This window comes from Rhizobacter sp. OV335 (assembly GCF_900142965.1).
GTDB lineage: Bacteria > Pseudomonadota > Gammaproteobacteria > Burkholderiales > Burkholderiaceae_C > Rhizobacter.
This window is the reverse complement of record NZ_FRCQ01000002.1, coordinates 55,670-281,606: the sequence shown is the minus strand read 5'-3', so window position 1 is coordinate 281,606 and position 225,937 is coordinate 55,670. Positions and strand designations below refer to the sequence as shown.

General features: G+C 69.1%; 209 protein-coding genes, 1 tRNA gene and 2 pseudogenes (2 of these 212 cut by a window edge). 105 read left to right on the top strand and 107 right to left on the bottom strand.

The genetic code is table 11. From position 1 onward, the window contains the following. Positions 1-327: the 3' portion of a TRAP transporter large permease gene (locus BUE42_RS03130; protein ID WP_073462631.1), read on the top strand. The gene continues 966 nt to the left of window position 1, outside the view; 327 of the gene's 1,293 nt are visible here — the last part of the coding sequence; its start codon lies beyond the left edge, outside the window; it ends in the stop codon at positions 325-327. 28 nt (positions 328-355) lie between these two features. On the opposite strand, the gene BUE42_RS03125 is transcribed toward BUE42_RS03130, so the two are convergent. The 4 genes from BUE42_RS03125 to BUE42_RS03110 are packed head-to-tail and all read right to left on the bottom strand — an operon-like array spanning position 356 to position 4,593. Further along, on the bottom strand, positions 356-1,399 hold the full coding sequence (locus BUE42_RS03125) for an ABC transporter ATP-binding protein (RefSeq protein WP_073462630.1): 1,044 nt from the start codon (positions 1,397-1,399) through the stop codon (positions 356-358). Continuing rightward, on the bottom strand, positions 1,396-2,214 hold the full coding sequence (locus tag BUE42_RS03120; protein WP_073462629.1) for an ABC transporter permease: 819 nt from the start codon (positions 2,212-2,214) through the stop codon (positions 1,396-1,398). Before BUE42_RS03120 ends, BUE42_RS03125 begins: the two co-directional genes overlap by 4 nt. After that, positions 2,211-3,161, bottom strand: coding sequence for an ABC transporter permease (locus tag BUE42_RS03115; RefSeq protein ID WP_073462628.1), 951 nt, complete (start codon positions 3,159-3,161; stop codon positions 2,211-2,213). The genes BUE42_RS03120 and BUE42_RS03115 overlap by 4 nt, the downstream gene beginning before the upstream one ends. A 10-nt stretch (positions 3,162-3,171) precedes the next feature. Next, entirely contained in the window at positions 3,172-4,593 is a 1,422-nt protein-coding gene (locus BUE42_RS03110) for an FAD-binding oxidoreductase (protein WP_073462627.1), read from the bottom strand. A gap of 70 nt (positions 4,594-4,663) precedes the next feature. Between BUE42_RS03110 and BUE42_RS03105 the strand changes: the two genes are divergently transcribed. The 9 genes from BUE42_RS03105 to BUE42_RS03065 all read left to right on the top strand — a co-directional run bounded on the left by BUE42_RS03105 (position 4,664) and on the right by BUE42_RS03065 (position 12,879). After that, positions 4,664-5,371 carry an RDD family protein gene (locus BUE42_RS03105; protein ID WP_073462626.1) on the top strand — a complete coding sequence of 236 codons (708 nt, stop codon included), beginning with the start codon at positions 4,664-4,666 and terminating at the stop codon, positions 5,369-5,371. Beyond that, positions 5,368-6,420 carry a stage II sporulation protein M gene (locus BUE42_RS03100; protein WP_073462625.1) on the top strand — a complete coding sequence of 351 codons (1,053 nt, stop codon included), beginning with the start codon at positions 5,368-5,370 and terminating at the stop codon, positions 6,418-6,420. The genes BUE42_RS03105 and BUE42_RS03100 overlap by 4 nt, the downstream gene beginning before the upstream one ends. Further along, the gene (locus tag BUE42_RS03095; RefSeq protein WP_073462624.1) at positions 6,410-7,135 is read left to right on the top strand and encodes a hypothetical protein; all 726 of its coding nucleotides are present in this window, start codon (positions 6,410-6,412) and stop codon (positions 7,133-7,135) included. Before BUE42_RS03100 ends, BUE42_RS03095 begins: the two co-directional genes overlap by 11 nt. Next, a complete protein-coding gene (locus BUE42_RS03090; protein WP_235002050.1) occupies positions 7,125-7,940 on the top strand; it encodes a DUF4129 domain-containing protein in 816 nt (271 codons plus the stop codon). Before BUE42_RS03095 ends, BUE42_RS03090 begins: the two co-directional genes overlap by 11 nt. Beyond that, on the top strand, positions 7,937-9,256 hold the full coding sequence (locus BUE42_RS03085; RefSeq protein WP_073462623.1) for a DUF4350 domain-containing protein: 1,320 nt from the start codon (positions 7,937-7,939) through the stop codon (positions 9,254-9,256). The genes BUE42_RS03090 and BUE42_RS03085 overlap by 4 nt, the downstream gene beginning before the upstream one ends. A 9-nt stretch (positions 9,257-9,265) precedes the next feature. Then, the gene (locus tag BUE42_RS03080) at positions 9,266-10,258 is read left to right on the top strand and encodes an AAA family ATPase (protein WP_073462622.1); all 993 of its coding nucleotides are present in this window, start codon (positions 9,266-9,268) and stop codon (positions 10,256-10,258) included. Positions 10,259-10,268: 10 nt separating this feature from the next. Further along, entirely contained in the window at positions 10,269-11,627 is a 1,359-nt protein-coding gene (locus tag BUE42_RS03075) for a DUF58 domain-containing protein (protein ID WP_073462786.1), read from the top strand. 107 nt (positions 11,628-11,734) lie between these two features. Beyond that, complete coding sequence (locus BUE42_RS03070) at positions 11,735-12,301, top strand: DUF805 domain-containing protein (RefSeq protein WP_073462621.1); 567 nt, start codon at positions 11,735-11,737, stop codon at positions 12,299-12,301. Positions 12,302-12,303: 2 nt separating this feature from the next. Next, positions 12,304-12,879, top strand: coding sequence for a cob(I)yrinic acid a,c-diamide adenosyltransferase (locus BUE42_RS03065; protein WP_073462620.1), 576 nt, complete (start codon positions 12,304-12,306; stop codon positions 12,877-12,879). A 9-nt stretch (positions 12,880-12,888) separates the two neighbouring features. Here BUE42_RS03065 and BUE42_RS03060 read toward each other — a convergent pair whose 3' ends face one another. After that, positions 12,889-13,173 (bottom strand): EF-hand domain-containing protein, encoded by a 285-nt coding sequence (locus tag BUE42_RS03060; protein WP_073462619.1) that lies wholly within the window; start codon positions 13,171-13,173, stop codon positions 12,889-12,891. Positions 13,174-13,314: 141 nt separating this feature from the next. Further along, positions 13,315-14,433 (bottom strand): 3-deoxy-7-phosphoheptulonate synthase, encoded by a 1,119-nt coding sequence (locus BUE42_RS03055; RefSeq protein WP_073462618.1) that lies wholly within the window; start codon positions 14,431-14,433, stop codon positions 13,315-13,317. 321 nt (positions 14,434-14,754) lie between these two features. Between BUE42_RS03055 and BUE42_RS03050 the strand changes: the two genes are divergently transcribed. Next, entirely contained in the window at positions 14,755-15,540 is a 786-nt protein-coding gene (locus tag BUE42_RS03050) for a fumarylacetoacetate hydrolase family protein (protein ID WP_073462617.1), read from the top strand. Positions 15,541-15,751: 211 nt separating this feature from the next. Then, positions 15,752-17,326 (top strand): hypothetical protein, encoded by a 1,575-nt coding sequence (locus BUE42_RS03045; RefSeq protein WP_073462616.1) that lies wholly within the window; start codon positions 15,752-15,754, stop codon positions 17,324-17,326. Positions 17,327-17,378: 52 nt separating this feature from the next. Here BUE42_RS03045 and tldD read toward each other — a convergent pair whose 3' ends face one another. Then, the gene (tldD, locus tag BUE42_RS03040) at positions 17,379-18,854 is read right to left on the bottom strand and encodes a metalloprotease TldD (protein ID WP_073462615.1); all 1,476 of its coding nucleotides are present in this window, start codon (positions 18,852-18,854) and stop codon (positions 17,379-17,381) included. A 175-nt stretch (positions 18,855-19,029) separates the two neighbouring features. On the opposite strand from tldD, the gene BUE42_RS31910 reads away from it, so the two are divergent. Continuing rightward, positions 19,030-19,734 (top strand): hypothetical protein, encoded by a 705-nt coding sequence (locus BUE42_RS31910; protein WP_143171272.1) that lies wholly within the window; start codon positions 19,030-19,032, stop codon positions 19,732-19,734. Between the two features lie 2 nt (positions 19,735-19,736). On the opposite strand, the gene rsmI is transcribed toward BUE42_RS31910, so the two are convergent. After that, positions 19,737-20,642, bottom strand: coding sequence for a 16S rRNA (cytidine(1402)-2'-O)-methyltransferase (rsmI, locus tag BUE42_RS03030; protein ID WP_073462613.1), 906 nt, complete (start codon positions 20,640-20,642; stop codon positions 19,737-19,739). A 1-nt stretch (position 20,643) separates the two neighbouring features. Here rsmI and BUE42_RS03025 point away from each other — a divergent pair, with 1 nt between their 5' ends. From BUE42_RS03025 to BUE42_RS03015, 3 genes are all read left to right on the top strand, one after another. Beyond that, positions 20,644-21,015: a YraN family protein gene (locus BUE42_RS03025; RefSeq protein ID WP_073462612.1), complete on the top strand. Its 372-nt coding sequence runs from the start codon at positions 20,644-20,646 to the stop codon at positions 21,013-21,015. Positions 21,016-21,097: 82 nt separating this feature from the next. Continuing rightward, on the top strand, positions 21,098-21,694 hold the full coding sequence (locus BUE42_RS03020) for a phosphoheptose isomerase (protein WP_073462611.1): 597 nt from the start codon (positions 21,098-21,100) through the stop codon (positions 21,692-21,694). Beyond that, the gene (locus BUE42_RS03015; RefSeq protein WP_073462610.1) at positions 21,691-22,356 is read left to right on the top strand and encodes a BON domain-containing protein; all 666 of its coding nucleotides are present in this window, start codon (positions 21,691-21,693) and stop codon (positions 22,354-22,356) included. Before BUE42_RS03020 ends, BUE42_RS03015 begins: the two co-directional genes overlap by 4 nt. 6 nt (positions 22,357-22,362) lie before the next feature. On the opposite strand, the gene BUE42_RS03010 is transcribed toward BUE42_RS03015, so the two are convergent. From BUE42_RS03010 to BUE42_RS02995, 4 genes are read right to left on the bottom strand one after another with little or no spacing between them, the layout of a single operon-like run. Further along, entirely contained in the window at positions 22,363-23,256 is an 894-nt protein-coding gene (locus tag BUE42_RS03010) for an NAD(P)-dependent oxidoreductase (RefSeq protein ID WP_073462609.1), read from the bottom strand. 13 nt (positions 23,257-23,269) lie between these two features. Beyond that, positions 23,270-24,406 (bottom strand): PilT/PilU family type 4a pilus ATPase, encoded by a 1,137-nt coding sequence (locus tag BUE42_RS03005; protein ID WP_073462608.1) that lies wholly within the window; start codon positions 24,404-24,406, stop codon positions 23,270-23,272. A gap of 18 nt (positions 24,407-24,424) precedes the next feature. Next, complete coding sequence (locus BUE42_RS03000) at positions 24,425-25,078, bottom strand: cyclic nucleotide-binding domain-containing protein (protein ID WP_083613840.1); 654 nt, start codon at positions 25,076-25,078, stop codon at positions 24,425-24,427. 48 nt (positions 25,079-25,126) lie between these two features. Then, positions 25,127-26,170 (bottom strand): type IV pilus twitching motility protein PilT, encoded by a 1,044-nt coding sequence (locus tag BUE42_RS02995; protein WP_073462607.1) that lies wholly within the window; start codon positions 26,168-26,170, stop codon positions 25,127-25,129. Between the two features lie 102 nt (positions 26,171-26,272). Here BUE42_RS02995 and BUE42_RS02990 point away from each other — a divergent pair, with 102 nt between their 5' ends. Beyond that, positions 26,273-26,974: a YggS family pyridoxal phosphate-dependent enzyme gene (locus BUE42_RS02990; protein WP_073462606.1), complete on the top strand. Its 702-nt coding sequence runs from the start codon at positions 26,273-26,275 to the stop codon at positions 26,972-26,974. On the opposite strand, the gene BUE42_RS02985 is transcribed toward BUE42_RS02990, so the two are convergent. Next, positions 26,963-27,445 (bottom strand): Lrp/AsnC ligand binding domain-containing protein, encoded by a 483-nt coding sequence (locus BUE42_RS02985; RefSeq protein ID WP_056804268.1) that lies wholly within the window; start codon positions 27,443-27,445, stop codon positions 26,963-26,965. The two genes, BUE42_RS02990 and BUE42_RS02985, sit on opposite strands and share 12 nt — an antisense overlap. Before the next feature lie 95 nt (positions 27,446-27,540). Between BUE42_RS02985 and BUE42_RS02980 the strand changes: the two genes are divergently transcribed. Both BUE42_RS02980 and BUE42_RS02975 read left to right on the top strand, forming a co-directional pair. Then, complete coding sequence (locus BUE42_RS02980; RefSeq protein ID WP_073462605.1) at positions 27,541-30,522, top strand: L-glutamate gamma-semialdehyde dehydrogenase; 2,982 nt, start codon at positions 27,541-27,543, stop codon at positions 30,520-30,522. Positions 30,523-30,626: 104 nt separating this feature from the next. Further along, a complete protein-coding gene (locus tag BUE42_RS02975; RefSeq protein ID WP_073462604.1) occupies positions 30,627-32,174 on the top strand; it encodes a methyl-accepting chemotaxis protein in 1,548 nt (515 codons plus the stop codon). Positions 32,175-32,203: 29 nt separating this feature from the next. Here the strand turns inward: BUE42_RS02975 and BUE42_RS02970 are convergent, their stop codons facing one another. From BUE42_RS02970 to BUE42_RS02960, 3 genes are all read right to left on the bottom strand, one after another. Beyond that, the gene (locus tag BUE42_RS02970) at positions 32,204-32,776 is read right to left on the bottom strand and encodes a YceI family protein (RefSeq protein ID WP_073462782.1); all 573 of its coding nucleotides are present in this window, start codon (positions 32,774-32,776) and stop codon (positions 32,204-32,206) included. A 62-nt stretch (positions 32,777-32,838) separates the two neighbouring features. Beyond that, the gene (locus BUE42_RS02965) at positions 32,839-33,411 is read right to left on the bottom strand and encodes a YceI family protein (RefSeq protein ID WP_073462603.1); all 573 of its coding nucleotides are present in this window, start codon (positions 33,409-33,411) and stop codon (positions 32,839-32,841) included. 28 nt (positions 33,412-33,439) lie between these two features. After that, on the bottom strand, positions 33,440-33,982 hold the full coding sequence (locus tag BUE42_RS02960) for a cytochrome b (protein ID WP_073462602.1): 543 nt from the start codon (positions 33,980-33,982) through the stop codon (positions 33,440-33,442). Positions 33,983-34,288: 306 nt separating this feature from the next. Here BUE42_RS02960 and BUE42_RS02955 point away from each other — a divergent pair, with 306 nt between their 5' ends. Genes BUE42_RS02955 through BUE42_RS02930 form a run of 6 tightly spaced genes read left to right on the top strand, consistent with a single transcriptional unit; the run spans position 34,289 to position 39,721 of the window. Then, the gene (locus tag BUE42_RS02955) at positions 34,289-35,098 is read left to right on the top strand and encodes an IclR family transcriptional regulator (protein WP_073462601.1); all 810 of its coding nucleotides are present in this window, start codon (positions 34,289-34,291) and stop codon (positions 35,096-35,098) included. Between the two features lie 28 nt (positions 35,099-35,126). Continuing rightward, positions 35,127-35,912 (top strand): ABC transporter ATP-binding protein, encoded by a 786-nt coding sequence (locus tag BUE42_RS02950; protein ID WP_073462600.1) that lies wholly within the window; start codon positions 35,127-35,129, stop codon positions 35,910-35,912. 1 nt (position 35,913) lies between these two features. After that, positions 35,914-36,618 carry an ABC transporter ATP-binding protein gene (locus BUE42_RS02945; protein ID WP_073462599.1) on the top strand — a complete coding sequence of 235 codons (705 nt, stop codon included), beginning with the start codon at positions 35,914-35,916 and terminating at the stop codon, positions 36,616-36,618. Positions 36,619-36,650: 32 nt separating this feature from the next. After that, the gene (locus BUE42_RS02940) at positions 36,651-37,856 is read left to right on the top strand and encodes an ABC transporter substrate-binding protein (RefSeq protein WP_073462598.1); all 1,206 of its coding nucleotides are present in this window, start codon (positions 36,651-36,653) and stop codon (positions 37,854-37,856) included. A 12-nt stretch (positions 37,857-37,868) separates the two neighbouring features. Next, complete coding sequence (locus tag BUE42_RS02935) at positions 37,869-38,756, top strand: branched-chain amino acid ABC transporter permease (protein ID WP_073462597.1); 888 nt, start codon at positions 37,869-37,871, stop codon at positions 38,754-38,756. Between the two features lie 5 nt (positions 38,757-38,761). Further along, positions 38,762-39,721, top strand: a complete 960-nt coding sequence (locus BUE42_RS02930; protein ID WP_073462780.1) for a branched-chain amino acid ABC transporter permease — start codon at positions 38,762-38,764, stop codon at positions 39,719-39,721. 135 nt (positions 39,722-39,856) lie between these two features. On the opposite strand, the gene BUE42_RS02925 is transcribed toward BUE42_RS02930, so the two are convergent. Continuing rightward, a complete protein-coding gene (locus BUE42_RS02925) occupies positions 39,857-40,318 on the bottom strand; it encodes an Lrp/AsnC family transcriptional regulator (protein WP_073462596.1) in 462 nt (153 codons plus the stop codon). A gap of 100 nt (positions 40,319-40,418) precedes the next feature. Here BUE42_RS02925 and ilvB point away from each other — a divergent pair, with 100 nt between their 5' ends. Then, the gene (ilvB, locus tag BUE42_RS02920) at positions 40,419-42,164 is read left to right on the top strand and encodes a biosynthetic-type acetolactate synthase large subunit (protein ID WP_073462595.1); all 1,746 of its coding nucleotides are present in this window, start codon (positions 40,419-40,421) and stop codon (positions 42,162-42,164) included. Positions 42,165-42,169: 5 nt separating this feature from the next. Here the strand turns inward: ilvB and BUE42_RS02915 are convergent, their stop codons facing one another. Continuing rightward, complete coding sequence (locus BUE42_RS02915; protein WP_073462594.1) at positions 42,170-43,195, bottom strand: RNA methyltransferase; 1,026 nt, start codon at positions 43,193-43,195, stop codon at positions 42,170-42,172. A gap of 84 nt (positions 43,196-43,279) precedes the next feature. Here BUE42_RS02915 and BUE42_RS02910 point away from each other — a divergent pair, with 84 nt between their 5' ends. Together BUE42_RS02910 and BUE42_RS32900 are read left to right on the top strand one after the other, a co-directional pair. Further along, on the top strand, positions 43,280-45,001 hold the full coding sequence (locus tag BUE42_RS02910; protein WP_073462593.1) for a M14 family metallopeptidase: 1,722 nt from the start codon (positions 43,280-43,282) through the stop codon (positions 44,999-45,001). A gap of 105 nt (positions 45,002-45,106) precedes the next feature. After that, positions 45,107-45,244 (top strand): hypothetical protein, encoded by a 138-nt coding sequence (locus tag BUE42_RS32900; RefSeq protein ID WP_159445359.1) that lies wholly within the window; start codon positions 45,107-45,109, stop codon positions 45,242-45,244. Between the two features lie 251 nt (positions 45,245-45,495). On the opposite strand, the gene BUE42_RS02900 is transcribed toward BUE42_RS32900, so the two are convergent. The 5 genes from BUE42_RS02900 to BUE42_RS02885 form a co-directional block, all read right to left on the bottom strand. Next, positions 45,496-46,326: a hypothetical protein gene (locus BUE42_RS02900; protein WP_073462592.1), complete on the bottom strand. Its 831-nt coding sequence runs from the start codon at positions 46,324-46,326 to the stop codon at positions 45,496-45,498. Between the two features lie 150 nt (positions 46,327-46,476). Next, positions 46,477-47,193, bottom strand: a complete 717-nt coding sequence (gene ypfH / locus BUE42_RS02895) for an esterase (RefSeq protein WP_073462591.1) — start codon at positions 47,191-47,193, stop codon at positions 46,477-46,479. Positions 47,194-47,291: 98 nt separating this feature from the next. After that, complete coding sequence (locus BUE42_RS02890; RefSeq protein WP_073462590.1) at positions 47,292-47,738, bottom strand: pepsin/retropepsin-like aspartic protease family protein; 447 nt, start codon at positions 47,736-47,738, stop codon at positions 47,292-47,294. Beyond that, complete coding sequence (locus tag BUE42_RS31905; RefSeq protein WP_143171271.1) at positions 47,723-47,977, bottom strand: hypothetical protein; 255 nt, start codon at positions 47,975-47,977, stop codon at positions 47,723-47,725. The genes BUE42_RS02890 and BUE42_RS31905 overlap by 16 nt, the downstream gene beginning before the upstream one ends. Before the next feature lie 80 nt (positions 47,978-48,057). Beyond that, the gene (locus BUE42_RS02885; protein ID WP_073462589.1) at positions 48,058-49,098 is read right to left on the bottom strand and encodes a porin; all 1,041 of its coding nucleotides are present in this window, start codon (positions 49,096-49,098) and stop codon (positions 48,058-48,060) included. A 140-nt stretch (positions 49,099-49,238) separates the two neighbouring features. Here BUE42_RS02885 and BUE42_RS02880 point away from each other — a divergent pair, with 140 nt between their 5' ends. Continuing rightward, on the top strand, positions 49,239-49,742 hold the full coding sequence (locus BUE42_RS02880; RefSeq protein WP_073462588.1) for a (2Fe-2S)-binding protein: 504 nt from the start codon (positions 49,239-49,241) through the stop codon (positions 49,740-49,742). Beyond that, positions 49,739-52,018, top strand: a complete 2,280-nt coding sequence (locus BUE42_RS02875) for a xanthine dehydrogenase family protein molybdopterin-binding subunit (protein ID WP_073462587.1) — start codon at positions 49,739-49,741, stop codon at positions 52,016-52,018. The genes BUE42_RS02880 and BUE42_RS02875 overlap by 4 nt, the downstream gene beginning before the upstream one ends. On the opposite strand, the gene BUE42_RS02870 is transcribed toward BUE42_RS02875, so the two are convergent. From BUE42_RS02870 to BUE42_RS02850, 5 genes are all read right to left on the bottom strand, one after another. Beyond that, on the bottom strand, positions 52,011-55,235 hold the full coding sequence (locus BUE42_RS02870) for a PAS domain-containing hybrid sensor histidine kinase/response regulator (RefSeq protein WP_073462586.1): 3,225 nt from the start codon (positions 55,233-55,235) through the stop codon (positions 52,011-52,013). The two genes, BUE42_RS02875 and BUE42_RS02870, sit on opposite strands and share 8 nt — an antisense overlap. 157 nt (positions 55,236-55,392) lie before the next feature. Further along, positions 55,393-56,214 carry an orotidine-5'-phosphate decarboxylase gene (gene pyrF / locus BUE42_RS02865; RefSeq protein ID WP_073462585.1) on the bottom strand — a complete coding sequence of 274 codons (822 nt, stop codon included), beginning with the start codon at positions 56,212-56,214 and terminating at the stop codon, positions 55,393-55,395. 21 nt (positions 56,215-56,235) lie between these two features. Beyond that, positions 56,236-56,550, bottom strand: a complete 315-nt coding sequence (locus BUE42_RS02860; RefSeq protein WP_073462584.1) for a type II toxin-antitoxin system VapC family toxin — start codon at positions 56,548-56,550, stop codon at positions 56,236-56,238. A 4-nt stretch (positions 56,551-56,554) separates the two neighbouring features. Then, positions 56,555-57,289: a hypothetical protein gene (locus BUE42_RS02855; RefSeq protein ID WP_073462583.1), complete on the bottom strand. Its 735-nt coding sequence runs from the start codon at positions 57,287-57,289 to the stop codon at positions 56,555-56,557. Between the two features lie 20 nt (positions 57,290-57,309). Continuing rightward, a complete protein-coding gene (locus tag BUE42_RS02850; protein WP_073462582.1) occupies positions 57,310-58,212 on the bottom strand; it encodes a LysR family transcriptional regulator in 903 nt (300 codons plus the stop codon). A gap of 78 nt (positions 58,213-58,290) precedes the next feature. Here BUE42_RS02850 and BUE42_RS02845 point away from each other — a divergent pair, with 78 nt between their 5' ends. Continuing rightward, a complete protein-coding gene (locus BUE42_RS02845) occupies positions 58,291-58,905 on the top strand; it encodes a glutathione binding-like protein (RefSeq protein WP_073462581.1) in 615 nt (204 codons plus the stop codon). A gap of 6 nt (positions 58,906-58,911) precedes the next feature. Here BUE42_RS02845 and purB read toward each other — a convergent pair whose 3' ends face one another. The 3 genes from purB to BUE42_RS02830 all read right to left on the bottom strand — a co-directional run bounded on the left by purB (position 58,912) and on the right by BUE42_RS02830 (position 63,599). Then, positions 58,912-60,294: an adenylosuccinate lyase gene (gene purB / locus BUE42_RS02840; RefSeq protein ID WP_073462580.1), complete on the bottom strand. Its 1,383-nt coding sequence runs from the start codon at positions 60,292-60,294 to the stop codon at positions 58,912-58,914. A gap of 45 nt (positions 60,295-60,339) precedes the next feature. After that, entirely contained in the window at positions 60,340-61,881 is a 1,542-nt protein-coding gene (locus BUE42_RS02835) for a leucine-rich repeat domain-containing protein (protein ID WP_143171269.1), read from the bottom strand. 122 nt (positions 61,882-62,003) lie between these two features. Next, positions 62,004-63,599, bottom strand: a complete 1,596-nt coding sequence (locus tag BUE42_RS02830) for a leucine-rich repeat domain-containing protein (RefSeq protein ID WP_143171268.1) — start codon at positions 63,597-63,599, stop codon at positions 62,004-62,006. A gap of 72 nt (positions 63,600-63,671) precedes the next feature. Between BUE42_RS02830 and BUE42_RS33340 the strand changes: the two genes are divergently transcribed. Genes BUE42_RS33340 through BUE42_RS34240 form a run of 3 tightly spaced genes read left to right on the top strand, consistent with a single transcriptional unit; the run spans position 63,672 to position 66,437 of the window. Continuing rightward, on the top strand, positions 63,672-64,130 hold the full coding sequence (locus BUE42_RS33340; protein ID WP_200798893.1) for a hypothetical protein: 459 nt from the start codon (positions 63,672-63,674) through the stop codon (positions 64,128-64,130). A 33-nt stretch (positions 64,131-64,163) separates the two neighbouring features. Continuing rightward, the gene (locus BUE42_RS34245) at positions 64,164-65,261 is read left to right on the top strand and encodes a polysaccharide deacetylase family protein (protein WP_200798892.1); all 1,098 of its coding nucleotides are present in this window, start codon (positions 64,164-64,166) and stop codon (positions 65,259-65,261) included. A gap of 15 nt (positions 65,262-65,276) precedes the next feature. Beyond that, the gene (locus BUE42_RS34240) at positions 65,277-66,437 is read left to right on the top strand and encodes a tetratricopeptide repeat protein (protein WP_369822938.1); all 1,161 of its coding nucleotides are present in this window, start codon (positions 65,277-65,279) and stop codon (positions 66,435-66,437) included. A 16-nt stretch (positions 66,438-66,453) separates the two neighbouring features. On the opposite strand, the gene BUE42_RS02820 is transcribed toward BUE42_RS34240, so the two are convergent. Beyond that, complete coding sequence (locus BUE42_RS02820) at positions 66,454-67,980, bottom strand: leucine-rich repeat domain-containing protein (protein ID WP_073462577.1); 1,527 nt, start codon at positions 67,978-67,980, stop codon at positions 66,454-66,456. Between the two features lie 123 nt (positions 67,981-68,103). Between BUE42_RS02820 and BUE42_RS02815 the strand changes: the two genes are divergently transcribed. The 6 genes from BUE42_RS02815 to BUE42_RS02785 all read left to right on the top strand — a co-directional run bounded on the left by BUE42_RS02815 (position 68,104) and on the right by BUE42_RS02785 (position 78,290). Continuing rightward, positions 68,104-69,387 (top strand): GTP cyclohydrolase II, encoded by a 1,284-nt coding sequence (locus tag BUE42_RS02815; protein ID WP_073462576.1) that lies wholly within the window; start codon positions 68,104-68,106, stop codon positions 69,385-69,387. Continuing rightward, positions 69,344-70,600, top strand: a complete 1,257-nt coding sequence (locus tag BUE42_RS02810; protein ID WP_073462575.1) for a URC4/urg3 family protein — start codon at positions 69,344-69,346, stop codon at positions 70,598-70,600. Before BUE42_RS02815 ends, BUE42_RS02810 begins: the two co-directional genes overlap by 44 nt. Positions 70,601-70,959: 359 nt before the next feature. Beyond that, entirely contained in the window at positions 70,960-73,971 is a 3,012-nt protein-coding gene (locus BUE42_RS02805; RefSeq protein ID WP_083613838.1) for an RICIN domain-containing protein, read from the top strand. Between the two features lie 27 nt (positions 73,972-73,998). Continuing rightward, positions 73,999-75,918 (top strand): chitosanase, encoded by a 1,920-nt coding sequence (locus BUE42_RS34160; protein ID WP_083613837.1) that lies wholly within the window; start codon positions 73,999-74,001, stop codon positions 75,916-75,918. A gap of 14 nt (positions 75,919-75,932) precedes the next feature. Then, positions 75,933-77,165: an alginate lyase family protein gene (locus tag BUE42_RS02790; protein ID WP_073462573.1), complete on the top strand. Its 1,233-nt coding sequence runs from the start codon at positions 75,933-75,935 to the stop codon at positions 77,163-77,165. 111 nt (positions 77,166-77,276) lie between these two features. Continuing rightward, positions 77,277-78,290 (top strand): LacI family DNA-binding transcriptional regulator, encoded by a 1,014-nt coding sequence (locus tag BUE42_RS02785; protein WP_073462572.1) that lies wholly within the window; start codon positions 77,277-77,279, stop codon positions 78,288-78,290. Between the two features lie 29 nt (positions 78,291-78,319). Here the strand turns inward: BUE42_RS02785 and BUE42_RS02780 are convergent. Then, positions 78,320-78,523 (bottom strand): annotated as a pseudogene (locus BUE42_RS02780) (DNA-binding protein); the annotation flags it as partial. A 609-nt stretch (positions 78,524-79,132) separates the two neighbouring features. On the opposite strand from BUE42_RS02780, the gene infA reads away from it, so the two are divergent. Further along, the gene (gene infA, locus BUE42_RS02770; RefSeq protein WP_047501667.1) at positions 79,133-79,375 is read left to right on the top strand and encodes a translation initiation factor IF-1; all 243 of its coding nucleotides are present in this window, start codon (positions 79,133-79,135) and stop codon (positions 79,373-79,375) included. A 14-nt stretch (positions 79,376-79,389) separates the two neighbouring features. On the opposite strand, the gene BUE42_RS02765 is transcribed toward infA, so the two are convergent. The 6 genes from BUE42_RS02765 to BUE42_RS02740 all read right to left on the bottom strand — a co-directional run bounded on the left by BUE42_RS02765 (position 79,390) and on the right by BUE42_RS02740 (position 85,276). Next, positions 79,390-79,569, bottom strand: coding sequence for a hypothetical protein (locus BUE42_RS02765; RefSeq protein ID WP_073462569.1), 180 nt, complete (start codon positions 79,567-79,569; stop codon positions 79,390-79,392). 64 nt (positions 79,570-79,633) lie between these two features. Next, positions 79,634-80,239, bottom strand: a complete 606-nt coding sequence (locus BUE42_RS02760) for a hypothetical protein (protein WP_073462568.1) — start codon at positions 80,237-80,239, stop codon at positions 79,634-79,636. Between the two features lie 20 nt (positions 80,240-80,259). Then, positions 80,260-80,637 carry a type II toxin-antitoxin system VapC family toxin gene (locus tag BUE42_RS02755; RefSeq protein ID WP_073462567.1) on the bottom strand — a complete coding sequence of 126 codons (378 nt, stop codon included), beginning with the start codon at positions 80,635-80,637 and terminating at the stop codon, positions 80,260-80,262. Beyond that, on the bottom strand, positions 80,637-80,873 hold the full coding sequence (locus BUE42_RS02750) for a type II toxin-antitoxin system Phd/YefM family antitoxin (protein WP_073462777.1): 237 nt from the start codon (positions 80,871-80,873) through the stop codon (positions 80,637-80,639). The genes BUE42_RS02755 and BUE42_RS02750 overlap by 1 nt, the downstream gene beginning before the upstream one ends. A gap of 67 nt (positions 80,874-80,940) precedes the next feature. Then, positions 80,941-82,782 (bottom strand): DUF885 domain-containing protein, encoded by a 1,842-nt coding sequence (locus tag BUE42_RS02745; RefSeq protein ID WP_159445358.1) that lies wholly within the window; start codon positions 82,780-82,782, stop codon positions 80,941-80,943. Positions 82,783-82,816: 34 nt separating this feature from the next. Then, positions 82,817-85,276 (bottom strand): penicillin-binding protein 1A, encoded by a 2,460-nt coding sequence (locus tag BUE42_RS02740; protein WP_073462566.1) that lies wholly within the window; start codon positions 85,274-85,276, stop codon positions 82,817-82,819. A gap of 145 nt (positions 85,277-85,421) precedes the next feature. Between BUE42_RS02740 and mdeB the strand changes: the two genes are divergently transcribed. Continuing rightward, positions 85,422-88,115, top strand: coding sequence for an alpha-ketoglutarate dehydrogenase (gene mdeB / locus BUE42_RS02735; RefSeq protein WP_073462565.1), 2,694 nt, complete (start codon positions 85,422-85,424; stop codon positions 88,113-88,115). Between the two features lie 6 nt (positions 88,116-88,121). Here mdeB and BUE42_RS02730 read toward each other — a convergent pair whose 3' ends face one another. The 7 genes from BUE42_RS02730 to BUE42_RS02700 all read right to left on the bottom strand — a co-directional run bounded on the left by BUE42_RS02730 (position 88,122) and on the right by BUE42_RS02700 (position 96,654). Beyond that, positions 88,122-90,557: a DUF3772 domain-containing protein gene (locus BUE42_RS02730; protein WP_073462564.1), complete on the bottom strand. Its 2,436-nt coding sequence runs from the start codon at positions 90,555-90,557 to the stop codon at positions 88,122-88,124. A gap of 122 nt (positions 90,558-90,679) precedes the next feature. After that, positions 90,680-91,327 (bottom strand): hypothetical protein, encoded by a 648-nt coding sequence (locus BUE42_RS02725; RefSeq protein ID WP_143171266.1) that lies wholly within the window; start codon positions 91,325-91,327, stop codon positions 90,680-90,682. A 288-nt stretch (positions 91,328-91,615) separates the two neighbouring features. Further along, positions 91,616-92,437 carry a transporter gene (locus tag BUE42_RS02720; RefSeq protein ID WP_073462562.1) on the bottom strand — a complete coding sequence of 274 codons (822 nt, stop codon included), beginning with the start codon at positions 92,435-92,437 and terminating at the stop codon, positions 91,616-91,618. Further along, positions 92,434-93,597 carry a HupE/UreJ family protein gene (locus BUE42_RS02715; RefSeq protein ID WP_073462561.1) on the bottom strand — a complete coding sequence of 388 codons (1,164 nt, stop codon included), beginning with the start codon at positions 93,595-93,597 and terminating at the stop codon, positions 92,434-92,436. The genes BUE42_RS02720 and BUE42_RS02715 overlap by 4 nt, the downstream gene beginning before the upstream one ends. Then, a complete protein-coding gene (locus BUE42_RS02710; protein ID WP_073462560.1) occupies positions 93,594-94,793 on the bottom strand; it encodes a hypothetical protein in 1,200 nt (399 codons plus the stop codon). The genes BUE42_RS02715 and BUE42_RS02710 overlap by 4 nt, the downstream gene beginning before the upstream one ends. Positions 94,794-94,853: 60 nt before the next feature. After that, positions 94,854-95,117 (bottom strand): hypothetical protein, encoded by a 264-nt coding sequence (locus BUE42_RS02705; protein WP_073462559.1) that lies wholly within the window; start codon positions 95,115-95,117, stop codon positions 94,854-94,856. 10 nt (positions 95,118-95,127) lie between these two features. Continuing rightward, positions 95,128-96,654 (bottom strand): DUF4331 domain-containing protein, encoded by a 1,527-nt coding sequence (locus BUE42_RS02700; protein WP_073462558.1) that lies wholly within the window; start codon positions 96,652-96,654, stop codon positions 95,128-95,130. 264 nt (positions 96,655-96,918) lie between these two features. On the opposite strand from BUE42_RS02700, the gene BUE42_RS02695 reads away from it, so the two are divergent. Continuing rightward, positions 96,919-97,269 (top strand): hypothetical protein, encoded by a 351-nt coding sequence (locus BUE42_RS02695; protein ID WP_073462557.1) that lies wholly within the window; start codon positions 96,919-96,921, stop codon positions 97,267-97,269. A 58-nt stretch (positions 97,270-97,327) separates the two neighbouring features. Here the strand turns inward: BUE42_RS02695 and BUE42_RS02690 are convergent, their stop codons facing one another. The 6 genes from BUE42_RS02690 to BUE42_RS02665 all read right to left on the bottom strand — a co-directional run bounded on the left by BUE42_RS02690 (position 97,328) and on the right by BUE42_RS02665 (position 104,141). Continuing rightward, entirely contained in the window at positions 97,328-97,864 is a 537-nt protein-coding gene (locus BUE42_RS02690) for a porin family protein (RefSeq protein WP_073462556.1), read from the bottom strand. Between the two features lie 182 nt (positions 97,865-98,046). After that, positions 98,047-99,552: a class I adenylate-forming enzyme family protein gene (locus BUE42_RS02685; protein WP_073462555.1), complete on the bottom strand. Its 1,506-nt coding sequence runs from the start codon at positions 99,550-99,552 to the stop codon at positions 98,047-98,049. A gap of 2 nt (positions 99,553-99,554) precedes the next feature. Beyond that, positions 99,555-100,481, bottom strand: coding sequence for a 2-hydroxyacid dehydrogenase (locus BUE42_RS02680; protein ID WP_073462554.1), 927 nt, complete (start codon positions 100,479-100,481; stop codon positions 99,555-99,557). 1 nt (position 100,482) lies between these two features. Continuing rightward, complete coding sequence (locus BUE42_RS02675; RefSeq protein ID WP_073462553.1) at positions 100,483-101,469, bottom strand: tripartite tricarboxylate transporter substrate binding protein; 987 nt, start codon at positions 101,467-101,469, stop codon at positions 100,483-100,485. Continuing rightward, on the bottom strand, positions 101,466-103,175 hold the full coding sequence (locus BUE42_RS02670) for a long-chain fatty acid--CoA ligase (RefSeq protein WP_073462552.1): 1,710 nt from the start codon (positions 103,173-103,175) through the stop codon (positions 101,466-101,468). Before BUE42_RS02670 ends, BUE42_RS02675 begins: the two co-directional genes overlap by 4 nt. 126 nt (positions 103,176-103,301) lie before the next feature. After that, entirely contained in the window at positions 103,302-104,141 is an 840-nt protein-coding gene (locus tag BUE42_RS02665; protein ID WP_073462551.1) for an IclR family transcriptional regulator, read from the bottom strand. A gap of 86 nt (positions 104,142-104,227) precedes the next feature. Between BUE42_RS02665 and BUE42_RS02660 the strand changes: the two genes are divergently transcribed. From BUE42_RS02660 to BUE42_RS02650, 3 genes are all read left to right on the top strand, one after another. Then, positions 104,228-105,793 (top strand): 3-hydroxyacyl-CoA dehydrogenase, encoded by a 1,566-nt coding sequence (locus tag BUE42_RS02660; protein ID WP_073462550.1) that lies wholly within the window; start codon positions 104,228-104,230, stop codon positions 105,791-105,793. Between the two features lie 61 nt (positions 105,794-105,854). Then, complete coding sequence (locus tag BUE42_RS02655) at positions 105,855-107,042, top strand: acyl-CoA dehydrogenase (RefSeq protein ID WP_073462549.1); 1,188 nt, start codon at positions 105,855-105,857, stop codon at positions 107,040-107,042. 11 nt (positions 107,043-107,053) lie between these two features. Next, positions 107,054-107,539, top strand: coding sequence for a glutathione peroxidase (locus BUE42_RS02650; RefSeq protein ID WP_073462548.1), 486 nt, complete (start codon positions 107,054-107,056; stop codon positions 107,537-107,539). Here BUE42_RS02650 and BUE42_RS02645 read toward each other — a convergent pair. Then, positions 107,476-109,611: a sensor domain-containing diguanylate cyclase gene (locus BUE42_RS02645; protein ID WP_073462547.1), complete on the bottom strand. Its 2,136-nt coding sequence runs from the start codon at positions 109,609-109,611 to the stop codon at positions 107,476-107,478. The two genes, BUE42_RS02650 and BUE42_RS02645, sit on opposite strands and share 64 nt — an antisense overlap. A gap of 166 nt (positions 109,612-109,777) precedes the next feature. Between BUE42_RS02645 and BUE42_RS02640 the strand changes: the two genes are divergently transcribed. The 4 genes from BUE42_RS02640 to BUE42_RS02625 all read left to right on the top strand — a co-directional run bounded on the left by BUE42_RS02640 (position 109,778) and on the right by BUE42_RS02625 (position 113,006). Beyond that, positions 109,778-110,971 carry an amino acid aminotransferase gene (locus BUE42_RS02640; protein WP_073462546.1) on the top strand — a complete coding sequence of 398 codons (1,194 nt, stop codon included), beginning with the start codon at positions 109,778-109,780 and terminating at the stop codon, positions 110,969-110,971. Positions 110,972-111,094: 123 nt separating this feature from the next. Further along, complete coding sequence (locus tag BUE42_RS02635) at positions 111,095-111,352, top strand: BufA2 family periplasmic bufferin-type metallophore (RefSeq protein ID WP_073462774.1); 258 nt, start codon at positions 111,095-111,097, stop codon at positions 111,350-111,352. 26 nt (positions 111,353-111,378) lie between these two features. Next, positions 111,379-112,227 (top strand): MNIO family bufferin maturase, encoded by an 849-nt coding sequence (locus BUE42_RS02630; protein ID WP_073462545.1) that lies wholly within the window; start codon positions 111,379-111,381, stop codon positions 112,225-112,227. Beyond that, positions 112,224-113,006, top strand: coding sequence for an HvfC/BufC N-terminal domain-containing protein (locus tag BUE42_RS02625; RefSeq protein WP_073462544.1), 783 nt, complete (start codon positions 112,224-112,226; stop codon positions 113,004-113,006). The genes BUE42_RS02630 and BUE42_RS02625 overlap by 4 nt, the downstream gene beginning before the upstream one ends. Here BUE42_RS02625 and BUE42_RS02620 read toward each other — a convergent pair. Then, positions 113,003-113,596 carry a peroxidase-related enzyme gene (locus BUE42_RS02620; RefSeq protein ID WP_073462543.1) on the bottom strand — a complete coding sequence of 198 codons (594 nt, stop codon included), beginning with the start codon at positions 113,594-113,596 and terminating at the stop codon, positions 113,003-113,005. The two genes, BUE42_RS02625 and BUE42_RS02620, sit on opposite strands and share 4 nt — an antisense overlap. Before the next feature lie 201 nt (positions 113,597-113,797). On the opposite strand from BUE42_RS02620, the gene BUE42_RS31900 reads away from it, so the two are divergent. From BUE42_RS31900 to BUE42_RS02615, 3 genes are all read left to right on the top strand, one after another. Further along, the gene (locus BUE42_RS31900; RefSeq protein WP_143171265.1) at positions 113,798-114,730 is read left to right on the top strand and encodes a hypothetical protein; all 933 of its coding nucleotides are present in this window, start codon (positions 113,798-113,800) and stop codon (positions 114,728-114,730) included. 114 nt (positions 114,731-114,844) lie between these two features. After that, a complete protein-coding gene (locus BUE42_RS32895; protein ID WP_159445357.1) occupies positions 114,845-115,018 on the top strand; it encodes a hypothetical protein in 174 nt (57 codons plus the stop codon). Continuing rightward, positions 115,018-115,392, top strand: a complete 375-nt coding sequence (locus BUE42_RS02615; protein ID WP_073462542.1) for a translation initiation factor Sui1 — start codon at positions 115,018-115,020, stop codon at positions 115,390-115,392. Before BUE42_RS32895 ends, BUE42_RS02615 begins: the two co-directional genes overlap by 1 nt. Here the strand turns inward: BUE42_RS02615 and BUE42_RS02610 are convergent, their stop codons facing one another. Beyond that, complete coding sequence (locus tag BUE42_RS02610) at positions 115,393-115,824, bottom strand: hypothetical protein (protein ID WP_143171264.1); 432 nt, start codon at positions 115,822-115,824, stop codon at positions 115,393-115,395. A gap of 200 nt (positions 115,825-116,024) precedes the next feature. Here BUE42_RS02610 and BUE42_RS02605 point away from each other — a divergent pair, with 200 nt between their 5' ends. From BUE42_RS02605 to BUE42_RS02595, 3 genes are read left to right on the top strand one after another with little or no spacing between them, the layout of a single operon-like run. Next, complete coding sequence (locus BUE42_RS02605) at positions 116,025-119,285, top strand: efflux RND transporter permease subunit (protein ID WP_073462772.1); 3,261 nt, start codon at positions 116,025-116,027, stop codon at positions 119,283-119,285. 3 nt (positions 119,286-119,288) lie between these two features. Then, a complete protein-coding gene (locus BUE42_RS02600; protein ID WP_073462540.1) occupies positions 119,289-120,521 on the top strand; it encodes an efflux RND transporter periplasmic adaptor subunit in 1,233 nt (410 codons plus the stop codon). Beyond that, positions 120,518-121,960, top strand: a complete 1,443-nt coding sequence (locus BUE42_RS02595) for an efflux transporter outer membrane subunit (RefSeq protein ID WP_073462539.1) — start codon at positions 120,518-120,520, stop codon at positions 121,958-121,960. Before BUE42_RS02600 ends, BUE42_RS02595 begins: the two co-directional genes overlap by 4 nt. 1 nt (position 121,961) lies before the next feature. On the opposite strand, the gene BUE42_RS02590 is transcribed toward BUE42_RS02595, so the two are convergent. Then, entirely contained in the window at positions 121,962-122,492 is a 531-nt protein-coding gene (locus tag BUE42_RS02590; RefSeq protein ID WP_143171263.1) for a hypothetical protein, read from the bottom strand. Positions 122,493-122,624: 132 nt separating this feature from the next. Between BUE42_RS02590 and BUE42_RS02585 the strand changes: the two genes are divergently transcribed. Genes BUE42_RS02585 through BUE42_RS02575 form a run of 3 tightly spaced genes read left to right on the top strand, consistent with a single transcriptional unit; the run spans position 122,625 to position 124,703 of the window. Then, on the top strand, positions 122,625-123,269 hold the full coding sequence (locus tag BUE42_RS02585; RefSeq protein WP_073462537.1) for a hypothetical protein: 645 nt from the start codon (positions 122,625-122,627) through the stop codon (positions 123,267-123,269). A gap of 28 nt (positions 123,270-123,297) precedes the next feature. Continuing rightward, positions 123,298-123,915 carry a cytochrome b/b6 domain-containing protein gene (locus BUE42_RS02580; RefSeq protein WP_073462536.1) on the top strand — a complete coding sequence of 206 codons (618 nt, stop codon included), beginning with the start codon at positions 123,298-123,300 and terminating at the stop codon, positions 123,913-123,915. Beyond that, the gene (locus BUE42_RS02575; protein WP_073462535.1) at positions 123,912-124,703 is read left to right on the top strand and encodes a molybdopterin-dependent oxidoreductase; all 792 of its coding nucleotides are present in this window, start codon (positions 123,912-123,914) and stop codon (positions 124,701-124,703) included. Before BUE42_RS02580 ends, BUE42_RS02575 begins: the two co-directional genes overlap by 4 nt. Positions 124,704-124,729: 26 nt before the next feature. Here BUE42_RS02575 and BUE42_RS02570 read toward each other — a convergent pair whose 3' ends face one another. After that, positions 124,730-126,769 carry a laminin G domain-containing metallophosphoesterase family protein gene (locus BUE42_RS02570; protein ID WP_083613833.1) on the bottom strand — a complete coding sequence of 680 codons (2,040 nt, stop codon included), beginning with the start codon at positions 126,767-126,769 and terminating at the stop codon, positions 124,730-124,732. A 128-nt stretch (positions 126,770-126,897) separates the two neighbouring features. Here BUE42_RS02570 and BUE42_RS02565 point away from each other — a divergent pair, with 128 nt between their 5' ends. Continuing rightward, positions 126,898-128,517: an S-layer protein gene (locus BUE42_RS02565; protein WP_235002048.1), complete on the top strand. Its 1,620-nt coding sequence runs from the start codon at positions 126,898-126,900 to the stop codon at positions 128,515-128,517. 25 nt (positions 128,518-128,542) lie between these two features. Here the strand turns inward: BUE42_RS02565 and BUE42_RS02560 are convergent, their stop codons facing one another. Further along, positions 128,543-128,809, bottom strand: a complete 267-nt coding sequence (locus tag BUE42_RS02560; protein WP_073462533.1) for a hypothetical protein — start codon at positions 128,807-128,809, stop codon at positions 128,543-128,545. 93 nt (positions 128,810-128,902) lie between these two features. Here BUE42_RS02560 and BUE42_RS02555 point away from each other — a divergent pair, with 93 nt between their 5' ends. The 5 genes from BUE42_RS02555 (at position 128,903) to ubiA (ending at position 134,366) form a co-directional block, all read left to right on the top strand. Continuing rightward, positions 128,903-129,679, top strand: a complete 777-nt coding sequence (locus BUE42_RS02555) for an AraC family transcriptional regulator (RefSeq protein WP_073462532.1) — start codon at positions 128,903-128,905, stop codon at positions 129,677-129,679. A gap of 189 nt (positions 129,680-129,868) precedes the next feature. Continuing rightward, positions 129,869-131,497, top strand: a complete 1,629-nt coding sequence (locus BUE42_RS02550; protein ID WP_073462531.1) for a peptide chain release factor 3 — start codon at positions 129,869-129,871, stop codon at positions 131,495-131,497. Between the two features lie 25 nt (positions 131,498-131,522). Further along, positions 131,523-131,975 carry a DUF2214 family protein gene (locus BUE42_RS02545; protein WP_083613832.1) on the top strand — a complete coding sequence of 151 codons (453 nt, stop codon included), beginning with the start codon at positions 131,523-131,525 and terminating at the stop codon, positions 131,973-131,975. 214 nt (positions 131,976-132,189) lie between these two features. Further along, positions 132,190-133,482 (top strand): reverse transcriptase family protein, encoded by a 1,293-nt coding sequence (locus BUE42_RS02540; RefSeq protein ID WP_159445356.1) that lies wholly within the window; start codon positions 132,190-132,192, stop codon positions 133,480-133,482. Continuing rightward, positions 133,479-134,366, top strand: a complete 888-nt coding sequence (gene ubiA, locus BUE42_RS02535; protein WP_073462530.1) for a 4-hydroxybenzoate octaprenyltransferase — start codon at positions 133,479-133,481, stop codon at positions 134,364-134,366. Before BUE42_RS02540 ends, ubiA begins: the two co-directional genes overlap by 4 nt. Here ubiA and BUE42_RS02530 read toward each other — a convergent pair whose 3' ends face one another. From BUE42_RS02530 to BUE42_RS02520, 3 genes are all read right to left on the bottom strand, one after another. Beyond that, entirely contained in the window at positions 134,367-135,638 is a 1,272-nt protein-coding gene (locus BUE42_RS02530) for a Glu/Leu/Phe/Val family dehydrogenase (RefSeq protein WP_235002047.1), read from the bottom strand. A gap of 177 nt (positions 135,639-135,815) precedes the next feature. After that, positions 135,816-136,622: a pyrroline-5-carboxylate reductase gene (proC, locus tag BUE42_RS02525; RefSeq protein WP_073462529.1), complete on the bottom strand. Its 807-nt coding sequence runs from the start codon at positions 136,620-136,622 to the stop codon at positions 135,816-135,818. Positions 136,623-136,652: 30 nt separating this feature from the next. Further along, on the bottom strand, positions 136,653-137,495 hold the full coding sequence (locus BUE42_RS02520; protein ID WP_073462528.1) for a LysR family transcriptional regulator: 843 nt from the start codon (positions 137,493-137,495) through the stop codon (positions 136,653-136,655). A gap of 99 nt (positions 137,496-137,594) precedes the next feature. Here BUE42_RS02520 and BUE42_RS02515 point away from each other — a divergent pair, with 99 nt between their 5' ends. Further along, complete coding sequence (locus BUE42_RS02515; RefSeq protein WP_073462527.1) at positions 137,595-137,993, top strand: tautomerase family protein; 399 nt, start codon at positions 137,595-137,597, stop codon at positions 137,991-137,993. 75 nt (positions 137,994-138,068) lie between these two features. On the opposite strand, the gene BUE42_RS02510 is transcribed toward BUE42_RS02515, so the two are convergent. Continuing rightward, positions 138,069-138,545, bottom strand: a complete 477-nt coding sequence (locus tag BUE42_RS02510) for a hypothetical protein (protein ID WP_073462526.1) — start codon at positions 138,543-138,545, stop codon at positions 138,069-138,071. A 148-nt stretch (positions 138,546-138,693) separates the two neighbouring features. Between BUE42_RS02510 and BUE42_RS02505 the strand changes: the two genes are divergently transcribed. The 5 genes from BUE42_RS02505 to BUE42_RS02485 all read left to right on the top strand — a co-directional run bounded on the left by BUE42_RS02505 (position 138,694) and on the right by BUE42_RS02485 (position 144,674). Beyond that, positions 138,694-139,182: a GFA family protein gene (locus tag BUE42_RS02505; RefSeq protein ID WP_073462525.1), complete on the top strand. Its 489-nt coding sequence runs from the start codon at positions 138,694-138,696 to the stop codon at positions 139,180-139,182. 279 nt (positions 139,183-139,461) lie between these two features. Next, the gene (locus BUE42_RS02500) at positions 139,462-140,709 is read left to right on the top strand and encodes an ABC transporter substrate-binding protein (RefSeq protein ID WP_073462524.1); all 1,248 of its coding nucleotides are present in this window, start codon (positions 139,462-139,464) and stop codon (positions 140,707-140,709) included. Positions 140,710-140,781: 72 nt separating this feature from the next. Then, positions 140,782-141,657, top strand: a complete 876-nt coding sequence (locus tag BUE42_RS02495) for a branched-chain amino acid ABC transporter permease (protein ID WP_073462523.1) — start codon at positions 140,782-140,784, stop codon at positions 141,655-141,657. 361 nt (positions 141,658-142,018) lie between these two features. Continuing rightward, complete coding sequence (locus BUE42_RS02490) at positions 142,019-143,941, top strand: branched-chain amino acid ABC transporter ATP-binding protein/permease (protein ID WP_073462522.1); 1,923 nt, start codon at positions 142,019-142,021, stop codon at positions 143,939-143,941. A 10-nt stretch (positions 143,942-143,951) separates the two neighbouring features. Next, positions 143,952-144,674 carry an ABC transporter ATP-binding protein gene (locus tag BUE42_RS02485; RefSeq protein ID WP_073462521.1) on the top strand — a complete coding sequence of 241 codons (723 nt, stop codon included), beginning with the start codon at positions 143,952-143,954 and terminating at the stop codon, positions 144,672-144,674. A gap of 225 nt (positions 144,675-144,899) precedes the next feature. On the opposite strand, the gene BUE42_RS02480 is transcribed toward BUE42_RS02485, so the two are convergent. Continuing rightward, a complete protein-coding gene (locus tag BUE42_RS02480) occupies positions 144,900-146,696 on the bottom strand; it encodes an ATP-binding protein (RefSeq protein WP_073462520.1) in 1,797 nt (598 codons plus the stop codon). Positions 146,697-146,765: 69 nt separating this feature from the next. Here BUE42_RS02480 and BUE42_RS02475 point away from each other — a divergent pair, with 69 nt between their 5' ends. From BUE42_RS02475 to BUE42_RS02440, 7 genes are all read left to right on the top strand, one after another. Then, positions 146,766-147,416 carry a YceI family protein gene (locus BUE42_RS02475; protein ID WP_083613829.1) on the top strand — a complete coding sequence of 217 codons (651 nt, stop codon included), beginning with the start codon at positions 146,766-146,768 and terminating at the stop codon, positions 147,414-147,416. Then, the gene (locus tag BUE42_RS02470) at positions 147,413-148,330 is read left to right on the top strand and encodes an MBL fold metallo-hydrolase (RefSeq protein WP_073462519.1); all 918 of its coding nucleotides are present in this window, start codon (positions 147,413-147,415) and stop codon (positions 148,328-148,330) included. Before BUE42_RS02475 ends, BUE42_RS02470 begins: the two co-directional genes overlap by 4 nt. A gap of 142 nt (positions 148,331-148,472) precedes the next feature. After that, positions 148,473-150,404 carry a DUF1800 domain-containing protein gene (locus tag BUE42_RS02460; RefSeq protein ID WP_083613828.1) on the top strand — a complete coding sequence of 644 codons (1,932 nt, stop codon included), beginning with the start codon at positions 148,473-148,475 and terminating at the stop codon, positions 150,402-150,404. Between the two features lie 10 nt (positions 150,405-150,414). Beyond that, positions 150,415-151,860, top strand: coding sequence for a DUF1501 domain-containing protein (locus BUE42_RS02455; RefSeq protein WP_073462518.1), 1,446 nt, complete (start codon positions 150,415-150,417; stop codon positions 151,858-151,860). A 114-nt stretch (positions 151,861-151,974) separates the two neighbouring features. After that, positions 151,975-153,489 (top strand): sensor histidine kinase, encoded by a 1,515-nt coding sequence (locus BUE42_RS02450; RefSeq protein ID WP_235002045.1) that lies wholly within the window; start codon positions 151,975-151,977, stop codon positions 153,487-153,489. Beyond that, complete coding sequence (locus BUE42_RS02445) at positions 153,486-153,908, top strand: hypothetical protein (protein WP_073462516.1); 423 nt, start codon at positions 153,486-153,488, stop codon at positions 153,906-153,908. The genes BUE42_RS02450 and BUE42_RS02445 overlap by 4 nt, the downstream gene beginning before the upstream one ends. After that, on the top strand, positions 153,905-154,717 hold the full coding sequence (locus BUE42_RS02440; protein ID WP_073462515.1) for a LytR/AlgR family response regulator transcription factor: 813 nt from the start codon (positions 153,905-153,907) through the stop codon (positions 154,715-154,717). Before BUE42_RS02445 ends, BUE42_RS02440 begins: the two co-directional genes overlap by 4 nt. A gap of 6 nt (positions 154,718-154,723) precedes the next feature. On the opposite strand, the gene BUE42_RS02435 is transcribed toward BUE42_RS02440, so the two are convergent. From BUE42_RS02435 to BUE42_RS02425, 3 genes are read right to left on the bottom strand one after another with little or no spacing between them, the layout of a single operon-like run. Beyond that, positions 154,724-155,329 (bottom strand): DUF4337 domain-containing protein, encoded by a 606-nt coding sequence (locus tag BUE42_RS02435; RefSeq protein ID WP_083613827.1) that lies wholly within the window; start codon positions 155,327-155,329, stop codon positions 154,724-154,726. After that, complete coding sequence (locus BUE42_RS02430; RefSeq protein WP_073462514.1) at positions 155,329-156,009, bottom strand: lysoplasmalogenase; 681 nt, start codon at positions 156,007-156,009, stop codon at positions 155,329-155,331. The genes BUE42_RS02435 and BUE42_RS02430 overlap by 1 nt, the downstream gene beginning before the upstream one ends. Beyond that, a complete protein-coding gene (locus tag BUE42_RS02425; protein WP_255376817.1) occupies positions 156,006-158,081 on the bottom strand; it encodes an ATP-dependent helicase in 2,076 nt (691 codons plus the stop codon). The genes BUE42_RS02430 and BUE42_RS02425 overlap by 4 nt, the downstream gene beginning before the upstream one ends. Before the next feature lie 124 nt (positions 158,082-158,205). On the opposite strand from BUE42_RS02425, the gene BUE42_RS02420 reads away from it, so the two are divergent. Both BUE42_RS02420 and BUE42_RS02415 read left to right on the top strand, forming a co-directional pair. Further along, the gene (locus BUE42_RS02420; RefSeq protein WP_073462512.1) at positions 158,206-159,717 is read left to right on the top strand and encodes an alkaline phosphatase D family protein; all 1,512 of its coding nucleotides are present in this window, start codon (positions 158,206-158,208) and stop codon (positions 159,715-159,717) included. A 73-nt stretch (positions 159,718-159,790) separates the two neighbouring features. Next, entirely contained in the window at positions 159,791-160,222 is a 432-nt protein-coding gene (locus BUE42_RS02415; protein WP_073462511.1) for a PilZ domain-containing protein, read from the top strand. A 6-nt stretch (positions 160,223-160,228) separates the two neighbouring features. On the opposite strand, the gene BUE42_RS02410 is transcribed toward BUE42_RS02415, so the two are convergent. Then, the gene (locus tag BUE42_RS02410; RefSeq protein ID WP_073462510.1) at positions 160,229-160,933 is read right to left on the bottom strand and encodes a glutathione S-transferase N-terminal domain-containing protein; all 705 of its coding nucleotides are present in this window, start codon (positions 160,931-160,933) and stop codon (positions 160,229-160,231) included. 62 nt (positions 160,934-160,995) lie between these two features. On the opposite strand from BUE42_RS02410, the gene BUE42_RS02405 reads away from it, so the two are divergent. From BUE42_RS02405 to BUE42_RS02390, 4 genes are all read left to right on the top strand, one after another. Continuing rightward, the gene (locus tag BUE42_RS02405) at positions 160,996-161,589 is read left to right on the top strand and encodes an SRPBCC family protein (RefSeq protein WP_083613826.1); all 594 of its coding nucleotides are present in this window, start codon (positions 160,996-160,998) and stop codon (positions 161,587-161,589) included. Positions 161,590-161,617: 28 nt separating this feature from the next. Beyond that, positions 161,618-162,595 carry an AEC family transporter gene (locus BUE42_RS02400; RefSeq protein ID WP_073462509.1) on the top strand — a complete coding sequence of 326 codons (978 nt, stop codon included), beginning with the start codon at positions 161,618-161,620 and terminating at the stop codon, positions 162,593-162,595. 95 nt (positions 162,596-162,690) lie between these two features. After that, the gene (locus BUE42_RS02395) at positions 162,691-164,175 is read left to right on the top strand and encodes a catalase (protein WP_073462508.1); all 1,485 of its coding nucleotides are present in this window, start codon (positions 162,691-162,693) and stop codon (positions 164,173-164,175) included. 93 nt (positions 164,176-164,268) lie between these two features. Next, entirely contained in the window at positions 164,269-164,778 is a 510-nt protein-coding gene (locus tag BUE42_RS02390; protein WP_073462507.1) for a DinB family protein, read from the top strand. 6 nt (positions 164,779-164,784) lie between these two features. On the opposite strand, the gene BUE42_RS02385 is transcribed toward BUE42_RS02390, so the two are convergent. Further along, a complete protein-coding gene (locus tag BUE42_RS02385; RefSeq protein WP_073462506.1) occupies positions 164,785-165,606 on the bottom strand; it encodes a M90 family metallopeptidase in 822 nt (273 codons plus the stop codon). Between the two features lie 154 nt (positions 165,607-165,760). Here BUE42_RS02385 and BUE42_RS02380 point away from each other — a divergent pair, with 154 nt between their 5' ends. Next, positions 165,761-166,912, top strand: coding sequence for an NAD(P)/FAD-dependent oxidoreductase (locus tag BUE42_RS02380; RefSeq protein ID WP_073462505.1), 1,152 nt, complete (start codon positions 165,761-165,763; stop codon positions 166,910-166,912). 134 nt (positions 166,913-167,046) lie between these two features. Continuing rightward, on the top strand, positions 167,047-167,601 hold the full coding sequence (locus tag BUE42_RS31895; protein WP_143171260.1) for a hypothetical protein: 555 nt from the start codon (positions 167,047-167,049) through the stop codon (positions 167,599-167,601). A 24-nt stretch (positions 167,602-167,625) separates the two neighbouring features. Here the strand turns inward: BUE42_RS31895 and BUE42_RS02375 are convergent, their stop codons facing one another. Beyond that, complete coding sequence (locus BUE42_RS02375) at positions 167,626-169,677, bottom strand: primosomal protein N' (RefSeq protein WP_369822934.1); 2,052 nt, start codon at positions 169,675-169,677, stop codon at positions 167,626-167,628. A gap of 431 nt (positions 169,678-170,108) precedes the next feature. Then, positions 170,109-171,167: a uroporphyrinogen decarboxylase gene (gene hemE, locus BUE42_RS02370; protein WP_073462503.1), complete on the bottom strand. Its 1,059-nt coding sequence runs from the start codon at positions 171,165-171,167 to the stop codon at positions 170,109-170,111. Positions 171,168-171,215: 48 nt separating this feature from the next. Between hemE and cysK the strand changes: the two genes are divergently transcribed. The 7 genes from cysK to BUE42_RS02335 all read left to right on the top strand — a co-directional run bounded on the left by cysK (position 171,216) and on the right by BUE42_RS02335 (position 179,644). After that, positions 171,216-172,136 (top strand): cysteine synthase A, encoded by a 921-nt coding sequence (gene cysK / locus BUE42_RS02365; RefSeq protein ID WP_073462502.1) that lies wholly within the window; start codon positions 171,216-171,218, stop codon positions 172,134-172,136. Beyond that, a complete protein-coding gene (gene creB / locus BUE42_RS02360; RefSeq protein WP_073462501.1) occupies positions 172,133-172,867 on the top strand; it encodes a two-component system response regulator CreB in 735 nt (244 codons plus the stop codon). Before cysK ends, creB begins: the two co-directional genes overlap by 4 nt. A gap of 1 nt (position 172,868) precedes the next feature. Next, positions 172,869-174,299 (top strand): two-component system sensor histidine kinase CreC, encoded by a 1,431-nt coding sequence (gene creC, locus BUE42_RS02355; protein ID WP_073462500.1) that lies wholly within the window; start codon positions 172,869-172,871, stop codon positions 174,297-174,299. Positions 174,300-174,895: 596 nt separating this feature from the next. Then, a complete protein-coding gene (locus BUE42_RS02350; RefSeq protein WP_235002043.1) occupies positions 174,896-176,974 on the top strand; it encodes a VIT and vWA domain-containing protein in 2,079 nt (692 codons plus the stop codon). Between the two features lie 9 nt (positions 176,975-176,983). Beyond that, the gene (gene xrtQ, locus BUE42_RS02345) at positions 176,984-177,823 is read left to right on the top strand and encodes an exosortase Q (RefSeq protein WP_073462498.1); all 840 of its coding nucleotides are present in this window, start codon (positions 176,984-176,986) and stop codon (positions 177,821-177,823) included. Next, positions 177,807-178,349 carry a hypothetical protein gene (locus BUE42_RS02340; protein WP_235002041.1) on the top strand — a complete coding sequence of 181 codons (543 nt, stop codon included), beginning with the start codon at positions 177,807-177,809 and terminating at the stop codon, positions 178,347-178,349. The genes xrtQ and BUE42_RS02340 overlap by 17 nt, the downstream gene beginning before the upstream one ends. 38 nt (positions 178,350-178,387) lie before the next feature. Next, positions 178,388-179,644: a biosynthetic peptidoglycan transglycosylase gene (locus BUE42_RS02335; protein WP_073462496.1), complete on the top strand. Its 1,257-nt coding sequence runs from the start codon at positions 178,388-178,390 to the stop codon at positions 179,642-179,644. Here BUE42_RS02335 and BUE42_RS02330 read toward each other — a convergent pair. After that, positions 179,595-180,434, bottom strand: coding sequence for a Rossmann-fold NAD(P)-binding domain-containing protein (locus BUE42_RS02330; RefSeq protein WP_083613825.1), 840 nt, complete (start codon positions 180,432-180,434; stop codon positions 179,595-179,597). The two genes, BUE42_RS02335 and BUE42_RS02330, sit on opposite strands and share 50 nt — an antisense overlap. A gap of 29 nt (positions 180,435-180,463) precedes the next feature. On the opposite strand from BUE42_RS02330, the gene BUE42_RS02325 reads away from it, so the two are divergent. Further along, positions 180,464-181,003, top strand: coding sequence for a DUF3617 domain-containing protein (locus BUE42_RS02325; protein ID WP_073462495.1), 540 nt, complete (start codon positions 180,464-180,466; stop codon positions 181,001-181,003). Positions 181,004-181,078: 75 nt separating this feature from the next. On the opposite strand, the gene BUE42_RS02320 is transcribed toward BUE42_RS02325, so the two are convergent. The 15 genes from BUE42_RS02320 to BUE42_RS02250 all read right to left on the bottom strand — a co-directional run bounded on the left by BUE42_RS02320 (position 181,079) and on the right by BUE42_RS02250 (position 193,878). Next, positions 181,079-181,495: a F0F1 ATP synthase subunit epsilon gene (locus BUE42_RS02320; protein ID WP_073462494.1), complete on the bottom strand. Its 417-nt coding sequence runs from the start codon at positions 181,493-181,495 to the stop codon at positions 181,079-181,081. Positions 181,496-181,510: 15 nt separating this feature from the next. Further along, positions 181,511-182,923, bottom strand: a complete 1,413-nt coding sequence (gene atpD / locus BUE42_RS02315) for a F0F1 ATP synthase subunit beta (protein WP_073462493.1) — start codon at positions 182,921-182,923, stop codon at positions 181,511-181,513. A 29-nt stretch (positions 182,924-182,952) separates the two neighbouring features. After that, positions 182,953-183,822 carry a F0F1 ATP synthase subunit gamma gene (gene atpG / locus BUE42_RS02310; RefSeq protein ID WP_073462492.1) on the bottom strand — a complete coding sequence of 290 codons (870 nt, stop codon included), beginning with the start codon at positions 183,820-183,822 and terminating at the stop codon, positions 182,953-182,955. Between the two features lie 51 nt (positions 183,823-183,873). Further along, entirely contained in the window at positions 183,874-185,412 is a 1,539-nt protein-coding gene (atpA, locus tag BUE42_RS02305) for a F0F1 ATP synthase subunit alpha (RefSeq protein WP_073462491.1), read from the bottom strand. Between the two features lie 76 nt (positions 185,413-185,488). Beyond that, complete coding sequence (locus BUE42_RS02300; protein WP_073462490.1) at positions 185,489-186,022, bottom strand: F0F1 ATP synthase subunit delta; 534 nt, start codon at positions 186,020-186,022, stop codon at positions 185,489-185,491. Between the two features lie 2 nt (positions 186,023-186,024). After that, positions 186,025-186,495 (bottom strand): F0F1 ATP synthase subunit B, encoded by a 471-nt coding sequence (locus tag BUE42_RS02295; protein ID WP_073462489.1) that lies wholly within the window; start codon positions 186,493-186,495, stop codon positions 186,025-186,027. Positions 186,496-186,546: 51 nt separating this feature from the next. Beyond that, positions 186,547-186,810, bottom strand: a complete 264-nt coding sequence (atpE, locus tag BUE42_RS02290; protein WP_047487532.1) for a F0F1 ATP synthase subunit C — start codon at positions 186,808-186,810, stop codon at positions 186,547-186,549. Positions 186,811-186,878: 68 nt separating this feature from the next. Next, positions 186,879-187,724, bottom strand: coding sequence for a F0F1 ATP synthase subunit A (atpB, locus tag BUE42_RS02285; protein WP_073462488.1), 846 nt, complete (start codon positions 187,722-187,724; stop codon positions 186,879-186,881). A 19-nt stretch (positions 187,725-187,743) separates the two neighbouring features. Next, positions 187,744-188,217 (bottom strand): ATP synthase subunit I, encoded by a 474-nt coding sequence (locus tag BUE42_RS02280; protein WP_073462754.1) that lies wholly within the window; start codon positions 188,215-188,217, stop codon positions 187,744-187,746. 92 nt (positions 188,218-188,309) lie between these two features. Beyond that, on the bottom strand, positions 188,310-189,893 hold the full coding sequence (locus tag BUE42_RS02275; RefSeq protein WP_073462487.1) for a glycerol-3-phosphate dehydrogenase/oxidase: 1,584 nt from the start codon (positions 189,891-189,893) through the stop codon (positions 188,310-188,312). Positions 189,894-189,897: 4 nt separating this feature from the next. After that, positions 189,898-190,806 (bottom strand): SMP-30/gluconolactonase/LRE family protein, encoded by a 909-nt coding sequence (locus tag BUE42_RS02270; protein ID WP_073462486.1) that lies wholly within the window; start codon positions 190,804-190,806, stop codon positions 189,898-189,900. A 1-nt stretch (position 190,807) separates the two neighbouring features. Then, a complete protein-coding gene (locus tag BUE42_RS02265) occupies positions 190,808-191,668 on the bottom strand; it encodes an aldose 1-epimerase (protein WP_073462485.1) in 861 nt (286 codons plus the stop codon). A 137-nt stretch (positions 191,669-191,805) separates the two neighbouring features. Next, positions 191,806-192,621, bottom strand: a complete 816-nt coding sequence (locus tag BUE42_RS02260; protein ID WP_073462484.1) for an HpcH/HpaI aldolase family protein — start codon at positions 192,619-192,621, stop codon at positions 191,806-191,808. Positions 192,622-192,640: 19 nt separating this feature from the next. After that, a complete protein-coding gene (locus tag BUE42_RS02255) occupies positions 192,641-193,150 on the bottom strand; it encodes a GNAT family N-acetyltransferase (RefSeq protein WP_073462483.1) in 510 nt (169 codons plus the stop codon). A gap of 35 nt (positions 193,151-193,185) precedes the next feature. Further along, a complete protein-coding gene (locus tag BUE42_RS02250) occupies positions 193,186-193,878 on the bottom strand; it encodes a cytochrome b/b6 domain-containing protein (protein WP_073462482.1) in 693 nt (230 codons plus the stop codon). 161 nt (positions 193,879-194,039) lie between these two features. Between BUE42_RS02250 and BUE42_RS33590 the strand changes: the two are divergent. The 3 genes and pseudogenes from BUE42_RS33590 to BUE42_RS02235 all read left to right on the top strand — a co-directional run. Continuing rightward, positions 194,040-194,471: pseudogene (locus BUE42_RS33590) on the top strand (YciI family protein); the annotation flags it as partial. An 18-nt stretch (positions 194,472-194,489) separates the two neighbouring features. Then, positions 194,490-194,930, top strand: a complete 441-nt coding sequence (locus BUE42_RS33585) for a VOC family protein (protein WP_255376819.1) — start codon at positions 194,490-194,492, stop codon at positions 194,928-194,930. A 58-nt stretch (positions 194,931-194,988) separates the two neighbouring features. Further along, positions 194,989-195,624 carry a DsbA family oxidoreductase gene (locus tag BUE42_RS02235; RefSeq protein WP_073462481.1) on the top strand — a complete coding sequence of 212 codons (636 nt, stop codon included), beginning with the start codon at positions 194,989-194,991 and terminating at the stop codon, positions 195,622-195,624. Here the strand turns inward: BUE42_RS02235 and BUE42_RS02230 are convergent. Continuing rightward, positions 195,611-196,927, bottom strand: a complete 1,317-nt coding sequence (locus tag BUE42_RS02230) for a DUF805 domain-containing protein (RefSeq protein ID WP_143171259.1) — start codon at positions 196,925-196,927, stop codon at positions 195,611-195,613. The two genes, BUE42_RS02235 and BUE42_RS02230, sit on opposite strands and share 14 nt — an antisense overlap. A 233-nt stretch (positions 196,928-197,160) precedes the next feature. Between BUE42_RS02230 and BUE42_RS02225 the strand changes: the two genes are divergently transcribed. The 4 genes from BUE42_RS02225 to BUE42_RS02210 all read left to right on the top strand — a co-directional run bounded on the left by BUE42_RS02225 (position 197,161) and on the right by BUE42_RS02210 (position 200,586). Then, complete coding sequence (locus BUE42_RS02225) at positions 197,161-197,430, top strand: helix-turn-helix domain-containing protein (RefSeq protein WP_073462479.1); 270 nt, start codon at positions 197,161-197,163, stop codon at positions 197,428-197,430. 3 nt (positions 197,431-197,433) lie between these two features. Then, positions 197,434-198,801: a type II toxin-antitoxin system HipA family toxin gene (locus BUE42_RS02220; protein WP_073462478.1), complete on the top strand. Its 1,368-nt coding sequence runs from the start codon at positions 197,434-197,436 to the stop codon at positions 198,799-198,801. A 124-nt stretch (positions 198,802-198,925) separates the two neighbouring features. Then, positions 198,926-199,222, top strand: coding sequence for a helix-turn-helix domain-containing protein (locus BUE42_RS02215; RefSeq protein ID WP_073462477.1), 297 nt, complete (start codon positions 198,926-198,928; stop codon positions 199,220-199,222). Next, positions 199,219-200,586 carry a HipA domain-containing protein gene (locus BUE42_RS02210; RefSeq protein ID WP_200798889.1) on the top strand — a complete coding sequence of 456 codons (1,368 nt, stop codon included), beginning with the start codon at positions 199,219-199,221 and terminating at the stop codon, positions 200,584-200,586. The genes BUE42_RS02215 and BUE42_RS02210 overlap by 4 nt, the downstream gene beginning before the upstream one ends. A 71-nt stretch (positions 200,587-200,657) precedes the next feature. Here the strand turns inward: BUE42_RS02210 and BUE42_RS02205 are convergent. From BUE42_RS02205 to rsmB, 5 genes are all read right to left on the bottom strand, one after another. Next, positions 200,658-200,733 (bottom strand) — tRNA-Phe (locus tag BUE42_RS02205). Between the two features lie 39 nt (positions 200,734-200,772). Next, positions 200,773-201,474 (bottom strand): response regulator, encoded by a 702-nt coding sequence (locus BUE42_RS02200; protein WP_073462476.1) that lies wholly within the window; start codon positions 201,472-201,474, stop codon positions 200,773-200,775. 6 nt (positions 201,475-201,480) lie between these two features. Next, positions 201,481-203,748, bottom strand: a complete 2,268-nt coding sequence (locus BUE42_RS02195) for a sensor histidine kinase (protein WP_073462475.1) — start codon at positions 203,746-203,748, stop codon at positions 201,481-201,483. 51 nt (positions 203,749-203,799) lie between these two features. Continuing rightward, positions 203,800-204,327, bottom strand: a complete 528-nt coding sequence (locus BUE42_RS02190) for a DUF4390 domain-containing protein (protein ID WP_235002038.1) — start codon at positions 204,325-204,327, stop codon at positions 203,800-203,802. Between the two features lie 81 nt (positions 204,328-204,408). Next, positions 204,409-205,737, bottom strand: coding sequence for a 16S rRNA (cytosine(967)-C(5))-methyltransferase RsmB (rsmB, locus tag BUE42_RS02185; protein WP_073462751.1), 1,329 nt, complete (start codon positions 205,735-205,737; stop codon positions 204,409-204,411). A gap of 86 nt (positions 205,738-205,823) precedes the next feature. On the opposite strand from rsmB, the gene folE reads away from it, so the two are divergent. Together folE and BUE42_RS02175 are read left to right on the top strand one after the other, a co-directional pair. After that, entirely contained in the window at positions 205,824-206,552 is a 729-nt protein-coding gene (gene folE, locus BUE42_RS02180) for a GTP cyclohydrolase I (protein ID WP_073462473.1), read from the top strand. Positions 206,553-206,563: 11 nt separating this feature from the next. Further along, positions 206,564-206,989: a BLUF domain-containing protein gene (locus BUE42_RS02175; RefSeq protein WP_073462472.1), complete on the top strand. Its 426-nt coding sequence runs from the start codon at positions 206,564-206,566 to the stop codon at positions 206,987-206,989. On the opposite strand, the gene BUE42_RS02170 is transcribed toward BUE42_RS02175, so the two are convergent. The 4 genes from BUE42_RS02170 to BUE42_RS02155 all read right to left on the bottom strand — a co-directional run bounded on the left by BUE42_RS02170 (position 206,973) and on the right by BUE42_RS02155 (position 212,432). Then, complete coding sequence (locus tag BUE42_RS02170) at positions 206,973-208,907, bottom strand: M48 family metalloprotease (protein ID WP_073462471.1); 1,935 nt, start codon at positions 208,905-208,907, stop codon at positions 206,973-206,975. The two genes, BUE42_RS02175 and BUE42_RS02170, sit on opposite strands and share 17 nt — an antisense overlap. 13 nt (positions 208,908-208,920) lie before the next feature. Continuing rightward, positions 208,921-209,514, bottom strand: a complete 594-nt coding sequence (locus tag BUE42_RS02165; protein WP_073462470.1) for a LemA family protein — start codon at positions 209,512-209,514, stop codon at positions 208,921-208,923. Between the two features lie 72 nt (positions 209,515-209,586). After that, complete coding sequence (locus BUE42_RS02160; protein ID WP_073462469.1) at positions 209,587-210,387, bottom strand: SEL1-like repeat protein; 801 nt, start codon at positions 210,385-210,387, stop codon at positions 209,587-209,589. After that, positions 210,384-212,432 carry a bifunctional 2',3'-cyclic-nucleotide 2'-phosphodiesterase/3'-nucleotidase gene (locus BUE42_RS02155; RefSeq protein ID WP_073462468.1) on the bottom strand — a complete coding sequence of 683 codons (2,049 nt, stop codon included), beginning with the start codon at positions 212,430-212,432 and terminating at the stop codon, positions 210,384-210,386. Before BUE42_RS02155 ends, BUE42_RS02160 begins: the two co-directional genes overlap by 4 nt. Positions 212,433-212,582: 150 nt before the next feature. On the opposite strand from BUE42_RS02155, the gene BUE42_RS02150 reads away from it, so the two are divergent. Beyond that, the gene (locus tag BUE42_RS02150) at positions 212,583-213,338 is read left to right on the top strand and encodes a sulfite exporter TauE/SafE family protein (protein WP_073462467.1); all 756 of its coding nucleotides are present in this window, start codon (positions 212,583-212,585) and stop codon (positions 213,336-213,338) included. A 20-nt stretch (positions 213,339-213,358) separates the two neighbouring features. Next, a complete protein-coding gene (locus BUE42_RS02145; protein ID WP_073462466.1) occupies positions 213,359-214,081 on the top strand; it encodes an ArsR/SmtB family transcription factor in 723 nt (240 codons plus the stop codon). Here BUE42_RS02145 and queC read toward each other — a convergent pair. The 11 genes from queC to BUE42_RS02090 all read right to left on the bottom strand — a co-directional run. Then, positions 214,039-214,776, bottom strand: a complete 738-nt coding sequence (queC, locus tag BUE42_RS02140; RefSeq protein ID WP_073462465.1) for a 7-cyano-7-deazaguanine synthase QueC — start codon at positions 214,774-214,776, stop codon at positions 214,039-214,041. The genes BUE42_RS02145 and queC overlap by 43 nt on opposite strands. Then, positions 214,773-216,101, bottom strand: a complete 1,329-nt coding sequence (locus BUE42_RS02135) for a glutamate-5-semialdehyde dehydrogenase (protein WP_369822937.1) — start codon at positions 216,099-216,101, stop codon at positions 214,773-214,775. Before BUE42_RS02135 ends, queC begins: the two co-directional genes overlap by 4 nt. 7 nt (positions 216,102-216,108) lie before the next feature. Further along, positions 216,109-217,095 carry a dipeptide ABC transporter ATP-binding protein gene (locus BUE42_RS02130; protein WP_073462464.1) on the bottom strand — a complete coding sequence of 329 codons (987 nt, stop codon included), beginning with the start codon at positions 217,093-217,095 and terminating at the stop codon, positions 216,109-216,111. Continuing rightward, entirely contained in the window at positions 217,092-218,060 is a 969-nt protein-coding gene (locus BUE42_RS02125) for an ABC transporter ATP-binding protein (RefSeq protein ID WP_073462463.1), read from the bottom strand. The genes BUE42_RS02130 and BUE42_RS02125 overlap by 4 nt, the downstream gene beginning before the upstream one ends. Positions 218,061-218,065: 5 nt before the next feature. Then, positions 218,066-218,986, bottom strand: a complete 921-nt coding sequence (locus BUE42_RS02120; RefSeq protein WP_073462462.1) for an ABC transporter permease subunit — start codon at positions 218,984-218,986, stop codon at positions 218,066-218,068. After that, positions 218,986-219,993, bottom strand: coding sequence for an ABC transporter permease subunit (locus BUE42_RS02115; RefSeq protein ID WP_073462461.1), 1,008 nt, complete (start codon positions 219,991-219,993; stop codon positions 218,986-218,988). Before BUE42_RS02115 ends, BUE42_RS02120 begins: the two co-directional genes overlap by 1 nt. Before the next feature lie 74 nt (positions 219,994-220,067). Further along, positions 220,068-221,675 carry an ABC transporter substrate-binding protein gene (locus BUE42_RS02110; protein WP_073462460.1) on the bottom strand — a complete coding sequence of 536 codons (1,608 nt, stop codon included), beginning with the start codon at positions 221,673-221,675 and terminating at the stop codon, positions 220,068-220,070. Between the two features lie 85 nt (positions 221,676-221,760). Next, the gene (locus BUE42_RS02105; protein ID WP_073462459.1) at positions 221,761-222,738 is read right to left on the bottom strand and encodes an AEC family transporter; all 978 of its coding nucleotides are present in this window, start codon (positions 222,736-222,738) and stop codon (positions 221,761-221,763) included. A gap of 27 nt (positions 222,739-222,765) precedes the next feature. Further along, positions 222,766-222,978: a hypothetical protein gene (locus tag BUE42_RS02100; RefSeq protein ID WP_073462458.1), complete on the bottom strand. Its 213-nt coding sequence runs from the start codon at positions 222,976-222,978 to the stop codon at positions 222,766-222,768. 108 nt (positions 222,979-223,086) lie between these two features. Then, positions 223,087-223,902, bottom strand: coding sequence for a phosphate/phosphite/phosphonate ABC transporter substrate-binding protein (locus BUE42_RS02095; RefSeq protein WP_073462457.1), 816 nt, complete (start codon positions 223,900-223,902; stop codon positions 223,087-223,089). A gap of 251 nt (positions 223,903-224,153) precedes the next feature. Further along, positions 224,154-225,937: the 3' portion of a DNA topoisomerase III gene (locus tag BUE42_RS02090; RefSeq protein ID WP_073462456.1), read on the bottom strand. Its footprint extends 892 nt past the window's final position; only the last 1,784 of its 2,676 coding nucleotides appear in the window; its start codon lies off the right edge, out of view; its stop codon occupies positions 224,154-224,156.

The window sequence follows — 225,937 nt, the reverse complement described above, 5'->3', positions numbered from 1 at the left end:
AACCTGCTGTTCCTGGTGCTCGGCTGCTTCATGGACATCTCGGTGCTGCTGCTGGTGTTCGTGCCGATCCTGCTGCCGATGGTGAAGGCGCTCGGGATCGACCTGGTGCACTTCGGCGTCGTGATCGTGCTGAACATGATGATCGGGCTGATCCACCCGCCGTTCGGGATGCTGCTGTTCGTGACGAACGCGCTGACCGGGATTCCGATCAAGGACATGCTGCGCGAGGGCTGGCTGTTCATCGTGATGCTGCTGTTGCTGCTGCTGGCGATGACGCTGTTCCCGCAGATCGTGCTGTGGCTGCCGCAGTCGATGGGGTATCGCTGAGCGCGTCGGAGGCGACCCTTCGACAAGCTCAGGATGATCGGGGGAGAACCGTTCGCCCTGAGCCTGTCGAAGGGTCGGGCTGAGCCTGTCGAAGCCCCGGTGGCAGTGCCTCGACGCGGATACAGCGCGCGGAGTGAGCAGCGCCAACGCTGACATGCGCCGGCAAGCCTGCGCGGCACGCATCCGCCACCCACCCGCACCGGTCCGCGAACGGGCACCCCGCCGGCCACTCACCCAGCGCCGGCACGCGGCCCGGGATCGTCGCGAGCCGCATGCCGCGCGGCGCACCCAGCCGGGGCCGCGCGCCGACCAGCCCGCGCGTGTACGGATGCGCCGGCGCGGCCAGCACCTGCGCGCCCGGGCCCTCTTCGACCACCGTTCCGCCGTACATCACCATCACGCGCTCGACGCTGCGCGCCATCAGGTCGAGGTCGTGCGAGATCAGCAGCAGCGCCATGCCGCTGTCGGCGATCAGCGTGCCGATCAGCGCGAGGATCTCGCGCTGCAGCGTCGCGTCGAGCGCCGTCGTCGGCTCGTCGGCGATCAGCAGCTCGGGCCCGCAGGCCAGCGCCGTCGCGATCATCACCCGCTGGCGCTGCCCGCCCGACAGCTGGTGCGGCCGCGCATCGAGCCGCTGCGCCGCCTGCGGCAACTGCACGCGGTCGAGCAGCCGCAGCGCCTCGGCGCGTGCCGTGCGCGCATCCAGCCCGCGGTGCACGCGCAACGGCTCGGACACGGTGCGCCACAGCGGCTGCAGCGGGTCGAGCGCCGTCATCGGCTCCTGGAACACCATCGCGATGCGCCGGCCGCGCAGCCGGCACATCATCGCGTCGTCCAGGCCGATCAGCTCCTGCCCGTCGAAGCGGACGCTGCCGGCCACGCGCGCCGCATCCGGCAGCAGCCCCATCAGCGCCAGCGCCGTCATCGACTTGCCGCAACCGCTCTCGCCGATCAGCCCGAGCGTGCGGCCTCGCGCGAGATCCAGGTCGATCCCGCGCACCGCGTCGACCGGCCCGCGCGCCGACGGCAGGCTCACGCGCAGATCTCGGACCGAAAGCAACGCGCCGCTCATCGCCGCTCCCCCGCGAGCCGCGGGTCCAGCAGGTCGCGCAACCCGTCGCCCATCAGGTTCAGCCCCAGCACCGCGAGCGCGATCGCGACGCCCGGGTACAGCGCGAGCTGCGGCGCCTGGAACATCATCTCCTGCGCCTCGTTCAGCATCCGTCCCCAGCTCGGCTGCGGCGGCCGCACGCCCAGGCCGAGGTAGCTCAGCGCCGCCTCGGCCAGGATCGCGACCGCGAACTGGATCGTCACCTGCACGATCAGCGGCGCGGCGATGTTCGGGAGCACATGGTCGAGCGTGATCTGCCAGCGGCTGCGCCCGCAGGCGCGCGCGGCCAGCACGAAATCGCGCGACCACACCGCGCCGGCCGCCGAGCGGCTGATGCGCGCGAACACCGCCATGTTGAAGACCGCGATCGCCGCCACCGCGGTGCCGACCCCGGGCCCGGCCAGCGCGGCCAGCATCAGCGCGGTCAGCAGCGCCGGGAACGCGAAGCTGAAATCGGCGATGCGTATCAGCAGCGCATCGAGCCCACCGCGCCGCGCGGCGCCGAGCACGCCGATCGCGGTGCCGAACAAGGCACCCAGCCCGACCGCCGCGACGCCCACCAGCAGCGAGGTGCGCGCGCCGACGATCAGCAGCGACGCGATGTCGCGCCCGAGGCTGTCGGTGCCCAGCCAGTGCGCGGCCGACGGCAGCAGCAGCCGGTTCGGGATGTCGATCTCGGTGGGCGGGTACGGCGTCCACGCGAGCGACAGCAGCACCGCGGCGAGCCACAGCCCGACCAGCACGCAGCCGGCGACGAAGCTCGGGTGGCGCTTCATCGGTGCGCTGCCTTCAGTCGCGGGTCGATCGCGACCAGCAGCAGGTCGACCGCGAAGTTGATCGCGATCACCGCGGCGGCGAACAGCATCACCACGTTCTGCACCACCGCCAGGTCGCGGTTCGCGATCGCCTGGAACACCAGCAGCCCGAGCCCGGGCAGCGCGAACACCTTCTCGACGACGATCGCGCCGGTCAGCAGGTTCGCGAATTGCAGCCCCATCACCGTCAGCACCGGCACCAGCGCGTTGCGCAGCACATGGCGCCACAGCACCGCGCGCCGGCCCAGGCCCTGCGCGCGGGCGCTGCGCACGAAATCCTCGCGCATCACCTCGAGCACCGCGCTGCGCGTCACGCGCGCGAGGATCGCGACCTGCACCGCGGCCAGCGCGACGGCCGGCAGCAGCAGCGAACGCAGCGCTTCGGCCGGGCCTTCATCCCAGCCGGCAAAGCCGCCGGCCGGAAACCACTGCAGCTTCACCGCGAACACCCCGATCAGCAGGATCGCGAGCCAGAAGTTCGGCACCGCCATGCCGAGCTGGCTGGCGGCCATCACGCCGGCATCGCCGAGCCGGCGATGGCGCGAGGCGGCGAACACGCCGAGCGCGAGCGCGAACACGGTGGTGAGCCCCATCGCGATCAGCGCGAGCGGCAGCGTGACGAGCAGCCGCTCGGCCAGCAGCTCGGCGATCGGCGCGTCGTACGCGACGCTGTGGCCCAGCTCGCCGCTCGCCAGGCCGCGCAGCCAGCGGCCGTAGCGCACGAGCGCCGGCTGGTCGAGCCCGAGCTGCTGCGCGAGTGCCGCGGCGGCCTCTGGCGTGGTACCGGTCTCCAGCCGGACGTCGACCGCGCTGCCCGGCAGCAGCGCGAGCACCGCGAAGATCAGCGCCGAGGCCGCCAGCAGCGTGGCGACGAAGGCGGCGCAGCGTTGGATCAGGAAGACGCTGATGGGCGCGGCCTCACAGGGAAAAGATCTTGCCGGGGTTCATGATGTTCTTCGGGTCGAGCGCGCGCTTGACGCTGCGCATCATGTCGACCGCGCCGGCCCCCGCTTCGGTGACCAGGAAGCCCATCTTGTGCAGCCCGATGCCGTGCTCGCCGGTGCAGGTGCCGTCGAGCCGCAGCGCGCGCTGCACCAGCTGCAGGTTCAGCCGCTCGGCGGTCTCGCGTTCTTCCGGCTTGTCGGGGTCGATCAGGTAGGCGAGGTGGAAGTTGCCGTCGCCGACGTGGCCGACGATGTAGTACATCAGCCCCGAGGCCTCGACCTCGGCGACGCTGTCGTTGATGCACTCGGCCAGCCGCGAGATCGGCACGCAGGTGTCGGTGGTCACGGTGCGGCTGCCTGGCTTCATCTGCAGCCCGGCGAAGTACGCGCGGTGGCGGGCGGTCCACAGCCTGGTGCGCTCCTCCGGCGTGATCGCCCACTGGAAGCCTTCGCCGCCGAACTCGCTGGCGATCTCCTGCACGGTGGCGGCCTGCTCGGCCACGCTCGCCTCGCTGCCGTGGAACTCCATCAGCAGCAGCGGCGATTCGGGCAGCGTCAGCTTGTCGTGCCGGTTCACCGCGCGCACCGCGTTGGCGTCGAGCAGCTCGCAGCGGGCGATCGGCACGCCCATCTGGATCAGCTGGATGGTGGTGCGCACCGCGGCGTCGATGCTCGGGAAGCTGCAGGTGGCGGCCGAGATCGCCTCGGGCAGCGGGTACAGCTTCAGCGTGATCTCGGTCATCACGCCGAGCGTGCCTTCGCTGCCGACCATCAGCCGCGTCAGGTCGTAGCCGGCCGACGACTTGCGCGCCCGCGTGCCGGTATGGATCACCTCGCCCTGCGGCGTGACGACGGTGAGCGCGAGCACGTTGTCGCGCATCGTGCCGTAGCGCACGGCGTTGGTGCCACTCGCGCGCGTGGCGCTCATGCCGCCGAGCGTGGCGTCGGCGCCGGGGTCGATCGGGAAGAACAGCCCGGCATGGCGGATCTCGGTGTTCAGCTGCATGCGGGTGACGCCGGCCTGCACGGTGACGGTGAGGTCTTCGGGGCGCACCGACACGATGCGGTTCATGCGCGTCAGGTCGATGCTGACGCCGCCCTGCACCGCGAGCAGGTGGCCTTCGAGCGACGAGCCGGCGCCGTAGGGGATCACCGGCACGGCGTAGCGGTCGGCCAGCTTCACCACCTCGGCGACGTCGTCGGTGCTCTCGCAGTACACGACCACCTCGGGCGGCGGCACGTCGAACGGCGATTCGTCGCGGCCGTGCTGCTCGCGCACCGCGAGCGCGGTGGAGCAGCGCTCGCCGAAGCGGGCCCGCAGCGCATCGACCATCTCGGCGGGAACCGGCCGCGGATCGAGCTGCGGCAGCAGGTGGGCGGGGATGGGTGCGTTCATGGCGAGGCCTCCGACAACGGAACGTCGATTCTGCACCCTAGAATCTGCGACCTCACCACCGAACGCTTCCGTGTCCCTGGATACGCTGACCACCGTCGAGACACCGGAAGGCATCGCGCTGTCGCTGAGACCGGCCGGGCTGGTGCCGCGCGTGCTCGCGTTCGCGGCCGACTTTGGCATCCGCGTCGTGATGTTCCTGACGCTGTCGGCGCTGCTGGGCCTGGGCGGTGGCATGGGCGCCGGGCTGCAGCTGATGGTGTATTTCCTGCTCGAATGGTTCTACCCGGTGGCGTTCGAGCTGGCGCTGGCCGGTGCCACGCCCGGCAAGCGCATGCTGGGCCTGCGGGTGGTGATGGACTCCGGCCTGCCGGTGACGCCGGCCGCGTCGATCATCCGCAACCTGCTGCGCGCGGCCGACTTCATGCCGCTGCTGTACGGCTTCGGCGTGCTCGCGATGCTGTGGCGGCCCGATTTCAAGCGCCTGGGCGACATGGCCGCCGGCACGCTGGTCGTGCATGCCGGCAGCGTCGAGTTGCACGGCGCGCTGCCCGAGGCGCCGCCTCGCGCGCCGGCCCGGCCGCTCGCGCTGCGCGAGCAGGCCGCCATCGTCAACTGGGCGATGCGCGGTGCGCGGCTCACGCCGGCCCGCTTCGACGAACTCGCCACCCTCGCCCGCTCGGCCACCGATGCCGCCGACGGCACCCCGGCCGACGCCACGCAGCGCCTGCTCGGCGTCGCGCACTGGCTGCTCGGCCGCCGCGGAGACGCCGCCCGATGACGCCGCTGCAGTTCGAGGCGGTGCATGCGCCGCTGTGGGACGAGTTGCAGGCCCTGCTCGACCGGGCGGAGGGCACGCGTCCACGCAAGAAGGCCGACAAGAAGACCGCCAAGCCGGCCGAGCGGAAGAAGATCCTCCCGGTCGACGGCGCCCGCCTCAGCGTGCTGTACCGCCGCGCCTGCGAGCACCTGGCGCTGGCGCAGGCGCGCGCCTACCCGATCGGCCTGACGCAACGCCTGGAGCAGCTGACCCACCGCGCGCACCAGCTGATCTACCGCCGCCACGAGCCCGGCTTCGGCATCGGGCGGTTGCGCCGGCTGCTGCTGGTCGACATCCCGCAGAGCGTGCGTGCGCACCGCGGCTACCTGCTGGTGGCGGCGCTGCTGTTCGTCGTGCCGACGCTGCTGGTCGGCTGGGCCTGCTGGCGCGACCCCGGCTTCATCCTGCACCTGATGGATGCGCAGCAGGTGCGCAACTTCGACCAGATGTACGGCCCCGGCGCCGACCCGATCGGCAAGCCGCGCAGCGCCGAGACCGACTGGCAGATGTTCGGCTACTACATCCAGCACAACATCGGCATCGGCTTCCAGTGCTTCGCGGCCGGCCTGTTCGGCGGCATCGGCAGCGCGTTCTTCCTGGTCTTCAACGGGCTGCAGGGCGGCGCGGTCGGCGGCTACCTGACGGCGCGCGGCCACGGCGAGGCGTTCTACTCGTTCATCGTCACGCACTCGGCCTTCGAGCTGACGGCCATCGTGATGTCGGGTGCCGCCGGGTTGCGGCTCGGCCATGCGCTGCTGGCGCCCGGCCGTCGCACGCGGCTCGAGGCGCTGCGCCATGCGTCGTCGCACGCCATCGTCGTGATGTACGGCGTGATCGCGTTCCTGCTGATCGCCGCGGCGGTCGAGGCCTTCTGGTCGTCGGCCCGCTGGGTCGAGCCGCAGGTCAAGTACGGCGTCGGCGCGGCCTGCTGGGCGCTGGTGATCGCCTACCTGGGCTGGCAGGGGCGGCCGCGCCGCGCTGCCGACGTGGAGGCCGCGAATGCAGGTTGACGCGATCGCCGTCGAGCTGCGCCCGCGCCCGATGCACGAGGCCGGCGACCTGGGGGTGCGCCTGGTGCAGGCCAACGCGCGCTCGGTGTGGGCGACCTGCACGCCGGTGTTCGCCGCGGTGTTCCTGCTCGCGCTGTCCAGCGTCGAGATCGCGAGCTGGCTGCCGAGCGTGCTGATCTTCTGGCTCAAGCCCTGGATGGACCGCAGCGTGCTGTTCGTGCTGTCGCGCGCGGCCTTCGGCCAGTCGACCCGCTTCGCCGACCTGTGGCGCGCGCAGCGCGAGGTCTGGTGGGGCCAGTGGTTCACGAGCCTGACGTGGCGGCGCCTGTCGCCGTGGCGCTCGTATACGCAGCCGATCTACCAGCTCGAAGGCCAGCGCGGCAAGGCGCGGCGGCAGCGGCGCGCGCTGATGCTGCGCTCGCAGCGCGGCCCGGTCGGCGCGATGCACCTGGTGTTCGCGCATGCCGAGGCCTTTCTCGGCATCGGGCTGATGGCGTTCATCGCGCTGCTGCTGCCCGAAGGCCTGCGCAGCGACGCCTGGGGCTGGTTCACCGGCGGCAGCGTGTCGGCGTCGTTCGCGACCGCCAGCGGCTACGCGCTGGTGGTGCTGGTGCTGGAGCCGTTCTATGTCGGCGCCGGCTTCGCGATGTACCTGAACCGGCGCGTGCAGCTCGAGGCCTGGGACATCGAGCAGGAGTTCCGCCGTGCGTTCTAGCGCTGCGTGGTGGCTGGCGGTGGCGCTGCTGGGCGCCGGTGCGCAGGCCCAGCAGGCGCCCGACGCGGCGGCCTCGGCTGCTTCTGCCCCTGAGGCCGTGGCAGGCCGCCCGTCGCGCGACGAGATCGAAGCCGAACTCGCGACGCTGCGCGCCGACCCGCGCTTCGGCGGCACGCAGAAGCAGAAGACCTGGCGCTTCAAGCCGCGTGAATCCGAGCCGAAGAAGCCCGAGCCGCCGGGCGCGATGCCGGGCTGGTTCAAGTGGCTGCGCGAGTTCGCCGGCTGGGTCACCGCGGCCGGCCGCCTGGTCGTGTGGACAGTCGGCGCGGTGCTGGTCGCGGTGCTGATTGTCGGGCTGCGCTACTGGATCCGCGAGCGCGCCGGTGCGCTGCCGCAGCGCGCGCCGCCGCTGCCCAGCCATGTGCGCGACCTCGACATCCGCCCCGAGAGCCTGCCCGACCGCATCGGCCCGGCCGCTGCCGCGCTGTGGCAGCGCGGCGAGCAGCGGGCTGCCTTGTCGCTGCTGTACCGCGGCGCGTTGTCGCGGCTGGTGCATGGGCATGCGCTGCCGATCCGCGCGGCCAGCACCGAGGGCGAGTGCGTCGCGTTGGCACGCGCGCGGCTGCCTGCCGAGCCGGCAGAGTTCTTCGCTCGGCTGGTGAGTGCCTGGCAGCTCGCGGTCTACGGCGCCCGGCTGCCGCAGACCGACGAGGTGCTTGCGCTGTGCCGCGAATTCGACGCGCGGCTGCAGGCGCCCACCGCGCCGGTCGGCGCCGCGGCCGTTGTCGGAGCGCAGGCCGCATGAAGCTGCTGACTTCCGACAACCTGCTGCGCGCCGGCATCGCCGCGGTGTTGGTCGGCGGCCTGCTGTGGCTCGCGTCGTGCACCGAATGGGTCGAGGTCGACGTGCCGAAGCCGCCGTCGATCGAGGCGGCGAAGAATGACCTGCTCGCGCTCGAAGACCTGGCCCGCCGGCTCGGCGTGAAGGTCGAGCGGCCGACCGACCTGTCGCAGCTGCCGCCGGCCGGCAGCACCGTCTGGTTCGCGACCTGGCAAGGCAGCATCTTCCCCGGCCGCGGCGAGCGGCTGCGCGCCTGGGTGGCCGACGGCGGGCAGCTGGTGCTGCAGGCGACCGACCTCAACGAGGCGGAGCTCAACGCCTGGTTGCCGGTGCGCACGCTGAAGCCGGTGGCGCCGGCTGCACACCACGCCGCATCCGGTGTGCGTGGGCACGACGACGATGAGGACGACGGCGAAGACGAGGATGAAGAGGCCGACGCGCCGTCCGCACCGGCGGCGCAGGCCTCGCGCCCGGCCGCCGGCGGCAAGCACGATATCGACCGCATGCTGGCGCAGATGCGCGAAGGCCCGCCGTGCCGCTCGGTGGCCGAGCCGGAATCGGTGGCACCGGCCTTCCCGCCGGCGCGCAAGTTCATGAGCTGCGCCCACCCGCCGTGGCCATCGGTGCAAGCGAAGCTGCCGGCCAGCTGGCAGCTCGATGCCGAGAACGGCATCGAAGTGCTGCGCGTGCCGCACGGCCGCGGCAGCGTCACCGTGCTCGCCGGCTGGGACCTGCGCGGCAACCGGGCGCTGACGCGCGGCGACAACGGGCTGATCGCGTCTGCTGCACTGCAACTGCACCGCGGGCAGCTGCTGTGGATCGTCGAACAGGAATCGCGGGTGTCGCTGGCGGCCTGGCTCTGGCAGGCCGGCGCGGCGGCGCTGCTGCTGGCGGGCCTCGCGCTGCTGCTGGCCTGGTGGCGCGCCGCGCCGCGCTTCGGCCCGCTGACGGTGCCGACGCCGCCGGGCCGCCGCTCGATGGTCGAGCAGGTCACCGGCACCGCGCGTTTCCTGTGGCGCCACGGACCGCTCGCATTGCAGGCGGCGCAGGTGCGCGCGCTCGACGAGAGCGCCCGGTTGCACGTGATGCGCTACGACGAGCTCGAGCGCGGTGCCCGCGCGTCGGCGATCGCGAAGTTGACCGGGCTGGACGCCGCGGCGCTCGGCCTCGCGCTCGACCGCAGCATCCCGCGCCGCCGCATCGACCTGCCGCCCGTGCTCGAACTGTTGGAAACCGCGCGCCGCCGGCTGGCCACGCGCGCCACGCACACCGCTTCCTGAGGACCCTCCATGCAGATCAAACCCACCGACCTGACCCGTGCCGCCGAACTGCTGAACGAACTGCGCAGCGAGGTCGGCAAGGCCGTCGTCGGCCAGCAGCAGGCGGTGGACCAGTGCCTTGTCGCGCTGATGGCCAGCGGCCACGTGCTGATCGAAGGCGTGCCCGGCCTCGGCAAGACGCTGCTCGCGCGCACGCTGGCCAAGTCGCTGTCGCTGAACTACGCCCGCGTGCAGTTCACGCCCGACCTGATGCCGTCGGACATCACCGGCCATGCGGTGCTGGAGGCGCGCGGCGAGGCGGGCGCGCCGGTCGGCGCGCTGCGCGTGCACCGCGGGCCGGTCTTCACCAACCTGCTGCTGGCCGACGAGATCAACCGCGCGCCGGCCAAGACGCAGAGCTCGCTGCTGGAGGTGATGCAGGAATACCAGGTGACGATCGAGGGCCAGACGCTGCCGCTGGACAAGCCGTTCATGGTGCTCGCGACGCAGAACCCGGTCGACACCGAAGGCACCTACCCGCTGCCCGAGGCGCAGCTCGACCGCTTCCTGTTCAAGATCGACATCGGCTACCCGTCGCAGGATGAAGAGACCGCGATCGTGCGCCGCACCACCGAGCAGCTGGCCGGCGACCAGTTTCCGCTCGACGCGATCACGCCGCGCCTGGACGAGCGCTCGGTGCTGGCGCTGCAGCGCCTGGTGTCGTTCATCCGCGTCGACGACAAGGTGCTCGACTACGCGGTGCGGCTGGCGCGGGCCACCCGCGTGTGGCCGGGCCTGTCGGCCGGTGCCGGGCCGCGCGGCGCGATCGCGCTGGTGCGCGCGGCGCGGGCCACCGCGATGATGCAGGCGCGCGATTTCGTGACGCCCGACGACGTGAAGCAGCATGCGCTGCCGGCCCTGCGCCACCGCGTGATGCTGGCGCCCGATGCGCAGCTCGAAGGCCGTGCGCTCGGCGAGCTGCTGGCCGCGATGGTCGACAGCGTGGCCGCGCCGCGCCTGTGAGCTGCCGCTGATGCGCCTGCGCCTGATCCCCAGCCGTGCCGCCGTGGCGGTGGTGGCCGCCGCCGCGCTCGCGAGTGCGGTCGCGCTGCTGGCGGGCGTGCCGGCGCCGTGGGTCTCGGTGGGGGCCGGCGCGCTGGCGGCCGCGGGCCTGGGCTGGGCGCTGGCCGACCTGTGGCACACGCGGCGCCGCTGGGCGCGCGCGCCGCTGCGGCTGGAGCGGCGCTTGCCGCAGGCGCTGGCGCTCGGCGTGCCGCGCGAGCTGGTGCTCAACGTTGCCAACCCGGCGACGCTCGCGTGGCGCGGCACGGTGTTCGACGAACCCGACGGCACGCTCGATTTCGACGGCCTGCCGCGCGCGTTCAAGCTGCCGGCGCGCCGGCGCATCGAGCTGCGCTACCGCGTGACGCCGCGCCGGCGCGGCCCGGTGCGTTTCGGCGGCACGCAGCTGCGGCTGCGTTCGCGCGGCGGCAGCTTCGAGTGGCTGCACCTGCTGGGCGAACCGCAGGTGCTGCACGTGTACCCGAACTTCGCGGCGGTCGCGCGCTATGCGTGGCTGGCCGGCGACCGGCGGCTGTCGCAGATCGGCATCAAGACCTATGCGCAGCGCGGCGAAGGCACCGACTTCAAGCAGCTCGCCGACTACCAGAGCGGCGACCCGGTGCGCCACATCGACTGGAAGGCGACGCTGCGCCACGGCCGGCCGATCGTGCGGCAGTTCCAGGACGAGCGCGACCAGTGCGTGCTGTTTCTGCTCGATTGCGGGCGGCGCATGCGGGCCGACGAGGGCGCGCTGAGCGCCGACGGCGGCCACTTCGACCAGACGCTGAACGCGCTGATGCTGCTGACCCACGTCGCGCTGAAAGAGGGCGACGAGGTCGGCGCGATCACCTTCGGGCATGCGCCGGGGCAGCAGCGCCGCTTCGCGCCGCGCAAGGGCGCGGTGACGCTGAACGCGATGATGGCGCGGCTGTACGACATCGAGCCCGGCACCGACCACTCCGACTACCTCGAGGCAGCGCGCGACGTGATGAAGCTGCAGCGCAAACGGGCGCTGGTGATCATGCTGACGAACTTCCGCGATGAAGACGCGGCCGAGCTGGCCCCGGCGCTGAAGCTGATGCGCACGCGCCACCTGGTGCTGGTGGCCAGCCTGCGCGAGCGGGTGCTGCGCGAGCTGGCGGGCCAGCCGCTGGGCGTGGCCGAGCGGGCGGTCGAGGTGGCCGGCGCGCACTGGTTCGAGCAGGGGCGGCGCGATGCCTTCCGGCGCGTGACCGGGCAGGACGCGCTGTCGGTGGACGTGGAGCCGCGCGACCTGCCGGTGGCGCTGGTGAACCGGTATCACGCGGTGAAGCGGTCGCGGCTGCTGTAGGGGCGGTCCACCCAACAGGGGTGCTATGCGCGGCGCGGAGGCTCCGCTACGATGGCCGCGCCGAACCCCGGCCCACGACATCACACCATCCCGAGGAGAACCATCCCATGGCCACTGCCAACCCTTCCGCCAATCCCTACCAGCCGCCGCGCGCGGCCGTTGCCGACATCGACCGCGCGTCGGGCGAAGTGCAGGAGATCAACCTGTGGTCGGCGCGCGGACGCATCGGCCGCCTGCGCTACCTCGCCTACCTCGGTGCGAGCTACCTGCTGCTGCTGCCGGTGTTCCTCGTGGCCGGCCTGGTCATGGCCCTGACGAATTCGCCGTTCGTGGCGGTGGCGATCTACATCGTGGTCGGCATCGTGTACCTCATCTGGAGCGTGATGATGATGATCCAGCGCACGCACGACATGGGCTGGACCGGCTGGGCGGTGCTGCTCGCGATCATTCCCTTCGTCGCGTTGATCTGGTTCTTCAAGGCGGGCACGCCCGGCACCAACGAATACGGCGCGCCGCCCCCGCCGAACAGCCGCTCGGTGAAGATCCTGGCCTGGGTGTTCCCGGCCTTCTTCGTGCTCGGCATCCTGGCCGCGATCGCGCTGCCGGCCTACCAGAGCTACGTGATGCGGGCCAAGGCCGCGCAGATGCAGGTCACGCCGCCGGCGCAGCCCTGAGCATGGCGAACCGACTCACCCAGATCGCCACCCGCACCGGTGACGACGGCAGCACCGGCCTCGGCGACGGCACGCGCGTGCCGAAGGACCACCTGCGGGTGCAGGCGATGGGCGATGTCGACGAGCTGAACTCGACGCTCGGCGTGCTGCTCGCCGAGCCGTTGCCCGACGAGGTGCGCGAGCTGCTGGTCGTGATCCAGCACGAGCTGTTCAACCTCGGCGGCGAGCTGTCGATCCCCGGCTACGAGCTGCTGAAGGCCGATGCGGTGCTGCGGCTCGACGAGGCGCTGGCCCACCACAACGCCGCGCTGCCGCGCCTGAAGGAGTTCATCCTGCCAGCGGGCACGCGCAGTGCGGCGATCGCGCACGTGGGGCGCACCGTCGCGCGGCGGGCCGAGCGCGCAGTGGTGGCGCTGGCCGCGCACGAGGCGGTGCGGGCCGAGCCGAGGCAGTACCTGAACCGGCTGAGCGACCTGCTGTTCGTGCTGGCGCGCGTGCTGAATCGCGCCAACCTCGACGGGCTGGGCGGCGACGACGTGTACTGGCGCAGCGAGCGGCTGGCGAGAGACGCGGACTGAGCGGCCCGGTCAGGGCGCCGAGTAGTAGCCGACCGCGAATTCGGCCAGCGTCAACTGGCCGTCGTGGTCCACATCGAGCTTGTCGAACATCGCGGCGATGGCCGGCAGGCGCTCGGCCTCCTCGCGCGACAGCTTGCCGTCGCCGTTCACGTCGACGCGGGTGAACACCGCCTCCATCGCGGTCTTGTCCTTGGCCGACGGCTCGGCCGCCAGCGCCAGGGCGCTGGCCAGCAGCGCCGCGCCGCCCAGGGTCACGGCCAGCAGGCTGCTGCGAATGCGGTGCGGCGTGGTCATGGCGTGCCCCGGTCAAGTGGATCGAACCGGCATTGCACCCGATCCTGCGCGCCGGGGCCAGTCTTCTTGCCTTGGCTTACCCGCGCTACATCTGCGTGACCGCCTTTACATGCGCAGACGCCCCGTGCCGCGCCGGGCCACTCAGCCGCGGCGTGCCTTCACCGACTGGTGCAGCACGTCGAGCACCGTCAGCGAATCGTCCCAGCCGATGCAGGCGTCGGTGATGCTCTGGCCGTAGGCGAGCTGCGCCGGATCGTCCTTGCCGGCGCTGAACTTCTGCGCACCGGCCTGCAGGTGGCTCTCGACCATCACGCCGAAGATGCGGCGGCTGCCACCGGCGACCTGGCCGGCGATGTCGCGCGCGACGTCGATCTGGCGCTCGTGCTGCTTGCTGCTGTTGGCGTGCGAGCAGTCGACCATCAGCGACGGGTTCAGCTTGGCGGCCTCGAGGTCCTTGCAGGCCGCCTCCACATGCACCGCGTCGTAGTTCGGCGTCTTGCCGCCGCGCAGGATCACGTGGCAATCGGGGTTGCCGCGCGTCTCGACGATCGCGACCTGGCCGTTCTTGTGCACCGACAGGAAGTGGTGCGCGCGGGCCGCGGCCTGGATCGCGTCGGTGGCGATGCGGATGTTGCCGTCGGTACCGTTCTTGAAGCCGATCGGTGCCGACAGGCCCGAGGCCAGCTCGCGGTGCACCTGGCTTTCGGTGGTGCGCGCGCCGATCGCGCCCCACGAGATCAGGTCGCCGATGTACTGCGGCGAGATCACGTCGAGGAACTCGCTGCCGGCCGGCATGCCCAGGCGGTTGATCTCGGTCAGCAGCTGGCGCGCGATGCGCAGGCCTTCGTCGATGCGGTAGCTCTCGTCGAGGTAGGGGTCGTTGATCAGGCCCTTCCAGCCGACGGTGGTGCGCGGCTTCTCGAAGTAGACGCGCATCACGATCTCGAGCGTGTCGGCGTATTTTTCGCGCTGCACGCGCAGCTTGCGGGCGTAGTCGACGGCGGCGACCGGGTCGTGGATCGAGCACGGGCCCATCACGACGAGCAGGCGGTCGTCGCGGCCGGCGACGATGTTCTTGATGCGCTGGCGGGTGTCGGCGATCAGCGTTTCGGCGGCCGTGCCGCGGATCGGGAAGAAGCGAACCAGGTGTTCGGGCGGGGGCAGCGGAGTCACGTCCTGGATCCTTTCGTCGTCGGTCTGGCCTGTCTTGTCGATGGGCGCATACCAACCCTCCGTGGCGCTGGCGGACTTGGCGTTCATGGGCGTGATCTCCTGCTGGGATGGGACGGTGAAACTTCGGGAGGGCAAAAAAAAACCGCCGGGGGAGCCCGGCGGTTTGGTGAGTTCTTTGCGTTTGTCTCTTACAGCCTACGCGCTGACCTCTCCTCCGCCGGGCGGTGCGAGAACCAAAAGTAGGCAAAGAAGTAGGACGGGACGAAACGCATGGGCGCGAATGTAGCACGGGCTCCCGACGGGCCGTCAAGCTCCTTTTTGCGCACAGGTGTTTGCCGTCGGCGGCAAATTGACAGCGTCGCGCGGGCGCGGGTCAATCGCGGTTTGCCAACAAGACTGGAGACAAGCATGGACCGACGACACCTGATTTCCACCGGCGCCGTGATGGGCCTGGGCACCGTGGCCGGCTGCGCCACCGACAGCCGCGCGGCCGGCGGCGCGAAGACCGCGTTCGACGTGCCGCAGCCGACGCTGCCGGTGGTCGGCAGCGCCGAGCTGTTCCCGGTGCGGCGCATCTACTGCATCGGCCGCAACTACGCGGCGCATGCGCGCGAGATGGGTTCCGACCCGAACCGCGAGCCGCCGTTCTTCTTCCAGAAGCCGAGCGATGCGGTGCAGTTCGTCGCGCCCGGCAGCACCGGCGAGCACCCGTACCCGCCGCTGACGAAGAACTACCACTACGAGATCGAACTCGTCGCGGCACTGCACCGGGGTGGACGCAACGTGCCGCCGGAGCAGGCGCTGGACCTCGTCTACGGCTACGCGATCGGGCTCGACATGACGCGCCGCGACCTGCAGCGCGCGATGGGCGACGAGAAGAAGCCGTGGGAGATCGGCAAGAGCTTCGACCGCTCGGCACCGATCGGGCCGATCCACCGCGTGGCGCAGGTCGGGCATTTCACGCAAGGCTCGATCACGCTGAAGGTGAACGGCCAGCTGAAGCAGAACGCCGACCTGAAGCAGATGATCTGGAGCGTGGCCGAGCAGATCAGCAAGCTGTCGCAGGCCTTCGAGCTGAAGCCGGGCGACATCATCTTCAGCGGCACGCCGGAGAACGTCGGGCCGGTGGTGCCGGGGGATGTGATGCAGGGGGAGATCGCGGGCTTGCCGCTGCTGAGCGTGCGGGTGGTGTAGGCGGGGCAAGAGAGGGAACCGCGCCGGGCGTGTCGTTACCAATGCAGGCAGGCGAGCAGACGCCTGCTGCAGCGACAGCGACACCTCCGGACAGGAACCGACCATGAGTGGGCATACCTCAGGCAAACCCAGCTTGCCTCGCGCGTCACTGAAGAGCGTCCGCACCCGCGATGCGAGATGCACGGGACCTGATAAGAAGGCCACGCCTCGGATGACGCAGGAGAGGGCGGAGGCCACATTGGTCTCGCTGGGTCTGCAATCGCCACGGCGGCCCACGATCGAACCTCAATCCGACGAGCTGTTGACACAGCAGCGCCAGGACGAGGAAGCGCTGTTGCGCGCGATCGAAGCTGCGATGACGCGCAATGACGATGCCTCTGCCGAAGCGCTGCGCCTGCAATTGAAAGCGGTGCAGCAGCAAGGTGTCGCGTTGCGGGAGAGGCTCGCGTCGACGACGCCCGGAACGGTGGAACAGCTGCGGGCCTGCCGGCAACAGCTCGACAGGGAGCTTGAAACCGCGGGTCCACTGAAGGACGAGTTCCAGGCCGCCAGGGACTACGTGCAGGCGCTGGAGACCCGCATCGAGGCCTCTGCAGCCAGAGTGGAGTACCTCGCGAAGAAGGTTGACGCGCTACTCGCGCCGGCCACGCACAAGCCCGAGATGAAGCACGGAACGCTCTCGGACGTGGCGTTACTCAGGCGATGCGATATCGAGAGTCATCAGCAGTCGGGGCGAGTCTGGCATTCGCAGTCACTCATCAACGCAGGGCCGCAATGGCTCGTCAATCAGGAGAGAACCATGAGTTCCGGAATCGGAAAGTCTTTGGGGAAGCGCGAGAAGCACGGCACCACGGGCGAAGGGAAGAAGCCTGAGCACAAGAGCCGCGTCAAAGACAGCCAGCGAAAGGCTCGTCAAACCTTGAATCTGGCGGGTGGGCAAGACGACTATGTCATTCCATCGACGCCGCTTGGCAAGGGCCGTGCCACGGTTGATTTCTCGTCTTCCAACTCAAGCTCCGTCTTGCCGACGTACGCGGATCGGAAAGAGCATGACCCACGAAGGACGTGGAGTCCGAGATCGCCAGGTCAGACGCCGAGGGGAAAGCCAAGCATCCAGAAGCAGATACCGACGCTGGGCAGCGGTCGCAACGTCCACGAAGTCATTCGGGAACTCGTAGGATCGGTGAAAGATGCCTCCGAAGAACAGATCCGCAAGGCGCTCGAACACCTGGGTGTCATGGTTGGAAGCGATGTCAATCTGAAAAGTGCCGTGCAGGACTACAAGAGAAAGGCACAAGCGGCAAGACGCGAAATGGGCAATCTGGAACAGCGCGCGATTGACATGGAAGAGCAGGCGGCCGTTCTGCAGAAACTCAGCGAAGGCGGAATCGCACAATGCGAGAAGGCAATTGTCGAGTTGAATGCAGAGCTCGAGCGCCGAGCGATGACCTCTGTCGAGTATGGCCAAGTTGAGGAGGCCACGACTTCGTTCGGAGAGGGGACCTTCGGGGGAGCTACGCTGAAACTGACGGAGCTGATCGACGAGTTGACCCGTGCAGACGAGAAGGCGGAAGCCGAGACTCGTGAAAAGCAGCGTGCCGACAGTGTCCGGAACGTGCGTCCGTCCAAACCGGTCGCTGCGGTCGAAACGGGAACAGCGTCGCCCGACAAGATCGAACGCAAGGTTGCTGAGCACAAGAGTCGAGTAGAGCAGCTCAAAGCGCTTCTCGCGGATGCGCAAGCCAAGCTGGAGAAGTGGGACGGCATGGCCAACGCCAACCTATAGCAAGAGCTGGTCAGGCGCCCGCACCACCAAGCGCCTCGCCGTGCTGGTTTGCTCAGGCCGTCCCGCCCACCGTCATCTTGTCGATGCGCAAGGTGGGCTGCCCCACCCCCACCGGCACGCTCTGCCCTTCCTTGCCGCACACGCCGACGCCGGTGTCGAGCTTCATGTCGTTGCCGATCATGCTGACGCGGGTCAGCGCGTCGGGGCCGTTGCCGATGATGGTGGCGCCCTTCACCGGGTACTGGATCTTGCCGTTCTCGACCCAGAAGGCCTCCGACGCGGAGAACACGAACTTGCCGCTCGTGATGTCGACCTGGCCGCCACCGAAGTTGGTGGCGTACAGCCCGCGCTTCAGGCCGGCGATGATCTCTTCCTTGGGCTTGTCGCCGCCCAGCATGTAGGTGTTGGTCATGCGCGGCATCGGCACGGCGGCGTAGCTCTCGCGGCGGCCGTTGCCGGTCGGGGCGACGCCCATCAGGCGGGCGTTCATCGAATCCTGGATGTAGCCCTTCAGGATGCCGTCCTCGATCAGCACGTTGCGCTGCGTCGCGTTGCCTTCGTCGTCGACGTTCAGCGAGCCGCGGCGGTCCGGAATCGTGCCATCGTCGAGCACGGTGACGCCCTTGGCCGCCACGCGCTGGCCGATGCGGCCGCTGAACGCGCTCGAGCCCTTGCGGTTGAAGTCGCCCTCGAGCCCGTGGCCGATGGCCTCGTGCAACAACACGCCGGGCCAGCCCGGGCCGAGCACCACGCTCATCTCGCCGGCCTTGGCCGGGCGCGATTCGAGGTTGGTCAGCGCCGCCTTGACGGCATCGTTCACATAGCTCTCGATGATGTTGTCGTGGAAGTAGCCGAGCCCGAAACGGCCGCCGCCGCCGCCGGAGCCGACTTCGCGGCGCACCTCGCCGGCGATGGTCTGCTCGGCGATCACGGTGACCGACAGGCGCACCAGCGGGCGCACGTCGGCGGCCAGCGTGCCGTCGGCGCGGGCCACCAGCACCACGTCGTATTCGGCGGCGATGCCGGCCATCACCTGCTTGATGCGCGGGTCCTTGGAGCGGGCGAGCTTCTCGACGCGTTCCAGCAGCGCGACCTTCTGCGTGCTGTCGAGCGTGGCGATCGGGTCCATCGGCGCGTAGAGCACGCGGCTGCCGGCGATCTTCGGCGCGCCGCCGATCTTGACCGTGCGGCTCTGGCCGGCCGCGGCGATGGTGCGCACGGTGGCGGCTGCATCGAGCAGCGCAGCCTCGGAGATGTCGTCGGAGTACGCGAAGGCGGTCTTCTCGCCGGCCACCGCGCGCACGCCGACGCCCTGGTCGATGCCGAAGCTGCCGCTCTTCACGATGCCTTCTTCCAGGCTCCAGCCTTCGCTGCGCGTGTACTGGAAGTAGAGGTCGGCGTCGTCGATGCGGTGCGTCGCGATGGCCTGCAGGGCCTTCGAGAGCGTGGCATCGGTCAGGCCGAAGGGTTCGAGCAGCAGCGAGCGGGCGACGGCCAGTCGTTCGATGGTGGGTTCGCGCGAGATCATGGCGGCGGCTCCTGTGGGGTGGTGGGGCATTCTAGGAGGAGGCGAAAGGCACGACGGTAAAAAGGGACCGGTGCAAAGGGAACCGAACATCGAACCACGTCACTCAGGGTTCGATATCAGTGAAAGCTTGTCCAGACGCTCACACCAGTCGCAATCCTTGTCAGGAGTCACAGCTATGAAAGAAACGCAGCCCCCTCGCGGAAAGTTCACTCACGGCACTTCGCCGGGAAAGAATGAAGAGAAGCGGAAAAGTAGGCTGTCCATTCGGGAGGTTCGTGGGAAATCTGCGAAGAGCATCCCGAACTTCAAAGACTGTGTGCCGTTGACCGAGGCGCAATCGGTGGCCTGGGACAAAGGCGAATTGAATTTCGGCCAATTGACTCCCAGGCAGCAGCGGCAAGTCAAGGACTATGAAAAGAAGTTGCCGCGGGAGGTGACTGCTGGGGCCGACGCGGAAAAAACCCCGAGAAAAGAACCAGCCGACCTAAAGCTGTCATCTGGCAAGGGAGTCCAAAGTGGCACACGGAAAGTGCTTCCAAGCTCGCAAGAGCACGCACCCTCGACACCGAAGGGCAAATCGAGCCCGAGGATCAAGACCCGGAGTCGGACGCCCGGCGTTGTCATACCTGAGCAGATGGAAATCTTGACGGCGGAGCTGAATGAGCCGGTCGATGAGCGCTTGGAACAAAAGATCCACTTTCAACGAGAGAAGATTGGCGGGCTCAAACAGCAACTCAAAGCGGAGGAAGGTCGTCTGAGGCTGCTTCGGCAAAAGCGAGATGCGCTGGCGGCCAAGGCGAAAGAGATCGGTGACACAAGCTCATCCACCGGCGCCAGTGCGCTTGTCCACAAGTTGTCGTATCAGCGCCGCCAGCAGTAGCGTTATTCAAGTTCGCGTTTCAATCGCAGCGCATGCTCGTAGAGCACATTGCGGGCTTGCCCCGTCAGGCTGGCCGCGAGCGACACGGCCTGCTTGAGGGGCAACTCCGCGAGCAGCGTCTGCAACGTCGCGGTGGCGCGGGCTTCATCATCGCCGCTGCTCACCGCCTGGCCATGGAGCACCAGCACGAACTCGCCCCGCACACGGTTGGCATCCGCGGCAAGCCACGCCGGCAGTTGGTCGGCCGGCATCGTCGCGACGTTTTCGAACTGCTTCGTCAGTTCGCGGCACACGGTCAGCGGCCGCGCACCGCACGCGCCGGCCAAGGCGGTAGCCAATGCCTCGATGCGGTGCGGCGCCTCGAACAGCACTTGCGCCGACGCACGCGCTGCCACGGCGGCCAGTGCACGTTGCCGCTCAGCGCCCTTCGCCGGCAGGAACCCGACGAACTCGAAGCCGCCGGTGACGGTGTCCCCCGCCACGCTCAACGCGACCAACGCGCTGCTGGCACCCGGAAGAGGAACACACCGATGACCCGCCGCCTGCGCCGCAGCGACCAGCACCGCGCCCGGGTCGCTCACCGCCGGCGTCCCCGCATCGCTCACATACGCCACCCGCTCGCCGCGCCCCAGCCGCGCCACCACCGCCTGCGCCGCTTCGCGCTCGTTGTGCTCGTGCACCGCCAGCAGCGGCTTGTCGAGTCCGAGGTGCCGCATCAGTTGCGCGCTGTGCCGCGTGTCCTCGCAGGCCACCGCGTCGACCAGCGACAGCACGTGGATCGCGCGCAGCGTGATGTCGGCCAGGTTGCCGATCGGCGTCGCGACGACGTACAGCGTGCCGGCGGGATACTGCTGTGCCCCCGCCGCGGCCTCGGCCGCCTTCAGCAACAACGATGAATCCAGGGTCACGATGGTCCAGACGACGAAGGAGGTGGGAGACGACGGCGAGGCACGGGCGCTCGCGCACCTGCTGCGCCACGGCCTCGTGCTGGTGCGGCGCAATTATCGGGTCGCCGCCGGCCCGCGCGCCCGCGGGGGTGAAGTCGACCTGATCCTGCGCGATCGTGACGGCACGCTGGTGTTCGTCGAGGTGCGCGCCCGCGCCCGGCTCGGCCATGGCGGTGCGGCGGCGAGCGTCGGGGCTGTCAAGCAGCGTCGTGTCATCTTCGCGGCGCATCATTTCCTGCGCACGTACCCGACGCTGCCGCCCTGCCGCTTTGACGTCGTGGCCATCGACGGCGAGCAGCTCGATTGGCTGCGCGCGGCCTTCGACACCGGTTGAGAGAGGGCCCACCCAAGGCTTGAGCGGGCAATCACACCCCTCGGAACCAAGCTGGTGCACCCGTGTCATATGATCCATGCCCATGCTCGAACAACGAATCCAGCAACAGTTCTTCGACAGCGCCGACCTGAAGTACGCGGCCGCTGAAATCCTCTCCCGTCCGATTGCCGATGCCGTCAGTGCCGTGGTCGGCTGCATCACCGCCGGCGGCAAGGTGCTCGCCTGCGGCAACGGCGGCTCCGCCAGCGACGCCCAGCACTTTGCCGCCGAGTTCATCGGCCGCTTCGAGCGCGAACGCCCCGGCCTCGCCGCGATCGCGCTGACGACCGACTCCTCGATCCTCACGGCGATCGGCAACGACTACGATTTCAACGTGATCTTCTCGAAGCAGGTGCAGGCGCTCGGCGCCCCCGGCGACGTGCTGATCGCGATCACCACCAGCGGCAACTCCGCCAACGTGCTGGCCGCCGTCGAGGCGGCCCACGCGAAGGAGATGACCGTGGTCGCGCTGACCGGCCGCGGCGGCGGCAAGATGGCGGCCGAACTCACCGAAACCGACGTCCACATCTGCGTGCCGCACGAACGCACCGCGCGCATCCAGGAAGTCCACATCCTCGCGCTGCATTGCCTGTGCGACGCGGTCGATCTGCAATTGCTGGGTGAACAGGAAAACACATGAAGCTTCTCGTCTCTCGCCTCTCTCCCTTCACCGTCGTCGTCGCGGCGGTCGTCGCCGCTGCCAGCCTGTCCGGCTGCGCCGCCCTCTTCATCGGCGGCGCAATGGTCGGCGGCACATTGGTCGCCACCGACCGCCGCACCTCCGGCGCGCAGCTCGAAGACCAGTCGATCGAACTGAAGGCCGGCAAGCGGATCGCCGAGGTCACCGATCAACAGAAGTCGCGCGTCAGCGTCACCAGCTACAACCGCATGGTGCTGCTGACCGGCGAGGTGCAGACCGACACCGAGAAGGCCGCCGTCGAGCAGGCCGTGACGCAGCTCGAGAACGTGCGCACCGTCGTCAACGAGGTCTCGCTGGCCGGCAGCAACACCTTCAGCCGCAGCGGCGCGAGCGATGCGCTGCTCACCAGCAAGGTCAAGGCGACGCTGATCGATGCGCGCGACGTGATGGCCAATGCCTTCAAGGTGGTCACCGAGCGCGGCACCGTCTACCTGATGGGCATCGTCACGCAGCGCGAGGCCGACCGCGCGACCGACCTGGCGCGCAGCATCAGCGGCGTGCAGAAGGTGGTGCGTGTGTTCGAGGTCGTCACCGAAGACGAACTGGCACGGCTGCGTCCGGCCGAACCGCCGAAGCCGGCGACGTCGTCGAACAAGCCCTGATGAGGCTTACTTCAGCCTCGTGATGAGGCTGGACGTATCCCAGCGCTGGCCGCCGGTGGCCTGCACGTCGGCATAGAACTGGTCGACCAGCGCCGTGACCGGTAGCCGCGCGCCGTTGCGCTTGGCCTCGTCGAGCACCAGGCCCAGGTCCTTGCGCATCCAGTCGACCGCGAAGCCGAAATCGAACTTGCCGTCGATCATCGTCGGCCCGCGGTTGTCCATCTGCCAGCTCTGCGCGGCGCCCTTGCCGATCACGCCGAGCACGGCCTTCATGTCGAGCCCGGCCTTCTGGCCGAACGCGACCGCCTCCGCCAGGCCCTGCACGAGCCCGGCGATGCAGATCTGGTTCACCATCTTCGCCAGCTGGCCGGCGCCGCTCTCGCCGAGCAGCGTGACGGCCTTGGCAAAGGCCATCGCGACCGGCTGGGCCTTCGCGAACGCGGCAGCGTCGCCACCGCACATCACGGTCAGCGCGCCGTTGATCGCGCCCAGGTTGCCGCCGGACACCGGCGCATCGATGAAGCGCAGGCCGAGCGCGCGGGCCGCCACGTCGAGCTCGCGCGCCACCTCGGCCGACGCGGTGGTGTGGTCGACGAAGATCGCGCCCGGCTTCATGCCGGCGAAGGCGCCGTCGGGCCCGGTCGTCACGGCGCGCAGGTCGTCATCGTTGCCGACGCAGGCGAACACCAGGTCGGCGCCGGCCGCCGCGGCTTTCGGGGTGGGGGCGCTCGCGCCGCCGTACTCCTTCGCCCACTGCGCCGCCTTGGCCGCGGTGCGGTTGTAGACGGTCACGCGGTGCCCGGCGCGGGCCAGGTGCCCGGCCATCGGGTGGCCCATCACGCCCAGGCCCAGAAAGGCCACGGTCTGCGCGGCAATCGGCTCGTAGGTCTTGGTGCTCATCGCGGGCGTGTCCTCAGACGATGGTCAGGTGCTCGGTGCCGGCGGACAGGTCGCTGCTGCGCGCGCGGTTGCTGTTCAGCTTGATCTGCAGCCGCAGGTCGTTCACCGAGTCGGCATTGCGCAGCGCGTCTTCGTAGGTCACCAGGTGGTTCTCATACAGGTCGAACAGGCTCTGGTCGAAGGTCTGCATGCCCAGCTCGCGCGACTTCTTCATGATCTCCTTGATCTCGGAGACCTCGCCCTTGAAGATCAGCTCGGAGATCAGCGGCGTGTTCAGCATGATCTCGACCGCGGCGATCCGCCCGCGCCCTTCCTGGCGCGGCAGCAGCCGCTGCGACACCAGCGACTTCAGGTTCAGCGACAAGTCCATCAGCAGCTGGGCGCGGCGCTCTTCGGGGAAGAAGTTGATGATCCGGTCGAGCGCCTGGTTGGCGCTGTTGGCGTGCAGCGTGGCCATGCACAGGTGGCCGGTTTCAGCGAAGGCCACCGCGTGCTCCATGGTCTCGCGGTCGCGGATTTCGCCCATCAGGATCACGTCGGGTGCCTGGCGCAGCGTGTTCTTCAGCGCCTGGCCCCAGCCTTCGGTGTCGAGGCCGACCTCGCGCTGCGTGATGATGCAGTTCTTGTGCGGGTGCACGAACTCGACCGGGTCTTCGATCGTGATGATGTGGCCGTACGAGTTCTCGTTGCGGAAATCGACCATCGCCGCCAGCGAGGTGCTCTTGCCCGAGCCGGTGGCGCCGACGAAGATCACGAGACCGCGCTTGGTCATCGTCACGTCTTTCAGCACCTGCGGCAGGTTCAGGCTGTCGATGGTCGGCAGCGTCTGCGGAATCGTCCGCATCACCAGCCCGACGTGGCCCTGCTGCACGAAGGCGTTGACCCGGAAGCGGCCGATGCCCTGCGGAGAGATCGCGAAGTTGCACTCCTTGGTGCGCTCGAACTCGGCGGCCTGCTTGTCGTTCATCACCGCGCGCGTCAGCGCCAGCGTGTGCTGGCCGGTCAGCGGCTGCGGCGACACCTTGGTGACCTTGCCGTCGACCTTGATGGCCGGCGGGAAGTCCGCGGTGAGGAACAAGTCGGACCCGTTGCGCGACACCATCAGGCGCAGCAGGTCGTTGACGAATTTCGATGCCTGGTCTCTTTCCATGATGCTTCCTCTGGCCCGTCAGGTGCTGGACAACAAGGCACTCAGCCGGGCGCTGACCTGCCGCAAACGCAATGACAAACGCCGCGACAGCGAGGCCAGCAGGGCCAGGCCGAGTCGCGGCTCGAACATGATCATCTCATCCAATCGCTGCGCATCCACCACCGCGAGGGTACACGGCGTCAGCGTGGTGCAGGCGGAGAAGCGGGCGCCCGCGTCGAGCAGCGACATCTCGCCCAGCATGTCGCCGGCCCGCGCCTCGGCCAGCCGGGCGCGTCCGCCCCAGGGCTGGATGCGGTCGACCGCCAGCGTGCCGTCGAGCACGATCAGCATGTAGTCGCCCTGCTCGTCCTGGCCGATCACTTCCTTGTTGGCCGGCACCTGCACGAACTGCAGGTACTGGCTCATGCGCTGCAGCTCGTCCGGGCTGAGCGCGGCCACGTAGCGGTCGGCACCCCACAGCCTGGCGAACAGCGGCTCGGCCTGCTGGCGCTCGATCGGGGTGGCGCCGACCGTCGGCGCGCGCGCGGCCCAGGTGGCCAGCGCCTGGGTGTCTTCGGCGCGGTCGGCGAACTGGGTCGAGAAGAAGCCGGATTCGCCGAGGCCCGCGTCCTCCTTCGAGACCGCGCGCGCGTCGTCGCCGCCACGCTTCAGGCGATCAAAGAGTCGTTTCACGCGGCACCTGGGGCGGACGGATCGAGGCGGGTGGCGGGTTGTGGCCGGTCAGCCGGGGAAGTTTTCGGGGAACTTCGCCTTCGAGCGCGCTTCGGCCGGCGAGATGATGTTGCGGCGAACCAGGTCCGACAGGTTCTGGTCGAGCGTCTGCATGCCCACCGTGTTGCCGGTCTGGATCGACGAATACATCTGCGCGATCTTGTTCTCGCGGATCAGGTTACGGATGGCCGCGGTGCCCAGCATGATCTCGTGCGCCGCGGCACGGCCGCTGCCGTCCTTCAGCTTGCACAGCGTCTGCGAGATCACGCCGATCAGCGATTCCGACAGCATCGAGCGCACCATTTCCTTTTCGGCGGCCGGGAACACGTCGACCACGCGGTCGATCGTCTTGGCGGCCGAACTGGTGTGCAGCGTGCCGAACACCAGGTGGCCCGTTTCGGCGGCGGTCAGCGCGAGGCGGATGGTTTCCAGGTCGCGCATTTCGCCGACCAGGATGCAGTCCGGGTCTTCGCGCAGCGCCGAGCGCAGCGCGTTCGCGAAGCTCAGCGTGTGCGGGCCGACCTCGCGCTGGTTGATCAGGCACTTCTTGGATTCGTGCACGAACTCGATCGGGTCCTCGACCGTCAGCACGTGGCCGTACTCGTTTTCGTTCAGGTGGTTGACCATCGCGGCCAGCGTGGTCGACTTGCCCGAGCCGGTCGGGCCGGTGACGAGCACCAGGCCGCGCGGCTTCAGCGCGAGCTCGGCGAACACCTTCGGGGTGTTGAGCTGCTCCAGCGTCAGGATCTTCGACGGAATGGTCCGGAACACGGCGCCGGCGCCGCGGTTCTGGTTGAAGGCGTTGACCCGGAAGCGGGCCAGGCCCTGGATCTCGAACGAGAAGTCGCACTCGAGCGTTTCTTCGTAATTCTTGCGCTGCGAGTCGTTCATGATGTCGTAGACCATTTCGTGCACCTGCTTGTGCTCGAGCGGATCGACATTGATGCGACGCACATCGCCGTGCACGCGGATCATCGGCGGCAGCCCTGCCGACAAGTGAAGGTCGGAGGCCTTGTTCTTGACCGAGAACGCGAGCAGTTGGGTGATGTCCATGGGGTGCTTGTAATGGGTTGTGAGCGGCCACCTCGTCGGCGGGGCTCGCGGCGCCGCCTGTTCCCGGGTGTCCCTGGTAGCTTGGGATAGGCTCGGGGAATTATGGCGACGATTGCTTCGAACATACAACAAGTGCACCAGCGCATCTCGCGGGCATGTGCGCTCTCGCAACGGCCCGTGCGAAGCGTCACGCTGCTGGTTGTTACCAAAACTTTCGGGCCGGACGCGGTGCGCGAGGCCTTCGCGGCGGGCGAATGCCGCTTCGGCGAGAACTACGTGCAAGAGGGCATCGACAAGATCGCGGCGCTCGCCGAGCTGCGAGCCGACGTCGAATGGCACCTGATCGGCCCGCTGCAGAGCAACAAGACGCGCGTCGTCGCCGAGCAGTTCGACTGGGTGCATTCGGTCGACCGGCTGAAGATCGCGCAGCGGCTGAGCGAGCAGCGGCCGGCTCAGCTGGCGCCGCTGCAGTTGTGCCTGCAGGTGAACATCAGCGGGGAGGCGAGCAAGAGCGGGCTGGCGCCGGACGAGGTGGCCGAGGTGGCTCGGCAGGTCGCGGCGCTGCCCGGGGTGCGGTTGCGTGGGCTGATGGCGATTCCCGAGCCGGCCGGCGATCTCGAGGGCCAACGCGCGCCGCACCGGGCGTTGCGGGAGTTGCTGGAGCAACTGAAGGCCGAGGGCCTGGCGCTCGACACGCTGTCGATGGGCATGTCGGCCGATCTCGATGCGGCCGTGGCCGAGGGCGCGACGATGGTGCGCGTCGGCAGCGCGATCTTCGGCAGCCGGGCTGTATCAGATCGGTAGCGCCGTCGTGTTCTTCACCTCTTCCATCACCGCATACGTGTGCGTCTCCCGCACCCCCGGCAGGCTCCAGATCACCGAGCCGATCAGCTCGCGGTACGAGCCCATGTCGGCCACGCGCGTCTTGATCAGGTAGTCGAAACCGCCGGCCACCAGGTGGCATTCGAGGATCTCGGGCCGCACCTGCACTGCCGCCTTGAAGGCCTTCATCACGTCCGGCGTCGTGCGGTCGAGCACCACCTCGATGAAGACCATCATTCCCGCGCCGAGCTTGTCGGGGTTCAATCGGGCCTCGTAGCCGAGGATGAAGCCGTCGCGCGTCAAGCGCTTCACCCGCTCCAGCACGGCCGTCGGCGACAAGTGCACCGTCTCGGCCAACTTCAGGTTCGAGATGCGCCCGTCCTGCTGCAGCGCGCCCAGGATCCGGGCGTCGATCTTGTCCAGCGTGGCGGGCAGGCTGTGATTGGTTTTCATGGTGAATGAATTCGGAGACTGGCTTTTTGTCGGTGATTAATTCATGTAGTCCGCAGATACGCTAGTAGAACTAACACCAATGGTGACCTTTGATGATGTTTTTGCCGCCGGCTCGCGCCCGCCTGCCCTACCCATATCGCCCTGAACTGGAGTTGTTAGCAAGCCTGACGCCACCCCTTGCGCAGGCGCTCGACTGGGCGGCTGTCCAGGCCGCCGCGCGGCCCTGGGTGCAGGCGGTGCGCGACAAGCCGGCACCGTTCTGGGCGATGGAGTCGCTGCTGCGGGAATACCCGATCTCCAGCGCCGAGGGCCTGGCGCTGATGCGGTTGGCCGAGGCGCTGTTGCGCGTGCCCGATGCCGAGACCGCGATCGCGCTGACCGCCGACCAGCTCGGCAAGGCCGAGTTCGACGGCTCGTCGGGCGGGCCGCACCAGATGCTGGCGAGCCTGTCGGCCAGCGCGATCTCGTTGTCGAAGAAGTTCCTGCCGCAGGCCGACGCGGAGGCCGGCTTGTTCAAGCGCCTGGGCGCGCAGACGGTGGTGGCCGCGACGGTGCGCGCGATCCAGCTGCTCGGCCGGCAGTTCGTGCTCGGCCGCGACATCGCCGAAGCGATGGGCGAGGCGGCATCGGCGCGCAAGCAGCAGGCCGGCCTGCGCTTCAGCTACGACATGCTCGGCGAGGGTGCGCGCACCGAGGCCGATGCCCGGCGCTACCTGGCCTCGTATGCGAAGGCGATCGACGCGATCGGTGGTAGCCGGGTCGCGGCCGGACCCGAATCGGCCGACGGCATCTCGATCAAGCTCAGCGCGCTGTTCTCGCGCTATGAAGACGCGCAGCGCGAGCGCGTCGGCGCCGGGCTGTTGCCGCGCGTGTGGCAGCTGATCGAGCAGGCGGCGTGCGCCAACATCAACCTGACGATCGATGCGGAAGAGAGCGACCGGCTCGAGCTGTCGCTCGACGTGCTGGACGCGCTGGCCGAGCGCATCGCGCAGCAATATCCGCAGTGGCGCGGCTTCGGCCTCGCGGTGCAGGCCTACCAGACGCGGGCGCTGCAGGTGGTCGACGAAGTCGCCCGCATCGCACGCCGGCACGGCCTGAAGTTCATGGTGCGGCTGGTCAAGGGCGCCTACTGGGACGGCGAGATCAAGCGCGCGCAGGAACAGGGCCTGGCCGGCTACCCGGTGTTCACGCACAAGCACCACACCGACATCTCGTACCTGGCCTGCGCGCGCGCGCTGATCGGCCATGCGGAGGTGATCTACCCGCAGTTCGCGACGCACAACGCCGGCACCATCGCGGCGATCGTGCAGATGGCGCGGGCGGCCGGCGCGCCGTTTGAGATGCAGCGGCTGCACGGCATGGGCGAGGGCGTGTACCGCGAGGTGATGCGCGACGCCAACATCCCGGTGCGCGTCTATGCGCCGGTCGGCGAGCACCGCGACCTGCTGGCCTACCTGGTGCGCCGGCTGCTGGAGAACGGTGCCAATTCATCGTTCGTGCACCAGCTGTCGGACGACGAGGTGCCGGTCGACCTGCTGCTCGCGTCGCCGCTGACACCGGCGGCCGCGATCGGCCAGCCGCTGCCGCGCGCGCTGTACGGTGAAGGCGGGCGCGTCAACTCGCGCGGTGCCGACCTGGCCTGCGTCGAGGAGCGCGCGCCCTTGGACGCGGCGCTGGCCGCGACCAGCGTCGAGCCGGTGCGCGAATCGACGGTGGCTGACGTCGGCGACGCGATGACGCGCCTGCAGTCCGGCTTCGAGGCCTGGAACGCGACCCCGCTGGCCGAACGCGCAACGGCACTGCGCCGCGCCGGCGATGCACTCGAGGCGCGCCTGCCGGAGTTCTGCGGCCTGCTCGTGAAAGAGGCGCACAAGACGCTCGGCGATTGCGTGGCCGAGGTGCGCGAGGCGGTCGACTTCTGTCGCTACTACGCCGACCAGGCCGAGGCGCGGCTGGCCACGCAGACCCTGCCCGGCCCGACCGGCGAGAGCAACGCGCTGCAGCTGCACGGCCGCGGCGTCTTCGTCTGCATCAGCCCGTGGAACTTCCCGCTCGCGATCTTCGCCGGCCAGGTGGTGGCCGCGCTGGTGGCCGGCAACGCGGTGGCGGCCAAGCCGGCCGAGCAGACGCCGGCTGTCGCGCAGCGCATGGTCGCGCTGCTGCACGAGGCCGGCGTGCCGCGCGACGCGCTCGCGATGCTGCACGGCTCCGGCGAGACGGTGGGCGCCGCGCTGGTCGCCGATGCGCGCACCGCGGGCGTGTGCTTCACCGGCTCGACCGCGGTCGCGAAGATCATCAACCGCGCGCTCGCCGCGAAGGACGGCCCGATCGTGCCGCTGATCGCCGAGACCGGCGGCATCAACGCGATGGTGGTCGACAGCACCGCGCTGCCCGAGCAGGTGGTCGACGCGGTGGTGCAGAGCGCATTCCGCTCGGCCGGCCAGCGCTGCTCGGCGCTGCGCCTGCTGTGCGTGCACGAGGGCGTGGCCGACGGCGTGATCGAGATGGTGCGCGGCGCGCTGGCCGAGCTGCGGGTCGACGACCCCGCGTTGCTCGCGACCGACGTCGGCCCGGTGATCGACGACGAGGCCTTCGCCGGCATCCGCGGCCATGTCGAGCGCTTGCGCGGCAGCGCGGCGCTGATCGGCGAGGCGCCGGTGACCTCGACCTTCCCGCGCCTCGTCGCCCCGGTCGCGTTCGAGCTGCCGCGCATCGCCGACGTGCGCCAGGAGATCTTCGGCCCGGTGCTGCACGTGGTGCGCTGGCGCGGCGACGTGGCCGACGTGATCGCGCAGGTCAACGCGCTCGGCTACGGGCTGACGCTGGGCATCCAGACGCGCATCGACAGCCGCGCGCTGCGGCTTGCGCAGGCGGCGCGCATCGGCAACGTCTACGTCAACCGCAACATGATCGGCGCGGTGGTCGGCGTGCAGCCGTTCGGCGGCGAGGGGTTGAGCGGCACCGGCCCGAAGGCCGGCGGGCCGCACTACCTCTACCGCTTCTGCGCCGAGCAGACGCTGACGATCAACACCGCGGCGGCCGGCGGCAACGCGGCGCTGCTGGCCGGGGGGCACTGAAATCCTGAACAAATGACCCGGTCAAGGCGACCGGCAGCACGTCGAAAAACCTGACACAGCGCCCGCGCCGGGCGGCTGGCTCCGGTGTTCGTCGAGGTGTTGCCATGAAGTCGATCAAGTCCGTGCTGCTGCTGTTTCTCGCGGTGTTCGTGGTCGCGCTGCTGGTGCTGCATGGCAGTGCCCGCTGGAACAGCCACCGCATGCAGGCGCAGGCGCGACAGGTGTTCGTCGCGAAGGACGTGACCGCCGACGTGCTGCCGCCGCCGCTGTACCTGATCGAGGCGCGGCTGGTGCTGTCGCAGGCGCTCGAAGGCACGCTGGCACCTGCTGCTGCGCTGCGTGGTTTCGATGCACTGGCCGAGGCCTACCGTGCCCGCGTCGACTACTGGCGCACCCATCCGCCGTACGGGCTGGAACGCGAGCTGCTCGGTGAGCAGCATGAAGCGGCGCAACGCTTCTTCGAGGCCGCCCGCGCGCAGGTGCTGCAGCCGCTGCACGAGGGGCGTGCCGATGCCGCACGCGCCGCGCTGCCGGCGGTGCAAGTGCACTACGAGGCGCACCGGCGCGGCGTCGACCGCACCGTCGAGCGCTCGAACGCCTTCGCCGACGACAGGATTTCCGGCTTCGACGACATCGTCGCGGTGAACGACCGCCACGCCCTCGCGGTGCTGGCCGGCGCGCTGCTGGCGAGCGCCCTGCTGTTCGCGCTGGTGTGGTGGCGGCTGCAGCGCGATGTGGCGCGGCCGCTGCAGCTGGCGAGCGGCGTGGCCGCGCGCATCGCCACCGGCGACCTGTGCGGCGACATCCAGGTCAGCGGGCGCGACGAAGCGGCCCAGGTGCTGCGCGCGCTGGTCGACATGCAGGCCGGCCTGCGGCGCGTGGTCGGCGAGGTGCGCGAAGGGGCCGTCGGCATCGCCACCGCGAGCGCGCAGATCGCGCAGGGCAACATGGATCTGTCGGACCGCACCGAGCAGCAGGCCGCCAACCTGCAGCAGACCGCGGCGGCGCTGCACCAGATCGACAACAGCGTGCGCGGCAATGCCGAGCACGCCCGGCAGGCCGACAGCGCGGCGGCCGAGGCCTCGCAGGTGGCCGATCACGGCGGCACGGTCGTCACGCGGGTCGTCGGCACGATGAACGAGATCGGCGAGGCGGCGGCGCGCATCGGCACCATCGTCGGCGTGATCGACGGCATCGCGCTGCAGACCAACATCCTCGCGCTGAATGCGGCGGTCGAGGCGGCCCGCTCGGGCGAGCACGGCCGCGGCTTCTCGGTGGTGGCCGGCGAGGTGCGGTCGCTGTCGCAGCGCTGCGCCGAGGCGGCGCGGCAGATCCGCGGCCTGGTCGCCGAGAGCACGCAGCGCATCGAGGAAGGGCACCGGCTGGCCGGCGAGGCCGGCTCGACGATGCAGCGCGTCGTCAGCCAGTTCGCGCAGGTGTCGGCGCTGATCAGCCAGATCAGCGGCGCGACGCGCCAGCAGACGCAGGGCGTCGGCCAGGTCAACGACGCGGTGCAGCGGCTCGACGGCGTGACGCAGCAGAATGCCGCGCTGGTCGAGGAGTCGGCCGCCGCGGCCGGCAGCCTCAGCGCGCAGGCGCAGCGGCTGGCCGGCGCGGTGTCGGTGTTCCGGCTCCAGGGCAGCGCGGCCTGAGCGGGCCGCGCCGGCTCCCCGGGGGAGGCTTACTGCTTGACGGCTTCGACCTGGATCAGCATGTGGATGTTGTCCGGCAGGCCGTACTGCAGGCCGTAGCTGACGCCCCACTGGCTGCGCTGGATCGTCGTCTCGAAGTCGCCGCCGCACACTTCGCGCTTCAGCATCGGGTTCTCGTAGCAGTTGAAGTTGACGGCCGTCAGCGTGAGCGGCTGGGTCTTGCCGGCCAGCGTCAGCGCGCCGGCGACCGAGGTCACCTTGCCGGCGCCGTCGAAGCTGAACTTGTCGCCGACGAACTTGGCGGTCGGCTGTTCGGCGGCGTTGAAGAAGTCCTTGCCCTTCAGGTGCGTGTCGAGCGCCGGCACGCCGGTGTTGATCGCGGTCATGTCGAAGGTGATCTCGACGCGGCCGGTCTTGGCAGCCTTGTCGAACGTGACGGTGCCTTCCTTCTTGTCGAAGCGGCCACGCAGCGTGCTGGTGTTGAAGTGCTTCGCCTCGAAGATCGCGGCGGTGTGGGTCGGGTCGATCGCGTAGGTCGCGGCTTCGGCTTGTGCCAGGCCGGCAGCGGCGAGGGCGGCGGCGGCAACGAGGGTCTTCATCATCATGGGAATGGTCCTGGTGAGGTGGGTGAGGTACTGCAGAGGAATCCGGCGGATCCGGAAGATCAGAAGGCGCCCACGCCGGTCAGCGCGAGCTTGAACTTGACGGTGACGTCGTTGGCCACCATCGAGGTGTCTTTCCAGTCGCCGTCGCCGATCTTGAAATCGAGGCGCTTGATCACGAAGCTGCCGGTGGCCGTCGTGTTGCCGCCGGCCTGCGTCAGCACGACCGGCACGACCACGTCGTGGCTCGCGCCCTTGATCGCCAGCTTGCCGGCCACGTCGAACTTGCCCGGGCCGGTGGCCTTGACCGTGGTCGACTGGAAGGTGGCCTGCGGAAACGACTTGGTGTTGAACCAGTCCGGCTTGGCGACCTCGGCCTCGGTCTCGGCGGTGCCGAGCGTGACGCTCGCGAGGTCGATCGTGAAGCCGATCTTCGCGGCCTCGGGCTTCTTCGGGTCGAACGCGACCTGCGCGTCGAACTTGCGGAACTTGCCGTCGACCGGCACGCCCATCTGCTTGCTGGTGAAGGCGATCTCGCTCTGCGCCGGCACCACCTTCTGCTGCGCCTGGGCGCAGGCGGGGAAGGCGAACGCGGCGGCGACGGCGAAGCTGGCGACGGTGAGGTAGGTTTTCATTCGAAGGTCTCCCGGTGAAAGTGAAGGGTCAACGCGAGCCGCCGGGCAGCATGCGAGCCAGCAGCCCGTCGCGGTCGATGAACTGGTGCTTCAGCGCGGCCGCCACATGCAGCGTCACCAGCGCCGCCAGGCCATAGGCGAGCAGCGCGTGGGCCTGCTTCGCGGTCTCGGCCAGCGCCTTGTCGGCCGGCACGAAATCCGGCAGCGGCAGCAACCCGAACACGACGATCGGGAAGCCGGCCGCCGAGCTGTACGCCCAGCCGGCCAGCGGCACCGCGAAGAACAGCAGGTACAGCAGGTTGTGCGTCCAGTGCGACGCGCGCTGCTGCCAGGCCGGCGACGGCAGGTCGGCCGGCGGGCGGTGCGTCAGGCGCCACAGCAGGCGCAGCGCCGACAGCGCGAGGATCACCACGCCCGACCACTTGTGCCAGTTGAAGAGCTTCAGGCGCTGCGGCGAGAACGGCAGGCCGCTCATGTACAGCCCGACGCAGAACGTGCCGACGATGGCCAGCCCGAGCAGCCAGTGAAAGCTGATGGCAACGGCGTCGTAGCGTGAGGGCGGAGCGCGCATGGAAGGCCTTGAAACAGTTTGAAGCACTTGGGCCCGTCGAATCGGCCCGTGGGGAGGGACTTTAAGAGCAAGGCGAGGTGACGAAGTTCACCACGCTTGTCGCAATCATTCAAAAAAATGAAGCGAGGCGCCTCGCGCAAACCCTGTGCGGACTTTCCCGCGAACCGGCCGCGCCGGCATCCACCTGCGCAAAGACCCCTCTTAGACTGCGCCGGCTGTTCGATGGGCCGATCCTGGTTCAACCCGTTGAACGGCCCTGTCGGTCCACCGTCTCCCCACCCACTGCGCCGCGTCGCTGTCCAACGCATGCTGCAAGCCCAACTTCCCCGCCCTCCCGCGACCAAGCCGGCCCTGGTGCCGGCCGTCACGCGGGCGGCCGCGTTGCTGGACCTGCTGGCGCAGCAGCGCGAGGCGATGAGCCTGGCGCGGCTCTCGGCCAGCCTCGGCCTGCCCAAGAGCAGCGTGCACGGCCTGTGCAACACGCTGAGCGCGCTCGGCTACCTGCGCCGCGAGGACGACGGCTGCTTCTTCATCGGCCCGCGCGTGATGGGCCTGGCGCATGCGTTCGTCGCCCACACCAGCCCGGCCCAGGAGTTCACCGCGCTGTGGGCCGAGGCCGGCGCGGCGCCGTCCGAGACGGTGATCCTGTCGGTGCTCGACGGCGCCGACGTGGTCTACGTCGCCGCGCGCAACGGCGTGCGCCCGCTCGGCCTGGCATTCACCGTCGGCATGCGGCTGCCGGCGCACCGTGCGGCCACCGGCAAGGCGATGCTCGCCTGGCTGGACGAGGCCCGGCTGCTCACGCACTTTCCGCAGGCCCGGTTGCCGGCCTTCATGAACCGCGCGCCGATCCAGCGCAGCGACCTGGTCGGCGAGCTGGCCGAGATCCGCCGGCGCGGCTACAGCATCGACGACGAGAGCGTGCGCGAAGGCGTGTACTGCTTCGGCGCGCCGGTGTTCGATGCGTCCGGCCAGGCGGTGGCCGGCGTCGGCGTGTGCCTGCAGAAGGCGATGCTCGACCCGCAGGTCGCCGCGCAGCAGAGCGACACCGTGATGCGCGTCGCGCGCGAGCTGACGCAGCGGCTGGGCGGCAGCATGGCCGCGCCGGCCGCCTGAGCGGCACCGAAGAGGAGTTCCAAGTTCCATGAGCACCGCAAGCACCTCCGACACCATCCTCGAGACCCGCGCGCTGACGAAGGAGTTCAAGGGCTTCGTCGCGGTGAACCAGGTCGACCTGAAGGTCCGGCGTGGTCACATCCACGCGCTGATCGGCCCGAACGGCGCCGGCAAGACGACCTGCTTCAACCTGCTGACCAAGTTCCTGACGCCCACGCGCGGCCAGATCCTCTTCAACGGCGCCGACATCACGCGCGAGAAGCCGGCGCAGATCGCGCGGCGCGGCGTGATCCGTTCGTTCCAGATTTCGGCGGTGTTCCCGCACCTGAGCGTGCTCGAGAACGTGCGCGTCGCGCTGCAGCGAAAGCTCGGCACCTCGTTCCACTTCTGGAAATCCGAGCGCACGCTGCACGGGCTGAACGACCGCGCCCGCGCGCTGCTGGCCGAGGTCGACCTGGCCGGGTACGCCGACACGCCGACCGTCGAGCTGAGCTACGGCCGCAAGCGCGCGCTCGAGATCGCGACCACGCTCGCGATGGAGCCCGAGCTGATGCTGCTCGACGAGCCGACGCAGGGCATGGGGCTGGAAGACGTCGACCGCATCCGCCAGCTGATCAAGAAGGTGTCGGCGAACCGCACCATCCTGATGGTGGAGCACAACATGAGCGTGGTGTCGAGCATCGCCGACACCATCACCGTGCTGCAGCGTGGCGCGACGCTGGCCGAAGGGCCGTACAGCGAGGTCTCGAAGAACCCCGCGGTGGTCGAGGCCTACATGGGCACCGCCAACGTCGAACTCGCCGGAGCGCATTGAGATGGCCGAACGCTTCCTCGAAGTCCGCGAACTGCAGGCCTGGTACGGCGAATCGCACGTGCTGCATGGCGTGAACTTCCACGTCGACGAGGGCGAGGTGGTGACGCTGCTCGGGCGCAACGGCGCCGGGCGCACCAGCACGCTGCGCGCGATCATGGGCCTGACCGGCAGCCGCAAGGGCTCGATCCGCATCCGCGGGCAAGAGGCCATCGCGATGCCGACGCACCGCATCGCGCGGCTCGGCATCGGCTACTGCCCGGAAGAGCGCGGCATCTTCTCGAGCCTGTCGGCCGAGGAGAACCTGCTGCTGCCGCCGAAGCTGGCCGACGGCGGCATGGCGATCGACGAGATCTACGCGATGTTCCCGAACCTGAAGGAGCGCGCCGGCAGCCAGGGCACGCGGCTGTCGGGTGGCGAGCAGCAGATGCTGGCCGTCGCGCGCATCCTGCGCACCGGCGCCAAGCTGCTGCTGCTCGACGAGATCTCCGAGGGCCTGGCCCCGGTCATCGTGCAGAAGCTCGCCGAGATGGTGGTGCTGCTGCGCCGCCAGGGCTACACGATCGTGATGGTGGAGCAGAACTTCCGCTTCGCCGCGCCGCTGGCCGACCGCTTCCTCGTGATGGAGCACGGCCAGATCATCCAAGAGTTCACCCAGGCCGAGTTGCCTGCCCGCCTGGCCCAGCTCCACGAGTACCTGGGCGTCTGATCCCGAAGATCGATCCACACAAGGAGACCTCCATGAAACTGAGCCACATCGCCGCCGCCTGCTCGCTTGTCGCCACCGCTGCCCTCGTTCCTGCGCACGCGCAGGTGTCGGGCGACGTGATCCGCATCGGCTTCATCACCGACATGTCGGGCCTGTACTCCGACATCGACGGCCCGGCCGGCGTCGAGGCCATCAAGATGGCGATCGCCGATGCCGGCGGCATGGTCAACGGCAAGAAGGTCGAGCTGGTCGTCGCCGACCACCAGAACAAGGCCGACGTGGCCGCCGCGAAGGCGCGCGAGTGGTTCGACACGCAGGGCGTCGACATGCTGATCGGCGGCACCAACTCCGGCACCAGCCTGGCGATGGCCAAGGTGGCGCTCGAGAAGAAGAAGCCGTTCATCGCGGTGGGCGCCGGCAGCTCGGCGCTGACCAACGAGCAGTGCAGCCCGTACACCATCCACTGGGCCTACGACACGATGGCGCTGGCCAAGGGCACCGGCGGCGCGGTGGTGCGCGCCGGCGGCAAGAGCTGGTACTTCCTGACGGCCGACTACGCGTTCGGCCAGGCGCTGCAGAACGACACCACCAACGTCGTGAAGGCGGCCGGCGGCACGGTCACCGGCCAGGTCAAGCACCCGCTGTCGGCCAGCGACTTCTCGTCGTTCCTGCTGCAGGCGCAGTCGAGCAAGGCGCAGATCCTGGGCCTGGCGAACGCCGGCGGCGACACCATCAACGCGATCAAGGCCGCCAACGAGTTCGGCGTCACCAAGACGATGAAGCTGGCCGGCCTGCTGGTGTTCATCAACGACATCCACTCGCTGGGCCTGAAGACGACGCAGGGCATGTACCTGACCGACAGCTGGTACTGGAACAAGGATGCCGAGACGCGCACCTGGAGCCGCAAGTTCTTCGAGAAGGTCAAGCGCATGCCGTCGTCGCTGCAGGCGGCCGACTACTCGGTGGTGGCCAACTACCTGGCGGCCGTCAAGACGACCGGCACCGACGACGCCGACAAGGTGCTCGCGCAGTTGCACAAGGCCAAGGTCAACGACATGTTCGCGAAGAACGGCACGGTGCGCGAAGACGGCCGCATGGTGCACGACATGTACCTGATGCAGGTCAAGTCGCCGGACAAGTCGACCGAGCCGTGGGACTACTACAACGTGGTCGAGACCATCAAGGGCGATGCGGCGTTCACGACCAAGGCCGAGAGCAAGTGCGCTTCCTGGAAGTGATGGGATGACCCCATGACCGAAATCTTCGGCATCCCCCTGCAGGCCTTCGCCGGCCAGTTGCTGCTCGGCCTGGTCAACGGCTCGTTCTACGCGATGCTGAGCCTGGGCCTGGCGGTGATCTTCGGCCTGCTGGGCATCGTCAACTTCGCCCATGGCGCGCTTTACATGATCGGCGCCTACGTGGCCTGGTTCTCGATGGAGAAATGGGGCCTCGGCTACTGGGGCGCGCTGGTGCTCGCACCGGTGATCGTCGGGGCGCTCGGCGTCGTGATCGAGAGGACCTTGCTCAAGCACCTGTACAAGCTCGACCCGCTGTACGGCCTGCTGCTGACCTTCGGCCTGGCGCTGATCGCCGAGGGCGTGTTCCGCGATCGGTTCGGCGTGTCGGGCCAGCAGGTCAGCGTGCCCGAGGCGCTGCAGGGCGCCACCAACCTGGGCTTCATGGTGCTGCCGAACTACCGTGCGTGGGTCGTGGTGGCGTCGCTCACGGTCTGCCTGGGCACCTGGTTCCTGATCGAGAAGACGCGGCTCGGCGCGACGCTGCGCGCCGGCACCGAGAACCCGGCGCTGGTGCAGGCCTTCGGCATCAACGTGCCGCGCATGGTGATGTTCACCTATGCCGGCGGCGCGGCACTCGCCGCGCTGGCCGGCGTGCTGGCGGCACCGGTGATCCAGGTCACGCCGCTGATGGGCAGCAACCTGATCATCGTCGTGTTCGCGGTGGTGGTGATCGGCGGCATGGGGTCCATCCTCGGCTCGATCCTGACGGGGCTGATGCTCGGGCTGGTCGAGGGCCTGACCAAGGTGTTCTACCCCGAAGCCTCGAACATCGTGGTGTTCGTGATCATGGTGATCGTGCTGGTGATCCGGCCGGCCGGCCTGTTCGGCAAGGAGAAGTGAGCGTGGTGTCCACCCCGAACAGGAACGACGCGTTCCAGCGCAAGTCCGTCATCGCCTGGGGCGTGCTGCTGGCGCTGCTGGTGATCGCGCCGTTCATCGGCATCTACCCGGTGTTCATGATGAAGGCGCTGTGCTTCGCGATCTTCGCGTGCGCCTTCAACCTGCTGCTGGGCTTCACCGGCCTGCTGTCGTTCGGGCATGCGGCCTTCATGGGCTCGGCGGCCTACGTCACCGGGTGGCTGGTGCGCAGCGCCGGCTGGACGCCGGAGCTCGGCATCGTCGCCGGCACGCTGGTGGCCGCGGCGCTCGGGCTGGTGGTGGGCCTGATCGCGATCCGGCGCCAGGGCATCTACTTCGCGATGATCACGCTCGCGATGGCGCAGATGATCTATTTCGTCTGCCTGCAGGCGCCGTTCACCGGCGGCGAAGACGGCCTGCAGGGCGTGCCGCGCGGCAAGCTGTTCGGCCTGATCCCGATGGCCAACGACCTGGCGATGTACTTCTTCGTGCTGGCGGTGTTCGTCGCGGTGTTCGTGCTGATCCTGCGCATCGTGCACTCGCCGTACGGCCAGGTGCTGAAGGCGATCCGCGAGAACGAGCCGCGCGCGATCTCGCTCGGCTACGACGTCGACCGCTACAAGCTGCTGGCCTTCGTGCTGTCGACCGGCATCGCCGGGCTGGCGGGTGCGATGAAGACCTTCGTGCTCGGCTTCGCGACGCTGTCGGACGTGCACTGGTCGCTGTCGGGCGAGGTGATCCTGATGACGCTGCTCGGCGGCATGGGCACCTTCGCGGGGCCGGTGCTGGGCGCGTTCACGATCATCGGGCTGCAGGACTACCTGGCGGACACCGCCGGCTCCTGGGTCACGGTGATCATCGGCGTGATCTTCGTCGTCTGCGTGATCGCGTTCCGGCGCGGCTTCGTCGGCGAGCTGATCGCGTGGCAGAAGGGCAAGAGCAGCTGATGTTTCCGTTCGGGCTGAGCTTGTCGAAGCCCTGGTCGATGCGAGCAGGCCCTTCGACAGGCTCAGGGCGAACGGGGTTTCTTTGCAACTGCCGGGTCCCTTCGAGGACCTCTTGGGCTCAGGGCGAACGGTTCTTCAGCGGCGCAACGGAAGCAGGCTCTGCTTCAGCTGCCGCAGCACGAAGCTCGACTTGCTGTGCCGGATCCCCGGGATCTTGTAGAGCCGCTCGCGCAGCAAGCGCTCGTAGTCGCGCGTGTCGCTGACGGCGATGCGCACGTAGTAGTCGTAGTCGCCCGACACCAGGAAGGCCTCCAGCACCTCGGGGATCGCTTCCAGCGCGCGGCCGAACTCGAACAGCGCCTCGTCGGAATGGCTGTCCAGCGTGACCTGCACGATCACCGTGTCGGGCAGCCCGACCTCGGCCGCGTTCACGCGCACCGAGTAGCCCTCGATCACGCCGGCCTGCTCCAGCCGCTTGATGCGGCTCCAGCACGGCGAACTGGTCAGCCCCACCTGCGCACCGAGCTCGCCCATGCTGATGCGGGCGTCGCGCTGCAGCGCTTCGAGGATGGCGATGTCGAACTTGTCGAGCTGCATGCTGTGACCTGTTGAAGATGCAGGAGGATTTGCCGCTGGCATCGTAACCCGCCCAAGTTTCAGCAGCCTTTGCTGCGCAGCGCGCGAGAAACTTCCCGGCATGAATGCGCCCCTCGCCCTCGAATGCCTGCAGCCTGCCCCGGCCCCTGCCACCCGCACGCCGGACACCGCCGACCTGCTGGTCGCGACCTTGCTCGCGCATGGCATCGACACCGTGTTCGGCTACCCCGGCGGCGCGGTGCTGCCGCTGTACGACGCGCTGCACCGCGAGCCGCGGCTGCGCCACATCCTCGTGCGGCACGAGCAGGCGGCGGTGCATGCGGCGCAGGGCTACGCGCGCAGCACCGGCCGCATCGGCGTGGTGTTCGTGACCTCGGGTCCGGGCATGAGCAACACCACCACCGGCCTGCTCGATGCGTTGTGCGATTCGGTGCCGGTGCTGTGCATCAGCGGCCAGGTCGCGACCACGTCGATCGGCACCGATGCGTTCCAGGAGTGCGATGCGCTCGGCATCTCGCGGCCGGTGACGAAGTGGAACGCGCAGGTGCGCAGTGCGGCGCAACTGGTGCCGCTGCTGCGCAGGGCATTGGCGGTGGCTGCAGGTGGCCGACCCGGGCCGGTGCTGCTCGATCTGCCGAAGGATGTGCAGCTTGCGCCGCAGGTGGTGCCCGAGGGTGCCACGGCCGCCACCTTCACGCTGCCGCGGCCAGCGCGGCCGAACGCGTCGTTGCGCCGTGCCGTCGATGCGCTGCGCGAAGCGCGCCGGCCGGTGTTTTACGGCGGTGGCGGATTGATCAACGCCGGCCCCACCGCCTGCGCCGCGTTCGTCGAGCTGGTGCGCCGCTGCCACGCGCCGTGCACGCTGACGCTGATGGGCCTCGGCGCCTTCCCGGCGAGCAGCCCGCAGTTCCTCGGCATGCTGGGCATGCACGGCACGCTCGAGGCCAACCTCGCGATGCACGAGGCCGACCTGGTGGTGTGCGTCGGCGCGCGCTTCGATGATCGGGTCACCGGGCGGCTCGACGGCTTCTGCCCCGGGGCCCGCTTCATCCACATCGACATCGACCCGACCTCGATCAACAAGGTCGTGAAGGCCCAGGTGCCGCTGGTCGGCGATTGCGGCTGGCTGCTGGAGGCGCTGCTCGAGATGCTCGGCCCGCAGCCGCTCGACCCGCGGAGGCTCGATGCGTGGTGGGCACGCATCGGCACCTGGCGTGCGAAGCGCTCGCTGGCCTTCGACGACACGTCGCGCCAGATCGCGCCGCAGGCGTTGCTGGTGCAACTGCAGTCAGCGCTGGCCGGCCGCGACGCGATCGTCTCGACCGACGTCGGCCAGCACCAGATGTGGGCCGCGCAGCACCTGCGCTTCGACGCGCCGCGGCGCTGGCTGACCTCGGGCGGCGCCGGCACGATGGGCTACGGGTTGCCGGCGGCGATCGGCGCGCAGGTCGCGCACCCGGACCGGCTGGTGGTGTGCATCAGCGGCGATGCGTCGATCCTGATGAACATCCAGGAGATGGCGACGGCCGTGCAGGCGGGGGCACCGGTCAAGGTGGTGCTGCTGAACAACGGCCACATGGGCATGGTGCGGCAGTGGCAAGAGCTGGTGCACGGCGGGCGCTACAGCCAGAGCGCGCTCGATGTGCAGCCGGATTTCGTCGCGCTGGCGAAGGCCTTCGGCTGGGGTGCGCGCCGCGTCGATCAGCGCAGCGAGCTCGACGATGCGCTCGCCGAGTGCCTCGCGAGCCCGGGCCCGTTCTTCCTCGACGTGGTCGTGGCGCCCGATGAGAACTGCTGGCCGATGATCCCGGCCGGCTGCGCGCACGATGAGGTGCGGCTCGGATAGCAGGATCAGGTGGCGTGGATCGGAATGCTGCCCGCGGGTAGCGCGCGGGCGCGCAACTGCCCGCAACCGCCCTCCACGTCCTGCCCCGCCGACTGCCGCAACGTCGTCAGCACGCCGCGGCTGTGCAACGTCCGCGCGATGGTTTCAGCCCGCTCCGCGCTCGGCCGCCGGAAATCCAGCCCCTCGTTGGTGTTGTACGGAATCATGTTCATGATCGCGTACTTGCCGCGCAGCAGCCGCACGATGCCGTCGATCTCGTCGTCGCCGTCGTTGATGCCGTCGAGCAGCGTCCACTGGTACTGGATCGGGTAGCCGCTGGCGCGCGCATAGCGCTCGCCGAGCTCGACGAGTTCATCGGGCGTGATGCGCGGTGCGCGCGGCAGCAGCTGCTCGCGCAGCGCGGCCTTCGTGGTGTGCAGAGACAGCGCCAGCGCCGGCTTCACCGGGCCCTGCGGCAAGCGCTCGAACACCCGTGGGTCGCCAACCGTCGAGAACACCAGGCTCTTGTGGCCGATGCCGCCGGCGGTGCCCAGCAGGTCGATCGCTTCCATCACGTTGTCGAGGTTGTGGGCCGGCTCGCCCATGCCCATGAACACGACCTTCTTGACCGGCCGGCGCGCCCGGGCCAACGCGACCTGCGCAACGATCTCGGCGCTGCCGACCTGGCGCAGCAGCCCGTCGCGGCCGGTCATGCAGAACACGCAGCCCACCGCGCAGCCGACCTGGGTCGACACGCACAGGCCGTCGCGCGGTAGCAGCACGCTCTCGATCGTCTGGCCGTCCGGCAGCTCGACCAGCAGGCGGGCCGAGCCGTCGTCGGCCGGGTGTTCGGAGCGCAGACGCGCCAGGCCATCGAGCTGCTGCATCAGCGCCGGCAGGGCCTCGCGCAGCGCGAGCGGCAGGAAATCCTCCGGCCGGCGCTTGCCGGCGTCCTGCGGCAGCGCGCGCGACCACTGGCGCAGCACGCGTTCCTCGTGAACGGGCTTGGCGCCGTGGTCACGAAGCTGCTGGCGGATGGAGGCGATGCGCATGGGGTCGATGAAACGGCGCCACAGTCTAACGGCCCGCGTTGCGCGACACTCCTGCCTTCGCCCCCAACCGCCTTGACGTACGCCATGACGTTGCCCGCCACGCCCACGCCTCGCTTCGACATCTTCTACAAGTACGACGCCCTGACCCAGCTGCTGTTCGACTACGCCGCGGCCCACCCCGGCCTGGTGCAGGTGCAGTCGATCGGCAAGAGCCACGAGGGCCGCGACATCTGGCTCGCGACCGTGACCAACACCGCGACCGGTCCCGACACCGACAAGCCCGCGTTCTGGGCCGACGGCAACATCCACGCCGCCGAGCTGACCGCCAGCACCACCTGCCTGTACTACCTGCACCACCTGGTGACGCAGTACGGCCACGACGGCGAGACCGGCCGCCAGGTCACGCAGCTGCTGGACACCCGCGTGATCTACCTGTGCCCGCGCATCAACCCCGACGGCGCCGAGCTCGCGCTGGCCGACCGGCCGCGCCACATTCGCTCGTCAACGCGCAGCTACCCGTACGACGAGGAGCCGGTCGAGGGGCTGACGCTGGAAGACGTCGACGGCGACGGCCGCATGCTGACGATGCGCATCCCCGATCCGCACGGCACCTACAAGAAGTGCCCGCAGGACGCGCGGCTGATGGTGCCGCGCGAGCCCGGCGAGTTCGGCGGCGAGTACTACCGGCTGATGCCCGAGGGCCTGCTGAAGAACTACGACGGGCTGACCGTCAACGTGAACCGCGACCAGGAAGGCCTGGACCTGAACCGCAACTTCCCTTCCGCCTGGCGGCAGGAGTTCGAGCAGGTCGGTGCCGGCCCGTACCCGGCCAGCGAGCCCGAGGTGCGGGCGATGGTCGAGTTCATCCTGAAGCATCCGAACATCGGTGCGGCCATCAGCTACCACACGCACAGCGGCGTGATCCTGCGGCCGATGGGCACGCAGAGCGACGACGACATGATCCCGGAGGACCTGTGGTCGTACAAGCGCTTCAGCGCGATGGGCGAGAAGCTCACCGGCTACCCGGCGATCAGCATCTGGCACGACTTCAAGTACCACCCGAAGGAGGTCATCACCGGCACGCAGGACTGGGTGTACGAGCACCTGGGCGCGCTGTTCTGGGTGGTCGAGCTGTGGTCGCCGAACAAGGAGGCCGGCATCGAGGGCTACAAGTGGATCGACTGGTTCCGTGACCACCCGGTGGAAGACGACCTGAAGCTGCTGAAGTGGAGCGATGAGCAGTGCGGCGGCCAGGCCCACGTCGAGTGGAAGCCCTTCCACCACCCGCAGCTCGGGCCGGTGGAGATCGGCGGCTGGGACAAGATGAATTTCTGGCGCAACCCGCCGCCCCAGCTGCGTGAACGCGAGGCCGCGCGCTTCCCGGCGTGGATGAACCAGATCGCGCTGAGCCTGCCGCGGCTCGAGCTGCTGCGCACCGAGGTGCGCGCGCTCGGCCCCGACACCTGGCGCGTGCGCCTGGCGGTGTGCAACAGCGGGTACCTGCCCGCGTATGTGAGCAAGCGGGCGCTGGCGCGCAAGACGGTGCGCGGCACGATGTTCGAGATCCACCTGCCGCCGGGCGATGCGACGGTGTCGCTGGTCAGCGGCAAGGAGCGCATCGAAGGCCCGCAGCTCGAAGGCCACGGGCCGAAGAGCACGCTGCAGGCCTTCTTGCCGACGCGCGAGGTGACGGCCGATCGCGCGGTCGCCGAATGGGTGGTGCGCGCGCCGAAGGGCACGCGGCTGGCCCTGAGCGCCCGCGCGGACCGCGCGGGGGCGGTGAAGACCGAGGTGGTGCTGGACTGAGGTGAAGATGATGGAAACCCAAGCCGATCAGCAGGACGATGACATGCCCTCCGAGATCGACTTCTCGAAGGCTCCCGCGACAAGTTCCTCAAGCCGGATGCAACGGTGAGCTTGCCGGTGTATCTGGACGCCGAGGTGCAGGCCTACTTTTCAGCCCGCGCCAAAGTGCGCGGCATCGATGTCGGCCAGATCGTCAATGAGCTGCTTCGCAAGGACATCGAGTTGATCGAAGCCGCGCGGTAGCCGACCGGACGCTGTTCACCGGGCACGGAGCGCGCGAGATGCGCGCCCCGCCGGGTCCCGGTTTCGTTCCTGAGGAACAGCACAAACCCGTTCGCCCTGAGCAGGGACCGAGCTTGTCAAGGGCCCGTCCGTCGAAGGGTTGAGCCCGCCGCGCGCAGGGCCTTCGACAAGCTCAGTCCCAACCCTTCGACAAGCTCAGGGCGAACGGTGCTTCTTTGCTGCCGTCCGGTCCCTTCACGGACCTGTTTCGCTCAGAAGTGGTACTCGGCCTTCAGCGAAGGCGCCGACACCTTGGTCCCCGCCAGCGATGACGGGTTGCCGAACTTGTTCTTGATGTACTGGTAGCCGAAGCCCGCATAGACGGTCTTCGGCGTGCCGGCCGCCGAGCCCACGTCCCACAGCAGGCCCATCTCGGTCCAGGTCTCGGCCGCGGTGTCGCCGCCGAAGCCGTCCTTGCCCTTCTCGCCGGTCCAGGTGCCCCAGCCCTTGAACACCGCCGGCAGCCCGGCGTTGAAGTCGAAGCTCCACACCGTCGCGAGGCGCGGCGCCGCGTCGAAGTTCACATGCGTGCCGGCGATCGAGTTGTTGTTGTTCTCCTTGTAGTACAGCAGCCCGAGCGTCAGCAGCCCCGGCACGTCGAACTCCACCTTCGGCCCGGCGATGTACTTCGTGAGCCCGGCACCGAAGGCATCGTTCTTCGAGTTGAAGTCGAAGCCGAACTGGAAGCCGACGTCGCGGATCGGGCCGAACTTCATCGGCTTGCCACTGACCTTGCCGAAGCTCACCGTGTTGCTGTAGGTGACGTACACCTCGTGCGCACCGCGGTCGCTGTTGTTGGCGGTGTTGTTCTCGTCCGAGGCCAGCATGTCGACCGCGAAGAAGTTGACGCCGTACTTGTAGCCGCCGACGTACTGCAGCGTCGCGACCTTCTTCTTCACGTCCGCGTCGCTGCCGGGTTCCTTGAACTTGGTGCCATAGGTGAAGCCGATGAAGGCATCGCTCCATTCGGCGGCATGGGCGGCGGCAGCGCAGGCGGCCAGCGCGGCACAGGCCGCGACCTTCGACAGGGTTCGGGTACGCATGGGGAATCCTTGGATGGGGTTGGTGATGCGGCGGAACGCGCCGGCACACCGCCTCGACCCCATGCCCCGGCTTGGCGCATGCGACCCCGATGGGTACCGACTTGTATGCAAGTCAGCAAACCCCATGCCACCAGTGAGGATTCCCTCGGATCAGCCCAGTTCGTCGCTCGATGCGCTGCGCGGCAGGATCGGCGCCTCGCTCATCGCCTGGCGCCACACCTTCTTCGGCAGGAAGGTGCGCAGCTGCTCGACGGCCTTGTCGAGCAGCTGCGGGTGCAGCTCATGGCCGATGCCGGGCAGCACGTCGGCGGTCACGTCGCCGCCGAGCGCGACCAGGCGCTCGGCCGAATCGATCGCCGGGCCGCAGGGCAGCACGCGGTCGGCCATGCCGTGGAACAGGTGCACGGTGGTGTCTTCGGGCGCGTGCTCGGGCGCGGTCGCATGGCGGCCACTGAAGGCCAGCACGCGGCCGGCCAGCGCCGGCTCGGCCTGCACCGCCTCGAGCGCCATGATCGCGCCTTGCGAGAAGCCGGCCAGCGCGGTGCACGGCCACGACATGTTCAGCTGCTGCTGCACGCCGCGCACGGTCGCGATGAAGCGCGGCAGCGCTTCGGCGACGCGCTGCGGGCGGTTGTCTTCGGTGATGCCCTGGATGGAGAACCACTGCCAGCCGCTGCCGCCGCCGGGCACGGCGTCGAACGGATCCGGTGCGTCGAGGCAGACCACGGCGGCCTTCGGGTATTCGGCGACCAGGCGCTGCGCGAGCGGCGCCATGTGCGAGGCGTTGGCACCGACGCCGTGGAACAGCAGGAACAGCAGCTCGGGCGGGCCGTCGGCGGGCAGGTGGGCGAGGGCGGTGGCAGGCATGGGGTCATCTCCGTGTAGCACGTGAGTTTGACGCCATGGCGGCTGGCTGCAGAGCAAGGAGTTTGAATGCAGCGTTCAGCTGCGACTGCGCAGATCGCCTACCAAGTCAGAGAGCAACTGCCTGACGGACCATCCAGGTTGAAGACAGCCTGTTTGAGGATGTCCATCCCGATGATTCCCGTGAAGACCTCGGCGCCGAAGTGGCCGGATTTGACGGTGGCAACCGGGACCAGGTTGTGAATCCAACTGCCACCCTGGCTGTCCCGCAGCTTCAATGACAGGTCATACCGCCAACCTGCCGCAGAAATTTGCGTTCCCGATCCGACGATGACCGGATTGTTCTTCGGCAATCGCCAGTTCGCTACAAGACCCTCGTCGATGAGGCAGAACGTTGCGCCGGTGTCCACGAGGAACAGCTGCTTCGTGAAGGGAACGAGATGGGGCGCGTTGCTGGCGAAGACTTGCTGAAAAGCGAGACTGGGTTTGACCTCCACTTCAATCAGAGGTCGATCTTGAACAACTTGAAAACTCAGGCGGCCCGGCATGCCGTGTGGATGTCGGCACGCTCAGGGATGGGCGCGATCTTTTGAAGAAGGTACTGCGCGCTGTCTGAAGGAAAGCGGTGATAGCCAAAGTTCACTGCTGCTTCATACGTCTCGAAGACTTGAACTATTTCACCCGAAGAGATGATGACGTACTGACCTCTAGATTCGTCAAGCAGTTTGGGAAGCCGCGTTCTGAAGGCTTCCAAATTGCGGTGGAACTCTGCATTTTCTCGATTCACGACGGCCTCCGAGCGTTCAACTTATCCACAAGGGTGGGCGGTTCGTTTATCGAGGAAGCCGCAAGAGATTGCAAGCTTTTTCAGAACCGTACCCGCAGCCCGGCCGCGACGCTGGTGCCGCTGTCCACATTCGTCAGCCGGTCGCTCATCACCACCGCATACGCATCGGTCAGCTTCGACAGCGCGTGGTCGTAGCCGAGCGTGACGGTGCGGTTCTTGACCTCGCCCGGGTTGAAATCGGCATTCGCCTGGCCGTACTGCGCGACCACCTTGCCGAGCGCGCCCACCGGCACCGCAAGCCCGAGCCCGTAGATCGTCGACTTGGTGTCGACCGTGGCCTTCGTCTTCACGCGCGTGGCTTGCGCATACAGCTTCACGACGGTGAAGTCGTAAGTGCCGCCGAATTGCAGCGTGTCCTGGCGGTTGAAGCCGGCCGGCACCGCGACCAGCCCATTCTTTACCTGCTGATACGCAATCGTCGCGCCCCAGGTGTCAGTCAGCAGCACCCAGTTGCCGCCGAGGTTGCGGCCGGTCGCGCCGGGCGCGCCTTCGCCCAGGTTGCCGATCAGGCTGACGTTGTAGCCCTCGGCGTTCGAGGTGTTGTAGAGCAGCGAGTTGTTCCAGCCCGAGTCGCCCTGGAACGCGAGGCCGGTGCTCGGCGCGAACACCTGGCGGATGCTCGGCGAGAAGCCGAACGAATCGCCGATGGCGTTGAACGACAGCGTCGAGACGAACAGCGGCGTCGTGTTGCGGCCGAGCGTGCTGGTGCCGAAATCGCCCTGGAAGCCGACGTAGGCGTTGCGCGCCCAGAACGCATCGGCGCTGTTGCGGCCGACCGAGCCGGTGTCGGCCCGCAGGTAGTGCTCGAGCGCGAACTTCAGCTTCAGCGAGCCGCCGAGGTCTTCGGTGCCCTTGAAGCCGAGGAAGCTGGTGGTCATCTTGCCGCTCTCGGCGCGCAGCGTGCGCGCGGCGCCGGCATCCTGGAAGCGGCCGGCGGACATGTCGATCAGCCCGTACAGCGTGATCGATGAGGCTGAAGGTGAGGCAGATTGCGCGGAGGCGGCTGCGGACAGCGTGGCGGCGACCGCGGCAGCGGCCAGGCAGGACAGACGACGGTTCATGCAGCGGAGCTCCGGAAGGACACAGCCCGTCAGGATAAACCCCAACGCGTGTGCCGCCGGTCACACCCCGTTTCGTTGACGCCACAGCCGCAGGCGCCCCGCCGGCCCAGAATGGGGACCGACACCGGAATGCCCGACCCATGGAACTGAACGTCAACGGCCAGATGCTGCCCCTGCCGCCCGACGCGGTGGAGCCCGACATGCCTTTGCTGTGGGTGCTGCGCGACGTGCTGATGCTGACCGGCACCAAGTTCGGCTGCGGCGTTTCGGCCTGCGGCGCCTGCACGGTGCACGTCGACGGGCAGGCGGTGCGCTCGTGCGTGACGCCGCTGTCGGCCGCGCAGGGCAAGCCGGTGCGCACCATCGAGGCGCTCGGTGCGCCCGGCCGGCCGCACGCGCTGCAGCAGGCCTGGATCGCCCACCAGGTGCCGCAATGCGGCTACTGCCAGAGCGGCATGCTGATGGCCGCGGCCGACCTGCTGGCGAAGAACCCGTCGCCGACCGATGCCGACATCGACGCGGCGATCACCAACCTGTGCCGTTGCGGCACCTACCCGCGCATCCGCGACGCGATCAGGAGCGCGGCGGCCGTGCTCCGTGGCGACAACGGCAAGCAGGACCGGGCGAACGAGGCCCGCGCATGAAGCGAAGAAGCCTGTTGCTGAGCGCGCTGGCCGGTGGCGGCGCGCTGCTGGTCGGCTGGAGCGCGCTGCCGCCGCGCAGCCGCATCGGCACATCCCATCCGCTGCCGGACGCCGATGGCGGCGTGACGCTGAACGGCTGGATCCGCATCGAGCCCGACGGCCAGGTGCTGCTCGCGATGGCCCGCAGCGAGATGGGCCAGGGCGTGCACACCGCGCTCGCGATGCTGGTGGCCGATGAACTCGACACGCCGCTGTCGCGCGTGACGCTGGTGCAGGCGGCGCCGCAATCGCTGTACGGCAACGTCGCGATGTTCGTCGGCGCACTGCCCTTCCACCCGGACGACGCCGAGCCCGGCCGCGAGACCACGACCGTCAAGGCCGGCCAGTGGATGGTCAGCAAGTTCGCGCGCGAACTGGGCGTCAGCGTGACCGGCGGGTCGTCGAGCATCGCCGACGCCTGGGACGTGCTGCGGCTGGCCGCGGCCACCGCGCGCGCGCAATTGCTCGGCGCGGCGTCGCTGCAATGGAAGCTGCCGCGCGAAGAGCTGCAGGTGCATGGCGGCATCGTCAGCCATGTGTCCGGCCCGCATGCGCACTTCGGCGAACTGGCGAAGCTGGCCGCGGCCACGCCGATCGGCGACGTGCGCACCAAGGACCCGAAGGACTGGACGCTGATCGGCACGCCCGCGCCGCGCACCGACCTGGCCGCCAAGGTGGACGGCACGGCGCGCTTCGGCCTCGACACGCGCGAGCCGGGCCAGTTGTATGCGGTGGTGCGCCACTGCCCGATGCTCGGCGGCAGCCCGCAGCGCGTGAAGGTCGACGCGGCGATGCAGCTGCCCGGTGTGCAGCGCGTCGTGCGGCTCGGGCCGTATGCCGGCTCGACCGCGGCGGTGGCCGTCGTCGGCCGCAGCACCTGGCATGCGCGGCGCGGCGCGCAGGCGCTGGAGATCGACTGGGCGCCGCCGCCGGCCGGCGGGGCCGACACCAGGCGCATCGACGAGGCGCTGGAACGCGCCGCGCGCGAGGCCGCGCAGTCGGACGGCGGCTTCGCGTTCCACACCCGCGGCGACGTGAAGCAGGCGCGTGCCGGCGCCGCGCGGCAGATCGAATCGCTGTACCGCGCGCCCTACCTCGCGCATGCGCCGATGGAGCCGATCAACTGCACGGCGCGCGTGCACGACGGCGGCGTCGAGCTGTGGGTGCCGACACAGGTGCCCGACATGGCGCGCGCGATCGCGGCCCGCGTGGCCGGCGTGCCGCTCGAGGCCGTGACGCTGCACGTGACCTACCTGGGCGGCGGCTTCGGGCGGCGGCTCGATGTCGACTTCGTCGCGCAGGCGGTGCGCATCGCGATCGAATGCGGCGGCCACCCGGTGCAGCTGGTGTGGCCGCGCGAAGAAGACATCGCGCACGATTTCTACCGCCCGGCCGGTGTCGCGCTGATGCAGGCGAGCCTGGACGGCAAGGGCATGGTGTCGGGCCTCGCGATCACCACGGCGGGTGACGCGATCACGCCGCGCTGGATCGAGCGCGTGCTGCCGGCGCTGGCCGGGCCGGTCGACACGCCGGACAAGAGCGCGGCCGAAGGCCTGTACGACCTGCCGTACGGCATCTCGCACCAGCGCATTGCGCAGGTCGCGACGCACAGCGGCGTGCCGGTGGGCTACTGGCGCTCGGTCGGGCATTCGCACCATGCGTTCTTCAGCGAGTGCTTCATCGACGAGCTGGCCGAGGCGGCGCACCAGGACCCGGTCGCGTTCCGGCTCGGGCTGCTGGGCGACATGCCCCGGCATGCCGCGGTGCTGAAGCTCGTCGCGGCGAAGTCGAGCTGGGGCCGGCCGCTGCCGGTGGGCCAGGCGCGCGGCGTCGCGCTGCACGAGAGCTTCGGCAGCATCGTCGCGCAGGTGATGGAGGTGTCCCTGTTCGATGGCCGGCCGCGCATCCACCGCGTGGTCTGCGCGGCCGACATCGGCACGGTGGTGAACCCGGGCATCGTCGCGCAGCAGATGGAGAGCGCGGTGATCTTCGGGCTGTCGGCGGCGCTGTACGGCCGCATCGACATCGAAGGCGGCGCGGTCAAGCAGCGCAACTTCCCGGACTACAAGCTGCTGACGCTGGCCGAGTGCCCGCGCATCGAGACGCACCTGGTGCCGAGCAGCCGCGCGCCCGGCGGCATGGGCGAGCCCGGCACGCCGCCGGCGGCACCGGCGCTGGCGAACGCGTTGTATGCGTTGACCGGCAAGCGGCAGCGCGCGTTGCCGCTGATCACGTAGCGCGACGCTCCGATTGCGCCACCGCGCGCAGCAGCGCCTGCCGCAGCCGGTGCGCATCGATCGGCTTCGTCAGGAACTCGTTCATCCCCGCGGCCAGCGCCTGGTCGCGCTCCGACACCAGCGCGGCCGCCGTCAGCGCGATGATTGGCAATTCTTCGGCCGGGTGCTGCTCGCGCAAGCGTCGCGCCGCCTCGTGCCCGCTCAGCCGTGGCATCTGCACGTCCATCAGCACCGCGTCGAACAGCCGGCCGGCGTCGACCGAGCGCCGCACCGCCACCAGCGCCTCGATCCCGTCCACCGCCTGCACGACGTCGACGCCCCACTGCTCCAGCATCGCGACGCCGATCATCATGTTGACCGGGTTGTCTTCCACCATCAGCACGTGCGCGCCGGCCAGCGACGCGGTGTCGAGCGATTCCGCATCGGTGCCGACCTCGCGCGCCGGCGTGGCCGGCAGCGGCAGCGCGGCCCAGAAGCGGCTGCCGCGCTCCGGCGCGCTCTCGACGCCGACGCTCCCGCCCATCAACATCGCCAGCTCCTTGCAGATCGACAGCCCGAGCCCGGTGCCGCCGAAGCGCCGCGTCGTCGACGAATCGGCCTGCGTGAAGGGCTGGAACAGCCGCTGCTGCGTGGCCTCGTCGATGCCGGCGCCGGTGTCGATCACCGCCAGCCGCACCCTGCCGTCTTCATCGACCGTCGCCTCCAGCGTCACATGGCCGCGCTCGGTGAACTTGATGCCGTTGGTCAGGTAGTTGCTGAGGATCTGGCGCACCCGCACCGGGTCGCCGAGCACCGTGCCCGGCACCTCGGGCGTCATCGCGAGGCGCAGCGACAGCCCGCGCGCCTGCGCCAGCGACTGGTATGCGCGGTGCACCGCCACCAGCAGCCCGCGCAGGTCGAAGGCCACCGCCTCGACGCTGAGCTTGCCGGCCTCGATCTTCGACAGGTCGAGGATGTCGGAGATGATGCTCGCGAGGTTCTGCGCGCTGTCCTGGATCTGCGCCAGGTACTGGTCGCGGCGCAGCGCGTCGAGCCCCGGGCGCATCGCCAGCCGCGCCAGGCCGAGCAGCCCGTTCAGCGGCGTGCGGATCTCGTGGCTGGTGTTCGCGAGGAAGGCGCTCTTGGCCTGGTTGGCGGCCTCGGCCACGTCGCGTGCATGGGCCAGCGCCTGCTCGAACGCGCGCCGTTCGGTCACGTCCTCGGCGATCCAGATCGTGCCGCCCTGGCTCGGGTGCGTCGGGTCCACCGCCTGGGCGAGCAGGCGGCACAGGAAGCTGCTGCCGTCGCCGCGCCGCATCATGCGCTCGACCTCCACCGGCTCGCCCTGCGCGAGCCGCGGGCCGACCAGCGCGCCCATCTCGGCATACGCCGCCTCGTCGCTCCACACCGCCTGCCCCGGCTGGCCGATCAGCGCGCCGGCCGGCCAGCGGAACATCGCCTCGAAGCAGGGGTTGGCCTGCATGAAGCGGCGCTCGCGTGTCAGCGCGATGCCGATCGACGCGTTCTGCAGGATCGCCTCGTGCTGCAGCCGCACCCGCTCGGTCTCGGTCACGTCGCGGCCGTTCAGCACCAGGTAGTCCTGGTCGTCCATCCGGAAGCGCGCTGCCGACAGCAGCAGCGACACCACCGTGCCGTCGCGCCGCACGAAGGTGGCCGGCAGGTCGGTCACCAGGCCGCCCTGGGCCAGGCCCGCGACCAGCGCTTCGCGGTCGGCCTGCCGGTGCCAGATGCCGATCTCGAGCGCGGTGCGGCCGACCACCTCGTCGCTGCGCCAGCCGGTGATGCGCGTGAAGCTTTCGTTGACCATCACGTAGCGGCCGCTCGCCACCTCGGTCAGCGTGATGCAGTCGGGGCTGGTCGCCACCAGGTGCGACAGCAGCGCCTGCGAGCGCCGCAGCGCGGTCTCGGCCTGCACGCGGGCGGTGATGTCGTGGAACATCGACAGCGTGGCCGGGCCGTCCGGCGCGCTGACTCGAATGCCGGAGGCCTGCACGCTCAGCGGCCGGCCATCCAGCGATACCAGGCTGGAATCGGCGACGCCCAGGCCCTCGCCGACGGGCAGCGCCTCCAGCGTCGCGACGCGCCGGCGAACCTGTTCCCGCGCCTCGCCGGCGGGGTAGAGCTGCGGCAGGTCGAAGCCCTTCATCGCGTCGGCCGACGCGAAGCCGAACATGCGTGCGGCGGCGTCGTTGCCGTCGATCGCGACACCGTTGCGGTGCAGCACCAGCGCGGTCGGCGAGCGGCGGAACAGCTCGCGGTAGCGGCCTTCGCTCTCGGCGGTGGCGCGGCGCGCCTCGACTTCGGCGGTGATGTCGCGGCCCAGGCCCCAGTAGCCGACGAAGCGGCCATCGGCATCGAAGCGCGGGCGGCCGCTGACCACGCTGTGGCGCAGTTCACCGTGTTCGCCCGGGCGGCTCGCCATCAGGTTGCTGAACGGCAGGTGCGCCTCGAGGTCGGCGCGGTGGCGCGCCAGCGTGTCGGCATCCAGCCCGATCTGCGGCATCTCCCACGGCCGGCGGCCCATGCGCTCCTTCGCATCGATGCCGGAGTACTGGTTCAGCTTGTCGCTGATGTGGGTGAAGCGCAGCTCGGCATCGAGCTCCCAGTACCAGTCGGCGGCCATCAGCAGCAGGCTGCGAAAGCGCTCCTCGCGGTCGCGCGCCTCGCCGAGCGCGCGGCGCACGACGCTCGCGATCAGCATGCCGCAGGTCGTGGCCGACGCGAAGATCAGCCAGTGCGCCAGCACGCGCACCGGCAGCGGGATGGCCTCGATCGGCATCGGCCCGGGCAGCCAGCCCCGGCCGTTGGCCATCGCGAGGCCGGCGACCGCCGCGGCCATCGCGAGCGCCAGCACCAGGCCCGACGCCGGGCTCACCAGCACGGTGACGACGCAGATCAGCAACCCGAGGTAGCCGAGGTTCAGCGCATGCACGCCCTGGCCGAGGCCGACCGCGGTGACCAGCACCGCGATGGCGGCGATCCAGCCCATCAGGTGCACCAGCTTCGGCAGCGCGATGCGCCGCAGGCCCCACAGGCCGAGCGTGAAGCACAGCGCGAGCACCAGGCAATCGCCCACCAGCAGCGCGCGCATGCCGGGGCGGGTGGGGAGGGCCGGCGACAGGTAGATCAGCGCGCCGAGCAGCGAGATCGTGACGCCCGCGCCGAAGAACAACCGGGCCACCAGCCGGTCCAGCGGTTCGCGCGGCAGAAGGGGCAAGGGCGAGGAGAGCGGCACGGCGAGGGGGACGCGCATTGACGACCTGCGCGGTGCCGCCGAGTGTGGCACCGCGCCACGGCCGTGGCGGGCTGGTTTTCCCGGTTTCGCCGGGCCTGCCGTGCAGGACTGCACGGCACGGTGCCTCTCGGGCGGCGGGTCAGGCGGCCGGTTTGTGGGCGTTCAGCTCGAGGCGGGTGGCCTGGGCGACGCGGCGGGCGGCGCTCGCGAAATCGTCACCATTCGACGCATAGAGCACGGCGCGCGACGAGTTGACGACGATGCTCGCGTCGGCACGCCAGCCGGCGCGCACCGTGGCGGCCGCGTCGCCACCCTGCGCGCCGACGCCGGGGATCAGCAGCGGCAGCGTCGGCGCGAGTTCGCGCACGCGGGCGATCTCGCCGGGGAAGGTGGCGCCGACCACCAGGCCGAGCTGGCCGCTGCGGTTCCAGTCGCCCTGCGCGAGGCGGGCCACGCGCTCGTAGACCAGCTCGCCGCCGACCAGGGGCTGGGCCTGCAGGTCGGAGCCGCCGGGGTTGGAGGTGCGGCACAGCAGGATCAGGCCCCTGTCGCCGTAGCGCAGCCACGGCTCGAGTGAATCGAAGCCCATGAAGGGCGACAGCGTGACCGCGTCGGCCTGGTAGCGCTCGAAGGCTTCTCGGGCGTACTGCTCGGCGGTCGGGCCGATGTCGCCACGCTTGGCGTCGAGGATCACCGGCACCTCGGGCGCGACGCGTTTGATGTGGGCCATCAGGCGCTCCAGTTGGTCTTCGGCGCGGTGGCCGGCGAAGTAGGCGATCTGCGGCTTGAAGGCGATCACCAGGTCCTTGGTGGCATCGACGATCGCGGCGCAGAAGTCGAAGATGCGGGCCGCGTCGCCCTTCCAGGCGTCGGGAAACTTCGCCGGATCGGGATCGAGCCCCACGCAGAGCAGGGAATCGTTGCGGCGTTCGGCGCGGCGCAGCTGGTCGGTGAATTTCATGGTGAGAGGCTTGGAGCCGGGTCAGTTCTTGTTGGGTGAGGCGTCGTCGTCTGGTTTGTCGAACGGCAACCCGCTTTGCAGGGCGCACTCCAGCGCAGCCCGCTTGTCGAACGGTTCAATCCGCAACCGGGGCTGACTCTCCAGGGCTTGCAAATACGCGTCACGAGCCTTGCCGGCACGCACGAGAAACTCGGCCAGGGCGGGTGTCGGCACGAACACATCGGTGCGCGACTTCTGCAACGTGGCCACCAGATGGTCGAGCTTGGCACGTCGTTCGCCGGCGAGGCGCTTGTTGAAGAGGTCGATCAGGACCGAGGCGTCGAAGAGCACGGCCATGCAGTCACTCACCGCCTCGGATGCGATGCCACTCGGCGAGCGGATCATCAAGATCTGCCCAGCCGTTGCCAAGCACTTCCCGCGCCTGCAGCACCATGGTTTCAAGCGATCTGTCATCGAGCCGTTCCCAGCTCTTGATGACGAACGACTCCATCGTCCAGACGCGTTCGGCGTCGCGGCGCCAGCGTCCGTCACCGCTGACCCGGACCGGGCCGCCGAACAGGTGCGGTGCCAGTTCTTTCGCCGTCGATCGCGATGCGCTGCATTGCAGTTTCTCGCCGCCTTCACCCTCGAGCCACACGGGCACGGTGTCGTCCTTGCCACCCACTCGGATCACGACGCCGTCGAGGGTACCGAACTCACGGGTGACGATCTCCTGCGTCAACAGCGTCTTGCTACCGGGAAAATCCAGCACCTTGTCGCCGTGCTTCAGCTTCAGCACCGCACTGCAGCCGTCTTCGCGCAACAGGGCGTTCAACGTGCGGTAGTGGCGGGTCAGTTCGCGATCCGCCTGAGGAGTGCCCACCAAGGCAAGTCGCTGCGCGACGCTCGCCTGCGCAATGGGATCCACGGCGATCTCCGGCACGGCGCTGCCGCTGCGGACCTTGATCAAGTGAACGTGTTCGCTCGACCCGAACAGCTTGGCGAGTTCGGCGACGTACTCCGCCAGACGCCGCATCGGCAGCGTGTCGGGTTGCCAAGCATCCATCCTGAAGTCGTAGACGACGAAATCGCTCATGAGAATCTCCGACCGTGATTCTAGGGCGCAGCGTCCATCCGCAGGTTCGATGCCAGGTGCGCCGCGACCACCGCGATGCGCCGCAGGTGCCGCGACTCCGGGTGCGTCAGCAGCCACAGCTGGGTCTCGCATTCGGCCAGCGGCTCGCCGAGCGGCTGCAGCTCGCGCCGCTGCGACGCGAGGAACACCGGCGCGATGCCGACGCCCAGCCCGGCGGCAACCGCATCGACCACCGACTGCACGCTGTTGACGCGCAGCACCGGCTCGACCTTCGGCAGGTGCTTCTTGCGCCAGCGCACCGACGGGTGCTCGGGCAACGCATCGTCGACAACGATCCAGCGCGCGGCCGCCAGGTCGACAGGCTTGCGCTGCCGTCCGGCCGGCTTCAAGCCGTAGACCGCCGACGGGATCGGCCGCAGTTCGCGGCCGACGACGTGCGGCGGCGGCTTCACCGTCGCGCGCAGCGCGATGTCGGCCTCGCGCTGCGACAGGTTCACCAGCTCGTTGCGTGCAGTGATCTCCAGCCGCAGCAGCGGGTGGGCCGCCGCCAGGCCGGTCAGCGCAGGCAGCAGCAGGCCGCTCAGGATCGTGTCGGTGGTGCTGATGCGCACCAGGCCGCCGACCGCGCCGGCATCGAGCCGGGCCGCACTGCGCGCCGACTCCAGCTCGGCCTCGATGCGCTCGGCATGCTGCGCGAGCTGCAGCCCGAGCTCGGTCGCCAGGTAGCCGCTGCGCGAGCGCTCGAAGAGCCGCTGGCCGAGCGCCTTCTCGCAGCGCTGCACGGTGCGGAACACCGTGGAGCCGTCGACACCGGCCAGCGCGCCGGCGGCCGCCAGCGTGCCGCCGCGCACCAGGGCCAGCAGCACGGCCAGTTCGCCCGCGCCGATCGGCGACGCGGCGGTCGATTGCAGCGGTGCAGCCATCGCTTGCCTCCTTGCCTATTTCAAATGCAATGGCGCAATCCTAGATTCAAGGCCTCGACACCTCAACAGGATCTTTCCATGAAGCTCTATTTCGCCCCCGGTGCATGCTCGATGGCCATTCACATCGCGCTGCGCGAGACCGGTGTCGCCTTCGAGGCGCACCAGGTGGACCTGGCAACCCACACGTTGACGGAAGGCGGCGGCAGCTACTTCGAGATCTCGCCACGCGGCTACGTGCCGCTGCTGGAGTTCGACGACGGCTCGCGCCAGACCGAAGGCAGCGCGCTGCTGCAGTACCTTGCCGACCTGGATCCGGCGCAGGCGCTGATCGGCGCGCCCGCCAGCCGGCGGCGCCTTGGCGTGACGCAGTGGCTGAGCTTCGTCAGCACCGAGCTGCACAAGACCTTCAGCCCATGGCTGTGGCACAAGGAGACGGCCGACAGCACGAAGCGCGACGCAAAGCTCAAGCTCGCCGCGCGCTTCGCCGACATGGACAGCCACCTCGCGACGCGCGAGTTCCTGGCCGGCGACTACAGCGTCGCCGACGCCTACGGCTTCACGATCGTGAACTGGAGCAACTTCCTCGGCATCCCGCTGTCGGACTTCCCGCACCTGCGCGCGTGGATGGACCGGGTGTCGGCACGGCCGGCGGTGCAGCAGGCGCTGCGGGCCGAGGGGTTGCTGAAAGACTGAAGCGCCTCAGCGCTGCGGCGTGCCGATGCGCTTCGCCAGCTCGGCGCCGATGCCGATGTAGCTGCCCGGTGTCATCGCGAGCAGCCGGTCGCGCTCGGCCTGCGGGATCTCCAGCGTGCCGATGAACTGCTGGATGGCCTCGCGCGTGATCGTCTTGCCGCGCGTCAGCTCCTTCAGCCGCTCGTATGGATTCGCGAGCTTGTAGCGGCGCATCACCGTCTGGATCGGCTCGGCCAGCACCTCCCAGGCGCTGTCGAGGTCGGCCGCGAGCGCATCGCGGTTCACCTCGAGCTTGCCCAGTCCGCGCAGCAGGCTGTCGTAGCCGAGCACCGCGTAGCCGAGGGCCACGCCCATGTTGCGCAGCACCGTGCTGTCGGTCAGGTCGCGCTGCCAGCGGCTGATCGGCAGCTTCTGGCTCAGGTGGGTGAGCAGCGCGTTGGCGAGGCCGAAGTTGCCTTCGGCGTTCTCGAAGTCGATCGGGTTGACCTTGTGCGGCATCGTGCTGGAGCCGATCTCGCCTTCCTTCGTGCGCTGCTTGAAGTAGCCGAGGCTGATGTAGCCCCAGACGTCGCGCGACCAGTCGATCAGGATGGTGTTGGTGCGCGTCACCGCATCGAACAGCTCGGCCATGTAGTCGTGCGGCTCGATCTGGATGGTGTACGCGTTGAAGTTGAGGCCGAGCGCGCCTTCGATCACGCGCTTCGAAAAGGCTTCCCAGTCGACCTCGGGGTAGGCGGCCAGGTGGGCGTTGTAGTTGCCGACCGCGCCGTTCATCTTGGCGAGCAGCTGCACGCCGGCGATGCGCTCGCGCGAGGTGCGCAGCCGCGCGACCACGTTGGCGATCTCCTTGCCGACGGTGGTGGGGCTGGCCGTCTGGCCGTGCGTGCGGCTGAGCATCGGCACGTCGGCCAGCTCGACCGACAGCGCGGCGAGGCGGTCGACGATGCGGTCCAGCGTGGGCAGCAGCACCTCGGCGCGAGCGGCCTTCAGCATCAGGCCATGGCTGGTGTTGTTGATGTCTTCGCTGGTGCAGGCGAAGTGCACGAACTCGCCGGCGCCCTTCAGTTCGGCATTCGATTCGAAGCGGCCCTTCAGCCAGTACTCGACCGCCTTCACGTCGTGGTTGGTGGTGCGCTCGATGTCCTTGATGGCCTGGGCATCGGCCTCGCTGAAGCGGGCCACCAGGCCGCGCAACAGCCCGCGGGAAGCCTCGCTCAGGGGCTTGAATTCGGCCAGGCCGGCGTCCGACAGCGCGATGAACCACTCGACTTCCACCTGCACGCGGCGGTGCATCAGGCCGAACTCGCTGAGCAGCGGGCGCAGCGCGGCGACCTTGGCGGCGTAACGGCCGTCGAGCGGGGACAGGGCGGAGAGGGCGGAGAGGTTCATGGGGACGGGCAAACGGGCGGAAAGGGCTGATTTTAGGCGGGTGGCCTATCGGGCCGGTTTCCAGGTTCTCGGCGTGGCCTGGACAGCGGTGGCGCCGCGCTGCGCACGGACCACGGCCGCCAGGCTGTGCAAGCTGTCTTCGTCGTTCCCCATCTGTTTGACGATGTGCGAGCAAAGTTCCAGAGGAAGACCCCTCCACAGCGTGAGCGAGGACGACAAGCCGGTGTGGAAGGCCGCGGAAGCATCGGCCCGCAGGTGTTCGAAGCGGCTCTCGCGGATGCGGTTGCGGTTGACGGCAATGGAACATATCCGACCGAGGGACTCGAGTTCGTCGCGATGCAGGCATGTGTCGCCGAAGGCCGGCAGGATCAGCTGCGTCAGGGTGAAGTTGGGCTTCACGGGGCCATCCCATGCCAGCGCATTCTTCACCGCCGTGAGGAAATCCAGAGACATGGCGCAGCGCGACAGGTCCAGCGTGCGCAGGCGATCGTTTCGGCGCAGTGCGTACGTCAGATCGTGCCCGCCGCCCCACAAGTCATGTCCGGCAAGTGACAGCCGCTCGAGACGCGGGTGGTTCGCGAGTGCAGACAACACGGATGTGACGTCGAGCGACGAATAGGGTTCGGTGGTGCCCAGGTCCAGCCAGGCGAGTGACGGGGTCATCGGAAGGAGCGTGAGGATGGTGCCCACGATGCGGCTCTTCAAGCTGGTGCCAAGGGACATGCCAGTCCAGCCGTTGCTCCGGGCCGTCTCGAACAGCGTTTCCACGTCGGCCTGCGACAGCGCACAGTCCGCCATCTCGAACTCGCACAGGGTGGCGCTGGCCCTCACGGCCTTCAGGATGCGTGCGCGATCTTCGATGCGGAAGGGGTTGCCACTCAGGCAGAGCCGTCGAAGAGGGGCCGACGCCAGCAGGTCAGCGATCGCCTCACCGGGTTGAAGCGGCTTCTTCCGGTGTGTGGATCGCGGAGAGGTCAGCGTCTTGCCGAGGGCCCGCCTGGCGGTCTTGGGCTTGGCGGGCAGCAGCCCCGTGAGCCCGCGATTGCGCGACAGGTCGAGCGCCTGAACCTTCGGGTTGCGCTTCAGGCATTCAGCGAGCCGCGGCAGGCTGCGCGGTGTGATCTGGTTGCCGCCGAGGTCGAGCGTGATCGGCACGTCCGGCAGGAGCGGCACCCACCGATCGATCCAGCGCACCAGGCATTTGACGTCCTTGTTCGTCACGGGGCCATGCGCATCACCTTGCGTGGGGTATCCGAAGCACAGGGTCAGGGCGGTGTCGATGCCGCGATCGAAGATCTCCTTGGTCAGCCAGGCGGCGGGGCGGCCGTCCTCGGCGTGCAGGCTGAAGCGCATGAGCTGCGACCGATCTGCCAAGGTCGTCGGCAGTTCCTGTTTGTCGTGGAAACTGGCCACGGGACCTGATGACGGAACCAGGTTCCGCGTGACCTTCCTGAACTCAGGCTGCAGACATTCCGGCTGTCCATCGTCATCGGTGCCGCGGGGCTTGATGAGCAGCGAAGGTACTTTCGACAGCGAGTGGGTGCGCCGTTCCGTCTTGTCTTTACTGCCGTGCACGCTGGTCTCCATCGTTCCGCGATGCCCCTTGAGTAACAGCCACTCGCCGCCGCGTTCCAGAGAAGGCTGCCTTTCTGGTGATGGCAGCCTGCCGATTCAATGAACGGAACGGTGCTTGCCCTCGAGGGCCTGCGTCATCGTTTTCGGCGTCGGCTACCACCTCGTCGCACTTTCGCCTCTTCATCCCGCCGATCCTTCAGCCGCAGTCCTCCGACCATGGCCATGCCGCTGAGGGTCTCCAGCGCGACCTCCTGGCCGTGTTGGGCGGCAGCGATCCTCCATGTCCATTCCCCGATCTGTTGGCCGATTTCCTTGGGAAGAGGAAGGACGGGAGGCAGATGGCTCAAACAGGGGGCGATCTTTTCTGCTTTCTTCATTCCCAGCATGTCTCGATTCGCCAGGAGCTTGTCGCGGATCACACCGTCGGCGTCTGGAATGTCTGCCTGCAGATGGAGCAAGGACGTACTGCCCAACACGGCGCTCTGCAAGAGGTCAGCGTCAATACCGCAGCGCCTCAGATCGAGAACACGCAAGGTCTTGTTGTCGTTCAACGCATCGACCAACCCGCCTTGCCTCCCGGGCGGAATGCGGCGCCCGCTGATGTTGAGGATCTCAATCGACTGGTTGTGCTGGAGTGCCAGGAACCACCCGGAGCCGCAGTTTTCGTTCATATCCGCAGAACGGCCGATTTCGCTGCGGTCAGAAACCGACAGGTCGATTTCTTCGAGGTGAGAGTTCGAGGAAAGAAGAGCTGTCGACACCTGGGTGTACATGTCGTGGCCGATGACCATGTCGGCAAGCGACACCACTTTCAGGCAGTGGTGCCTGCCGATGGTCTCCAGCAATGCTGGATGGGCGGCCTGCAGGGAATCATCCAGGATCAACGTGTGCAATGAAGCCTTCTCGAGCGCCTTCCGGAATTCTTCTGGCGCGACAAGCATGACATTTCCGGACAAATCGAGGTGCTTGAGCGGGGCGTCGACCAGCAGCGTGTGCGCGTATTTCCATATCTGCCCATTCTCGCCAGGATGCAGGCTGTCCAGTCGGCGCAGGGTCAGCCTCACCAGTGGCTTGGCTTGCAGTGCGCCGCAGATCTTCTTCGGCGACAGGCCCCGGACCGACAAGTCGACCTCCCGCAGGTCGGGTGCGCCCTTGATCGCCGCATAGAAGGCCTTCGACAACTTCTTTCCGTCGACTCGATTTCCTTGCAGATCGAGACGCGTGATGCCGGACAGGAGTTTGCCGAGGTGTTTCAACCCGCTTTCGTCAATCGCGTTGCCGGACAGGTCGATGTGATTCAGGTCCGGCAGATGCCGCCTCCATTTCTCGAGCCACTTGCCCAGGAATTTGATGTGCTCTCCATTGAGGCGATCTGCATCCGGAGGTGCGAAGTACATGGTGGCGGGTCGCGCGTTCAGGTGCAGGGTGGTGGCGCCGCCTGCGATCTCCCTTTGCCGATGAAGGTACAGGAAGGCCAGTGCGTCGCTTGCTTGCGCTTTTACGCAGAGGAGAACCAGATCAGCCAGTTCTGCACCCTGTCGACTCACATCTCCCTGCACGAAGTCGAAGTACCCGGACTCTTCCAGCTTCTGCTGGAACCCGGCGCTGAGCGGAGGCTTGCGCATGTCCAGCAACTGATCGGCGGTCGCAGCGCTCTTCTGCGATTTCGACGTCTCCGACTTTGGTAAATCGGTCCGTGGTGAGAGCTTGCCCAGTTTTTTGTCGCTCACGATTTCTTCGATGTTGTTGGTCGAGTCGGGTGAGTAACATCCGCGGACCAATCGTTCAATGCTCGCGTCACGATGCACCGCTTCATCCCCGCTACCGTCTTGCCCTTGTTGTTGACCGTGGCGGCTTGCAATCGCACGCAGGCACCGGCATCTCCGGCAGTCGCGTCGGCGCCGGCCGCGGCATCGCCGGCGCCTTCGGCCGCACTTCCCGCGGCGACGGCAAGCGTTGCCCTCACCACCCAGCTCCAGCAACGCGCCGACGGCGTGCTCGCCGCGCACCGCCAGATGGTCGTGCTGATGACCGGCGAGCGCGCGCTGAAGCCAGCCGAGCGCCGCGCGGTCGGTGCCGTCGGCCAGCTGCTGTTCCACGACCAGCAGGAGCGCGTCGATGCGCTCACCACGGCCGCCGCCAACACCGCCGACCCCGCCACGCTGCCCGCGCTCGAAACCCTGCTCGACCGCATCGAGAGCGAGCCGAGCTGGTTCGACGCCGACCGCCTCGCGTTCAAGGAATTCCTGACCCGCCTGTAGGCCCAGTACGCGCAGTCGCAGTCGATTGCCGGCTTGAAGCTCGCGCGCCGCGCGAACGAAGACCTGGCCGTGCTGGCCGAGGTGGAGCAGGCCTACGACCGCGAGCTGAAGGACGTGTTCGGCCGCTTCGCGAAGCGCGGCATCGAGCTGCAGCGCGAGAAGTGGGCCGACTACGTGGCCAAGATCTTGAGGCTCTACAACCGCGAGCAGATCCTGAAGGATTTCGCGACCATCGTGCCGTACACCGCGCCGTCGACAAGGTCGGGCGCGAGCGAAGAACCCGATTCACGCGAGATCTTCGGCGGCTCGCTGCCGCCGAAGACGGTGGTGCTGACCTTCGACGACGGCCCGCACCCGAAGTACACCGACGACATCCTCGACATCCTGAAGCGCTACGACGCACCGGCGATCTTCTTCAACCTCGGGCGCAACCTCGGCACCGTCGATGCGCAGGGCCACGCAAAACTGGGCCCGAACGGCGCGGTCGCCAGGCGGGTGCTGGCCGCCGGCCACCAGCTCGCCGACCACAGCTTCACGCACAGCGTGATGGCCAAGCTGAGCGACGACGCGGTGCGCACCGAGACCACCGACACCGAGGCGCTGCTCGATGCCACCGGGCGCCAGCCGTCGTCGCTGTTCCGCTTTCCGTACGGCGCGCGCAACGAGGGGTCGCTCAGCACCGTCGAGGCGCTGAAGCTGCGCTCGATGATGTGGAACGTCGATTCGATGGACTGGGCCGACCCGGTGCCCAAGAGCATCGCCGAGCGCGTGCTGACCGAGGTCGACCGCGCCGGCCGCGGCGTGATCCTGTTCCACGACATCCAGGGCCGCACGGTGCAGGCGCTGCCGCTGGTGCTCGATCAACTGGTGGCCGACGGCTACCGCTTCGCCACCTGGCGCGACGGCAGGTTCGTCGTCAACGCGCCGCGCAAGGCGGCGCCCGATGCGGCGCTGGCGGCGAGCGCCGACACGCTGTACCGCGACAGCTTCGCGCTGGTGGTCGGCATCGACCAGTACGCGAAGTGGCCGCAGCTGCACCATGCGGTGCGCGATGCGCGCGCGGTGCAGGAGACGCTGGTGGCGCGCTTCGGCTTCAAGGCCGAGAACGTGACGGCGCTGTACGACGGCTAGGCGACGCGCGCGAACATCCTGCGCGTGCTGAACGACAAGCTGGCCGATGGCAAGAAGGTGCGGCGCGACGACCGCGTCGTCGTGTTCTATGCCGGGCATGGCGGCACGCGCAAGCTGACGAGCGGGCGCGACGTCGGCTACCTGATCCCGGTGGATGCGTCGCTCGCCGATTTCGCGTCCGACGCGATCTCGATGCCGCAGCTGCAGGAAGTGGCCGAGGCGATCAGCGCGAAGCACGTGCTGTTCATGGTCGACGCCTGCTACTCCGGCCTCGGGCTCACGCGCGGTGGCGGCGCGGGCAGCAGCGCGAACTTCCTGGCCGACAACGCGCGGCGCCTGGGCCGGCAGATGCTGACTGCCGGCGGCGCCGACCAGCAGGTGGCCGACGACGGGCCGAGCGGCCATTCGGTGTTCACCTGGACGCTGCTGCAGGCGCTGAACGGCAAGGCCGACCTGAACGGCGACGGCGTGATCACCGGCACCGAGCTGGCGGCCTACGTGGCGCCGTCGGTCGCGGCGATCGCACGCCAGACGCCGGCCTTCGGCAGCCTGCCGGGCTCGGAGGGCGGCGAGTTCGTGTTCGAGCTGCCGGCCGACCGCGAGGCGCTCAGCGGTGACTCGCCGCAGCTGGATGCCGACGCGAGCAAGCTCAACAAGCGGCTCGATGACGCGAAGACGGCGGCGCTGCAGCCCGGTGGCAAGGGCGCGGCGAAGGACGTGCAGGTCGTCATCAAGAACCTGGAGGGTGGAGACACCAAGCTCTCGACGCCAGCTGCCGCGCCGGTGGCCCCGCGCGTGGCCGCGCAGCGCGCCAACGACCGCGGGCTGGCGCTGTTCCGTGAGCGCCGCTACGACGAGGCCGAGGCGGCGTTCACCGAGGCACTGAAGCTGCAGCCGGTGTTCGCGCTGGCGGCCAACAACCTCGGCTTCGTCTACTTCAAGCGCGGCAAGCCGGCCGAGGCGGCACGCTGGTTCGAGCGTGCGATCGAGATGGACGGCAGCCGGGCGCTCGCCTACCTGAACCTCGGCGATGCGCAGCTGCAGGCAGGCGACGACGCGAAGGCGCTGAAGGCCTACGCGACCTTTGTCGGGCTGGCGCCGAAGCACGCGCGGGTGGCGGAGCTGCAGGGGTGGATCGCAGCGCCGGATGCGGCGCACCGGCCGAAGTTGCCTTGATCTGCATGTTGGAGCGTCACTCCGAAGTAGGGGCCTTCGGGTGTCGACCGGGGGTCGCAGCGATTCTGTCGAGAGTGTCAACGCCCGTTGCACCCATCGCTCCAATGACCTCAACGAGGTGCCCTATGAGGTCGGGGGGGAGCTTGTAGTCGTTCTCTTCGTTCAAAAGCAAGTCGAGAGCGTTGGTCGCATTTTTCACTTGCGCGGTTGACGGGTACTTGTTCAACAGAAGACGCTCCTGCAGCGCCTTGGCCTGCGCCCGCGTGAAGTCGCTGTTGTCAGAAAGGTCCAGCTCCAACAGGCTGTCGTGGCGAATCGCGGCGGGCAGGATGGCCACCAGGTCCTCGGTTGAAAGTTCCGCGTCCGCCAGTTGCAACGACCTCAGGTTCTCGTTGCGTGTGAGTACTTCCGCGATGCGTCGCCCTTGTCCCGTCAGCGTGTTGCCCGAGAGGTCGGCATGTTGCATCGACGGACTGTCGCGCAATTCGGCCAGAATCCTCTTCACAGTGTCCTTGGTCAGGTCGCAATGGGACACGTCGATCGCTTCGAGGCCTGGTTTCCGGATCAACGCGAGCAGGGCGTTGATGCCGGCTTCTTGAAGGATGCAGCGGTGGATCTGGATTCGCTTCAACGATGGGTGACGCAGCAGCGCTTGCAGCAGTTCTGGGCGCGTGATGAAGCCAGTATCCGTCGCGGAATTCAGGTTGATCGACGTGAGTGTCGTGTTGGACCGAAGGACGTTGAGCATTTGCTCGGCTATCGGCAGGTACGCGCCGCCGAAGTGCAGAAGCGTTTTGTTCTTGGCAAGTCCGTCAGCGATGGGTTTGACGAAATCGGCATCGGCAACATCTTTCAGGGGGCGCACGTTGGAGATGTCCAGTGACTGCAGCGTGGTGTTGCGTTCCAGCAATTGACCGAACACCGCGCCATCCTCACAAGCATTGAATGACAAATTAATCGAGAGCAATGTGGTGTTGTGAATCAAAGCCTCCGTGACCTTCCTGATGCTTCGACCCGAGCTTGCGGATGAACCGATGTTCAAGTGTTGCAGGGGCGGGTTCAGTTTCAGAAGTTTGGCAAAAGCTTCGACACCTTCGTCGCCGATGAAATTGTTGTTCACGTCGACCGAGGTCAACAGCGGGAGCGATCCGATCCATTTGGCGAGCCACGCGGCCAGAAACTTCGCATCCTTGCCGGTCAACCTTTGTTCGGGGGGCACTTCATCGGTGTGGGCCAGCTGCAGCGATTGCTGTTTTCCTGGCGCGACGTCCTCGAGTCTCAGGAACAGCCATGCCATGGCCTGAGATTGCTTGTTCTTCAGGCAAAAGCGGGCGATTTCGGCCTGGCTCGTTGCGTTGTCCGGCACGTCGCCGTCGAGCAGGAAGCTCTTGACGCAGCCCGGTGGCAGGGAGGACGCATCAAACTTCTGCAGCGGCAGAGGGAGCCGGCGCAGTGCTTCGACCTTCGACGGCTTCGGCGCCACGTTCGTCTGGAGCAGCGCGCTCGTGATGGATTTGCGAGGGGAGGTGATGATTTTGAACATCGTGTACAGCGATTGATGGGATGACCTGCTGAGTAACGCGATGGCCCAACAGGTTCCCATGTGCGTTACCGAAGTCGTATCCTCGACGCCATCGACCCCCGGTCTTCATCAGGAGCGTCTGCGATGAGTCTCGAGCCCCGAACCGATTCCACCGGCGAGCCGAAGCCCTCCAAGCACATCCGCCTGACCTCCCACCCCGGCCAGCAGGGCCCGTCCGGCGCGCCGGCCATCCACTGGGGCGCCGCCACCGCGGCCGAGCGCGGCCCGATCGTCGGCACCACCACCAACCGCAGCCAGCGCAACGTGATCGGCACGCACAGCGGCTCGTACGGCGTGTACCGCGCCCTCGCCCTCGCAGCCGGCAACCTGAAGAAGGGCCACCGCGCCGACCTCACCAACACCTCGCCCACCGACCTGATCGGCCCGTACCCGCAGTGGTGCGATGCGACGAAGATGGTCTCGATCGATCCGTGGGGCGCCTCGGTCTCCGACGTGTTCGCCGAGCCCATCGCGCAGGGCTACGACATCCGCCCGACCATCGCCGTCACCCAGGCCCACATCCACCTGCCCGAGGTGCGGCAGGCGCTGGCCTTCCAGCGCCTGCAGGTCGACGGCCGGGTGCTGCTGGCCGACAGCTCGGCCGTGGTCACCAAGGTCGCGATCGAACCGGTGTGGTGGCTGCCCGGCGTCGCGAAGCGCTTCAACGTCAGCGAGGGCGACCTGCGCCGCCACCTGTTCGAGGAGACCGGCGGCATGTACCCCGAGCTCGTCACGCGCAGCGACATCGAGGTCTTCCTGCCGCCGATCGGCGGGCAGACGCTCTACATCTTCGGCAACCCGCGCGACCTCGCCGACCCCGGCGTCACGCTGACCGCGCGCGTGCACGACGAATGCAACGGCTCCGACGTGTTCGGCTCCGACATCTGCACCTGCCGGCCCTACCTGACGCATGCGATCGAGGAGTGCATCCGCGGCGCGCAGCACGGCGGCGTCGGGCTGATCGCCTACAGCCGCAAGGAGGGCCGCGCGCTCGGCGAGGTCACCAAGTTCCTGGTCTACAACGCGCGCAAGCGCCAAGTGGGCGGCGACAGCGCCGACAAGTACTTCCTGCGCACCGAATGCGTCGCTGGCGTGCAGGACATGCGCTTCCAGGAGCTGATGCCCGACGTGCTGCACTGGCTCGGCGTGCAGAAGATCCACCGCCTCGTCAGCATGAGCAACGACAAGTACGACGCGATCACCGGCAGCGGCATCACCGTCGGCGAGCGCGTCAAGATCCCCGACGAGCTGGTGCCGGCCGATGCCAAGGTCGAGATCGAAGCCAAGATCGCCGCCGGCTACTTCACCGACGGCAGCGTGCCCGATGACATCAAGCTCGCGGCCACCAAGGGGCGTGGCCTTGTCTAGCCCTGCCGTGGCCGAGCTGCGGCAGGCGTCGACCATCCGCGAGCGCTGCGCCAACATCCTGCGGGCGGTCGGCGAGGGGCGCTCCACGAACTTCACGATCGATCACGCGAAGCTGGCCGATGCGGCGCAGCGCGTCGAGCAGGTCACGCGGCAAAACTACCCCGACCTGCGCATCCCGTACCACAGCCGCTGGCGCCATTTCGAGGCCGGTGGCGTCGACCGCAAGGCCGAGCTCGATGAGCGACTCGCCGGGCTCGACGCCGCGGCGCAGGCCCGTGCGCGCATCGACCTGACCGTCGTCAGCGTGCTGCTCGATGCCGGTGCCGGTGCCGGCTGGCGCTATGCAGAAGCCGCCAGCGGGCAAACCTTCAGCCGCTCCGAGGGCCTGGGCGTCGCGAGCTTCCGCGGCTTCATGCAGGGGCTGTTCTCGAGCGATCCTGCGCAGCCGCTGCGGGTGGATGCCGCCGCGCTGCTGCGGCTCGATGCCGGCGCGCTCGCCGCGATGTTCCAGGTGCGCGACGACAACCCGCTCATCGGCCTCGACGGCCGCACGCTGCTGCTGCGCCGGCTGGGCGAAGCAATGCAGGTGCAGCACGCGAGCTTCGGTGCCGAAGGCCGTCCCGGTGCGCTGTTCGACCGGCTCGCGCTGAAGGCGCACCAGGCGCCGCTCACGGCGCCGCAGCTGCTGCAGGCCCTGCTCGACACGCTGAGCGGCATCTGGCTGGCCGGCAACGAACTCGACGACGTGCCGCTCGGCGACTGCTGGCGCCACCCGCTCGCCGGTGGCAGTGGTGGAAGCGCCGGCTGGGTGCCTTTCCACAAGCTCAGCCAGTGGCTCTGCTACTCGCTGCTCGAGCCCTTCGACTGGGCCGGCGTGCCGGTTACCCAGCTCGACGGCCTGACCGGGCTGCCCGAATACCGCAACGGCGGGCTGCTGCTCGACAGCGGCGTCATCGTCCCGCGTGAGCCGGGCTTCTCGCAGCGTCGTCATACAACCGGCGATGAAGCCATCGTCGAATGGCGCGCGCTCACCGTCGCGCTGATCGACGAGCTGGCGCCGCTGGTGCGCCATCGCCTCGGCAAGACCGTCACCGAGATGCCGCTCGCCTGCATCCTCGAAGGCGGCACCTGGGCTGCAGGCCGCGCCATGGCTCGCGAACTGCGCGACGGCGGCCCGCCGCTCGTGATCGAAAGCGACGGCACGGTGTTCTGAAACCATCGGGTTTCGAGGCCGCCAGCCTTCGGTTTCGTCACGAGACCAAACTAATACCAGATGTTCGGCTCATCCATCGCGATCGCGAATGGATGCCTCGCGATGCACCCGATGCGTGCAGGGAAAGCTGCAACTTTGCACACAACTCGACACCTTGCCGTGGTGTTGCGTAAGGGTTTACCCTGATTTGTCTGATGACCAGGGGTGCTTCAATTGGTCTTGTGGAAGCGTTTCCACTCTGATGGAACGCAACCCCAGCAAGGCCCTCGCGGCGGCCCGCGCAGTATGTCGACGCGAGATCGAATCAACAAGGCAGGGCCGGGCGCCGCAGCGCCCAGGCCGCGAGAGGGTTGGGAACCATGAACAGATTCAAGCTGAGCGCGCTCGCGCTAGCCGCCGGTGTGGCCGCCACGTCGATGGCGCACGCCGACACGATCGTCGCGCCGTACTTTTTCGGTTGGGGCTTCAACAGCACCGACTACAAGTTCAAGAACCTGACCGAAGCGAAATCGCGCGCCGGCATGGACGGCATGACGATCGCCTTCGCGATCTCGAACAACGGCGCCTGCGCCCTCAGCGGAGGCATGGATGCCACGATGAACAACGCGTCGGTGAAGGCCGACGTCAAGGCCTACATCAACAGCGGCGGACGGGTGATCCTGTCCTTCGGCGGCGCCAGCGGCACCTACCTCGAATCGGTCTGCTCGACCGCCAACCTCGTCACGCTGATCCGCCAGCTGTTCGACACGCACGGCACGCGCTCGATCGACTGGGACATCGAAGGCGGCCAGCTCGGCGACACGCGCCTGAACGGCGTGCGCAACGCGGCCATCAAGCAGCTGCAAGGCATCTACCCCGATCTGTACACCTCGTTCACGCTGCCGGTGGATCCGTTCCGCACCAGCTCCGAGCCGGGCGGCCTGCCGCCGAAGGCGCTGGAGCTGATCAAGGGCGCCGTGAGCGCCGGCGTCACGGTGTCGATGGTCAACATCATGACAATGGACTTCGGCACCTACTACAGCGGCGGCAAGAAGATGGGCGACCTGTCCGTCTCGGCCGCGCAGTCGACCTTCAACCAGCTGAAGGCCATCTACCCGTCGAAGACCGACGCGCAGCTGTGGGGGATGATCGGCATCACGCCGATGATCGGCCAGAACGACGAGCCGTCCGAGATCTTCACGCCGGCCGACGCGGTGGTCGTCGCCAACTTCGCGAAGCAGAAGGGCATCGGCCTGCTGTCGTACTGGGCTGCGCAGCGCGACCGCGTGGGCTCGGGCAGCAAGGACGACTTCAGCCGCACGAACACCCGCGACTACGAGTACTGGCAGGCCTTCGCCGCGGCCAAGGGTTCGAACCCGCCGGCACCGGCACCGGCCCCCTCGCCGGCACCCGCGCCCGCACCGGCACCGACCGCCAAGCAGTACACCGTCAAGTCGTCGTTCTCGAACCTGTGCCTGGACATCGCTGGTGGCAGCACCGCCGACGGCGCGAAGGTCGTGCAGCAGAACTGCACCGGCGTCGCCTCGCAGGTGTTCTCGTTCGTGCCCGACACCAGCGGCACCTACCGCATCGTCAACCTGAACAGCGGCCGCTCGCTCGACGTGACCGATGTGTCGACCGCCAACGGCGCGCTGATCCAGCAATGGGCCAACGGCGGCGGCTCGAACCAGCGCTTCGCGCAGCTCGCCGATGCCTCCACCGGCACGGTGCGCCTGCAGGCCGTGAACAGCGGCAAGTGCATCGACGTGAAGGACTGGAACAGCGCACCCGGCGCCGGCATCCAGCAATGGGATTGCAGCGTCAACGCGAACCAGAAGTGGGCGCTGATCCCGGTGACGAATGGGCCGACGACTGCGCCCGCTCCGGCTCCCGCGCCGACGCCGGCCCCCGCACCGGCTCCGGCTCCCACGCCTGCGCCGGCCCCCGCACCGACGCCTGCCCCGGCACCTGCACCCGCCCCGGCCCCGACGAGCTGCGCGGCCTGGACCGAAGGCATCACCTACAACGTCGGCCAGGTCGTCAGCTACCAGGGCAAGCAGTACAAGGCCCTGGTGACGCACACCGCGTTCGCCGGCGCCAACTGGAACCCGGCCGCGACGCCGACGCTGTGGACGCCGACGAGCTCGTCGTGCGGCCCGTCGCCGGCTCCGGCACCCGCCCCGTCGCCCGCACCGGCTCCGGCACCTTCGCCGGCGCCCGCCCCCGCACCGTCGCCTGCCCCGGCACCGGCTCCGGCCCCCGCACCGAACGGCACGCTGACGCTGCCTGAAGCGCTGAAGGCCGTGCAGACCAAGCGCGTCTACGTCGGCTATTACCCGACCTGGAGCGACAACTGGTTCGACGCCACCGGCAAGACCGCCAACGACGTCTACAAGGCCAGCAAGTTCGCGAAGGTGCCCGCCACCTACACGCACGTGATGGTGTCGTTCGCCGACCCGAACTTCTCGTGGGCCGGCATCAACACGAACAGCTTCTCGGGCACCGGCATCACCTTCAGCGCCTCGCCGAAGGACATCAAGGCCGCGATCGACGTGCTGCACCAGCGCAACCAGAAGGTGATCCTCGCCGTCGGCGGCGCCACCTACAACAACTGGGGCCCGCTCGCGGCACAGGGCGCAGCCGGCAGCGGCTCGATCATCAATGCCCTCGCGAAGATCCAGACCGAGATGGGCTTCGATGGCCTCGACGTCGACTACGAGGCCGACGGCGACGTCGACCGCTACGCCAACTCGATCAAGGCGCTGCGCAAGGCGGTCGACCTGGCCGGTGGCGGGCGCGTGCTGACGCTGGCCGGCTGGTCGAGCGGTGCGGACTGCACCTCGGGCACGACGGCCGACCCGGCCTGCGCCGGCAAGATGTCGTACTGGGGCGGCAACGCCGGGCGCGAGCGCGGCGTGGTGCTGAAGTACCCGGCGACGGCAGCAATGCTCGACCTGGTCAACGTGATGAGCTACGACGCCCGCTACGAGCACTTCGACGGCATCGTCGCGTACAACCAGTACCGCTCGCTGTTCCCGTCCAAGACCATCGTGTCGATCGGCCTGGAACCGTCGCCCGAAGGCTGGGCCGGCGGCATGCTGGTGGTGAACGATGCCGACGCGCAGTGCACCGGCTCGCGCAACCTGCAGGACCAGTACGGCGTCAACCTGAACCAGCCGTACTCGGTGCAGCGCTACACCAATGCGGTCGCGAACGGTACGGCGGCCAACCGCAATGCACGTGACGGCGCAATGCTGTGGGCCATCATCAAGACGGGCGGCGGTTCGTGCGGCAGCGCACAGCTGGCCACGCCGGGAACGGTCGGGCAGAAGGTGGGCGCCACCTTCGGGCTGACGATCGATCCGCTCCTGCAGACCTCCGACTGGAAGTAAATCCTCCAACCCATCCAGGAGCACACCATGAACACCAGGCAATCCAAGCTTTCGAAGCGCTACCACCTCGCCCGCCTGCCGCTCGCCGTCGCGATGAGCAGCGCCTTCCTCGCCGCCTGCGGCGGCAGCGATGGCAGCAGTGCCCCCGACGCCGCGGCGGCTGAAGGCCACGAATCCGCGCAGGCCGCCCGGGCCAGCACGGCCGGCACCATCACGCTGGCCAGCGGCATCTACACGATCGTCAATGCCCAGAGCGGCAAGTGCGTCGACGTGGCCGGTGCCAGCACCGCCGACGGCGGCCGGCTGCAGCAGGCCAACTGCAACAAGAACGCAGCCCAGTCGTTCGAACTCAGCGATGCCGGCGACGGTGTCTACAAGCTGGTCAACGGCGGCAGCGGCAAGGCGATGGACGTCGCGTCGGCGTCCACCTCCGACGGCGCGGCGCTGCAGCAGTGGGTCGACAACGGCACCAGTGCGCAGCGCTTCCGCATCGAGCACCTGGGCGGCGACCGCTTCCGGCTGGTGAATGCCGGCAGCGGCAAGTGCGTCGACGTGACCGGCGCCTCGACGGCCGACGGCGCGGTGCTGCAGCAGCTGTCGTGCAGCACGAGCGGCGGCCAGGCGTTCCGCTTCCTGCCGCGCGCCGGCAACGTCACCGCCGCGGTCGCGGTCGGCATCTACGAGGTCAAGTCGGTGGAGTCGGGCCTGTGCCTGGACATCGCCGGCGCCAGCACCGCGAACGGTGCCAAGGCCCAGCAGAGCGCCTGCGCCGATGTCGGCTCACAACGCTTCGAGCTGCGCGCCGAGACCGGCGGCAGCTTCCGCCTGGTCAACAGCGGCAGCGGCAAGTCGCTCGACGTGACCGACGTGTCGACCGCCAACGGCGCGCTGATCCAGCAATGGACCACGGGCGGCGGCGACAACCAGCGCTTCGCGATCGCCGTGTCGGGCGCGGGCTACTCGATCAAGGCCCGCAACAGCGGCAAGTGCGTCGACGTGAAGGACCACAGCATGGTGGCCGGCGGCGGCATCCAGCAATGGGACTGCGGCACCGGCGCGAACCAGCAATGGAAGCTGACCGCGGTCGGCGCGCCTGCACCGGCTCCGGCGCCCGCACCGGCACCCGCTCCGGCGCCTGCCCCCGCACCCGCGCCGGCTCCTTCGCCGGCCCCGGCTCCCGCGCCTGCACCGGCCCCTGCGCCCGCTCCGGCACCCGCCCCGGCGCCCGCACCCGCCCCGGCTCCGTCGTCGGCCGACCTGAGCGATGCCCGCAAGAAGGACATCGCGATGCAGATCGTCTCCAGCGCCGAGAACTCGTCGCTGAACTGGAAGGCGCAGTACGCCTACATCCAGGACATCCATGACGGCCGCGGCTACACCGCCGGCATCATCGGTTTCTGCTCGGGCACCGGCGACATGCTGGAGGTGGTGCAGGAGTACACCAACCGCAAGCCGGGCAATGTGCTGTCGAAGTACCTGCCGGCGCTGAAGAAGGTGAACAACACCGAGTCGCACGCCGGGCTCGATCCGAACTACACCGGCGACTGGAAGACCGCCGCCGCCGACGTGGTGTTCCAGCAGTCGCAGGACTACGAACGCGACAACGTCTACTTCAACCCCTCGGTCAGCCGGGCCAAGAGTGACGGCCTGCGCGCACTCGGCCAATTCGCCTACTACGACGCGGCCGTGATGCACGGCTATGAAGGCGCGATGAGCGTCCGCAAGGCGGCGATGGCCAAGGCCAAGACCCCCGCCCAGGGCGGCGACGAGGCGACCTACCTGAACGCCTTCATGGATGCCCGCGTGGTCGAGATGAACAAGGAAGAGGCCCACAGCGACACGACGCGCGTCGACACCGCGCAGCGCGTGTGGCTGAAGGCCGGCAACTTCGACCTCAACACGCCGCTGAACTGGAAGGTCTACGGCGACAGCTACAGCATCAAGTGAGCGAGGAGATCCGCATGAAAAGCAACCAAACCATGACCCGGCGCCTAAGGGGGGCCCTCGCCCCGCTCACGCTGGCCCTGCTGGCGGCGTGCGGCGGTGGCAACACCGGCGAAGAAGACGCGGCGCAAGCGTCGGCCTCCGACGACAGCGCCCAGGTGGCCGACGCGCCGACCGACGACGCGTCGGTGGCCCGCGAAGGTGCGAAGGCCATCACGCCGACCACCTTCCGCCACCCCGGCATCTTCCTGACGCAGGCGCGGCTCGACAGCTTCAAGGCCGCGCAGAACTCGGCCAACCCGAGCGTGCTGAAGACCGGCTACCAGGTCGTGATGAACGACTCGCGCAGCGCCTACACCTACTCGCACAAGGCCTTGTCCAACGTGCAGGTGGTGGGCAGCGCGATCGGCGACCAGGAGGCGCGCTTCAAGAACGACGCGCAGGCGGCCTACCTGAACGCGCTGCGCTGGGTGAAGACCGGCGACGTGCGGCACCGCGACAAGGCGGTCGCGATCCTGAACGACTGGGGCAAGACCTTCCGCACCTTCTCGGTGGCCTCGGGCACCAACGCGGCCCAGGTGCAGCTCGAGGCGGCGTGGATGCTGCCGGTGTGGGTCAGCGCGGCCGAGATCATCCGCCACCACAACAACGGCGAGGCCGGCTGGGCCCAGGCCGACATCACCACCTTCAGCGGCTTCGTCGACCGCCAGTACACCGAGGCCGCGAAGGCGCGCACGCGGGTGAACAACTGGGCGGTGTCGGCTGGCCTGGCGATGATGGCGGCCGGCGCCTACCAGGACAATCCGACGCGCTACGCGGCGGGCCTGCAACGCGTCACCGAGATGATCCCGCTGTCGGTCTTCTCGAGCGGCGAGGTCAACGAGCTGAAGGACCGCGACTGCACCCACCCGCAGTACAACCTCGAAGGCCTGGCGCAGGCGGCCGAGATCGCGGTGATCCAGGCCGGCGACACCTCGGTGTGGCTGTGGAAGGCCTCGGGCGAGACCACGCCGCGGCTGGCCAAGGGGCTGGAGTACATGGCGAAGTCGCTGCAGAGCGGCACCGGCGTGCGCAACTGCAAGGGCCAGCACCTGGAGGCCGGCTACATGGACATCGCGGTCAACGGCTACATGAACCGTGGCGTCGCGATCCCGAATTTCCAGGCGCTCGCGAAGGCGCGACGCCCGGACGGCAGCTCGATGCAGTTCCTCGGCTTCACGACCGCCACCCACGGCCGCGACGACTACTGACCCCCGGAACCGGGCGGTGCCGGACACAGTCTGCGACCACCTCGAATCGGCCCTGCACAAGCTCCAGACTATGATCCGAGCCAATTCGGTAGTCTGGGGCAGGTGCAATCAGTGGGCACGATCAAGGATGTGGCGCGACTGGCAGGTGTCGGCGTCGCCACGGCATCACGCGTGATTTCGGGCAAGGGGCCGTTCTCGGCCGACTCGGCTTCGCGCGTGCAGGCGGCCATCGAGCAGCTGGATTTCCGGCCCTCGCGGATCGCGCGCGCGCTGTCGATGAAGAGCACCAACGCGATCGGCGTCTACGTGCCCGATTTCAAGGGGCCGTTCTACGGCCCGATGCTGCATGCGATCGACATGGAGCTGCGCGCGCTGGACCGCCACATGGTGATCGCCAACGGCCACGGTGGCGAAGACGTGCGCGAGCAGGCGCTGAACGGCATCGAGTTCCTGATGGACCGGCAGTGCGAGGGCATGCTGCTGACGACCTATGCGCTGCGCGATGCCGACATCCTGGCGCTGAAGCGGCGCTTCCCGAACCTGGCGGTGGTCAACCGTGACGTGAAGGGCATGCGCAGCCATTGCTTCACGGTCGACCACAAGGCCGGCGGGGCGCTTGCGGCGCGCACGCTGCTGGAGCACGGGCACCGCCGCATCGCGGTGATCGCGGGGCCGTCGGGCGCACCGGACAACCGGCTGCGGCTGCAGGGCTTCTTCGACACGCTGGCCGCGGCCGGCATCGCGCGCGAATCGGTGCCGACGATGACCGGTGACTTCGCGGCCGAGAGCGGCTGGGCCGGCACCGAACAGCTGCTGGCCGACAAGGCGCGCTTCACCGCGATGTTCTGCTGCAACGACCAGATGGCGATGGGCGCGATGTCGCGTCTGCAAGCCGCCGGCCTCACGGTGCCGGGCGACGTCTCGGTGATGGGCTACGACGACACCGACATCGCCGCGTGGCTGTCGCCGCGCCTGACGACGATCCGCATCGTCGTCGGCGACATGGGCCTGAACGCCTGCCGGCTGCTGTCGAACCTGTGCTTCGGCACCGCACTCCCGGTGTCGCGCGAGTTCAGCCCGGAGCTGATCCTGCGGGATTCGCTGGAGAGGCCGAAGAAGGGCTGAGTTCAGAGGGCCGAGGCGTGCAGCCTGAAGCCCAGCGCCTTGGCCACTTGGCTCATGCCCTTGGCCCGCGCAATGTCGCCCAATGCCCGTGCGATACCCGCGGCGTCATCCGGCGCTTCTTCCAGCCAGGCATCCAGGTAGGCCGCCATTGCTTCCGGCGTTCGCAGATGCCCTGCCACGTCGTACGGCGTCGCCTTCGTTCGGACGGGTTTCTTCGACTCGGTCTTGGGCATGGAAGGCTACTCCTCAAAATGCGTTCCGTGACGAGAACAAGGCGCCAGGGCGCGGATCGTGACGGTCATCTGACTGCTCGTGAAATGGGCGACCGCGCAGTGTTCCGGCCCGACGTGTCATCGGCATGACACGCTGCCCGCCTCGAACGCCCAGTCGTTCACGGGGATACCGCCGTGCAGGCGTGGCCTGAAAAAGCCCGCAGTGGTAGACTCCGTGCTTCCTCCTGGCGCGTGTCGGGCGGCCTGTCCCGCGGGCTGCATCCTCTGACGGCATCGACGCCCCTACTCCCGACCGACGCTGCAGCAGCCGTTTCCGATGGCACTCGCAAGCCGGTCGCGCCCTTGAAAGAACTGCATCAAGACCTCGATCGAAATCGGCAGATACCTCGTCTCGCCACTCAGCCATTCCCGCAGCGACGGCCGCCATGAGGCCGCCGTCTCCATCCGCAGCGGCCGCGGCAGCGCCACCCACGACCGGGTGATGCGCTTCTCGCCGCTCTTCCAGACCGCACGCGCCGCATTGCGCTACGCCACCGACCAGGGCCTCGCCTGGGTCGCGGGCCGCAGCGCGGCCGTGCCATCCCCGTCCAACCCCTAAGGAGTGTCCTCATGGCCAAGGAAGAACTGATCGAAATGAGCGGCGTCGTCAACGAAATCCTGCCGGACTCGCGTTTCCGCGTGACGCTGGAAAACGGCCACAAGCTGGTGGCCTACACGTCGGGACGCATGCGCAAGCACCACATCCGCATCCTGGCGGGCGACAACGTGTCGCTGGAAATGTCGCCGTACGACCTGAGCAAGGGGCGGATCACGTTCCGCCACCTCGGGCGTCCGCCGCAGCAGAACCGCTGAGGTTCTGCCCGGCCTCAGGAGGCCGTCGTCTTCGCCTTTTCGGTGTCGGCGGCAGCCGCCTTGGCCAGTTCGTTGTAGACCATGGTGAACAGCGCGCCCACGTCCTCGATCTTCGTGCGTGTCACCCCCGGTGCCGGGTTGGTGATCAGTGCGGCCGTGATCGTGGCGGCGGGTTGCAGCAGGAGTTGGTTCATGAGGGTCTCGACAAGTTGAGGCCCATCGTAGCCGCCATGCGTCCCTCGGGACGCAATGGCCTTGCTAGGCGAGCGGCGCCTCGTCGCCGAAGCTCATCCCGAGCGCCGCGGCCGAGCGCTTCATCCGCTCGATGCGCTGCGCCAGTTGCTCGGTCTCGCGCTGCTGCATCTCGTCGAGAGAACTCATCAGCGCCTGGAAGCGGTCGAGGTCTTCGTCGGCCTCGAACAGCACGCCGTCGTCGGTGAAGGTCAGCTTCGCGCGGCGTTCTTCGATCAGCTCGCAAACCTGTTCGGCCGCAGCGATCCAGCGGTCGCGGTTCTCGTAGAACTCGCGCTGCGCGTTGAACTGCCATTCGAGCATCGGCACGATGCGATCCCGTTCGGCATCGCGCACCGCCTCGGGCAAATCCTCCAAAGCCTTGGCCATCTCGCCGGCGAATCCCACCATCAGCTTCTGGTACGCCTGCCGGTGCGTCGCGGTCAGCTCGCGCAGCTCGCCGAGCGTCGCGATCGAGGCCTGGGTGCCAGCGGGCGTCGACAGGCGGTCGGGCATCAGCACCTTGTCGAGTTGCAGCTCGACCTGCCGCTGGTGGTAGGCCTTCGCCACCTGCATGCCGATGTGCGAGTAGCGGCGGGCGATCTGGATCAGCGGTGCTTCAGAGGTCGACATGGCGGCAAATGGAATGGGTATCAGATCGGAATCACGAGGTCTGTGTATTGGGCGAGGATGGCGTCCGCACTGAGCAGCCGCAGCGGTTCGGTCAATGCCTGCGCCACGAGCAAGCGGTCGAAAGGATCGTTGTGATGCAACGGCAATCGATGCGTCGCGGCGGCATGCACCGAGCGTACCGGCAGTTCGATGAAGCCGCTCGCCGCTATGGCAGCCACGAGTTCGTCGGCATCGGCGTCGATCTTTCCGAGGCGAGACTTGATGGCGATTTCCCAGATCGAAGCCGCCGACACATGAACCTCATCGGCCGACTCGATCAAGCGACGGGAACTTGCCTTCAATTTCGATGACCCCGCGACGGCCCACAGGAAAACGTGCGTGTCCAGCAACAAGCGCATCAACGCCCCTCGAAGCCTGCAATCACGTCGTCCGGCAGTGGCGCGTCGAAATCCGCAGCGATCTTGACCTTGCCCTTGAGGACCCCGAACCGGATCTTGCGTTCCGGCGCTGCGAGACGGGTGATTCGCACCAGCGGCTTGCCGTTGCGGCTGACCACCACGTCTTCACCCGCGGCAGCTTGATCGACCAGTTGGGACAGTCTTGTCTTTGCTTCGTAGATGTTGACGGGGTTCATGCGAGCGCCTTCGAGGTTGACCAAGTCTAGTCTAGAACCTGCGCGCGTCCTTTGTCGATCGATTCGGTCAGCCCTCCGCGTCCGGCCGCCCGCCACCGCGCGCGATCCAGGCGTCCACCCGCTGTTCCAGCACCGACAACGGCATCGCGCCGCTGTCGATCACCACCGCGTGGAAGTCGCGCAGGTCGAAGCGGGTGCCCAGCGCCTTCTGCGCCCGTTCGCGCAGCTCCAGCAGCTTGCGCTTGCCCAGCAGGTAGCCGAGCGCCTGGCTCGGGTTCGAGAAGTAGCGGTCGACCTCGCTGGCGGCGTTCGCCGGCTCGAGCCCAGCCTGCCGGATCATGTAGTCGACCGCCTTCGCTCGCGGCCACCGATAGGCGTGGATGCCGGTATCGACCACCAGCCGCGCCGCACGGAACAGCTGCGCCTGCAGGTGGCCGTAGTGCTGGTACGGGTCGCGGTACATGCCGAGCTGGAAGCCCAGCGATTCGGCGTACAGCGCCCAGCCTTCGCCATAGGCCACGTTCCAGCTGCCGCGACGGCGCCAGTCGTGCAGGCCCTCGATCTCGGCCGAGCGGGCGCCCTGCAGGTGGTGCCCCGGCACCGTCTCGTGCAGGAACAGCGTCTCCACCTCCCAGGTCGGCTCTGCAGCGAAGCCGCGCGCGTTCACCGTGAAATAGCCGGGCGTTCCGAGCTCCAGTGAGCCCGGCGTGTAGTTGGCCGCTGTGCTGCTGGCCGACTCCGACGCCGTCATGCCGCGCACCTCGTACGCCATGCGCGGCACGCTGTGGAACAGCGTCGGCAACTGCGGATCGATGCGCGCCGACATCGCACGGAAGGCGGCCAGCACCGCCTCTTCGGACGTGAAGAAGAAGCGCTTGTCGTGGCTCACGTAGTGCATGAACGCCTGCGTGCTGCCCTTGAAGCCGGTCTGCCGCGCCACCTGCGCGATCTCACGCCGCAGCCGTGCCACCTCGCGCAAACCGAGTGCGTGGATCTTGCCGGCGTCCTGGTCCGGCACGATGCCGGTGCGGATCAGGAAGTCGTAGTACGCCGCGCCGCCCGGCAGCGCCGCCAGGCCGACGTCGACCGGCGCCTTCGGCCGGTAGGTCGTCGCGAGGAATTCGCGCAGCCGGCGCAGCGCCGGCTGGTAGTCGTCGCGCACCGCGGCGCGCGCGGCCTGCAGCAGCGCGTCGCGCTGGTCCTGCGCCACCGCGGGCACGAAGGCCTTGAACGGCTTCAGCAGCACGCTGTCGTCCGCATCGGCCACCAGGTGCGCGTCGATGCCGGCGATCACCCGATCGACCACGCCGCGTGGCTGCACCCAGCCCGACTGCAGGCCGCGCACGAGAAGCTGCTGCGTCTGCTCCGCCATGCGGGGCACGCCCTTCACGCGGGCGGTGTAATCGCGGTAGTCGTCCGCGCTGCGCATCGGCGTCATCTGCGCGGCCAGCGGCATCATCGACTGGATGCCCCACAGCGTGGTCAGCACCAGTTCTTCCGAATGCACGAACTGCTGCGATTCGACGGCGATGCGCATCTTGTCCAGCAGCAGCTGGCGCGAGACCAGGTCCTGGCCGCGCAGGCCGGCCGGGCTGATCGCCTGCACGCGCGCGAGCATGTCGCGGTCGTAGGCCTGCACGCGCTGCTGTTCGGCGTCCGACAGGTCGGGCAGCGCCGCGTTGTAGCCGGGAATACCGAGCACCGTGGCCCACAAGGGCTCGCGACGGAAGTTCTCGGCGAGGTCGGTATCGAGCAGGCGGCGCAAGGCCACGGCCTCGGCCGACTGCGGCGCGGAGGCCGCTCCCTCGGGCGCGGCGGCCGGTTGCGCGTGGAGCGTGCCCGTCGCTGCGATCAGCAGGGCAAGCAGGGCAGGCTGCGCGGCACGCAGCCAGGTCATCGGAAAGCTCATCTGGGTCTTCTCCCGGGTCAGGTCGTCGAAAGCCTCATGGGCTGGAGTCGGAAGCCGCCGGTGCCGCGGGTGGCGGTGCCGGCTCTTCATGGAATGGAACCATCGGTTGAGGGCTCGGAGGGCTCGGTTGCGGCCGCGGCGCAGGCCGATCGCCCGGCGACTTCGGCACGCCGGTCTTCGGGTCCAGGCCCATGCCGCTGAGCACCTGCCCGAGCTCCTCCGAGGTCTTGGGCGGCTGGTCGTCGCCGTTCGCCGGATCGAGGCTGCCACCCTCGCCCTCGTTCGCGCCCTCGGGCGCCGATGCCGCCGGCTCGACCGCCGGCACCGGCACGCGCGGCGGCGGGAAGCTCGCCTTCGGGTCGACCAGCCCCTTCTTCTGCGCATCGCGGAAGAAATCGCCGACCAGCCGCACCGCGTTGTGCCCGCCCTGGCCCCACCAGCTGCTGCGCAGCGTGACCCGCGCATCGTTGAAGCCGACCCACGCGCCGGCCACCAGCTCCGGGTGCATCAGGATGAACCAGCCGTCGGTGTTCTTCTGCGTGGTGCCGGTCTTGCCGGCCAAGTCGCCGGTCACGCCGAAGCGCGTGCGCACCTGCGTGCCGGTGCCGCGTGCGATCACGCCGCGCATCATGTCGATCAGGTCGGTGGCGGCCTCGGGCGACATGCCGCGACGCGGCGATTCGCCGAACTCGGCGATCACCCGGCCACTGCGGTCCTTGATGCGCTTGACGAACAGCGGCTTGTGCACGCTGCCCACCTGCGCGATCGACGCATAGGCGTTCACCATCTCCAGCAGCGTGACCGGGCTGGTGCCGAGCGCGAGCGACGGCACCGGCTCGAGCGGGCTCTGGTCGACGCCGAGCGACTTCGCGAGCGCCACCACGCGCGGGATGCCCACCTCCTGCATGACCTGCGCGGTGATGGTGTTCTTCGACAGCGCGAGGCCGTCGCGGATCGTCATCGGCTGCCCGGTCGAGCCCGACATGTCGGTCGGGCGCCAGACGGTGCCGCCCATCGTGACCTCGACCGGCCCGTCGACGAAGGTGCGGTCGGGTGTGAGCCCGGCCTCCAGCGCCGCGCCGTAGACGAAGGGCTTGAAGGTCGAGCCGGGCTGGCGCTCGGCCTGCGCGACGTGGTCGTACTGCTCCTGCGCGAAATCGCGGCTGCCGACCCAGGCGCGGATCTCGCCGTTGCGCGGGTCCATTGCGACGAAGCCGGCCTCCAGCCGCGTCTTCTGCGCCTTCAGCTTCGCGATGAACGGCGCATCGGCGCGCAGCTTCTCGAGCGCTTCGCCCGGGCCCGCGCCGCCTTCGACCGCCTGCTTGAACTCCGGCGTCTCGCGCAGGAACGCGGTGACGAGGTCGCGCCGCCCGGTCCACAAGAAGCCGAACGGCTCGGCCTTGCCCAGCAGCTTCGCGTAGGCCTCGGGCGCGTTCGACACCGGCGGCAGTGCGGGGCGGCTCCATTCGGCGTCGGCCACCTGCTGCAGCGCATCGGCCTGCGCCTGCACTGCCCGCATCGCTTCATCCTGCAGCCGGCTGTCGAGCGTGGTCTCGATCACCAGGCCGTCGGCATACAGGTCTTGATCATGCTCATCGGCCCAGTCGAGCAGCCACTTGCGCGCATAGGCCGCGAAGTGCGGCGCGGTGGCCGGGAAATCGGGTTGCCGGCTCCAGTGCAGCTGCAGCGGCTGCGCGCTCAGCGTGCGCAGCTGCTCGTCGGTGATCGCCTGCGCCTTCGCCATCTGCGACAGCACCACGTTGCGCCGCGCGAGCGCCCGCTCGGGGTGCTGCACCGGGTTGTAGTACTGGGTGCCCTTCAGCATGCCGACCAGCGTGGCGCTCTGCAGCACGTCGAGCTCGGCCGCCGAGGTGTCGAAGTAGGTGCGCGCCGCCATCTCGATGCCGACCGCGTTGTACAGGAACGGCACGGTGTTCAGGTAGGCCTCGAGGATCTGGGTCTTGTCGTAGACGCGCTCGATGCGCATCGCGGTGACCCATTCCTTGCCCTTGCGGTGCAGGGTGCGGGCGCGCCCGACCTCGTCGCGAAACAGGTTGCGCGCCAGCTGCTGAGTGATCGTGGAGCCACCCTGCATGTCGCCGGTGGCGCTGTGCAGCACCGCGCCGAACGAGCGGATGAAGTCGATGCCGTGGTGATCGTAGAAGCGGCGGTCCTCGGTGGCGACCAGCGCCTTCACGACGAAGGGCGAGATCTTGTCGAGCGTCAGCCGCTCCTGCTGGGCGCGCCGGAAGCTCGCGATCTGCTGGCCGTCGGCCGACAGCAGCACGCTGGGCTGCTGTGCCTGCACCTGCTTCAGGTCGTCGATGCTGGGCGTGATGCGCAGCAGCACCACGATGTAGATGCCGAGCGCCACGGCCAGCACCGCGGCAGCGAGCCCCGACCACAGTGCGATGCGCCGCAGGCGCTCGCGCCACACGGGCGCGGGCTCGAAGCCGGGCACGGTGGGCAACGGGTCGGGGCGGAATGGCGGCATCGGGGTCCTTCAAGACAACTGCCGGACAGCGGGCAAACGGCGGGCCGGGTGGGCGAGTCTATGCAATGTCCCGCCGGGGGCGGTTCCGCACGCGGTTTCAACATGTTCTTCTATAGTCTCGGCTCCCCCGCTGCAGGACCGCCCCATGAACGGCCAGACCCCCCGCCACCTGCTCGCCCAGGCCGCGAGCGACACCGATCCGCTGGAAACCAGGGAGTGGCTCGACGCGCTGCGCGCCAGCGTCGCCGAGAGCGGCAGCGAGCGCGGCCTGTACCTGCTGGAGCAGCTGGAAGAGCAGGCGCAGCAGCTGGGCATCGTGCCGCACGTGCAGCCGTACTCGGCCTACCGCAACACCATCCCGCTGGAGCGCCAGGGCCACTACCCGGGCGACCTCGCGATCGAGGAGCGCCTGACCGCGATCACGCGCTGGAACGCGCTCGCGATGGTGGTGCGCGCGAACCAGGCCTATGGCGAGCTGGGTGGCCACATCGCGAGCTATGCGTCGGCGGCCGAGATCTTCGAGCTGGGCTTCAACCATTTCTTCCGCGGCGACGACAGCCGCACGCCGGGCGGGCGCGATGCCGACCTGGTGTACTTCCAGCCGCATTCGGCGCCGGGCGTCTACTCGCGCGCCTTCCTCGAGGGCCGGCTCAGCGAGGAGCAGCTCGCGAACTACCGCCAGGAGGTCGGCGGCCGCGGCCTGTGCTCGTACCCGCACCCGTGGCTGATGCCGGAGTTCTGGCAGTTCCCGACCGGCTCGATGGGCCTCGGCCCGCTGAGCGCGGTGTACCAGGCGCGCTTCATGCGCTACCTGGCGCACCGTGGCCTGGCCGACACCGCGCAGCGCCACGTCTGGGGCGTGTTCGGCGACGGCGAGATGGACGAGCCCGAATCGATCGCCGGCCTGACGCTCGCTGCGCGCGAGCAGCTCGACAACCTGACCTTCGTCGTCAACTGCAACCTGCAGCGGCTCGATGGCCCGGTGCGCGGCAACGGCCAGATCATCCAGGAGCTCGAATCGCTGTTCACCGGTGCCGGCTGGAACGTCGTCAAGGTGCTGTGGGGTTCCGACTGGGATGCGCTGTTCGCGCGCGACACCCAGCACGTGCTGCTGCAGCGGCTGGCCGCCACCGTCGACGGCCAGTACCAGACGCTGGGCGCGAACGACGGCGCCTACAACGTCGAGCATTTCTTCCGGCAGGACCCGCAGGTGCAGGCGCTGGTGGCGCACATGGGCGTCGACGAGATCGATGCGCTGAAGCGTGGCGGGCACGACTTCCGCAAGCTGCATGCGGCCTTCGCCGCGGCGCGGGCGCACAAGGGCCGGCCGACGGTGATCCTCGCGAAGACCAAGAAGGGCTTCGGCATGGGCGGCGTCGGCGAATCGCGCATGACCTCGCACCAGGCGAAGAAGCTCGACGTGAGCGCGCTGAAGGCCTTCCGCGACCGCTTCGCGCTGCCGCTGTCGGACGATGACGTGGCCGCGCTGCGCTTCTACAAGCCGGCCGACGACAGCCCCGAGATGGTCTACCTGCACGAGCGCCGCCGCGCGCTCGGCGGAGCGCTGCCGGCGCGCAAGCCGCAGGCGCCGGTGCTGCCGGTGCCGCCGCTGGCCGGCTGGGGCGGCTTCGCGCTGCAGGCCGACGGCAAGGAGATGTCGACCACGATGGCGGCGGTGCGCATGTTCGCCGGGCTGCTGAAGGACGAGGCGCTCGGGCCGCGCATCGTGCCGATCGTCGCGGACGAGGCGCGCACCTTCGGCATGGCGAGCCTGTTCCGGCAGATCGGCATCTACTCGCCGCACGGGCAGCTGTACGAGCCGGAGGACGCGGGCTCGATGCTGTCGTACCGCGAGGCGAAGGACGGCCAGCTGCTCGAGGAAGGCATCACCGAGGCCGGCGCGCTCGCGTCGTGGATCGCGGCCGGCACCTCGTACAGCGTGCACGGGCTGCCGATGCTGCCGATGTACATCTACTACTCGATGTTCGGCTTCCAGCGCGTCGGCGACCTGATCTGGGCGGCGGCCGACCAGCGCGTGCGCGGCTTCCTGTTCGGTGCCACCGCGGGCCGCACGACGCTCGGCGGCGAGGGCCTGCAGCACCAGGACGGCAGCAGCCTGGTGATGGCCGCGATGGTGCCGAACTGCCGCGCGTGGGATCCGGCCTTCGCCGGCGAGGTCGCGGTGATCATGGACCATGCGGCGCGGCGCATGCTGGAGCAGCAGTGCGACGAGTTCCACTACATCACGCTGATGAACGAGAACTACGCGCAGCCGTCGCTGCCGGACGCGGCGCACGCCGACCTGCTGCGCGGCATGTACCGGCTGCAGGCGCAGGCGGTGAAGAAGCCGGCCGGCAGTGTGCGGCTGCTCGGCAGCGGCGCGATCCTGCGCGAGGTGATCGCCGCGGCCGAGCTGCTGGCCACCGACTGGAAGGTGGCGAGCGAGGTGTTCAGCGTGACGAGCTTCAGCGAGCTGGCGCGCGAGGCCCGCGAGTGCGACCGCGCCGAGCGGCTGGGCGGTGCGCCGGCGGTGTCGCACGTGGCGACGCTGCTGGCCGGCGACGACCCGGTGATCGCCGCGACCGACTACGTGCGCGCGTGGCCGCAGCTGATCGCCGAGTTCGTGCCGGCGCGCTACGCGACGCTCGGCACCGACGGCTTCGGCCGCAGCGACACGCGCCAGCAACTGCGCCGCTTCTTCGAGGTCGACCGGCACCAGGTGGTGCTGGCGGCGCTGCAGGCGCTGGTGCGCGAAGGCACGCTGGAGCGCGGGGTGCTGGCGCAGGCGGTCGCGAAGTACGGCGTGGATGCGGCGGCACCGGCGCCGTGGCAGGCCTGAGTCCGTTCAAGCCGGGCCCGGCGGCGCATCCCTCAGCACCATCGCCGCCGGCTTCGACATCGGCACCCCCGCCTCGCGCAGCCCGCCCAGCACGGTGAACAGCAACGCGCTCTTCACCGCATACGACTGTCGCGGCGACAGCACGTAGCCGGTGGCGTTGAACACCAGGTTGCCGTTGTCGAAGCCGTCGAGGTAGACCTTCGGCGCCGGCGTCTCCAGCACGTCTTCGTGCTCGATGAAGGCCTGCAGCAGCAGGTCGCGCACGCGCTCGGTGTCGGTGTCCAGCGGCATCGGCAGCTTGATCTGCACCAGGCCCAGCGGGCTCGCGTGCGTGACGTTGCGCACCGTCTTCGTGATGAACTCCGAGTTCGGCACGATCACCGTCGAGCGGTCGCCCATCTGGATCTCGGTGGCGCGCACGTTGATGCGGCGGATGTCGCCCTCGATGCCGCCCAGCGTGACCCAGTCGCCCACCTTCACCGGCCGCTCGGCCAGCAGGATCAGCCCCGAGACGAAGTTCGACACCACCGCCTGCAGCCCGAAGCCGATGCCCACCGACAGCGCGCTCGCGATCCACGCGATCTTGTCGAGCGCGAGGCCGATGGCCGACAGCCCGAACGCGATCGCGAGCACCGTGCCGACGAAGCCGAACAGCGTGGTGGTCGAGCTGCGCATGCCGGCGTCGAGCCGCGTGGTCGGCAGGAAGCTGCGCGTCAGCCAGCGCTTGAGCGCACGCACCGCCAGCATGCTGAGGCCGAACACCAGCAGAGCGCGCAGCACCGCGATCGGCCGCACCTGCAGCTCGCCGACCGCGACGCCCACATCGAGCTGGCCGAGCCGCTGCCACAGGTCGCCCGGGCCTTCGCCGAACGGCGCGAGGATCAGCACCAGCGCCACCAGCAGCACCGCGAGCTGCAGGCCGCCGGCGCCGATCACGGCCACCTGGTTGCGCAGGTGCGACGGCGACACCGCGGCGTCCGAGTGCGCCTCGATCGCGCCATCGGGCGCCTCCGCGTCCGGATCGGTGAGCGGCGGCGAACGCACCCAGGTGTCGAAGACATCGCCCACCAGCAAGGTCAGCAGGTAGGCCGTCAGCGAGACGACGAACACCCAGACCACCTGGCGCGCGACGAAGCCGCCGAGCGCCACGTAGCCGATCACGATGCAGACGACGCTCGCGACCAGCGCGAGCCACACGCCGCCCAGCATCAGCGAAACCCACAGCGGCCGCGGCAGCGCGTCGAGCGGGGATGCCGGGTCCGGTTGCGGCTCGGCCGACGCGGTGGCCAGCGCGGCGCGGCGCAGCCGCTCGCCATGGCGCAGGCTGCGGCCGACGACGAGTGCCAGCACCAGCGCGTAGACGCAGTTGATCGCGACCTCGGCCGCGAGATCGGCCTGCGCCAGCACGGCCAGCCGCTGGATCAGCCAGCCGGCGAGCGTGACGACGGCAATCACCGCCGGTTGCCGGCGCAGCGCCTGCGCCAGCGCGTCGGGCATCGGCACGAGCCGCCAGGCCGGCTGGTCGGCGGCCAGCAGCGCGCGCCCGAGCCCGGCGAGGTAGGCCGAGAACACCACCGCGCCGACGAAGCTCGCGAGCAGGCCGTGCAGCGGCTCGGGCGTCGGGCGCTGCCAGTTCAGGCCGAGCACCAGGCCCCACGCGATGGCGCCGGGCACGAGCATCCGCAGCAGCGTCTGCGCCAGCGCGTACAGCGTGCGGCGCACCCGCGCGGCCGGCGAATGCGTGGCGGCCAGCCGCGTGACGACGCGCCCGAGTGCGATGCGCAGCGCGATGCCGATCAGCGCGACGCCGAGCCACGCCAGCCACGCCGCGGCCGACATGCGGGCGAATGCCGCGCCGAGCTGGTTCTGCCACGGCGAGGGCGTGGCCTCGCCCGGCGAGAAGAGGTCGCGCAGGTCGTGCCAGAACGAGGTGCTCAGCAGCGCATCGGTGCGCTCGAACAGGTGCGCCTGGAAGCGCGAGCGGCGCTGCCGCGCGGCCTGGTCGGCGAGCTGCAGGCTCTCGACCGACAGCAGCCGTGCGAGCTTGATGCGCGCGTTCAGCGACTCGGTGGTCTTCTGCAGGCTGTCGCGCTGGGTCGCGACGTCGCTGTCCTCGCGCGTGCCGTCGGGGGCGGCACCGAGCTCGGTCAGCCGCGCCTGCGCCCGCGCGAGTTCGGGCGCCTGGGTCTGCGCGATCTGCTCGGCATGCTGCTGGATCTCGAGCAGCACGTCGCGCATCGCGACCAGCTCGGCATCGGGGCTGTCGGCCTGCAGGCGCTTCTCGATCGAATCGACGCGCTGGCGGGCGGATTCGAGCACCGCGTCGGCATCATCGGCGGGTTGGGCCGTCGCGGTGGCGGCGCCCAGCGTCAACAGCAGCGTGAACAGCAATGAGCGCGTGATGCGTGTCAGAAAGGGAACAGCCTGTGGTCGGCCTGGCATGCGGTCGGCTCCATTCGAAAGGGCGGCGGGAACCGTGCATCCTGCCACCGTGCTGCAGGGCATGGCAAACGGAGGGCCTGCAGCGGCTGCGTGATCGGCGCATGGAAGGCCGAACGACCCGGCTACACCTGCGCCTGCATCGTCGAGTCGCTGATGTCGTCAGGGAAGGTGACGACCCCGAGGGGATGGCTGCGAAGCTCGGCGAGGGCGGCCAGGTAGGCGCGGGCATGGCCCCTGTCGGCGGCGCGCTGGAGCGTCGCCAGGCACGTGGACACGGCTTGATCCGAGAAGGCGCGGGGCGCTGGGCAGGGGCTTGGTTGCCGTGGCGGCCGTTGTTCTTGAAACCTCTCCAGATGAGCTGACAGCAGGGGCTTCAGGGCCGATTCGAGTTCGGTGATGCAGGAGGTCACTTGCGGCAGCATGGCTCGCAGGGAGGCCTCCAGCGGCCTCTCTCTCGGGCCGCCGCCGAGGTCGACCGAGGCTTTCTCGAGCAGTTCCTCGAAGGCGCGGACATCGCACTTGTCCGCGGCGGCCCGCAGCTGCTCCAGATGCTTCGAGGTGAAGCCTTCCAGCACCCCGTGCACGGTGAAGTCGTCCTGGGTCGCGTCGACGTCGGGGCGACCGGAACAGGTGACAGGCAAGATGCTGCCCAGCGTCTCGGAGATCCCGACCTCGTGATGGTCGAGGAGCGTCGTCAACGATTCTTTTTCCAGGGCATCGTTGACCTCTCTTTCGGCGTTCGCCAGCAGCTTGTCGACGCCTGCCTTCATCGATTCGATTGAGGGAGCGTCCTGCGTGGCGAGGCCGCGGGCCCGCAAGATTCCGCGGAGCGGCCTGACCCGTGCAGGAACCTCGGGGATGGGCGGCTGTTGGGCAAGGGGCCTGGGTGTCAGCGGAGGCGAAGTCGGGGTGCGCATGGGGAAACACGGGAGTGGTTGTCCGCATGAGTGGTGGATGCCGGCAATTCGTCCCATCGGCCGCATCGATTCAGCCGCGTGCACGCCTCCACCGCTCAGCGCGAAAAGCTGACGTGGGTGGTGATCCTGATCATGGCGGTCCTAGAAGCGGAACGAGACGCCGACGCCCCATTGCAGGTCGGGCGTGTCGCGGGTCAACCCGCGCGAGGCCGAGAGGTCGAGCTGCAGCGAATCGTTCACCAGGTACGACGCGCCGAAGTCGAAGCTGACGACGTTGCCGCCGTGCGCCCGGCTCGCCAGTTGCTGGCCGGCGATCTCGACGAAGGTGTGCCAGGCCGGCGACCAGCCCTTGCTGAGCGTCACCGCGAAGATGCCGGACGCGAAGCGCGAACCGTCGTCGGCCTTGTCGGCGACGACGCCGGGCATCACGCCGATCGACATGTCGTTCGGCAGATCCCATTCGGCGACGAAGCGCAGCGACGGGCGCAGGCCCTGGCCGCGGAACGCAGCGGAGCCGGTGTCGAGGTCGACGTGCGCGAGCCAGGCCATGCCCGGCGTGCCGCGGGCTTCGTCGCCTTCCTGCGTGCGCCACTTGATGCCGATCGAGGTGTCGGCCGTGCCGCGCTCGGTCTGCGTGAGGCCGGTCGACAGGTCTTGCGTGCGGGTGCGCAGCACCCCGTCGGTCTCGACGCGGAATTCCATGTCGTCGCGAAAGCCCAGGCGCAGCAGCGTCGGCGTGCTGCGCGCGCGGGTCTTCAGGCCGTCGGCCTCGTTGCGCTCGAAGCCGAGCCCGGTCTCGATCTGCACGCGGCCGCGGCCGACGACATCGCTGGATTCGACGAAATCGGGGCGGTCGGTGGTGAGGGCGTCGGTCGCGCGTGCATGCGGCGCGGCCAGCGAGCCGACCATCACGGCGGTGGCGATGGTCGCTGCCCGCGTTGGCGAAAGGATGGCTGCTTTCATCTCGTCTCCCCGGCGAGAGGGTCCCGCACAGCCCATGGTATCTGGGCGCTCGCCACCTCGACGCTGGCCACGCCCAGCTTGATGTCGAAGGCGCGTTCGGTCAACCACAGCACCGCGACCAGCACGATCAGCGCCGAGCCGCCGCGCAGCAGCACGTGCCGGTAGAAGCGTGTCGCGCGCAGCGCCCAGACGGTCGTCACGAAGAAGGCGACGATCGCGAGCTGCCCCAGTTCGACGCCGAGGTTGAAGCCGAGCAGCGGCAGCGCGAGTGCGCCTTGCGCGAGACCGGCGTCCTTCAGCGCGCCTGCGAACCCGAAGCCGTGCACCAGCCCGAACGCGAAGGTGAGCTTCCAGCGGCCCTCGCGCACCATCGGCACCAGGTTGTTCAGCGCCGCGAACACCACGCTGGCCGCGATGACCGATTCGACCCAGCGCGACGGCGGGTTCACCAGATCGAAGGCGGCCAACGCGAGCGTGATCGAGTGCGCCACGGTGAAGGCGGTGACGACGCGCAGCACCTCGGCCAGCACCGGCTTCAGCCGCGGCGACGCCAGCACGGCCGGCAGCAGCAGTGCGAGCAGGAACAGGATGTGGTCGCTGCCGATCAGGATGTGGTGCACGCCTTCGGCGACGAAACCGGCGAAGGCAGGCCCGGTGGCGGCGCCGAAGCTGCGCGTCGCGGCACCGGGCACCAGCACCGCGGTCTCGCCACGGCCCTGCTGCTGCACGCGGACGATGCCGCGGTGCGTCGGATCGCTCTGCGCGAACAGCTGGTAGACGGGCGTCAAGCTTCGAACCGGCGCGGGGCAGGTCCAGCGCCGCGTCAACACCGCATAGCGGCCATCGCTGTGCTCGTCGAGCTGCGGCGTGCCGCTGGCGCCGGGCGTGCACGGCGCGCCGTCGGCCTGCACCGACAGGCCTTGCAGCGACAGCCGGTCGATGTCGGCCCAGCGCGTGCGCACCTCGCCCCAGGTGAGTCGCCCGTCATCGTCGGCATCGAGTGCGAGCTCGCGTTCCAGGTCGCGCAGCGCGATGTCGAAGCGCTGCGCCACGATGGCACCCTCGACCTTCAGCTGGACGTAGGCATCGCTCGGCTTGTGGGCCTGCGCGATGAGCGGCAGCAGGCCGAGGCAGGCGATCAGCAGGTGGCGCGCATTCATGATCCGCTCCCGGCCAGCGCCTGCAGGCGCGCATCCTGCCAGCCGGTGTCGCGGACCCGTTGCCACACGGGCTGTGCCGCCTGGGGTTGCGTGGCCGCCAACGCGGCGCGTGCCAGCAGCAGCGCGTCGGCCGGTTCCTTCTGGACGGCCCAGTTCGCCTGCGCGCTCGACAGGGCGGCCTGCGCGTCGCCCAGCAGGTCGAGTTCGTAGCGCGCTTGCTCGCGCCCATGGCTGCGGTCGCCGCGCTGGCGGGCCGCGTCGAAGCGCGCGGCCAGGGTCGCGATGGCTTGCGGCGCGCGCGGGTCGGCGCTGCGCTTCCAGGCGATCGCCAGGCGCAGCAGCAAGGCGTCCGCATCCTCGCGGCCGGCCAGCAGCGTGGCGACGTCGCGCTCGCGGTGCTGCGCCAGCAGCCAGTCGGCGCAGGCGGCCAGCGTGTAGACGTCGGGCAGCGATGATGCTGCCATCGCGCGCCGGTACAGCGCCTCGGCAGACGCATCGCCGCGGCGCTCGGCCAGTTCGGCCTGCACGAGCGCCAGCCAGCCGGCGTCGGCGTCCGCTTGTCGCGCCAGGGCGGCCAGCGCGGTCTCGGCCGCAGCGGCCTGGCCTTGCAGGCTCATCAACTCGGCACGGCAGACCTGCGCCGGCAGCCGCACCGCGCTGCCGAGTGCCGCGTAGTGCGCCCCCAGCAGGCGTTCGCACCCGGCGTCGGCCTCGCGCCAGCGGCCTTGCACCTGCAGCACCGAGGCGCGCGTCAGCTCGGCCTGCGCCTGGATGGCCAGCGGCACCGGTTGCGGGCCGGGCTGCAACAGCGCATCGAGGTCCTGCAGGGCCGGTGCGAAGTCGTGCTGGCTTTGCCGCACGATCGCGCGCAGCAGGCGCACCGGCGCCGGAGGGTGGGACTGGGTCCACCACGGCGCGAGGGCCGCCTGGGCTTGGCCGAGTTCGCGCGGGTCGCCGTCGCGGCGCGCGCGTTCGATGGCGTCGCTCGCGAGCCGCGTCGCGAGCTGCAGTTCAGCCGGGTGCTGGCGCAGCTGCTCGCGCAGCGCGCGTTGCTGCTGGCGCTCGGCAGCGTTGCCGATGCGGGCCGGCAGGCGTTCGACGAGGGTGTCGTCGCCGGCCGGAACGAAGGGGGCGGCGTGGCACAGCGCGGCATGCAGCAGCGCGACCGGCCAGCACCGGAAGATCGAGTGAAACATCGTCACCTCGCGTGGAAAAGGGGCCGTGACCCGGAGGGGCCTCCGGGTCACGGGTTCAGATCACAGCGTGGCCGGTTCGTCGGTCTCGCTGGTCGGCACGCTCGTGATGGCGTCCAGGCTCAGCGGCTCGCCGCTGTCGGACGCCACGTTCACCCGCGCCGCGGCGTACTCGGTGTACGCCGCCGGCGTGGCCGCCGCACTGACCGGCACCGCGGTTTCCTCCGGGGCCGGCGCGTCGCCGCCGGACCCTCCGCCACCGCACGCTGCCAGCAACGCGGCACCCACCAGGCTGGTGCCGAGCGCTTGAAGAAGCTGGTTGTTCATGCTGCGCTCCTCAATGCGTGCCGCCGATGGGCGTGGTCAGGTACGGGAAGCCCGGCAGTAGCGGCACCACGGCCTGGTCGACCGCGTCATGCAGCTTCAGCGAGGTGGCCCCCAGCGGCACGTTGGCCGGCTTGCAGGCCGCGCCGAAGCCGAACTTGTCGGTGTCGCCATTGGCCATGCACAGCCCGCCCATCACCGCGACCAGCGAGACGTCGACCACGTCGTCCTTCGGCCGGCGGCCGTTCGGGAAGCCGGCGTTGTCGGTGCCGCCCGCGAGGATGTTGCCGACGATGCCGAGCCGGTTCTGGTCGGCGAACGCCACCGGGGCGATCGCGGTGTTCAGCCGCAGCATTTCGGAGGGCATCACGTTCGCCGGCTGGTTCACGCCCTTGATGCCGGTCAGGAAGGCCGTCACGAGGTCGGTGCGCGGCAGGTTCTTCGGTGCGGTGCCGGGCAGCTTCAGCGCGATCTCCAGCAGCGCGGGCAGCGTGGGGTTCGCGACGTAGGCGGCGAACTGCGCGTCGTCCTTCGGCTTCGAGCCGTTGAAGCGGTCCTTGTCGGGCAGGCCGATCACCACCTCGTTGACCAGCGGCATGCCCAGGCGCGAGACCTGGGTCCAGGCGCCGCCGGCCTTCTCGGTGGTCTGGTGGCCGGCCTTCGGCGTCGGGTCGAGCAGGCGCACCTGGCGCAGGCTGGCGCTGGTCCAGCCGCCGATCACCGGGTCGGTGCCGGCGGTCAGGCAGCTCTTGTGCACCTCGAGCGCCAGCGTCGTGACGTTCTTGTCGTCGATGGTGTTCGGTGCCGCATTGATCAGCGCCGGGTCGGTGATCACGGCCACCGGCGCGTTGACCAGGTCGAAGATGGTGCCGAGGTTGACCGCGAACGGGTCCTTGCGCTGGCCGGCGAACACCTTGCCCGGCATCGCGCAGCCCGGGATGTTGACGTTGTAGATGTGCTTCGCCGCATAGGCGGCGTAGTCGGGCAGGGTCTTCACGCCGATGTTGTCGACCGGCTTGTCGAAGCTGGCACTGCCGCCGGCCGCGTTGGTGATCGCGCTGCGCCGGCCGCTGCGGCGGTCGCCGCGCACCACGTCGACGGTGTAGGTCTCGGTGAGGTTCAGCGAAGCCGAACGAACGTCGGTGACCGGCCCGGCCTGGATCAGCGGGATCGCGACGTTCTTGTCGCCGATCGGCAGCTTGACGTTGTTCAGCGTGTTCTTGAAGCGGAACTGGAAGCTCAGGTCTTCCTTCGCGTCGCCGTTGTTGTCGATGTGGATCTCGTACAGCGCGTTCGGATCCATCGAGAAGTAGTTCGGACCGCCGTAGGCGTCCTGCAGCGGCAGGTAGTTCGCGATCAGCGTGACGTAGTCGGTGCGGTCGGCCTCGTAGCTGCGGAACATGTAGAAATCGGTGGCGTCGACCTTGGGTTGCGTGGTGATGAACGGCGCCTCGCGATGGCTGGAGGCATGGGCGGCGGCGCACAGCGCGAGGGTCGCGGCGAGCGCGAGCGGCGCGCTGCGCAAACGGGTGGGTGTCATGGCTTCTCCTGGTGTGTTGGCATGGCAGCCGGCGGTGTGCCGGCTGCCTTGCGTTACGCCAGGAGCGGCGTGGTGGACGCAGCGGCATTGCCTCGACCCTCTGCCGGTATCGGGCTTGCATCCAAGGGGCAAGCAGCGGCGTAACGGCTGCCCGGACTGCCCGCCAGAGACAGCGCGACCCCTCGCTGCGGTCGTTGCAACTGGATGCGCGACAGTGCGTGCGGTGGCCTATGCTTGCCAACTTCGCCGCTGACCCGTTGTCCCATGCGCCTCCTCCCGACCGCCCTGACTGCCCTCACGCTGTTCGCCGGCTCCGCCCAGGCGCTGACGCTCGATGCGAAGAAGCTCGCCCGCTACGACGCCAGCTACCAGCGCTGCGAGGCGATGTACCCCGCGATGAAGGGTCAGCGCGACGTCGCCTACCTGCGGCTGTACCACGTGCCGGAAGACGAGAAGATGCTGGGCAAGCTGGCCGCGCTGCGCAAGAGCAGCGCCTATGTCGCCGAGCAGAAGCGCCTGAAGAAGACGCCGGTGGCGCCGGCCTCGGCCGCCTCGGGCCCGCTGGCGCAGCAGTGCCAGGGCCTGTGGGGCGAAGCGCAGCGCGCAAAAAAATAGCCGACCCCGCGTCGAGCGGGATCGGCTGCTTCGTGTCAGCGGATCAGGAGATCCGAGATCAGAAGTTGTAGTTGACGCCGATCGTGTACAGCGTGGCCTTGGCCTTGTCGCCCTGGATCTCGCCTTCGGTGTAGTCGACGGCGGCGGTCAGCGCGACTTCCTTGGTCAGCTTGTAGCCGACGCCGGCGCCGACGTAGGCCTTGGTCTTGCTCTCCGAGTCGGAGAGCGCGCCATCCAGCTTCACCTTGTTGCGCGCGACGCCGGCGCGGACCACGCCGTTCCAGTCGGGCGTGAAGTCGCCCAGGAACGCCGCGCCGATGCCGAAGCCCGACATCTTCACGTCGAGGGAGGCACCGCCGCCGCTGAGCTTGGCCTTGCCGAAGTCGGCGTAGTGCGCCTCGACAGCGATGTTCTCGGTCAGCTTGTAGCCACCGAACAGCTTGAAGCCGGTGTCGCTCTTGTCGCAGCTGGGGGCGCCGGAGCAGTCGATGTCGGTGTTGGTGCCGCCGGCGGCCACGCCGACGTAGATGCCTTCGGCTTGCGCACCGGCGCTGGCGGCCATCGCGATGAGGGCGGTGAGGAGGATCTTCTTCATGGGGAATCCTGTGTTGTCTCGTGGAGATGAATCCGGCCGTTGACAGCTGCCGGTGCCGCGGGTGGACCCCTTGGCGGGCGGGATCGTACGTGTAAACCCGCCCCTCACATTCGTGACTTCTGGATACCCGATGAACTCGCCCGCCTTTCACGCGCTTGCAAGAAATCGCACCGGCTTTGTGCTCAGCGCCAGCGCTCGCGCAACTCGCGCTTGAGCACCTTGCCGATCGCACTGCGCGGCAGTTCGTCGACGAGGCGCACGCCGGCCACGCGCTGCGTCTTGCCGACGCGGGCGTTCAGCCACTGCTTCAGGTCCTCGGCCGTGGCGTCCTGCGCGCCGTCGCGCACCACGACGAAGGCCACCGGCGTCTCGCCCCATTCGGTCGACGGCACGCCCACCACCGCCGCATCGGCCACCGCCGGGTGCCCGCGCAGCACCGCCTCCAGGTCGCTCGGGTAGATGTTGAAGCCGCCGCTGATCACGACGTCCTTCTTGCGGTCGAGCAGCACCAGGAAGCCGTCGGCATCGAAGCGCCCGACGTCGCCGGTGCGGATGAAGCGCTTGCCCGCCGCGTCGAACCACTCGGCCTCGCGCGTCTTCTGCGGCTGCCGGTGGTAACCCAGCATCATCCCCGGCGAATGGCCGACCACCTCGCCGGTGGCGCCGGGCGGCAGCTCGCTGCCGTCGTCGTCGATCAGCCGGATGTCGTGCCCTTCGGCGGGACACCCCACCGTGTGCAGCTTGTCCGGGTGCTCGTGCGCCGCGAGGATGCAGGTGCCGCCGCCCTCGGTCATGCCGTAGAACTCGACCAGCCCGCCCGGCCAGCGCGCCAGCACATCGGCCTTCAGCGCGGCGCCGAAGGGTGCGCTGGTGCAGAACTTGTTGATGAAGGCGCCCAGGTCGTGCTGCCCGAAGCCCGGCAGCGCCATCAGCCGCTGGTACTGCACCGGCACCAGCATCGTGTGGGTCGCGCGGTGCTGCGCGGCCAGCGCGAGGTAGCCGGCGGCGTCGAACTTCGGCATCAGCACGACGCAGCCACCGCTGGCCAGCGTCGGGAAGAACACCACCAGCGTCGTGTTCGAGTACAGCGGCGTCGCGAGCAGCGTGATGCCGTCGGGCGTGTAGCCGAACTGCCGGCTGCGTTGCACGTGCGCCCAGCGCATGCCGTGCGACTGCACGATGCCTTTCGGCACGCCGGTGGTGCCGGACGAATAGATGATGTTGAACGGCGCCTCGGGTGGCAGCGGCGGCTCGGCCGGCGGCGAACCGGCCGGCGCGAGCCAGCGCTCGAAGGCCGCATCGTCGTCGAGCGCGATGCGGGGCAGCGCCGACGGCGCGATCAACGCCGACGACGCCGCGTCGACGAACAGCGCGCGCGGCTGCGCATCGGCCAGCATCGCCGCCAGGCTGTCGGCCGTCGACGACGGCGCGAGCGGCGCGACGACCACGCCGGCCCGCAGCGCACCGAGGAACACCGCCGCGTAGCGCGTCGACGTGCCGGCGCACACCGCGATGGCATCGCCCGGCTGTGCGCCATCGCGCTGGAGCGCGGCGGCGATGCGGTCCATCAGCGCATCGAGCGCGCCGTAGGTCAGCAACTCGTTGCCTTGCAGCAGCGCCGCCTGCGCCGGGCGCGCCCGCGCATGGGCGCGGATCCGCGCGGGAAGGGTCTCGAAGGCTTCGTCCATCGTCAGTACCCGGCCGAACGGTCGACGCCGTGCGGCTGTGGCCGCCCGTCGCGTGCGCGGCGCAGCGCATCGAGGCACTGCGCCGCGACGGTGTCGAACGAGGCTTGGGCGGCGATGTGCGGCGTCGCGACCAGCTTCGGGTGCTGCCAGACCCAGTTCGACGGATCGGGCGGCTCGCGCTCGAACACGTCGAGCGCGGCACCGGCCAGGTGGCCCTCGTCGAGCAGCGCCCGCAGGTCGGCTTCCACCAGATGCTCGCCGCGGCCGACGCTGACGACGAAGGCGCCGCGCGGCAACTGCGACAGCGTCGCCCGGTTCAGCAGCCCGCGCGTGGCCGGCGTCAACGGCAGCGTGCAGACCAGCACGTCGCTGCGCGCGAGCAGCGCCGCGAGCCCATCGTCGCCGCTGAACACCTCGACACCGCTGACCGGTTCGCCGCGCCGGCTCCAGCCTGCGACCGAGTAGCCGAGCGGCATGAAGGCCCGCGCCACCGCCTGCCCTACCGCGCCGAGCCCGAGGATGCCGACCCGGCACTGCGCCGCGGCGCGCACCGGATGCCGCAGCCACTGCGCCGCGGCCTGCTGCCGCGCATAGCGCCCGAGGTCCCTGGTGAAGCCCAGTGTGCAGGCCAGCACGTACTGCGCGATCTCGCAGCCCTGGTTCGCATCGACGACGCGCGCCAGCAGCACCGAGTCCGGCAGGTCCGCCGGCATCAGCTTGTCGACGCCCGCGCCGATGCTGCACACCAGCCGCAGGTTCGGGTAGCGCGCCACCTGCCCCGGCTGCAGCCGCCATGCGAGCAGGGCCTCGACGCGCTCCGGTGGCGCGTCGTCGTCGCTCGTCCACACCTCGATGCCTTGGGCGGCGCGCCGCAAGGCCTCGGCATACGGCGCTACAGGCAAGGGCGAGACCAGCGCGAGCACGCCCACGTCAGGCCTTCGCTGCCAGGCCCAGCCGCTCGATCAGCGCCTTGTCCTTCACGAAGGTCTCGCGCGCCCACTTCGCGTAGTCGTCGCCGCTGCGGTACCAGGCCTCCTGGTTCAGCTGGTCGAGCAGCTCGACGTGGCGCGGGTCGTCCATCGCCTTCTTGAACGCATCGTGCAGCGTCTTCACGACCGCCGGGTCCATGCCCTTCGGGCCGACCAGCCCGTACGGCGAGCTCGACACCACGCCGTAGCCCAGGTCCTTCGCGGTCGGCACGTTCGGCCAGCGCTTCGTGCGCCGCTCGCCGAAGGTGACGAGCAGCCGCATCTGGCCGTTGTCGACGAACTTGTCCCAGCCGGTCGCGTCGCTCTGCGCCATCACATGCCCGCCGAGCAGCGCCTGCTGCAGGTCGGCGTTGCCCTTGAACGGGATGTGGTTCAGCGTGACCTTCGCGTTGTCGGCCAGCTCTTCCATCAGCAGGTGCGGCGAGGTGCCGATGCCGGTGGAGCCGTAGTCGACCTTGCCCGGCTCGCGGCGCGCTGCCTCGATGTAGTCGTTGAAGGTCTTGAACGGCGAATCGGCGCGCACCGTGAAGCCGAAGGTGTAGCCCGAGATGCCCATGATGAAGGTGAAGTCGCTGATCGGGTTCCACGCCACCTTCTGCATGTGCGGCAGCCGCAGCATGCCCATCGGGTACTGCGCGATGGTGTAGCCGTCGGGCTTCGCGGTGCCGGCCATCATCCCCGGGCCGAGCGTGCCGCCGGCACCGGGCTGGTTCTGCACGATGACGTTCTGGCCGAGCAGCTTGCCGGCGATGTCGGCCAGCGTGCGCAGGTGGCGGTCGGTGGAGCCGCCAGCCGGCCACGGCACGATCAGCGTGATGGGCTTGCTCGGGAAGCTCTCGGCGCGCAGCACGCGCAGCGGTGCCGCGAGGGCCGCGCCGCCGGCGGCGACGATCAGCGAGCGGCGGCGCAACAGGGGAACGTTGGTCATGGGGTGTCTCCTCGGGGTGTGTTCAGTTCGCGCTCCTGCAGCTCGCGCCACATCACCTTGCCGGTGCCGGACTTGGGCAGCGCGGCGACGAACTCGACGATGCGCGGGCTCTTGTAGGCGGCCATGTGCTCGTGGCTCCAGGCGATCAGCTCCTGCGCGGTCACCGACTCGTGCCCCGCGCGCCGCACGACCAGCGCCTTCACCGTCTCGCCGCGGCGCTCGTCGCGCGCGGCGATCACGCAGGCTTCGAGCACGGCCGGGTGGCGGTACATCAGCGATTCGACCTCGGCCGGCCAGACCTTGAAGCCCGACGCGTTGATCATCCGCTTGAGCCGGTCGACCATGAAGAAGTAGCCGTCGGCATCGACCTGCGCGAGGTCGCCGGTGCGCAGGAAGGCGCGGCCGTCGATCTCGATGAAGGCGTCGCGGGTGGCGGCCTCGTCGTTCCAGTAGCCGCGCATCACCTGCGGGCCGTGCACCACCACCTCGCCGGTCTCGCCGCGCGGCAGCTCGAGCAGCGTGGCCGGGTCGACCACCCGCGCATCGACGTCGAACACCGGGATGCCGAGGCACTGCGGCTTGGGCCGGTGCGGCGGGTTGATGTGCGTCGCGGCCATCGCCTCGGTCATGCCGTAGCCCTCGACGTAATCGAGGCCCGTCAGTTCGCGCAGCCGCGCGGCCACGGCGGCCGGCATCGCCGCGCCGCCGCCGCGGATGCCCTGCAGGCTGGACAGGTCGTAGTCCGCCAGGCGCGGGTTCGACAGGAAGTCGACCACCATCGTCGAGATCGCCTGCAGCACCGTGGCGCGGTGGCGCTGGATGCATTGCGCGGCGGCATCGCGGTCCCAGCGTGCCAGCACCACCATCGTCGCGCCGAGGTACAGCGGGCCGTTCAGGCTGCCGGCCATGCCGGTGACGTGGAAGAACGGCAGCACCGACAGGTAGACGGCATCCTGCGTGCGGCCGAACCACTGCACGCCGCCGACCAGCGTGCTCATCACGCTGCGGTGGGTGTGCATGCAGCCCTTCGGCTGGCCGGTGGTGCCGGAGGTGTAGGGCATCACGCACAGGTCGTGCGGGCCGGCGGTCAGCGGGCCGGTGCGACAGTCTTGCGCGAGGGCGTCGCGCCAGGCGGTCAGCTTCGGCGCGTCGAAGGCGAGCGGGGCGGCCGAGACGATCTCGGGCACCGGCAGGTCGGTCGGCGTGGTCAGCGCATCGGCGTAGGTGACGACGAGCAGCTGCCGCAGGGCGGCCGCATCGGGTTCAACGGATTCCTCGAGCAGCGGCTGCATCTGCGCCAGCAGGTCCTGCGGCACGATGGCGACGCGCGCGCCGCTGTCGTGCACGTAGTGGCGCAGCTCCTCGCTGCGGTTCATCGGGTTGACCGGCACCACCACCGCGTTGGCGCGCAGGATGCCGTAGAACGCCATCACCCACTGCGGGCTGTTCTGCAGGTAGAGCAGCACGCGGTCGCCGGCCTGCACGCCGACGTGCTGAAGCCAACCGGCGATGCGCTCGCTGCCGTCCAGCAGCTGCGCATAGCTCATCACGCTGTCGTAGAAGATGACGGCCGCCTTGTCCGGATAGCGGCGCGCCGACACCTCCAGGTTGTGGAAGAGGTTGGTCTGCGGCAGCGTCAGGTGGTGCGGCAAGCCAGGGGGCCAGTGGGCGAAATGCGCGGGGGCGGAGGCTGGGGCTTGCTGCATGGACGGTGCGGCGGCGTTGTTCCGCGGTGCGGAACACGGTGCTGGGGATCGGACCATGCTAGGAGCCGGACGGGGGCTTGTAAACACGGTGAATCCCGCTGTCGCGAAGGTGTCAGCGGTGGGCCTTCAGCGCAGCAACGACGCCTCCAGCCGGTCCACCATCTCGATCAGCCGCGGCCGCACCTCGCCCAGCAGGAACTCCTTCGACAGCTTGAACGACGGCCCGCCGCAGTTGATCGCCATCGGCGGCAGCCCGCCGCCGGGGCGGAATGCGCGGGCGATGGCGTTCACGTCTTTCTGCCATTCACCGAACGAGGTCGCGACGCCCAGCGTGTGGTGGTCGTCCACCGCCCGGGTGATCGCGCGCTGCAGCTCCGGCCACGCCACTTCGTCGACCTCCTGCACGCGCTCGAGCACGTCCTGGCGCTCGCGCTCGCCGGCCAGCGCGAGCCAGGCGCGGCCGATCGCCGAGGTGGCCACCGGGATGCGCGAGCCGACGTCCAGGCTCAGCGTCAGCGCCGCGCTGCTGCGGCAGTTCTCGACGTAGATCATCGACAGCCGGTCGCGCGTGCCGAGCGACACCATCGCGCGCGAGAAATCCGCCAGCTCCTGCATCGCCGGCCGCGCGAGCTGGCGCACGTCGAGCCGCGCCAGCATCGCGCTGCCGAGCGACAGCGTCGCGGTGCCGAGCCGGTACTTGCCGCTGTCCTCCAGCTGGATCAGGTAGCCCAGGCGCGTGAGCGTGGCGGTCAACCGCGAGACGGTGGACTTGGGCAGCCGGCAGCGCTGCGCGATCTCGTGGTTGCCCAGCGCCTTGTCGCCACTGCGGTAGCAGGCCAGCACCTCCAGCCCGCGCGCGAGCGCGGTGACGAAGTGGCGGTCTTCCTTCGGGCGCGGCAGCGTGCTGCGGCGCGGGCGCGATGACGCGGGTGGAGGAGTGGGCGTGACCGCGGCGGACGATTCCATGGCGTGTGGACAACGTTGATTGACAGTCGAAGACGGCACCGGGAACAATCGGCGGCTGGCGTGAGCTCGCAGAATGGTATTCCGCAATGCAGACCGATCACAAGGGTGAAAGCCCCGGCAATCCTCCCGAAGGGACTCCCCGCGACTTCGCGACCGACGCGCTGACGCTCGGCGTGGTCGGCGCCGGCGTGATGGGCATGGGCATCGTGCAGATCGCGGCGCAGGCCGGGCTGGAGGTGCGGGTCTTCGATGCGCGCGCCGGCGGCGCGGCGGCCGGCTGCGAGAAGCTGGCCGTCACGCTGCGCACGCTGCACGAGCGCGGCAAGCTGAGCGCCGCGCAGGCGGCCGCGGCCACCGCACGCTTCGCGCCGGTGGTCGCCCTCGAGGCGCTGCGCGGCTGCGATGTCGTCATCGAAGCGATCGTCGAAGACCTGGGCGCCAAGCAGGCGCTGTTCGCCGAGCTCGAGGCGCTGGTGCGCGACGACTGCGTGCTCGCGAGCAACACCTCGTCGCTGTCGGTCACCGCGATCGCGGCCTCGCTGCGGCTGCCGTCGCGCGTGGCCGGCTTCCACTTCTTCAACCCGGTGCCGGTGATGAAGGTGGTCGAGGCGGTCGACGGGCTGCTGACCGACCCGGCCGTCACGCTGAACCTGCTGGCGCTTGGCCGGCGCCTGGGCCACACCGCGGTGCGCGCGAAGGACACGCCGGGCTTCATCGTCAACCACGCCGGGCGCGGCTTCGGCACCGAAGGCCTGCGCATCCTGTCGGAAGGCATCGCCGAATTCCACGACGTCGACCGCGTGCTGCGCGACGTGGCCGGCTTCATCGTCGGCCCGTTCGAGCTGATGGACATCACCGCACTCGACGTGTCGCACCCGGTGATGGAATCGATCTACCGCCAGTACTACGACGAGCCGCGCTACCGCCCGCAACCGCTGACGCGCCAGATGCTCGCGGCCGGGCTGGTCGGACGCAAGGCCGGCCGCGGCTTCTACCGCTACGACGGTGGGCAGAAGCAGGCCATCGCCGAAGCGCCTGCCCCGGATGCCCGTCCCGCGGCCGTCTGGCTGGCGCCGGATGCGCCGGCCGCGCTGCGCGCGCTGGTGGCCACCTTGGGCGTGCCGCTCGATGACGGCAGCACGCCGCGCGCCGACAGCCTGTGCGTGGTCGCACCGGTCGGCGACGACGCCACCACCTGCGTGCAGCGGCTCGGGCTCGATGCGCAGCGCAGCGTCGCGGTCGAGACGCTGTTCGACCTGTCGCGCCGCCGCGTCGTGATGACCACGCCGGCCACCACCGCCGCATGGCGCGACGCCGCGCACGGCCTGTTCGCGGCCGACGGCGTGCCGGTCACGGTGATCCGCGACAGCGCCGGCCTGGTCGCGCAGCGTGTCGTCGCGACCATCGTCAACATCGCCTGCGACATCGCGCAGCAGCGCATCGCGACGCCGGCCGACATCGACCTCGCCGTCAAGCTTGGCCTCAACTACCCGCTGCCGCCGCTCGCATGGGGCGACCGGCTCGGCGCGCGCACGGTGCTCGCGATCCTCGAACGCATGCACGCCTTCTACGGCGATCCGCGCTACCGCCCGAGCCCGTGGCTGAAGCGGCGTGCACTGCTCGGGCTGTCGCTGCTGGCGGATGAAGCCTGAGGCCGCCGACAAGCGTTACCCTGCGCCATCGAACCCCGAACCCTCTCCCGGAGATTCCGTCATGTCCACGCCCAAAGCCGCCTTCCAGTGGGACGACCCGTTGCTGCTCGACCAGCAGCTCGACAGCGACGAGCGCCAGGTGCGCGACGCCGCCCGCGACTACGCGCAGGGCCGGCTCGCGCCGCGCGTGCTCGAGGCCTTTCGCCACGAGAAGACCGATGTCGCGATCTTCCGCGAGATGGGCGAGCTGGGCCTGCTCGGCCCGACCATTCCCGAGGCCTACGGCGGTGCCGCGCTGAACTACGTCTGCTACGGGCTGGTGGCGCGCGAGGTCGAGCGCGTCGACTCCGGCTACCGCTCGATGATGAGCGTGCAGTCGTCGCTGGTGATGGTGCCGATCCACGAGTTCGGCAACGAGGCCACCAAACAGAAGTACCTGCCGAAGCTCGCGCGCGGCGAATGGATCGGCTGCTTCGGCCTGACCGAACCCGACCACGGCTCCGACCCCGGCAGCATGGTCACGCGGGCGCGCAAGGTCGACGGCGGCTACAGCCTGAGCGGCGCGAAGATGTGGATCACCAACAGCCCGATCGCCGACGTGTTCGTGGTCTGGGCCAAGGACGACAGCGGCGCGATCCGCGGCTTCGTGCTCGAAAAAGGCTGGAAGGGCCTGAGCGCCCCGGCGGTGCACGGCAAGGTCGGCCTGCGCGCCAGCATCACCGGCGAGATCGTGATGGACAACGTGTTCTGCCCCGAGGAGAACGCCTTCCCCGAGGTGCGCGGCCTGAAGGGCCCGTTCACCTGCCTGAACAGCGCGCGCTACGGCATCGCGTGGGGCGCGCTCGGCGCGGCCGAGGACTGCTGGCACCGCGCGCGCCAGTACGTGCTCGACCGCAAGCAGTTCGGCCGCCCCCTCGCGGCCAACCAGCTGGTGCAGAAGAAGCTGGCCGACATGCAGACCGAGATCACGCTCGGCCTGCAGGGTTGCCTGCGGCTCGGCCGCATGAAGGACGAGGGCACGGCCGCGGTCGAGATCACGTCGATCATGAAGCGCAACTCGTGTGGCAAGAGCCTGGACATCGCCCGCCTGGCGCGCGACATGATGGGCGGCAACGGCATCAGCGACGAGTTCGGCGTCGCGCGGCACCTGGTGAACCTGGAGGTGGTCAACACCTACGAGGGCACGCATGATGTGCACGCGCTGATCCTCGGCCGCGCCCAGACGGGCATCGCGGCTTTTTCGAATTGAAGGGAAACGACATGACCACCGCTTATGACTTCGAAGCCACCACCATCGACGGCAAGCCCGCGCCGCTCGCTGCGCAGCGCGGCAAGGTGCTGCTGATCGTCAACACCGCGAGCGCCTGCGGCTTCACGCCGCAGTTCGCCGGGCTGGAGGCGCTGTGGAAGAAATACACCGACAAGGGCCTGGTGGTGGTCGGCTTCCCGAGCAACCAGTTTGGCCACCAGGATCCCGGCAGCAACGACGAGATCTCGTCGTTCTGCCAGCTGAACTACGGCGTCAGCTTCCCGATGATGGCCAAGACCGACGTGAACGGCAGCGACGCGCACCCGCTCTACAAGTGGCTGACCGCCGAAGCCCCGGGCATCCTCGGCACCAAGGCGATCAAGTGGAACTTCACGAAATTCCTGGTCGGCAAGGACGGCCAGGTGCTCAAGCGCTACGCGCCGACCGACACGCCCGAATCCTTGTCGGCCGACATCGAGGCCGCGCTGGCAGCCTGAATGACTGCGGCCTGAGCGGCTGGCGCCTGAACGAGTTCGGCCGGCGCGTTGCCTGCCGGCGCGACGCACACGCGGTTGCGGCCGGCCGCCTTGGCGACGTAGAGCGCGGTGTCGGCACGCGACAGCAGCGCCTCGAGTGAGTCGCCGGCCGGCAGCACGACCGCGACGCCGACGCTGACCGTCGGGCGGATCGGCCGGCCCACATCATCCTCGACGCTCAAGGCCTCGATCGCCACGCGCAAGCGCTCGGCCGCCGCCACCGCGCCGTCGTGGTCGGTGTCCGGCAGCAGCGCGACGAACTCCTCGCCGCCCCAGCGGCCGAACACGTCGAGCTCGCGCAGGGCACCCTGGCAGGCGCGTGACACCGCCTGCAGCACGCGGTCGCCGGCCGGGTGGCCGTGCTCGTCGTTGACGCGCTTGAACAGGTCGATGTCGAGCAGCAGCACCGAGAAGCTCGCCGCGGTGCGGCCGACCCGCTTCAGCTCGACGCCGCCGCGCGCGGCGATGGCGCGCCGGTTCAGCGCGCCGGTCAGCGGATCGGTGGTGGCCAGCGTCTCCAGCTGGTCCTGCGCCTGCTTCAGCGCGGTCACCTCGGTCAGGCTGCACAGCCAGCCGGGCTCGTCTTCATGCACCAGCGGCACGCAGCGCACCAGCACCCAGAATGGCGTGCTGTCGTCGCGGTGCAGGCACATCTCGCTGACGCGGCCGGCCTCGATCTGCTCCTGCGACGACAGGCTCTTGATCAGGTCGTGCAGTTGCTCGTGCGCGCTGCGGCGGGCGCTGGCCGCGTCGGTGGTGCCGTCGTCGCCGAACAGCCGCAGCAGCGCCGCGTTGGCCATCATGATCGACAGGTCGGCCTGGCGCAGCACCGCGACCGGCGCCGGCGCCGCCTGCAGCACGTCTTCGGCGGCCTTGCGGCGCAGCGACACCAGCGCCTCGCGGCGGCGTTTCTCGGCATAGCCCAGCAGCAGCAGCAGCGCGGCGAGCGCGCCCGCCTCCAGCGGCATGGTGCGCAGCGCGGCCCAGCGCAGCTGCGCGCGGTCGACCACGATGGCATAGCGCCACGGCGTGGATTCGATGTCGTAGACCAGCGCCCAGTCGGCCGCCAGCTCCTGCCGGTTGTTGGCCGGCGCGGTGCGCAGCGCGCTCCAGTCACCCGCACCGGCGCGCTGCGCGACCTGCTGCAGCGTCGGTGCCTTGTCGGAGGCGCCGCCGACCATCGTCGGGTGCGCGATCACGCGGTCGCGGTCGTCGAGGATGAAGGCGGTCGCGATGCCGAGCGCGGGCCGGCGCACGTACTGCGACAGGCTGTCGAGCTGGAAATCCATCGCCGCGATGGCCCGGTAGCGGCCCTCGGCATCGTCGATCGGGATCGCCAGCGTGCTGATCAGCCCGTTGCCCTTGGGATCGTCGTACGAGGCCGACCAGACCGGCGTGCGGCCGGGGTTGCGCTCGACGAGGCCGTCGCGGTAGGGGTCGCGGGCCAGCATGTCGGGCGTGAACAGCTGCAGGTCGTCGGAGGCCGGCGGGTAGATCAGGTGGAAGCCCTGGCCCGACAGGTAGTAGACGGCGGCGGCCGCCGATTGCGTGGTCTTGGCCTGGATCAATGCCGGGCCGAGCGACAGCGCGATCTCGATCTCGCGGCCCTTGTCGAGGCCGGCCTCGCTGTCCGGAGCCGGCTTGACGCCGGCCATGCTGAAGGCCGGCGAATCGGAATGGTTGTTGGCCGACGCGCGCGCGGTGTGGTGCGCGGCCCGCGTGATCGGCAGCAGCACGGTGGTGCCGGGGAGGTCGAGCCGCTCGGCGAGCGCCGCCTGGTGTTCCTTCGACAGCGCGAGGCCCTGCTGCTGGAACAGGCCGTTCGCGACGCCCTGCAGCATGAAGACGCTGTTGCGGGCCGAGCGGGTCGACAGCCCGACCTCGCGCGCCGCCTCGTGCGCGGCCTCCTGCATGTCGCCCCACAGCCGGTCCTGGCGGGCCGACCAGGCGGCCACGAAGACGCCCACCGCCAACGTCACCACGGTGGCGTAAGCGGCCCAGTGCGCCTTGTTGCGGATCGATCTGACAGTCACTCGGAGAACTCGCTTGTCTCTTGCCCTGCGCCGGGGCGGCGCGGGCGCCGGCCGGACATCGGCGGCACCTCGCCCGAGGGATATCGGCCACGCCGGGCGGAGGCTGAAGGGCGTCGCCGATAATTTGCGTCCGACACCGACCACTTCCCCCACCCAAGGCAGCACCATGTTCGAGCACGTCGACGCCTACGCAGGCGACCCCATCCTGACCCTCAACGAGGCCTTCGGCCGCGATCCGCGGCCGCACAAGATCAACCTCAGCATCGGCATCTACTTCGACGACGACGGCCGGCTGCCGGTGATGCGCGCGGTGCGCGAGGCCGAATCGGCGATGCTGCAGACGATCGGCGCGCGCCCGTACCAGCCGATGGAAGGCGCGGCCAACTACCGCCAGGCGGTGCAGCACCTGCTGTTCGGTGCGGCGCACGAGGCGGTGACCAGCGGGCGCGTCGCGACCATCCAGACACTGGGCGGCTCCGGCGGGCTGAAGGTGGGTGGCGATTTCCTGAAGCGCTACTTCCCGAACTCCAATGTGTGGGTCAGCGACCCGACCTGGGACAACCACCGCGCGATGTTCGAGGGCGCGGGCTTCACCGTCAGCACCTACCCGTACTACGACGCGGCCACCGGCGGCGTGCGCTTTCCCGAGATGCTGGCGGCGCTGTCGGTGCTGCCGGAGAAGAGCATCGTGCTGCTGCACGCCTGCTGCCACAACCCGACCGGCGTCGACCTGAGCGCGGCGCAGTGGGCCGAGCTGATCCCGGTGCTGGCGCAGCGCCAGCTGATCCCGTATGTCGACATCGCGTACCAGGGCTTCGGCGACGGCATCTCGCAGGACGCGTTCGCGATCCGCGCGCTGGCCGATGCGGGGCTGAGCTTCTTCGTCGCGAGTTCGTTCTCGAAGAGCTTCTCGCTGTATGGCGAGCGCTGCGGCGGCCTGAGCGTGGTGTGCCCGAACGCGGCCGAGGCGGCGCTGGTGCTCGGCCAGATGAAGGCGACGATCCGCAAGAACTACAGCAGCCCGCCGACGCACGGCGGCCAGATCGTGGCGCGCGTGCTGCAGACGCCGGCGCTGTACGAGCAGTGGGCGGCCGAGCTCGATGCGATGCGCGTGCGCATCAAGGCGATGCGCGAGAAGCTGCATGCGGTGCTGAGCGCGAAGCTGCCGGGCCGCGACTTCGGCTACTTCCTGAGCCAGCGCGGGATGTTCAGCTACACCGGGCTGAGTGTCGAGCAGTGCGACCGGCTGCGCGAGGAACATGCGGTGTACCTCGTGCGCTCGGGGCGCATGTGCGTGGCCGGCCTGAACTCGGGCAATGTCGAGGCGACCGCGGTCGCGATGGCCGAGGTGCTGAAGTAGCCGGTTGCAAGTTCTTTCCGGTGGGTTGGTGTAAGGGCGCGTGGCGGGCACCGACAGAGTGGGGCTGGCGCGAGGGATTCATCCTCGGCTGCACGTCCCCAACACCAACCTGAAGGAATGATCATGCTGAACCTGAAGTCCGGCCTCGCCCTGGCCACCACCGCTGCCGCCCTGTTCTCACTCGGCACCGTCGCCACCAGCGTGCAGGCTGCCGATGAAGGCAGCGTCAAGTGCGCCGGCGTCAACAGCTGCAAGGGCACGTCCGACTGCAAGACCGCGAAGAGCGAATGCAAGGGCCAGAACGGCTGCAAGGGCCAGGGCTGGGTCGGCAAGAAGACGGCCGCCGAATGCGCCAGCGCCGGCGGCACGGTGCTGAAGTAAACCCACGCCCGAAGCCGCCACTGCCCATGAACACCGCGCTGCACGGCTTCGGGCTCGGTCTGCGCACCGAGCACTACCGCGACTTCTGCAGCGACGACCGCGCGCTTGCGCGGCGCGTCGACTGGCTCGAAGTCATCTCCGAGAACTACATGGTGCCCGGCGGCAAGCCGCTGCACCACCTCGACCGCATCCGCCGCGACCACCCGATGGTGATGCACGGCGTGTCGATGTCGATCGGCAGCACCGACCCGCTGAACGCCGGCTACCTGCGGGACCTGAAGGCGCTGGCGCAGCGCATCGAGCCGGCGTGGATCTCCGACCACCTGTGCTGGACCGGCGTCGACCATCACAACCTGCACGACCTGATGCCGATGCCGTACACCGAGGCGGCGCTGTGCCACCTGGTGCCGCGCGTGCGCCAGGTGCAGGACCTGCTGGGCCGGCGGCTGGTGCTGGAGAACGTGTCGAGCTACGTGGGCTTCGCGGCCGACGAGATGAGCGAATGGGAGTTCATCGGCGAGCTGCTGCAGCGTGCCGACTGCGAGCTGCTGCTGGATGTCAACAACGTGCACGTCAGCAGCGTGAACCATGGCTTCGACGCGCGCCGCTTCATCGACGCGATGCCGCGCGAGCGCGTGCGGCAGATCCACCTGGCCGGCCACGAGGACCATGGCAGCTACCTGATCGACACGCACGACCACCCGGTGTGCGCGGCGGTGTGGGACCTCTATGGCTACACGGTGCAGCGCCTGGGCCGCGTGCCGGCGATGATCGAGCGCGACGACCACATCCCGCCGCTGGCGGAGCTGGTGGCCGAGCTGGACCAGGCGCGCGCGGTCGAGGCCGTGGCGTTGAACGAGGTCGTTGCGGCATGAGCGCCGGCGCGAGCCCGAGCCCGCTGGCGGATCAGCAGCGCGGATTGCACGCCGCGATGCTCGGCGCACCGGCCGGGCCGGGCCTGTTGCGGGAATCCACGCAGCACGAACCGCTGCTGCGCATCTACCAGAACGCCTACCGCGCCCGGCTGGTCGCGGCGCTGCGCGACAACCACGGCGCGCTGCCGCGCGCGATGGGCGACGAGGCCTTCGACGCGCTGGCCGAGGCCTACCTGCAGGCGCATCCGTCGCGGCATCCGTCGATCCGCTGGTTCGGGCACCGGCTCGCGGAGTTCATGGCGGCGAATCCCGAGCTGGTGCCGCATCCGGCCTTCGTCGACCTGGCGCGCATGGAGTGGGCGCTGCGGGATGCGTTCGATGCAGCGGATGCGGCGCCGATGACGCCCACCGAGCTGGCGGCGTTGCCGGCTGACGGTTGGCCGCAGCGCGTGCTGCGCTTTCACCCGAGCGTGCAGGTGCTGAGCCTGGACTGGCACGTCGAGCCGGCATGGCGCGCGCTGCAGGGCGACGACGAGCCGGAGCTGGCCGAACCCGAAGCCGGCGAGCACCAGCTGATCGTCTGGCGGCCGGTGCTGGAGACGCGCTGGCGCTCGGTTGCCGACGCGGTCGAGGCGCAGTTGCTGGCCGCCGCGATGCAGGGGGATGATTTCAGCGCGCTGTGTGCGATTGCCGCCGACGCACTGGGTGACGCGCCAGCGGTGCCCGGCGTCGTCGGTGTGATCCAGCGCTGGACGGCCGAGGGCTTGCTGGTCCGCTAGGCCTTCTTCTCCCGCGGCACCCGCCCCATCAGGTAGAACTCGTCGTTCGGCCGCAGGCTCATCAGGTTCGCCATCCGGTTGCTCAACCCGAACAGCGCGGTGATCGCGCCGATGTCCCAGATGTCCTCGTCGTCGAAGCCGTGCGCGCGCAGCGCCTCGAAATCCGCTTCGACGATGTTCGCCGCATCGTTGCTGACCTTCAACGCGAAGCCGAGCATCGCCTTCTGGCGCGGCGTGATGTCGGCCTTCAGGTAGTTGGTCGCGACCTGGTCGGCGAGTTGCGGCTGCTTCTCGCAGACCCGCAGGATCGCGCCGTGCGCGACCACGCAGTACAGGCAGTTGTTGGCCCCCGAGGTCGCGACGATGATCATCTCGCGCTCGCCCTTCGTCAGGTGGCCGCCTTCCTTCAGCAGCAGCGCGTCGTGGTACGCGAAGAAGGCCCGCGCCTCGTCGGGCCGGTGCGCGAAGCCGAGGAACACGTTCGGCACGAAGCCCGCCTTCTGCTGCACCTCGAGGATGCGCGCGCGGATGTCGTCGGGCAGGCCGGCGATGTCGGGCACCGGGTAGCGGCTGATCGGTGGATGGCTCATGGGCGTCTCCGGGTCTGGTGATCGCGCCAGGATACGTCGCGGTTCAGCGCGTCGGGTCGTAGACGCCAGCCGCGCGGCACGATTTGATTCAGGCAGAACGAACAGGTTCAACGCTCTTCGGCCTTGGCGGGAACCAACGGCGTCGCGCCACCACTCATGTGCACTTGCGTTTGGCGAGCAATCAAATCATCCGGCAGCATCATGAACAACGTGTACCAAGCTTCGAGACGAGTGCTGAGAGTGGCGAGGCGAGTCAAAGACGGCGTGCAGTCGGGTGGGAGTTCCGCGGCAAGAATTCTCACTGAGAAGGTCAATGGCGTCATCGCGGGAGCGAGAGAGTTCTGGGCGCAACGCCAAGCCGCGCAGCCTGACAATGTTGTTCTCTTTGCGCCGCGTGCGATTGACGCACAGCCGGAGAAAAGTTGGCCGCTTTTGCACGCGATTGTCGATGCGCAGAATCTCTTGAGTTCCGGTCAATTCGATGATGCCAAAGAAGCTCTTCTGACGTTGGAGGACGTCTTCGAACAGTGGACTGTAAAGCACAGAGGGCCTTGTCTTGATAGGGTTCGCTCCGCGGACGCTCACTTGTCGTTACGCGACGTTGAGCGCGCAAGCGCCGAGCTCGGGCACCTTCAGAATTATTTGAAGCGGTTCATGATCATAGTGCTCGATGTGGATACGCCGCCGAAATTGAGTTCAGCCAAGGGACGGAAATCTCTACCCAAGTTCGAAGGTGAATCGAGTAATTCGCAGACCGTCATTACCTCTATGCCACCGCTTCGGGAATTGAGCAAAATCCAGGCGTTCATTGCGGATCTGACCGGTTTCCATGAAAAATTGGACGAATACCAGAATGGGGACGCCCCTGCCCTGCAGACAAAAGTCAATCGGATTTGCAAGAGCCATGACAAAGGGCAGACCCAGTACGTCCGATCTCTAATTGTCGGTTTTAAACTTCGCACATCAACAGAGTTTGGGACTCTGTCGATGGACGAATTGGAGGGCCGCCTCAGCCAGTTTATTGCCGAACTGGAAACTGCCAAAAAGAATACTGCCAAACAGAAAAGTGGATCTGAATCAAATAGTTCGACCGAGGACGATTCCAGCTCAGGGGGGTCGCTTGACTTCAGTTGACGCAGCTGAGCCGCTGCGGCCAGTCTCGCAATCGCGAGGCTGGGCATGTGCGCTCGAGCCGCGCCGCCGCCGGCCTTTTGCGCGCCGTTATCATCGGCGCCCAAAAGGATCACCATGCCGAAACACCTCCACGAGCACTGCGCGCAGAGCGCATTCGGCCATGGCAATGACGACCCCGGGCGGGTCCGGCGCGACGTGGCACTCGCCACCGTCATCCGGGGGGCGGTCGTCGAGCCCGCTGCTGCCGGCAGCACGCAAATCACCAGCGCCGCCGCCGCGTCCACGTGATGAAGAAGAGCGTGTCCGGCCTCGCAGGGTTGTCGTCGCTGGTCTATTCCACCGACGCTGGCCGCATCTGCCCGGACTGTCGCCAGCCGCAGGCGCAATGCGTGTGCAAGACGCAGAAGGCGCTTCCGCAAGGCGATGGCGTCGTCCGCGTCTCGCGCGAGACCAAGGGCCGCAAAGGCAAGGGCGTCACGCTGGTGAAGGGCCTGCTGCTCGACGACGACGCGCTGAACCAGATGGCGCGCGAGCTGAAGGCCGCCTGCGGTGTCGGCGGCACCGTGAAAGACGGCGTGATCGAACTGCAGGGCGACCACATCGACGTGGTGGTCGAGCGATTGAAGAAGGCCGGCCACGCCGCCAAGCGCGCCGGCGGCTGATCACGGCGCGGCCGTGGCCTGCTGCGGCAGGTACTTGCGCAGCAGAGGCAGCGCCATGCTGAAGCGCGCGGCCGACACCGTCGCGATGAAGCAGGCCTCGCCGGCCTGGCGCGGGTTGTCGATCGCGGCGACGAACACCAGCTCGCCACCGCTGCGCCGCCACAGCACGATGCGCGACACCGGCAGCCCGTCGCGCTCGATCACCGGGTAGAGACTGTGCATCTCGGCCACCACCGCGCGGCGGTCGCCTTCATCGAGCAGCGCGCTCTGCTCGTCGCGCCCGAACTGGATCCAGTCGGCGCTCACGCAGCTCGGCAATCCGGCCACGTTGCCCGGTGCCGACAACGGCGCCTCGGCGGCCTGCACCGCCATCGCGCATGCGCCCCATGCCAGTGCCGTGATCGCTCGCCCGCTGCCTGCCCCGCGCACCATCGCCACTCCTTGTGCCGCCGCGCCGGGCAGCTTACGCCGGGCTGACCGCCACGCCGCGCGCAGGGTGTTGACGCACCAGAAACCGCACCGGAAACCGCACCGGAAACGAGGATCGATCCGCCGAATCAGCAACACGCCGGCAACCTGATCTGAATATCATCGTGGGTTGCGCAATGGGGCGCACGCAGGAGTTGCTGTCGATGTCCATGGTCCAGCTGGCGCTGCGTCGCCCCTACACGTTCATCGTGATGGCCTTGCTGATCGTGCTGGCCACGCCGTTCGCGCTGCGCAACATGGCGACCGACATCTTCCCGGAAATCAACATTCCGGTGATCAGCATCATCTGGAACTACGGCGGCCTGTCGGCCCAAGAGATGGGCCAGCGCATCTCGGCACAGAGCGAGCGCGGGCTCACCACCACCGTCAGCGACATCGAGCACATCGAGTCGCAATCGCTGGCCGGCATCGCGGTCATCAAGGTCTTCTTCCAGCCGACCGCCAACATCCAGACCGCGATCGCACAGGTGGTCGCGTCGATGCAGACCCAGGTGCGCCAGCTGCCACCGGGCATCACGCCGCCGCTGGTGATCAAGTACTCGGCCTCCAGCATCCCGGTGATCCAGCTCGCGCTGTCCAGCCCGACGCTGCCGGAGCAGGCGGTGTTCGACGCCGCCGTCAACCAGCTGCGCCCGCAGCTGATCACCATCCCCGGCGTGGCCGTGCCGTTCCCGTATGGCGGCAAGAACCGGCTGATCTCGGTCGACCTCGACACCGCGGCGCTGCAGGCGCGCGGGCTGTCGCCGGCCGACGTGGTCAATGCGGTGAACCTGCAGAACCTGATCCTGCCGTCGGGCACTGCCAAGTTCGGCGCCACCGAATACACCGTCAAGATGAACGGCTCGCCCGACGCGATCGCCGGGCTCGGCGACCTGCCGGTGCGCACCAGTCTCAGTGGCAACACCAGCGCCACCACCTACCTGCGCGACGTCGCGTCGGTGCGCGACGGCTTCTCGCCGCAGACCAACATCGTGCGCCAGGACGGCGCGCGCGGCGTGCTGCTGTCGGTGCTGAAGAACGGCGGCGCGTCCACGCTCGACATCGTCGACAACCTGCGCGCGCTGCTGCCGCGCGCGTCGCAGACGCTGCCGGCCGACGTCAAGGTGACGCCGCTGTTCGACCAGTCGGTGTTCGTCAAGGCAGCAGTCAAGGGCGTGATCGCCGAGGCGGTGATCGCCGCGCTGCTGACGGCCGCGATGGTGCTGCTGTTCCTCGGCAACTGGCGCAGCACGCTGATCATCGCGGCGACGATCCCGCTGTCGATCCTCGCGTCCATCCTGGTGCTGCAGATGCTCGGCGAGACGCTGAACCTGATGACGCTCGGCGGGCTCGCGCTGTCGGTGGGCATCCTGGTCGACCAGGCGATCGTGACGATCGAGAACATCGAGCGCCACCTGCACCTGGGCACGCCGCTGCTCGAGGCGATCGAGGTCGGTGCCGGCGAGATCGGCGTGCCGGCCTTCGTCTCCACGCTGTGCATCTGCATCGTGTTCGTGCCGATGTTCTTCCTGTCGGGCGTCGCGCGCTTCCTGTTCGTGCCGATGGCCGAGGCGGTGGTGTTCGCGATGATCGCGTCGTACCTGCTGTCGCGCACGCTGGTGCCGACGCTGGTGATGCTGCTGATGGCGAAGTCGCATGCGGCGCCGTCCGGCGCATCGGCCGAGCCGGCGCAGGCGAACACGAACGCGCTGCAGCGCCTGTACCGCGCCTTCGACCGCCAGTTCGAGCGCGTGCGCCGCGTCTACACGCTGGCGCTGTCGGGCCTGCTGGCGCAGCGCATGCGCTTCGCGCTGCTGTTCTCCGGCTTCTGCCTGCTGTCGTGCGCGCTGATCCCGTTCCTCGGCCGAGACTTCTTCCCGAGCGTCGACTCCGGCCAGATCCGGCTACACCTGCGCGCGCCCACCGGCACCCGCATCGAAGAGACCGCACGCCTGGCCGACGAGGTCGAGGCCGCCATCCGCGAGATGATCCCGGCCGACCAGCTGGAGACCATCCTCGACAACCTGGGCGTGCCCAACAGCGGCATCAACCTGTCGTACAGCAATGCCGGCACCATCGGCACGCTCGACGGCGAGCTGCAGCTGTCGCTGAAGGAGGGCCACCGCCCGACCGACGAGTTCGTCAGCCTGCTGCGCGCCGAACTGCCGAAGCGCTTCCCCGGCACCGAGTTCTTCTTCCAGCCGGCCGACATCGTCACGCAGATCCTGAACTTCGGCCTGCCGGCGGCGATCGACGTGCAGTTCACCGGCCAGAACCTGGCGGCCAACGCGGCGCTGGCCGCCGAGCTGACGCGCAAGATCCGGCAAATTCCCGGCGCGGTCGACGCCCACGTGCACCAGCGCAACGACCTGCCGGCGCTCAACCTGAACATGGACCGCTCGCGGCTGCAGCAGATCGGGCTGACCGCGTCGAACGTCGGGCAGAACGTGCTGATCTCGCTGTCGGGCAGCTCGCAGACGGCGCCGGCCTTCTGGCTGAACCCGCAGAACGGCGTGGTCTACAGCATCGCGGTGCAGACGCCGCAGTACAAGATCGATTCGCTGGACGCGCTGCTGAACATGCCGGTCGGCGCGGTGGGGGCAGGGGGTGCCTCCAACGCCGGCGCGGCCGGCAGCACCCAGCTGCTCGGCAACCTGGTCGAGGCGGCGCCAGGGCGGCAGCTGGCGATCTCGTCGCGCTACAACATCCTGCCGGCGATCGACGTCTACGTCAGCGTGCAGGGCACCGACCTCGCGAACGTGGCCGGCCAGGTGCAGAAGCTGGTCGACGAGGTCCAGCCCAAGCTGCCGCGCGGCAGCCAGGTGGTGCTGCGCGGCCAGGTGCAGACCATGCAGGCCTCGTTCATCGGGCTGGGCGTCGGCCTCGCGATGGCGATCGTGCTGGTCTACCTGCTGATCGTCGTCAACTTCCAGAGCTGGATCGATGCGCTGATCATCATTGCCGCGTTGCCGGCGGCGCTGGCCGGCATCGCGTGGATGCTGTTCGTCACCGGCACCACGCTGAGCGTGCCGGCGCTCACCGGCGCCATCATGACGATGGGCGTGGCCACCGCCAACAGCATCCTGCTGGTGTCGTTCGCGCGGCAGCGCCTGCAAGAGGGCGTGCCGGCGCTGTCGGCCGCGCTCGAAGCCGGCGCGACGCGGATCCGGCCGGTGCTGATGACGGCGCTGGCGATGATCATCGGCATGATCCCGATGGCGCTCGGCCTCGGCGAAGGCGCCGAGCAGAACGCGCCGCTCGGCCGCGCGGTGATCGGCGGGCTGCTGTTCGCCACCGTGTCCACCCTCTTCTTCGTGCCGGTGGTCTACGCCGGCGTGCACCGCCGCCTGGCGCAGCGCCGCGAGGCCCATGCCCTGGCCCGTGATGCCGCCCTGCCGCCCGCTGCCAACCTTCAGGAGACTTGAGCCATGACCGAGCAGCGCCACGCGGCCCTGGGCATCCACGCCGCCGACCCGAACGAATCGCCCGACGCCATCCACCTGGCCGATCCGCTGCAGCGCAAGCTGGTCGCCCGCCGCGTCCGGCTGCTGACGATCGTCGTGCTGGTGCTGCTGGCACTCGGTGCCGGCCGCACCGTGATCAGTCGCATGGGCAATGCCAAGGCACTGGAGGCCGGCACCACCGAGCGCGCGAAGCAGTACGTGAAGACCACGCTGCCGAAGACCGCCGAGGCCGGCCAGACGCTGGCGCTGCCGGGCACGCTGCAGGGCTTCGTGCAGTCGCCGATCGCGGCACGCGCGGCCGGCTACCTGCGGCGCTGGACCAAGGACATCGGTGCGCGCGTCGAGAAGGGCGAGGTGCTGGCCGAGATCGAATCGCCCGAGCTCGACCAGCAGCTGTCGCAGGCGGTGGCGGCGCGCGAGCAGGCGGCATCCGGCCTGCAGCTCGCGACCAGCACCGTCGAGCGCTGGGAGAGCCTGCGCAAGAAAGACGTGGTCTCGCAGCAGGACCTGGACGAGCGCCGCAGCAGCGCCGCGCAGGCGCGCGCCAACCTGGCCGCGGCCGATGCCAACGTGCAGCGGCTGCGCCAGCTCGAAGGCTTCAAGCGCGTGGTGGCACCGTTCGCCGGCGTGATCACGCGGCGCAACGTCGATGTCGGCGACCTGATCGACACCAGCGGCAAGCCGCTCTTCACGCTGTCGCAGACCGATCCGCTGCGCGTCTACGTGAACGTGCCGCAGTCGTATGCGCAGCTGGTGAAGGCCGGGCAGCCGGTGGTCGTCACGCAGGGCGAGCTGCGCGGCCGGAGCTTCAAGGGCACGGTGGCGCGCACCGCGGCGTCGATCGACACCGGCACGCGCACGATGCAGGTCGAGATCGCGCTGCCGAACCCGGACGGCACGCTGCTGCCGGGCGCCTACGTGCAGGTGGCGCTGCCGCTGTCGGCCAGCCAGGCGATGCTGGTGCCGACCAATGCGCTGCTGTTCCGCGCCGAGGGCGCGCGCGTCGCGGTGGTCGACGGCAACGGGCGCGTCACGCTGAAGGCGGTGACGCTGGGCCGCAACTACGGCGAGACGGTCGAGGTGCTCGACGGCCTTGGCGCCGACCAGCGGCTGGTGCTGAATCCGTCCGATTCGCTGGCCGATGGCGACCAGGTGGCGGTGGCCGCGGCGGCATCGGCACCGAAGGGGGCGCTGTGACGCTGCGCCGGGTGCCGCGCGCGCTGGCACTGGTGTGGGTGCTGGGCCTGGCGGCGTGCGCTGCGGGCCCGGACTACCAGAAGCCGGCGCTCGACCTGCCGGTCAACTGGCAGCTCGACGCGCCGTGGCGCGAGGCGACGCCGGGCGATGCGGCGTTGAAGGGCCCATGGTGGCAGCGCTTCGGCGACCCGCAGCTCGACGCGCTGGCACAGCAGGCGCTGGCCGGCAGCCCGACGCTCGCGGCCGCCGCGGCGCGGCTGGCGCAGGCCCGCGCGGTGGTGGCCGCGGGCTCGTCGGCACAGCTGCCGCAGCTGACGCTCGGCACGCGCGATGCACGCCAGCGCGTCTCGGCCAACCGGCCGCTGACCAACTACAACTCGACCAACTTCTCGACCATCCAGAACGACTTCACGCTGTCGCTCGCGGCCAGCTACGAGGTCGACCTGGCGGGCCGCGTGCAGCGTTCGGTGGAAGGCGCGCGCGCGTCGGCCGAGCAGTCGGCGGCCGACTTCGAGAACACGCGCCTGCTGCTGACGGCCGAGCTGGCGGTCGACTACTTCAGCCTGCGCGCGCTCGATACCGAACTCGACGTGCTGACGCGCTCGATCGCGTTGCAGCGGCGCTCGCTCGAGTTGGTGACGGCGCGCCGCGACCTGGGCGCGGCCTCGGGCCTCGACGTGGCGCAGCAGCAGGCGCTGCTCGACACCACGCTGACGCAGGTCGACGTGCTGCGCCGGCAGCGTGCGCAGTTCGAGCATGCGATCGCGACGCTGACCGGCACGCCGGCACCGCTGTTCTCGCTGGCGCCCGAGGTCAAGGTGTTCGAACCGCCGGCGATTCCGCTCGGCGTGCCGTCGGACGTGCTGCAGCGCCGGCCCGACGTGGCGGCGGCCGAGCGCGCGATGGCGGCGGCGAACGCGCAGATCGGCGTCGCGAGCGCGGCGTTCTACCCGAGCGTGCTGCTCGGGCCGTCGGTCGGCTACGAGAGCCGCGATTTGTCGACCTTGTTCAATGCACCGAGCCTGCTGTGGTCGATCGGCGTGTCGGCGACGCAATCGATCTTCGATGGCGGGCGGGTGCGGGCGAATGTCGATTTCGCGAAGGCCGGCTACGACGTGACGCTGGCCAACTACCGGCGTGTCGTGCTGACCGCGATGCAGGAGGTCGAAGACGGCATCACCGGCCTGGCGGCGCTGGACCGCGCGAGCGCGCAGGCCCAGACCGCGGTGGCTTCCGCCCGGCGGGTGCTCGACATGGCGACCAGCCGCTACGAAGGCGGCGCGTCGACCTACTTCGACGTGATCACCGCGCAGCAATCGCTGCTGACCAGCGAGCGCCAGGCGGCGCAGCTGCTGGGGCAGCGTCAGCTGAGCTCGGTGTTCCTCGTGAAGGCGCTGGGTGGGGACTGGCAGGGCGGGGTGCGCGCCGCGGGCGGCTGAATCAGAGGCGGCACATCGCACCGGTCGTCGATTCCGGCACCGGCACTTCGGTGCGGGAAGAGGGTGCCGACAGTTCGAAAAGCTGCGGCTCGCAGACGCCCTTGTCGATCGTCAACAGGAATTCGTACTCCCGGCCCGGCTTCAGATCGAGTCGGGTGACGCCGGCACAGTTGGTGAGGGCTGCCTGGTAGCGAACGAAGAAGGGCTTGCCGACGGCCACCTGGTGTTCGGCATGCAGGTGCTGAGGGACGGTGGCCGGGACCGACATCGAGGCCCGCAGGTTGTAGAGACGTCGCCCACTCTGGAAATCACCCGAGACCGAGGGATGGAACCATCCGAGCAGGTACTCGCTGGACGCACTGCAGCTTTGTTCCGGGACACGGCCGATGCCGATGTTCGTGGCATAGACGGACTTCACCGCGACTCTCAGCTTGGCGCTTTCCGTTCCGGCCGGCAGCGGCGGAGGCGGCGGTTGCATCGCGCACGCCGACACAAGAACGAGCATCACTGCCGCCATGGCGATCCTGGTCATCTCCGAACCCTCCTCTGTTTGATGAGACGGGATGTTAAGGGCCATCCTGGGTCGGGCATCGGACATTCGACCGATGCCGCTGCCGCCCTGATCCGGGAACAGTACGGGACTCGATTCCACCGGAGTTCCCTGATGTTCCTCACCTTGTCCTCTTCCCTCTCTTCCACCGTCCTGCCGCGCATGGCGTCGGCACTCGCCCTGGTGGGCGGCCTGCTGCTGGCCGGCAGCGCGTCGGCCGCCGACCCCAGCGTGCACATCCGCGGCGAAGTCGTCGCGGTGCGCGACCACCAGCTCGACATCAAGGGCCGCAACGGCGCGGTCACGACCGTGCAGCTGCCCGATGGCTACCAGGTCATGGACGTCTCGAAGACCAGCCTCGCCGCGGTCAGCGAGAACAGCTACCTCGGCATCGCCGCGGCGCCTGCCGCCGGCGGCAAGGTCCGTGCGCTCGGCGTGATGGTGTTCCCCGAAGGCGCGCGCGGCCTCAACGAGGGCCACTTCCCGTGGGACATCGCCAAGCGCAGCACGATGACCAACGCCACCGTCGCGAAGCTGGTGAAAAAGGGCGGCACCAGCGAGCTGGAAATGCGCTTCGGCGACAAGACCCAGTCGGTGCTGGTCGACAACGCCACCGTGTTCGGCCAGTTCGTGCCGGGCCAGCCGTCGCTGGTGGTGACCGGCGCCAAGGTGATGGTGATCGGCCAGCCGAACGAAGGCGCTCCGGCGACTGCACGGATCGTGCTGGTCGGGCGCGACGGCTTCATCCCGCCGATCTGAGCGTCGACACCCGCAGGACGCCGACACCATGAGCACGCCGGACCACGGCCTGCCGCCCCGCTGGGTCCGTGCGACGCACTGGATCCACGTGGCGAGCTTCTTCACGCTGCTGGCCAGTGGCTGGCAGATTTACGCGGCCGATCCGTTCTGGGTGCCGGCGTTTCCCGAGTGGGCGACGCTCGGCGGCTCGCTGCCCGGCGCCTTGCAATGGCACTTCGCCGCGATGTGGGTCTTCGTCGCGAACGGGGTGATGGCCGTGGTCACGCTGGTCGCCAGCGGCCGCCTGCGCCGGCTCTACCTGTCGGTGAGCCGGGCGTCCTTCGCGGCCGACCTGAAGCGCTTCGTGCGCAACCCGCTCGACCATGGTGAGGGCGGCCGCAACGCGATCCAGAAGCTGGCCTACCTGGGCGTGCTGGTGGTGCTGGCGCTGGAGGTGGCCTCGGGCCTCAGCCTGTGGAAGCCGGTGCAGTTCCAGGCGCTGTCGGCTTTGCTCGGCGGCTACGAGATGACGCGCCGCATCCACTTCACCGGCATGGCGCTGCTGGCCTGCTTCGTCGCCGGGCACGTGGCGCTCGCGCTGGCCTCGCCGCAGCTGCTGCTGCCGATGCTGGGCCTGCGACGCAAGACGCGAGAGGAGACCCGATGAAACGCTTACCCACCGATGAAGCCGCCGCCATGCGCCTGCTGTCGCGAGAGTTGCAGGCCCGTGGCGCCGTGCTCGACCGGCGCGCGTTGCTGCGCCTGTCGATGGCCGGCGGGGTGTCCGCCTTGCTGGCCGGCTGCGACGTGACCGTGAGCGTGACCGAGCGCGAGGGCATGCAGGCGGTGCTCCGGCGCATCTCGCGCTTCAACGATGGTGCCCAGGCCGCACTGCTTCGCCCCGGCCTGCGCGCGCCCAAGTACACCGCGGCGGACCTGACGAAGCCGTTCCGCTTCAACGCGTTCTACTCGGAAGCCTCGGTGCCCGAGATCGACGAGGCGACCTGGCGGCTGGAGGTGGGCGGCCGCGTGCAGCACGCGGCCGCGTGGACGCTCGGCGAGATCCGCGCGCTGCCGGTCGTCACCGAGATCACGCGGCTGATCTGCATCGAAGGCTGGAGCGCGATCGGGCAGTGGAGCGGCGTGCCGCTGTCGCACTTCCTGCGCCGCGTCGGGGCCGACCTGTCGGCACGCTACGTCGCGTTGCGCTGCGCCGACGGCTACTACACCAGCATCGACATGGAGAGCGCGATGCACCCGCAGACGCTGCTGGCGCACGGCTTCGCCGGAGCGACGCGGCTGCCCGACGAGTTCGGCTTTCCGCTGCGCCTGCGCCTCCCGATCAAGCTCGGCTTCAAGAACCCGAAGCACCTGGTCGGCCTCACCGTCACCAACGAGTTCAGCAGCGGCTACTGGGAAGACCTGCACGGCTACAACTGGTTCGGGGGGCTGTGACGCGCTGAACAGGGCTTGCTTCGCCGTCAGCTGCGCCGCGCCGTCAACCACCGGCCGGACGGCAGGGCTTCGGCCACCACGCGCACTTCACCGATGTTGCCGAAGAAGCCGTCGGCACGATCGCCGTCCCAGGAGCCGGCGCCGACCACCCAGGGCGAGCCGGCGGACAACGTGGCCAGGCCGGGCACGTTGCTGGTGTTGCGCAGCACCGGCGCACCTTCGACGTACATCACGGTGTCGTGCGTCGCGGCGTCGTTGACGATCGCGATGTGCACCCAGGTGCCCGCAATGATCTCGCCCGACCAGCTGGCATCGCCTTCGCGTGCGCCGGTGACGTCGGGCACCACCTCCCACTGCACCTCCCGCAGGCTGGAGATCGCGAACAGCAGCGGCGGGGATTCCGGATCGCCGCCGTCGAAGCCGGACAGATCGCCGCGCTTGCCGTCGCGCGTCATGATGTTCATCCAGGCGTGCTTCGACTTGTCCCAGGCCTTGTCGATCTTGATGAAGGCTTCGATGGTGTAGCCGGTGGCGGCGAAGGTGAGTGGATTGATGGCGGCCGCCGTGTCGGTCAGGAAGTAGCTCATGCGCGGCGTGTTCTTGTTGGTGTTCAGGAACGCCACCGAGCCCGGCGCGGCCGACAGGCGGTGGTGGTCGCTGCTCCACACGAGGTCCGCCGCCTCCGCGCCGACGATCACGCTGGTGTTGAGCGCATCGCGCTGCAGCGGGTTGGCGCCTGTCACGTCGGCGATCCGGGTGCCGGGTGCCACGGCCGCGCCCTCGGTGCCGCCGAAGAAGCGCCAGTGCGCGACGGTGGAGGCCACCTTGGGGTAGTCGTCGGTGTCCCTGGCCGCCAGCTGGGCCGGGGCGGCCGGCTCGTCGTAGCCCTTCAGGACCAGGGCCTTGGCCTGCTCCACCAGCGACGATGCCACCGTGGCCTGGCCGCTGCCGAAGCCCGGGTTGAAGCGGGCGAAGCGCTTCGCGAAATCCATGCCGATGGTGAAGCTGTGGTTGGGCTCGGTCAGCACGGCCTGGTCGAAGGCGTTCAGCGTGTCCGCCGGCTTCATCGGCACCCAGGGCGAGAACGACAGCACCTGGATCTGCTTGTTCGTGAGGTCGAACTCGTAGAGCCGCATCAGGCCGTTGCCGCCCTGGTAGGCCATCTGGTAGTCCACCACCATCTCCTCGACCGCGTTGCCGAAGTCGTTGGTCTTGGTCAGGTGGGCGCCACCATGGTGGTGGCCGTTGAGCGTCATGAAGATCTGGTCGTTGTCGCGGATCAGCTTCTCCCACAGCATCTTGCCGTAGCCGGTCTCCAGCGGGCTCACCGCGTCCGGCGCGATGTTCAGCAACTGGTGGTTGACCAGGATGACCGGCAGCGTGGGGTGGCTCGCGATCACGCCGCGCGCCCAGGCGATGCCGGCGTCCGAGATGCGCCAGGACAGCGACAGCACCAGGAACTGCTGCTCCTGCGCCTTGAAGACGTGGTACTCGTGGAAGCCGGTGCCGTCGCGTTCGCCGAAGGTGGACTGGCGCCTGGCGCGCTTCGCGCCGAACCATTGCAGGTAGGGCTCGTTGGCCAGCACGCGCTGGGTGTCGGTTCCGGTCGTGGGGCTCGCGTCGTAGTCGACGTCATTCAGCACGTCGTGGTTGCCCGCCAGGATCGAGTACGGCACCTTGGCGACTTCCAGCACCTGCATGGCCGTGTCGGCCACCTTCCACTGCTCGGGCTTGCCGACCTGGTCGACCACGTCGCCCAGGTGGATGACGAAGGGAATGTTGAGCCGTTGCGCGTTGTCGGCGATCCACCGGGTCTGCGCGTAGTACGGCTCGCTGCCGTAGTGGCGCTCGTACTGGCTGCTCTCCGTGGACGTGGCGTAGCGTGAATAGAACTGGGTGTCGGGCAACACCGCCAGCGCAAAGCTGGAGATGCTGGTGGACGCGGGTGCATTGTCATCGTCGCCGCCGCCGCAAGCGGCCAGCAAGCCGCCTGTGGCCACCGTGGAAGCGGACGCGAGGCTCATCTTGAGCAGGCGGCGGCGTTGGATCGAGGGGTACTTCTTCATGGAATCCACTCTAGGGGCGCCATGTGCAATCGCCGTGACAGTTCGACGATCGCGCGCACGCAACAACGGTTCACGGCGGTGTCACGAGGGCTTCCTACGATCCATCCCTTTTCGCGAAGGAATCCATCGTGCCCGTGTCCCATCGGATCAAGCTTCTGTCGTTGTTGTTGGGAAGCGCCTCCCTGATCTACGCCTGCGGCGGTGATGGCGACAGCGGCAGCACCAGCACCATCAACGAGCCGGCCGGCAAGTGGACGGCCGGCGACCTGCACGTGCACACCGTGCAATCCGATGATTCGCGCACGACGCAGACGCTGGACTTCGTGCTGAAGAAGGCCTTCGCCACCTACAAGCTGGACTGGATGGCGCTGACCAACCACCTGCGTTCGTCCAAGTACGACAACGACGGCACGCTGCTGGCCACACCGGTCCCGTTCGCGTACGGAATGGCGTCGTACGAGATCCCGCGCGTCAAGGCGCTGCAAGCCGGCGGCACCTATGGCGACAAGCTGATCTTCTCGGGCTTCGAATGGGACATGCCCACCCACGATCACCTGGGCGTCGCATTGTTCGAAGCTGCGCCGACGCTGCAGGCGTCGACCGGTGGCGCGAAGGAGTTCCAGTACGCCTTCACGACGCTGGCGGAGTCCCAGTTCGATCCCGCCGACGTCGCCGTCTGGAAGGTGAAGTACCCGCAGCGCTTCAACAGCACGGCCTCGGACGCGCTGCAGGCGATCTCGTGGCTGAAGACGAACTACCCTGCGACCAGCTTCGCGACCCTCAACCACCCGTCGCGCAACCCCGGCAAGTACACGATCAGCGACCTGCGCCAGATGAACGACCTGGCACCGGACATCCTGTTCATGATCGAAGGCATGGTCGGCAACCAGATGGAGCCGAACCGGGGCGGCTACACCTCGGCCTATGTGGCCGAGAACGCGCCGAACCGCACCTACGGCGGTGTCGATGCCATCGTGGCCCAGGTGGGCGGCACGTGGGATGCCCTGCTGGGCGAAGGCCGGCGCATCTGGAACATCGCCGACTCCGATTCGCACTTCGAGATCGACGCGGCCAGCAACAGCAGCGGCTACTACCCGGGCGAGTATTCGAAGAACCACGTCTGGGTGGCCGAGGGCCAGGCCGGCGTCGGCGGGCTGACGAAGAGCCTGCGCGACGGCCGCATGTTCGGCGTGTTCGGCGACCTGATCGACGCGCTGGATTTCCGCATCGGCGGGTCGACCGGCAAGGGCTTCATGGGCCAGGAAATCAAGGTGCCCGCCGGCGAGCCCGTGACGGTCACGATCCGCTTCAAGAGCCCCGCCCTGAACAACTACCAGAAGCCGGTGGACAGCGGCACGCCCGGCAACATGAAACCGGTCGTCGACCATGTCGACCTGATCGTCGGCGACGTGACGGGCAAGGCGCTGCCTGGCACGCCCGCCTATGGCGTGGCGACGAATGCCTCGACCCAGGTGCTGCGCCGCTTCACGGCAGCCGACTGGAAGGTCGAGGCCGACGGCTACGTCTCGGTCAGCGTCCCGGTCGAGGCGAAGAAGAGCCAGTACTTCCGCCTGCGCGGCACCAACCTGGCCCCGGACGTGGCAGGGCTGACCGCCAACGGCGAGCCGCTGGCCGATCAGCAGACCACCGGCGCCGACAACGCGGCCCGCGTCAACGCCATCAACGACCGCAACTACGCCAGCCTGTGGTTCTATTCGAACCCGGTCTTCGTGACGGTCACGCCGTAGGCGTGCCGCTGTCGCACCTGCACGGCTACAACGGGTTCGGGGGGCTCTGAGCAAGCCAGGCGCGCAGCGCGGGGTCGCGCACCTCCAGCACGTCGAACAGCCCGACCGCACGCAGCGCCGGCAGCGCCTCGGCGATGTGGGCCTCCGCCGTCGCGCGCTGCGCGGTGCTCGAGGCCGGATCGCTCCACGTGCTTGCATTCGCGAGGAAGGCGGCGATCGTGCCCTTGCGGATGGGCACGCCGTTGAAGTTGCCGTGGTTGGCGGTGTCGGAAAGCACGTCGTCGGCTCGCATGTCGGTCTCCTGAAAGGGGGTGTGATGCGATTCTCGGCACCCGATCGTGGCGGCACTGCGGTAATCTGGCCAATCGATCCTGCATTGACGCCAATGGCCTCCGCTTCGTTCGTGTCCTCGCTGCTCGATGCCGCCGACGGGCCGGCCCTGCTCGCCACCACGCTGCAAGGCGCCGATCCGCGCGTCACCGCGATGCATGCGCATGCGCGTGGCCAGCTGTTCGGCGCGATGCGCGGCCTGTTGTCGGTCGGCACCCGGCGCGGGCAGTGGGTGGTGCCGGCCATTCACGTGGTGTGGATTCCGCCGCGCCAGCCGCACGCGCTGCGTTCCCATGGACCGTTCGCCGGTTGGAGCGTCTACCTTGCCGAACCGTTCTGTGCCGGGCTCCCCGAGACGCCCTGCACGATGCGCGGCTCGGGGCTGCTGCGCGAGGCCGTGCTGCGCGCTGCCGGCTGGCCGGACGCCGCACGGCTCGACGACATCCAGCAGCGCCTGGCGACGGTGATCCACGACGAGATCCGGACGCTGCCGCGCGAAGCCTTCGGCCTGCCGCTGCCCCAGGACCGCCGCCTGCTGCGCATCGCCCGCGCGATCGGCGACCGTCCGGACGACACGCGCTCGCTCGATGACTGGGCGGCCTGGGCCGGCATCGCACCGCGCACGCTGACGCGCCGCTTCGTCGCCGAGACGGGCTTTCATTTCAGTGCCTGGCGGCAGCGCGCGCGGCTGATGCGAGCGCTCGAACTGCTGGCCACGGGGATGCCGGTGACGATCGTCGCGCTCGAGCTCGGCTACGGCAACCTCAGCGCCTTCATCGCGATGTTCCGCCGCGAGTTCGGCACGACGCCGGGGCGCTACTTCAACGCCTGAGCGGCACGCGCAGTAGTTGGTCTCGTTGTCGGCATGCACGATGCGCTGCACCGGGGGCAACTCCGGCATCGCGCGAGTGTGTCAGCGCCGTCAGCCGGGCGCCGCTCCGAAGCCACGCCCGGGCGATGAGGGACAATGCGCCCCTCGCGCCGCCTGCAGGCGGCGCCCCTCCCGCGAGTCCCCTACCCGATGTCCTCCGAGCTGACCCCGCAGGTGCGCCGCCGCCGCACCTTCGCCATCATTTCCCACCCCGACGCCGGCAAGACCACGCTGACGGAGAAGCTGCTGCTGTTCTCCGGCGCGATCCAGATCGCCGGCAGCGTGAAGGCGCGCAAGGCCTCGCGGCATGCCACGTCGGACTGGATGGAGATCGAGAAGCAGCGCGGCATCTCGGTCGCCAGCTCGGTGATGCAGATGGAATACCGCGACTGCGTCATCAACCTGCTCGACACGCCGGGCCACCAGGACTTCTCCGAAGACACCTACCGCGTGCTGACCGCGGTCGACGCCGCGCTGATGGTGATCGACGCGGCCAACGGCGTCGAGCCGCAGACGCGCCGGCTGCTGCAGGTCTGCCGCGCGCGCAACACGCCGATCCTCACCTTCGTCAACAAGATGGACCGCGAGGTGCAGGAGCCGCTGGTGCTGATGGACGAGATCGAGCGCGAACTCGGCATGGGCGTCGTGCCCTTCACCTGGCCGGTCGGCATGGGCAAGCAGTTCCACGGCGTGATGGACCTGCGCGAGGAGCAGATGCGCGTCTTCAGCCCCGGCGAGGATCGACACCACAACGATGACGAGATCCTCTCCGGTCTCGACAACCCGGCCTATGCCGAGCGCTTCGGCATGCAATACGAGCAGGCGCACGGCGAGATCGAGCTGGTGCGCGAGGCGGCACCGGCCTTCGACAAGGCCGCCTTCCTGGCCGGCCACCAGACGCCGATGTTCTTCGGCTCGGCCGTCAACAATTTCGGCGTGCGCGAGGTGCTCGACGCGCTGGTCGACCTGGCGCCCCCGCCCGGCCCGCGCCAGGCCACGCAGCGCCTGGTCCAGCCCGACGAGAAGAAGTTCACCGGCGTCGTCTTCAAGATCCAGGCCAACATGGACCCGGCGCACCGCGACCGCATCGCGTTCGTGCGCGTGGCCAGCGGCCACTTCGAGCGCGGCATGCGGCTGAAAGTGGGCCGCTCGGGCAAGGAGCTGCGGCCGAACACCGTCGTGAGCTTCCTGTCGCAGCGCCGCGAGCTGCTCGACGAGGCCTTCGCCGGCGACATCATCGGCATCCCGAACCACGGCGTGCTGCAGCTCGGCGACACGCTGACCGAAGGCGAGAACCTGCTCTACACCGGGCTGCCGTTCTTCGCGCCGGAAATGTTCCGCAGCGTCGAGGTGGCCGATCCGCTGCGCACCAAGCAGCTGAAGGCCGGCCTGCAGCAGCTGGGCGAAGAGGGCGCGATCCAGGTGTTCCGCCCGGTGGCCGGTTCGGTGCTGCTGCTGGGCGCGGTCGGCCAGCTGCAGTTCGAGGTGGTCGCGCACCGGCTGGAGCATGAGTACGGCGTGAAGGCGCGCATCCAGCCGAGCCGCTTCCAGGTGGCGCGCTGGGTGACCTGCGACGAGGCCGACGGCGGCGAGCGCGAGCTGAAGCGCTTCATCGACGGCAACGACCACCGCGTGGCCTACGACGCGGTCGATGCGCCGACGGTGCTGGTCGAGTACGCGCCGGAGCTGCGCGCGATCGAGGCCAACTGGCCGAAGATCAAGTTCCACGCGCTGCGCGAGCACGCAGGCCTGGTGTTCCAGAAGAAACTCGACGGCTAGCAGACTCTCAACCCCGGAGGACCGCATGATCGCCAGCTCGCTTGTTGCCGCCCTGCATTTCATCGCCGCGTTCGGCATCGCCGCGACGCTGTTCCTCGAATGGCTCACGTTCAGCCGCACGCCGACGCTCGCCGAGGCCAGGCGCATCGCGCTGGCCGACCGCTGGTACGGCCTGTTCGCGATGCTGCTGCTGGTGGTCGGCTTCGTGCGCGCGGCGCACTTCGAGAAGGGCTGGTCGTTCTATGCGCACAGCCCGTTCTTCCACCTGAAGCTGACGCTGTTCGTGCTGGTCGGGCTGCTGTCGATCTACCCGACGGTGCGCTTCATCCGCTGGGCGCCCGCGCTGAAGGCGGGCCGCGCGCCGGAGATCAGTGACCGCGAGCACACGCTGATCTCGCGCCTGCTGGGCGCGCAAATGACGCTGCTGGTGCTGATCGTCATCTCTGCGTCATTGATGGCGCATGGGGTCGGCCTCTAGAATCCGCGCGCGGCCACACGCCGAGCAGACACGGGTCGCCGTTCAGGGCCCGGCTGTGGGGTACCCCCATGGCATCGAATCGATCTTGGCATCCGCGGTGCAAGAGGGTGTGCGCTGACGCGCACGTCTTCTTGGCACGGGACCGGCAGGTCGGCGTGTGTGTCCGCACCTGAACATGCACGCTCACCGCCATCGCCATCTGAATGCCCTTGCGTTGGCCCGTGCGCTGTGGGCGGGCCCGCAGGCGCGCACGTCGCTGCGCGCGCGTGCCACCCACGCGCTCGGACACGAGCCGGCTTGGTTGACTCTGCTGCTCGATGAACTGCAGCCTGTTTCCGAAGCCACGTGGCAGCGCCAGAGCGTCGAGGACCTGGCCGATCGCCTCGAGCGCACCGACACCTTCGCCGACGCGGTGCGGACCACACCCAGGCCTTTCGTGCGGCGATGGATCCTGCGCGCCTCGCGCATGCACCCGGCCCCGCTGGGCCTGGAGGGCCTCGGCCTGCCGCCGCTGCCGCACAGCGCCGCCATCGCCGCATGGCTCGGCATCACGCTCGATGACCTCGACTGGTTCACGCACGACCGCCGCCACCTGCTGCCCTTGCAGTCCCAGCACTACGGCTTCACGCTGCAGCCCAAGCGCAGCGGCGGTGGCCGGGTGATCGAATCCCCGCGCAGCCGGCTGAAGGCCTTGCAGGGTCGTGTGCTGCACGACCTGCTCGACAAGGTGCCGGTGCACGAGGCCTGCCACGGCTTCGTGACCGGCCGCTCGGTGCTGACGCACGCACGGCTGCACACCGGCCAGCCGGTGGTGATGCATTTCGACCTGAAGAACTTCTTCGGCCGCATCCTGTCGTCGCAGGTCGCGGCGGTGTTCCACACGCTCGGCTACCCGCGCGGGGTCGCGCGCCAACTCGCGGCGCTGTGCACCGTCAGCACGCCCGAGCCGGTGATCGAGCGGCTGCGCGACGACGGCTGGGTCGACTGGCAAGACGCTCGTGCGTTGCGCCGCGCCCACGTGCCGCAGGGCGCGCCGAGCTCGCCGATGCTCGCCAACCTGTGCGCGTTTCAGCTCGACCTGCGGCTCGACGGCCTGGCCCATGTGCTCGGGGCGACCTACTCGCGCTACGCCGACGACCTGGTGCTGTCCGGCCCGGCGTCGCTGCGCAGCGCGTTCGAACGCATCGCCACCTGGGTCGGCCGCATCGCGCTCGAAGAGGGCTACGCGCTGAACCACCGCAAGACGCGCCTGGCGACGCAGGCATCGGCCCAGCGCGTCTGCGGCGTTGTCGTCAACGAGCACCTGAACCTGCCGCGTGCCGAGTTCGACCGGCTGCGCGCCGTGCTGCACCAGTGCGCGTTGCACGGCCCGGCGTCGCAGAACCGCGACGGCCATGCCGATTTCCGGGCGCACCTGTGGGGCCGCGTGCAATGGGCGACGCAGTTGAACCCGGCCAAGGCCGAGCGCCTGCAGGCGCGGTGGCAGCGCATAGACTGGGCGCCATGACCGCACCCACCGCGCCGACGCCGTCGCGCCTGTCGCTGTACCTGAGCCTGATCCGCTGGGACCGCCCCGCCGGCAGCTACCTGCTGCTGTGGCCGACGCTGTCGGCGCTGTGGATCGCGGCCGGCGGCTTTCCCGGCTGGCACCTGCTGGTCGTCTTCACGCTCGGCACCTTCCTGATGCGCAGCGCCGGCTGTGCCGTCAACGACGTCGCCGACCGCGATTTCGACAAGCACGTCAAGCGCACCGCGCAGCGCCCGGTCACCAGCGGCGCGGTCAGCGTCAAAGAGGCGCTGCTGCTCGGCGCGGGGCTCGCGCTGGCCGCCTTCGGCCTGGTGTTGACCACCAATGCAGCCACCATCGCGTGGAGCTTCGCCGCGCTGGCCGTCAGCCTCTTCTATCCGTTCACGAAGCGCTTCTTCTCGATGCCGCAGGCAGTGCTGGGCGTCGCGTTCAGCTTCGGCATCCCGATGGCGTTCGCCGCGGTGCGCGGCGAGGTGCCGGCACTCGCCTGGGGCCTGCTGCTGGGCAACCTGTGCTGGGTGATCGCCTACGACACCGAGTACGCGATGGTCGACCGCGACGATGACCTGAAGATCGGCATCAAGACCTCGGCGATCACGCTCGGCCGCTTCGACGTGGCCGGCGTGATGGCGTTCTACGGCCTGTTCATCGCGAGCTGGGGCGTGCTCGGTGCGCAGCAGGGGCTGCGCTGGCCGTTCTTCGCCGGGCTGGCGGTGGCCGCCGGCATCGCCGGCTGGCACTGGACGCTGATCCGCACGCGCACGCGCGACGGCTGCTTCCGTGCCTTCCGCCTGAACCACTGGCTGGGCTTCGCGGTGTTCGCCGGGGTAGTGGCGAACACCGCGTTGCCGCATGCCGGTTGATCAGGGGTAGAGCCCGCGTTCCTCGCGCGCGATCAGGATCCGCTCGCAGGCCACCGCGAAGGTCGCGGTGCGCAGCGTGATCTTGTGCTTCTCCGAGGTCTCGTAGATGTGGCGCAGCGCATCGACCATGATCTTGTCGAGCCGCACGTTGATCTCGTCCTCGCTCCAGAAGAAGCTGCTGAAATCCTGCACCCACTCGAAGTAGCTGACGGTCACGCCGCCGGCGTTGCAGATCACGTCGGGCACGACCAGGATGCCGCGGTCGTGCATCACGTCGTCGGCGTCGGGCAGCGTCGGGCCGTTCGCGCCTTCGAGCACCAGCTTGGCCTTCAGGCGGTTCGCACGCGCCGCGGTGATCTGGCCTTCGAGGGCCGCCGGGATCAGGATGTCGCAGTCGACGTCCCAGAAAGCCTCGTTGTCGATGCGCTCGGCGTTCTTGTAGTTGGCGATGCCGCCGTCGCGCTTCAGCACTTCCATCGTGTCGGCCATGTCGAAGCCGTTCGGGTTCACGAGCGTACCGGTGTGGTCCTGCACCGCGACCAGCTTGGCGCCGGCCTGCACGAACAGCTCGGCCGCCGAGCTGCCGACGTTGCCCATGCCCTGCACCGCCACGCGTGCGCCGTCGAGGTTCAGGTTGATGCGGCGCGCCGCCTCGCGGCCGGTCACGAACACGCCGCGGCCGGTGGCCTTCACGCGGCCGAGCGAGCCGCCCAGGTGGATCGGCTTGCCGGTGACGACGCCGGTCGCGGTGGAGCCGGTGTTCATCGAATACGTGTCCATCATCCAGGCCATGATCTGGCCGTTGGTGTTCACGTCGGGCGCCGGGATGTCGCGCTGCGGGCCGATGATGATGCCGATCTCGCTGGTGTAGCGGCGCGTCATGCGCTCCAGCTCCTTCATCGACAGCGCCTTCGGGTCGACCCGGATGCCGCCCTTGGCACCGCCGTACGGCAGGCCGACGCCGGCGCACTTGATCGTCATCCAGGCGCTCAGCGCCATCACCTCCTCGAGCGTCACGTCGGGGTGGTAGCGCACGCCGCCCTTGCCCGGGCCGCGCGACAGGTTGTGCTGCACGCGGTAGCCCTCGAAGTGCCGCACCGTGCCGTTGTCGAGCTCGATCGGCACGTCGACGATCAGCGCGCGCTTCGGGCGCTTCAGCGTTTCGCCCCATTTGGCCAGCGATCCGAGGTAGGGGAGCACGCGGTCGACCTGCGACAGGTAGGTCTGCCAGGGACTATCGGCGTGCGGGGTGACATAGGACAGGTTGCTCATGCGGGTCTCCGTGGGGGAAGTCGTCATGCCCTGGCGCTGCGCAAACTCGTGGCCCACGCCGCCGGCATGGAGCGCGACTGTAGGCCCGCGGCGCCTGAATTTCTCACCGAAGCTCATGCCTCCTTTGCATGATGTGTTCCAGGCATCACATAGCTTGCGCCGCCTGAGGCACCGGAATCAACCGAATTCATCGCCCAGTTCACGTGCCCGCCGCTGCGCCGCCTTCACGGCCGAGACGATCGCGCTGTGCACGTCGCTGCGTTCGAGCGAGGTGATCCCGGCGTAGGTGGTGCCGCCCTTGGACGTGACGCGCTCGCGCAACAGCGACGGCGCTTCGTCGGATTGCAAGGCCAGCGCCGACGCGCCCGCGAAGGTCGCCAGTGCCAGCTCGCGGCCCTGGTCGGCGCTCAGGCCCATGTCCTGCGCCGCCTTCATCATCGCCTCGACGAAATAGAACACGTAGGCCGGGCCGGAACCGGACAGCGCGGTGACGGCGTCGAGGTCTTCCTCGCGCTCGACCCACAGCGTGCGGCCGGTGGGCGCGAGCAGGCGCTCGGCTTGCAGCCGCTCATCGGCACCGACGGCCGGACGAGCAAACAGCCCGGCGATGCCCTGGCCGATCAGCGCGGGCGTGTTCGGCATAGCGCGCACGACGCGTTCGGTGCCGAGTGCGCGGGCGATGTCGCCGCTGCGGATGCCGGCCATCACGCTGAACTGCAGCGCCGCGGCGAGGTGCGTGGCGCACATGGCGGCGGCCTCCTTGAAGTTCTGCGGCTTGATCGCCCAGACCACGATGCCCGCGCGTTGCAGCACCGAGCCGGGGGCCTCGAGCGTGATCACGCCGAGTTCGCGCTGCAGCCGCGAGCGCTGCTCGGCATTCGGCTCCAGCACCAGGATGTCGCCGGGCGCGCGGCCGCTCTTGAGCAGTCCGCCGATGATGGCGCTGGCCATGTTGCCGCCGCCGATGAATGCAATGCTGTTCATGGGCCGCAGTGTAGGAGTTTCAGGCCCGCTTCAGCCGGCTGCCCACTGGCGCAACAGGCGTTCGGTGTCGCGCAAGGCGGGCTTGGCCAGCACGTGGAACGACAGCCGCCCGGGCGACGGCCAGCCGCGCGGATCGCGCCGCGTCAGCACGTCGAGATCGGCCGGGATCGCCGACTGGTTCAGGCAGCCGACGCCCCAACCGGCGCGCATCGCGGCGACCGCGCCGTGGCTGCCGGTGCAGCTGAGCTGCAGGTGGTATGGCCGCGCGCTGCGGGCCAGCGCGGCCAGCGCCATCGCGCGCACCGGGCAATCGGGGCCGAGCAGCACCAGCGGCGCCGGCGCGTTCGCGGGCGGCTGCCAGCCGGGCGCCGCCACCCACGACAGCGGTTCGCGGCGCAGCAGCCGGGCGCCGGGCAGCGCCTTGTCGCTGGTGACGACGGCCAGGTCCATCGCATCGGCGGCCCACAGTTGCTGCAATGCAGCGGAACTGGCCCACAGCAGCTCGAAGCGGGCCTGCGGCTGCGCGTCGCGCAGCAGCGCGAGCAGGTCGGCCAGGCGCGCCGGCAGGAAGTATTCGCTCAGGCCGATGCGCCACACCGCGGCCTGCAGCGCCGGCTGCACCGAGGCGCGGGCTTCGTCCTGCAGCTCGATCAGGCGGCGCGCATGCGGCAGGAAGCGTTCGCCCTCGGCCGTCAGCGCGAGCGCGCGCGTGCTGCGCTGCACCAGGCGCGCACCGACGCTCGCCTCCAGCTGCTGCAGATGGGTGCTGACGGCCGACTGCGTGCGGTTGACGCGCCCGGCCGCCCGCGTGACCGAACCGGCCTGCGCGATCGCGATGAAGCTGCGCAGCCACAGCGGGTCGAGGTCATTCATCTGATTTGTCCATCAATGCGATCGAATCAAACTGATTCACGGATGGATGCTCGGTGCCTACAGTTGACTTGTCAACCCGACAAGCCATAGGAGCCTTCCATGCCCTACCTGCACCTCCAGATCTCCGGCGAGGCCGATGCGGCCCTCTCAGCGAACGCCGCCCGCAGCGCCACCGAGCTGACGGCCCGCCTGCTCGGCAAGGACCCGTCGCTGACGGCGGTCGTCGTCGATTTCATCGCGCCGTCGCAGTGGTTCATCGGTGGCCGCCCGCTGTCGGCCGGCGGGCCGCGCAGCTACCACTGGATGGTCAGCATCACCGACGAGACCAACACCAAGCGCGAGAAGGCGGCCTACCTCGATGCGGTGCACGCGACGATGCGCGAACTGCTGGGCGGCGTGGCCGAGCATTCGTACGTGCACGTGGCCGACCTGCGGGCGAGCGCCTACGGCTACGGCGGGCTGACGCAGGAGCACCGCTACCAGCACGTGGCCGGCTGAACGCAGCGGCCATGAAAAAAGGGGCGGATCGCTCCGCCCCCTTTGCTGCGACCGCGGACGGTCAGGCAGCGGGTGTCATTTGCTGGCGACGGCCGATGCCGCTGCTTCGACGCCGACGACGGCCTGGCCGTCCTTCTCGGTGCTGCGGTCGAACGTGATCGTCTTGCCGAACTTCAGTTGCAGCCAGCTCGGGTAGTTGTAGCCCTTGCCGTTGTTGTGGTCGATGATCGCGCCGATGCCGCCGCCGAACAGGATGTTGCCGTACATGCCGCCGCTCGCGCGCGAGATCGCACGGGCAACGGCCTGCGGGCTGTTCGGGTCCGTGCAGACGATGTCCAGGTCCTTGCCCGAGCGGTGCACGGGGATCGCTTCGCCGGACTTGCCGGTGAAGTTGCCGTAGTCGTTGGTCAGCCGGCACTCGGCGCCCTTGACCTCGGTGCCATCGGCCTTCAGCGTTTCCACGCGGATCGGCTGGTTCGATTCGTTGATGATCGACGCGCAGCCGGTGGCCAGCACGCTCAGCGCCAGCGCGCTCAAAAGACGGGTCTTCATGAAAATCCCTCCGGATTGGATTGGTTCTGTGGATCGCAGCCCCTCTGCTGCGCGGCGCAGTGTAGAAGCGCAGGGCCGAATTTCTTTCCACCATGTTGGGGATGACCGTGATCATTGACACGCACGGCGCCTCCGCGGAGGACCATCGATGCACCTGGAAGGATCCTGCCACTGCGCTGCCGTGCGCTTCAGCCTCGAAGCGCACAGCCCGCAGCCCTACATGCACTGCCACTGCAGCATCTGCCGCAAGACGGCCGGCGGGGGCGGCTACGCGATCAACCTGGGCGGCGACGCCACGACGCTGAAGGTGCGCGGTCGCAAGCACCTGGCCGTCTACCACGCGGTGATGCGCGAACCCGGCAAGCGGCCGACGCGCTCGAAGGCGCAGCGCCACTTCTGCATCAAGTGCGGCAGTGCGCTGTGGCTGTGGGATCCGCGCTGGCCGGAGCTCATCCACCCGCACGCCTCGGCGATCGACACGCCGCTGCCCCGACCCGCCGAAGTCGTCGAGGCGGCGCTCGCCTTCGTCGCGCCCTGGGTCGACGTGCCGCGCGGCCGCGGCCATGTGCACTCGCAGCATTGGCCGGCCGAATCATTGGCCGACTGGCACCACCGGCACGGTGTCTGGAGCAAGTGAACGCTATCCTGCAACGCGCCGCGACGCCCCGCCGCGGTGCAGATTGCTGCGCCCCACGCAAAGCAGTTTCAGCCTGAACGCACGACTGGCGGCGGACGCGAACATCACGTACGTGAATACCACGAGGGCAGATCGGGGCGAATGCGCGAGCATCGATGCTGGTCGCAACGAAGCACCGCAACACGACACGCCGAGGCCGCGCGTGATCGTCGTGTCCTACGGGAACACAGGGCTTTGCGAGGACTGAAGTTCATTCACCCGCCGCACGCAGGAGACAACATGCGCAGCCCCTGGACCCGTTTTTCCACTCCCCTTGTCGCGAGCGCGCTGAGCCTGGCCGCCGCTGCCGCCTTCGCTGCCGATCCGATCAAGATCGGCGTGGCCGGCCCGTTCACCGGCGGTTCGTCGTCGATGGGGGTCAGCATGCGCGACGGTGTGCGCCTGGCCGCCGACGAGATCAACAAGGCCGGCGGCGTGCTGGGCCGCCAGTTGGTGCTGGTCGAGCGCGATGACGAGGCAAAGAACGAACGGGGCGTGCAGATCGCCCAGGAGCTGATCAACAAGGAGCGGGTCGCCGCGACCGTCGGCTACATCAACACCGGTGTCGCGCTCGCATCGCAGCGCTTCTACCAGGACGCGAAGATCCCGGTGATGAACAACGTGGCCACCGGCTCGCTGATCACGCACCAGTTCGACAGCCAGCCCGAGAACTACATCTTCCGCAACGCGGCGCACGACAGCATCCAGGCGCCGATGATTGTCGAAGAGGCCATCACCCGCCGCGGCTTCAAGAAGGTCGCGATCCTGGCCGACTCCACCAACTACGGCCAGCTCGGCCGCGAGGACCTGGAGAAGGCGCTGGCGCAGAAGGGCATCAAGCCGGTCGCGGTCGAGAAGTTCAACATCAAGGACGTCGACATGACGGCCCAGCTGCTGAAGGCCAAGGAGGCCGGCGCCGAAGCCGTGCTGACCTACGGCATCGGCCCGGAGCTGGCGCAGATCGCCAACGGCATGACCAAGCTCGGCTGGAAGGTGCCGCTGGTCGGCAGCTGGACGCTGTCGATGGCCAACTACATCGACAACGCCGGCCCGGGCGGCGAAGGCGCGCGCATGCCGCAGACCTTCATCCAGGAGCCGACGACGCCGAAGCGGCAGTCGTTCATCATCAACTACCTGAAGACCTTCAACCCGAAGAACGCCCGCATCGATTCGCCGGTGTCGGCCGCGCAGGGCTACGACTCGGTCTACCTGCTGGCCGCGGCGATCAAGCAGGCCGGCGGCACCGAGGGCCCGAAGGTCAAGGCCGCGCTTGAGGACCTGAAATCGCCGGTCGAAGGCGTCGTGACGACGTACAACAAGCCGTTCAGCAAGGGCGACCACGAGGCGATCACCGCCAACATCCCGGTGTTCGGCGAGGTCAAGGGCCAGCGCGTGGTCTACGCCTACCCGGACGACTTCAAGAAGGCGTCGGAAGTCCGCGTGAAGGACCCGAACGCCAAGGGCGCGCTGACCGCCGCGAAGAAGTAGGCCTTTGCCCGAGAAGACGCCGCCCCGGCCCGTGCCGCGGCGGCGTTCGTTTGAGTCCTTGCAGGAAGCACCATGCAGATCCTGACCCAACTCGTCTACAGCGGCATTGCGCTCGGGATGATCTATGCGGTGATCGCGTTCGGCTACCAGCTGACCTTCGCGACCTCCGACACGCTGAACTTCGGCCAGGGCGACGCGCTGATGCTGGGCGCGCTGGTCGGGCTGACCCTGGTCGGCCTGGGCCTGAACTACTGGCTGATGATCCCGCTGGTGTGCCTGTTCGGTGCGCTGCAGGGCGCCTTCGTCGAGCGCATCGGCGTGCGCCCGGCGATCAAGATCAAGTCGGAGTTCGGCTGGATCATGTCGACGATCGCGCTGGGCATCATCTTCAAGAACGTGGCCGAGAACGTGTGGGGCCGCGACGACCTGAAGTTCCCGTCGCCGTTGCCGGAGTCGCCGCTGAAGTTCCTGGGCGCGAACGTTCTGCCGATGGAGATCCTGGTGGTGGTGGGCGCGCTGCTGATGATGCTGGCGGTGGAGTTCTTCAACCGCAAGACGATCTACGGCAAGGCGGTGGTGGCGACCTTCAACGACCGCGACGCCGCCAAGCTGATGGGCATCAACACCGGGCTGGTGATCACGTTCTCGTACGCACTGTCGTCGCTGACGGCGGCCTTCGCCGGCGTGCTGATCGCCCCGTTGACGCTGACCGGCGCGACGATGGGCGCGGTGCTGGGCCTGAAGGCCTTCGCGGTCGCGATCATCGGCGGGTTGACGAGCGGCATGGGCATCATCGTCGGCGGGATCATCCTGGGCATCGCCGAGACGACGACCGGGTTCTACCTGTCGACCGGCTACAAGGACGTGCCCGGGTTGGTGCTGCTGCTGATCGTGCTCGCGGTGAAGCCGGCCGGCTTGTTCGGCAAGTCCGCGATCAAGAAGGTTTGACGATGGCGTCCTGCTGCTCGGGCCAGGCCGATGAAGCACGCGTGCACTCGCACGTTCAACGGTCACTTCAGTCTTTTCCCACCAACAAGAGCAGGTGGTGCCTCGCGGCGGGTGGGGGACTGGGCTGGGGGCGATTTCTGAGGCGACGGAGAAGATCGGTTTCGGGGGTGGCGCGCGCCAGCGCGCTTCGTAGACTGACTCATCGCCACTGTTTGACCACAGCGAACGCAGTGAGCGGAGGGAGTTTGGCGATGCACCCACGGGACCGGGCTTCTTCGTGGAGTCGGCCCGCCAGGGCCGACCGCCTCGGCATGAGCCTCCAGCCCAGTCCCCCACCCGCCGCGACAAGCAGAAGCAACACATGAAACGTCCAACACTCATCGCGGCCGTCATCGGCGTGATCGCACTAGTCGCCTTCCCGCTCGGCATCGAGAACCCGTACTACATCCACCTGGTCGAGACCATCATGATCTACGCGATCGTGCTGTTCGGCCTCGACATCGTCGTCGGCTACACCGGCCAGGTCTCGCTAGGCCATGCCGGCCTGTTCGGCATCGGCGCCTACACCGCCGGCGTGCTGGTGATGAAGCTGGCCGCGCCGCTGTGGATCACGCTGCCGGCCGCGATCGCCGTCACCGCGGTGTTCGGCGCGCTGCTCGCACTGCCCGCGCTGCGCGTCACCGGTCCCTACCTCGCGATGGTGACCCTCGCGTTCGGCACCATCGTGCAGATCCTCATCAACGAGATGAGCTTCCTGACCGAAGGCCCGATGGGCATCAAGCTCGACAAGCCGATGCTGTTCGGCCTGCAGCTCGGCGAACGCGGCTACTACTGGGTGGTCGTCGCGATGCTGGTCGCGTCGCTCGTCGTCGTGCACCGCATCCTGCGCTCGCACCTCGGCCGCGCGTTCGAGGCGCTGCGCGGCAGCCCGGTCGCGTCCGACTGCATGGGCGTGTCGGTGTACCGCTACAAGGTCTATGCGTTCGTGATCAGCGCCGGCCTCGCGGGCCTCGCGGGCTCGCTCTACGCCTACTCCGAGCAGTACATCTCGCCGAACACCTACAACTTCGAGCTGACGGTGATGTTCCTGCTGGCCATCATCATGGGCGGGCGCAAGACGCGCAGCGGCGCGCTGCTCGGCGCGGCCATCATCGTGATGCTGCCCAAGCTGCTCGACGACATCGAACTGTTCCGCTGGGTCGCGGTGCTGATCGCGATCGGCGTGGTCGCCGGCTCCGCCATCGCGCTGAAGCGCGGCAAGGCCACGCCGCGCTCGGTGGCCGTGCCGGTGCTCGGCAGCATCGCGCTCGCCGGCGTGTCGTTCGTGCTGACGACGATGACCGACTGGCGGTTGTCGATCTTCGGCGTCATCACGCTGTTCGTCGTGTACTTCCTGCAGGACGGCATCATCGGCTTCCTGCGCAATGCCCTCAACTGGCACAGCCGCGTCGAGGTGCCCGCCGTCGATGCCTCCTCGGCGCCGAAAGACGCCGTCTCGACCGCCGCGCAGCACAGCGCGCCGGAGCTGCTGGTCGCACAGGGCGTGCTGATGCAGTTCGGCGGGCTGAAGGCGCTGAACAACGTCGACCTGAGCGTCAAGCGCGGCACCATCCACGGCCTGATCGGCCCCAACGGGTCGGGCAAGAGCACGATGATGAACGTGCTGACCGGCATCTACACGCCCACCGGCGGCACGCTCGCGTTCGCCGGCCGCTCGCTGGTCGGTCGCACCTCGGCCGACATCGCGCTGTCGGGCATCGCCCGCACCTTCCAGAACGTGCAGCTGTTCGGCGAGATGACGGCGTTGCAGAACGTGCAGGTCGGCCTGCACCACAGCTTCCGCAGCCACCTCGCCGATGTCGCGCTGCACACGCCGCGCTACCGGCGCGAGGAGCGCGCCGCCGCGCAGCGTGCGCTCGCGCTGCTGGAGTTCGTCGGCCTCGCGGACCTGGTGCACGAGGAAGCGCGCAACCTGCCGTACGGCAAGCAGCGGCTGCTCGAGATCGCACGCGCGCTCGCGCTCGACCCGCAGCTGCTGCTGCTCGACGAGCCGGCGGCCGGCCTGACCGCGCCCGACATCAAGGAGCTGATCTCGATCATCCGCAAGATCCGCGAGCACGGCATCACGGTGATCCTGATCGAACACCACATGGACGTCGTGATGAGCATCTGCGACACCGTGTCGGTGCTGGACTTCGGGCAGAAGATCGCCGAAGGCTTGCCGGCGCAGGTGCAGGCGGACGAGAAAGTCATCGAGGCCTACCTCGGCGGCCAGGCCACATGAGGGTGACGACATGCTGACCATCCAGAAACTCGAAGCCGGCTACGGCAAGGTGCAGGTGCTGCACGGCATCTCGATCGAGGTGCCCAAGGGCCAGGTCGTCACGCTGATCGGCTCGAACGGCGCCGGCAAGACGACGACGATGCGCGCGGTGTCGGGGATGATCAAGCCGAGCGCCGGCGAGATCACGCTGAACGGGCAGCGCATCGACGGGCTGGAGTCGTACCACATCGCCAAGCGCGGCCTTGCGCATTCGCCCGAAGGCCGGCGCGTGTTCGCGACGATGACGGTGACCGACAACCTGACGCTCGGCGCCTTTCCGCGCCTGACCGGCAGCCGCCCGCGCGGCGACGTGAAGGCCGACCTGGAGCGCGCGCTGGAGCTGTTCCCGCGGCTGAAGGAGCGGCGCGAGCAGCTCGCCGGCACGCTGTCGGGCGGCGAGCAGCAGATGCTCGCGATGGCGCGTGCGGTGATGCTGAACCCCGAGATCGTGCTGCTCGACGAGCCGTCGATGGGGCTCGCGCCGATCTTGGTCGAAGAGGTGTTCCGCATCATCGCGCGCCTGAAATCGGAAGGCGTCACGATGCTGCTGGTCGAGCAGTTCGCGGCCGCGGCGTTGAACGTGGCCGACTACGGCTATGTGCTGGAAAACGGCCGCATCTCGGTGCACGGGCCGGCCGAGCGGTTGAAGAACGATCCGGCGGTGAAGGCCGCGTACCTGGGTGGAGGGCACTGAACGGCGCACTCCCGTCCGTCGAAGGGTTGTGTCCGAAGCGCGCGGGGCCTTCGACAAGCTCAGTACGACCCTTCGACGGGCTCAGGGCGAACGGGGTTTCTTGCAACTGCCGGGTCTTTTCACGGACCTCCTGGGCTCAGGGCGAACGGCCTTTCGTTGCAACCGCCAGGTGTGTCAGTGCTCGCGTGGCACTTCGGCAGGTTGTTGACCTTGGCTGCCAAGTTGTCAATCTTTCGCTTGCACCAGCAGCCGCCGCAGCGTCGCCCACAGCGCATCGTCCCTGAACGGCTTGGCCATGTGATCGTCCATGCCGGCGGCCAGGCTGCGCTCGCGGTCGCCGTCCATCGCGTTGGCCGTCAGCGCGACGATCGGCGTGCGCCGGCCGTCACCGGCCTCCTGCTCATGCTCGCGCATGCGCCGCGCCGCCTCGAAGCCGTCCATCACCGGCATCTGGCAATCCATCAGCACCAGGTCGGGCCGGCGTGCCTTGAACGCGGCCACCGCCTGCTCGCCATCGCCCACCACCTGCACCGACAGCCCCAGGCCCTGCAGCGCCGCTTCGGCCACCAGCGCATTCACCGGGTTGTCCTCGGCGAGCAGCACGTGGCCGCTCAGCAGGCGCGCGCCGTTCGCGACGACCGGCTCGGCCGGCGCATCCTCCGGCGCAGTCGGCAGCGCCACCGTCAGGCGGAAGTTCGAGCCTTCGCCCGGCACGCTGGTGAACAGCAGGTCGCCGCCCATCGCACGCGCCAGCTCGCGCGCGATCGTCAGGCCCAGCCCGGTGCCGCCGTAGCGGCGGCGAAACGAGTTGTCGCCCTGCTGGAACGCATCGAAGATGCGGCCGCGGTCGACCGCCGCGATGCCGATGCCGGTGTCGCGCACGTCGATGCGCACCTGCCCGCGCACCGCATGGTGCTTCACGGTCACCGTCACCGAGCCGGCTTCGGTGAACTTGATCGCATTGCCCAGCAGCTGCTGCAGCACCTGGCGCAGCCGCGCCGCATCGCCGATCACCAGCGCCGGCCGCGTCAGCGTCAGCCGCGCCTGCAGCATCAGCCCGCGCTCGCTCGCGGCGGCGGACGATTGCGCGACCAGGTCGTCGATCAGTTGCGCCAGGTCGAAGCGCTGCACCGCCAGCGCGATCGTGCCGCCCTGCAGGTGCGAGAAGTCGAGGATGTCGTTGATCTGCGCCAGCAGGTGCTCGCCGGCGCGCTCGATCACGTCCCATTGCGCGGGCGTCGGCGCCTCGGGCTGGCGCCGCAGCAGCCGCGCGAGCCCGAGGATGCCGTGCAGCGGCGTGCGCATCTCGTGGCTCATCGTCGCGAGGAACTGGCTCTTCACGCTGCTCTGCCGCTGCGCGAGCGCGAGCGCCTCGGCACGCTCCTCGGCGATGCGGTCGGTCGTGTAGCGCAGCCGCAGCAGTTCGCGGATGCGCAGCTCGGCGCGGCGGGCCTCCCACAGCATCAGGCCGAGGAAGAACAGCAGCCCGATCGCGGTGAAGGTGCCGGCGCGCGTGCCCTGCAGTGCCTGCATCAGCGCCGCCGGCAGCAGCAGCGGCACCAGGAACGCGATGCAGGCGGACGACGCCGCCTGCAGCACGAACACCGCGACCGCCGACACGCCGACCAGCGAGGCCATCATCAGCGCGAGGATGTCGGTGTGGTGCTGCGGGATCAGCCAGGTGCCGGCCAGGCTCCAGATGAAGCCGTCCAGCGCCAGCACCGCGAGCAGCCGCCCGCGCCAGGGGTGCGTGGCCGGATCGGTCTGCGCGAAGAAGCGCTGGCGCAGCAGCAGCCGCGCGGTCGAGACGCTGCAGCGCATTGCGAACCAGATCCACAGCTGCGTCGGCGTGCCGTAGGGCATCAGCCCCCAGCACACCAGCAGCGCGAACGGCACGCCGGTCAGCGTGGCGGTGTGCGAGCGCTGGTAGAGCAGCGCCGTCTGCTCGTCGGCCATGCGGCGCGCCAGGTCGGCGCCGAGGTGCGACGAGGGCTCGGAAGTTTCCGCCGGAACTGCGGGCATGGACATCCTTGGCGGCAGCAAACGGCCGGATGACGCATTATCGACAGCCCGTCGACGTCCAGAGCACGCATGTCCCTGCCTCTTACCCCTGTGAAACCCGCACTCGCGCGGACCATTTTGCTGGCCGCCGCGCTGCTGGCGGGCGCCCACTTGGCGGCAGCGCAAGCCGGCACCGCGCCAGCCTCGGCAGCGCCCGCGACCGCGGCCGATACGCCGGCGGTTTACCTGATCGACCCGGCGCACACCCACATCCAGTGGGAGGTGCGGCACTTCGGCACCTCGACCAGCCGCGGCCGCTTCGACGACATCAGCGGCCACGTCACGCTCGAGCGTGCGGCGCAGCGCGGCGAGGCGGCGATCACGGTCGGCACCGCGTCGATCAACAGCGGCGTGGCGCCGCTCGACACCATCCTGCGCAGCCACAGCTTCTTCGACGTGAAGAATTACCCGCAGGCCTACTTCGTCGCGAGCCAGTTTCGCTTCGCCGGTGGCCAGCCGGTGGAGCTGCGCGGCGAGCTGACGCTGCACGGCGCGTCGCAGCCGGTGAGCCTGCGCGCGGCGAGCTTCAACTGCTACGAGCATCCGGTGCTGAAGCGCGAGGTGTGCGGTGGCGACTTCGAGGCGGAGTTCTCGCGCAGCGGGTTCAACATCACCTACGGGCTGCCCGTCGTCGGCGACACGGTGAAGCTGCAGATCGGCATCGAGGCGATCCGGCAATGACGGTCCCGCTGCCGGCCGGCATCGCCGTGCTGGAGCGCGGCTGGCTGTCGTCGAACAACGTGCTGCTGCACGGCAGCCCCGGCGACGGGGCGGTGCTGGTCGACAGCGGCCATTGCCTGCACGCACCGCAGACGCTGGCGCTGGTGACGCAGGCGCTGGCCGGCGCGTCGCTCGCGCGCATCGTCAACACGCATCTGCACTCCGACCACTGCGGCGGCAACGCGACGTTGCAGCGCGCGCTGGGTGCCGCCGTGACGGTGCCGCAGGCCAGTTGGCAAACGGTGCAGGCGTGGGATGAAGACGCGTTGTCGTACCGAGCGACCGGGCAGTTGTGCGAGCGCTTTACCGCGCAGTCGTCGCTGGCGCCGGGCGGAGTGCTGCAGGTCGGTGGACGCAGCTGGCAGGCGCTCGCGGCACCGGGCCACGACCCGCAGTCGCTGGTGCTGTTCGACGAGTGCGATGGCGTGCTGGTCTCGGCCGATGCGCTGTGGGAGAACGGCTTCGGCGTGGTGTTTCCCGCGCTCGATGGTGTTGATGCGTTCGATGACGTCGACGAGGTGCTCGACCTGATCGAGCGGCTGCCGGTGAAGCTCGTGCTGCCTGGCCATGGCGCGCCGTTCGACGATGTGGCGGGCGCGTTGTCGCGTGCCCGCTCGCGGCTTGCCGGCTTCCGCGCCGACCCGCTGCGCCATGCGCGCCACGGCGCGAAGGTGCTGCTGAAGTACCACCTGATGGAGCAGCGCGCGCAGGACTGGCCGGCGTTGCTGGAATGGGCCGAGGCGACGCGGCTGTTCGCCGGCGTCGCACGCCAGCTCGGCTGGGCCGACGCGTCGACCGGCTGCCGGCAGCTCGTGGCCGAGTTGGCGGGGCAGGGCGCATTGCGAGTCGACGGCGAGCGCGTGCACGACGCCTGACACCTGCGGGCACCGATCCTGCTGCCCTCACTGCATGCACCCCGGACGCCGGGGTTGACCGCCGTGTCCTGACGGAACACGTCCCGAACGGGCGTGACCGGCTGACACGAAGCGCCACATTTGCAAGCAAGCGAGACGCGTCATGCCGTTTGTAAACGCCCTGAGCCACGGTTATCGAAGCCGACACCTGGCGGCCACCTTCCTCAGCGTCGCCCTGCTGGCCGCCTGCGGCGGCAAGGACAGCGAGGACGCCAGCGCACCATCGCCGGTAGCCGACGCGCCGACGCCTGCACCGGCACCGGCGCCGTCGCCTTCCCCCGCTCCGGCGCCTGCGCCTGCGCCCGCGCCGTCCCCGGCGCCTGCGCCGACCCCCGCCCCATCGCCATCGCCATCGCCGGCTCCGGCTCCGTCGCCCTCACCCGCGCCTGTCCCCGCTCCGGCGCCTGCGCCGGCACCCGCCGCCCCGGCCTCCGCCACCCAGCGCGACGCCGTCCGCCTCGCCGACCAAGCCAGCTTCGGCCCGAGCGAAACCCTCGTCACCGACATCAAGTCCAAGGGCGCCGCCACCTGGATCACGGCCCAGATGGCGCTCAACAGCTCGCGCTACACCAGCGGCAAGACCGGCGAGATCCACCAGAACACCAGCGCCACCGACTTCTGCGAGCTGCCGGCCCACGTCAACGAGCAGAACTGCTGGCGCGACTGGTTCTCGACCGAGCCGCTGCTGTGGGACTTCTACCGCAACGCGGTGAAGCAGCCCGACCAGCTGCGCCAGCGCGTCGCGTTCGCGCTGCAGCAGGTGGTGGTCGTCAACAGCCTCGAGGTCAGCGGCAACTACGGCTTCCGCGTCTACTACAACAACCTGCTCGACAACGCGTTCGGCAACTACCGCGACGTGCTGAAGAAGGTGACGCTGTCGCCGGTGATGGGCGACTTCCTGAACAACGCGAACAACGACAAGGCCGCGCCGAACGAGAACTACGCGCGCGAGCTGCTGCAGCTGTTCAGCATCGGCACCTGCGAGCTGAACACCGACGGTTCGCTGAAGACCGGCAAGTGCGTGCCGACCTACAGCAACGACACGGTGCGCAACTATGCGTTCGCGCTGACCGGCTGGACCTACCCCGCCGGCGGCGTCACCTCGTACGGCTGCTACCCGACCGGCATGAACTGCCGCTACTACGGTGGCGACATGATCGTGCCCAAGCAGCCCGAGAAGTTCCACGACAGCACCGCGCGCGACCTGCTCGGCGGCGCCAAGCTGACCACCGGCCACACCGCCACGTCTGCGCTCGAGACCGTGCTCGACAGCCTGATGGCGCATCCGAACACCGCGCCCTTCATCGGCAAGCAGCTGATCCAGCAGCTCGTCACCAGCAACCCGACGCCGCAGTACGTGGCCCGCGTGTCGGCGGCGTTCAGCAGCGGCAAGTACACCTACTTCGACAAGAGCTGGGGCAGCGGCAAGAACGGCGACCTGGCCGCCACCGTCGCCGCGGTGCTGCTCGACAGCGAGGCGCGCTCGGAAACCGTCACGCGCAACAGCGGCAAGCTGCGCGAGCCGACGCTGATGTTCACCGGCACGCTGCGCGCGTTGAACGGCAACACCGACGGCGACTCGCTGAGCTGGTGGTGGGGCGACAGCCTGCGCCAGCACGTGTTCCGCCCGCCCTCGGTCTTCAACTACTACCCGCCCGACTACCCGGTGCCCGGCACCGCGCTGGTCGGCCCGGCCTTCGGCATCCACAACGCCAACTCGGCGCTCGAGCGGCTGAACTTCCTGACCTACCTGTTCGACTGGGGCGGCACCAAGCCGGCCGGCAGCGGCGCGCCGAACCCGGTGGGCACGCTCGTCGACCTGTCGGCCTTCACCGCCGACGCGACCGATGCGGCCAAGCTGGTCGACCGGCTGTCGATGCTCGCGATCGGCCAGCTGCTGCCGGCCGGGCCGCGCACCGACGTGATCGCCGCGGTGTCGGTGTCCGGTTCGAGCACCGACGCCCAGAAGCTCAACCGCGTGAAGATGGCTGCCTACCTGGTGTTCGGTTCGCCCAATTACCAAGTGCAGCGCTGAGGAGCCCGACATGACACATCACCCCCACGCTCCCCGCTCGATGGACCGCCGCCGCTGGCTGCTCGGCTCGGGCGCCACGCTGGCCGGCGCGCTCGGCACCGGCACGCTGTCCAACCTGCTGCTGGGCGCTCGCCCGGCCTACGCGGCCGACTACAAGGCGCTGGTCTGCCTCTTCATGTACGGCGGCAACGACGGCTTCAACACCGTCGTGCCGACCGACACGCGCTACGACCAGTACGCGGCCGTCCGCAAGGACCTCGCGATCCCGAAGGCCAGCCTGGTGAACCTCGCCGGCATCAACTACGGGCTGCACCCGTCGCTCGCGGCGCTGTCCACCGCCTGGGCCGACGGCAAGCTCGCGCCGGTGCTGAACCTGGGCACGCTGAACTCGCCGCTGACGAAGGACCAGTACCGCGCCGCGGCGAGCAGCTCCGACCTGCTGCCCGACAACCTGTTCTCGCATTCCGACCAGCAGATCCTGTGGGAGACCGGCACCTCCGACTCGCTGACCCGCACCGGCTGGGGCGGCCGCGCGTCCGAGGCGCTGGCCACCGCCAACCCGGTGATCTCGGTCGCCGGCTCGACGCGCTTCGGCCTGTCGTCGGCGCAGACGCCGCTGGTGCTGCCCGATCCGGGCGCGACCTTCGGCGCCTACAACCTGCAGCCGAAGGACCTGACCAACAACGCGTCGAACACCGCGCGCAAGAAGGCCATCGATTCGCTGTACGCGCAGGCCCAGGATGCGGCGCTCGCCGATGCCTATGCGGCGGCGCAGCGCAATGCCTTCAGCGTGTCGGACCGGCTCGCGTCGACGGTGGCGGTGACGCCCGGCGGTCCCGGCGCGCTGGCCGCGATCGACAGCGCGTTCGCGCCGCTGATCACCAACAACACGTTGAAGACCGGCCTCGCCAAGCAGCTATACCAGGTGGCCAAGCTGATCGCCGCCAACGGCACGGTGCAGGGCAACCGGCAGATCTTCTTCGCGTCGATCGACAGCTTCGACACGCACGCGAACCAGGTCACCGGCGGGCCGACCACCGGCGCGCATGCCGACCTGCTGAAGGAAGTGGGTGACGCGCTCGGCGCGTTCTATGCCGCGATGAAGAACCTCGGCATGGCCGAGGCGGTGACGGCCTTCACGCAGAGCGACTTCGGCCGCACCTTCACGCCGAACAACAGCAACGGCACCGACCATGCGTGGGGAAGCAACCACCTGGTGGTGGGTGGCGCGGTGAAGGGCGGTACCAGCTACGGCACCTTCCCGACGCTGACGTTGGGCGGGCCGGACGATGTCGGCAAGGACAGCTGGGAGCTGCAGGGCCGCTGGATCCCGACCACCTCGGTCGACCAGTACGCGGCCACGATGCTCGGCTGGTTCGGCGCCACCGACACGCAGCTCGCCACTGTGCTGCCGAACCTGAAGAACTTCGCGACGAAGAAGCTCGGCTTCCTGTAGCCGGCGTCCGGCAGCAGCTCCGGCCTGTCGGCCGGCATTGCAGCCTGTCCGGCCGATCGGCCGGGCCGTCGCCCGGCCATCGCAGCGGTACCTGCCGCCGCTTACAGTGGCTGCATGGTTTCGACCCCCACCCCGCCCGCCGCCGCCGGTTTTACCGGCTCGATGCTGCCGGCCGCCCGCCGCACCTTCAGCGCCTACGCCCGCTGGCTCGACAGCATCAGCTGGAAGCGCTTCATCGTGCTGTCGGTGCTGGCGCTGATCGCCTCCGGCATCCTGTCCGACCTGCCGCCGTTCAACCTGCGCTGGACCGAAGACCGCGTCGTCGTGAAGGGCCCGAAGAAGCACAAGGCGCCGGCCGTCACCGCACCGGCCGCACCGGCCAGCGCCGCGGCGTCGGCCGGCGGCAGCAAGCATGCCGACGTGGTCATCGGCGGCAAGCCGTTCCAGATCACCATCGACGACAAGGGCGTGCGGATCGGCTCGATCGAGATCGACGACAAGGGGGTGCGCGCCGGCCCGCTGGAAATCGACGACAAGGGCGTGCGCGCCGGCGGCGTGAAGATCGACGAACGCGGCGTGCGCATCGGCCCGGCGACGCCGACCGAGGCGGCATCGGCCGTGTCGGCCGCGGCGTCTGCCGGCATCACCATCACGGTGCCGAGCATCGAGGTCAAGCTGCCGAAGAATGCCGACACCGAGGAGGTGCGCTCGGCCGTCGAGCAGGCCAAGGCCGACATCCAGCAAGCGATCGCCGACGCGCAGGAGGCTGCGGTCGATGCCCAGCGCGAGGCCACCGACCGCGTGCTCGAGAAGATGTCCGCCGACGACGAGGTGGAGACCACCACGATCAAGGGCTTCCGCCCCGGCGACCACCTTCCCGGCTTCACCTTCCTGCTGATCTTCCTGTCGATGGTCATCAAGATCATGGCCGCCGGCCGCTTCAAGGCCGAGGCGCAGGCGGTGGTGGCCACCGAGATGGCCGAGTCCGAAGCGCTGAAGCGCCAGGTGATCGAGGCCCGCATGGCCGCGATGCAGGCGCAGGTCGAGCCGCACTTCTTGTTCAACACGCTGGCCAGCATCGACCACCTGATCGAGACCGACCCGCCGCGCGCCAGCAAGATGCAGAAGAACCTGATCGCGCTGCTGCGCGCCAGCATGCCGACCATGCGCGAGGCCAACGCGCAGGCCACGCGCGACCTCGGCCGCGAGCTCGCGGTGATCCGCCCCTACCTCGAGATCCTGAAGGTGCGGATGGAGGAACGCCTGCAGACCGAGGTGCGCGTCAGCGACGGCCTGCTGTCGGCCGAGTTCCCGCCGATGATGCTGCAGAGCCTGGTCGAGAACGCGATCAAGCACGGACTGGAGCCGAAGGCCGAGGGCGGCTCGCTGACGGTGGCGGCCGAGATCGTGCACGGCAAGCTCGCGGTCTCGGTGGCCGACACCGGCCTCGGCTTCGGCAAGGCCGCGACCGCCGGCACCGGCATCGGCCTCGCGAACATCCGCGAACGCCTGCAGCTGCTGTACGGCAGCAAGGCGAGCCTGACGGTCGCCGAGAACCCCGGCGGCGGCACCCGGGTGACGATCACCGTGCCGTACCGCGCCAAGCCTGACGAAGGAGCCTCCGCATGAACCGCGTTCTCAAGGTCTTCCTGTGCCTCGCCCTCAGCGCCCTCGTGATGGCGGGCCTGATGGCGGCGGCGCTGATCCACAGCCTGCCGGCCGACGGCATCCACCTGACCATCGACGGCGAGTCGTGGATGCTGCCGCCGATGCATGCCGCGCAGTGGGTGGTGGTCACCGCCTGCCTGCTGGTGGCCGCGCTGGTGGTGGCGATCGTCGTGCCTTGCGCGCTGATGGTGGGGCTGGGCGTGCCGCTGTTGCTGGCGGGGCTGGCCGTCGGCATCGCCGTCGCGGTGGCGCTGATCGCCGCGGGGCTGCTGTTGTCGCCGATGCTGCTGCTGGCCGCGGCGGTGTGGCTGGTGTGGCGGCTGCTGGAGCGCAAGCCGAAGGTCGCGCAGGCCTCGGCTGCGGCTACGATCCAGGGATGAACATCCGAGCTGTGATTGCCGACGACGAGCGGCTGATGCGCGAGCAGCTTCGCGCGCGACTCGCCGAGGTGTGGCCCGAACTGGAGATCGTCGCCGAGGCGAAGAACGGACTGGAGGCGGTCGAGCTGACGACGCAGCACCGGCCCGACCTGGTCTTCCTCGACATCCGCATGCCGGGCATGACCGGCGTCGAGGCGGCGCGCCAGATCGGCCAGCTCGCCGCCGGCGACGACGACTGGGACGGCTGCGAGATCGTCTTCATCACCGCCTACGACCAGTACGCGGTCGAGGCCTTCGAGCAGGGCGTCGTCGACTACGTGCTGAAGCCGGCCGAGCGCGAGCGGCTCGCGCTGACGGTCGAGCGCATCCGCAAGCGGCTCGCGCAGCGCGCGGCCTCGCACGAGGCGCCACCGGTGGCCGGGCCCGAGATGCAGCAGCTGCTGCAGAAGCTCGCACTGCAGCTGAACCCGGGCAGCGCGCCGCAGCGGCTGCGCTGGATCCAGGCGACGGTCGGGCAGGCCATCCAGATGATCCCGGTCGACGACGTGCTGTTCTTCATCTCCGACGAGAAGTACACGCGGGTGCAGACGGCGACGATCGAGGCGCTGATCCGCAAGCCGATCAAGGAGCTGCTGGACGAGCTCGACCCGAACCAGTTCTGGCAGATCCACCGCTCGACGCTCGTCAACACGCAGGCGATCGCCGGCGTGACGCGCGATCTGCGCGGGCGTCAGCTGGTCAGCGTGAAGGGGCACAACGAGAAGCTGGAAGTCAGCCGCAGCTTCACCGGCCTGTTCAAGGGGATGTAGCCGCCTTCAGCTCAGCAGCTTGACCAGCGCATCGGGGTGGATGCCCAACCCACCCAGGCCTGCGACGCCCATCAGCACGCCGAAGCCCATCGGCACCCAGGTGAGCCAGTACAGCCACCACAGCTGGGTGAGCGCGGTCACCGCCAGCAGCGCGATCGCGATGGCGAGCGCCGCGTCCGACAGGTCGAACTGGTCGTCGCGGAAGTTCAGCGCGTCGTAGGTCTTCTGGTCCTGCTCGGCCTGGGCCTTGACCTCGAGTTTCTTCTTCGCCTGGTCGGCAGCCAGCGCCTGGTAGCGCGCGATCTCGGTGTCGTAGGCAGTCGCCTCGGCCCCGCTGCGGCCGGCGCGTGCGAGACGCAGCTGGGTCAGCGTCGCGTCGGCCACCTCCTGCCGCACGTTGCGGGCCTGGTAGTAGGACCAATGGTCCAGCTTGTCGGCCTGCGCCTGCTGCATGGCCTGCACGATGTTGTCGTCCTTGACCTTGCAGATGCCCGTGAAGGTCGCGAGGATCGCGACGCTCACGGCCACCACCGCATTCAGCCGCGCGCTGCGCTTCGCGGCGGAGGAGGCTTCCTGCAGGGCCTCCACGGACTGCATCGGGTCCACGTCCATCAGGCTTTCTCCGCCGGTTCGTCGCGGCGCATCGACGCCGCCATCAGGAATTGGGCTGCCCAGTAGGCCGCGAGGATCACCAGCGCGGCCAGTGGCAGCGGCGGCCCGAAGCGGTCGGTGGCCAGCAAGGCATCGGAGGCGACGAACAGCGCGGCACCCGCGGCCGCGTGCCGCGCGTGGTGCGCCGCGGCCTCGCCGTCGGCACGCGCCGCGCGCCAGGCCGCGGCGGCCTGGGCGGCCATTGCCGCGAGGCAGGCCACATACGCCAGCACCGGCACGCGCAAGGGCGGCGGCACGCCGTGCCACAGCAACGCGAGGATCGTGCCGGCCACGAGCGCATACGCGGCGAACGCCACCGGCCAGGCCCCGAAGCGCACGCCGCGCGTGAACGCGGCGATGTACGCCAAGTGCGCCAGCAGGAAGGCCACCAGCCCCGGCAGGAAACCCTGCACCGGCCACAGCAGCGCCACGTCGCCGGCCAGCGACAGCAGCAAGCCGACCCGCACCCAGCGTTGTCGCGCCGGCAGGTCGGCCCCACGCGGCCATGCGAACGCGATGATCAACACCGTGGTCAGCGGCTTGAACACGAACAGCCAGCGCGCCGCGATCCAGCCGTCGCCCGACGCGATGGCCAGCGCCGCGCTCGCGACGATGATCACGGCCCAGGCGATCGGCTTCATTCCGCCCCCGCTGCCGGTGCCGCGGCCTTGGCCAGTTCGGCCCGCGCCAGCGCCGCGGCCCGCAGCGCCTTCAGCTTCTCGCGCGGGTCTTCCTTCGGGCCGGCCTCGTCCAGCTTCATCTCGGCGATGAAGCGGCTCGGGATGCCCTGCACGAAATCGCGGCCGCGCTTGCGCCGGCGCAGCGTGCTCACCGCCAGCGTCGTGCGCGCCCGCGTGATGCCGACGTACATCAGCCGGCGTTCTTCCTCGAGCCGCTGCGGCGTCATCTCCTCGTCGTCGCTGCGGAACGGCAGCAGCCCTTCGTTGACGCCGACCAGCACGACGTGCGGCCACTCGAGGCCCTTGGACGCATGCAGCGTCGACAGCGTGATGACGTCCTGCTCCTCGCCGCGCTCGGCCAGGCTCATGATCACCGAGATGGTCTGCGCGACGTCGAGCACGCTGGTGCGCTCGGTCTCGATGCTCATGCCGCCGTCGTTCTCGATCTCGCCGCCGCAGCGCTTGGCGATCCAGTCGATGAAGTCGATCACGTTCGACCAGCGCGATGCGGCGAGCTTCTCGCTGTCCTCGCCGTCGTACAGGTGCTTCTCGTAGTCGATGTCCTTCAGCCAGCCCATCAGCAGCGCCTTCGCATCCTCGGCGCCGGTGGTGTGGCGGGCGCGGTACTCGAAGTCGCTGACGTAGCGGCCGAACTCGTGCAGCGAGCCGATCGCGCGCGCGTTGATCGCGGCGCCCAGGCTCTCGGCGAACAGCGCCTCGTACAGGCTGGTCTTCCACTTGCCGGCGAACTCGCCGAGGCTGCCCAGCGTCTGGTGCCCGATGCCGCGCTTGGGCGTGGTCACCGCGCGCAGGAAGGCCGGGTCATCGTCGTTGTTGACGAGCAGGCGCAGCCAGGCGCACAGGTCGCGGATCTCGGCGCGGTCGAAGAAGCTCTGGCCGCCCGACACCTTGTACGGCAGCTCGGCCTTGCGAAGCGCCTTCTCGAACACCCGCGCCAGGTGGTTGGCGCGGTACAGGATCGCGAAATCCTTGAACTGCACGCCGTCGGCCGCGCCGTTCGCCCGGATCGCCTGGATGCGCGCGACCGCGCGCTCGGCCTCGTGCTCCTCGTTGTCGCACTCGACCAGCTGCACCGGCTCGCCGTCGCCGAACGCGCTCCACAGCTTCTTCTCGAACAGCTTCGGGTTGTTGCCGATCACCGCATTGGCGGCGCGCAGGATGTAGCCGGTGGAACGATAGTTCTGCTCCAGCGGGATCACCTTCAGGTCGGCGTACTCCTGCGGCAGGCGGCGCAGGTTCTCGATGGTGGCGCCGCGCCAGCCGTAGATGCTCTGGTCGTCGTCGCCCACCGCGGTGAACATGCCGCGCTCGCCGACGATGCTCTTCAGCAGCTCGTACTGGATCGCGTTGGTGTCCTGGTATTCGTCGACCAGCACGTAGCGCAGCGTGTTCTGCCAGGTGGCGCGGGCTTCTTCGTCGCGCTTCAGCAGCCGGTACGGCATGCCGATCAGGTCGTCGAAATCGACCGCCTGGTAGGCCGCGAGCCGCTCTTCATAGCGCTTCATCACCTTCTGCGCGACCACGTCGTCGTCGGTCTCTGGCTTCACGTCATCGCTGCCCAGGCCTTCGTTCTTCCACAGGCTGATGGTCCACTGCCAGCGGCGCGCCATCGCGATGTCGGTGGTGCCGCCGGCATCCTTCAGGATGCCGAGCACGTCGTCGCTGTCGAGGATGCTGAACTTCTCCTTCAGCCCGAGCCGCGCGCCCTCGGCGCGCAGGATGCGCACGCCCAGCGAGTGAAAGGTGCTGACCACCAGGTGCTTTGCGGCGCGCGCACCGATCAGCGACTTGGCGCGCTCGCGCATTTCCTGCGCGGCCTTGTTGGTGAAGGTGATCGCGGCGATCTGGCCCGGCGCATAGCCGGCCTGCAGCAGCCGCGCGATCTTGTGCGTGATGACCCGCGTCTTGCCCGAGCCGGCGCCGGCCAGCACGAGACACGGACCGGACAGGTGCTGCACGGCCTCCATCTGGGCGTTGTTCAGCGTGGAGGCGGAGTCGGGGGAGGAGGACACGGGGGGGACGGCTTCGGAAGGGGAGTCGCATCGATCATAGGCGAGCGACCCGCGCGGTGGCGGCGCTCGACTGTGATAGAACAAACGCAAGCCTCCCGTCGACCGATTCTTTCCTTTTCATCCGATGACCCCCTCTTCCTTCGACCGCCGCCGCCTGCTGCAATGGGCCGCGGCCAGCGCCAGCGCGCCGCTGTTCGTGCGCAACGCGCGCGCCGCCGACATCGATCGCTTCACCCTCGGCATCGCCTCCGGTTCGCCACGCGCCGACAGCGTGGTGCTGTGGACGCGCTTGATCGGCGACGACCTGCCGCCGCGCGTGCCGGTGCAGTGGGAGCTGGCGCGCGATGAAGCCTTCACGCAGGTCGTCGCCCGCGGCACCGAGACCGCCGAAGCCGCCTGGGGCCACAGCGTGCATGCGCAGCCGCGCGAGCTGGCACCGTCGCGCGCCTACTTCTACCGCTTCACCGCGCTCGGCGCGCGCAGCGCGACCGGCCGCACCCGCACCGCGCCGCCGGCCGGCGCGAACGAATCGCTGGCCTTCGCGATCGCATCGTGCCAGCGCTGGGACCACGGCCACTTCGCCGCGTGGCGCCACCTGGCCGACGAGGCGCCCGACCTGGTCGTCTTCCTCGGCGACTACATCTACGAGTACGGACCGGTGGCGGGCAGCGTGCGCCTGCACGAAGGCAGCGGCGAGGCGAAGACGCTCGCGCAGTACCGGGCCCGCTATGCGCAGTACAAGGGCGATGCCGACCTGCAGCGCATCCATGCCGCGGCGCCATGGATCGCGACCTGGGACGACCACGAGGTCGCGAACGACTACGCGAACGACCAGGGGCAGGACCTCGCGCCGAACTTCCTCGATCGCCGCGCCGCCGCCTACCAGGCCTGGTGGGAGCACATGCCGGTGCCGCTGTCGTCACGGCCGGTGCGCGCGAACGCGCAGGTGTTCGACCGCTTCGACTGGGGGGCTCTCGCACGCTTCCATGTGCTCGACGACCGTCAGTACCGCGACCACCAGGCCTGCCAGAAGCCGGGCCGCGGTGGCTCGTCGACCGTCGACCTCGCCGCCTGCCCCGAGCTGATGGCGCCCGGGCGCACGCTGCTCGGCGCGGTGCAGGAGCAGTGGCTGAACGAGGGTCTCACCCGCAACGACGCACGCTGGAACCTGCTCGCGCAGCAGACGCTGATGGCGCCGTTCACCTGGACCCAGGAAGGCCGCTTCTGGACCGACGGCTGGGCTGGCTACCCGGTCGCGCGCGAACGCTTGCTGGACACGCTGGCCGAGCGGCGCGCCGCCAACCCGGTGGTGCTGAGCGGCGACGTGCACTGCAACTACGTGGCCGACCTGAAGCGCCGCCCCGGCGACGAGGCACCGCTGGCCACCGAGTTCTGCGGCACCTCGATCACCAGCCACGGCATGGCGCAGGCTCGCCTCGACGCGGCACTGCCGCTGAACCCGCACATCCGCTACGCCCGCAGCGAGGAACGCGGCTACATGAGCTTCCGGCTGAACCCGCAGCGGCTCGAAGCCTCGCTGCGCGTCGTCAGCGATGCCAACGATCCGCGCGCGACGATCCGTACTGCGGCGCGCTACAGCGTCGAGGCGGGCCGACCTGGCGCACAAGCGGGATAAATCAAGCCGACACCCCCCCTTCAAACGGGTTATTGGCGCGGCAGGCGGAGATCGCGAATACTGCGTCGACACCATGAGACAGTTCATCCGCCACCCCGTTGACTTGCCGGTCGAGATCGGCACCGGCAGCATGCACGGGGCGGCCGCGGCGCATGCGCACGACATCAGCGCGGGCGGCCTGGCGGTGCATGTCGACCGCGCGGTGGCGCCGGGCGCGCATGTGCACATCTGCATCCCGTATGTGCAGCCGGCCTTCGAGGCCGATGCCCGCGTGGCCTGGTGCGAGCCGAGCGAGATCGCCGGCTATGAAGTGGGCGTGACCTTCCTCGATGCCGAGGTCGCGTTCCTCGCGCGCATGGTCGAGCAGGTGTGCCACATCGAGGACTACCGCCAGTCGGTCGGCCGCGTCGAGGGGCGGCAGCTCACGGCCGAGGAGGCCGCGACGGAATGGATCGAGCGCTATGCGGGGGAGTTTCCGGCCATCGCGGCCGGGCAGCGGCACTAGCGCCCGCTACCGGGCGGCACTTGTGCGCAGGTCCTGCAGCAGGGTGCCGGCGGCGCGGACTTCTTCCTCATGGCCTTCGTGGCGCCACGGCTCGGCCAGCGCGTCGGCGTACCACGCCTGCATCGCCGGCAAGGCCCGCAGGCGCGCGAGGTAATCGTTCGAACGCGCCGACAGCGCGGGCGAATAGGTCTGCGCCCGGAACGCCAGCGGCGCGAAGAAGGCATCCACGGCGGTGAACTGCGAGCCCGCGAGGAACGGCCCGCCGAAGCGGGCGAGGCCTTCGTCCCACAAGGCCGACAGCCGGTGCCATTCGGCCTGCAGCGCTGGCGGCCAAGGGTCGATCCGCACGCGCACGCCGCAGTTCATCGAGCACAGGTTGCGCACGTTGAAGAAGCCGGAGTGCATCTCGGCGGCCGCGCAACGCGCCCACGCCCGTGCGCCGCGGTCGGCCGGCCAGGCCTGCGGATGCGCCTCGGCCAGGTACTCGATGATCGCCAGCGAATCCCACACCACCGTCTCGCCGTCGACCAGGCAGGGCACCTTGCCCGAGGGCGAGAAGCTGCCGAAGACCTCCGCCTGCGAACCGGCGCCGAACGGCACCAGTTGCTCGTCGAACGGGATCGCCAGCGTGCGCATCAGCACCCACGGGCGCAGCGACCAGGACGAGTAGTTCTTGTTGGCGATGAACAGCTTCAGCGGGGTGGCGACCATGCGGCAGTGTAGGCAAAACAATCGCAGTGCAGCGGACGGCCGGCTGTCTTAGCATCGCGCGGATGAACGTCCGCTGCGCCCTCGCGTCCACCGCCTTGCTGATGTCGCTGCTGTGCCCATCGGCACACGCGCAGCCGGTCGACGTGCAGGTCGCGCTGCAGGACGGCAAGGTGGTGCTCGACGTCACCGCAAGCGTCGCCGCCGAGCGCGAGCAGGTGTGGGCGGTGCTGACCGACTACGAGCACATGGCGGGCTTCGTCTCCAACCTGAAGAGCAGCGCGGTGATCGGCCATGACAACAACGCGCTGCAGGTCGAGCAATCCGGCGAGGCGCGCCACGGCCTGCTGCACTTCGCGTTCCACAGCGTGCGCTCGGTCGAGCTGGTCGCGCCGCAGGAGATCCGCTCGCACCTGATCAGCGGCGACTTCAAGAGCTACGAGGCCACCACCCGCCTCACCGCGCAGGAGGGAGGGCACACGCTGATCGCGTTCCACGGCGAATACGTGCCGAACCGCTGGGTGCCGCCGGGCATCGGGCCGTCGCTGATCAAGTCGGAGACCGGCAAGCAGTACGACGAGCTGATCGCCGAGATCCGCCGCCGGCAGGGCGCGGCGCCGCACCCGGCTGCACCGGCATCGTCGCCCGCCTCACCCTGAGGGGCTGCGCACGGCGATACTGCGCGCCGTGCAGTCCATCCTCGCCGTCACGATTCCCTTTTTTGCGCTGGTGCTGTGCGGCTACGTCGCCGCCCGCCGGCACGTGCTGCCCGAAGCCGCGATCCCCGGCCTCAACGCCTTCGTGCTGTTCTTCGCGCTGCCGTGCATGCTGTTCCGCTTCGGCGCGAGCATGCCGTTCGCGCAGCTGATCGACCCGGCACTGATCGGCGTCTACATCGTCTGCGCGCTGCTGGTGGTGGCGCTGGCGATCGCGCTCGCATTGAAGGGCGGTCTCGACCTGAAGAACGCCGCGTTCGGCGCGCTGGTGGCCGCGTTCCCGAACACCGGCTTCATGGGCGTGCCGCTGCTGGCCGCGCTGCTCGGCGAACGCGCCGCCGGGCCGGTGATCGGCACCGTGCTGGTCGACCTGCTGCTCACCAGTTCGCTGTGCGTGGCGCTCGCGCAATCGCGCCAGCACGACGGCACGCCGCACGGCGACATCGGCGTCTCGATGCGGCGCTCGCTGCGGGCCGCGCTCGGCAACCCGCTGCCCTGGGCGATCGGCCTCGGCGCGCTGCTCGCTGCGAGCGGGCGCGAGCTGCCGGGGCCGCTTGCGCAGATCGTGAAAATGCTCGGCGATGCGGCGACGCCCGTCGCGCTGTTCACGATCGGCGCCGTGCTGTGGCGCGCCGGCCAGCATGCGCACGGCCGCACGCCGGTGGGGCACTACCTGCCGGTCGCGCTGGTCAAGCTGTTCGTGCACCCGCTGCTGGTGTTCGGCCTCGGGCTCGTGGCGCGCCGGGCCGGCCTCGCGATCAGCGACTTCGGCCTCGTCGCGCTGACGCTGGCCGCCGCGCTGCCGAGCGCCAGCAGCGTCTCGCTGCTGGCCGAGCGCCATCGCGCCGACAACGGCCGCATCGCCCGCATCATCCTGGCCAGCACGGTGCTGGCCTTCGCGAGCTTCTCGCTGCTGGCCGCGTGGCTGGTGCCGCACGCCGGCGTGTGACGGCGATTGGCATTCTCTATTGCTGGTCTTTGAGCAATTGAATTTACAGGAAGGCCTGGCTTTCTGACACTGACGGGACCGAACCAGGAGCCCGCATGAGCCAAGACACTTCCCGACTGACCACCGCCTCCGGCATCGCGGTGGAAGACAACCAGAACTCGATCACCGCCGGCCCGCGCGGCCCGTTGCTGCTGCAGGACTTCCACCTGATCGAGAAGCTGCAGCACTTCAACCGCGAGCGCATCCCCGAGCGCGTGGTGCATGCCAAGGGCTCCGGCGCCTACGGCACCTTCACCGTCACGCACGACATCAGCCGCTACACGAAGGCGCGCCTGTTCAGCGCCGTCGGCCAGCAGACCGAGACCTTCGTGCGCTTCTCGACCGTCGGCGGCGAGCGGGGCAGCGCCGACACCGAGCGCGACCCGCGCGGCTTCGCGCTGCGCTTCTACACCGAAGACGGCAACTGGGACCTGGTCGGCAACAACACGCCGATGTTCTTCATCAAGGACGCGATCAAGTTCCCCGATTTCATCCACACCCAGAAGCGCAACCCGCAGACCAACCTGAAGTCGCCGACGATGATGTGGGACTTCTGGAGCAAGGCTCCGGAGAGCCTGCACCAGGTGACGATGCTGTTCAGCGACCGCGGCACGCCCGACGGCTACCGCCACATGGACGGCTTCGGCAGCCACACCTTCAGCCTGATCAATGCAGGCGGCGAGCGGGTCTGGGTCAAGTGGCACCTGAAGACGCAGCAAGGCATCCGCAACCTGCTGCCCGAGGACGCGGTGCGGCTGGCTGGCAGCGACCCGGACCATGCGCAGCGCGACCTGTTCGCGGCGATCGAGCGCGGCGATTTCCCGAAGTGGAGCGTCTCGATCCAGGTGATGACCGAGGCCGAGGCGGTCGCGTGGGAAGCGCGCACCGGCTGGAACCCGTTCGACCTGACCAAGGTGTGGCCGCACCGCGATTTCCCGCGGCAGCCGGTCGGCGTGCTGGAGCTGAACCGCAACCCGGTCAACTACCACGCCGAGGTGGAGCAGGCTGCGCTGTCGCCGGCCAACGTCGTGCCGGGCCTGGGCTTCAGCCCCGACAAGATGCTGCAAGGCCGCTTGTTCGCGTACCACGACGCGCAGCTGTACCGCGTCGGCACCAACCACCAGCACCTGCCGGTGAACCGGCCGCGCTGCCCGGTGAACCACCAGCAGCGCGACGGCAGCATGGCCGGCAGCGCGGGCGACCCGAATGGCAGCAGCGCGGCGCAGAACTACGCGCCGGTGCAGGCGGCCGGCGTGGCGCCCACCGGCTTCGGCCACGGCGACGCCGGCTGGGCACTGAACGGCACGGCCGGCCGCTACGACGAACGTGGGCAGTCGGACGACTTCACGCAGGCGGGCAACCTGTTCCGCCTGCTGCCGGCCGACGAGAAGGATCGGCTGACCAGCAACATCGCCGGTGCGATGCGCGGCGTGCCGGCCGAGATCCAGCAGCGGCAGATCGGGCACTTCACGAAGGCCGATCCGGCCTATGGCGACGCGGTGGCGCGCAAGCTCGCAGCGCTCGAAGGGGGCGCGCGATGAAAACCGTCCGCCTCGCGATCGGCATGTTGATCAACGGCCTCGGCTTCGGGATCCTGATCACCCACTGGCTGGCTTGATCGGCATACTGGCGAGATGCACGCAGCCACCCTGAACGCACTCGCCAGTTTTCCCGACCAGCTCGCCGCCTTCTACGCGGAGATTCCGCCGGGGTACGAGGGCTTCGTGCCCGATGCGTGGGACGGCGTGCCGAGCGAGGCGCTGTCGCCGCTCGCGCAGCTGTGCCACGTGCGCGACATCGAGATCGACGGCTACCACCTGCGGCTGCAGCGCACGCTCGACGAAGACCGGCCGCTGCTCGCGTCGATCGACACCGATGCGCTGGTGATCGAGCGCGACTATGCGCATGCCGATGCGGCGCAGGTGCTGACGGCGTTCCGCGTTGCGCGCGAGCAGACGATGGCATTGCTGCGGCGCATCGAGCCGCCCCAATGGGAGCGCACTGCCGTGTTCGAAGGCTATGGCGCGCTGACGCTGCGCAGCCTGGTGCACTACCTCGCGAGCCACGACCAGCAACACCTGGCCGGGCTGCAGTGGCTGCTCGGCAAGATCGACGCGGCGCGCCACGCGGGCGGCGTCAGCTGAACACCGCTACCAGCTGAGTGGATTGACGCGGTAGAACCGGCTCAGCTCGGCGAACAGCGCCGGGTGCTGTTCGGCCATCAGCGGCGCCTGCTCGAAGAACACCTCGCTCGCGACCGCGAAGAACTCGGCCGGGTTGGTGGCGCCGTAGTGGCTCATCAGCGTGGCCTCGCCGCGCTCGGCCTGCTGCTGCAGCAGCGCGAACTCGCTGCCGAACACCTGGGCCCAGCGGGCCCGGTGGCGCCGGCCGATCCACGGCGCGCCGTTGGCGTCGCCGTTCTCCTGGTCGAGCTGGTGCGCGAACTCGTGGATCACGACGTTGCGGCCGTCGTCGGCCGCGGCCGCGCCTTCGAGCGTGTCGTTCCACGACAGGATCACCTGGCCCTGCGACCAGGATTCACCGGCCAGCACCTGGCGTTGCTCCTGCAGCACGCCGGCCGGGCCGGTGTGCACCTTGTCGACGACGAAGGCGCCGGGGTAGACCAGCACCTGGCTCAGGTTCGGGAAGTAGCCGGGGCGGCGCTTGTTCAGCAGCAGCAGGCAGGCCTGCGCGGCGATCGTCACGCGCATCTCCTCGGTGACGTCGAGTCCGCCGCAGCCGATGAACACCTTCTCGGCGAGGAACACCTGCATGTGCTTCTTCAGCTGCAGCTGCAGGTCGGCCGGCATGCCGCGCACATAGGGCACGTGGCGGCGCAGGATCTGGCGCCACTCGGCCGGGAACGGGCGGGCGCGCACGCGGCGGCGGCGCAGCTCGATCCACGAGGGTTCGCCGATCAGCCAGGCGATGAAGGCGCCGACGAGGAGCACGACGATGATGAGGGTCAGCACGGTGTGGAGTCCTTGTCGGTGGAGATTCCCACGTGGAGCCGGGCGGTGGCAATTCAATGCGGGCGTTCTGCGCCAAAGTTCGCTCCAAAGGTAACCGTCGGGGCCCGCTGCTACAGTGGCGACCGCTTTTCCATGGCCTTCACGGCCTGCGCCCATGTCACACCCGATCGTCATCCTCGGCACCGGCCTCGCCGGCTTCACGCTCGCGCGCGAACTGCGCAAGCTCGACACCACGACCCCGCTCGTCATCGTCAGCCGCGACCAGGCCGGCTTCTATTCAAAGCCGATGCTGTCGAATGCGCTGGCCGGCAAGAAGACCGCCGCGTCGCTGGTGATGAAGCCGGCGGAGAAGATGGCCGCCGAGCTGAACGCGACGCTGCGCGCGAACGCGGTCGTCGCGCGCATCGACACCGACGCGCAATTGATTGAGCTCGACGGCGGCGAGACGATCGCCTACCGCGACCTGGTGCTCGCGCTCGGCGCCGACCCGATTCGCGTGTCGCTCGGCGGCAATGGTGCTGACGACGTGCTGTCGGTCAACGACCTCGATGACTATGCCCGCTTTGCCGACCGGCTCGATGGCGTGCAGCGCGTCGCGATCCTCGGCGCAGGATTGATCGGCTGCGAATTCGCGAACGACCTGCTGGCGCGCGGCATCGCGCCGACGGTGATCGACCTCGCGCCACGCGCGCTGCCGCGGCTGCTGCCGGAACAGGCCAGCACGCGGCTGCGCGAGAAGCTGGAAGCCGCGGGGGTGGGCTTCCGCTTCAACACCTCGGTGGCGACGGTGCAGCGCGATGGCAGCGGCTTCACGCTGACGCTGAAGGACGGCGCCACGCTGGCCGCCGACCTGGTGCTGTCGGCGGTCGGGCTGCGCCCGCGCACCGCGCTCGCGCATGCGGCCGGCATCACGACCAACCGCGGCATCGTGACGAACCGCCTGCTCGCGACCAGTGCGCCGAATGTGCATGCGCTCGGCGACTGTGCCGAGGTCGACGGCCACACGCTGCCGTATGTGATGCCGATCATGCAGCAGGCCCGCGCGCTGGCCGCGACGCTGGCCGGCAAGCCGACGCCCGTCGTCTACCCGGCGATGCCGGTGATCGTGAAGACACCGGCCTGCCCGACGGTGGTGTGCCCGCCGCCGCTCGATGCGTCGGGCGCGTGGACGGTGACGCTCAGCGACGACGGCTGCGACGCGCGCTTCCACAGCGGCGACGGGCAACTGCTCGGGTTCGCGTTGCTGGGCAGCGCGACGGCGCAGCGGCAGGCGCTGGTGCCGCAGGTGCCGGGCTTGCTGGTGTAGCGCATTGGCCTGAGCGCCGCGCATGCGGACACGTACACAGCGCTCCTCGTACAGGTCGCTCCAACGCGGAACGCTCGATCGCAGTTGAAGCACTCAGAGGTCCTGGGCACACACTGCTTCTTCGGAGGAGCGTGGTGGACGCCGGGACCATCGCAACACACTTCAAGGAGCGCTCTGTGCGCAGTATCACAAGGCAACTCTCCCACGCCGGGACCAAAATTTCGCGCACCGCAAGCACTGGCGCAGGGTCGATCAAGCGACAGGTCAAAGCTGCAAAGGAGTGGTGGGCAGGCGCTCCAGGCAGTGCGATGACCTTGAGCGTCGATCTTCATGCGCCCCGTGGCGGCCGCGAGCTTCTGTTTGTCGAATTGTCTCGAGGGGATCGCAAACTCTTGAAGCAACTCTCGAAGGACATCGAGTCTGAAATACTTCGCCTGTCTGGAGATGGTGGATCCGCTCCTGTATTCGACGAGATCGAGCCACTCATGCGACCGAGACTTGATGCGACTCAGTCGGAGCTGTCAAAGGATGGCAAGGCTGCCTTGGGTCGATTCGAGAGCAAACAGCGTTTGAATGATCTGGACAACGAGCTGGGGCTGCGCGATGTCGAATACCGCCTTCGGTTGTTCAACTTGAGCAACGACTGCCGGACCGCCGCCAGCAAAGTCGGACGCCAGTTGATCGGATAGTTTCGGTTTGTGCGGTCTGATCATTCAGATCGCCAGCGGATCCACGTCGAGTGCCCAGCGCAGCACGCCCTTGTGTTCGCTGCGCAGCGACGGCAGGCTCGCGACCCACGAGGTCAGCACCCGCTGCAGCACGCCGCGCGACGGCCCCTCCATCAGCATCTGCATGCGCTCGACGTTCGCGACGCGCGCGATGCTGGTCGGCACCGGCGGGTAGATCAGCAGCTGATCGGCCCCTTCGAACTGGCCGGCGAGGTCCGCCGCTGCCTGCAGGAAATCGCGCGCCGCCTGCGCGGTGCGCGCCTCGGCCCGCAGCAGCGCCAGGTGGGTGTACGGCGGCAGCCCCGCCATCTCGCGCTCCTTCAGCTGCTGCGCTGCGAACGCCGCGTAGTCGTGCGTGCGCAGCGCCTGGTACAGCGCATGGCGCGGGTGCCAGGTCTGCACCCACATCTCGCTCGCCCCCGACTGCGCCGCATCGCGCCCGGCCCGCCCCGCCGCCTGCATCAGCAGCGAGAACACCCGCTCCGGCGCCCGGAAATCGCTGCTGAACAGCGCGCTGTCGGGGTCGACCGCCGCCACCAGCGTGATGCGGCGGAAGTCGTGCCCCTTGGCCACCATCTGCGTGCCGACCAGCACGTCGACGTTGCCGTCGTGCACCGCCGACAGCTGCGCCTCGAGCGAGCCCTTCAGCCGCGTCGAATCGGCATCGATGCGCGCGATGCGCGCGCCGGGCAGCGCCTGCGCGAGCTGCTCCTCCAGCCGCTCGGTGCCGCGGCCCATCGGCGCGATGTCGAGGTTGCCGCAATCGGGGCAGGCGCGCGGCACCGGCTGCGTCAGGCTGCAGTGGTGGCAGCGCAGCGTGCGGTCGACGCGGTGGAACACGCGGAACGCGCTGCAGTTCGGGCAGCCGCTCTTCCAGCCGCATTCGCCGCAGTGCAGCACCGGCGCATAGCCGCGCCGGTTCAGGAACAGCATGCTCTGCTCGCCGCGCTCGAGCCGCGCGCCGAGTGCGGCCACCAGCTGCGGCGACAGCGCGGTGCTGATGCCCTTGATCTTGGGCAGCAGGTTCATGTCGACCAGCCGCACCGCCGGCAGTGCCCCGCCGCCGATGCGCTGCCCCATCGTCAGCCGCACGTAGCGGCCCTGCTCGGCGCGCTGCCAGCTCTCGATCGACGGCGTGGCCGAGCCGAGCACGACGCAGGCGCCTTCGAGCTTGCCGCGGTACACCGCGAGGTCGCGCGCCGAGTAGCGCGCGCCTTCCTGCTGCTTGTACGACGGGTCGTGCTCTTCGTCGACGACGATCAGCCCCAGGCGCGGCAGCGGCGCGAACACCGCGAGCCGCGTGCCCAGCACCAGGTCGGCCAGCCCGAGGTGCGCCGCGAGCCAGTGCTTGAGCCGCTGCGCCGGCGTCAGCCCGCTGTGCAGCGAGACGATGCGCCGCGGCGACGGCCCGCTGCCGAAGCGCTCGGCGAAGCGGGCCTCCAGCTGCGGCGTCAGGTTGATCTCGGGCACCAGCACCAGCACCTGCTGGCCGGCGGCAAGCGCCCGCTCCGCGGCACGCAGGTAGACCTCGGTCTTGCCGCTGCCGGTCAGGCCGTGCAGCAGCACGACCGGCGCCGATCCCGGCGTGTGCAGCGCCTCCAGCTGCTGGAGCACCGCGGCCTGCTCGGCGTTCAGCTCGGGCGGGGTGGGCGCCGGCGTGGCAGCCGGCAGGGGTTCCGCCGCCGTCGCCTTGCGCAGCCGCGCGATGCGGTTCGCGAGTTGGGCGTCGTCGAGCTTGCGCAATTCGGGCGGCAGCACCGCCAGTGCCATCTCACCGACGCTGCGCTGGTAGTAGGCCGCCGCGAAACCGACCAGTTCGCACCAGCGGGTGCTGAGCGGTGGCAGCGATTCCATCACCTGCGCGATCGGCTTCAACGCGAGCGAGGGCTCGCTGCTCGGGTCGCCCGGCCAGACGATGCCGGGCACCTCGCGCCGCCCAAGCGGTACGCGCACCAAGGTTCCTGGTGGGAGCGGGCGCTCGCTCAGGTAATCGAGCGTGCCCTGCAGCCCGCTGTGCTGCGGGGTCTCGACCGCCACCGGCAACGCGGTGGCGCTGTCGGTGGAAAGCGGGGGCGAGTTATCGGCCAAAGCTAGAGTGACTCACAGGAAATTCATCTAAGTCGCTGATACAAAAGGCGTTTTGGAGCTTTCCCCGAGATCTGTGGATAACTTTGTGGGAAACCTGCAGAGAGCCGCGCTAAGTTCTTGATCTGCTTGGGCTCCGCTTGCGTTGCTCACTTTAGCGGCAGTTTTCAGACTCAATGAAATCAACGACTTAGCGCATGCCTCCCGATCTGGCAGCGACGCTCGTTGACGTTCTAAGGGGCATTCGTCACATTCAGCGTTTTGGGGATAAGTCAAGCACTGTGCAAACGTACCTGGGGAAATTACTCCCCCCAGAAGCCCCTGGGCTGTAACGCGGTCCAATCTGTCAGATGGGGCGGCCGGCGCGCTGGCGCCGCTGCGATTCAGCGCCTCGAGGCCTCGTGCACCGCATCGACCAGCACCGAGACATGCTCAGGCGGCGTGTGCTGGCTGATGCCGTGGCCGAGGTTGAAGATGTGGCCGGTGCGGTCCGGGCCGTAGCTTTGCAGCGTGCGCTCGACCTCGGCGCGGATCTGCGCCGGCGGTGCGAACAGCACGTTCGGGTCGAGGTTGCCCTGCAACGCGACCCGGCCGCCGGTGCGCTGGCGCGCCTGGCCCAGGTTGACGGTCCAGTCGAGCCCGACCACGTCGGCACCGGTGCCGGCGATCTGCTCGAGCCACGGGCCGCCGCCCTTCGTGAACACGAGGTGCGGGATGCGCTGCCCGTCGTGCTCCTTCTTCAGCTGGTCCAGCACGCGCTGCGTGTAGGCCAGGCTGAAGGCCTGGAATGCGCCGTCGGCCAGCACGCCGCCCCAGCTGTCGAAGATCATCACCGCCTGCGCGCCGGCCTCGATCTGGGTGTTCAGGTAGCGCGCGACCGCATCGGCGTTGATCGCCAGCATGCGGTGCATCAGGTCGGGGCGGCTGTACAGCATGGTCTTCACCAGCCGGTAGTCGTCGGAGCCGGCGCCTTCGACCATGTAGCAGGCGAGCGTCCACGGGCTGCCCGAGAAGCCGATCAGCGGCACCCGGCCGTTCAGTGCGCGGCGGATCGACGTGACGGCATCGAACACGTAGCGCAGCTTGTCCATGTCGGGCACGGCGAGCTGGTCGACCGCGGCCTCGTCGCGCACCGGCGACGCGAACTTCGGGCCTTCGCCGAGCGCGAAGCTCAGGCCCAGACCCATCGCGTCCGGGATGGTCAGGATATCGCTGAACAAGATGGCTGCATCGAGCGCGTAGCGTTCGAGCGGCTGCAGCGTCACCTCGGTGGCGTAGTCGGTGTTGGTGGCAAGGCCCATGAAGCTGCCGGCCTTCGCGCGCGTGGCGCGGTACTCCGGCAGGTAGCGGCCGGCCTGACGCATCAGCCAGACGGGCGTGTGGTCGGTGGGCTGGCGCAGGCACGCGCGCAGGAAGGTGTCGTTCTGAAGCGGTGCAAACATCGGCGAATTATCGCGCCCATAATTTGCGGTCCAACGACGGAGGTATCCATGCTCGCATCGAACGTTCTGCAGACCATCGGCAACACGCCGCACATCCGCATCAACCGCCTGTTCGGCGGCACGCACCAGGTCTATGTGAAGAGCGAGCGCTCGAACCCCGGCGGCTCCATCAAGGACCGCATCGCGCTCGCGATGGTCGAGGCCGCCGAGGCGAGCGGCGCGCTGAAGCCGGGCAGCACGATCATCGAGCCGACCTCGGGCAACACCGGCGTGGGCCTCGCGATGGTCGCCGCGGTGAAGGGCTACAAGCTGGTGCTGGTAATGCCCGAGAGCATGAGCGTCGAGCGCCGGCGCCTGATACTGGCCTACGGCGCGACCTTCGTGCTGACACCGCGCGAGAAGGGCATGAACGGCTCGATCGCCCGCGCCAACGAACTGGTGGCCGAGACCCCCGGCGCCTGGATGCCGCAGCAGTTCGACAACCCGGCCAACATCGACGTCCACGTGCGCACCACCGCCGAGGAGATCGCCGCCGACTTCCCGAGCGGCATCGACGCGCTGATCACCGGCGTCGGCACCGGCGGCCACATCACCGGCTGCGCGAAGGTGCTGAAGGCGCGCTGGCCGAAGCTGAAGGTGTTCGCGGTCGAGCCGACGCTGTCGCCGGTGATCAGCGGCGGCAAGCCCGGCCCGCACCCGATCCAGGGCATCGGTGCCGGCTTCATCCCGAAGAACCTGCACGTCGACCTGCTCGACGGCGTGATCCAGGTCGACCCCGATGCCGCGAAGGAGATGGCGCGCCGCGCCGCGCGCGAGGAAGGCCTGCTGGTCGGCATCTCGTCGGGCGCGACGCTGGCCGCGATCGCGCAGAAGCTGCCCGAGCTGGCGGCCGGCGCGACGGTACTCGGGTTCAACTACGACACCGGCGAGCGCTACCTGTCGATCGAAGGCTTCCTGCCGACCGAATGAAGCCGCGCATCCTGATCGTCGAGGACGAACCCGGCATCGCCGACACGCTGCAGTACGCGCTGCGCACCGACGGCTTCGAGCCGGCGTGGGTGGCCACGGGCGAGGAGGCCGTCGCGCTGGTGCAGGCGAGCTTGCCGGAAGAGAGGCCAGCGCTGGTGATCCTCGATGTCGGCCTGCCCGACACCAACGGCTTCGAGGTGTTCAAGCGCATCCGTGCGCTGGCCGACATCCCGGTGGTGTTCCTGACCGCGCGCAGCGACGAGATCGACCGCGTGGTCGGGCTGGAGCTGGGCGCGGACGACTACGTCGCCAAGCCGTTCTCGCCGCGCGAGCTGGTGGCGCGCGTGCGCACGGTGCTGCGCCGTGCGACCAAGCCGGCCGCGGCACCGGTGGCCGCGGTCGCTGCGGCCGAGCCGGCGCTGCCGATCGCGGTCGACGACGGCCGGCGGCAGATCCGCTTCTACGGCCAGCTGCTGGAGCTGTCGCGCTACGAATACGGGCTGCTGAAGACGCTGGTCTCGCGCCCGGGCCACGTGTTCTCGCGCGACACGCTGCTCGAGCGCGTGTGGGACGACGCCACCGAAAGCCTCGACCGCACGGTCGACGCGCACGTGAAGACGCTGCGCGCGAAGATGAAACTCGTGGCGCCGACGCTGGAGCCGATCAAGACGCACCGCGGCACCGGCTACGCGCTGGCGGAAGACCTGCCGGCCACCAAGCCGGAGAGCTGACATCTCGAAGCGAACCCGGATCTTCGTCGGCATCCTGCTCGCCTACGCGTTCGGCGTCGGCGTGCTGATGTACCGGCTGCTCGGCGACATCGACCCGCGCTACCGCGAGTCGGCCGAGGAGTCGCTGGTGGAAACGGCGCACCTGATCGCCGCGACGCTGGAGGCCTCGTCGGGCGACGGCACGCTGCGCGCCGAGACGCTGGCGCCGGTGTTCGAGTCGCTGTATGCGCGCCGCTTCAAGGCCGACATCTTCGGCTTCGAGAAGACGCGCGTCGAGCTGCGGCTGATCGTCACCGACCGCGTCGGCAAGGTGGTCTACGACTCGACGCAGCGCCACCTCGGCGAGGACTACGCGCAGTGGCACGACGTCTGGCGCGCGCTGCAGGGCGAGTACGGCGCGCGTACCACGCCCGACATCGACAACGACAACCGCACCGCGGTGATGTACGTCGCCGCGCCGGTGCGCGCGCGCAACGAGATCATCGGCGCGGTCAGCGTCGGCAAGCCGGTGCAGAGCTTCGGGCAGTTCGTCGATGCGGCGCGGCGCAAGACGCTGCTGGTCGGCGTGACCTCGGTGGTCGCGGTGCTGCTGCTGGTGGTGATCGTCTCGGTGTGGCTGGTGCGGCCGTTCGGGTTGATCGCCGACTACGTGCGCTATGTGCGCGCGCAGCGCAGCTTCAGCCTGCCGCGGCTCGGCCGGCGCGCGCTCGGCGCGATCGGCGCGGCCTACGACGAGATGCGCGATGCGCTGGCCGGGCGCAACTACGTGGCCGACTACGTGCAGACGCTGACGCACGAGGTGAAGAGCCCGCTGTCGGCGATCCGCGGCGCGGCCGAGCTGCTGCAGGAGCCGATGCCCGATGCCGACCGGGCGCGCTTCGTCGCCAACATCGCACGCGAGACGCACCGCATCCAGGAGCTGGTCGACCGGATGATGGAACTGACGGCGCTGGAGTCGCGGCGCAGCCTGGAGCGTCGCGCGCCGGTCGCGCTGAGGCCGCTGGTGATCGAGGCGGCCGCGAGCGCGCAGGCGGCTGCGGCGACGCGCAAGCTGAAGATCGTCGTGGAAGACGGGCCTGACGCGAGCGTCGAGGGTGACGCGTTCCTGCTGCAGCGTGCGCTGTCGAACCTGCTCGACAACGCGCTCGATTTCTCGCCGGAAGGCGGTACGGTGCGGCTGTCGCTGCAGCTGCACCGCCGCACCGTCGACCTGCGCGTGCAGGACAGCGGGCCTGGCATTCCCGACTACGCCGAATCGAAGGTGTTCGAGAAGTTCTATTCGCTGGCGCGGCCGCATTCGCGCAAGAAGAGCACCGGCCTCGGGCTCTCGTTCGTCAGCGAGATCGCGGAGCTGCACGAGGGGCGCATCACGCTGAAGAACGCCGCGGCGGGCGGCGCGGTCGCGACGCTGTCGCTTCCGTTGAACCCATAGTCGCGTATTGGCGCGTCAAAGGCGCGCGCGGGGAGGCTGTGGCTCGCCGGCCGGTGCGGTCTTCGCCCCGTAGGGGGCGAAGACTTCCCTCCGCTGACTGGTTTCATGGCCCGTCGCCGAAACTCCCGTCACTCACTTCGTTCGTTGTGGTCAGACAGTCGGCGACAGTCAGTTCACGAACGCGCTACGCGCGGGGCCATGAAACCAGCCAGCTCCGGCGCCCCGTCCCTATTGGCGCTCCACAGCCTCCCCGCACGCGCCTTTGCGACACATCGGTTCTGTGCGTGCAAAACCGCCGTTCGCCCTGAGCCCAAAAGGTCCTCGAAGGGACCCGGCAGTGGCAAAGAACCCCCGTTCGCCCTGAGCCTGTCGAAGGGTTGCGTCCGCAGCGCGCATGGCCTTCGACAAGCTCAGTCCGAACGGGAGACTGGCTCATCATCGAAGTACCCCGCTCGCGCTTTTGCTCGCGCCGATGCCAGCTCTTGAGGGTTCACACGCACTTCACACAGCGACGCATCAGCCTTCGAACCCGCTTCGCAGGCGCGGCCGATCCTTGCGACCACGCGCCCACCGAGCGGCGTGCCCAGGAGAAAACCATGCCCCCGCTGCGCCGCGTTCCGTTCCACCCGATCCGCCCGCTCACCCACGTCGGCCGCGTGATGCTGTGCATCGCGCTGTCGCTGTTCGCCGCGATCCTCACGCTCGCGTGGTCGCCGGCCCGCGCCGACGACTCCGAGGCCCGCAAGGGCGAGAGCCCGTACTTCTTCATCGACAACGGTGACGCGAGCACCGACCGGCTGCCGCTGAAGTCGACCGCGGTCGACGTGCGCATCAGCGGCGTGATCGCCGACGTGACCGTCACGCAGCACTACCGCAACGAAGGCCAGCGGCCGATCGAGGCCCGCTACGTCTTCCCCGGCTCGACGCAGGCCGCCATCTACGCGATGAACGTTCGCCTCGGCAACCGGCTGCTGACCGCGCGCATCCGCGAGAAGCAGCAGGCGCGCATCGAGTACGACAACGCCAAGCGCGAGGGCAAGACCAGCGCGCTGCTGGAACAGCACCGACCCAATGTGTTCGAGATGAACGTCGCCAACATCCTGCCGGGCGACGACGTCGCGGTGGAGCTGCGCTACACCGAGTTGCTGGTGCCGACCGACGCGCAGTACGGTTTCGTGTTCCCGACCGTCGTCGGGCCGCGCTACGGCAGCCCGTCCGCGGCCGATGCGGCCGGCCGGCCGACCTGGGCCGCGACGCCCTACCTGCGTGCCGGCGCCGAGTCGAACACCGCGTTCGACCTGAAGCTGCGCGTCGACGCGCCGATCGCCGTGAAGGACGTCGCCTCGTCGTCGCACGAGATCCGCGTGCAGGGCGCTGACACCGCGCATGCGAGCGTGAGCCTTGCCGATGCGAAGGCTTCCAACAACCGTGACTTCATCCTGACCTACCGCCTCGCCGGCGACCGCATCGCGTCCGGCCTGATGCTGTACCGCGGCGACGACCAGACCGGCGGCGAGAACTTCTTCCTCGCGATGGTCGAGCCGCCGAAGGCCGTGCCGCTGCAGCAGGTCAGCCCGCGCGACTACATCTTCGTGGTCGACATCTCGGGCTCGATGCACGGCTACCCGCTGGACACCGCGAAGGTGCTGATGCAGAACCTGATCGGCGGCCTGCGCCCGAGCGACACCTTCAACGTGATGCTGTTCTCCGGCAGCAGCCGCATGCTGTCGCCCACCTCGGTGCCGGCCACCCGCGCCAACATCGAGCGCGCATTGCAGACGCTGGCGAACACCAGCGGCGGTGGCGGTACCGAGATCGTGCCGGCGCTGCGCCGCATCGCCGAGCTGCCGAAGCCCGCGGACCTGTCGCGCAGCGTGATCGTCGTGACCGACGGCTACGTGACGGTCGAGTCCGAGGTGTTCCAGCTGGTGCGCCGCCACCTGAACGAGTTCAACGTGTTCGCGTTCGGCATCGGCAGCAGCGTCAACCGCGCGCTGATCGAAGGCCTGGCGCGTGCCGGCCAGGGCGAGGCCTTCGTCGTCACGAAGCCGGCCGAGGCCGCCGCGCAGGCCGAGCGCCTGCGCCGCATGATCGATTCGCCGGTGCTGACGCAGCTGAAGGCGCGCTTCGACGGGCTGGACGTCTACGACGTAGAGCCGGCCGCGCTGCCCGACGTGCTGGGCGGCCGCCCGGTGCTGCTGCAGGGCAAGTGGCGCTCGCGCCCCGGCGTGCCGGCCGCCGGCAGGCTGGTGCTCGACGGCCGCGCGGCCGACGGCCCGTGGCACGAAGAGCTGATGGTGGCCGGCCACGAGGACCAGACCTCGTCCGCGTTGCGCCACCTGTGGGCCCGCCAGCGCATCGCGGCGCTCAGCGACCAGGAATCGCTGGTCGGCGGCAATGCCGAGAAGGAGGCCATCACCGCGCTCGGCCTGAAGTACAGCCTGCTGACGCAGTACACCAGCTTCATCGCGATCGACGAGGTGGTGCGCAACCCGAACCCCGCGCTCGCGCCGACCGTCGACCAGCCGCTGCCTTTGCCGCAAGGCGTGGCCGAGACCGCGCTCGGCGCCGAGGTGCCGAGCACGCCGGAGCCGGCGGCCTGGCTGGCGCTGCTGGTGGTGTTCGGCGTGGCCGGCGTCGCGCTGCAGCGCCGCCGCGTGGCAGCGAAGGCATGAGGCCGCGCCATGGGAACCGTGTTGTCCACCTCCGCCACCGGCCGCTGGCTGGGGCGCTTCGAAGCGATGCCGCCCCTCGCCTGGCTCGGGCTGCAGGTGGTGGCGCTGTGGCCGCACTGGCGCTGGGCCGCGGGTCGGCTGGTCGATGGCTCGGACGATCCGCTCGGGCTGGCCGCGGTGGCGGTGCTGCTCGGCTGGGCCGCGTGGCACGCGCAGGGCTTGCGCGGCAGCGCGCGGCCGGGCTGGTGGGTGGCGGCTGGCGCGCTGACGCTGCTGGCCACCGTGTCGCAGGCACTCGCGCCACCGCTGGCCGGCGCACTGCTGGCCGCGCTGGCGCTGGCCTGCGGCTGGCGCGCCATCGCGCCGTCGGGCCAGGCCACGCTGCCGCTCGCGGGGCTGGCCGTGCTGTCGCTGCCGGTCATTTCGTCGCTGCAGTTCTACGCCGGCTTCCCGCTGCGGCTGGTGACGGCGCAGTGCAGCACCTGGCTGCTGCAACTCGCCGGCCGGGCGGCCGAACGCAGCGGCACCGCGATGGTGGTGGACGGGCAGTTGGTGATCGTCGACGCGCCGTGCTCCGGCGTGCAGATGGTGTGGATGGCGTACTTCTGCGCCTGCACGATGGCCTTGCTGGGCGGGCTGCGCGAACGCAGCTTCCTGCGGCGGCTGCCCGCGGTCGGCGCGCTGGTGCTGAGCGGCAACGTGCTGCGCAACACCGTGCTGGTGGCGCTGGAGTCGCGCGGGCCGCTGGCCGAGGCCTGGCACCAGGGCATCGGGCTCGCGGTGCTGGCGATGGTCTGCGCCGCGGTGGCGATGCTGATGCGGGAGGCGGATGATGCTGCGCCGCAATGACCGCGATGGCCTGCGGCACAAGCTGGGCTTCGCGGCGCTGCTGCTGGCCTGTGCGCTGCTGCCGATGCTCGGCATGCCGCGTGACCGCACGGGTACCACGGCGGCGGACGCTGCGTCCGAGTGGCCGATCGAGTGGGAAGGCCGCGCGCTGCGTCCGCTCGCACTGAGCGCCGTCGAGCAGCGTTTCGCCGCGCAGTTCCCGGGCCGCATCGCCCGGCTCACCGACGGTGCGCAGGTGCTGGTGATGCGCGAGGTGCGCACGCCGACCCGCATGCTGCACCCGGCCGCCGATTGCTACCGCGGGCTCGGCTACCGCATCGAGCAGGCCCGGCTGGAGCGCGATGACGCGCAGCGGCTGTGGCGCTGCTTCGTCGCCGAGCGCAACGGCCAGCGCACCCGCGTGTGCGAGCGGATCGTCGGGGCCGATGGCGCGGCCTTCACCGACGCCTCCAGCTGGTTCTGGGCCGCGCAACTCGGGCAGAGCACCGGCCCGTGGCAGGCGATCACGACAGCGAGGGCATTGTGAAACTTTGGCGCGTGACGAATTGGCGGACAAGATGGGCGTTGTGGATCGCTGGCGTGCTGGTGGCGTTGCTGCTCGCGCTGCTGGTCGGCGCGTGGGCGATGCTGCGCCTGCTGCGGCCGGTCGACGGCGAGTGGGCGCAGACGCTGCACATCGGCCCGTGGCAGCGCGCGATCAGCATGCCGGCGGTGATCCGGCTCGCGACGCACCCGGTGACGCTGCGCGTGCTGGAGGGCCGCACGGTGCGCACGCCCTTCGGTCGCGTCGCGATCGCACCGGACGGTCCCGATGCCTGGCGAGCCACCTGCGCGCCGTGCGCGCTGCGCGGCATCGGCCTGCCCGGCGATGCGGTGCGGCTGACGCGCCTGGTGGTCACGCTGGCGCGCGATGCCGACATGAACCTGCAGGGCGACTTCGCGCTCGGCGAGGCGGACCATGCGGTGCGCGGCCGATGGCGCGCGGTGCTGACGCCGCAGCAGCTCGAGCTGAGCGCGCAGGGCGACGTGACACCGATCGCCGATGCGTTCGCGCTGTTCGCGTCGACGATCCCCGAGCTGCCGCGCGCGCAGGTCGACGGGCTGATGCGCTTCGACCTGCGGCTGCGCCTGCCCGAGCGCACGTTGGAGTTCCACCCGCGGCTCGACGGCTTTCGCGTCGCCGGGCTGGGCACCGAGGCGCTGCTGAATGCGGCGCCGAACTGTGGCGCCGACGGCGCGGTGCCGGCCGGCGGCTTCGGCACCTGGCTGCCGCGCGCGGTGATCGCCGCCGAAGACCAGCGCTTCCACGAGCACCCGGGCTACGACCTCGACGAGATCGGCAACGCGCTGTCGTTCGAACCGCAGCGCGGCGCGAGCACCTTGTCGCAGCAGCTCGCGCGGCTGGTCTACACCGGCGGCGCGCGCGGCCACGCCCGCAAGCTGCGCGAGCTGCTGTATGCCGTCGAGCTGGACCGCACGCTCGGCAAGGCGCGCGTGATGCACCTCTACCTGTCGCTGGTGCCGTGGGGCCAGGGCCGCTGCGGTGCGCATGCGGCGGCGGCGCAGCTGCTGCACAAGCGCGTCGACCGGCTGACGCCGGCCGAGGCCGCGTGGCTGGCCAGCCTGCTGCACAACCCCGACCTGGAGCTGGCGCGCTTCGATGCGCATGGCGAGGTCAATGCGGCGCGCGTGCGCTGGGTGCTGTCGCAGATGCGGCCGGTGCCGCGCACGCCGAAGCCGCCGGCGCGCCACGCCGAGCCGCCGTCGGACGCTACGGCCGCGCCGATTCAACAGGCGTTGGCGCTGGCGCTGGCCCGTTGAGCCAGGCACGCGCGAGGCCGGCGATGTCGTCGGTCTGCGCGGCCTCCCACACCGTTTCCGGCGGCACGACGCGCGTGCCGGGCGGGCTCGACGCCAGGCCGGCCGCGAGCTGCGCGGCGAACTGCGCGACCTTCTGCGCCCGCACCGGCCGGTCGCGCTGCGGCACCATCATCTGCAGCTGCGACAGCATCCAGTGCGCCAGCCGCTGCGCCGGGTGGCTGATGCGCTCGTGCACGCCGGCCTGCGCGGTGCGCATGAACACCAGGTGCTCGAAGCCGAGCGCCGCGACCGCGTGCTCGTCGAGGTTGGCCAGCCCGCGCTTCAGCGCATCGGGCAGGCTCGCCATCGTGTGCGGCATCACCACCAGCAAGTGACGCACGCCGCGCGCCTGCCATTGCGCCGCGACGGCCCGCAGCGCGGCCGGCTCGGGCCGGTAGAACGCCAGCTCGCGACCGTTGGCATGGCGTTCGCGGTCGAACACGATGACGCCGACCTGCTCGTCGCCCGGCGGCAGCGCCGTGCCCTCGGGCCACAGCAGCGCGTGCAGGCCGTGCAGCGCGGCGCGCGTCGGCTGCGTGACGAGCACGCTGACCGGCGCGAACGCGCGCACCGACAGCAGGCTTTCGAGCAAGGCCGAGCCGAGCGGGCCGGCGCCGCCGGCCACCAGCACGCGTTGCAACGCGGTGTTCGTGCGCGGCGCGGGTGCGTGGCCGGCGCGCAGGGCTTCATCGATCAGCGACATCGCCGCAGTATCGGGCCACTTGGTGGGGCGCACGCCGCGTGCCATCATCCGCTCACCTTCCGCGTCAGGAGACCGCCATGCGCCGCTTCCGCCTTGCTGCGTCACTGGGCCTGCTGTTGTCGTGCCTCGCCACCGCGGCGCAGGCGCAGAACGCGCCACCGATCAAGCCGGGGCTGTGGGAGGTGCAGAGTGAGCGCCTCGTCAACGGCCAGCCGATGCCCGACATGGCGCAGCGCATGAAGGACATGCCGCCCGAGGCCCGGGCCCGCATGGAGGCGGCGATGAAGGCGCGGGGCGGCCCGAATGGCGGCATGAAGATCTGCCACACGAAGGAGTCGCTCGACCAGGGCCGCTGGCAAGAGGCCCAGACGCGCTGCAAGACCGACGTCGGCTCGCGCAGCGGCAGCGTCTGGAAGTGGCATTCGAGCTGCGGCGAACCGATGGTGTCGGAGACCAACGGCGAGGTCACCTTCACCAGCCCCGAGAGCTACGCGGTGAAGACCTCGACGACCATGACGGTGAAGGGCCAGGCCCGCAGCGCGCAGATGACGATGACGGCCAAGTGGCTGGGCAGCGACTGCGGCACGGTGAAGCCGTTCACGGTCCCAACGAAGTAGCCCGGATGCCAATCCGGGATCGTGAACCACCGATCCCCGGATTGGCATCCGGGCTACGAATATCGATCGCCTTGCTTACTTTTTGCGGTACTTGCGCAAGGCAGCGATCTGGGCGGCCAGCGCCACCAGCTCGTTCTGCGCCTTGGCCAGGTCGAGGTCGCTCTTCGCGTTCTTGACGGCCTCTTCGGCGATCTTCTTCGCTTCGGCGGCCTTGGCCTCGTCCAGGTCCTTGCCGCGGATCGCGGTGTCGGCCAGCACGGTGACCCGGCCCGGCTGCACTTCGAGAATGCCGCCGGCCACGAACACGAACTCTTCCTCGCCGGTGTCAGCGCGCTGGATGCGCACCGCGCCCGGCCGGATGCGGGTGATCAGCGGCGTGTGGCGGGGCAGGATGCCCAGCTCGCCGCTCTCGCCCGGCAGCGCCACGAACTTCGCTTCGCCGGAGAAGATGGCTTCCTCGGCAGAGACGACGTCGACATGCAGGGTTGCCATGGTGTGTCCTTCAGATTACTGAATGGTCTTGGCTTTGGCGATCGCTTCGTCGATCGTGCCGACCATGTAGAAGGCCTGTTCCGGCAGGCTGTCGCACTCGCCGTTGACGATCATCTTGAAGCCGCGGATCGTTTCCTTCAGCGGCACGTACTTGCCCGGCGAGCCGGTGAAGACTTCGGCCACGTGGAAGGGCTGGCTCAGGAACCGCTGGATCTTGCGGGCACGGGCCACGGCCAGCTTGTCTTCGGGGGCCAGTTCGTCCATGCCCAGGATCGCGATGATGTCGCGCAGTTCCTTGTAGCGCTGCAGCGTGCCTTGCACCGCACGGGCGACGCCGTAGTGCTCTTCGCCGACCACGTTCGGGTCGAGCTGGCGGCTGGTCGAGTCGAGCGGGTCCACGGCCGGGTAGATGCCCAGCGAAGCGATGTCGCGCGACAGCACCACGGTGGAATCCAAGTGGGCGAAGGTCGTGGCCGGCGACGGGTCGGTCAGGTCATCCGCAGGGACGTACACGGCCTGGATCGAGGTGATCGAGCCGACCTTGGTCGACGTGATGCGCTCTTGCAGGCGGCCCATTTCCTCGGCCAGCGTCGGCTGGTAGCCCACGGCCGACGGCATGCGGCCCAGCAGTGCCGACACTTCGGTACCGGCCAGCGTGTAGCGGTAGATGTTGTCGACGAAGAACAGCACGTCCTTGCCTTCGTCGCGGAACGACTCGGCGATCGTCAGGCCGGTCAGCGCGACGCGCAGGCGGTTGCCCGGCGGCTCGTTCATCTGGCCATAGACCATCGCGACCTTCGACTCGGGCAGGTTCTCCAGGTTCACGACGCCGGAGTCGGCCATCTCGTGATAGAAGTCGTTGCCTTCGCGGGTGCGCTCGCCGACACCGGCGAACACCGACAGGCCCGAGTGCGCCTTCGCGATGTTGTTGATCAGCTCCATCATGTTGACGGTCTTGCCGACGCCGGCGCCACCGAACAGGCCCACCTTGCCGCCCTTGGCGAACGGGCACACCAGGTCGATCACCTTGATGCCGGTTTCGAGCAGGTCTTGCGACGGGCTCAGTTCGTCATAGGCCGGCGGCTTGCGGTGGATCGACGCAGTGAGCTCCTGGTCGACCGGACCGCGTTCGTCGATCGGCGCGCCCAGCACGTCCATGATGCGGCCGAGCGTGGCACGACCCACCGGCACCATGATCGGCTTGGCGGTGTTCTTCACCGTCAGGCCGCGGCGCAGGCCGTCGGACGAGCCCAGCGCAATCGTGCGCACCACGCCGTCGCCCAGCTGCTGCTGCACTTCCAGCGTCAGGTTCGAGCCTTCCATCTTCAGCGCGTCATAGATCCGGGGCATGGCGTTGCGCGGGAACTCCACGTCCACCACCGCGCCGATGCACTGAACGATCTTGCCTTCTGCAGAAACCGAAGCCATGTTCTTTCCTTTGAATCAAATCTTCTGGGTCAGACCGCTGCCGCACCGGCAACGATCTCGGACAGTTCTTTGGTGATCGCCGCCTGGCGGGTCTTGTTGTAGACCAGCTTCAGCTCGCCGATGACGCTGCCGGCGTTGTCGGTCGCCGACTTCATCGCCACCATGCGCGCCGATTGCTCGGACGCCATGTTCTCGGCCACCGCCTGGTAGACCAGGGCTTCGGTGTAGCGCACCAGCAGCTCGTTGATCACCGTCGGCGCGTCGGGCTCGTACAGGTAATCCCAGCCGTGCGTGCCCTTGTCGACCACCATGCTGTCGGCCGCGAGCGGCAACAGCTGCAACACCACCGGTTCCTGCTTCATCGTGTTGATGAAACGCGTGTAGCACAGGAACACCTGCTTCAGCTTGCCCTCGGCGTACGCGTCGAACAGCACCTTCACGGGGCCGATCAGCTTGTCGAGGTGCGGCTTGTCACCGAGCTGCGTGGCCTGCGACACCACCTTGGCGCCGATGCGGTTCAGGAAGCCCAGGCCCTTGTTGCCGATGGCAACCGCCTCGGCACCCAGGCCCTGCGCTTCCAGCTCGCGCAGCTTGCCGGTGACGGCGCGCAGCACGTTGGTGTTCAGGCCGCCGCACAGGCCCTTGTCGGTGGACACGACGATGAAGCCGACCGTCCTGGCGCCGTCGTTGGCGACCATGAACGGGTGCTTGTACTCGGGCGTGGCCGTCGACAGGTTGGCCGCCAGGTTGCGGATCTTCTCGGCGTACGGACGCGCATGGCGCATGCGGTCCTGCGCCTTGCGCATCTTGGAGGCGGCAACCATCTCCATGGCCTTGGTGATCTTCTTGGTGTTCTCCACCGATTTGATCTTGCCGCGTATTTCCTTGCCTGCTGCCATCAGCGAACTCCTATGGTTTTCCGGTCACCCGAAGGTGACAGGGGTTCTTCTTCAGGCGAAGCTCTTCTTGAAGGCCGTGACGGCTGCGGACAATTCGGCTTCCGCTTCCTTGTCGAGCTGCTTGCTGTCTTCGATCTTCTTCAGCAGGGCTGCGTGGCTGCTCTTCAGGAACTGGTGCAGGCCGGCTTCGAAGGCCAGGATCTTCTTGACCTCGATGTCGTCCATGAAGCCCTTGTTGACCGCGAACAGCGTCGCGCCCATCAGGCTGATCGACAACGGCGAGTACTGCGACTGCTTCAGCAGTTCGGTCACGCGGGCACCGCGGTCGAGCTGCTTGCGGGTGGCGTCATCGAGGTCGGAGGCGAACTGCGCGAACGCCGCCAGCTCGCGGTACTGCGCCAGGTCGGTACGGATGCCGCCGGACTGGCTCTTGATGATCTTGGTCTGGGCCGACGAACCGACGCGCGACACCGAGATACCGGCGTTGATCGCGGGGCGGATGCCGGCGTTGAACAGCGAGGTTTCCAGGAAGATCTGGCCGTCGGTGATCGAGATCACGTTGGTCGGCACGAACGCGGACACGTCGCCGGCCTGCGTCTCGATGATCGGCAGCGCGGTCAGCGAGCCGGTCCGGCCCTTGACTTCACCCTTGGTGAAGGCTTCGACGTAGTCGGCGTTGACGCGGGCGGCGCGCTCGAGCAGGCGGCTGTGCAGGTAGAACACGTCGCCGGGGTAGGCTTCGCGGCCCGGCGGGCGGCGCAGCAGCAGCGAGACCTGGCGGTAGGCGACGGCCTGCTTGGACAGGTCGTCATAGACGATCAGCGCATCTTGCCCGCGGTCGCGGAAGTACTCGCCCATCGTGCAGCCGGAGTACGCCGACACGTACTGCATCGCGGCCGATTCGGCGGCCGACGCGGCGACGACGATGGTGTAGTCCATCGCGCCGTTGGCTTCGAGCGAGCGCACCACGTTCTTGATCGACGACGCCTTCTGGCCGATCGCAACGTAGATGCAGGTCATGTTCTGACCCTTCTGGTTGATGATCGCGTCGATCGCGACGGCGGTCTTGCCGGTCTGGCGGTCGCCGATGATCAGTTCGCGCTGGCCGCGGCCGACCGGCACCATCGAGTCGATGGACTTCAGGCCGGTCTGCATCGGCTGGTCGACCGACTTGCGGGCGATCACGCCCGGGGCGATCTTCTCGATCGGGGCCTGCAGCTTGGCGTTGACGGGACCCTTGCCGTCGATTGGCTGGCCCAGCGCGTTGACGACGCGGCCGATGAGCTCGGGGCCGACCGGCACTTCGAGGATGCGGCCGGTGCACTTGACCGTGTCGCCTTCGGAGATGTGCTCGTACTCACCCAGAATCACCGCGCCGACGGAGTCGCGCTCGAGGTTCAGCGCCAGGCCGAACGTGTTGCCGGGGAACTCCAGCATTTCGCCTTGCATCACGTCCGACAGGCCGTGGATGCGGCAGATGCCGTCGGTCACCGACACCACGGTGCCCTGGTTGCGAATGTCGGTCGAACCGGCCAGGCCCTCGATGCGGGACTTGATCAGTTCGGAAATTTCTGCGGGATTCAGTTGCATTGCTTTCTCCGGTCCGCGGCACGCTGGCCTGCAGGTTGGAATGCTGTCGCCTGCGGCGGACAACCCTTGCGGGTCGTCACGCCGTGAGCGCCACCTTCATTTGTTCGAGACGGGCCTTGACCGAGGTGTCGAGCACCTCGTCGCCGACCACCACGCGGATGCCGCCGATCAGTTCGGGCTCGACCTGCACGCTGGCCGTCAGCTTGCGACCGAAGCGCTTCTCGAGCGACGCGACCACGGCCGTCAGCTGGGCCGCATCGATCGGGAAGGCGCTGTAGACGGTGGCGTCCGAGACGCCCGAGCGTTCGCTGACCAGCGCATGGAACTGCACCGCCACTTCGGGCAGCGCGGCCAGGCGGCCGTTCTCGATGATCGCGCGCAGCAGGTTGCGCGTGGCGTCCGACAGCGGCGACTTGACGACCGAGGTGATCACGTCGAACACCTGGTCGACGGTCGCCTTCGGGTTGTCGGCGTACTGGCGCATCTGCGCGTTCGCGGCGACGGCCGCGATCGCGTCGAGCTGCTCGGAGGCCTGCTTCAGGTCACCCTTGCCGGCGACCTGGAACAGCGCTTCCGCGTACGGGCGGGCGATGGTAGCGAGCTCGGCCATGGTCAGAGTTCCGTCTTCAGGCGGTTCAACAGGTCGGCGTGGACGCCGGCGTTGACTTCCTTGCGGAGGATCTGCTCGGCACCCTTGACGGCCAGTGCGGCGACCTGCTCGCGCAGCGCCTCGCGGGCCTTCAGCGATTCCTGTGCAGCTTCGGCCTTGGCGGCGGCGACGATCTTCGCGCCCTCTTCGCTGGCGCGGGTCTTGGCCTCTTCGACCATGGCCTGGGCCAGGCGCTCGGCATCGGCCAGGCGCTGAGCGGTTTCGTTGCGAGCGGCCGAGAGCTGCTCTTCGACGCGGCGGTTGGCGGCGCTCAGGTCGGCTTTCGCCTTGTCGGCGGCCGACAGGCCGTCGGCGATCTTCTGCGCACGCTCGTCGAGTGCCTTCACGATGGGCGGCCACACGAATTTCATCGTGAACCCGACCAGGATCAGGAACACGATCAACTGCGCGATCAGCGTAGCGTTGATGCTCACGTTGTTGCCTCTGGAACTAAAGAGAGAGGGGCTCCGGTGATCCGGCGCGGCTTACTTCGGCAGGTTGGCGATCTGGGCCAGGAACGGGTTGGCGGTGGCGAACCACAGCGCGATACCGGTGCCGATGATGAAGGCCGCGTCGATCAGGCCGGCCAGCAGGAACATCTTGGTCTGCAGCTCGTTCATCAGCTCGGGCTGGCGGGCGGCCGACTCGAGGTACTTGCTGCCCATGATGCCGATGCCGATGCAGGCGCCGACGGCACCCAGACCGATGATGAGGCCGGCGGCGAGGGCAACAAAGCTAATGACTTCCATGGTGACTCCTGTTTAGGTTTGGTAGAAAAAAACGAACGAAAGAAGAAAGAACGACCTGCCGCGAAAGATCAGTGGTGATCGTGCGCCTGGCCCACGTAGACGAGGGTCAGCATCATGAAGACGAAGGCCTGCAGCGTGATGATCAGGATGTGGAAGATGGTCCACACCGAGCCGGCGATGATGTGGCCGAGGAACAGCGCGATGCCGGTGCCGGTGAAGGCGAAGGCGCCGCCCATCAGCGCGATCAGCATGAAGATCAGTTCGCCGGCGTACATGTTGCCGAACAACCGCATGCCGTGCGAGACGGTCTTGGCGACGAACTCGATCAGCTGCATCGCGAAGTTGACCGGGTACAGGAACCACTTGTCGCCGAACGGGGCCGAGAACAGCTCGTGCACCCAGCCGCCGGCGCCCTTGATCTTGACGTTGTAGAACAGGCAGACCAGCAGCACGCCGAGCGACAGGCCCATCGTGATCGACAGGTCGGCGGTCGGCACGACGCGCAGGTACGGCAGGCCGACGGTGTGCGCGTTGACCCACGGCAGCAGGTCGACCGGCAGCATGTCCATCGCGTTCAGCAGGAAGATCCACACGAACACGGTCAGCGCGAGCGGCGCGACCATCTTGCGGCTCTGCGCGTTGTGGACGATGCCCTTGGCCTGGCTGTCGACCATCTCGACCAGGATCTCGACGGCGGCCTGGAAGCGGCCCGGGCGGCCCGACGTGGCCTTGCGCGCGGCCAGCCACAGCAGCCAGCAGCCCAGCGCGCCGAGCACGACGGTGAAGAACACCGAATCGAGGTTGATCACCGAGAAGTCGACGACCCCTTCCTGGTGCTTGTTCTGCAGATGGTGCAGGTGGTGAATGATGTATTCACCGGCGCTTGGGGCGTGCTCTTGGCCTTCGGTCGTCATTCGTGAAACCCTGTATCCATCAGCGGCGGCGCCACAGCAGCGCCAGCCAGTTCACCTTCATGCACACCACCATCGTGACCAGCAGCACTGGCCAACTGAGGTTGGGCACAACTTTTGCTGCAATCACCAGCATCGCGATGGCAACTGCAATCTTCAACATTTCCCAGAACATGAAGCCGACGGCCGCAGCCATCGCGTTTCGTGTCCCGCGTGTCATTCCCCTGGCGAGCAATGCCGCCGGAAGAACAACCGCCGCCGCGCCGTACAACGCCGACCAGGCAGCTCCAGATCCTTGTCCCGTCAGTTGCGTCACGACGACCGCGATGGCCGTGCAAAGCAAACCCGCCACCGCCTGCACCGCAACCACCCTCCAGGGCGATACCTGGGGAATTCGTCCTCGCAAGGCCTGAGCTTCTTCACGCGTCAGGGTCTTGAAAGGCTGGTCGTCGATGCCATCTTCTGGGGCTCTGCCACGGTCGAGGGGTTCGGTCATGGCGGAGAAGACAGTCGTCAGCAGCAAAGCCTCGGGATTATATGGGCAAAGACCCGCGCTCCCTGACACACCCCGACACAGACAGCGGACATCTAGGGCAGCTCGAGGTAGCGGGCCGCCAGCGCCTCGAAGGCGCCGACCGATGCCGCTTCGTTGAAGGCCGCCCCCAACTCGTCGCGCATCAGGCGGCCGACCTCGGGGGCCACGCGCAGCGCTTCGCGCGCATCCAGGAACAGCAGGCGGCAGCGCCGCGCCAGCACGTCTTCGACGGAGCGGGCCATCTCGATGCGCACCGCGAAGCGCACCATCGCCTCGCTCAGCCCGCCGTCGCCGTCGCGCCACAGCCAGTGGTCGGCGCCGGGCAGGGCGCGCAGCGCCGGCAGGTCGGTGCCGTAGCGCGCTTCGCCGGGGCTGCGCGTCAGTGACACCGAGGACTCGGCCGGCGCGCCCGCCAGCGGCAGCCGCACCGTGACGCCCGCCGGCCGCGCCGGCAGCAGCGCGGCGTCGGCACAGCGTGCGAGCACGTCTTCGGCCATCGCGCGGTAGGTGGTCCACTTGCCGCCGGTCACCGTGACGAGGCCCGAGCGGCCGACGATCACCGTGTGCTCGCGCGACAGCGCCTTCGTGTTGCCACCGTCGTCCTCCGGCGGCTTGACGAGCGGCCGCAGCCCGACCCACACCGATCGCACGTCGGCCCGCGTCGGGGCGCGGCTCAGGTAGCGGCCTGCTTCTCGCAGGATGAACTCGACCTCGTCGTGGAACGGCGCCGGCTCGGCCGCCAGGTCGTCGCGCGGCGTGTCGGTGGTGCCGAGCAGCGTCTTGCCGAGCCAGGGCACCGCGAACAGCACGCGGCCGTCGGCGGTCTTCGGGATCAGCAGCGCATGGTCGCCCGGCAGGAAGCTGCGGTCGACGACCAGGTGCACGCCCTGGCTGGGCGCCACCATCGGCGCGCGGCCGGGCGTGCCGGGTTCGCGGTCGAGGTCGCGGATCTCGTCGACCCACACGCCGGCGGCGTTGACCACGCAGGCGGCGCGCACGGTGAAGCGTTCGCCGCGCTCGCGGTCGTGCGCCAGCAGGCCGGTCACGCGGCCGCCTTCGCGCAGCAGGCCGTCGACGCGGCAGTGGTTGACGACGCAGGCGCCGCGCGCGACGGCGGTGCGGGCCAGCGCGATCGCGAGCCGCGCGTCATCGAACTGGCCGTCCCAGTACTTGACGCCGCCGTGCAGGCCCTCGGCCCGCACCGTGGGCAGCAGCGCGCGCGTCTGCGCGGTCGACAGCAGCTGCGTGTCGCCCAGCCCGCGCCGGCCGGCCAGTGCGTCGTAGAGCTTCAGCCCGATGCCGTAGAACCAGCGCTCCCACCAGCGGTAGCCCGGCATCACGAAGGCGAGCGGCTGTGCGAGGTGGGGCGCGTTCGCGAGCAGCGTCGCGCGCTCGTGCAAGGCCTCGCGCACCAGCGCGACGTTGCCCTGGGCGAGGTAGCGCACGCCGCCGTGCACCAGCTTGGTCGCGCGCGACGAGGTGCCCTTCGCGAAATCCTCGCCTTCGAGCAGCACGACGCGGAAGCCGCGCGCCGCCGCGTCGAGCGCGACGCCCAGGCCGGTCGCGCCGCCGCCGATCACCGCCAGGTCCCATGGCGTGGCGTCGCGCAGGCGCGCGAGCTGCTCATCCCGATTCATGGCTTCAGCCGAAGAGCGTCGCCGGCAGCCCCGGCACGTCGACCCGGAACGCCAGCACGCGGCCGGCCAGCGGCTGCCGCGCCAGTTCGTCGGCCGGGCGCTTCTCGCGCGAGGTCGTCACGTACAGCGTCTTCAGGTCGGCACCGCCGAAGCACGGCATCGTCGCGCAGCGCACCGGAAGCTTCAGTTCGGCGAGCACCTCGCCGGCGGGCGACAGGCGCAGCAGCCGCTGGCCTTCGAACATCGCCGACCAGTACGCGCCTTCGCTGTCGACTGCCGCGCCGTCGGGCCGGCCGCCATAGGTGGCGAGGTCCTGCTCCGGTTGCTTCAACGGGAAGCGCGCGAACACGCGGCGCGGGCCGGGCTGGCCACTCGCGCCGTCGAAGTCCATCGCGAACACGGTGTGCGAGGTGGTGTCGCTCCAGTACATCGTGCGGCCATCGGGACTCCACGCGAGGCCGTTCGACACCGTCACGTCGTCGGCGACGCGCTGCAGCGTGCCGCCGCTGAAGCAGTACAGCGCTGCGAGCGCCGGCTTGCGCGGCTCGTAGATCGTGCCGACCCAGAAGCGGCCTTGCGGATCGCACTTGCCGTCGTTGAAGCGTTCGAGCGCGGTGTCGTACGGCGCGGCGACGAGCGGCGTGCGCTCGCCGGTGCGGGTGTCGAAGCGCCACAGCCCGTCGCGCATCGCCAGCAGCATGCCGCCGTCGCGCATCGCGGCGCAGCTCGCGACCTCGGTCGCGAAGCTCCAGTGCGCATGCTGGCCGCTCGCCGGATCGAAGCGGTTCAGCGCGAAGCCGGCGATGTCGCACCAGTAGAGCGCCTGCTCGACCGGGTGCCACAGCGGCGATTCGCCGAGCACCGAGGCCGGTGCGGGCAGCGGCTCGTGCGCGTCAGGGGTCAGGTCGCGCATCTCAGACCGGCGACACGTCGATCTTCATCCACGCATCCAGGCTCTCGCCCGGTTGCAGCGTGCGCAGGCCGTGCGCCGCCGGATCGGCCATGTGGATCGCGTTGCTGACGTGGCTGACCGGTTCGACGCAGTAGTACGGCTTCTCGGCCGGCGTGTAGACGACGAGGTAGGGCAGCGACGACGTGACCTGCATCGAGAACTTCTCATCGCGGATGCGTGCCGGGCCGGTCCAGCCTTCGAAGCAGTTGTCGAAGCCGAGGTGCGACACGTCGCCGTCGATGCCCGGCTGCGGATGCTTGCGCACCGGCAGCTGCGTGGCGTCGGAATCCCAGCGGTCGGACAGGTCGATGTGCAGCCGGCTGCGCTCGCGGCGGTGGAAGTACGGGTGCCAGCCGACACCGGCCGGCTGCGCGGCGTCGTGCGTGTTGGTCAGCACGAGCTGCACGCCGCATTGCGACGGCGTCAGCGTGAAGTACTGCTTCACGCTGAACGGGAACGGCCAGTGCTCGTCGGGCACGTGGGTGTAGCCCAGCACCAGCTCGGTCGCGCTGGTGGAGAGCACCTCCCAGGCGCGCTGCCACGCCACGCCGTGCAGCGAATGCGGGCTGTCGTCGAAGTTCGGCGCGGTGGTGTAGTCCTTGCCCTTCCAGCGGAAGCGCCGGTAGCCGAGGCGGTTGGAGTACGGCACCATCGGATAGCTGCCGCCCAGGCGCGGGGACTGCAGGTCGCCCGGTTCGGTGGATCTCAGGATGGGTTGGTCGCGATGCCACAGGCCGGCGATGGTGCCGCCCAAGTCGGGGCGGACGGCCAGGCGCAACGCGCCGGCATGCAATTCAAAGCTGTTGTTCGACGATCCAGTCATTGGCCTTCCCGGCAAGGGTGGAACACAAGGCGCCCATGGCGCCCAGGATGGCGGCAATGCTACGCCGGTACCGCGCCGAAACCGGCCGGGTGCCCGGCTTCTTTCTGGGGGTGCCGGGCCCGCGTCTTCAGGGTATGTCAGTACGCGGCCTCGGCACGCGTGCCGCTCGCGAGCGTGTGCACGTGCTCGGTGTCGCGCGTGCGCAGCGCGGCCAGCGCGGCCTGCGCGCCGCGCATCATCAGCCCGAGGTCGGACGCGATCGCGACGAAATCGAAGCCGGCGGCACGGTACTGCGCGACCACCTCGGGCGTGCCGCCAACGGTACCGACCGGCTTGCCGATCGCCTTGCAGCGCTGCACGCCTTGCGACATCAGGTCGAGCACGGCCGGGTGCATCGGCTGGCCGACGTGGCCCATCGTGGCCGACAGATCGGCCGGGCCGAGGAAGATCGCATCGACCCCCGGCACCGCGGCGATCGCCTCGAGCTGCTGGATGGCCGCCGGCGTCTCGAGCTGGATGATCGCGCCGATGTTCTGATTGGCGGTGGTCGCATGGTTGGCGATGGTGCCGAAGCGCGAGCCGCGGTTGATGCCGGCCATGCCGCGCATGCCGTCGGGCGGGTAGCGCGTCGCGGCGATCGCGCGGCGTGCCTCGTCGGCATCCTGCACGAAAGGAAACAGCAGCGTCGACGCCCCCGCGTCCAGCACGCGCTTGACCACCACCGCGTCGTTCCACGGCACGCGCACCACCGGCAGCATCTTGGTCGACGAGACCGCCTGCAGCAGGTGCACCAGGTCCATCAGGTCGAGCGGCGAATGCTCCATGTCGAGCACGCCCCAGTCGAAGCCGGCGCAGCCCATCGCCTCGGCGACGATCGGGCTGCCCGACGAGATCCATGTGCCGATCGGCGGGTGCGCTCCGGAAGAGCCGAGCAACTGGCGGAACGCATTCATGGGATCTCCTTGATCGTCGCTAGTAGGTCGAGGTCTGCCAGTCGAGCGCCACCTTCAGGTAGTGCGCGCCGGGGATCGGGTTGAAGTAGTACGGCGGGATTTCCTCGAAGCCGAGCGACGCGTACAGGCCGCGCGCGGTTTCCATGTCGTCGAGCGTGTCCAGCAGCATCGACGAGTAGCCGGCACGGCGTGCCTCGTCCATCAGCGCCTGCGCGAGCACGCGGCCCAGGCCGAAGCGGCGGAACGCCGGCCGCACGAACAGGCGCTTCATCTCGCAGGCGTTCGCGTAGTCGGCGTCGGGCAGGCCGCGGATCGCGCCGCAGCCGGCCACCGCGCCGTCGACCATCGCGAGCAGCAGGTGCCCGCTGGGCGATGCGTAGTCGCCGGGCAGGCGGGCGAGTTCGTTCTCGAAATCCTGGAAGCACAGGTCGATGCCCAGGCTGTCCGCGTACTCGCGCATGATGGCGCGCGTGGCGTCGAGCAACTCCGGCGTGTCGGGGGCGACCAGTTCGATGACGGGCGTGTCCATGCAGGGGTCAAGTGTAGGCATCCCGGCCCGGCTTGTCAGGTGCGCAGGCTCCAGACCCAGCCGGCCACCCCGGCGCAGGCGAGCAGCAGCACCAGCGCGAGCAGGCGTGTGACCAGGGTGTCGCGCGATGCCGGCGTGTCATCCGACAAGGCCTTGTCGCCGCGCACCATCGCGCCGGTCAGGTTGTTGCCGCGCTTGAGCAGGTAGAACAGGATGGCCGCGATGTGCAGCAGCACCAGCGTGTAGATCAGCCACTGGCCCCAGCTCTTGTGCCACGAGGTGGCGAGGCTGCTGGTGGCGCCGCTGACGAATCGGATCAGCGGCCCGGTGGTCGAGATCTCGTCGTCGGACACCAGCCCGCTCGCGACCTGCAGCCCGAGGATCGCGAGCATCGCGAACACCGACAGCGCGCCGCTCGGGCTGTGGCCGACCTCCAGCCATTCGTCGCGCCGGCTCTGGCCGCGCAGGTGGCGCAGCAGCGTGGCCGGCGCATGGATGAAGCTCGCGAAACGCGACCAGCGCCCGCCGACGAAGCCCCACAGCAGGCGGAACGCGAGCAGCGTGAACACCATCAGGCCGAAGCGCAGGTGCCATTCCATCGCGTTGCCGCCGACCTTGGCGCTGGCGACCGAGCCGACGATGCAGATCACGAGCAGCCAGTGGAACAACCGGGTCGGCAGGTCCCAGACGCGCACCGGCGTCGGGGGCAGGTTCGGTTCGATCGGCATGGCGTGGCGCGGCCGCGGCGGCCGGGAGTGATGGGCAGGCGCAAAGATAACCCGGGCGCTGTCGCGGTTACAAAAAAGAAGGGGCAGCATGTCGATTCCCGCCGCTGCGGCGCGTCGCAGCCATGAAGCCGTCGCTTCCCATTCATCCAAGGAGATCCAGCATGCGATTCATGATCCTGATCAAGGCCGACAAGAACTCCGAAGCCGGCGTGATGCCCGACACCCAACTGCTCGAGGCCATGGGGCAGTTCAACGAAGAGCTCGTGAAGGCCGGCGTGATGCAGGCCGGTGAAGGGCTGCAGCCGAGTTCGAAGGGCGCGCGCGTGCGCTTCCAGGGGCGCGAGCGCAGCGTCATCAACGGTCCGTTCAGCGGCGACAAGGGGCTGATCGCCGGCTTCTGGCTCTGGAAGCTGAACTCGCTCGACGAGGCGATCGCCTGGGTCAAGCGCTGCCCGAGCCCGATGGGCGAGTCGTCGGAGATCGAGATCCGCCAGGTCTTCGAAGCCGAGGACTTCGGCGCCGAGTTCACGCCCGAGCTGCGCGAGCAGGAAGACCGCTTGCGCGCGCAGATCGAGTCGACGCAGGCGAAACCCCCCGCGGCGGTCAACCCGGTGCCGCCTGCCACCGGCAGCACACCCTACCTCGTGATCAAGGGCGCGAAGGACGCGATCGCCTGGTACCAGAAGGTGTTCGGCGCGCAGGTGGTGATGCAGATGGACGCGCCCGACGGCAAGACGATGCACGCCGAACTGCAGGTGGGTACCGCGAAGTTCATGCTGACCGAGGAGCGGGCGGAGCACCAGGCGCTGAGCCCGCTGACGCTGGGCGGCTCGTCGAGCTCGGCACTGCTGTACGTGCCCGACACCGATGCGATCGTCAACCAGGCGGTGGCCGCGGGCGCACGGGTCACGATGCCGGTGGCCGACCAGTTCTGGGGCGACCGCAGCGGCCATCTGATCGACCCGTTCGGCCACCAGTGGTTCATCTCGACGCACAAGGAAGACCTGACGCCGCAGCAGGTGAGCGAGCGCCTGCAGAAGATGTTCGGCTGATCCGCCGGAATGCCCCGTCGGTCCGCCAGGGGATCGCGGGGCTGATCCAATCGGGGGCATGAAGATCGATTTCGTCTCCGACGTTTCCTGCCCGTGGTGCGCCATCGGGCTCAAGTCCCTCGAAGAGGGCATCGCCCGGCTCGGCGACACCGTGAAGGTGGACCTGCACTTCCAGCCGTTCGAGCTGAACCCCGACATGGCGCCGCAGGGCCAGGACATCGGCGAGCACCTGATGCAGAAGTACGGCGCGACCGCCGAGCAGCGGGCGCAGAGCGGCGAGGCCATCCGCGCGCGCGGTGCGGCGCTCGGGTTCACGTTCCGCATGGATTTGCGCGGGCGCATCTACAACACCTTCGATGCGCACCGGTTGCTGCACTGGGCCGAACTCGAGGGCCGGCAGCTCGCGCTGAAGCATGCGCTGTTCAAGGCCTATTTCACCGACGGCCAGGACCCCAGCTCGCACGAAGTGCTGGTGACGGTGGCGGGCGAGGTCGGGCTCGACGTGCAGCGTGCCCGCGAGGTGCTCGCGTCGAACGAGTTCGCCGACGAGGTGCGCGAGCGCGAGGAGTTCTACCGCCAGCACGGCATCCAGGCCGTGCCTTCGGTGATCATCAACGACCGCCACCTGATCCAGGGCGGCCAGCCGCCCGAGGTGTTCGAGCGGGCGTTGCGCGAATTGCTCAGTGCTGCTTGAGCCACTGCCCGTTGACGTTCACCAGCGCGCACGGTTCGGTGTAGGGCTTGCGGTTGACCTCGCAGGCCGACATGGCCTGGCGCGCCGCCTCGCGCGGTGAGCCCTGGCCGGAGCGCCAGCCGAAAGCGCCGCTGTCGGACGACGCGAAGGCCTTGTGGTTCGGCTGGGCCAGGTAGTCGTCGGTGAAGGCCTTCAGCGCGTCCGGGCCGGTGATCACGTCGGCGGCCTGGGCGGCACGCGGGTCGAACTGCTCCTGCGTCGACGACTCGGCGGCCTCGCGGTGGAGGCGCTTGGTGTACGAGCGGTACGAGAACAGCGAGGTCGCCAGCATCAGCACCAGCAGGATGCCCATGATCATGGCGGCAACGCCGTTGCCCTGGCGAGGCTGCGGGCCGTAGTCGTTGTCACCGTCGGTGCCGGGCCAGAACATCATCGCGAGGCCGACCAGCGAGCCGGCGACCGGCACCGGCAGCAACAGGGACCACCAGCCGCTGCGGTTCAGGTCGTGCAGCCGGATCGCACTGACGCGCATCGACCAGACCCCGAAGGCGGCGAATGCCAGCAGCAGCGGCACGACGACCGCCGCCGAGCGGAAGATCGGGATGATCACGGCCGCGCCGATGCCGATCAATGCGACACCGAGCAGGCTCAGCATGCCGGTGTTGAAGTAGGCGATGCGGCCCATGCGGCCGTCGAAGCTCAGGCTCATCACCGGCGGCAGGTCGTCGGTGCCTTCGTGCATCACCGCGACACCGGATTTCGGCGGCGCATAGCGACCGCCGTTGCGGGCCGCCAGGCGCTCGGCGCGGGCGCGGTCCATCTCTTCCTGCTTGTTGGCGATCGCGCGCGCGATGTCGGTGGAGCAGTTGCGGCAGAACGCACGCTGGGGCTGGCGTTCGCCGCAGTTGGGGCAGGTCACCTGCTCTTCGAGCGGCGCGAGCGGTGGGATCGTGGCCGCGAGCGGCTTCGGCGGCGGTGCAGCGACGGGCGCCGCCGTGGCGGTCATCGCGGGTGCCGGCGGGGGCGCCACCGCTGGCGGCGTCGGTGGGACCGGCACGGGCTTGCCGTCCATCGTCTCGACCAGCACCTGCATGCCCATCTGGCGAAACTTCTGGACGTAGCGCTCGACATCGTCCTGGGCCACGGCGCGCTTGATCACGGTGCGCCCGCCGGAGAACACCTCATCGAGCCGTTCGCCGTCGACCTTGTACGCCTGGCCGAAGCTCCGCTTGACGTCGTCGGCACGAAACCCACCCACCAGTTCGCCCGCGAACACCAGGCGCACTTGTGCACTGCCTTCCATTGAATCCCTCCAGGGCGCAAGCCCCTGCGCCGTTTGGGGCGAGAGCATAAGCGGCGCCATGGGGCGGACGGCCCCCGCAAGCGGCCATTCATCCCCAATATTGGGGAGATGTGTGCGATTGTTCGGATGGATAGAAACAGTTCATGGGCTGTTTACCGGGTTTACAGCATTCAAGCAGTAAATCAGATCTACAGGCTAGAATATGTGAATCAGAAATACAGCCTGGAATTTGTATGCCTGACTTCACCGTTCGCACGGCCGACCAATTGCCGACCTTGCTGCAGGCCTTCCGCAAGGAGGCCGGCCTGACGCAAAGCGAAGCCGCCCTGCGCCTCGGCGTGACCCAGCAGACCTATTCGGCGCTGGAGCGCAATGCCGAAAAAGTGGGCAGCGCGCGGCTGCTGAAACTGCTGGGCATCCTCGGTGTCGAGCTGGTGCTGAGCAAGCCGGCGTCCGGCCCCACGCAGCCGGCTGCGGCCGATCCGCGCACACCGGCCTGGTGACCCATGGGACGCCGCTCGCACACCCGCTCGCTGGGGCTCTGGATGAACGGGGTCTTCGTCGGCACCTGGAGCCGGGCCCCGAACGGGCCGGACACGCTGCAGTACGACCTCGACTGGACGCGGTCGGAGCAGGGGAGGCCGCTGTCGTTGTCGCTGCCGTTCACCCCGGGCAACGGGCCGCATCGCGGCGACAAGGTTCGCGCCTGTTTCGACAATCTGTTGCCGGACAGTCAGGACATCCGCGAGCGGATGGCACGCCGCTACGAGACCGGCACGACCGATGCGTTCGACCTGCTGGCCGAGACCGGTCGCGACTGCGTCGGGGCGCTGGAAATCCTGCCGACGGACCAGACCCCGGCCGACCCGTCGACCCTGCAGGCGCAGCCGCTGACCGACGCCGACGTCGCCGAGGTGCTGCGCGGAACCACGACGCCGCATGCGCTGGGCCTGGTGGCCAACGACGACGACTTCCGCATCTCCATCGCGGGCGCGCAAGAGAAGACGGCGCTGCTGTTCCAGGACGGTCGCTGGTGCCTGCCGCGGGGCGGCATGCCCACCACGCACATCTTCAAGCTGCCGCTGGGGCTGATCGGCGGCATGAAGATCGACATGCGCGACTCGGTTGAGAACGAGTGGCTGTGCTCGCTGATCCTGCAGGCCCATGGCCTGCCGGTGGCGGTCAGCCGGCCGCTGCAGTTCGAGGACATGAAAGCCCTGGTGGTCGAGCGCTTCGACCGCGCGTGGTGGCGCAGCCCGGCCGGCGAGCGGCGGCTGATCCGCCTGCCGCAGGAAGACCTGTGCCAGGCGAGCGGCGTGCCGCCCGGGGCCAAGTACGAGGCCGAGGGCGGTCCCGGCATGGACCGCATCCTCGGCGTGCTCGACGGGTCGATGGCACGCGAGCACGATCGCCGGACCTTCTTCCGCGCGCAGTTGCTGTTCTGGATGCTGTGCGCGACGGATGGCCACGCGAAGAACTTCAGCCTCTTCCTGCGGCCCGGCGGGCGCTACCAGTTGACGCCGCTCTACGACGTGCTGTCGGCGTACCCGGTGCTGGGTGCCGGCCCGTCGAAGATCTCGCCCTTCAAGGCGAGGATGGCGATGGCGGTGCGCTCGAAGAGCGCGCACTGGAAGATGCAGGACATCCAGCGTCGGCATTGGGAGGCCCTCGGTGCGCGCCATGGCATCGTGACCGAAGACGGCCGGCAGGTCAGCTTCGTCATCGACGAACTGGTCGCGCAGACGCCGCGGGTGGTGGATGCCGTGCGCGCGCAGCTGCCGGGGGACTTTCCCGAGGGGCTGGCCGACAGCATCCTGGGGGGTCTGCAAGACGCGGCGAACAAGCTGGCGGCGCAACGCGGAACCGGACATTGACGGCATCGAATTTCGGAGTTTGCGGAATTGCTTGCCGTGGAGGCGCAGACGTCGCATAGTTTCGGAATTTCAGGAATCGACGGCTTCGATGCCGGAAATTCACCCACACCTCTCGAATTCCGAAATGCCGACCGACCCCTCCTCGCCGGGCCCGCTTCATATCGCCGCTGTGTCTGACCTGGGCCCTGCCGTGCGGGCGCGGCGGCGCGAACAGTCATTGCGGATCGACGACGCGGCGTCACTGAGTGGCGTCTCGGTCGATCTGCTCTCCCGGCTCGAGAACGGCAAGGGATCCGTCCGCCTCGACAAGCTCCTGGCCGTGCTGGACGGGTTGGGTCTGGCGCTCGTGGTCGGCCCGAAGGACGACCCTTGGATGCACGCGGTGTCGCGCTCCGTCACCGGGCATCTCGATCAGCCATGACGCCACTGACGACCCCACCGCATTCGCTCGCCCTCTGGGCCGACGGCCTGCAGGTCGCCACGCTGGGCCATGAACCGCTGGAGGATCGGTGGTCTCTCGATTACGCCCCCTCGTGGGTCGACACGCCGCAGGCCTTCCCGCTGTCACCGGCGCTGCCGCTCAAGCCACCTGCGACCGGCTACGCCGCCGGTGCCGTGAAACGCTTCGTCGAGAACCTGCTGCCTGAAGGCCGTGCGCTCGACGTCATCGCCACGACCTGCCGCGTGTCCAAGGCCAACGTGTTCGCGCTCATCAATGCGCTCGGCACCGAGACGACAGGCGCATTCAGGTTCTGGCCCACGGGCGAGGTGCCGCCCGCCATCGCCGCGACGCCACCACGCGAGGTGACACGCGACGAACTGAACCGGCGGTTGAGCGAGCGCGACGCGATTCCGCTGGCGGTGTGGGACGGCAAGGTTCGCATGTCCATCGCGGGGGTGCAGGACAAGCTGATGGTCTGGCTCGACCGTCCGCTCGACGAAGGCGGCCGCATGTTCCTCGTCGAGCCCCCGCTTGCGTCGACGCACATCCTGAAGCCGGAGCCGGACCGCAGGGCGACACCGCACCTCGTGGTCAACGAGCATTTCTGCATGTCGCTCGCCAAGCGCATGGGCCTTCCCGTCGCGGACGTCGGCATCTACCGGACGCCGAGGCCGGTGCTGGTCGTCCGTCGCTTCGATCGCGTGGTGTCGAACGGCGCAGCGCAGGCCACCGTGAAGCGGCTGCACGTCATCGACGCATGCCAGGCCTCGGACCTGCCGGTGACCTACAAGTACGAGCGCAATTTCGGAAGCGGCGAGCAGGTTCGCGACATCCGCGAAGGCGTCAGCTTCAGCATGCTGTTCGACCGCGTGGAGCAGACGCTCAACAAGGCCTCGGCACGGCTCACCTTGCTCCGGTGGGCGCTGTTCCAGTTCCTCATCGGCAACGGCGACGCGCATGGCAAGAACTTCTCGTTCTTCGTGCGCCCGCAGGGGTTGGAGCCGGCGCCCTGGTATGACCTCGTCAGCGTGCTGCAGTACCCAGCCATCGACCACGAACTGGCGATGGCCTATGGCGACGCGTTCTCGCACGATGAAGTCGGCGCATTTCAGTTGGCCGATTTCGCGCAGCGGTGCGGCATCGATCGTCGATTGTTGAAGCGAGAGGCTGCGCGCCTCGCCAGGCTGGCGACCGAGCATGCGCCGTTGCAGGCAAACGCTATCGACTACCTCGAAGAAGAGCGCGGCTTCTCGCTGCAGCTTCGGGACTTCGTCGTTGCGCAGGCTGCCCGGCTGTTGACGTTGGCGAGCGATGCCGCAAAGTTGCCGGATGGATACCTGTGAGGCTGCCGACAACAACGCCGGAAACAAAAAAGCCCGGCCGTGAGGGGCCGGGCTTTCAAGGCGTCTGAATCTGGTGGCCAAGGGCGGAATCGAACCACCGACACGCGGATTTTCAATCCGCTGCTCTACCAACTGAGCTACTTGGCCGTGAGCCGACGAGTATAGCAGCTTGCCGGCAGGCTTCGATCAGATGCCGCCGCTGCGCTTGTTGCGCGTCAGGTCGACGCCCAGCTGCTTCAGCTTGCGGTACAGATGCGTGCGCTCCAGCCCGGTCTTCTCGGCGACGCGCGTCATGCTGCCGTTCTCCTTGGCCAGGTGGAACTCGAAATAGCTCTTCTCGAAGGCATCGCGCGCCTCGCGCAGCGGCCGGTCGAGTTCGAAGCTTTGCTCCGATTGCGGCCCGATCGGCGGCAGCGGCAGCGCCACCACCTGGCTCACCGGAATCGACTCGAGCGGCATGCCGTATTCGATGCGCGGCAACGGCGGCGGCGGCGGGGGGGGCGGCGGCGGGGCCGCGCGGCTGTTCGGCTTGACCAGCGCCTGCTCCACCGCGCGCAGCAGCTTCTGCAGCGTGATCGGCTTCTCGAGGAATGCGATGGCGCCGACCTTCGTCGCCTCGACCGCGGTGTCGATCGTGCCGTGGCCCGACATCATGATCACCGGCATCGTCAGCAGCGTGGTCGCGCCCCATTCCTTCAGCAGCGTGATGCCGTCGACATCGGGCATCCAGATGTCGAGCAGCACCAGGTCCGGGCGCACGCGCTCCCGGCACGCGCGGGCCTGCGCGGCGTTCTCGGCCAGTTCGACCTGATGGCCTTCGTCGGTCAGGATCTCCGACAGCAGGGCGCGGATGCCCAGTTCGTCGTCTACAACAAGAATGGTGGCCATGAACCCTCAGTGCACCCGGCTGTCGGCGGCGGCCGCTTCAGCGGACCCAACCGGTGCGAATTTTGAAAATGATAGCGAAACTTGGGCGCCGATCACGACTTCTCCGTGCTCGGACGCCTCGGTGAGGTTGGCCAGCCGGATGCGCGCCCCGTGTTCATCGGCGATTTTCTTGACGACGGCCAAGCCCAGGCCGGTCCCCTTGCTCTTCGTGGTGACGTACGGTTCGAACGCCCGCTTCAGCACCTTGTCCGCGAATCCCGGGCCATTGTCGATCACCTGGAGCCGCACCGCGCGCACCTCGCCCTGCTCGGTGCGCGCGAGCTCGGTGGCCACCCGCACCTGGCCGTCGGGCCGCTCGGCCACCGCATCGAACGCGTTCTGCACCAGGTTGTGGATGACCTGGCGCAGCTGCGTCGTGTCGCCGATGATCGGCGGCAGGTCGGCCGCGAAGTCGGTGCGCAGCTGCCCCGATTCCTGCGCGGTGGCGTACAGCGTCAGCACCTCGGCCACCAGCCCGTTCAGGTCGAGTGCGAGCGGCCGCGCCGCCGGCAAGCGCGCGTAGTCGCGGAACTCGTTGACCAGCGTCTTCATCGCCTGCACCTGGCTGACGATGGTGCCGACCGAGCGCACCAGCATCGCCTGGTCGAGCCCCTCGAGCTTCGACTCGAGCTTGTGCTGCAGCCGTTCGGCCGACAGCTGGATCGGCGTCAGCGGGTTCTTGATCTCGTGCGCGAGGCGCCGCGCCACCTCGCTCCAGGCCTCGGCACGCTGCGCCGACACCACGTCGCTGATGTCGTCGAACACCATCAGCCGGCCGTCGTGCGGCATCGCGGCGCCGCGCACCAGCAGCGTCACCTTGTCGCGGTCGGGCGCGGTCTGCAGGTCGAACGCATCCTGCCAGTGGTCGCGCTCGCCGGCCTCGGGGCTGCTGCGGTGCAGGTCGAAGCGCTGCAGCACCGCCTGGCCGAAGGATTCGAGCCCCGGCACCTCGGCCAGCGTGCGGCCGCGGTAGGCCGACAGCGGCAACCGCAGGATGCGCGTGGCGCCCGGGTTGACGGTGTCGATGCGGCCATCGCGGTCGAACACGATCACGCCGGCGGTCAGGTTGTCGAGGATGGTCTGCAGGTTGGTGCGCGCCGCTTCCAGCTGAGCCAGGCTGCGCTGCACCAGCGAGCGCGCATCGGACAGCTGCTCGGTCATGTCGGCGAACGAGCGCGTCAGGCCGCTCAGTTCGTCGCGCGAGGACACCACCTGCTTGCGCGTCAGGTCGCCGCGCGCCACCTGGCGCACGCCTTCGGCCAGCACCAGCAGCGGCCGCGCGAGCTGGTTGCCCAGCGTCACCGCGAGCAGCAGCGCGCCGAACACCGCGAGGATCAGCGTCAACGTCAGCGTGCCGATGTACATGCGCCGCAGCCCGTCGCGTGCCAGCGAACGCTGCTGGTACTCGCGGTAGGCCGCCTGCACCGCCAGCGCGTTCGTCACCACCGAGCTCGGCAGCAACTGGCTGACGAGCAGGAAGCGGTCCTGGCCGTCGAGCGAGATGTTGGCGCTCGGCATGAAGGCCAGCGCCTTGATGCGCGCGGTGCCCGAGTTCGCCGCGGTGTCCTCGTCGAGCCCTTCGAGCTGGCTGAACACGCGCGAGCCGCGCGCCTGGCGCAGCTGCGCCTGCGTCGGCCGGTCGGGCGACAGGTTGCCCGCAGCGCTCGGGCCCACCGTCATCAGCACCTGGCCGCTCGGGCCGAGCACCGTCACCTCTTGCGCCGACAACTGCTCGCGCAGCCGTTCCAGCTGCAGCGGCTGCACGGTCGGCGTGCTGTCGGCCAGGCGCTCGGCGGCGAGCCGGGTCTTGTTCGCGAGGTCGTTGACCTGCGCATCGAGCGTGCCGCGGCCGAGGTTCAGGCCGGCATCAAGCGCGCCCTCGACCTTCACGTCGAACCAGGTCTCGATGCTGCGCGAGACGAACTGGTACGACACCGTGTAGATCAGCAGCCCCGGCACCACGCCCACCATCGCGAAGATGGCGGCCAGCCGCAGCAGCAGCCGGCTGCCGAACTTGCCGCGCCGCACCCGCAGCAGCAGGCGCACCGACGCGATGCCGATCACCAGCAACAGCAGGGCGGCGACGATCAGGTTGACCCAGAACAGCCAGACGTAGTGCTTCTCGTACAGCCCGCGGCTGTTGGTGGCGATCGACAACAGGAACACCAGCACCAGCCCCGCGCCGGTGACGGCGACCAGCGAGACGATCCATGCCCAGCGCGAAGCCTTGGTCATGTCAGTGACGAACCCACGACGACGTAGCGATCACCCTTGATGCGTTGCGTGTCAGAAGCGTTTGAAGCGCTCGACCCGCAGTGTCCAGTCGGCCTGGCCGCCGATGCCGATCTGCATCGGCCGCGGCAACTGGCTGGTGTCCAGCCGGTAGCTGAACTCGATGTAGTGGTGGCCATCGTCCTCGATCTGTCCGGCATCGGCCAACCGCCAGCTGACGACGCGGCGCAGCGAGGCGAGTGCGTCGAACAGATTGTCGTAGCTCTGGTGCAGCCCGCCGAAGGTGACGCGGTACTTGCGCGTCAGCGGCTGGTAGGCCAGGCGCCAGGTGCGGGTCGCCGACGACACCAGCTTGTCGCGCCAGTACCAGCGATCGCGGTAGACCTCGGCTTCGGCGACGAAATACACCGGCACGCCCTTCAGCAGCGCGTCCTCGACCGACCGCGGCAGCTCGAACTGGGCCGAGAAGCCCAGCGTCAGGCCGTCTTCGCTGCGCACCAGGTCGAAGCTCTCGAGCTCGATCGGCTCGGCGCGCAGCGGCGCGTGCAGCGTCACCAGCAGCGCCATGGCCAGCCACAGCAACAGCCGCCCCCAGCGACTCGCGCGGGGGGCACCACAGCCTTGCCTGGGAGAGAGCCGGAGAGAGCGCAGCACGGATGCGTTCTAGGATTTGGTCAGCAGTGCGTAGAAGAAGCCGTCGGGCGATGCACCCGGTTGGAGCGCGTGGCCTTCGCCTGGATTGTCGGCGAGCGGCAGCAGGTGGCCGGGCGAAGGCCGCTCGGAAGCCACGGACGCGCCGGTTTCGCGTTGCAAAAAAGCGTCGATCACCTGGCGTCCCTCGGCCTGGAACACCGAGCAGGTGCAGTACACCAGCCGGCCGCCCGGCTGCAGCAGCGGCCACAGCGCGTCCAGCAGCTCGCCCTGCAGCGCGGCCAGCGTCGGGATGTCGGTCGAGCGGCGCAGCCAGCGCACGTCCGGATGGCGGCGCACGATGCCCGAGGCGCTGCAGGGGGCGTCGAGCAGGATCGCGTCGAACGGCCGGCCCTGCGACCAGGCCGCGGTGTCACGCGCGTCGGCGGCCACCAGCGTGGCCCGCTGGCCGACCCGGGCCAGCGTGTCGCGCACCCGGGCCAACCGGTTCGGGTCGCTGTCGAGCGCGGTCACGTCGAGGTCGGCCAGCTCCAGCAGGTGGGCGGTCTTGCCGCCGGGGGCCGCGCAGGCGTCCAGCACCCGCGCGCCGGCCGGCAGGCCATCGCCGATCAGCAGCGGAGCGGCGAGCTGGGCCGCGGCGTCCTGCACCGAGACATCGCCGGCCGCGAAGCCGGGCAGCCGCTGCACCGCGGTCGGCTGGGCCAGCACCACCGCATGCGGGCCGGCGACGCGGCCCTCGAGCCCGGCCTCGGCGAGCCGCTGAACATAGGCCTCGGGCGTGCCGCGGCGCGCATTGACACGCAGCGTCATCGGCGGGCGGCTGTTGTTGGCGGCGAGCAGCGCCTGCCAGTGGTCCGGCCAATCGGCCTGCAGCCGCTCGATCCACCAGCGTGGGTGGTTGTAGCGGGCGAGCGGGTCGGCGAGTGCCGCGGCGACCTGGGCCGGCAGCTCGCGCAGGAAGCGGCGCAGCACGGCATTGACGAAGGACGCACTGGCGCGGGCGCGCTGCTTGGCGGCCTCCACCGCCTGGTTCACCAGCGTGTGGGGTGCGTAGCGGGCGCCGTCGACGGCCACCTCGGCACCCTCCTGCTCCTCGCCCGGCCACATCAACGCCAGCACGCTCAGCAGCAGCGCGTCGACGAACGGCGGTGGCGGCTTCGGCACCAGCCGGCGGCGCAGCACCTCGGCGGCACCGAGCTTGCGCATCACCTCGAACGCCAGGGCCTGCGTGCCGGGCCGGGCCTCGGCAGGGCAGCGCGCCAGCGCGTCGTTGAGGGAGCGGCCGTCGCGCACGGCCTGCACGGCGGTCGCGACATGGAGGAGGAGCTGGGAGAGGGGCAGGGAGGTCACGGGCGAGAGTCTACGGGCGAGATACCGGCACAATCGCCGATCCGCCCCGACCTCGCGCAGTACCCAGAAAGGCCGACATGCCGAAAGCGCCCCCCCTCAGCGACGCCCGAAGCGAAGCAGAACTCGCCGCCCTGCCCGCGTCCGAGCGCATCCGCTACCGGCTGGTCGGCGCCGACTGCCGCTACCACGCCAACGACAACATCGCCGCCCACATCCGCGACGGCGAGATCGACGAGCTGCGCGACGAGGTCGAAGCCAAGATGCAGGAGGTGCTGAAGGCGCTGGTGATCGACACCGAGAGCGACCACAACACCCACGAGACCGCCAAGCGCGTCGCGAAGATGTTCCTGACCGAGGTGTTCCGCGGCCGCTACGTGCCGATCCCCGCGGTCACCGAATTCCCGAACGTCGAGCGGCTCAACGAGCTGATGATCGTCGGCCCGATCACGGTGCGCAGCGCCTGCTCGCACCACCTGTGCCCGATCATGGGGCGCGTGTGGATCGGCATCCTGCCGAACGAGCATTCGAACCTGATCGGGCTGTCGAAGTACGCCCGCATCTGCGACTGGATCATGAGCCGCCCGCAGATCCAGGAGGAGGCCGTCACGATGCTGGCCAACGAATTGCAGAGCCGGGTCAAGCCCGACGGCCTCGCGCTGGTGATGGAAGCCGACCACTTCTGCATGCACTGGCGCGGCGTCAAGGACGACCAGTCGATGATGACCAACAGCGTGATGCGCGGCGCGTTCCTGAAGGACGCGAACCTGCGCCGCGAGTTCCTGTCCCTGCTGAGCAAGAAGACCTGAAAGGATTTGCCATGCTCGTGCGCCTGATGTACGCCAGCCGTGCCGCCGCGTCGATGGACAACGAGGCGCTCGCGGCCATCATGAAGAAGTCGCGCGCCCACAACCCGCAGGTCGGCGTGACCGGCGTGCTGTGCTTTTCGGGCGGCATCTTCCTGCAGGTGCTCGAGGGCGGGCGGCTGCCGGTGAGCCAGCTGTACAACCGCATCGCCAACGACCCGCGCCACCGCGACGTGGCGCTGCTGCGCTACGAGGAGATCGGCGAACGCCGCTTCGCCGGCTGGTCGATGGGCCAGGTGCAGATGAACATGCTGAACCCGGCGCTGCTGCTGAAGTACTCCGAGAAGGCCGAGCTCGATCCGTATGCGGTGTCGGGCGAGGTGTCGATGGCGCTGTTCGACGAACTGGTCGCCACCGCGTCGGTCATGTGCCTGGGCTGATCGCGGCCACCAGCGCCGCCGGCAGCTCGATGTAGTGCCGCGCCAGCTCGGGCGGCATCGGCGAGTCGAGCAGCAGCCCGGCCAGGCGCAGCGCATCGGCCGCGCTGTCAGACAGCCGGTTCATCGGGCTCGCAGCCAGCGCCGCTTCCAGCCAGGCGCGCACCAGCACCGGCCGCAGCATCCACGGCAGCGCCTGCACGACGGTGAGCGCATGCGCCACCTCGTCGGCATCCGGCAGCTCGGGCGCCGGCACGATGGCGCCGCGCACCCAGCGCTTCATCACCGACTGGTACCAGGCCGCGCCGCTCTCGAGCTCGCCATCGGGCACCAGGCGCGACAGGAAGGCCGTCAGCCTCGCCACCTGCAGCAGCGCCGATTCGGGCAGGTCGGCCAGGTCGTTGCCCGCGCTGGTGTTCGGGCTCGGTGGGCGCGCTTCGCCCAGCCGGTGCCGCAGCGCCAGCCAATGCAGCCGGTCGATCGGGCGAACCAGGCCGTCGGCCGCCATCACGCGGCGCGCCGCTTCGACGACATCCTGCCGGTCGTGCAGCGGCGCGCGGGCGATGCGCCCGAGCAGCACCTCGAGCCACGGCAGGCGTGCCGCGGCGCTCAGCTTCTTGACCTCGTCGCGCAGCGCATCGGCGGTGCTCAGGCCCTTGGTCTCGTCGCGCCAGGCGCGCCGTTCGCGCTGGCTGCCGGGCGTCGCGATCAGCGCCAGCAGCACCGCCCGCATTTCGCCGGGGCCGTGCACGCGGCCGAGGCGGTCGATCGCCTCGCGCTCGTCGTCGTCTGAGCTGGGACGGGGTTGCGGCAGCGTGCCGCCGGAGTCGGGTGTCTCGGGCATGGGGACAGCATAGGCGATGGGAGAAAGGGTGGCGACCGCCGGCGATGCGGGGGGCACGCGGCGCGGCTCGCCGGCCTCGTCGACCGGCAGCGTGGGCGCCGCGAGCGGCGCCATCGTGCGGCCGTAGACACGGCGCACCCGCTCGGGCAGCGGCGGGTGCGTCGACAGCCAGCCCGCCGGCGCCTGCATCAGCTGGCCGGCCATCAGGCGCGAGGGCACGCGGTGCAGCGCGGCCTCGTGCTCGTCGACCTGGTGCCAGATCTTGCGCAGCGTGCCGCCCAGCCCGTCGCGGCTGCGGGTGAACTGCACCGCGCTCGCATCGGCCAGCAGTTCGCGCTGGCGCGACACGGCGGCCTGCAGCACCCGGCCGGCGGCCCAGCCCAGGCTGCCGGCGGCGATGAAGACGGGGCCGATCAGCACGCCGGGGAACGTGCGGTTGCCCGCTTCGTCGGTGTCGAACAGCCGGTGGCCGTAGCCGTGCACCAGCGACAGCCCCCACACCAGCGCGAGCAGCACCATGTGCAGGCGCAGGTCGCCGTTGTGGATGTGGCCGAACTCGTGCGCGACCAGGCCCTGCAGCTCGTCTCGGGTCAGGCGCTGCAATGCGCCGCGCGTCACCGCGATCACCGATTCCTCGGCCGACCAGCCGGCCGCGAAGGCATTGATCGCGTGCTCGTGCTCCAGCAGGTAGACGCGTGGGCGCGGCAGGCCGGAGGCGAGGGCCATCTCGTCGACGATGTTCAGCAGCCGGCGTTCCGTCACGTCGCGTGCGTCCAGCAGCTCGCGCCCGCCGGCCCATTCGGCCACATGGGCGCCACCGCCGCTGCGCAGCCGCACCGTCTCGACCCAGCAGCCGCCGAGCACGAACAGCAGCACGATCGCGGTGTTGGACTCGAAGAAGAGCGGCGGCAGGCCGAGGAAGCCGGTGCCGCGCAGCAGCAGCGCCGTGCCGCCCCACCACAGCGCGAACAGCGCCGCGTTGACCACCAGCACCAGCGCGATCAGCAGCAGCGCGAACAGCGCCAGCAGCCGCAGCGTGGCCTGGCGGGTCTCGTGCTGCTGGTCGCGAAAGCGCACGGGGGCGTGCGGACTACAGCTGCACGCGCACCGCGGTGCGTTCGGCCTCGCTGGTGGTGGACTGCAGCATCGCGGCCTCGCGGAAGCCGAACAGCGCGGCCAGCAGGCGGGTCGGGAACTGCTGCGCGGCGACGTTGTAGTCGAAGGCCGCGTCGTTGAACAACTGGCGCGAGAACGCGACCTTGTTCTCGGTGCTGGTCAGTTCCTCGGAGAGTTCGCGCAGGCTCTGGTCGGCCTTCAGCTCGGGGTAGGCCTCGACCAGGGCCATCAGCCGGCCCATCGCCGTGCCGAGCACGCCTTCGGCCATCGCGAGGCTGGTGACCGGCCCGGCGGCGCCGGGGCGCGAGCGGGCCAGGTCGGCCGCGGCCTTGGCCTGGTTGCGCGCGGCGGTCACGGCTTCCAGCGTCTCGCGCTCATGGGTCACGTACTTGCGGGCGACCTCGACCAGGTTCGGGATCAGGTCGTAGCGGCGCTTGAGCTGCACGTCGATCTGCGCAAAGGCGTTGCCGATCACGTTGCGCAGGCGCACCAGCCGGTTGTAGGCGCCGACGGCCCAGAAGACCAGCACGGCGAGAAGGATCCAGGCGACGATTTGGGGGGTGCTCATGAAGGCGGCACTCTACGCCAGCGGCGGCCAGGCTCGACGCGAAACCCGGCCACCGCGCCAACAAGCACCGGTTCAGCGCTCGACCGGCGGATGCTTCAGCGAATGCGCCACCTCGGCCAGCGCCTCGCGCGCCTGGTCGCTGTCGCGCGCCAGGCCCAGCTCGCCACGCTCGTAGGCCATCGCGAGCGCCTGGTGGGCCGGCGGGTATTCCAATGCCGCCGCCTCGCGGTACAGCGCCAGCGCGCGGGCCTCGTCGCGCGGCACGCCGTTGCCTTCGCGCGCCGCGTTGGCGAGCAGGAACAGCGCCTGCGGGTCGTGCGCTTGCGCGGCCTGCGCCAGCCAGCGCGCCGCGGCGGCCGGCTCCTGCGCGCGGCGGGCCATCAGCCCGCGCTGCAAGGCCGCGCCGGCATGGCCGGCCGCGGCGGCACGCTCGAAATCGCGCGCCGCCTGCGCCTCGTCGTGCTGCGCGCCCGATTGCAGGCGCAGCCGGCCCAGCAGGTACGATGCCTGGGCATCGCCCTGCTGCTGGGCCGCCTGCAGCCACTGCAGCGCCTCGGCCCGGTCCGCGCCTTCGGTCGACGCCAGCACGCTGCCGAGCGCCTGCTGCGCCTGCGCCGCGCCGCCTTGCGCGCGGTAGCGCAGCTGCTGCAGCGCCTGCGCATCGCGGCCGGCACCGGCACGCACCGCGAGCTGCTCGGTCGACACCGCGGCCAGCGCCTCGCGGTCGCCCGCGCCGCTGCGCAGGTGCAGGCCCACCGCCAGCGCCGCGGTGGCGGCTGCCAGCGCGACCAGCGCCCAGAAGAAGGTGCGGTCGGCCGGCAACGCCACCGGCGTCACGGACGTCGTCAGGTCGGGGGCCACGTCGCTGGTCACTGCGCCAGGTCGATCGCGTAGACCGACAGGCTCTTGCCGCTGCCGTCATCGGCCTGCTGCAGCGTGATGCCGGCCAGGCCCGCGGCCTGCGCCAGCGTCAGCTGGCCGACAGCCGACTTGAAGGTCACCGGCCCGGCCGTCGTCACCTTCGTGAAGTGCCAGCTGCGGTGCGAACCGTTGCTCGCGCGGGTCAGGTTCTTCGCGGTCTTGATGTAGGCGATCAGCGCATCGCGGTTCGCATCGGGCGACGCGTAGATCGTCTTGCTGCCGTCCAGGCCCGGGAAGCTGCCGCCGCCGCTCGCACGGTAGTTGTTGGTCGCGACGATGAACTCCGCCGCCGCGTCGATCGCCGTGCCCTTGTACGTCAGGTTCTTGATGCGGCTACCGACCGGCTGCGTCACGTCGATCTCGTACTGCATGTCGGCCGACGTGAACATGTCGAAGTTGTAGCCCGGGTAGCTGCTGACCAGCTCCTGCGCCGTGGTCAGCGCCGGGTTGATCGTGTTGAAGCGCTTCGCCGCGGTCTCCAGCCAGCCCTTGATGTCGGCCCCGTTCACCTTCACCGCGTAGATCGTGTTCGGGTACAGGTACAGGTCGGCCGCGTTGTTGATCGCGAGCGGGCCGGCGGCCACGTCGGTGAAGTCGGCGCCACCGGCGAAGCCGGACTTGAACGGCGCGCTGACCGACAGCACCGGCAGCGTCTTGAACTCCGGCCGGTTGGCCTGGATGTAGGCCGAGACGTAGTCCGCCTGCGCCTGGTTGACGATCTCGATCGCACCCGGCTCGCCCACGTCGGCGAAGTAGCTCGTCATGCGGAAGTCGGTCGTGCCGACCGGCGTCTTCACGTAGGTGATGGTCGCCTGGTGCTCCGCCTCGATCAGCGGCGCCACCGTCGCGTCGACCGCGACGTAGCTCTTGTCGGCGTTCTGCGTCGAGCGCGCCTGCACCGTGGTCTTTGTCGTGTCGACGCTCCATTTGCTGCCGTCGTGCTTCAGCGACAGGCCGATCACGCCCAGGTGCTTGCCCCAGAAATTGGCCATCACGGTCGGCACGCCGTTGACCGTGCCCTTGGCCTTGTCGACGCCGGTCTGGTTGAACTGGCCGACGGTGCTCGCCGCGTCCGGGAAGATCTGGTGCGAGTGGCCGATCAGCATCGCATCGACGCCGGCCACCTTCGACAGGTGCCAGCTGCCGTTCTCCATCGTCGGCGAGTAGGCGCCGGCGTCGAGTCCGCCGTGCGAGATCACGACGATCAGCTCGGCGCCCTTGGCTTTCATCTCGGGAACGAACTTCTCGGCGGTTTCCTTCACGCCTTCCGTGTAGACCTTGCCGTCCAGCCAGCGCTTGTCCCAGGCCAGGATGGTGGGCGGCGCGAAGCCGATGAAGCCCACCTTGACCGGCACGCTGATGTCCTTGCCGGCCGGGTCCTTGGCCTTCAGTGTCTTCGTGACGATGGTGTAGGGCGTGAACAGCGGCTGCTTGCTCTTGACGCTGTAGACGTTGGCCAGCACCTGCGGGAAGGCCGGGCCGGCGCACTTGGGTTGCGCGCCGACGGCCGGCATGCCGTCGACGTCGAAGGCGTTGCCGGTGACCTGCGCGAGGTAGGGCAGGCCGTAGTTGAACTCGTGGTTGCCGATGCCGCCCACGTCATAGCCGGCGGCGTTCATCGCCTTGTAGATCGCGAGCGTGCCGGTGCAGGCCACCGGGGTCACCAGCGCCTGGTAGTCCGACAGCGCGGTGCCCTGGATGGTGTCGCCGTTGTCCACCAGCAGCGTGTTCGCGAACTCGGCGCGCGCGGCCTTGATCAGCGTCGAGGTGCGCTCGAAGCCGAGCGTGCTGTCGGCGGCGAGCTTGAAGTAGTCGTAGCTGCGCACATTGGTGTGCAGGTCGGTGGTCTCCAGCAGCGCGAGCTGCGCGGTGGTGCCGGCTGCCACGGTCGGCGTGCTCGCCGGCGGCGCGTCGTCGTCGCTGCCGCCACAGGCCAGCAGGCCGACGCCTACGGCGATGGCGCCCAGGCTCCAAGCGATCCCTCGATTCAACTTCATCTGAATTCCTCGTTGTCTGGCGGCCCTGGGGCGAAGCGGGGAGTGTCGCGACGACATGTGGCAGGTCTGTGAAATCCGATACTTCGATCCAGCCCGAAGCAATTGACGGGCCGTCGGCGCGACGATCCGACATCGCTTCCTGGAATTCCCATGACCTCTGTCGACCTGCTGTTCCTGCTGGCGTTCGCCGGCTTCGTCTTCACCCTTGCCGGTTTCGTGAAGGGCGTGATCGGCCTCGGGCTGCCGACCATCTCGATGGGCCTGCTGAGCGTCGTGATGCTGCCGGCGCAGGCGGCGGCGCTGCTGGTCGTGCCGTCGTTCGTCACCAACCTGTGGCAGATCGCCGGGCCGGGCTTCGGCGCGTTGTTGCGCCGGCTGGCGACGCTGCTGATCGGCGTGTGCGCCGGTGTCGCGCTCGGCGCCGGCTGGCTGAGCGCCGGCCATGCACCGGGTTGGGCTGGCATTGCGCTCGGGCTGTCGCTGCTGGTGTATGCGAGTTTGGGCCTGCTGTCGGTGCGGCTGCACGTGCCGCCGCGGTGGGAGCCGTGGCTGTCGCTGCCGGTCGGCGTGGCCACTGGCCTCGTCACTGCGGCGACCGGCGTGTTCGTGATCCCGGCCGTGCCGTATCTGCAGGCGCTCGGCCTCGGCAAGGACGAACTGGTGCGTGCGCTCGGCATCTCGTTCCTGGTGTCGACGATCGCGCTGGCCATCAGCCTGCGCCATGGCGGGGCGCTCGACGCGCAGGCCGCCGGCAGCTCGCTGCTCGCGCTGCTGCCGGCGCTGCTCGGCATGGGCCTGGGCCAGCGGCTGCGGCGCGCGGTGCAGCCGGAGACCTTCAAGCGCGTGTTCTTCGCCGGGTTGTGGCTGCTCGGTGCTTATCTGGCGCTGCGCTCGGTGCTGACCTGAGCGCGTGCGAGGATCCCACGATGAGCAGCCCGAGCCCCGAACCGCGCTTCGCCCGCATCGCCGCGATGATCGGCGACCCGACCCGCGCCCGCATGCTGGCCGCGCTGATGGGCGGCCAGTACCTTGCCGCCGGCGAGCTGGCCGAGGTCGCCGGGGTCACCGCGCAGACCGCCAGCACGCACCTGACGCAGCTGGTCGACAACGAGCTGGTCGTCGTGCGCACGCAGGGCCGGCACCGCTATTTCCGGCTCGCCGATGCCGACATCGGCCATGCGCTGGAGGCCTTGTCGCTGGTGGCCGAGCGGGCCGGCAGCGCCGACAAGTGGAACCACGGCGCCTACAAGCCACTGAAGGCGGCGCGCACCTGCTACAGCCACCTGGCTGGCGAGCTGGGCGTCGCGTTGTTCGACGGGCTGCTGGCCCGCGGCACGCTGGCGCCGCGCGACGGGCAGTTCGTGCTGACCGACGTCGGCCGGCATGAGCTGCAGACGCTGGGCGTCACGGTGCCGGTGGCCGGATCGAAGCGCTACGCCTATGCGTGCCTCGATTGGTCGGAGCGGCGCGACCACCTCGCCGGCGGCCTGGCCGTCAGCCTGCTCGACCACGCGATCAACCACGGCTGGTTGCGGCGCGTCGAAGGTTCTCGTGCGTTGACCCTGACGCCGGACGGCCGGCGCGCGCTCGCGCCGTGGCTCTCGCGTCAGCCGGCCTGTTCGGTGTCGGCGAACGGCATCGCGCCGTGACGGCGCCATGCGCCGTAGCCGCGCGCGCGCAGCGCGCAGGCCGGGCATTGGCCGCAGCCGTAGCCCCATTCGTGCCGCAGAGTGCGCTCGCCGAGGTAGCAGGTGTGGGTGTGCTCGACGACGATGTCGGTCAGCGCTTCGCCGCCCAGTTCGTCGGTCAGCGCCCAGGTCTGCGCCTTGTCGAGCCACATCAGCGGGGTCTCGATCGTCATCGGCGTGTCCATGCCGAGGCTCAGCGCGACCTGCTGCGCCTTCAGCGTGTTGTCGCGGCAATCGGGGTAGCCTGAGAAGTCGGTCTCGCACATGCCGCCCACCAGCACGCTGAGCCCGCGCCGGTAGGCCACCGCGGCGGCGAATGTGAAGAACAGCAAGTTGCGGCCCGGCACGAAGGTGTTCGGCAGGCCGCTCGCGTTCATCTCGATCGCGCGCGACTTGGTCAGCGCGGTGTCGGAGATCTGGCCGAGCAGCTGCAGGTCGAGCAGGTGATCGTCGCCGAGCTTGCCGGCCCAGCGCGGGAACGTCGCATGCAGCTGCGCGCGCACGTTGAGCCGGCATTCCAGCTCGACGACGTGGCGCTGGCCGTAGTCGAAGCCGATGGTCTCGACGTGGGAATAGCTTTCGAGCGCCCACGCGAGGCAGGCGGTGGAATCCTGGCCGCCGGAGAACAGCACCAGGGCGGATCGCGGATCGCTCATGTGCGCACTTCCCCCTGGCCGAGCACGACCCATTTCATCGACGTGAGCCCTTCCAGGCCGACCGGCCCGCGCGCGTGGAACTTGTCGGTGCTGATGCCGATCTCGGCGCCCAGCCCGTACTCGAAGCCGTCGGCGAAGCGCGTGCTGGCGTTGACCATCACGCTGGCCGAATCGACCTCGCGCAGGAAGCGCATCGCGTGGCTATGGTGCTCGGTCAGGATCGCATCGGTGTGGTGCGAGCCGTGGCGGTTGATGTGCGCGATGGCCTCGTCGAGGTCGGCCACCAGCTTCACGCTGATGACCGGGGCGAGGTACTCCTCGTTCCAGTCCTGCTCGGTCGCGGGCACCAGCGTCAGCCCGGCGACCGGCTGCAACAGCGCGAGCGCGGCCGCATCGCAGCGCATCTCGACGCCCTTGGGCGCCCACAACGCGCCCAGGCGCGGCAGGAAGGCGGCCGCGACGTCGCGGTGGACCAGCAGCGATTCGGCCGCATTGCAGGGGCTGTACTTCTGCGTCTTCGCGTTGTCGGTTACGCGCAGCGTGAGTTCGAGGTCGGCCTGCGCATCGACGTAGACGTGGCAGTTGCCGTCGAGGTGCTTGATGACCGGCACGCGCGCCTCGCGGCTGATGCGCTCGATCAGCCCCTTGCCGCCGCGCGGGATGATCACGTCGACCGCTTCCGGCGACGCGATCAGGTGGCCGACGGCGGCGCGGTCGGTGGTCTGCACCAGCTGCACCGCGTCGGGCGGCAGGCCGGCTTCGGCGAGCGAGGCCTGCACCAGCTTCCACAGCGCGAGGTTCGAATGGAGGGCCTCGGAGCCGCCGCGCAGGATGCAGGCGTTGCCGCTCTTGATCGCGAGCGATGCGGCCTCGATGGTCACGTTCGGGCGGCTCTCGTAGATCATGCCGAACACGCCCAGCGGCACGCGCATCTGGCCGACGCTGATGCCGCTCGGCCGGCGGCGCAGCCCGGTGATCTCGCCGATCGGGTCGGGCATCGCGGCGATCTGCTCGCAGCCTTCGGCGACGGTGGCCAGCACCTTGGGGGTCAGCTTCAGCCGGTCGACCATCGGGGCGGCCAGTCCGGCAGCAACGGCGGCGGCTATGTCGATCTGGTTGGCCTGGGCCAGCGCGGTGCCGTCTTCGCGCAGCCGGCGCGCCAGCGCGAGCAGCGCGGCGTTCTTCGCGGCGGTGGTGGCAGCAGCCATTCGGCTGCTGGCCGCACGTGCCGCGGCGCCCATGTGGGCAATCGCAGCCTGGAGGTCGTTCGAGGTCATGCGGGCGATTGTCGCAAACCCCGTGCCGGCCAGGGGCGTTGCGGGAATCGCCCTGTCAGGCCAGCTCGGCCGCCCGATGACACGCCGCCCACTGCATGGGTGCCACCTCGGCCAGCAGTGGCACCTCGACGCGGCAGCGCTCGATCGCATGCGGGCAGCGCTTGTGGAAGGCGCAGCCGCTCGGCGGGTTCAGCGGCGACGGCAACTCGCCGGCCAGCACCGTCTTCTGCGCGCGCGAGGCCGCGTCGATGCGCGGCGTGCTCGCCAGCAAGGCCCGCGTGTACGGGTGGCGCGGCGTGGCGAACAGTTGCCGCTTCGGCGCCTTCTCGACCACCTTGCCGAGGTACATCACCAGCACCTCGTCGGCGATCAGCTCGACCACCGCCAGGTTGTGCGAGATGAAGACGTAGGCCACCTGCGTCTCTTCCTGCAGGTCCATCAGCAGGTTCAGCACCTGGGCCTGGATCGACACGTCGAGCGCCGACACCGGCTCGTCGGCGACGACGATGCGCGGCGACAGCATCAGCGCGCGCGCGATCGCGACGCGCTGGCGCTGGCCGCCGGAGAACATGTGCGGGTAGCGCTGGTGGAACTCCGGCCGCAGGCCGACGCGGGCCATCATCGCGCGCGCCTTCTCGGTGCGTTCGGCGGCCGACAGCGTGGTGTTGATGACCAGCGGCTCCTCGAGCGCATGGCCGATCCTCTTGCGCGGGTTCAGGCTCGCGAACGGGTTCTGGAACACCATCTGCACCTCGCGGCGCAGCCGCTTGCGCGTCACCGCATCGGCGGTCGCGACATCGACGCCGCCGAGCACCAGGTGTCCGCTGGTCGGCGTCTCGATCATCGTGATCTGGCGTGCGAGCGTGCTCTTGCCGCAGCCGGACTCGCCGACGACGGCGAGCGTGCGGCCGGCCTTCACCTCGAACGACACGCCATCGAGTGCACGGGCCAGCGCCTTCGGCTTCAGGAAGCCCTGCGAGACCGGGTAGTGCCTGGCCAGGTCGTTGGCGACCAGCACGGTCTCATCGCGTTCAGCGCTCATGCGGCCTCCGTCAACGGAAAGAAGCAACGCGCTTGCGAGCCTTCGGGCCCGTACAGGTCTGGCCGCTCGGCGCGGCACCGGTCCTGCACGCGCGGGCAGCGCGGCGACAGCAGGCAGCCGCTCGGCCGGTCGTAGGCGCCCGGCACCACGCCGGGCATCGAGCTGAGCCGGCGCTGGCCGATGTTGTGCTCCGGCAGCGCCGACAGCAGCGCTGCGGTGTACGGGTGGCGCGGGGCCTCGAAGATGCGCGGCACGCCGGCCGTCTCGACCACCTCGCCGGCGTACATCACCTGCACGCGCTGCGCGACCTCGGCCACCACGCCCAGGTCGTGCGTGATCAGTATCAGTGCCATGCCGCGTTCGCGCTGCAGGCGCAGCAGCAGCGCGAGCATCTGCGCCTGGATCGTCACGTCGAGCGCGGTGGTCGGCTCGTCGGCGATCAGCAGCCGCGGGTTGCAGGCGATCGCCATCGCGACCATCACGCGCTGGCTCATGCCGCCCGACAGCTGGTGCGGATAGGCATCGAGCCGGCGCTCGGCATCGGGAATCTCGACGTCCTTCAGCAACTGCAGCGCGCGTGCCCGCAGCGCCTTCTTCGAGCCGCCTTCGTGGATGCGCAGCGTCTCCATCAGCTGGTAGGCCACCGTGAAGCACGGGTTCAGGCTGCTCATCGGATCCTGGAAGATCATCGCGATGTCGCGGCCCAGCATCTGGCGGCGCTGCTTCAGCGGCATCGTCAGCAAATCATGGCCGTCGAAGCGCAGCGTCTGCGCCGAGACCCGGCCGGGCTCGTCGATCAGGCCCATCAGCGCGAGCGCGGTCACGCTCTTGCCCGAGCCCGACTCGCCGACGATGCCCACCACCTCGCCCGCGTCGATGCGCAGGCTCACGCCGTCGACCGCCTTGAACGGCGCCACGGTCGAGCCGAATTCGACCCGCAGTTGATCCACTTCCAGCAAGGCCATCGGTCTTATCTCTTCAGCTTCGGGTCCAGCGCATCGCGCAGCCCGTCGCCCATCAGGTTGAAGGCCAGCACCGACACCAGGATCGCGAGACCCGGCAGCGTGACGACCCACCACGCGCTCTGGATGAACTCCAGCGCGCTGGCCAGCATCGAGCCCCATTCGGGCGTCGGCGGTTGCGCGCCCAGGCCGAGGAAGCCGAGCGCGGCCGCATCGAGGATCGCGGTCGAGAAGCCGAGCGTGGCCTGCACGATCAGCGGCGCGGCGCAGTTCGGCAGCACGGTGTCGAACATCAGCCGCAGCGTGCCGGCACCGGCCAGCCGCGACGCGGCGACATAGTCCTTGCCGAGCTCGCCGATCACCGCGGCGCGCGTCAGGCGCACGAAATGCGGCAGCATCACGATCGCGATCGCGTACATCGCGTTCATCAGCCCGGGGCCGAGGATCGCGACCACCGAGACCGCCAGCAGCAGGCTGGGCAGCGCCAGCATGATGTCCATCAGCCGCATGATGGTGAACTCGGTCGCACCGCGGAAGAAGCCGGCCAGCAGGCCCAGCACGACGCCGATGCTCAGCGACAGCCCGACCGACACCAGGCCGATCAGCAGCGACAGCCGCGTGCCGTGGATCAGCCGCGACAGCACGTCGCGCCCGACCGGGTCGGTGCCGAGCAGGAAACGGTGGCCGTTGACCAGCTCCCACGACGGCGCGTGCAGCGTCGCGTCGCGGTACTGCTCGGACGGCGAATAGGGCGCGATCACGTCGGCCAGCAGCGCGCACAGCAGCAGCGCGACGACGACGGCCAGGCCGATGATCGCGCCGCGGTTGCGGCGGAAATCGCGCCACAGCTCGGCCAGCTGCGTCGGGGGCGTGCCGGTGCCGGTGTCGGTGTCGGGCGGGGCGGCTTGCGGAAGGCTGGCTTGGCTCATCAGTGGTGCCTGATTCGGGGATTGATCACGCCGTACAGCAGGTCGACCACCAGGTTGACCGCGATGATCACCGTGGCCGACATCAGGATGCCGCCCTGCACCGCCGGGTAGTCGCGGCGGTGGATGGCCTCGACCAGCCACTTGCCGATGCCCGGCCACGAGAAGATCGTCTCGGTGAGGATCGCGCCGGCCAGCATCGTGCCGACCTGCAGCCCGATCGTCGTGACGACCGGGATCAGCGCATTGCGCAGCGCATGGATGCCGACCACGCGCCAGGTCGACGCGCCCTTGGCGCGCGCGGTGCGCACATAGTCTTCGCGCAGCACCTCGAGCATCGACGAGCGCGTCATGCGCGCGATCACCGCCAGCGGGATGGTGCCGAGCGCGACCGCCGGCAGGATCAGGTGCGACAGCGCGCTGCGGAACGCGCCGGCGTCATCGGACAGCAGCGAGTCGATCAGCATGAAGCCGGTGACCGCCGGGATGTCGAACTGGATCGCGATGCGGCCCGACACCGGCGTCCAGCCGAGCGTGACCGAGAAGAACAGGATCAGCAGCAGGCCCCACCAGAAGATCGGCATCGAGTAGCCGGTCAGCGAGGCGCCCATCACGGTGTAGTCGTAGACGGTGTTGCGCTTCATCGCGGCCAGGATGCCGGCCGGCAGGCCGATCGCGAGCGCGAGGAACAGCGCGACCATCGACAGCTCGATGGTGGCCGGGAACAGCGTCAGGAATTCGCGGAAGACCGGCTCGTGCGTGATGGTCGACAGGCCGAGGTCGCCGTGCAGCGCGCGCCAGACGTAGTCGAGGTACTGCTGCCACAGCGGGCGGTCGAGGCCGAACTCATGCACCAGGCGCTGGTAGCGCTCGGGCGTCATGCCGCGTTCGCCGGACATGGCTTCGACCGGGTCGCCCGGCAGCAGGCGGATCAGCGAGAACACCAGCAGCGTGATGCCGATGAAGGTCGGCAGCACCAGTGAGAGGCGTTTGGCGAGGAAGGTGAACATGGAGGAATGCGTTCAGGCCGGACGGAGGTGAAGAACCTCCATCCAGCCCGTGCTTCAGGACAAGGAGGACCCGCTTATTTGGCGAGATCCACTTTGGTGAAGTAATGGTGCGCGGTCGCATCCATCTTGTAGCCGATCACTTCCTTGCGCACCGGATCGAAGCGCACCGAGTGGGCGATCGGGATCCACGGGGCTTCCTCGTGGGTGATCTCCTGGGCCTTCGAGTACAGCGCGGCGCGGTCGGACTGCTTCGTCACCGCCTTGGCCTTCTGCACCAGGTCCTCGAACTCCTTGTTGCACCAACGCGAGACGTTGCCGCCGCCCTTGACGGCCGAGCAGCCCAGCAGCGGCACGAAGAAGTTGTCGGGGTCGCCGTTGTCGCCGGACCAGCCGAACATCATCGCGTGCTGCTCGCCGGTCTTGCTGCGCTTGCGGTACTCGCCCCATTCGAAGGTGATCAGCTTGGTCTTCACGCCGATCTTTTCCCAGTCGGCCTGGATCAGCTCGGCCATGCGCTTGCCGTCCGGGTTGTACGGGCGGGTCACCGGCAGGTACCACAGCTCGACCTCGGTGCCGTTCGGGAAGCCGGCCTTGGCCAGCAGGTCCTTGGCCTTGGCCGGGTCATAGGCGTAGTCGGTGACCTTGTCGTTGTACGACCAGAGCGTCGGCGGGATCGGGTTCTTGGCCGGCTGGCCGGCACCCTGGAACACCGAGTCGAGGATCGCCTTCTTGTTGACGGCCATGCTCAGCGCCTGGCGCACCTGCTTGTTGTCGAACGGCTTCTTCTCGACGTTGAACGCGATGTAGCCGACGTTCAGGCCGTTCTGCTGCACCAGGTTGATGTTCGGGTCGGTCTTCATCAGCGCGACGTCGGCCGGCTTGGGGAAGGCCATCACATGGCATTCGCCGGTCTTCAGCTTGGCGTAGCGCACCGATGCGTCGGTGGTGATCGCGAACACCAGGTTGTCGATCTTCGGGCGGCCGCCCCAGTAGGCGTCGAAGGCCTTGTAGCGGATCACCGCATCCTTCTGGTACGAGACGAACTGGAACGGGCCGGTGCCCACCGGCTCGCGGTCGAGCGCCTCGGGCGTGCCGGCGGCCTTCATCTTCTCGCCGTATTCGGCCGACAGGATCGACGCGAAGTCCATTGCCATGTTGGCCATGAACGGCGCCTCGGCCTTCTTCAGCACGAACTTGACCGTCAGCGCGTCGACCTTCTCGACGTGGTCGACGATGTCCTTCATGCCCATGTCCTCGAAGTACGCGTAGGTCGCGCCCGGCTGGGTCTTGGCCAGCGGGTGGTTCGGGTCGGCCATGCGGTTGTACGAGAACAGCACGTCGTCGGCGTTGAAGTCGCGCGAGGGCGTGAACTTGGCGGTGCCGTGGAACTTGACGCCCTTGCGCAGCTTGAAGGTGTAGCTCAGGCCGTCGGCCGCGGCGGTCCAGCTTTCGGCCAGGCCCGGGATGATGTTGGTGGTGCCGGTGTCGAACTCGACCAGGCGGTTGAACATCGGCACCGACACCGCGTCGAAGGTGGTGCCGGTGGTGTAGTACTGCGGGTTGAAGCCTTCCGGGCTGCCCTCGGAGCAGTAGACCAGCGTCTTGGCCGCGAACGATGCGCCCGCGCAGGCCAGCAGGCAGGTGGCCGCAAGGGCCCGGAGGGGGAAGCCGCGAAGTTTCATGGGGGTGGGTCCTGAGAAGGGTTGTCCAACGTCTGAAGGAAAAGCGCCGCCTCGTGGGCAGCGCGGCGGATGATAGCGTGCTGGCCTAGGCCAGCAGACCGGGCAACCACAGCCACAGCGGTGCCGTCAGCATGTAGCCGCAGGTCGACAGCACGATCGCCGCGGTGGCCTCGGCTTCGAGCGCCGCGTAGCGCTGCGCGAAGATCAGCGCATTGCTGCCGATCGGCAGCGCCGCCGCCATCACCACCACGGCCAGCGGCAGCCCCGAGAGCGCGAAGCCCCAGTGGCCGACGACCAGCACCAGGGCCGGCAGCACCAGCAGCTTGAGCACCGAGATCACCACGGCACCGTGCACGGCGCCCTGGATCCCGTAGTACGCAAGGGACATGCCAATCAGCACCAGGCACAGCGGCACGACCGGCAGGCCGAGCTGGACCAGCACCTCGTCGAGCACCGCCGGCATCGCCAGGCCCGACAGGTTCCAGGCCAGCCCGGCGAGCACCGGCAGCGTCACCGGATGGATGATGGTGTTGCGGGCGGTCTTCGCGAGCGTGCGCCCCAGGTGGGCGCTCGAATGCCCCAGCCGGACGCGTTCGCGCGCCAGGTCGAGTTCGACCAGCGCGGTCAGCACCGTCAGCAGCGTCAGCGCATGCAGGCTGACGATCGCGACGTGGATGGACAGCCCGGCCTCGCCGAACAGCGCCGTGGCGAGCGGGATGCCGACCTGCACCGTGTTGCCGAAGCTGGCCGAGATCGCCCGCACGCTGGGCGCGGCCGTCACCAGCCCGCCGGGCCGCACGCGCGGCCGCTGCCAGGCGTAGACGCCGAGCAGCAGCACCAGCACCGGCACGAAGAACGCGAACAGCGTGCCCCACGGCATGCCGACGAGGTCGAGCCGCGAGGTGGTGCGAAACAGCAGCGCCGGCACGAACAGGTAGAACGCGGCGTTGCCCAGCACCCGGGCAGGGTCGTTGTCGCCCAGCCAGCGCAGGCGGCCGGCCAGGTAGCCGAGGGCGACGACGAGGAAGATGGCGAGGAGCTTGAAGAACACCGGCGACGACATCGCGCCAGTATCGATCAAGCCCTCGGGTCATCCGGGTGTTGCCGCGGCGGCGGGCGCGGGCGCGACCCGCTTGGTGGGCATGCTCACCCAGTAGACCTTGACGCCCCGACCGAGGGCGGCGCGATCGATCGAGGCCACCTTCTGCTGGTCGACCTCCTGGGTGGATCCCGGCAAGCCGCTGGCACAGGCGCCCAGCAGCAACACGGGCAGGACACTGAACGCACGAACAACACGCAGCATGGCGAGCTCCTCGGAAGACGTTACCGGCCTTCTGACATTAGGCTGCGCCGGGCTGCAGTTCAACCGGCACGAACCCGCAGCCCCCGCGGGCCGGCTTCGCCGGCGCGCTCAGAGCCCCAGCCAGGCCCCGATCGCCATCAGCGCCGCGTCGTCGTAGCGCACGAAGCCCTGGTACTTGGTCGGTTCGAGCTTCTTGCGGCCCTCGTCGGTGCCGTCGAGCCCGAGCAGGTACTCGCGCACCTTCTCGACCTGCTCGGCCGACAGGTTCGGGCTCGCGATGATGTGCTTGATCGGCACCGGCTTCGACTTGAACATCACCTTGCCGCCCTTGGCCAGCCAGTCCTTGACGACCGCGTTCGACGCCGTCGCGCCGGCCTGCGTCAGGTTGTTCTCGACGAAGAACGGCACCGCGTCCTGGTAGCGGGTGTAGGTGGTGGCCACCAGCTTGGGGTCGCCGATCGCATCGCGCAGCGTCGCACGCACCATCCACGCGGTGATCGAGTCCTCGTCCGGCGCGCCCAGCTTGCGGCCCTTCAGGTCGGCCAGCGCGGCGATCGGCGAATCGGCCTTCACCAGGAAGCTCGCGCGGTACTCGAGGAAGCCCTTGGTCACCGCGACCAGCTTGTAGCCCGGGTTCTTGATCGCCGCGATCGAGATGTGTGCCGGGTGCACCATCGCCAGGTCGTAGGTCTTCTCGGCCAGCCCGCGCTTGAGCGACGGGTAGTCGCCGATCGGCTCGATGCTGACCGGCTGCTTCAGGATCTTGCTCAGGTCGGCCGCGATCGCGGCGTACTTGGCCCGGATCTCTTCGGCCGGGACGCGGTAGGTCACGCCCTCGTTGACCGCAAAGACCAGGGCCTGGGCCCACGGCGCGCTGGCGAGCAGCGCCACGGCGGCCAGCCAACGGAAGTCACGCAGTTTCATTCGCAATCCCTGTTCCTGTGTTGGACGCTTGCGGCCTCCCACGACAGGGCCGCGCCGCCGCATCACCCCGGTGCCGACCGGCCGTCTGGTTGTGACGACCGGTAACCGCACCGAGTGTGTGCGCACTTGTAGTGCACGCAGTGTCGCACTACACAGGAGTCACAACATGCCGCTACGAGAGACTCGACGTGACAAATGTCGTGACAAGAGAACGAATGAATACCTACGAGTAACGTTCAGGCCGCCGCGGTTCAAGCCCCGTCGTCGGCCGCTTTCTTGCTCACCTTGCGGACTGCCTTCTTGGCGGGGGCTTTCGCTGCAGCGGCGGGCGCCTTGGCCTCGGCGGCCGGCGCGGCGGCTGCGGTCTTCGCGGCCGCACCCTTGGCCGGCGGCTTCGCGGCGCGCGGCTCGAACTCGAAGCTGACCTTGCCCTCCTTCTTGTCGAACGCCAGGAAGGCCTTGAACTTGCGCCGCGTCTTGTTCGAGACGAAGTTCTCCAGCAGGTCGGTCTTGCCGGTGGCGAGCAGCTTGCTCATCTGCTCGCGCGCCACCGGCTGCTGCAGGATGATCTTGCCGCTCTTGAAGTCGCAGGTGATGTGCGCGCCGACCGCGTGCTCGCAGACGTAGGAGCTGCCGAACTCGAACACCCGGCCCTGGCACTTCGGGCAATGGCCCAGGCTCTCCTGGTCGGAGAAGTCGACCGGCTCGCCGGCCTCGGCGTTCTTCGCGTCCTCGCCGAAATCGAACTCGAGCTTCCAGTTCTTGATCTCGTCGTCGAAGGCGAGCTTCAGCTCGGCGGTGAACGGCCAGCCGGCCTTCGAGCGGAAGCCCTCGAGCGGGCCGATCTTCTTGTCGGCGATGAAGCGCTCGACCTCGTCCAGCTCGAAGCTGCGCCCGCCGGGGATCTTGCTGATCGAGAAGCCGCAGCCGTTGTCCTCGGCCGGGCTGGTGCCGACGCAGGTGAAGCGGCGGTAGTTCTCCTTCACGACGCCGCCGCAGTTCGGGCAGGGCGTCTTCAGCGTCGCGTAGTCGCCGGGGATGGTGTCGCGGTCGTACTCCTTGGCCTTCGCGACGATGCGCTGCGTCATCGCGGCGATCTCGGCCATGAAGGTCTCGCGGCTGAGCTTGCCCTTCTCCATCTCGGACAGCTGGAACTCCCAGTTGCCGGTCAGCTCGGGCTTGGTCAGGTCCTCGACGCCCAGGCCGCGCAGCAGCGTGGTGAGCTGGAAGGCCTTGGCCGTCGGGATCAGCTCGCGGCCCTCGCGGTGCATGTACTTCTCGAGGATCAGCCCTTCGATGATGGCCGCGCGCGTGGCCGGCGTGCCCAGGCCCTTTTCCTGCATCGCCTCGCGCAGCTCGTCGTCGTCGATCAGCTTGCCGGCGCCTTCCATCGCCGACAGCAGCGTCGCCTCGCTGTAGCGCGCCGGCGGCCGGGTCTTCATCGGGTTGACCGCCACCTCTTCGGTGCGCACCATCTCGCCGGCCGCCACCGCCACCAGGTTGGCGTCGTCTTCCTGCGCTTCGCGGCCATACACCGCGAGCCAGCCCGGCTTCACCATCACCTTGCCGTTGGTCTGGAAGCTGTGCTCCTTGCCGGCCGCCTTCACGGTGCTGATGCGGGTGGTGACCATGAACTCGGCCGACGGGTAGAACACCGCGAGGAAGCGCTTGACGACCATGTCGTACAGCTTGGCCTCGACCTCGGTCAGGCTGCGCGGTGCCTGCAGCGTCGGGATGATCGCGAAGTGGTCCGACACCTTCGTGTTGTCGAAGATGCGCTTGTTCGGCTTGACGTAGCCTTCCTTCAGCGCCTTCGCGGCATGCGCCGACAGCGGGCGCAGCGGGCCCGGCATGTCGTCGGTGGCCAGCATCTGCATCGTGTCCTTCACGACGGCGACATAGTCCTCCGGCAGGTGCTTGCTGTCGGTCCGCGGGTAGGTCAGCACCTTGTGCTTCTCGTACAGCGCCTGCGCGATGCTCAGCGTGGTCTTCGCGCTGAAGCCGAAGCGGCCGTTGGCCTCGCGCTGCAGCGTCG

Coding starts and splice junctions, on each gene's coding strand:
- BUE42_RS02430 (WP_073462514.1), bottom strand. CDS start 156,009: ATGAAGCCGATCGCCTGGGCCGTGATCATCGTCGCGAGCGCGGCGCTG.
- BUE42_RS02885 (WP_073462589.1), bottom strand. CDS start 49,098: ATGAACCGTCGTCTGTCCTGCCTGGCCGCTGCCGCGGTCGCCGCCACG.
- BUE42_RS02495 (WP_073462523.1), top strand. CDS start 140,782: ATGCAGATCCTGACCCAACTCGTCTACAGCGGCATTGCGCTCGGGATG.
- BUE42_RS02815 (WP_073462576.1), top strand. CDS start 68,104: ATGAGTCTCGAGCCCCGAACCGATTCCACCGGCGAGCCGAAGCCCTCC.
- BUE42_RS02980 (WP_073462605.1), top strand. CDS start 27,541: ATGTTTTTGCCGCCGGCTCGCGCCCGCCTGCCCTACCCATATCGCCCT.
- BUE42_RS02350 (WP_235002043.1), top strand. CDS start 174,896: ATGCCCCCGCTGCGCCGCGTTCCGTTCCACCCGATCCGCCCGCTCACC.
- BUE42_RS02300 (WP_073462490.1), bottom strand. CDS start 186,022: ATGGCCGAGCTCGCTACCATCGCCCGCCCGTACGCGGAAGCGCTGTTC.
- tldD (WP_073462615.1), bottom strand. CDS start 18,854: ATGATCTCGCGCGAACCCACCATCGAACGACTGGCCGTCGCCCGCTCG.
- BUE42_RS02115 (WP_073462461.1), bottom strand. CDS start 219,993: ATGTTCACCTTCCTCGCCAAACGCCTCTCACTGGTGCTGCCGACCTTC.
- BUE42_RS03085 (WP_073462623.1), top strand. CDS start 7,937: ATGAAGCTGCTGACTTCCGACAACCTGCTGCGCGCCGGCATCGCCGCG.
- BUE42_RS03075 (WP_073462786.1), top strand. CDS start 10,269: ATGCGCCTGCGCCTGATCCCCAGCCGTGCCGCCGTGGCGGTGGTGGCC.
- BUE42_RS02210 (WP_200798889.1), top strand. CDS start 199,219: ATGACGCCACTGACGACCCCACCGCATTCGCTCGCCCTCTGGGCCGAC.
- BUE42_RS02750 (WP_073462777.1), bottom strand. CDS start 80,873: ATGAACCCCGTCAACATCTACGAAGCAAAGACAAGACTGTCCCAACTG.
- mdeB (WP_073462565.1), top strand. CDS start 85,422: ATGAACGGCCAGACCCCCCGCCACCTGCTCGCCCAGGCCGCGAGCGAC.
- BUE42_RS02925 (WP_073462596.1), bottom strand. CDS start 40,318: ATGCAGCTCGACAAGTTCGACATCGCCATCCTCGAAGCGCTGCAGCGC.
- BUE42_RS02740 (WP_073462566.1), bottom strand. CDS start 85,276: ATGCCGCCATTCCGCCCCGACCCGTTGCCCACCGTGCCCGGCTTCGAG.
- BUE42_RS02910 (WP_073462593.1), top strand. CDS start 43,280: ATGACGTTGCCCGCCACGCCCACGCCTCGCTTCGACATCTTCTACAAG.
- BUE42_RS02150 (WP_073462467.1), top strand. CDS start 212,583: ATGACCTCTGTCGACCTGCTGTTCCTGCTGGCGTTCGCCGGCTTCGTC.
- atpB (WP_073462488.1), bottom strand. CDS start 187,724: ATGACGACCGAAGGCCAAGAGCACGCCCCAAGCGCCGGTGAATACATC.
- BUE42_RS02520 (WP_073462528.1), bottom strand. CDS start 137,495: ATGAATGACCTCGACCCGCTGTGGCTGCGCAGCTTCATCGCGATCGCG.
- BUE42_RS02435 (WP_083613827.1), bottom strand. CDS start 155,329: ATGGACGTGGACCCGATGCAGTCCGTGGAGGCCCTGCAGGAAGCCTCC.
- BUE42_RS02845 (WP_073462581.1), top strand. CDS start 58,291: ATGAAGCTCTATTTCGCCCCCGGTGCATGCTCGATGGCCATTCACATC.
- BUE42_RS02580 (WP_073462536.1), top strand. CDS start 123,298: ATGAGCACGCCGGACCACGGCCTGCCGCCCCGCTGGGTCCGTGCGACG.
- BUE42_RS03050 (WP_073462617.1), top strand. CDS start 14,755: ATGGACCGACGACACCTGATTTCCACCGGCGCCGTGATGGGCCTGGGC.
- BUE42_RS02635 (WP_073462774.1), top strand. CDS start 111,095: ATGCTGAACCTGAAGTCCGGCCTCGCCCTGGCCACCACCGCTGCCGCC.
- BUE42_RS02960 (WP_073462602.1), bottom strand. CDS start 33,982: ATGCGCGCTCCGCCCTCACGCTACGACGCCGTTGCCATCAGCTTTCAC.
- purB (WP_073462580.1), bottom strand. CDS start 60,294: ATGAACCTCTCCGCCCTCTCCGCCCTGTCCCCGCTCGACGGCCGTTAC.
- BUE42_RS02915 (WP_073462594.1), bottom strand. CDS start 43,195: ATGCGCATCGCCTCCATCCGCCAGCAGCTTCGTGACCACGGCGCCAAG.
- BUE42_RS02875 (WP_073462587.1), top strand. CDS start 49,739: ATGAAGCGAAGAAGCCTGTTGCTGAGCGCGCTGGCCGGTGGCGGCGCG.
- BUE42_RS02555 (WP_073462532.1), top strand. CDS start 128,903: ATGGCCTCCGCTTCGTTCGTGTCCTCGCTGCTCGATGCCGCCGACGGG.
- BUE42_RS02650 (WP_073462548.1), top strand. CDS start 107,054: ATGACCACCGCTTATGACTTCGAAGCCACCACCATCGACGGCAAGCCC.
- BUE42_RS02900 (WP_073462592.1), bottom strand. CDS start 46,326: ATGCGTACCCGAACCCTGTCGAAGGTCGCGGCCTGTGCCGCGCTGGCC.
- BUE42_RS02215 (WP_073462477.1), top strand. CDS start 198,926: ATGCCGACCGACCCCTCCTCGCCGGGCCCGCTTCATATCGCCGCTGTG.
- BUE42_RS02760 (WP_073462568.1), bottom strand. CDS start 80,239: ATGTCGACCTCTGAAGCACCGCTGATCCAGATCGCCCGCCGCTACTCG.
- BUE42_RS02455 (WP_073462518.1), top strand. CDS start 150,415: ATGACACATCACCCCCACGCTCCCCGCTCGATGGACCGCCGCCGCTGG.
- BUE42_RS02480 (WP_073462520.1), bottom strand. CDS start 146,696: ATGCCCGCAGTTCCGGCGGAAACTTCCGAGCCCTCGTCGCACCTCGGC.
- BUE42_RS02340 (WP_235002041.1), top strand. CDS start 177,807: ATGCTGCGCCGCAATGACCGCGATGGCCTGCGGCACAAGCTGGGCTTC.
- ypfH (WP_073462591.1), bottom strand. CDS start 47,193: ATGCCTGCCACCGCCCTCGCCCACCTGCCCGCCGACGGCCCGCCCGAG.
- atpD (WP_073462493.1), bottom strand. CDS start 182,923: ATGGCTTCGGTTTCTGCAGAAGGCAAGATCGTTCAGTGCATCGGCGCG.
- BUE42_RS02560 (WP_073462533.1), bottom strand. CDS start 128,809: ATGCGAGCCGACGACGTGCTTTCCGACACCGCCAACCACGGCAACTTC.
- BUE42_RS02255 (WP_073462483.1), bottom strand. CDS start 193,150: ATGGACACGCCCGTCATCGAACTGGTCGCCCCCGACACGCCGGAGTTG.
- BUE42_RS03020 (WP_073462611.1), top strand. CDS start 21,098: ATGCTCGAACAACGAATCCAGCAACAGTTCTTCGACAGCGCCGACCTG.
- BUE42_RS02505 (WP_073462525.1), top strand. CDS start 138,694: ATGCACCTGGAAGGATCCTGCCACTGCGCTGCCGTGCGCTTCAGCCTC.
- BUE42_RS02955 (WP_073462601.1), top strand. CDS start 34,289: ATGCTGCAAGCCCAACTTCCCCGCCCTCCCGCGACCAAGCCGGCCCTG.
- proC (WP_073462529.1), bottom strand. CDS start 136,622: ATGAACAGCATTGCATTCATCGGCGGCGGCAACATGGCCAGCGCCATC.
- BUE42_RS02610 (WP_143171264.1), bottom strand. CDS start 115,824: ATGGTGCGCGGGGCAGGCAGCGGGCGAGCGATCACGGCACTGGCATGG.
- BUE42_RS02530 (WP_235002047.1), bottom strand. CDS start 135,638: ATGAGCAACCTGTCCTATGTCACCCCGCACGCCGATAGTCCCTGGCAG.
- BUE42_RS02725 (WP_143171266.1), bottom strand. CDS start 91,327: ATGAAGGCAGGCGTCGACAAGCTGCTGGCGAACGCCGAAAGAGAGGTC.
- BUE42_RS02790 (WP_073462573.1), top strand. CDS start 75,933: ATGAAAAGCAACCAAACCATGACCCGGCGCCTAAGGGGGGCCCTCGCC.
- BUE42_RS33340 (WP_200798893.1), top strand. CDS start 63,672: ATGCACCGCTTCATCCCCGCTACCGTCTTGCCCTTGTTGTTGACCGTG.
- BUE42_RS02585 (WP_073462537.1), top strand. CDS start 122,625: ATGTTCCTCACCTTGTCCTCTTCCCTCTCTTCCACCGTCCTGCCGCGC.
- folE (WP_073462473.1), top strand. CDS start 205,824: ATGCCGAAAGCGCCCCCCCTCAGCGACGCCCGAAGCGAAGCAGAACTC.
- BUE42_RS02935 (WP_073462597.1), top strand. CDS start 37,869: ATGACCGAAATCTTCGGCATCCCCCTGCAGGCCTTCGCCGGCCAGTTG.
- BUE42_RS03120 (WP_073462629.1), bottom strand. CDS start 2,214: ATGAAGCGCCACCCGAGCTTCGTCGCCGGCTGCGTGCTGGTCGGGCTG.
- BUE42_RS02720 (WP_073462562.1), bottom strand. CDS start 92,437: ATGAAAGCAGCCATCCTTTCGCCAACGCGGGCAGCGACCATCGCCACC.
- BUE42_RS02440 (WP_073462515.1), top strand. CDS start 153,905: ATGAACATCCGAGCTGTGATTGCCGACGACGAGCGGCTGATGCGCGAG.
- ilvB (WP_073462595.1), top strand. CDS start 40,419: ATGAATGCGCCCCTCGCCCTCGAATGCCTGCAGCCTGCCCCGGCCCCT.
- BUE42_RS02765 (WP_073462569.1), bottom strand. CDS start 79,569: ATGAACCAACTCCTGCTGCAACCCGCCGCCACGATCACGGCCGCACTG.
- BUE42_RS02850 (WP_073462582.1), bottom strand. CDS start 58,212: ATGGCTGCACCGCTGCAATCGACCGCCGCGTCGCCGATCGGCGCGGGC.
- creB (WP_073462501.1), top strand. CDS start 172,133: ATGAAGCCGCGCATCCTGATCGTCGAGGACGAACCCGGCATCGCCGAC.
- BUE42_RS02695 (WP_073462557.1), top strand. CDS start 96,919: ATGCGCCTCCTCCCGACCGCCCTGACTGCCCTCACGCTGTTCGCCGGC.
- BUE42_RS02550 (WP_073462531.1), top strand. CDS start 129,869: ATGTCCTCCGAGCTGACCCCGCAGGTGCGCCGCCGCCGCACCTTCGCC.
- BUE42_RS02570 (WP_083613833.1), bottom strand. CDS start 126,769: ATGAAGAAGTACCCCTCGATCCAACGCCGCCGCCTGCTCAAGATGAGC.
- xrtQ (WP_073462498.1), top strand. CDS start 176,984: ATGGGAACCGTGTTGTCCACCTCCGCCACCGGCCGCTGGCTGGGGCGC.
- BUE42_RS02995 (WP_073462607.1), bottom strand. CDS start 26,170: ATGGACATCACCCAACTGCTCGCGTTCTCGGTCAAGAACAAGGCCTCC.
- BUE42_RS02590 (WP_143171263.1), bottom strand. CDS start 122,492: ATGACCAGGATCGCCATGGCGGCAGTGATGCTCGTTCTTGTGTCGGCG.
- BUE42_RS02730 (WP_073462564.1), bottom strand. CDS start 90,557: ATGCCAGGCCGACCACAGGCTGTTCCCTTTCTGACACGCATCACGCGC.
- BUE42_RS02660 (WP_073462550.1), top strand. CDS start 104,228: ATGCAGACCGATCACAAGGGTGAAAGCCCCGGCAATCCTCCCGAAGGG.
- BUE42_RS03070 (WP_073462621.1), top strand. CDS start 11,735: ATGGCCACTGCCAACCCTTCCGCCAATCCCTACCAGCCGCCGCGCGCG.
- BUE42_RS02330 (WP_083613825.1), bottom strand. CDS start 180,434: ATGATGGCACGCGGCGTGCGCCCCACCAAGTGGCCCGATACTGCGGCG.
- BUE42_RS02225 (WP_073462479.1), top strand. CDS start 197,161: ATGCCTGACTTCACCGTTCGCACGGCCGACCAATTGCCGACCTTGCTG.
- BUE42_RS34160 (WP_083613837.1), top strand. CDS start 73,999: ATGAACACCAGGCAATCCAAGCTTTCGAAGCGCTACCACCTCGCCCGC.
- BUE42_RS02420 (WP_073462512.1), top strand. CDS start 158,206: ATGACCCCCTCTTCCTTCGACCGCCGCCGCCTGCTGCAATGGGCCGCG.
- BUE42_RS02835 (WP_143171269.1), bottom strand. CDS start 61,881: ATGGAGACCAGCGTGCACGGCAGTAAAGACAAGACGGAACGGCGCACC.
- BUE42_RS02410 (WP_073462510.1), bottom strand. CDS start 160,933: ATGGTCGCCACCCCGCTGAAGCTGTTCATCGCCAACAAGAACTACTCG.
- BUE42_RS02405 (WP_083613826.1), top strand. CDS start 160,996: ATGAACGTCCGCTGCGCCCTCGCGTCCACCGCCTTGCTGATGTCGCTG.
- pyrF (WP_073462585.1), bottom strand. CDS start 56,214: ATGAAATTCACCGACCAGCTGCGCCGCGCCGAACGCCGCAACGATTCC.
- BUE42_RS03060 (WP_073462619.1), bottom strand. CDS start 13,173: ATGACCACGCCGCACCGCATTCGCAGCAGCCTGCTGGCCGTGACCCTG.
- BUE42_RS02485 (WP_073462521.1), top strand. CDS start 143,952: ATGCTGACCATCCAGAAACTCGAAGCCGGCTACGGCAAGGTGCAGGTG.
- BUE42_RS02890 (WP_073462590.1), bottom strand. CDS start 47,738: ATGCCGGGCCGCCTGAGTTTTCAAGTTGTTCAAGATCGACCTCTGATT.
- BUE42_RS02500 (WP_073462524.1), top strand. CDS start 139,462: ATGCGCAGCCCCTGGACCCGTTTTTCCACTCCCCTTGTCGCGAGCGCG.
- BUE42_RS02145 (WP_073462466.1), top strand. CDS start 213,359: ATGAGCAGCCCGAGCCCCGAACCGCGCTTCGCCCGCATCGCCGCGATG.
- BUE42_RS02235 (WP_073462481.1), top strand. CDS start 194,989: ATGAAGATCGATTTCGTCTCCGACGTTTCCTGCCCGTGGTGCGCCATC.
- BUE42_RS02105 (WP_073462459.1), bottom strand. CDS start 222,738: ATGTCGTCGCCGGTGTTCTTCAAGCTCCTCGCCATCTTCCTCGTCGTC.
- BUE42_RS02620 (WP_073462543.1), bottom strand. CDS start 113,596: ATGAGCCATCCACCGATCAGCCGCTACCCGGTGCCCGACATCGCCGGC.
- BUE42_RS02100 (WP_073462458.1), bottom strand. CDS start 222,978: ATGCTGCGTGTTGTTCGTGCGTTCAGTGTCCTGCCCGTGTTGCTGCTG.
- BUE42_RS02630 (WP_073462545.1), top strand. CDS start 111,379: ATGAACACCGCGCTGCACGGCTTCGGGCTCGGTCTGCGCACCGAGCAC.
- BUE42_RS02710 (WP_073462560.1), bottom strand. CDS start 94,793: ATGTTTCACTCGATCTTCCGGTGCTGGCCGGTCGCGCTGCTGCATGCC.
- BUE42_RS02275 (WP_073462487.1), bottom strand. CDS start 189,893: ATGAATCGGGATGAGCAGCTCGCGCGCCTGCGCGACGCCACGCCATGG.
- BUE42_RS02450 (WP_235002045.1), top strand. CDS start 151,975: ATGGTTTCGACCCCCACCCCGCCCGCCGCCGCCGGTTTTACCGGCTCG.
- BUE42_RS02200 (WP_073462476.1), bottom strand. CDS start 201,474: ATGGCCACCATTCTTGTTGTAGACGACGAACTGGGCATCCGCGCCCTG.
- BUE42_RS02265 (WP_073462485.1), bottom strand. CDS start 191,668: ATGACTGGATCGTCGAACAACAGCTTTGAATTGCATGCCGGCGCGTTG.
- BUE42_RS02805 (WP_083613838.1), top strand. CDS start 70,960: ATGAACAGATTCAAGCTGAGCGCGCTCGCGCTAGCCGCCGGTGTGGCC.
- cysK (WP_073462502.1), top strand. CDS start 171,216: ATGCTCGCATCGAACGTTCTGCAGACCATCGGCAACACGCCGCACATC.
- BUE42_RS02125 (WP_073462463.1), bottom strand. CDS start 218,060: ATGGCCTTGCTGGAAGTGGATCAACTGCGGGTCGAATTCGGCTCGACC.
- BUE42_RS02230 (WP_143171259.1), bottom strand. CDS start 196,927: ATGGAAGGCAGTGCACAAGTGCGCCTGGTGTTCGCGGGCGAACTGGTG.
- hemE (WP_073462503.1), bottom strand. CDS start 171,167: ATGTTTGCACCGCTTCAGAACGACACCTTCCTGCGCGCGTGCCTGCGC.
- BUE42_RS02415 (WP_073462511.1), top strand. CDS start 159,791: ATGAGACAGTTCATCCGCCACCCCGTTGACTTGCCGGTCGAGATCGGC.
- BUE42_RS02260 (WP_073462484.1), bottom strand. CDS start 192,621: ATGAATGCGTTCCGCCAGTTGCTCGGCTCTTCCGGAGCGCACCCGCCG.
- BUE42_RS02975 (WP_073462604.1), top strand. CDS start 30,627: ATGAAGTCGATCAAGTCCGTGCTGCTGCTGTTTCTCGCGGTGTTCGTG.
- BUE42_RS02600 (WP_073462540.1), top strand. CDS start 119,289: ATGACCGAGCAGCGCCACGCGGCCCTGGGCATCCACGCCGCCGACCCG.
- BUE42_RS02940 (WP_073462598.1), top strand. CDS start 36,651: ATGAAACTGAGCCACATCGCCGCCGCCTGCTCGCTTGTCGCCACCGCT.
- BUE42_RS02545 (WP_083613832.1), top strand. CDS start 131,523: ATGATCGCCAGCTCGCTTGTTGCCGCCCTGCATTTCATCGCCGCGTTC.
- BUE42_RS02270 (WP_073462486.1), bottom strand. CDS start 190,806: ATGCGCGACCTGACCCCTGACGCGCACGAGCCGCTGCCCGCACCGGCC.
- BUE42_RS02380 (WP_073462505.1), top strand. CDS start 165,761: ATGTCACACCCGATCGTCATCCTCGGCACCGGCCTCGCCGGCTTCACG.
- BUE42_RS02120 (WP_073462462.1), bottom strand. CDS start 218,986: ATGAGCCAAGCCAGCCTTCCGCAAGCCGCCCCGCCCGACACCGACACC.
- BUE42_RS02625 (WP_073462544.1), top strand. CDS start 112,224: ATGAGCGCCGGCGCGAGCCCGAGCCCGCTGGCGGATCAGCAGCGCGGA.
- BUE42_RS02390 (WP_073462507.1), top strand. CDS start 164,269: ATGCACGCAGCCACCCTGAACGCACTCGCCAGTTTTCCCGACCAGCTC.
- BUE42_RS03010 (WP_073462609.1), bottom strand. CDS start 23,256: ATGAGCACCAAGACCTACGAGCCGATTGCCGCGCAGACCGTGGCCTTT.
- atpA (WP_073462491.1), bottom strand. CDS start 185,412: ATGCAACTGAATCCCGCAGAAATTTCCGAACTGATCAAGTCCCGCATC.
- BUE42_RS02460 (WP_083613828.1), top strand. CDS start 148,473: ATGCCGTTTGTAAACGCCCTGAGCCACGGTTATCGAAGCCGACACCTG.
- BUE42_RS03015 (WP_073462610.1), top strand. CDS start 21,691: ATGAAGCTTCTCGTCTCTCGCCTCTCTCCCTTCACCGTCGTCGTCGCG.
- BUE42_RS02605 (WP_073462772.1), top strand. CDS start 116,025: ATGTCCATGGTCCAGCTGGCGCTGCGTCGCCCCTACACGTTCATCGTG.
- BUE42_RS02445 (WP_073462516.1), top strand. CDS start 153,486: ATGAACCGCGTTCTCAAGGTCTTCCTGTGCCTCGCCCTCAGCGCCCTC.
- BUE42_RS02950 (WP_073462600.1), top strand. CDS start 35,127: ATGAGCACCGCAAGCACCTCCGACACCATCCTCGAGACCCGCGCGCTG.
- BUE42_RS03065 (WP_073462620.1), top strand. CDS start 12,304: ATGGCGAACCGACTCACCCAGATCGCCACCCGCACCGGTGACGACGGC.
- BUE42_RS02675 (WP_073462553.1), bottom strand. CDS start 101,469: ATGACCAACGTTCCCCTGTTGCGCCGCCGCTCGCTGATCGTCGCCGCC.
- BUE42_RS02110 (WP_073462460.1), bottom strand. CDS start 221,675: ATGAAACTTCGCGGCTTCCCCCTCCGGGCCCTTGCGGCCACCTGCCTG.
- BUE42_RS03055 (WP_073462618.1), bottom strand. CDS start 14,433: ATGAACGCCAAGTCCGCCAGCGCCACGGAGGGTTGGTATGCGCCCATC.
- BUE42_RS31900 (WP_143171265.1), top strand. CDS start 113,798: ATGAACAACGTGTACCAAGCTTCGAGACGAGTGCTGAGAGTGGCGAGG.
- BUE42_RS02510 (WP_073462526.1), bottom strand. CDS start 138,545: ATGAAGACCCGTCTTTTGAGCGCGCTGGCGCTGAGCGTGCTGGCCACC.
- BUE42_RS02470 (WP_073462519.1), top strand. CDS start 147,413: ATGACGGTCCCGCTGCCGGCCGGCATCGCCGTGCTGGAGCGCGGCTGG.
- BUE42_RS02990 (WP_073462606.1), top strand. CDS start 26,273: ATGGCGACGATTGCTTCGAACATACAACAAGTGCACCAGCGCATCTCG.
- BUE42_RS02855 (WP_073462583.1), bottom strand. CDS start 57,289: ATGAGCGATTTCGTCGTCTACGACTTCAGGATGGATGCTTGGCAACCC.
- BUE42_RS02325 (WP_073462495.1), top strand. CDS start 180,464: ATGCGCCGCTTCCGCCTTGCTGCGTCACTGGGCCTGCTGTTGTCGTGC.
- BUE42_RS02745 (WP_159445358.1), bottom strand. CDS start 82,782: ATGAGCTTTCCGATGACCTGGCTGCGTGCCGCGCAGCCTGCCCTGCTT.
- BUE42_RS02860 (WP_073462584.1), bottom strand. CDS start 56,550: ATGGCCGTGCTCTTCGACGCCTCGGTCCTGATCGACCTCTTCAACAAG.
- BUE42_RS03125 (WP_073462630.1), bottom strand. CDS start 1,399: ATGAGCGGCGCGTTGCTTTCGGTCCGAGATCTGCGCGTGAGCCTGCCG.
- BUE42_RS02965 (WP_073462603.1), bottom strand. CDS start 33,411: ATGAAAACCTACCTCACCGTCGCCAGCTTCGCCGTCGCCGCCGCGTTC.
- BUE42_RS02880 (WP_073462588.1), top strand. CDS start 49,239: ATGGAACTGAACGTCAACGGCCAGATGCTGCCCCTGCCGCCCGACGCG.
- BUE42_RS02715 (WP_073462561.1), bottom strand. CDS start 93,597: ATGAATGCGCGCCACCTGCTGATCGCCTGCCTCGGCCTGCTGCCGCTC.
- BUE42_RS02250 (WP_073462482.1), bottom strand. CDS start 193,878: ATGCCGATCGAACCGAACCTGCCCCCGACGCCGGTGCGCGTCTGGGAC.
- BUE42_RS02515 (WP_073462527.1), top strand. CDS start 137,595: ATGCCCTACCTGCACCTCCAGATCTCCGGCGAGGCCGATGCGGCCCTC.
- BUE42_RS02755 (WP_073462567.1), bottom strand. CDS start 80,637: ATGCGCTTGTTGCTGGACACGCACGTTTTCCTGTGGGCCGTCGCGGGG.
- ubiA (WP_073462530.1), top strand. CDS start 133,479: ATGACCGCACCCACCGCGCCGACGCCGTCGCGCCTGTCGCTGTACCTG.
- BUE42_RS02810 (WP_073462575.1), top strand. CDS start 69,344: ATGACATCAAGCTCGCGGCCACCAAGGGGCGTGGCCTTGTCTAGCCCT.
- BUE42_RS03005 (WP_073462608.1), bottom strand. CDS start 24,406: ATGGAAAGAGACCAGGCATCGAAATTCGTCAACGACCTGCTGCGCCTG.
- BUE42_RS02670 (WP_073462552.1), bottom strand. CDS start 103,175: ATGCAGCAAGCCCCAGCCTCCGCCCCCGCGCATTTCGCCCACTGGCCC.
- BUE42_RS03110 (WP_073462627.1), bottom strand. CDS start 4,593: ATGAACGCACCCATCCCCGCCCACCTGCTGCCGCAGCTCGATCCGCGG.
- BUE42_RS02665 (WP_073462551.1), bottom strand. CDS start 104,141: ATGGAATCGTCCGCCGCGGTCACGCCCACTCCTCCACCCGCGTCATCG.
- BUE42_RS02165 (WP_073462470.1), bottom strand. CDS start 209,514: ATGAGCACCCCCCAAATCGTCGCCTGGATCCTTCTCGCCGTGCTGGTC.
- BUE42_RS02155 (WP_073462468.1), bottom strand. CDS start 212,432: ATGAAGTTGAATCGAGGGATCGCTTGGAGCCTGGGCGCCATCGCCGTA.
- queC (WP_073462465.1), bottom strand. CDS start 214,776: ATGAGCGATCCGCGATCCGCCCTGGTGCTGTTCTCCGGCGGCCAGGAT.
- BUE42_RS02820 (WP_073462577.1), bottom strand. CDS start 67,980: ATGTTCAAAATCATCACCTCCCCTCGCAAATCCATCACGAGCGCGCTG.
- BUE42_RS02095 (WP_073462457.1), bottom strand. CDS start 223,902: ATGAAACTGCGTGACTTCCGTTGGCTGGCCGCCGTGGCGCTGCTCGCC.
- BUE42_RS02490 (WP_073462522.1), top strand. CDS start 142,019: ATGAAACGTCCAACACTCATCGCGGCCGTCATCGGCGTGATCGCACTA.
- BUE42_RS02655 (WP_073462549.1), top strand. CDS start 105,855: ATGTCCACGCCCAAAGCCGCCTTCCAGTGGGACGACCCGTTGCTGCTC.
- BUE42_RS32895 (WP_159445357.1), top strand. CDS start 114,845: ATGCCGAAACACCTCCACGAGCACTGCGCGCAGAGCGCATTCGGCCAT.
- BUE42_RS02395 (WP_073462508.1), top strand. CDS start 162,691: ATGAGCCAAGACACTTCCCGACTGACCACCGCCTCCGGCATCGCGGTG.
- BUE42_RS02690 (WP_073462556.1), bottom strand. CDS start 97,864: ATGAAGAAGATCCTCCTCACCGCCCTCATCGCGATGGCCGCCAGCGCC.
- BUE42_RS02705 (WP_073462559.1), bottom strand. CDS start 95,117: ATGAACAACCAGCTTCTTCAAGCGCTCGGCACCAGCCTGGTGGGTGCC.
- BUE42_RS03045 (WP_073462616.1), top strand. CDS start 15,752: ATGACGCAGGAGAGGGCGGAGGCCACATTGGTCTCGCTGGGTCTGCAA.
- atpE (WP_047487532.1), bottom strand. CDS start 186,810: ATGGAAGTCATTAGCTTTGTTGCCCTCGCCGCCGGCCTCATCATCGGT.
- infA (WP_047501667.1), top strand. CDS start 79,133: ATGGCCAAGGAAGAACTGATCGAAATGAGCGGCGTCGTCAACGAAATC.
- BUE42_RS02970 (WP_073462782.1), bottom strand. CDS start 32,776: ATGATGAAGACCCTCGTTGCCGCCGCCGCCCTCGCCGCTGCCGGCCTG.
- BUE42_RS02685 (WP_073462555.1), bottom strand. CDS start 99,552: ATGGACGAAGCCTTCGAGACCCTTCCCGCGCGGATCCGCGCCCATGCG.
- BUE42_RS02195 (WP_073462475.1), bottom strand. CDS start 203,748: ATGACCAAGGCTTCGCGCTGGGCATGGATCGTCTCGCTGGTCGCCGTC.
- BUE42_RS03025 (WP_073462612.1), top strand. CDS start 20,644: ATGGTCCAGACGACGAAGGAGGTGGGAGACGACGGCGAGGCACGGGCG.
- BUE42_RS02575 (WP_073462535.1), top strand. CDS start 123,912: ATGAAACGCTTACCCACCGATGAAGCCGCCGCCATGCGCCTGCTGTCG.
- BUE42_RS02130 (WP_073462464.1), bottom strand. CDS start 217,095: ATGAGCGCTGAACGCGATGAGACCGTGCTGGTCGCCAACGACCTGGCC.
- BUE42_RS02945 (WP_073462599.1), top strand. CDS start 35,914: ATGGCCGAACGCTTCCTCGAAGTCCGCGAACTGCAGGCCTGGTACGGC.
- BUE42_RS02280 (WP_073462754.1), bottom strand. CDS start 188,217: ATGACCGAACCCCTCGACCGTGGCAGAGCCCCAGAAGATGGCATCGAC.
- BUE42_RS03100 (WP_073462625.1), top strand. CDS start 5,368: ATGACGCCGCTGCAGTTCGAGGCGGTGCATGCGCCGCTGTGGGACGAG.
- BUE42_RS02640 (WP_073462546.1), top strand. CDS start 109,778: ATGTTCGAGCACGTCGACGCCTACGCAGGCGACCCCATCCTGACCCTC.
- BUE42_RS02320 (WP_073462494.1), bottom strand. CDS start 181,495: ATGGCAACCCTGCATGTCGACGTCGTCTCTGCCGAGGAAGCCATCTTC.
- BUE42_RS02615 (WP_073462542.1), top strand. CDS start 115,018: ATGAAGAAGAGCGTGTCCGGCCTCGCAGGGTTGTCGTCGCTGGTCTAT.
- BUE42_RS02985 (WP_056804268.1), bottom strand. CDS start 27,445: ATGAAAACCAATCACAGCCTGCCCGCCACGCTGGACAAGATCGACGCC.
- BUE42_RS31910 (WP_143171272.1), top strand. CDS start 19,030: ATGAAAGAAACGCAGCCCCCTCGCGGAAAGTTCACTCACGGCACTTCG.
- BUE42_RS03095 (WP_073462624.1), top strand. CDS start 6,410: ATGCAGGTTGACGCGATCGCCGTCGAGCTGCGCCCGCGCCCGATGCAC.
- BUE42_RS02175 (WP_073462472.1), top strand. CDS start 206,564: ATGCTCGTGCGCCTGATGTACGCCAGCCGTGCCGCCGCGTCGATGGAC.
- BUE42_RS02475 (WP_083613829.1), top strand. CDS start 146,766: ATGTCCCTGCCTCTTACCCCTGTGAAACCCGCACTCGCGCGGACCATT.
- BUE42_RS02700 (WP_073462558.1), bottom strand. CDS start 96,654: ATGACACCCACCCGTTTGCGCAGCGCGCCGCTCGCGCTCGCCGCGACC.
- atpG (WP_073462492.1), bottom strand. CDS start 183,822: ATGGCAGCAGGCAAGGAAATACGCGGCAAGATCAAATCGGTGGAGAAC.
- BUE42_RS02220 (WP_073462478.1), top strand. CDS start 197,434: ATGGGACGCCGCTCGCACACCCGCTCGCTGGGGCTCTGGATGAACGGG.
- BUE42_RS03080 (WP_073462622.1), top strand. CDS start 9,266: ATGCAGATCAAACCCACCGACCTGACCCGTGCCGCCGAACTGCTGAAC.